Genomic DNA, 230,686 nt, shown 5'->3' with positions numbered 1-230,686 from the left:
CTCATCCTTTACGCCGAACACGAATTCAACGCGTCGACCTTCACCGCGCGCGTTTGCGCCTCAACGTTGTCCGATTTGTATTCCTGCGTCACCGCGGCCATCGGTTCGCTGCGCGGCCCGCTGCACGGCGGCGCCAACGAAGCGGCAATGGAAATGATCGAGCGCTTCGCGTCGCCGGAAGAGGCGATCAAAGGCACCCTCGGCATGCTCGAGCGCAAGGACAAGATCATGGGCTTCGGCCACGCGATCTATAAGGACAGCGATCCGCGCAATGAGGTGATCAAGGGCTGGTCGAAAAAGCTTGCGGACGAGGTCGGTGACAAGGTGTTGTTCGCGGTTTCCGAAGCCATCGACAAGACCATGTGGGAGCAGAAAAAACTGTTCCCCAACGCTGACTTCTACCATGCCTCGGCGTACCACTTCATGGGTATTCCGACCAAGCTGTTCACGCCGATCTTCGTCTGCTCGCGCCTGACCGGCTGGGCCGCGCATGTGTTCGAACAGCGCGCCAACAACCGCATCATCCGTCCAAGCGCCGAGTACGTCGGCGTTGAACAGCGCAAGTTCGTGCCAATCGAACATCGCTGAAATGGTGAGGCTGCCACACAGGTAACTGGATAAACCGGAAACCCATGTGGGAGCGGGCTTGCTCGCGAAAGCGGTGTATCAGTCGACACATTCGTTGAATGACACTCCGCATTCGGGAGCAAGCCCCCTCCCACATTTGACCGATTTGAATTCATTGCCGGTGTCGCGCCCACCCTTTGCAACCACCGTGACCCGAGTCCTGACCCGATGAACACAGCCTTCCGCAAAACCCTGCCCGGCAGCCCTCTGGATTATTTCGACGCCCGCGCGGCGGTCGAGGCGATCCAGCCCGGCAGTTACGACACCCTGCCGTACACCTCCCGCGTGCTGGCGGAAAACCTCGTGCGTCGCTGCGACCCGGCCACGCTCACCGATTCCCTCAAGCAACTGATCGAACGCAAACGCGACCTCGATTTTCCGTGGTTCCCCGCGCGCGTGGTCTGCCACGACATTCTCGGCCAGACCGCACTGGTCGACCTCGCCGGCCTGCGCGATGCGATCGCGTTGCAGGGCGGTGACCCGGCGCAGGTCAACCCGGTGGTGCCGACGCAATTGATCGTCGATCACTCGCTGGCCGTCGAGGCTGGCGGTTTCGATGCTCAGGCATTCGAGAAAAACCGCGCCATCGAAGACCGGCGCAATGAAGACCGTTTCCACTTCATCAACTGGACCAAAAAGGCCTTCAAGAACGTCGATGTGATCCCGCCGGGCAACGGCATCATGCACCAGATCAACCTGGAGAAAATGTCTCCGGTGATCCAGGTGCGCGACGGCGTGGCGTTCCCCGACACCTGCGTCGGCACTGACAGCCACACCCCGCACGTCGATGCACTGGGCGTGATCGCCATCGGCGTCGGCGGCCTCGAAGCCGAGAGCGTGATGCTTGGTCGCGCGTCGTGGATGCGTCTGCCGGAAAGCGTCGGCGTCGAACTGACCGGCAAGCTGCAACCGGGTATCACCGCCACCGACATGGTGCTGGCGCTGACCGAATACCTGCGCAAACAGAAAGTGGTTGGCGCGTGGCTGGAATTCTTCGGTGAAGGCGCGGCGGCGCTGACCCTCGGCGACCGCGCGACCATCTCCAACATGGCCCCGGAATACGGCGCCACGGCGGCGATGTTCTACATCGACCAGCAAACCATCGATTACCTGAAACTCACTGGTCGTGAAGACCAGCAAGTGCAGCTCGTCGAGCAGTACGCCAAGCTCACCGGTCTGTGGGCAGACAGTCTGAAAGGTGCGCAATACGAGCGCGGTCTGACCTTCGATCTGTCCTCGGTGGTGCGCAACATGGCCGGCCCGAGCAACCCGCACGCCCGCGTTGCGGTGTCGGATCTGGCCGCTAAAGGCATCTCCGGCCAGTGGGATGACGTGCCGGGGCAAATGCCCGATGGCGCGGTGATCATCGCCGCCATCACCAGTTGCACCAACACCAGCAACCCGCGCAACGTCATCGCCGCCGGCCTGCTGGCGCGTAATGCCAACAAACTTGGCCTGACCCGCAAGCCGTGGGTGAAATCCTCGCTGGCGCCGGGTTCGAAAACCGTGGCGCTGTACCTCGACGAAGCGGGGCTGACCGCTGACCTGGAACGGCTCGGTTTCGGTGTCGTCGCCTTCGCCTGCACCACCTGCAACGGCATGTCCGGCGCCCTCGACCCGGTGATTCAGCAAGAGATCATCGACCGCGATCTGTACGCCACCGCCGTGCTTTCCGGCAACCGCAATTTCGACGGCCGTATCCACCCGTACGCCAAGCAAGCGTTCCTCGCGTCGCCGCCGCTGGTGGTCGCCTACGCCATCGCCGGCACCATTCGTTTCGACATCGAGAAGGACGTGTTGGGCGTGGTGGACGGCAAGGAAATCCGCCTCAAAGACATCTGGCCGAGCGACGAAGAAATCGACGCCGTGGTGAAATCTTCGGTCAAGCCTGAGCAGTTCCGTCAGGTCTATATTCCGATGTTCGCCGTCCACGAAGACACCGGCCCGAAAGTCACGCCGCTGTACGACTGGCGCGAAATGAGTACCTACATCCGCCGTCCGCCGTACTGGGAAGGTGCGTTGGCCGGCGCCCGTCCGCTCAAAGGCATGCGCCCGCTGGCGGTACTGCCGGACAACATCACCACCGACCACCTGTCGCCGTCCAACGCGATCATGCTCGACAGCGCCGCCGGCGAATACCTGGCGAAAATGGGCCTGCCGGAAGAGGACTTCAACTCGTACGCCACGCACCGTGGCGACCACTTGACCGCGCAGCGTGCAACATTTGCCAACCCGAAACTGTTCAATGAAATGGTCGTGGAAAACGGCAAGGTCAAACAAGGTTCGCTGGCGCGTGTCGAGCCGGAAGGCAAAGTGATGCGCATGTGGGAAGCCATCGAAACCTACATGGAACGCAAGCAGCCGCTGATCATCATTGCCGGCGCCGATTACGGTCAGGGTTCGTCCCGTGACTGGGCGGCGAAAGGCGTGCGTCTGGCCGGTGTCGAAGCGATTGCCGCTGAAGGTTTCGAGCGCATTCACCGCACCAACCTGGTGGGCATGGGCGTGTTGCCGCTGGAATTCAAGGCGGGCACCAACCGTCACACCCTGGCCATCGATGGCAGCGAAACCTACGACGTGATCGGCGAGCGCAAACCGCGTGCGGATCTGACGCTGGTGATCCATCGCAAGAATGGCGAGCGCGTTGAAGTGCCGGTGACCTGCCGTCTGGATACCGCTGAAGAAGTGTCGATCTACGAGGCCGGCGGCGTGTTGCAGCGCTTCGCTCAGGACTTTCTTGAAGGGGCGGCGGTTGCCGTTTAATTCAATTGATGCGGGCACGGGATTTCAAGTCCCATGCTCTCGGTAAGGAGCAATATGGCTCACGCACCACAGATTAGAATCCCCGCCACTTACATGCGCGGCGGCACCAGCAAAGGCGTGTTTTTCAGCCTCAAGGATCTGCCCGAAGCGGCCCGGATTCCCGGCCCGGCTCGCGACGCTTTACTGCTGCGCGTGATCGGCAGTCCCGACCCCTACGACAAACAAATCGACGGCATGGGCGGCGCGACTTCGAGCACCAGCAAAACCGTGATCCTGTCGAAAAGCATCAAGGCCGATCACGACGTCGATTACCTGTTCGGTCAGGTGTCCATCGACAAGCCGTTCGTCGACTGGAGCGGCAACTGCGGCAACCTCTCGGCAGCGGTCGGTTCGTTTGCCATCAGCAACGGTCTGGTCGACGCCAGCCGCGTTCCGCACAACGGTGTCGCGGTGGTGCGTGTGTGGCAGGCCAACATCGGCAAAACGATTATTGCCCATGTGCCGATCACCAACGGCGAAGTGCAGGAAACCGGTGATTTCGAACTCGACGGCGTGACCTTTCCGGCGGCCGAAGTGCAAGTCGAATTCATGGACCCGGCGGCGGAAGAAGAGGGCGGTGGTGGCTCGATGTTTCCCACCGGTAACCTGATCGATGAGCTGGAAGTGCCGGGGGTCGGTACGTTCAAGGCGACCATGATCAATGCCGGCATCCCGACGATTTTCGTCAACGCCGAAGACATCGGTTACACCGGCACCGAGCTGCAAAGTGCGATCAACACTGATCCGAAAGCGTTGCAGATGTTCGAGACGATTCGGGCGTATGGCGCGTTGCGCATGGGCCTGATATCGAACCTGGATGAAGCCGCCAAGCGCCAGCACACGCCGAAAGTTGCGTTTGTCGCCAAGCCTGCGGCATATGTGGCGTCCAGCGGCAAGGCGATTGCCGCCGCAGATGTCGATCTGCTGGTGCGGGCGTTGTCGATGGGCAAGTTGCACCACGCGATGATGGGCACGGCAGCGGTGGCGATTGGTACTGCAGCGGCGATTTCCGGCACCTTGGTCAACCTTGCGGCGGGTGGCGTTGAACGCAATGCCGTGCGTTTCGGGCATCCGTCCGGAACCCTGCGCGTCGGCGCCGAAGCCAGCCTGGAAAACGGTGAGTGGGTAGTGAAGAAAGCCATCATGAGCCGCAGTGCACGCGTGCTGATGGAAGGCTACGTGCGTATCCCCGGAGATTCATTCTGATTTGAGCTTTTTTACCCTCACCCCAGCCCTCTCCCGGAGGGAGAGGGGGCCGACCGAGGTGTCTGGAGTAGTACATCGACCTGAAAGATCGAGTCGATTATGGATTCAGGGGCCGACCGAGGTGTCTCGGGTTGTACATTGATCTGATGGGTGATGGATTCAGCGCAGATCGTTCACTTGGGTGAACCTTTGAAGCATCCCCCCAATCGGTTCCCTCTCCCTCGGGAGAGGGCTAGGGTGAGGGGCCTCACCACCTGAAGAAACGCAAAAAGAGCAGGCACCCCAGACCTGCAATCAACCGGACCAAACCAGCCAAGCCCTGAGGAAGACCACACCACTCATCATTTCCGCACAGGAGAACCGCAATGAGCGCCAACGTCGACCTGAATAACCGCCCCGACTACGACGGTGTCCTGCAGGACATCGCCGATTACGTCCTCACCTTCACAGTCACCTCTGCCGAAGCCCTCGATACCGCCCGCAACTGCCTGATGGACACGCTGGGCTGCGGTCTGCTGGCGCTGCGCTTCCCCGAATGCACCAAGCACCTTGGCCCGATTGTCGAAGGCACCGTCGTCCCGTTCGGCGCACGCGTTCCCGGCACCTCCTATCGCCTCGACCCGGTGAAAGCTGCGTGGGACATCGGCTGCATCGTTCGCTGGCTCGACTACAACGACACCTGGCTCGCCGCCGAATGGGGCCATCCCTCGGACAACCTCGGCGGAATTCTCGCGGTGGCTGATCACCTCTCGCAAAAACGTCTGGCCAACGGTGAGTCACCGCTGACGATTCGCGATGTGCTCGAAGCGATGATCATGGCCCACGAGATCCAAGGCGTGATCGCTCTGGAAAACTCCTTCAATCGCGTAGGACTTGATCACGTCATTCTGGTGAAAGTCGCTTCGACCGCTGTTACCGCCAAACTGATGGGCGCCAATCGTGAGCAACTGTTGTCGGCGTTGTCCCATGCGTTTGCCGATGGTCAGGCGTTGCGTACCTATCGCCATGCACCAAACGCCGGTTCGCGAAAATCCTGGGCGGCGGGGGATGCGACGAGTCGTGGCGTGCGTCTGGCCGACATTGCCATGCGCGGCGAGATGGGTATTCCCGGGGTTCTGACGGCAAAGCAGTGGGGCTTTTATGACGTGCTGTTCAGTCATACCAACAGCGATCTGGCGCTGAAACCGGAGGATAAACGCGTCTTCAGTTTTTCGCGGCCGTTCGGCAGTTATGTGATGGAAAACGTCCTGTTCAAGATCAGTTTCCCCGCCGAATTCCACGCGCAAACCGCCTGCGAAGCGGCGGTGACCTTGCATCCGCAGGTGCGCAATCGCCTGCACGAGATCGACAAGATCGTCATTACCACCCACGAATCGGCGATCCGCATCATTTCCAAAGTCGGGCCGTTGGCCAACGCCGCCGACCGTGACCACTGCATCCAGTACATGACGGCCGTGCCGCTGGCCTTCGGTAACCTGGTCGCCGAACAGTACGAAGACGATTTCCACAAGGCGCATCCGATCATCGATGTGCTGCGCGAGAAAATGGTCATTGTCGAAGAACCGCGTTTCACCCGCGAATATCTGGAGGCCGACAAGCGCTCGATCGCCAACGCCGTGCAGGTGTTTTTCAAGGATGGCAGCAGCACCGAAAACGTCGTGGTCGAATACCCGATTGGTCATCGTCGCCGTCGTGCCGAGGGCATTCCGTTACTCGAAGACAAATTCAAGGCCAATCTGGCCACACGTTTTACGGGGCAGCGCAGCGGCGAGATTTTCACGTTGTGCAAGGATCAGGCGCGGCTTGAAGCTACGCCGGTGAATCGATTCATCGACCTGTTTGTCATCTGATAGCGCAGGCGCTGGAGATCGTGACGGTGTGTCAGACAACATCAATGCTGAATGTGCCACCGCCTTCGCGGGCAAGCCCGCTCCCACAGGTCATGAAGGCCTTCACAAATTTGTGTTCACCACAAAACCCTATGGGAGCGGGCTTGCTCGCGAAGGCGCCAGAACAGGCACCGCAACACTACTTGAAGCGCCGCTCCACCCCTTTCTCCACCAGAATCTTCGCCGAAATCTCTTCCACCGAAAAATGCGTGGAGTTGATGTGCGGAATATTCTCGCGGCGGAACAGGTTTTCCACTTCGCGCACTTCGAATTCGCACTGGGCGTAGCTCGAATAACGGCTGTTCGGCTTGCGCTCGTTGCGGATGGCGGTGAGGCGGTCCGGGTCGATGGTCAGGCCGAACAGCTTGTGCTGATGGGCGCGCAGGGCCGTTGGCAGGGTCAGGCGTTCCATGTCGTCTTCGGTCAGCGGATAGTTGGCCGCGCGGATGCCGAACTGCATGGCCATGTACAGACACGTCGGCGTTTTGCCGCATCGCGACACGCCCACTAGTATCAGATCGGCTTTGTCGTAATAGTGGGTGCGCGCACCGTCGTCGTTGTCGAGGGCGAAGTTCACCGCCTCGATACGCTCCATGTAATTGGAGTTGTGGCCGATCGAGTGGGACTTGCCGACGGTGTAGGAAGAATGCTCGGTCAGCTCCTGCTCGAGCGGGGCAAGGAAGGTCGAGAAAATGTCGATCATGAAACCATTGGACGTTGCGAGAATCTCACGGATGTCCTGATTGACGATGGTGTCGAAGATGATCGGACGAAAGCCGTCGGTTTCAGCGGCTTTGTTGATTTGTTGTACCATGGCCCGCGCTTTTTCAACGCTGTCGATGTACGGTCGCGTGAATTTGCTGAAGGTAATGTTTTCGAACTGCGCCAGAAGGCTTTGACCCAGGGTTTCGGCGGTAATGCCGGTGCCATCGGAGATGAAGAAAGCAGATCGTTTCATTTGCACCTTGGGCCTTAAGCTAGTAACGAATCTTGGATATGATAGGCGCGATTTGTCGGCCGCCATTGGCCCGCATTCTCACTTATTTTCCAGGTCCAGGCCATACAACCGGCCAAGGCTCCCCCGGGCCGCCGGTTTCTGAGCTTTTCCAACACAGTTAGTGGAGAGATCACCTTGGTAGAGTACGTAGTTTCCCTCGATAAGCTCGGCAAACACGATGTTGAGCATGTGGGGGGCAAGAACGCATCCCTGGGCGAGATGATCAGTAACCTGGCAGGCGCCGGTGTTTCGGTCCCCGGCGGCTTCGCCACGACGGCTCAGGCCTATCGTGATTTCCTCGAACTGAGCGGCCTCAACGACCAGATCCACAAGGCCCTCGACGCACTCGACGTTGACGACGTCAACGCCCTGGCCAAGACCGGCGCCCAGATCCGTCAATGGATCATGGAAGCCGAATTCCCCGAAAAACTGAATGCCGAGATCCGCACCGCGTTCGCCGCGCTGTCGGCCGGCAACCCTGACGTGGCCGTGGCCGTGCGGTCTTCCGCCACCGCCGAAGACTTGCCGGACGCATCCTTCGCCGGTCAGCAGGAAACCTTCCTGAACATCCGTGGTGTGGAAAACGTTATTCGCGCCGCCAAAGAGGTGTTCGCTTCGCTGTTCAACGACCGGGCGATTTCCTACCGCGTGCACCAGGGCTTCGACCACAAACTGGTTGCCCTGTCGGCTGGCGTGCAGCGCATGGTGCGGTCGGAAACCGGCACGGCCGGCGTGATGTTCACCCTCGACACCGAATCGGGTTTCCGTGATGTGGTTTTCATCACCGGCGCCTACGGTCTGGGCGAAACCGTTGTACAAGGCGCGGTCAACCCCGACGAATTCTACGTGCACAAGGGCACGCTGGAGGCCGGTCGTCCGGCGATCCTGCGTCGCAACCTGGGCAGCAAAGCCATCAAGATGATCTACGGCGACGAGGCCAAGGCCGGTCGTTCGGTGAAAACTGTTGATGTCGACAAGGCTGATCGCGCGCGTTTCTGCCTGACCGATGCTGAAGTCAGCGAACTGGCCAAGCAAGCGATGATCATCGAGAAGCACTACGGCTGCCCGATGGACATCGAGTGGGCCAAAGATGGTGACGACGGCAAGCTGTACATCGTGCAGGCCCGTCCGGAAACCGTGAAAAGCCGCACCCAGGCTAACGTCATGGAACGTTACCTGCTGAAAGAAACCGGCACCGTGCTGGTTGAAGGTCGCGCCATCGGCCAGCGCATTGGTGCCGGTAAAGTGCGCATCATCAAAGACGTCTCCGAGATGGACAAAGTCCAGCCGGGCGACGTACTGGTTTCCGACATGACCGACCCGGATTGGGAACCGGTGATGAAGCGCGCCAGCGCGATCGTCACCAACCGTGGCGGCCGTACCTGCCACGCGGCGATCATCGCCCGTGAGCTGGGCATCCCCGCAGTAGTCGGTTGCGGCAATGCCACCCAATTGCTGAAGGATGGCCAGGGCGTGACCGTGTCCTGCGCCGAAGGCGACACCGGTTACATTTTCGAAGGCGAACTGGGCTTCGACATCAAGAAGAACTCCGTCGACGCCATGCCGGAGCTGCCGTTCAAGATCATGATGAACGTCGGCAACCCGGACCGCGCCTTCGACTTCGCGCAACTGCCGAACGCCGGTGTGGGCCTGGCCCGTCTGGAATTCATCATCAACCGCATGATCGGCGTCCACCCCAAAGCGCTGTTGAACTACGACGGTCTGCCGCAGGAAATCAAGGAAAGCGTAGACAAGCGCATCGCCGGTTACGACGATCCGGTCGGTTTCTATGTCGAGAAACTGGTGGAAGGCATCAGCACCCTCGCGGCCGCGTTCGCGCCGAAGAAGGTCATCGTGCGTCTGTCGGACTTCAAGTCCAACGAATACGCCAACCTGATCGGCGGCAAGCTCTACGAGCCAGAAGAAGAAAACCCGATGCTGGGCTTCCGTGGCGCTTCGCGTTACATCAGCGAATCGTTCCGTGACTGCTTCGAACTCGAATGCCGCGCGCTGAAACGTGTGCGCAACGAGATGGGCCTGACCAACGTCGAAATCATGGTGCCGTTCGTCCGTACTCTGGGTGAAGCCAGCCAGGTGGTCGATCTGCTCGCCGAGAACGGCCTGGCCCGTGGCGACAACGGTCTGCGCGTGATCATGATGTGCGAACTGCCATCCAACGCGATTCTGGCCGAGGAGTTCCTCGAATTCTTCGACGGTTTCTCGATCGGTTCCAACGACCTGACTCAGCTGACCCTGGGCCTGGACCGCGACTCCGGGATCATCGCGCACCTGTTCGACGAGCGTAATCCGGCGGTCAAGAAGCTGTTGGCCAACGCGATTGCGGCGTGCAACAAGGCCGGCAAGTACATCGGCATCTGCGGTCAAGGCCCTTCGGACCACCCGGATCTGGCCAAATGGCTGATGGAGCAGGGCATCGAAAGCGTGTCGCTGAACCCGGACACCGTGCTGGAAACCTGGTTCTTCCTCGCCGAAGGCCAAGCCCCGGCTTGATCAACATGTGAACGGGCCGCGTCTCCCTGTAGGAGTGAGCCTGCTCGCGATAGCGTCATGACAGTCAGCATCGATTCGAATGACACACCGCCATCGCAAGCAGGCTCACTCCTCACGATTCGGCTCCTTATGATTCAAACAGGGCGGGGTCTCCGGATGCCGCCCTTTTTTGTGCAAGAGCATTATGCAAAGCAGCAGCAACCTGTTTCCTGTCGCCCTGATCAGCGCCGAACGGCGTGGTGATCTGAGCGAAGACGTGTATCGCTTGAAACCCGGCAACAGCCCCGACTGGTCCGTGGAAATCGCTGTGACCCGTTTGGGCATGGCCGATGACTCGACGCCTCGCGGTGTGCCGGTGATTCTGCTGCACGGCAGCTTTTCCAATCGGCGCTTCTGGTTTTCTCCCAAAGGCCTGGGCTTGGGCGCGTATCTGACGCGCCTGGGGTTCGATGTGTGGATTCCGGAGATGCGCGGCCACGGCCTGTCGCAGCGCAATGAGGAGTACCGGCGCAATCGTGTCGCCGACTATGCCCGTTACGATCTGCCGGCGATTGCCGCGTTCGTACGTGAGCAGAGCGGTCAGGTTCCCCACTGGATCGGCCATTCGCTGGGTGGCATCACGCTGGCGGCTGCGCTGGGTGGCGAATACCTTGGCGAGCCTGCCGTGGCGTCGGCAGCGTTTTTCGGCACCCAGGTCAGCCGTACTTACTGGCCGCTGAAGATCCCGCCGGTGGAGTGGAGCGGGCGCTTCATTCTCAAGCGCTTTGCGCAATTGTCGGGTTCACGCCTCAAGCGTGGCCCGGAAGATGAGCCGATCGGTCTGGCGCTGGAAAGCATGCGCTGGTACGGCTTGTTCGGCCGGTTTGGCGACAAGGACAAGGATTGGTGGGCAGGGCTGGCCGATGTGCGAGTGCCAGTGCTGGCGGTGACTGCGGCAGGGGATCACCAGGATCCGGCCTGGGCCTGTCGCAAGTTGTTCGAGCAGATCGGCTCGGAGCACAAGCAATTCATCAATCTGGGCCGCGAGCAAGGCTTCAACGATAATTTCGGCCATGTCGAGATGTTGGTGAGCAAAGCGGCGCAGGCTGAGGTGTGGCCGTTGGTGGCGCGCTGGTTGAACGATCAGCAATCGCCATTGCTGGGCGAGAAGCCTGATTTGGCCGCTGCGGTCTGAGAGGGAAGCGCTGAAAAGGGCATTTCGTTCGAGGTGGCTTGCGGCTAAGATATGACGCATTGTGCGGTTCTGGTCATTTTTGGTGGCGGTTTAGCTATTACGTTTCAGGGTTTGTTCAGGTTCGTTCAGCGACTATGGGATGGACTAAGGTAAACAGCGACCACCGGAACTCGTCTTTCAGAATGCAGCATCCTTGATCGTCTTCCTTTTTACAGGAGTTTTTCGATGAACCATTACCTCACGCCTGACCTGTGCGACGCCTATCCGGAACTGGTGCAGGTGCTGGAACCGATGTTCAGCAATTTCGGCGGCCGGGATTCGTTCGGCGGCGAAATCGTGACCATCAAATGCTTCGAAGACAACTCGCTGGTCAAGGAACAGGCTGAACTCAAGGGCAATGGCAAGGTGCTGGTCGTCGATGGCGGCGGTTCGCTGCGCCGTGCATTGCTGGGCGACATGATTGCCGAAAAAGCCGCGAAGAACGGCTGGGAAGGGTTGGTAATCTACGGTTGCATCCGTGACGTCGACGTCATTGCGCAGACCGATCTGGGCGTGCAAGCGTTGGCCAGCCACCCGATGAAAACCGAAAAACGCGGCATCGGTGATCTCAACGTCCCGGTGACGTTTGCCGGCGTGACGTTCCACCCCGGCCAGTACCTTTATGCGGACAACAACGGCGTGATCGTCTCGCCGAGTCCGTTGAAGATGCCTGAATAAGCTTTTCGACAAAGGGATGAGGATGTTCGAGGAAGAAAACGCGCAGTGGGGGCTGGTGCATGCCCTGGTGCTGGACGGAAAAGGCGGCGCGCGTTCGATAGCCCGGACTGAGCTCGACGATTTGCAGCTGCAGGCCCATGAGAGCCTGTGGTTGCATTGGGATCGCAGCCATCCGCAAACCCGGACCTGGCTGCGCAAATCCAGCGGTCTCAGTGAATTCACCTGCGATCTGCTGCTGGAAGAGAACACCCGGCCACGCCTGTTGCCGCTGCCGGATGCCGAGCTGCTGCTGTTTCTGCGCGGGGTCAATCTCAACCCGGGCGCAGAGCCGGAAGACATGGTCTCGGTGCGGATTTTCGCTTCCGCCCAGCGGGTGATCTCCCTGCGTTTGCGGCCATTGCGTGCCACCGATGAGCTGCTGGCTCAACTGGCGGACGGCAACGGCCCGAAAACTTCCTCTGAACTCATCCTTTATCTGGCGCAGTTTCTCACCAACAAGGTGCAGGATCTGGTCACTTGCCTCTCGGAAATCGCCGATGAGGAAGAAGAAAAGATGGATACCGACGAACGGTATACTCCGGAACATGGTGCCATTTTGCACATCCGTCGTCGGGCGGCCGGGCTAAAGCGTTTTCTTGCGCCGCAGCGGGATATTTTCGGACAACTTACACGCATAAAACTGCCATGGTTTGTCGATGACGATGCCGATTACTGGAACGAGCTGAACAACAGTCTGACCCGCTATCTCGAAGAGCTCGAATTGACCCGAGAGCGTGTGGGGCTTGTGCTGGAGGCCGAAGACCGGCGCTTGAGCGAGCGCATGAATCGCACCATGTACCGCTTCGGGATCATCACCTGCATCTTTTTGCCGATGAGTTTCATCACCGGTCTGCTGGGTATCAATGTCGGCGGTATTCCGTTTGCCAGCAGCCCGTATGGTTTCCTGATTGCCTGTTTGACGGTGCTCGCTCTGGCCTTCGGTCAGTGGTGGTTATTCCGTCGTTTGCGCTGGGTGTGAAGATGGCATATGTGACCCGGCCAAATCCGCCCGCGTCTTTCACAGACATCACGAGAGGTGCGTATGCACGATCCGTTTGAACAGTCTTTGCGCGACATGCTCAACGCCTCGCCGTCCAGCCGCGACGACGATGCATGCCTGGGCCGCGTGCTCAAAACCGCCAACCGCCAGGTCGGCGCCGGTGATCTGTTCAGCCTGCTGGGCCGCTGGCTGCCCGCGCTGATGATCGCCCTGAATAACGGATCGGCCCATGTCTCGCCGGTTTCCCGTCTACGTAAACCTACTGCTCGCACTGCTGATAAGGCTGATTGAATATGGAACTTGATCTCTGGACTCAGAGCCTCGTCACTGCAATGACTGCGTTGTGGACCAAAGTCGCCAACTTCATCCCCAACCTGTTTGGCGCACTGGTCGTGCTGCTGTTGGGTTTCGTCGTGGCCAAGTTGCTCGATACCTTGCTGTCCAAATTGCTCGCCAAACTGGGCCTTGATCGCCTGATGGGCGGCACCGGCCTGACCAAGTTGATGTCGCGAGCCGGGCTGCAAGTGCCGATCTCCACCCTGATCGGTAAAATCGTTTACTGGTTCGTCCTGCTGATTTTTCTGGTTTCTGCAGCAGAATCCCTTGGCCTTGAGCGCGTTTCAGCTACGCTGGATATGTTGGCGCTCTATTTGCCGAAAGTATTCGGCGCGGCTCTGGTGTTGCTGGTAGGAGTCTTGCTCGCGCAACTGGCCAACGGGCTAGTGCGCGGGGCAGCAGAAGGCGTGGGCCTGGACTACGCTTCGGGGCTGGGGCGAATTGCACAAGGGCTGGTGATCATCATCAGCATTTCGGTTGCGATCAGTCAGCTTGAGGTCAAGACTGACCTGCTGAACCATGTGATCGTCATCGTTTTGATTACCGTTGGTCTGGCCGTTGCGCTGGCCATGGGTTTGGGAAGCCGGGAAATTGCCGGTCAGATTCTTGCGGGAATCTATGTGCGTGAGTTGTATCAGGTTGGGCAACAAGTGCGTGTTGGCGAGGTCGAAGGCCAGATCGAGGAGATCGGCACGGTTAAAACCACATTGCTGACCGATGAAGGTGAGCTAGTCTCTCTTTCCAATCGGATCCTGCTGGAACAGCATGTGAGTAGCCGCTAATCCGGCAAACCCTGCTAATGTATGCCGCCGCAAAATGCCAGCTGATGCTGGTTGCGGCGGACATTGACCTGACTGTCGGCACGACTTGTTTTGAATAAAGCCCAACCGCTATCCACGCGCTACGACCCCCGCGAGCTCTCTGATGAGGAGTTGGTCGCGCGCTCGCATACCGAGCTGTTTCACGTAACGCGCGCCTATGAAGAACTGATGCGGCGTTACCAGCGGACATTATTTAACGTTTGTGCGAGATATCTCGGGAACGATCGCGACGCAGACGATGTCTGTCAGGAAGTCATGTTGAAGGTGCTGTATGGCCTGAAGAACTTCGAGGGGAAATCGAAGTTCAAAACGTGGCTCTACAGCATCACGTACAACGAATGTATTACGCAGTATCGGAAGGAACGGCGAAAGCGTCGCTTGATGGACGCATTGAGTCTTGACCCTCTCGAGGAAGCGTCTGAAGAAAAGGCGCCGAAACCCGAGGAGAAGGGCGGGCTTGATCGCTGGCTGGTGTATGTGAACCCGATTGACCGCGAAATTCTGGTGCTACGATTTGTCGCAGAGCTGGAGTTTCAGGAGATCGCAGACATCATGCACATGGGTTTGAGTGCGACAAAAATGCGTTACAAACGTGCTCTAGATAAATTGCGTGAGAAATTTGCAGGCATTGCTGAAACTTAGTTCAGCGCAAATATCTCTTACGTGTAGGCAAGTTCTGATAGACTTGCCGCCGAGTTGTCCCCCGGTTTGCGGGACTGCTTCACAATCACCAGATGGGGATTTAACGGATGAAACTGAAAAACACCTTGGGCTTGGCCATTGGTTCTCTGATTGCCGCCACTTCGTTCGGCGCTCTGGCACAAGGCCAAGGCGCAGTTGAAATCGAAGGCTTCGCAAAGAAAGAACAATTCGACAGCGCTCGTAACTTCAAGAACAACGGCAACCTGTTCGGCGGCTCGATCGGTTACTTCCTGACCGACGACGTTGAACTGCGTCTGGGCTACGACGAAGTGCACAACGTGCGTTCCGACGACGGTCGTAACATCAAGGGCGCTAACACCGCTCTTGACGCTCTGTACCACTTCAACAACCCAGGCGACATGCTGCGTCCATACGTATCGGCTGGTTTCTCCGATCAGAGCATCGGTCAGAACGGTTCCGGTGGTCGTGACCGCTCCACCTTCGCCAACGTTGGCGCTGGTGCCAAGCTGTACTTCACCGAAAACTTCTACGCCCGTGCCGGCGTTGAAGCTCAGTACAACATCGACCAGGGCGACACCGAGTGGGCTCCTAGCGTTGGTATCGGTGTGAACTTCGGTGGCGGCTCCAAGCCTGCTGCTGCTCCAGTCCCAGCACCAGCTGAAGTCTGCTCCGACAGCGACAACGATGGCGTTTGCGACAACGTTGACAAGTGCCCGGACACCCCAGCCAACGTAACTGTTGACGCTGACGGCTGCCCAGCAGTTGCTGAAGTTGTTCGTGTTGAGCTGGACGTCAAGTTCGACTTCGACAAGTCGGTTGTGAAGCCAAACAGCTACGGCGACATCAAGAACCTGGCTGACTTCATGAAGCAGTACCCATCCACCACCACTACTGTTGAAGGTCACACTGACTCCGTCGGTCCTGACGCTTACAACCAGAAACTGTCCGAGCGTCGTGCAAACGCCGTTAAGCAAGTTCTGACCAACCAGTACGGTGTTGAATCGTCCCGCGTTCAGTCTGTTGGCTACGGCGAATCCCGCCCAGTTGCTGACAACAAAACTGAAGCTGGCCGCGCTGTAAACCGTCGCGTAGAAGCGCAGGTTGAAGCTCAAGCTAAGTAATTAGCTGCCGCTCCGAGAAAAGCCCGGCTTAGGCCGGGCTTTTCTTTGCCTGCGATTTGGCATTACCCAACGTACACATGCTCACCGTAGAAGCTGCCGCAGGCTGCGATCTTTTGCTCATCAACAGCTGCAGCCACTGCGCCAATCACCAGGATGGCAGGGCTCTTGAGCTCAAACCCGCAAGCATCGTCACTCATTGCCGTCAGATTGCTCCGGCATTCGCGCTGCTCGGGCAATGACGCATTTTCGATCATCGCCACTGGCGTATCCGCCGCCATTCCGCCCGCCAACAACTGATCGCGAATTTCGCCCAGCTTGGCCACGCCCATATAAACCACCAGCGTTGTGCCGCCCTGCGCCAATGCCTGCCAATTCAACTGGCTGTCGTCCTGAGTGTGGGCGGTCACCAGTGTCACCCCGCGCGCTACCCCACGTAACGTCAGCGGAATATCACACTGTGTCGCTCCGGCCAGCCCGGCGGTGATGCCGTTGACCAACTCCACCTCAACGCCACGTTCACGCAGCCACTGCGCCTCTTCGCCACCGCGGCCGAAAATGCACGGATCGCCGCCCTTGAGCCGCACCACACACTTGCCGTGGCGGGCATAGCGCAGCATTAGCCGATGGATAAACGCTTGCGGTGTTGAACGACAACCGCCGCGTTTACCCACTGCGATGATGCGTGCGGCAGGGCAGTGTTCGAGCACCGCGTTGTTGACCAGATCATCGATCAGCACCACATCGGCCTCGCGCAAGGCGCGCACCGCTTTGAGGGTCAGCAGTTCCGGATCACCCGGCCCTGCACCGACCAGCCAGACTTTTGCGTTCATGGTGTTTTCCTCATCAGATGACGGCAGCTGGCTGCACGTCGGCCGCCAGCAAGCGTTTTATTTCCGGGACGCACGAGCCGCATTGCGTGCCGCAGCCCAGTTGGTTTTTCAAACCCTGCAGATCCAGGCCTTGGCGAATGCCGGCGCAGACTGCGTTGAGGCTGACGTTCTTGCAATTACACAGGGTTTTATCCACAGCCATCTGCGCCCCGGCACTGCCCGGCGGTGTACTCATCGGCGCCAGCAGCCACCGGCGCAGTTGTTCATCCGCGCGGCCTTCCAGCCACAACCCTTGCAGCCAATGCCGAGCGAGCGTTTCACCGGCCAACCGAATAGCCGTGATACGGCCGTTTTCAATGCGCACGCGTTTGCCGATGGCGCGGCGAGGATCGTCATAGGCCAATACCGGGCCGTCGATCAGTGACAGGCATTGATCGATTTCACCGAGCAATTGCGCATTGGGGGCCTCGCTGTGGGCTGCGCGTATCAGCAATGCCGATCGTTCACGTCCGACAAGGCTGAGACTCACGTAGGAAAATGCCTCACAAAGCGGTCGTAGCGCTTCGAAATGCCGTTGCACGTCACCTTCGATCAGTGCGAAAAGCTGCCACGGCAGATGGACCGGCTCCAGGCGCACACCGCTGTGTTTGAGTTCCGGTTGTTTCGACAACGGATCAAAGGCCGGCAGGGTCAGGCTGTTGACACCGCCCTTGAGAAAGCGGTCGCCCCAGTGCATCGGCATGAATGCCTGGCCCGGACGTACGCTGTCATCGCTGCCGACGGCAATAATCACCGCGCCTCGACGACTTTTCAGATTGACCAGATCGCCCGGCTGCAAACGATGCCTGCGCAATTCGTCTGGATGCAGACTCAACACCGCTTCGCTGACATGCCCGAACAGCTGCGCCGCCGTGCCGGTGCGGCTCATACCGTGCCATTGATCGCGCAGGCGGCCGGTGATCAACGTCAGTGGAAAGCGTGCGTCACGCTGTTCCCTGGCGGCGCGATACGGCTCGGCAATGAATTGCGCGCGCCCGTTGGCGGTCGGGAAAATGCCGTCCTCGTACAGTCGCGTTGTGCCTTCGCGGGCGCCGACAGGGAAGGGCCATTGCTGCGGCCCGATCTCGTCGATCAGCGCATGACTGATCCCGGACAAATCCAGATCGCGCCCGCGCGTCAGCCCTTTGAATTCATCGAACAACTGCGCAGGTCGGGTGAAGGTAAACAGGCTCGATTCAGCGGGGCGCAGACGTTTCTCCAGGCGTTGTGCGAAATCCACCGTGATCGCCCAGTCGGGCCGCGCTTCACCCGGTGGGAGGATAGCTTGGCGCACGTGGGAGATGCGTCGCTCGGAATTGGTCACCGAGCCTTCTTTCTCGCCCCAACTGGCGGCGGGCAGCAGCAGATCGGCGAATGCTGCGGTTTCGGTGGTGCGAAAGGCTTCTTGCAACACCACGAACGGACAGGTCTCAAGCGCTGCTCGCACAGCCTGTTGATCCGGCATCGATTGCGCAGGATTGGTGCAGGCAATCCACAACGCCTTGATCTTGCCGCTGCGTACCTGCTCGAACAGTTCGATGGCGCTGAGCCCGGTGCTTTCCGGCAACCGATCAACGCCCCAATAAGCCGCTACATCAGCGCGGTGTTCAGGGTTGGCGGCGTCTCGATGGCCCGGCAACAAATTCGACAAACTGCCGGTTTCGCGCCCGCCCATGGCATTTGGCTGACCGGTGAGGGAGAAAGGTCCTGCACCCGGGCGACCAATTTGTCCGGTGGCCAAATGCAGATTGATCAGCGCGCTGTTCTTCGCGCTGCCAGCGGTGGACTGGTTCAAACCCATACACCACAACGACAGAAAACTCGGTGAGGTACCGACCCATTCCGCGCATTGCTGCAATTGCTCGACGCTGATTCCGCACAGCTGCGAAACCATTTGCGGGGTGTAATCGCGCACCAGATTTTTCAGGTCGGCGAGACCATCGGTGTGCGCCTTGATGAAGTCGCGGTCGATCCAGTCTTCCCACAACAACAGATGAAGAATCCCATGGAACAACGCGACATCGGTGCCCGGCAGAATCGCCATATGCAGATCCGCGAGGTCGCAGGTGTCGGTGCGCCGTGGATCAATGACGATGACTTTCATCTGTGGACGGCGGGATTTTGCCTCTTCCAGCCGACGAAAAAGTACCGGATGCGCGTAGGCCATGTTACTGCCGACGATCATCACGCAATCGCTGAGTTCCAGATCCTCATAGCTGCACGGCGGGGCGTCGGCGCCGAGGCTGCGCTTGTAGCCGACCACGGCTGAAGACATGCACAGGCGTGAATTGCTGTCGATGTTGTTGGTGCCGACCAATGCCCGTGCCAGCTTGTTGAAGGCGTAGTAATCCTCGGTCAGTAATTGGCCTGAGATATAGAACGCCACGCTGTCCGGACCGTGTTCGGCGATGGTCTCGGCGAATACGTTGGCGGCGTGTTCCAGCGCGGTGTCCCAATCGCAGCGGCTGCGCGCCAGGCCTTTGCCCAGGCGCAGTTCCGGGTACAGCGCGCGGGCCGCGAGGTCGCCGGTCAGGTGCAGGGTCGAGCCTTTGCTGCACAGTTTGCCGAAGTTGGCCGGATGCGCCGGATCGCCGCTGACGCCGAGGATATGCTCGCCGTCATGCTCGATCAGCACGCCGCAGCCGACCCCGCAGTAACAGCAGGTCGAGGCGGTCGTCTGGCGGTTCATCAGATGGCGTCCCGCAGGGCCAACTGCACGCGACCATTTTCGACTCGCGCCGGATGATGGTGCGCGCAACCGATGTCCGGGGCCTGGGCTTCGCCGGTTTGCAGGTCGATTTGCCAGTTGTGCAACGGACAGGCGACGCGTTTGCCGTAAATCAGACCTTGCGACAAGGGCCCACCCTTGTGCGGGCAGCGGTCGTCGAGGGCGAAAACCTCATCGTCGCTTGTACGAAAAATCGCAATGTCGCCTTTCGGTCCGGCAATAATTCGCGAACCGAGGGCATTGATCTCATCGAGGGCACAGATATCCAGCCAGTTCATGCTGGCACCTCCAGATTTTTCACAGGGATCACGTCGAATTCTTTCTTCAGTTGCGGCTGTGCCAGACGTTCTTTCCACGGATCTTGCTCAAACGAAAGGGAGAATTGCAGGCGTTCGTTCAGGGCTTTGCGCCGCTCGGGGTCTTCCAGTACGGCTTTCTTGATGTGTTCCATGCCGACCCGTTGCAGGTAGTGCACGGTGCGTTCGAGGTAGAAGGCTTCTTCGCGGTAAAGCTGCAGGAACGCGCCGTTGTATTCGCGGACTTCCTCGGCGGTTTTCAGCTTGACGAAAAATTCCGCGACTTCGGTTTTGATCCCGCCGTTGCCGCCGATGTACATCTCCCAGCCGGAGTCGACGCCGATAATTCCTACGTCTTTGATCCCCGCTTCCGAGCAGTTGCGTGGGCAACCGGAGACGGCCAGTTTCACTTTGTGCGGCGACCACATGTTGAACAGGTCATGTTCCAGTTCGATGCCCAATTGCGTCGAGTTCTGCGTGCCGAAGCGGCAGAACTCGCTGCCGACGCAGGTTTTCACGGTACGGATGGATTTGCCGTAGGCGTGCCCGGACGGCATGTCGAGATCTTTCCAGACGCCGGGCAAGTCCTGCTTCTTGATGCCGAGCAAGTCGATGCGCTGACCGCCGGTGACCTTGACCATCGGCACGTTGTACTTGTCGGCCACGTCGGCGATGCGCCGCAGTTCCGACGGGTTGGTCACACCACCCCACATGCGTGGCACCACCGAATAGGTGCCGTCCTTCTGGATGTTGGCGTGGGCGCGTTCGTTGATCAGGCGCGATTGCGGATCGTCTTTGGCTTCGCCGGGCCAGGTGGAGATCAGGTAATAGTTGAGGGCAGGGCGGCAGGTTGCGCAGCCGTTCGGCGTGCGCCAGTTGAGGTAGCTCATGGTGCCGGCGATGGTCAGCAGGTGCTGTTCGCGAATGGCCTGGCGAATCTGCCCATGGTTGAGGTCGCTGCAACCGCAGATGGCTTTTTCGCTCTTCGGTTTGACGTCGGCCGCACCACCGACGGTGTTGATCAGAATCTGTTCGACCAGCCCGGCGCAAGAGCCGCAAGAGCTGGCGGCCTTGGTGTGTTTCTTCACCTCGTCGACGCTGAACAGGCCGTGTTCCTGAATGGCTTTGACGATGGTGCCTTTGCACACGCCGTTGCAGCCGCAGACTTCGGCGCTGTCGGCCATGACCATGGCTTTGTCCTGGCCCTGATGTCCTACATCTCCAAGGGCGTTTTCGCCGAACATCAAATGATCGCGGATCTCGCCGATGGCGTGATTCTCACGAATCTGGCGGAAATACCAACCGCCATCTGCCGTATCGCCGTACAGACAGGCACCGACCAACACGTCATCCTTGATCACCAGTTTTTTGTACACGCCGCCGATCGGGTCGGAGAGGGTGATGGTTTCCGTGCCTTCGCCGCCCATGAAATCGCCGGCGGAAAACAGGTCGATGCCAGTGACTTTCAATTTGGTCGAGGTCACCGAGCCCTGATAGCGGGCAAAGCCCAGTTGAGCGAGGTGGTTGGCGCAGACCTTGGCCTGTTCGAACAGCGGCGCGACCAGGCCGTAGGCGATGCCACGGTGGCTGGCGCATTCGCCGATCGCATAGATGCGCGGGTCGTAGGTTTGCAGGGTGTCGTTGACCAGAATCCCGCGATTGCAGGGAATGCCGGCCTTTTCCGCGAGTTCGGTGTTGGGGCGAATGCCGGCCGCCATCACCACCAGATCGGCGGGAATGATGTCGCCGTTCTTGAACTGCACCGAGCCGACGCGGCCATTGCCCGCGTCATGCAGAGCCTGGGTCTGTTCGCACAGGCGGAAGTGCAGGCCACGGGATTCGAGGGCGCTTTGCAGCAGTTGGCCGCTGGTTTTGTCGAGTTGTCGCTCCAGCAACCACTCACCGAGATGCACCACGGTGACGTGCATGCCGCGCAGCATCAGACCGTTGGCAGCTTCGAGGCCGAGCAGGCCGCCGCCGATGACCACGGCGTGTTTGTAGGTTTTAGCGGTGTCGATCATCGCCTGGGTGTCGGCGATGTCGCGATAGCCAATCACGCCGTGCAGGGTGTTGCCGGGGATGGGCAGAATGAACGGCGTCGAACCGGTGGCGATCAGCAGGCGATCGTATTCGGCCTCGGTGCCATCCTCGGCGATCACCCGACGTTTGACCCGGTCGATCTCCACCACTTTGCGGTTGAGCAGCAACTTGATGTTGTTTTCCAGGTACCAGTCGAGGTCGTTGAGCACGATCTCTTCGAAGGTCTGTTCACCGGCCAGCACCGGCGAGAGCAGGATGCGGTTGTAGTTGGTGTGCGGTTCGGCGCCGAAGACCGTGATGTCGTACAGCTCGTTGCTCAGCTTGAGCAGTTCTTCCAGGGTGCGAACCCCGGCCATGCCATTGCCGATCATCACCAGTTTGAGTTTTTTCATCAGGTTCTCCGGGAGCTGCGGCTGGCCTCTTGTGGGCAGTCAGGCCTTGCTCGACAAATTTTGCGCAAACAAAAAAAGGCGTCCCGCTAGTTGCCTAGCGAGGACGCCTTTGTCCTGGTCCCGTTCTCTCGGGAAGCGCAGCCTTCGTCGTTGAAGGTTGGGCTTTATGTATGTGCTGGATGGGCTAATGCAGTGGTTGTGCCAACTACGGGAACCGCGGTTTTATTGGGTGGATGCGGTTATTGATGATGGTTTTTTGCACCGAATCGAAGCGCGCTGCCCGTTCGTGGAGCGTTCGAGCAGACGGTTTTGTAGTGACTGGGCTGACGTCTTCGCGAGCAAGCCCGCTCCCACAGGGGAATGCATTTCAAATGTGGGAGCGAGCCTGCTCGCGAATGACGCGACGCGGTGTCAGCCATGAAACAACAAAACCAGCAGCACCACATTCCCCATCAGAGCCAGCAACGCCATCGTCCGCCAGACCTTCAACGGCTCACGTTCCAATAAAGGTCTGGGCCGCACACTCAAACTCCGCCGCTCGCCCTGTTCCAACACCAGCAACCATTCTTCCGCGGTTTCAAAACGCTGTTGCGGAGTCACCGCCACACCACGCTCCAGACTTTGCGTCAGCCATTCCGGCAAATCCGGCCGATAGCGACTGGCACTTACCGGCAGACCAAAGCGCGGTCGCTGGAACGCTTCGATTTCGCCATAGGGGAAATGCCCGGTGAGCAGGAAGTACAGGGTCACACCGACCGCATACAAATCCTGCTGCGCACTCGGCGGATCTCCGCGAAAGGCTTCCGGTGCGATATAGCTGGGGGTTCCGGGCAGTGTCGACGGTGCGTCTTCGGATAGCCCCGGACAATACGCCAGGCCAAAATCCAGCAGACGCAGTTCGCCGTCATCGCCCCAATGCAGATTTTCCGGTTTGATGTCCCGGTGCAGAATCTGCCGCCGATGCAGCAGCCCGATCGCGCGCAGCAATCGTTCGGCGATGTCCTGCCATTGCGCCAAAGGTAGGGATCCGAGCTGTGCCAGGGTCGTTCCGGAATATTCCCGCATCACGTAGTACAAATGCTGACGCTGATTGCAGGTATGGACTTCAGGGAAATGTCGCCCGGCCACTCGCTTGAGAAACCATTCTTCCGACAGCAGGGCTTGCCCGGCTTGCGGATCCTCGGCGAGACGCGAGGGTAGCGTCTTCAACAACCATGTCTGACCCTGGCCATCAAGCACCCGATAGAGCAGCGATTGCTGGCTCTGCGCGACGATGCTTTGCACGTGCCAGCCTTCGAAGGATTGGCCATGTTTCAGCACCGGCGGCAGCGGCCACTGCTGCAAATGAATCAATGCATCGCCAATGCTCGCCTCGCCGACAGCATCGACCCGCACCAGCAACGCGCTGGCGTTGTCCTGGCTTCCAGACAGATGCGCCGCATTGACCAGCGTTTGCGCGGCGCTGTGCAGATCGGGTTGATCACGCAAAATCGCCGCAATCGCCGTATCGCCCAGTGTCGACCAGACGCCGTCACTGAGCAGCACAAAGCTTTCACCGACGCGCAGTTCGCCGTCGAGAAAATCCAGCACCAGATGTTGATCCAGCCCCAGCGCACGCTTGAGCACATGCTGCATGCCCGGCTGATCCCAGACATGGTCTTCAGAGATTCGCTGCAAGTTGTCGGCGTGCCAGCGATAAACCCGGCAATCGCCGACGTGGGCGAGGGTAAAGCGCCGTCCGCGCATGACCAGAGCACTGACCGTGGTAAGCAACGGTTGCCCACCACCGTTGGCCTGCAACCAGCGGTTTTGCGCGAGCAGCAGGCGATCCAGCGCCTGGGCCACGCTCCAGGTTTCCGGTGTGGCGTAGTAGTCGAGTGCCAGCGCCTGCAAGGTCGAGCGCGCAGCCAATCCGCCATCGGCGCACTGGCTGACGCCGTCGGCGATCGCGAACAGATAACCCTTGCTCGCCGCCAGCGCCGGAGCGGGGGTGACCAGACGCAAAGCGTCCTGATTTTCCGCACGCGGGCCGGTGGCGCTGGCTTCGGCAAAACTCAGTTGCAGGGCCATCGAAGGTTCAGACCCGCGCCGCCGTCACGGCTGCCGAACCCCAGGTGGTTCTCCAGCGACGCTTGACGCCGTGCAGGCCAAACCACGCCAACACGCCCAGGCTGGCGAACAACCACAAGGCCAGTTGATAGCTGCCGGTGCTTTGTTTGATCGCGCCCATACCGGCCGCCAAGGCGAAACCGCCGATGCCGCCGGCCATGCCGATCAGCCCGGTCATGACGCCGATCTCCAGACGAAAACGCTGCGGTACCAGCTGGAACACCGCGCCATTGCCCGCGCCCAGACCCAGCATGGTGCAGACAAAAAGCGCCAGCGCCGCGTAGGAACTTGGCAGGTTGAACCCAACGGCAGCAATGCACACGGCGGCGACGGTGTACATCGCCAGCAGCGTGCGGATGCCGCCAAAGCGATCCGCCAGCGCGCCACCCAGCGGCCGCATCAAACTGCCGCCGAACACACAGGCGGCGGTGTAGTAACCGGCGGTCACCGGGCTCAAACCGTACTGATCGTTGAAGTAGCCGGGCAGGGCGCTGGCCAGGCCGATAAAACCGCCGAAGGTGACGCTGTAGAAAAACATGAACCACCAACTGTCTCGGTCGCCCAAGGCTTTGAAGTAGTCGGCCATGGCTTTGGCTTTCGGCCGCTCAGGGGCATTTTTTGCCAGCCAGGCAAACAGCACCAATGTAAGAATCAGTGGAATCAACGCGAAACCGAAAACGTTGCTCCAGCCAAATGAGGCCGCGAGCACCGGAGCGATCAGCGCGGCGAACACCGTGCCGGAGTTGCCCGCGCCAGCGATGCCCATGGCTTTGCCCTGATGCTGCGGCGGGTACCACTGCGACGCCAGCGGCAGGGCGACGGCGAACGAGGCGCCGGCCATGCCGAGGAACAGACCCAATATCAATGCCTGCTCATAACTGTGGATGCCGAGTTTCCAGGCACCGAACAGCGCACAGATCACGATGACCTGACCGATCAGACCGGCGGTTTTCGGCGACAACCGATCGGCGAGCATGCCCATGACAAAACGCAGCACCGCACCGGCGAGGATCGGCGTGGCGACAACGAGGCCGCGTTGCTGCGTGGTCAGGTGCAGGTCGGCGGCAATTTGCACGGCCAGCGGGCCGAGCAGGTACCAGACCATGAAGCTCAGGTCGAAATACAGGAAGGCCGCGAACAGGGTCGGGGTGTGGCCGGATTTCCAGAAGCTTGAATTCATCGCGCACCTCAGCTGAAAAGTGTCTCGAAAAGGAGTCATGCACAGCAGGTGGGGCGCCGCCACGGCCGCACCACCGGCCCCGGGCTGTGGGGCCAAAACGCAAAAACGCCGCTACCTGATTCGCCGAGGGGCGAACGGGGTGAGCGACGTCTTTGTCGTGGGTGGGGCAACCGCCGTTGGTTACCTGTGCGTTTTACATAGCGAGATTTGTGCCAACAGCCGGAAAATCAAAAGCCCCTCACCCTAACCCTCTCCCGGAGGGAGAGGGGACTGATTGGGGGATGCTCGCGAAGTACGCCGACCTGTGATTTCTGCTGTGAATCCATAATCGACTCGGTCTTTTATGTCGATGTTTGACGCCAGACACCTCGATCGGTCCCCTCTCCCTCCGGGAGAGGGCTAGGGTGAGGGGCTTTTAAAGCCGTCAGTACTTTCAGCCCAGCAACTCACTCATGGCAATAATCTGCTCCGCCACCTGAATCAGCTTCTGCTGCCGGCTCATCGCCTGGCGCCGCATCAAGGTGTAAGCCTCTTCCTCATTGCAATCCTTCATCTTCATCAACAACCCCTTGGCCAGCTCAATACGCTTGCGTTCGGCCAATTGCTGATCCCGCGCCTGAAGCTGCGCGCGCAAGGCCTGATCGCTTTCGAAACGGGCCATCGCCACATCGAGAATCGGCTGCAGACGCTGGGCGTGAATGCCTTCGACGATGTAGGCACTGACCCCGGACTTGATCGCCTGACGCATCACACCGGGGTCGTGTTCGTCGGTGAACATCACGATCGGCCGTGGCTGGTCGCGGCTGACCAGCACCACTTGCTCCATGACATCGCGGCTGGGTGACTCGGTATCGATCAGGATCACGTCCGGGCGCACCGTTTCGACGCGTGCGGGCAGGTCGATGGTCAGGCCGGACTCGTCGATCACTTCGAATCCCGCTTCGGTCAGTGCGGCCTTCAGGCGACCGACTTTTTTCGCCGTGTCGTTGATCAACAGAATGCGCAACATGTTCGTGGGCTCCTGTCAGCGGCGGGCGAGAAGGGGCGCGTCGTCGTTCAACGCGTGCAGCTTGAAACTGCGCGCATAACCAGCCGGGTCGCTGCCGTCCCAGACCTTGCCGTCGAGCAACTGGCTGCTGCGCATGTCGGTGCCCCACGCGGCGACGCCGACCGCGGTGGCGGCGGCGCGGTAGATATCCAGCCGTTGAACCTGACGGGCGACGGCGAGGTAATCCGGGTCCTCACGCAGCAAGCCCCAGCGGCGGAACTGGGTCATGAACCACATGCCATCCGACAGATACGGCAGATTCACCTCGCCGTTACCGTGAAAGCGCAGCGCGTGCGGATCCTGCCAGCGATTGCCGAGGCCATCGGCATAGTCACCGAGAAAGCGCGGTTCAATGCACGACACCGGCGCGTCCAGATAGTCCGGGGCGCTGAGCAACTGTGCGGTGCTGCGGCGATTTTCCGGGCTCTCTTCGATAAAGCGGCTGGCTTCGAGAATCGCCATTACCAGCGCCCGCGCGGTGTTGGGGTATTGCTCGACAAATTCACGGGTGCAGCCCAGGACTTTTTCCGGATGATCGGGCCAGATGGTCTGGCTGGTGGCGAGGGTGAAGCCAAGATCCTGCTGCACCGCGCTGGCCGCCCACGGTTCGCCGACGCAAAAGCCATCAATGCGCCCGGCTTGCAGGTGCGCGACCATTTGCGGCGGCGGTACCACCACGCTGTCGACATCCTGCAATGGATGAATGCCCTGACTCGCCAGCCAGTAATACAGCCACATGGCGTGAGTGCCGGTGGGGAAGGTCTGGGCGAAGGTGAGTTTTGCGCGGCTTTGGTGCACATGCCGGTCCAGCGCTTCAGGACTGCTCACACCGAGGCTTTGCAGACCGTGGGAGAGGTTGAGGCTCTGGCCGTTCTGGTTCAGGCCCATCAACACGGCCATTTCGGTTGGGGCGACCCCGCCGATGCCCAGATGCACGGCGTAGATCAGGCCATACAAGCTGTGCGCAGCATCCAGTTCGCCGCTGACCAGTTTGTCGCGCAAATTGGCCCAGGATGTCTGGCGCTTGAGGTTCAGGGTCAATCCGTAAGGCTGGGCGAAGCCCTGTGTGGCCGCAACGACGACAGAGGCGCAATCGCTCAGGGCCATGAAGCCGAGGTTGATCGCACTTTTTTCCGGGGCATCGCTGCCATTGACCCAGGCCAGTGGCCCTACCGAAGGTTCATTCATCCAACGTACCTCGAAAAAAAGCGCCGCCACGGACTTTGCCCAGGCAAACCCCGAAGACGACGCCATTGTCCTTGCCCGCCTGCCGTCATTGACCGACGCACTGATAGCCAGGAGGGTGCAAGGCATATGCCAGAGACAGCGATTTGCGCGTGCGCCTCGCGCGGCAGGTCGATGCCCGGCTATAATCGCCGCCTCTTTTCGCCGCCCGAGTCATCGCCGCCCATGTACACCCTGGCCCGTCAGCTGTTGTTCAAACTTTCCCCGGAAACCTCCCACGACCTGTCGCTGGATCTGATCGGCGCGGGTGGGCGTTTGGGCTTAAACGGCTTGCTGTGCAAGGCGCCGGCGAAGAAGCCGGTGACCGTCATGGGCCTTGAGTTTCCGAACCCGGTAGGTCTGGCGGCCGGTCTGGACAAGAACGGCGCGGCCATCGACGGTTTCGCGCAACTGGGTTTCGGGTTTGTCGAAATCGGCACCGTGACCCCGCGTCCGCAGCCGGGCAACCCGAAACCACGAATCTTCCGTCTGCCGGAAGCCGAGGCGATCATCAATCGCATGGGGTTCAACAACCTCGGCGTTGATAATCTTCTGGCGCGGGTGGCAGCGGCCAAGTACACCGGCGTGTTGGGCATCAACATCGGCAAAAACTTCGATACGCCGGTTGAGCGTGCGGTCGACGATTACCTGATTTGCCTGGACAAGGTTTACGCCCACGCCAGTTACGTGACGGTCAACGTCAGCTCGCCGAACACCCCGGGCCTGCGCAGTCTGCAGTTTGGTGATTCGCTGAAGCAATTGCTCGCCGATCTGGCCACGCGCCGCGCCGAACTGGCCTTGCGTCACGGCAAACATGTGCCGCTGGCGATCAAGATCGCGCCGGACATGACCGATGAAGAAACCGCCCAGGTTGCCCAGGCACTGATCGAAACCGGCATGGACGCGGTGATCGCGACCAACACCACCCTCAGCCGTGTCGGCGTCGAAGGCATGGAGCATGGCGACGAGGCGGGCGGTTTGTCCGGCGCGCCGGTGCGTGAGAAGAGCACGAATACCGTGAAGGTGCTGGCCGCTGAGTTGGCGGGGCGGTTGCCGATCATCGCGGCTGGCGGGATTACCGAAGGCAAGCACGCAGCCGAGAAGATACTGGCCGGTGCGAGCCTGGTGCAGATCTATTCTGGCTTTATCTATAAAGGCCCGGCGCTGATTCGTGAGTCGGTAGACGCGATCGCTGCGCTGCGCTGATCCATAGACACCACTGTTCCCTTGTAGGCCTTCGCCTGCTTGCGATGGCGGTCTGTCAGTCGCTGATGAAGTGACCGAAATAAAGCTATCGCGAGCAGGCTCACTCCTACAGGTTTTGTGTATGGCACAAATAATGTAGCAGGCATAAAAAAGGGCTCCTCGAAGGAGCCCCTGGGCCGGAGCCCGCCGTCCGGGAAGGACGTGCGTGGTTAAGTCGATACAAATTCAGATTGTCGTGTCGGAATAAATGCCCTGTGTCAGCCGACGGCGTGAAGTTCGTTGAGTCTGTGGATTCCCGCAGTGCCGGTCATACCGTCCCAGTTGTCGCCGCGTCCTTCTCGCCAGCCGTTAATCCAGGCTTGACGTACCGACGGTAGAGTAAATGGGCAAAGCTCACGGGATTTGCCACCAACGCCATATTGATATCCGCGCAAAAATGCTCTTTCCAACGGATCACGCTTAAGTCTTCTCATAGGGTGTTTCCCTCACTTGTTGACTGTTTTGTGTCGCGTTGACCTCAACTGAGGTCTGGCAGAACAAACCTGCCATGGTGCGGCTCGCTGCCGGCGTGGCGAGCCAAGGTGTTGACGCCGTTGCGACGTCAACCTGTGTTCAGTTCTAACCAATGAGTCACACCGAGGGAATGATCGTTTTGTCATAAGGACGTAACGAATTTAGTGCTACAGCCATAAGTAACGACGGGTTTCATGCACGTTTTTTCAGCAAACCCCGGTATGATCGGCCCCGCGCTGGACGACCGGGTTAATTCTTTAGTGAGAATGACCCACGTTTGCGCTTGGGTATAAAGCGACGAAGGGTCGTTTCAAGACTTTTTGTTTCTTCAACTTTTTTATCTGTCCCGGCATCTAAGCTCTTTTAACCCGAGCAGCGGGGATGGAACGGCACACCTTCGTGCCACGCGGGCGCTCTTTTAGAAAAGCGCCTGATTGAAAACCGGATCGGCAATGCGTTGCCGGTTCACTAGCCAAAGGCTCTGGAAATACCATGTCCGACCGTTTCGAACTCTTCCTCACTTGCCCTAAAGGCCTTGAAGGCCTGCTCATCGAGGAAGCCGTCGGGCTTGGCCTTGAAGAAGCGCGCGAGCACACCTCCGCCGTGCGGGGCATGGCGACCATGGAAACCGCCTATCGCCTGTGCCTCTGGTCGCGTCTGGCCAACCGCGTGTTGCTGGTGCTCAAGCGCTTCCCGATGAAAGACGCTGAAGACCTCTACCACGGTGTGCTCGACATCGACTGGCAAGATCACATGCTCAGTGATGGCACCCTGGCTGTCGAATTCAGTGGCCATGGCTCGGGCATCGACAACACCCATTTCGGCGCCTTGAAAGTCAAAGACGCCATCGTCGACAAACTGCGCACCCCACAGGGCGACCGTCCGTCGATCGACAAGCTCAACCCGGATCTGCGCATTCACCTGCGTCTGGATCGCGGCGAAGCGATTCTCTCTCTCGACCTCTCCGGCCACAGCCTGCACCAGCGCGGTTACCGTCTGCAGCAGGGCGCGGCACCGTTGAAGGAAAACCTCGCGGCAGCGATCCTGATCCGTTCCGGCTGGCCGCGCATTGCCGCCGAGGGTGGCGCGCTGGCTGACCCGATGTGCGGTGTCGGTACGTTCCTCGTCGAAGCCGGGATGATCGCCGCCGACATGGCGCCGAACCTGCGTCGTGAGCAATGGGGCTTCACCGCGTGGCTCGGTCACGTGCCGGCGCTGTGGAAAAAACTCCATGAAGAAGCCGTTGAGCGTGCTGCCGCCGGGTTGGCCAAGCCACCGCTGTGGATTCGCGGTTACGAGGCCGACCCGCGTCTGATTCAGCCGGGCCGCAACAACGTTGAGCGTGCCGGCCTGAGCGAGTGGATCAAGATCTACCAGGGCGAAGTCGCGACCTTCGAACCGCGTCCGGATCAGAATCAGAAAGGCCTGGTCATCTGCAACCCGCCGTACGGCGAGCGCCTCGGTGACGAAGCCAGCCTGCTCTACCTCTACCAGAATCTCGGCGAGCGCCTGCGTCAGGCCTGCCTGAACTGGGAGGCGGCAGTGTTCACCGGCGCGCCGGATCTGGGCAAGCGCATGGGCATTCGCAGCCACAAACAGTATTCGTTCTGGAACGGCGCGTTGCCGTGCAAACTGCTGTTGATCAAAGTGCTGCCGGATCAGTTCGTCACCGGCGAGCGGCGCACCCCGGAACAGCGCCAGGCCGAGCGTGAGCAAGCGGCTTACGATCAGACCCCGGACGAACCGCAAGAGCGCAAGTTCAACAAGAACGGCAACCCGATCAAACCGACGCCAGCCCCGGCGCCGGTGATCGAGCAGCCGCGCTTGAGCGAAGGCGGGCAGATGTTTGCCAACCGCCTGCAGAAAAATCTCAAGGCGATGAGCAAGTGGGTCAAGCGCGAAGGCATCGATTGCTACCGCGTCTACGATGCCGACATGCCTGAATATGCGATGGCCATCGACCTGTACCACGATTGGGTGCACGTCCAGGAATACGCCGCGCCGAAATCCATCGACCCGGAGAAAGCCTCGGCACGCATGTTCGACGCCTTGGCCGCGATCCCGCAGGCACTGAACGTCGACAAGAGCCGCGTGGTGGTCAAACGCCGCGAGCGCCAGAGCGGTACCAAGCAATACGAGCGTCAGGCGGCGCAAGGCAAGTTCAATGAAGTCAGCGAGGGCGGCGTGAAGTTGCTGGTCAACCTCACCGATTACCTCGACACCGGCCTGTTCCTCGATCACCGGCCAATGCGCATGCGCATTCAGAAAGAGGCGGCCGGCAAGCGCTTCCTCAATCTGTTCTGCTACACCGCGACCGCCAGCGTGCACGCGGCCAAGGGCGGTGCGCGCAGCACCACCAGCGTCGACCTGTCGAAAACCTACCTCGACTGGGCACGCCGCAACCTGTCGCTGAACGGTTTCTCCGACAAGAACCGTCTGGAGCAGGGCGACGTGATGGCGTGGCTGGAAAGCAGCCGTGACGAATACGACCTGATCTTCATCGACCCGCCGACGTTCTCCAACTCCAAACGCATGGAAGGCATCTTCGACGTGCAGCGTGATCAGGTGCAGTTGATCGACCTGGCGATGGCGCGTCTGGCACCCGGTGGCGTGCTGTATTTCTCCAACAACTTCCGCAAGTTCCAGTTGGAAGAAAACCTCGCCGAGCGTTACGCGGTCGAGGAAATCAGCGCACAGACCATCGATCCCGATTTCGCCCGCAACACCAAGATCCACCGCGCCTGGAAAATCACGGCTCGTTGACGCTTTGCCGGGTTGGATCCACAGAGCCTTGATTTTTAAAGGCTCCGTGGATCTGCCTTTGCTAGCTAAATTAGTGGCTAATAGCTATAACTCACACACGGTCAATGGGTCTTCCCGTAAATGCTGGCGTAGTGAGTTGTCTTTATGTCGTTGCACCCCGTGCGCCCGAAGATTCTGGGTTTCATCAGTGAAGACGTCTCGGCCTGGCTGGTCGCGCTGCTGGTATTGCTCGCCGGCGGGGTTCTCACGGGGCTGCTCGCCTGGGCCACCTTCAACCAATACCAGCAACAAATCCGTCAGCGCTTTCAACTGCTGGCCAACGAACGTTACACCCGCATCGAAGAACGTTTTCAGGATCAGGAACAACGCCTCGACGGCCTGCGCCGCTTCTTCGCCAACTCCGAATCGGTGTCCCGCGCCGAGTTCGACGGTTACACCCAACCCTTGTTGATGCGTACCCAAGCCTATTCGTTTGCCCTCAAGGTCAAGGGTGCCGAGCGCCCTGCGTTCGAACAGCGGGTGCGTGACGAGGGCCTGACCCAATTCACGATCCGTGAACTGAATGCGCAGGGCGAGCTGCAACTGGCTGGCGAGCGCGATGCATACGTGCCGGTTCTGTATAGCCAGACGCAAAGTCGACTCGGCTCACCCTTGGGCTATGACTTGCTGGCGCAGCCCCTGCGCCGGGACACCTTGCAGCGTGCCGACCGGCGCGGCGGGCTGGCGGTGTCGCAACCGATGCATCTGGTCAGCATCGAGCCGTCGTACGCGCGCGGCGTGCTGCTGGTGGCGCCGGTGAACCACGGTGGCGAGCGCCAATCCTTTGGCTATGTCATGGCGGTGATCAGCATGCGCCAGTTGCTGGCCGACGGTTTGCCGGACGCGTTACATGACTATCTGTCGGTGCGCGTTCTCGACCTGTCGACCCATGATCAGCACGAAGTGTTGTTCGAATCGACCAACGCGCCGGCGCCAAGCGACCTGTCGGCCACGCGGTTGTTGCGCATGGCCGACCACGATTATCAGGTCGATATTCTGCCGAGCGATGCCTTCGTGCAGGCCAACCATTCATCGGTCGGCAGCGTGATGATTTTGGGTGGCTTGCTCAGTCTGCTGCTCAGCGCCTTGCTCTACGTGCTGGTCAGTCAGCGTCAGCGCGCCTTGCGCATGGTCGAACTGCGCACCCAGGAACTGCATGCCAGCGAGCAGGAACTGCGCGGTACCCACGGTCAGTTGCGTGGCGTGTTGAATGCGGCGACGCAGGTGGCGATCATCGCCACCGATTTGCGCGGTGTGATCAACACCTTCAACCCTGGCGCCGAACAAATGCTTGGTTACAGCAGTGCGCAAGTGGTCGGCCACATGACCCTGGAAAATCTGCACTTGCCCCGTGAGCTGGCGGCCCGCGCTGCCGAGTTGAGTTTGCGCTACGGCAAAACCATCCCGACCTGCCACGCGATGCTGGTCGAGGGCGGCGAAGTCGGCGGCCACGAGGCCCGCGAGTGGACGCTGGTACGCAGCGATGGCAGTCATCTGCCGGTGAACATGCTCGCCACGCCGGTGCTGGATGAACAAGGGCTGTGGGTCGGGCATCTGGCGATCTGCATCGACATCACCGAGCGCAAGCGCGTGCACGAGGTGCTGGCGGCGCGGGATGTGTTGCTGAAAAAGCTCAGCGCGCACGTGCCCGGTGGCATCTATCAATTCAAGATGGAATTTGATGGACGCTTCAGCGTGATCTACGCCAGCGACGGCATCCGCGAGATTTACGAACTGGAGCCGGACGTGCTGTTATTCAACGCCGAGGCAATCTTCACGCGTATTCATCCACAGGACGTGACTCGCGTGCGCACTTCCATTCGCGCCTCGGCCGACAGCCTCAGCCCGTGGCGCGAGGAATACCGCGTGCAACTGCCCGAGCGTGGCCTGCGCTGGGTGCGCGGTGAGGCGACGCCGGAAGAACTGCCGGGCGGCGGCGTGCTGTGGCATGGCTATATCTCGGACATTTCCGACCTGAAACGCGTGGAAGAAGAGCTGCGCGCGTTGTCGGTGACCGATTCGTTGACCGGCATCCATAACCGCCGCTACTTCCAGGAGCGCCTGACCACAGAAATGGCCCGGGTCGAGCGCGGCGGTGGCGAGTTGTCGGTGATCATGCTCGACATCGACCATTTCAAACGCATCAACGACCAGTACGGCCACGCCGTGGGCGATCGGGTGCTGCAAGCGGTGTGCGAGCGGATCGGCCATCGTTTGCGGCGCACCGATGTGTTCTGTCGGTTGGGCGGCGAAGAGTTCATGGTGTTGTGCCCGGACATCGACGGCGAGCACGCGTACATGCTGGCGATCGAGCTATGGCAGGGCTTGCGCAGTACGCCGGTGGATGTGGTCGGCGTGGTCACGGCGAGTTTCGGTATCGCCAGTTGGCGACCGGGGGAGGGCGCGGATGCGCTGTTGCTGAGGGCGGATTCGGGTGTATACGCGGCGAAGCAGGGCGGCCGCGATCGCGTCGAACAGATGAGTTAGGTCGCGACGCGATTCCCTTGTAGGAGTGAGCCTGCTCGCGATTGCGGTCTGTCAGTCACACATGATGTATCTGGACTGACGCTATCGCGAGCAGGCTCACTCCTACAGAAGCCGCGGTGATCAGAGGACCGAAGCGGTCTGCGGCAGTTTCGGCTGCTTGTACAGATCCAGCAGCACCTGATCCAGCACCGACGACGCACCAAACGGCGCCTTGTCGTTGAGTATCGCCACCACCGCCCAGGTATTGCCATTCACATCACGGCTGAAACCGGCAATCGCGCGCACGGTGTTCAGGGTGCCGGTCTTGACATGAGCCTCACCGCGCATGGCAGTGGTCTTCAGACGTTTACGCATGGTGCCGTCGGTGCCAGCGATCGGCAGCGAGCTGATGTATTCCGCGGCATAGGGACTGTGCCACGCGGCTTGCAGCATGCTCGCCATCTCGCGGGCGCTGACACGTTCTGCACGCGACAGACCGGAGCCGTTCTCCATCACCAGATGTGGCGCGGTGATACCTTTCTTCGCCAGCCACTGACGCACTACGCGTTGTGCAGCCTTGGCGTCGTCACCATCGGCGTCGTTGCGAAAGCGCTGACCCAGGCTGAGGAACAGTTGCTGGGCCATGGTGTTGTTACTGTATTTATTAATGTCGCGGATGATTTCCGCCAGATCCGGCGAGTAGGCACGAGCGAGCAGTTTGGCGTTGCTCGGGGTCGAGGCCAGACGGTCCTTGCCCTGAATGCTGCCGCCCAGCTCTTTCCAGATCGCGCGCACGGCGCCGGCGGTGTAGGTCGCGTGGTCGAGCAGCGACAGATAAGTCTGCGAGCTGCAACCTTCACCCAACTGGCCGGCAACGGTTACGTTAACGCTGCCATCGGCCTGCGGCACCGGGTTGTAGCGAACGCCGCCGGTGCATTGCTTGGAAGGCAGTGCCTTGACGGTGTTTTCGATGTGGATGCTGGCAATCGGTGGTTCTACGGAGATCAGCACGCGGCCACCATCATTGCGTGCGACGAAGCGCAGGGCCTTGAGGTTGACCAGCAGCGAATCCGGTTTGACCAGGAACGGCTTGTTCTCGTCGTTACCGTCATCGTTGAATTCCGGCAGCACTGGTTGCACGAAAAAGTTGCGGTCGAGAATCAGATCACCGGTGATCTGCGTCACGCCGTTGGCGCGCAGGTCGCGCATCAGCAGCCAGAGTTTTTCCATGTTCAGCTTCGGATCGCCGCCACCCTTGAGGTAGAGGTTGCCGTTGAGGATGCCGCCACTCAGGTCGCCGTCGGTGTAGAACTCGGTTTTCCACTGATGGTTGGGGCCGAGCATTTCCAGCGCCGCATAGGTGGTGACCAGTTTCATGGTCGAGGCCGGGTTGACCGAGACGTCGGCGTTGTACACGGTCGGCGTGCCCGGGCCTTCCAGCGGCACCATTACCAGCGACAGAGCGCTGGGCTGCAGTTTGCTGGCCTTGAGGGCTTTTTCGACATTGGGGGTCAGGGCGGTGTTGATAGTGGCAGCAGAAACGGGCAGAGCCAGAGGCAGAAGAAGGCCGGCGAGAAAGAGGGGACGCAACGATTTGATCATATGAAATAAAACCCTACAGCCGAGGGGAAAATAACGAGGGCATGGATGAAAAAGCCCTCAGCGGTCATGAAAGTGTCGGCATTATGCCCCAAGGTGTTACAGCTTGTGCCTTGTCGGGGCCGGCCAATACGTTATTTTTTTACAGGCGGTCGGCTTCCGGGGCCAGAGAGTCGGGCAATCGGCGGCTTAAACTGGTAAAGTGCCGGCCGTTAATACTTAAGAGGATTGTTCCAATGGCGACTAACCGTTCCCAGCGTCTGCGCAAAAAACTGTGCGTTGATGAATTTCAAGAGCTGGGTTTCGAACTGAACCTGGACTTCAAAGAAGACTTGTCCGAAGAAGCCATTGACGCTTTCCTCGAAGCCTTCATCAAAGAAGCCATGGAAGCCAATGGTCTGGGTTATGTTGGCGGCGACGACTTCGGTCTGGTATGCCTGCAGAAGCGTGGCTCGGTCAACGAAGAGCAGCGCGCTGCCGTTGAAGCCTGGCTGAAAACCCGCTCCGAGCTGACCAAGTATGAAGTCAGCCCGTTGCTGGACGTTTGGTATCCGGAAAAGCCGATCAACGCGGCCAAGTGATACTGAAAAAAACGGCGACCTGAGGGTCGCCGTTTTTTTTTCGTCTGGTGTTTGGTGGTCGGCTCGGGATTTACGGTGAGTCCGCCCCTCACCCCAGCCCTCTCCCCCTGGAGAGGGAGCCGATTTGCGAGCTGTTCAAAACCTGAGTTCAACTCGGAGTCATGTGTCGCTATAACTCCCGCATCCAACGCGGTCAGCCCCCTCTCCCTCCGGGAGAGGGCTAGGGTGAGGGGCTTTTGATCTTAAGCTTTACGCCAATTCAAAATCACCAGGGTCAAAACTCCCGCAACGATCCCCCAAAATGCCGAACCAATGGAAAACAGTGTCAGCCCCGACGCCGTGACCATGAAGGTAATCAACGCCGCCTCCCGTTCCTTCACCTCGGTCATGGCAATGCTCAAGCCATTGATGATCGAGCCGAACAGCGCCAGTGCGGCAATCGACAGCACCAGTTCCTTCGGCAACGCCGCGAACAACGCCGCCAACGTGGCGCCGAACACCCCGGCAATGCCATAGAAAATCCCGCACCACACGGCAGCCGTGTAGCGCTTGTTGCGGTCTTCATGGGCGTGTGGCCCGGTGCAGATCGCTGCGCTGATGGCGGCGAGGTTGATGCCGTGGGAGCCGAACGGCGCCAGCAAAAGCGAGGCGATGCCGGTGGTGGTGATCAGCGGCGATGCCGGCACGGTGTAACCGTCGGCGCGCAGGACGGCGATGCCGGGCATGTTCTGCGAGGTCATCGCGACCACGAACAGCGGAATGCCGATGCTGATGGTCGCCGCCAGCGAAAAGTGCGGCGTGGTCCACACCGGCGTTGCCACTTCCAGATGAAAAGCGCTGAAATCCAGCAAGCCCATGAACCCCGACAGCGCGGTGCCGATCAGCAGCGCGGCGAGCACGGCATAACGTGGCGACAGGCGTTTGATCAGCAGATAAGTAAAGAACATCCCCAGCACCAGCCCGGTGCGGTGCTGTGCGGCGACGAAGATTTCGCTGCCGATCTTGAACAGGATCCCGGCCAGCAATGCCGCCGCCAGTGACGCGGGGATCTTTTTTACCAGGCGTTCGAAGCTGCCGGTCAGGCCGCAGATCGTCACCAGCACCGCGCAAGTGATGTAGGCGCCGATGGCCTCGCCATAGGTGACGCCGCCGAGGCTGGTGATCAGCAATGCTGCGCCGGGTGTCGACCAGGCGATGGTGATTGGCGTGCGATAGCGCAACGACAGGCCAATCGAGCACACCGCCATGCCGATCGAGATCGCCCAGATCCACGAAGAAATCTGCCCGCTGCTCAGGCCGGCCGCTTGCCCGGCCTGGAACATCAGCACCAGTGAGCTGGTGTAACCGGTCATCATCGCGATGAACCCGGCGACGATGGCCGAGGGCGAAGTGTCGGCCAGCGGGCGCAGTCGGGTGTGGGTGGCGTCGTTCATGACGGCGGTGTTCCTTATACCAATGAAGATCCCATGTGGGAGCGAGCAAGCCCGTTCCCACAGGGGGAGATTGTGCGCAAAAGGCGGATTCTGTGATCAAGCCTAAACTCAAACGCAACGGATCGTTGCAATACAGCGGAAGTCACAAACAGCCGTACAGTCGTGTTGCCACCATCCATTGTGTACAATCGCGCTGTTTTTTACGCGATACTTGCCAGCGACCTACTGTGCCGTATTACAGTCACGGTCTATTCGCCGCAGTTCTCCCGACTCGAGTGCCCATGAACGAACAGTTGCAACCCCTCAAGAAACAACCGCGAGCAGGCAAAGCCGGCCGCAGCGGAACCCAGGACGATATTGTCTACGCGCATATCTTCGAGGCCATTCTCGAACAGCGTCTGGCGCCCGGCACCAAATTGAGCGAAGAAGCGCTGGGGGAAATCTTCGGGGTCAGCCGCACCATCATTCGCCGCGCGCTGTCGCGTCTGGCCCATGAAGGCGTGGTGCTGTTGCGGCCGAACCGTGGCGCCGTCGTCGCCAGTCCAAGTGTTGAAGAGGCGCGCCAGGTGTTTCTCGCCCGGCGTCTGGTCGAACGTGCGATCACTGAGCTGGCGGTGCAACACGCTACCGCCGAGCAGATTGCCGAGCTGCGTCAGATGGTCAACGACGAACGCGACAGCTTCTCCCGCGGTGATCGCGGCGCCGGTATTCGTCTGTCGGGCGAATTTCACCTGAAACTGGCCGAAGCGGCGATGAATGCACCGTTGATCAGCTTCCAGCGCAGCCTGGTTTCGCAGACGTCGCTGATCATTGCCCAATATGAAAGCGGCAACCGCTCGCACTGCTCGTATGACGAACATACCCAGTTGATCGACGCGATCGAGAAGCGCGATGGTGAACTGGCGGTGAATCTGATGATGCATCATATGGATCACATCGACAGCAAGCTCAACCTTGACGAAGAAGGTGCGTCGGATGATCTGCATGCGGTGTTTTCGCATCTGTTGCAGACCAAGAAACCGGGGCGCTCGAGCGCCAAGGTCTAAGGGGCACCGAGTTGCTTCCTTCGCGAGCAAGCCCGCTCCCACATTCGACCGCGTTTCCCCAGGGGGATGCATTTCAAATGTGGGAGCGGGCTTGCTCGCGAAGACGTCCTGAAAGACAAAAAAATCCCCCGGGGTATACACTACCGGGGGATTTTTTATGCCTCGGGAAAACCTAGCGCTGATGCACCAAAGCCCCTGCCGCGTACGTCTGCGCCACCGTGCGGTCATCCCCCAGCGTCATCAGTACAAACAGCGTTTCGGCAATGTTATTCGACTGCTTCAAGCGGTAGCTCAGCAGCGGCGTGGCGTTGTAGTCCAGCACCAGGAAGTCGGCGTCGGAACCCGGTTGCAGGTTGCCGATCTTGTCTTCCAGGCGCAGCGCCCGCGCGCCACCCAATGTCGCCAGATATAACGATTTGAACGGGCTCAGTCGCGCACCTTGCAGTTGCATCACTTTGTAGGCTTCGTTCAGTGTTTGCAGCAGCGAGAAACTGGTGCCGCCGCCAACATCAGTGCCCAGACCGACGTTCAGCTTGTGCCTCTCGGCCATCGGCAGATTGAACAGGCCGCTGCCGAGGAACAGGTTCGAGGTCGGGCAGAACGAGATCGCCGAACCGGTTTCCGCCAGGCGCGCGCATTCGTCGTCGCACAGGTGCACGCCGTGGGCGAATACCGAGCGCTCGCCGAGCAATTGGTAGTGATCGTAAACGTCGAGGTAGCCCTTGCGCTCAGGGAACAATTCCTTGACCCACTCGATTTCCTTGAGGTTCTCGCTGATGTGGGTCTGCATGTACAGATCCGGGTATTCGGTCAGCAACTGGCCGGCGAGGGTCAGTTGTTCCGGAGTGCTGGTCGGCGCGAAGCGCGGGGTGACCGCGTAGTGCAGACGGCCCTTGCCGTGCCAGCGCTCGATCAGCGCTTTGCTTTCGACGTAGCTCGATTCGGCGGTGTCGGTCAGGTAGTCCGGGGCGTTGCGGTCCATCATCACCTTGCCGGCGATCATGCGCAGGTCGAGCTTCTCGGCGGCTTCGAAAAACGAGTTCACCGATTGCGGGTGCACGCTGCCGAACACCAGCGCGGTGGTGGTGCCGTTGCGCAGCAGTTCCTTGATGAAAATGTCTGCGACCTCATCGGCGTGGGCCTTATCGCCAAACTGGCTTTCGCACGGGAAGGTGTAGGTGTTCAGCCAGTCGAGCAATTGCTCGCCGTAGGCGCCGACCATGCCGGTTTGCGGAAAGTGAATGTGGGTGTCGATGAAGCCTGGAGTGATCAACGCATCCTGGTAGTGCTCGATTTCGATGTCCGCCGCCAGGGTCGGCAGCAGCTCACTGGCGTGGCCGAGGGCGCTGATCTTGCCGCCATCGACCACCAGCAGGCCGTCCTCGAAATATTCGTAGGAGGCTTCGATCCCGACTTCGGCGGGGTCGGCGATGCTGTGCAGGATGGCGGCGCGGTAGGCTTTGCGAGTCAGAGGCATGAGGGTTCTCTAATCAGTTTGAGGCTTTGAGTTTGGTCGCCTGACTGCGCCGCGAAACCGGCAGCAGTTTGGCAATCGGTTCGGCGCTGGCAGTCTGCTGGCCGAAGTTGGCGTTGTAGGTGGCGATGATTTCGCCGGCGATGGAGATGGCGATTTCCACAGGCAGTTTGCCTTTGACTTCGCCGATGCCCATCGGGCAGCGCATGCGCTGAACCACGCTCGGGTCGAAACCGCGATCGCGCAGCCGGTGTTCGAATTTGGCGCGTTTGGTTTTCGAACCGATCAGGCCAAACCAGGTGAAGTCATTACGCTTGAGAATCGCGGCGGTCAGCTCCAGATCGAGCTGATGGTTGTGGGTCATGACGATGCAGTAGCTGCCGGCGGGCAGCTCATCGATTTCATCCACAGGCTCTTCGGCGACGATTTTACGCACGCCGTGAGGGATGTGTTCGGGGAATTCGGCCTCGCGCGAATCGATCCAGCGCACCCGGCAGGGCAGGCTGGCGAGCAGCGGCACGAGGGCGCGGCCAACGTGGCCGGCACCGAACACGGCGATCCGCGCCTGCACCTGGCCCATCGGTTCGAACAGCAACACGGTGGCGCCGCCACAGCATTGGCCGAGGCTGGCGCCAAGGCTGAAGCGCTGCAGATGCGTGTCCTGCTGACCGCTGGCGAGCATCTCGCGGGCGATCTGCATGGCTTTGTATTCCAGATGGCCGCCACCGATGGTGTCGAACATCCGGTCGGCGCTGACGACCATTTTCGAGCCGGCGTTACGCGGGGTCGAGCCGAGTTCTTCGATGATCGTCACCAGAACGCAGGGTTCGCCCTGGTTCTGCAGGTCGGCGAGGGCGTCGATCCAGTTGTACATGTTCACCTCGACATCTTCGTTGTCTGTTCGGGCCTCTTCGCGAGCAAGCCCGCTCCCACATTTGGATTTGTACAAGTCCAACAGTTAGCACAAATCCCTGTGGGAGCGGGCTTGCTCGCGAAAGCCGCACCTCGGTCTTTAGAGCGGAGCCAGCTCGGATTTAGTCGCAACCGCTTTCACGGTCTTGAGCTGACGCATCTGCTCGCAGCCCCACAACACCCGCTCCGGGGTCGCCGGCGCATCGATCTTCGGCTGATGCTTGTAGTCACCGAGACTTGCCACCGCATCCTTGATCGCGCACCACGAGGCAATCCCGAGCATGAACGGCGGTTCACCGACAGCCTTGGAATGGAACACCGTGTCCTCCGGGTTTTTGCGGTTTTCCACCAGCTTCACCCGCAGATCGAGCGGCATGTCCGCCACGGCCGGGATCTTGTAGCTGGCCGGGCCATTGGTCATCAGCTTGCCTTTGTTGTTCCAGACCAGTTCTTCCATGGTCAGCCAGCCCATGCCCTGAATGAAACCACCCTCAACCTGACCGATGTCGATGGACGGGTTCAGCGAGGCGCCGACGTCGTGCAGGATGTCGGTGCGCAGCATCTTGTACTCGCCGGTCAGGGTGTCGACGATCACTTCGCAGCACGCCGCGCCGAAGGCGAAGTAGTAGAACGGACGGCCACGGGCCTGGCTGCGGTCGTAATAGATTTTCGGGGTCTTGTAGAAGCCGGTGCTCGACAGCGACACCTGATTGAAATACGCCTGCTGGATCAGCGCTTCAAAAGTCAGAATCTGTTCGCGTACACGCACGTGGCCATTGCGGAACTCAACGTCTTCTTCGCTGACTTTGTAATGGCGCGCGGCGAATTCGATCAGGCGTTTCTTGATGGTCTCGGCGGCGTTCTGCGCCGCTTTACCATTGAGATCGGCACCGCTGGAGGCCGCCGTCGGCGAGGTGTTCGGCACCTTGTCGGTGTTGGTCGCGGTGATTTGCACGCGGTCGATTTCCACCTGGAACACTTCGGCCACGACCTGCGCGACTTTGGTGTTCAAACCCTGGCCCATTTCCGTGCCGCCGTGGTTCAGGTGGATGCTGCCATCGGTGTAGATGTGGATCAGCGCGCCGGCCTGGTTCAGGAAGCTGGCGGTAAAGGAAATGCCGAATTTCACCGGGGTCAGCGCCAGGCCTTTTTTCAGGATCGGGCTGTGGGCATTGTAGCGACGGATCGCCTCGCGGCGCTCGTGATACTGGCTGCTTTCTTCCAGTTCGGCGGTCATTTCTTCGAGCATGTTGTGCTCGACGGTCTGGTAGTAGTGGGTGACGTTGCGCTCGGTCTTGCCGTAGTAGTTAGCCTTGCGCACAGCGAGCGGATCGAGGTTGAGGTGACGGGCAATGGCGTCCATCACTTCCTCGATTGCGACCATGCCTTGCGGGCCACCGAAACCACGGTAAGCGGTGTTCGACGCGGTGTTGGTCTTGCAGCGGTGTCCGTGGATGGTCGCATCGCCCAGATAGTACGAGTTGTCCGAGTGGAACATCGCCCGGTCAACAATCGAGGCCGACAAGTCCGGCGAGCAGCCGCAGTTGCCGGCCAGGTCCATGTTGATTCCGTGCAGGCGCCCGGAGCTGTCGAAGCCGACGTCGTATTCGACGTAGAACGGGTGGCGCTTGCCGGTCATCAGCATGTCTTCGACGCGCGGCAGGCGCATCTTGGTCGGTTGGCCAGTGAGGTGCGCAACCACCGCGCACAGACACGCCGGGCTGGCCGCCTGAGTTTCCTTGCCACCGAAACCACCGCCCATGCGGCGCATGTCGACGACGATTTTATTCATCGACACGTCAAGCACTTCGGCGACCAGTTTCTGCACTTCGGTCGGGTTCTGCGTCGAGCAATAAACGATCATGCCGCCGTCTTCGGTGGGCATCACCGAAGAGATCTGCGTCTCCAGATAGAAGTGTTCCTGACCGCCGATATGCAGCGTGCCTTGAATGCGGTGTTCAGCGGTGGCCAGTGCAGAAACCGAATCGCCGCGCTGGTGGGTGTGACTGTCGAGGACGAAGTGGCGTTTGCGCAGGGCGTCGACCACATCCAGCACCGGCTCGAGATCTTCGTATTCGATGATCGCGGCCATGGCGGCCTTGCGCGCGGTTTCCAAATCCTTCGCGGCCACGGCGAGCACCGGTTGACCGACGAATTGCACGTCATCGATGGCCAGCAGCGGGTCGCCCGGCAGCAACGGGCCGATGTCTTTCAGGCCCGGCACGTCTTCGTGGGTGATGGCGATGCGCACACCCTCGAAGGCGTAGCACGGCGACGTGTCGATGCGGATGATTTTCGCGTGGGCGCGGTCGGACAGGCGTGCATACAGGTGCAACTGGTTGGGAAATTCCAGGCGGTCATCGATGTACTGCGCTTCACCGGACACGTGCTTGGCGGCACTGTCGTGCTTGACGCTGCGGCCGACACCGGTGGTCAGATCCTTGGCAAACAGTTCGGCCAGTTCAGCCTGGGTCTTCTCTACGGCGTGATGGTTAGACATAAGCGGTCACCCGAGTCTCGATGTGCGGTGTTTGCAGTTCGATGAAGTATTTGCGCAGCAGGTTCTGCGCGCTGAGCAGGCGATATTCCTTGCTGGCGCGGAAGTCCGAGAGTGGTGTGAAGTCTTCGGCCAGGGCGGCGCAGGCGCGTTCGATCAAGGCGTTGTTGAAGGGCTGACCGACCAGCACGGCTTCGCAATGTGCCGCACGTTTCGGGATCGCCGCCATGCCGCCGAAAGCCATGCGTGCGTCAGTGATCACGCCGTTTTCGACGCGCAGGTTGAAGGCGGCGCAGACAGCGGAAATGTCATCGTCCAGACGCTTGGAGACTTTGTAGGCGCGAAACAGCTGTTCGGCGCTGGCGCGCGGGACGATGATTTTTTCGATGAATTCACTTTCCTGGCGGGCCGTGACTTTGTAGTCGATGAAGTAATCTTCCAGGTTCAGCGTGCGGCGGGTTTCGCCTTTGCACAGCACGACCTGCGCACCGAGGGCGATCAGCAGCGGTGGCGAGTCACCGATTGGCGAGGCGTTGCCGATGTTGCCGCCGAGGGTGCCTTGATTGCGGATTTGCAGCGAGGCGAAGCGGTGCAGCAGTTCGCCGAAGTCCGGATACTCGGCGTTCAATGCTTCGTAGCAGTCGGAGAGGGCAGTGGCCGCGCCGATTTCGATGCGGTCGTCGAAGGTTTCGATGCGTTTCATTTCGGCGACGTTGCCGACATAGATCATCACCGGCAGGGTGCGGTGGAACTGGGTGACTTCCAGGGCCAGATCGGTGCCGCCGGCGAGCAGGCGCGCTTGTGGATAAGCGTCGTAGAGGTCGGCCAGATCGGCGACGGTCAGCGGCACCAGACAACGCTTGTCGCCGCTGTTGAGTTCGCCGATATCGGTTGGGGCGATGGCTTTCAGTCGGGCGATGGTTTCCGTTTCGCGGGCATCGAACTGATCCGCTGGTTTGCCGCAGCACGATTGCTCGGCGGCGGCCAGAATCGGTCGGTAACCGGTGCAGCGGCAGAGGTTGCCGGCCAGTGCTTCGTGGGCCTTGGCCTGATCCGGTGCATCGCTGTTCTTTTGCAGGGCGAACAGTGACATGACGAAGCCCGGCGTGCAGAAACCGCACTGCGAGCCGTGGCACTCGACCATGGCTTTTTGCACGCTGTGCAGTTCGCCCTGGTGCTTGAGGTCTTCCACGCTGATCAATTGTTTGCCGTGCAGCGACGAGACAAAGGTCAGGCACGAGTTGAGGCTGCGATAGCGAATGTGTTCGCGACCCTCGTCATCCGTTTGCAACTCGCCGACCACCACGGTGCAGGCGCCGCAGTCACCGCTGGCGCAACCTTCTTTGGTGCCGGACTTGCCAACGTGTTCACGCAGGTAATTGAGCACAGTCAGATTCGGGTCCAGGGCGTGCTCGCTACGGAGTTCCTGGTTAATTAAAAACTGGATCACGGAAGGCCTCGCAGACTCATTATTGTTGTTAACCGACGTGAACCGAATTTAGCAGGTCTGACTTTTCGGTCAATGGTTTTCTGACTTAAAGGTCAGGAAAATGCTTTTCGTCGATCGACAACGTGTCTATTCAGTATTGACCCTCATTGGTCACCCTGCTTTTTTGCGGGATTCGTGCCAAAAACCGCTGGGTGGGCACTCCGCCATGACCGTGCATTTGCGCTACACTGCGCCGCTTGTGCAGATCGATAGAGTTTGAAGGACAACCATGACGTTCAAGGCGCCGGACAGCCTCGCCGAGCAAATCGCTCACCACCTCGCCGAACGCATCATTCGTGGCGAAATGAAGCCGGGAGAGCGCATCCAGGAACAGAAGGTCACGCTGGCACTTAATGTCAGCCGCGGCTCGGTCCGCGAAGCCCTGCTGATCCTCGAACGCCGCCACCTGATCGCGATCCTGCCGCGCCGTGGCGCGCACGTCACCGAGCTGACGCCGCACAAGGTACAGAGCCTGTGCACGCTGATGAGCGAGCTGTACATTCTGCTCGGCAACTCGGTGGCCAATGGCTGGCAAGTGCAGTCGGACATGGCGCCGTTCGTGCAGATCCAGCAGCGCCTGACCGCCAGCTACGAGCGTCAGGACATCCGCAGCTTCGTCGACGACAGCTTCGCCGTGATGCGCGCTGCCTATCCGTTCGCCAACAATCCGTACCTGCAAGAGACCGTCGAGAATCTGCAGCCGGCCATGAGCCGCGCTTACTTCCTTGCCCTCGAACAGCGCAAGGCTTCAATGAGTGAGTTCCTCGAACTGTTCGAACGCCTGCTCGCCGCCGTGCTCGCCCGTGATTTGCCGCAGATCCGCATCGTGCTCACGGCTTACGCCCAGCGCAGCTGCGATCTGGTGGTTTCTGCCCTGACGGTTGCCTAAGCGTGCGGCTCAAGTGCATCAAACTGGCGGGATTCAAATCCTTCGTCGACCCGACCACCGTGAACTTCCCCAGTAACATGGCGGCAGTCGTCGGGCCGAACGGTTGCGGCAAGTCGAACATCATCGACGCCGTTCGCTGGGTGATGGGCGAGAGTTCGGCGAAGAACCTCCGTGGCGAATCGATGACCGACGTCATCTTCAACGGTTCGACCAGCCGCAAACCGGTGAGTCAGGCCAGCATCGAGCTGGTCTTCGACAACTCTGACGGCACCTTGCTCGGTGAGTACGCGGCCTACGCCGAGATCTCGATTCGCCGCAAAGTGACCCGCGACAGCCAGACCACCTATTACCTCAACGGCACCAAATGCCGTCGACGCGACATCACCGATATTTTCCTCGGCACCGGCCTCGGCCCGCGCAGCTATTCGATCATCGAGCAGGGGATGATCTCCAAGCTGATCGAATCCAAGCCCGAAGACCTGCGTAATTTCATCGAAGAGGCAGCAGGCATCTCCAAATACAAGGAGCGCCGCCGCGAGACCGAAAACCGCATCCGCCGCACCCACGAAAACCTTGCGCGTCTGACCGACCTGCGCGAAGAGCTGGAGCGCCAACTCGAACGTTTGCACCGCCAGGCCGAAGCGGCAAAGAAGTATCAGGAATTCAAAGCCGAAGAGCGTCAGCTCAAGGCGCAACTGTCGGCCCTGCGCTGGCAGGATCTCAACGATCAGGTCGGTCAGCGCGAGTCGATCATCGGTACCCAGGAAATCAGTTTCGAAGCGCTGGTTGCTGAGCAGCGTAATGCGGATGCGGCCATCGAACGCCTGCGTGACGGTCACCATGACCTGTCTGAACGCTTCAATCTGGTGCAGGGGCGCTTCTATTCGGTCGGCGGTGACATCGCCCGGGTCGAGCAGAGCATCCAGCACGGCCAGCAACGTCTGCGGCAGTTGCAGGACGACTTGAAAGAAGCCGAGCGCGCTCGCCTCGAAACCGAATCGCATCTGGGCCACGACCGCACGTTGCTGCTGACCCTCGGCGAAGAGCTGGACATGCTCACCCCCGAGCAGGAAGTCACCAGCGCCGCCGCCGAAGAAGCCGCCGCTGCGCTGGAAGATTCCGAAGCCGTCATGCATGGCTGGCAGGAGCAGTGGGACGCCTTCAACCTGACCGCCGCCGAACCGCGTCGTCAGGCCGAAGTGCAGCAGTCGCGCATCCAGCAGCTGGAAACCAGCATGGAACGCCTCGCTGATCGGCAAAAGCGTCTCGGCGAAGAGCGCGCGTTGCTCTCGGCCGACCCGGAAGACGCGGCGATCATGGAGCTCAACGAGCAGCTCGCCGAGTCCGAAGCGACCCTCGAAGATCTGCAGACCAGCGAAGAAGCACAAGTCGAAAAACTTGAACAACTGCGCCAGGAGTTGCAGCAAGCGCTGACCGCGCAGCAGCAGGCGCAGGGCGATTTGCAGCGCCTCAACGGTCGCCTGGCGTCCCTTGAAGCCTTGCAGCAAGCCGCGCTCGACCCGGGCACCGGTACCGCCGAATGGTTGAAGGAACACAATCTCGCCGAGCGTCCGCGTCTGGCCGAGGGCTTGAAGGTCGAGGCCGGTTGGGAACTGGCGGTGGAAACCGTGCTCGGCGCCGATCTGCAAGCGGTGCTGGTCGACGATTTCAGCGGTTTTGATCTGTCCGGTTTCACGCAGGGCGATCTGCGTCTGCTCAGCCCGGCCAGCGATGGCGTGCGCGTCGCGGGCAGTTTGCTCGATAAAGTCGACGCACAGATCGATCTGTCGCCGTGGCTCGGTCAGGTCAAACCGGTCGACAGCCTTGAGCAAGCCTTGGCTTTACGCGGGCAGTTGAGTGCTGGCGAGAGCCTGATCAGCCGCGACGGTTACTGGGTCGGCCGCCACTTTCTGCGCGTTCGACGGGCCAGCGAAGCGGAAAGCGGCATGCTCGCCCGTGGCCAGGAAATCGAAGCGCTGCATCTTGAGCGTGAAGAGAAAGAAGCCACGGTCGAGGCCATGGAAACCCGCCTGCAAACCTTGCGCGCGCAACAACGTCAGCAGGAAAACGGTCGCGAACATTTGCGTCGTTTGCTGCAAGACGAAGCACGTCAGCAGGGCGAGCTGAAAGCGCAGCTGTCCGCCGGCAAAGCCAAGGCCGAACAGCTGACGTTGCGTCGTACCCGTCTCGATGAGGAGCTGGTTGAACTCGGCGAACAACGCGAACTCGAGCACGAACAGATCGGCGAAGCGCGCATGCAATTGCAGGAAGCGCTGGATGCCATGGCGCTGGACACCGAGCAGCGCGAGTTGCTGCTGGCCCAGCGCGACAGCCTGCGCGAACGCCTCGACCGCGTGCGTCAGGAAGCGCGGCAACACAAGGATCACGCCCATCAGTTGGCCGTGCGTCTTGGCTCATTGCGTGCGCAGCACGACTCTACGCGTCAGGCGCTGGAGCGGCTGGAAATGCAGGCCGAGCGCCTGACCGAAAAGCGCGAACAGCTGAGTCTGAACTTGGAGGAGGGCGAGGCGCCACTGGAAGAACTGCGTCTGAAGCTCGAAGAACTGCTCGACAAGCGCATGACCGTCGATGAAGAACTGAAAACCGCGCAGATCGCGCTGGAAGACGCCGACCGTGAACTGCGCGACGCGGAAAAGCGCCGGACTCAGGCCGAACAACAGTCGCAGCTGATTCGCGGTCAACTCGAACAGCAACGCATGGAATGGCAAGCCCTGACCGTGCGCCGCAAGGCTTTGCAGGATCAATTGCTCGAAGACGGCTACGATCTCAACGGCGTGCTCGCGACATTGACCGCGCAAGCCAGTGAACGCGAAGCCGAAGAAGAACTCGAACGCATCAACGCGCGGATTCAGCGCCTGGGTGCGATTAACCTGGCAGCCATCGACGAATACACGCAACAATCCGAGCGTAAACGTTATCTGGATGCGCAGGACGCCGATCTGGTCGAAGCGCTGGAGACCCTGGAAAACGTCATTCGCAAGATCGACAAGGAAACCCGCAACCGCTTCAAAGATACCTTTGATCAGATCAATGGCGGTTTACAGGCGCTTTTCCCAAAAGTTTTCGGTGGCGGGCGCGCGTATTTGGAACTGACGGGCGAAGATCTACTCGATACAGGGGTAACGATCATGGCGCAGCCGCCAGGGAAGAAGAACAGCACCATCCATTTGCTCTCCGGCGGGGAGAAAGCCCTGACCGCGCTGGCACTGGTTTTTGCCATCTTCAAATTGAACCCGGCGCCGTTCTGCATGCTTGATGAGGTTGACGCGCCACTGGATGACGCTAACGTTGGACGCTACGCACGCTTGGTCAAAGAGATGTCGCAGACCGTGCAGTTCATCTATATCACCCACAACAAGATCGCCATGGAAATGGCCGAACAGTTGATGGGCGTAACGATGCATGAGCCGGGGTGTTCGCGACTGGTGGCCGTGGATGTCGAGGAGGCGATGGCGATGGTGGACGCCTGAGCCAGCGTGGTGTCGGAAAGGTAATTGAAGGTTGTAGGACTTTTTTACCAGGATCGACTTGCTGGCCAATCGACATATTCACGCAAGCCAATGAGACAGACGGTGTAAAGTTGTCTTTGGTCGTGCTAGTTTAATGTCAATTTTTCGTATACGTGGGCAAAACGCCTGTCAGAACATAGAGTTGGCGCCACGTTTTAAAGCGGTTTGCACAATGTAAACCCCTTATTTTTCAGCATTTTTTATAGAGGCACGGGATTACATGGAAATCGGTCTGCGCGAGTGGCTGATCGTCATCGGCATCATTGTGATAGCCGGTATTCTTTTCGATGGCTGGCGCCGTATGCGCGGCGGCAAGGGAAAACTGAAATTCCGCCTTGACCGAAGTCTGTCCAATCTGCCGGACGAGGACACCAGCGCTGAGCTGTTGGGCCCGGCCCGCGTGCTGGACACCCACAAAGAACCGCAGCTGGACGAACACGATCTGCCGTCGGTGAGCATGCCGGCCCGCGAAGCACGCGAGCCTCGCGAATCCGGCTCGAAACGTGGCAAGCGTGGCAGCAATGGCCCGGCTCAGGGCGATCTGAACCTCGACCTGGATCTGGACGGCGGCCCGAGCTTCAGCAGCCGTGACGACGATTTCGCCGAGGACAGCAAGCCTGCGCCGGCGGTGGCCGACAAGGATCAGCCACAAGCCGAAGAGGTGCTGGTGATCAGCGTGATCTGTCGCGACGCTGCCGGCTTCAAAGGCCCGGCGCTGTTGCAGAACATTCTCGAAAGCGGTCTGCGTTTCGGTGAGATGGATATTTTCCACCGCCACGAAAGCATGGCTGGCAACGGTGAAGTGCTGTTCTCCATGGCCAACGCGGTCAAACCGGGGATCTTCGATCTGGACGATATCGACCATTTCAGCACCCCGGCGGTGAGCTTCTTCCTCGGCTTGCCAGGCCCGCGTCATCCGAAGCAAGCCTTCGACGTGATGGTGGCTGCAGCACGCAAGCTGTCGCAGGAACTGAATGGTGAGCTGAAAGATGACCAGCGCAGCGTCCTGACCGCGCAGACCATCGAGCACTACCGTCAGCGTATCGTCGAGTTCGAACGTCGCGCCCTGACCCAGAAGCGCTGAGTTCGGAGCGCAGTGGTGGCGAGGGAGCAAGCTCCCTCGCCACAATGTCCATAGCCATGAGCTACTGTGATTGAGAAGATTGAGCAGCCTCGGCTGCTCTTTTGCTTTATGAGAGAACACCCATGACCGCCGCCAAAAACCGCATTCTAGAGCTGCGCGCTGAACTCGATCAGCACAACTACCGTTATCACGTCCTCGACGAGCCGAGCATTCCGGATGCCGAGTACGACCGGTTGTTTCACGAGCTCAAAGCGCTGGAAGCGGCCCATCCGGAACTGATAACCAGCGACTCGCCGACCCAGCGCGTCGGCAGCGTGGCGCTGACCGCGTTCACCCAGGTGCGTCACGAAGTGCCGATGCTCAGCCTCGGCAACGCCTTCGAAGAAACCGACATGCGCGAATTCGACCGCCGTGTGGCCGAAGGTCTGGACGTGCCGGCCGGCGATCTGTTCGGTGGGGGCACGGCGGTGGAATACAGCTGCGAGCCAAAACTCGATGGCCTGGCGGTCAGCCTGCTGTATCAGGACGGCGTGCTGGTGCGCGGCGCTACACGCGGCGATGGCACCACCGGCGAAGACATCAGCGTCAACGTACGCACCGTGCGCAACATTCCCCTGAAGCTGCACGGCGAAGGCTGGCCAGCGACCCTGGAAGTGCGCGGTGAAGTGTTTATGTCCAAGGCCGGGTTCGAGCGCCTTAACGCCTCGCAACTGGAAATCGGCGGCAAGACCTTCGCCAACCCGCGCAATGCCGCCGCCGGCAGTTTGCGTCAGCTCGATTCGAAGATCACCGCCAATCGCCCGCTGGAATTCTGCTGCTACGGCATCGGTCAGGTCTCTCACGATATTTCCGATACCCACATCGGCAACCTCAAACAGTTGCAGAAGTGGGGCCTGCCGATCAGCCACGAACTGAAACTGGCCAAGGGCATCGGTGAATGCCTGGACTACTACCGCGACATCGGCGCGCGACGCAACGCGCTGGCTTACGAAATCGACGGTGTGGTGTTCAAAGTCAACAGCATTGCCGATCAGCGTGAACTGGGCTTCCGCGCTCGCGAGCCGCGCTGGGCGATTGCGCACAAATTCCCGGCGATGGAAGAACTCACCGAGCTGCTCGATGTGGAATTCCAGGTAGGCCGCACTGGCGCCGTTACGCCGGTGGCGCGTCTGAAACCGGTGAAAGTGGCCGGTGTGACCGTGGCCAACGCCACGCTGCACAACATGGATGAGGTCGCGCGTCTGGGGCTGATGATCGGCGACACCGTGATCATCCGTCGCGCCGGTGATGTGATTCCGCAAGTGGTGCAAGTGGTCATGGATCGCCGCCCGGAAAACGCGCGCGTGGTGCAGATTCCAGAGAGCTGCCCGGTGTGCGGTTCGCACGTCGAACGCACGCAACTGATCAAGCGCAGCAAGGGCAAGGAAACCGTTAGCGAAGGCGCGGTGTATCGCTGCGTGGGTCGACTGGCCTGTGGTGCGCAACTGAAGCAGGCGATCATTCATTTCGTCTCGCGTCGGGCGATGGACATCGAAGGCTTGGGTGACAAGAGTGTCGAGCAATTGGTCGATGAGGGACTGGTCAGTTCGCCGGCCGATCTGTATGCGCTGAAGTTTGAAGATATTGTCGATCTGGAAGGCTTTGCCGAGGTGTCGAGCAACAAATTGCTGGCGGCCATCGAAGACAGCAAGAAACCGGGGCTGGCGCGTTTCATCTATGCGCTGGGTATTCCCGATGTCGGCGAGGAGACCGCCAAGGTGCTGGCGCGCTCACTCGGTTCTCTGGAGCGCGTGCAGCAGGCGCTGCCGCAAGTACTGACCTACCTGCCGGACGTGGGGCTGGAAGTGGCGCACGAGATCCACAGCTTCTTCGAAGATGCGCATAACCAGCAGGTCATCACCGAGTTGCTCGGTCATGGTTTACAGATTCAGGATCAGGGTGAGCTGGGCGCCGAGTTTGCCGCCAGCACCACGCTTGGGGGCTTTCTCGACAAGCTGCACATTCCCTCGGTCGGTCCGGGCGGCGCGCAAAAACTGGCGGACAAGTTCGGCTCGCTGGAAGCAGTGATGAATGCCGACTGGCTGGACATGCGCCAGGCGTTGCCGGAGAAACAGGCGAATTCGGTTCGCGAGTTTTTTGCGCTGCCTGAACATCGGCAACTGGCTGAGGCATCCGAAAAACAACTGCGCGATTTCGGCATGCACTGGCAGAGCGAGAAGAAGGTTGTTGAAGGCTTGCCGCTGTCCGGGGAAACCTGGGTGTTGACTGGCAAGGTCGAGTTGATGAGCCGTGACGTGGCCAAGGAGCATCTGGAAAGTCTTGGCGCCAAGGTTGCCGGTTCCGTGTCGGCGAAGACTCATTGCGTGGTTGCAGGTCCCGGTGCCGGCTCCAAGCTGACCAAGGCCAACGAGCTGGGCGTGAAGGTGATGGACGAAGAAACCTTCATTGCGTTCCTCAAAACCCACGGCGTCGCCGTTTAAGATCTTTTGACTTATCCCAAACACAGCGCGGGAACGATGTTGTCATGGGAATGATCTAGTCTTGGCAAGCCCCAGGGAGAGATCGCCATGCACCGCTTTTTCGAGCAGCTCAGTTCCCGCATCATCGCGCCGTTCATGGGCGAATCTTCGCGCAACAGCAAAGTCTGGCCGTGCCGCTGCGGCCAGTCGCTATTTTTTCGCAACAGTCAGTGCCTGGCGTGCGGCGCCTTGCTCGGTTATCAGCCGGAAGAAAGTCGGCTGACGTCGCTGCAACCGGGGCCATACGAAGGCACCTGGACGCTCGACGCCGATCCCGACGCCGGACTGTTCCGCCGCTGCGCCAACCTTGATACACCCGCTGCGTGCAACTGGCTGCTGCCGGCCAATGATCATGACAGTCTGTGCGTTGCCTGCAGCCTCAATCGCACCATTCCCGATCTGTCCGATCCGGACAATCCTGAACGCTGGCGCAAGGTTGAAATCGCCAAGCGTCGCCTCGTTGCGCAACTGATCACTCTCGGCCTGCCCGTTATCCCGAAAACCGTCGATGAAGACACCGGACTGGCATTCGATTTCATTGGCGTCGACCTCGAAGGCAACGCGCCGATGACCGGCCACGCCAATGGCCTGATCACCCTCGATATCAAAGAGGCCGACGACGCCCACCGCGAGCAGGTGAGGGCGGCGATGCACGAACCCTATCGCACGCTGCTCGGGCATTTTCGTCATGAGGTCGGTCACTATTACTGGGATCGCCTGATCGCCAACGGCCCGTGGCTCGGCTCATTCCGCAACCTGTTCGGCGACGAACGCGCCAGTTACGCCGAGGCGCTCGATCGCCACTATCAACAAGGCGCACCGCTGGACTGGCCGCAACAATACGTCAGTGCCTACGCAACCATGCACCCGTGGGAAGACTGGGCGGAAACCTGGGCGCATTACCTGCACATGATGGATGCGGTGGACACGGCGCTGGGTTTTGGCATGAGCGCGCGGGAAATGGATTTTGATTACCAGCCGTTTCCCCCCAGCACGCTGTACGACCCGGAGCATCCCGGCGGCGAGGCGTTCCTGTCCTTCGTCAACGCGTGGATTGAACTGGCCGGCATGCTCAATGAACTGTCACGCAGCATGGGCCAGCCGGATTTCTACCCGTTCGTGCTGCCGGCACCGGCAATTGCCAAACTGCACTTCATTCATCTGGTGATTCAGCAGGCGGGCGGCAGGGCGGATGAGGTTCTGGCCCTTTAGAAGCTGCTGCAAGCTGCGATCTTTATGTCCTTGAAGCGATTCATGTTTTTAATCTGCAACCAACGGTTGTAACTTCATCTCAGACAGGTACAATGGCGCGGCTCGCCGACAGGCAAGCATCGTTATGGTGACCCCATCGGTCCCCCCGCAACGATTACCCGTGAACCTGGTCAGAGCCGGAAGGCAGCAGCCACAGCGGGAACATTGTGTGCCGGGGTGTGGCTGGTGGGGTTACCACCTTAACGAACAACCGAACGCTTCAAACAGAACTGCATGGGTTTCGCCCACTGCGGTTTTTTTGTGTCTGCGATTTATGAATCCGACACAACTCCCCTGTAGGATCGAGCCTGCTCGCGATGGCGTCGTGCCTGCAAACAATGAATTGACTGACACACCGCCATCGCGAGCAGGCTCACTCCTACAGGGGTTATGGGGTGGCTTCAGAGGACCCGGTATACAGCCGGATAATCTCATCAATCTCCCCCGACATTTTCATCCGCAGCAACGTGCGCAATATCCGCTGCACCGGCACCTTCGGATCATTCCTCACATAACAACCCACCTTCTGCTCCTGCAGCACCGCGACCCCTTGCAGTTGCTGGTCAGGTAGCAAGCGCTGGTTGAACCAGTCCAGCGTCCACTGATTGCTCACCGCATAGCGATAACGCCCGGCCAACAGCTTCTCCAGCACCTGCTCCTGATTGCGCGCATCTTCACGTTGCAGTCGGTCTGCATCGAACAGCGGTTGCAGGGTGGGGTAGGTGTAGCCAAGAACGGTGCCGATGGACTGGCGGGGCAGGTGCGCGGGGTCAGTGCTGGCCGGTTGATCCTTGCGGCTGATCAATAGATCGCGCTGGAAGAACAGCGGAAGACTCCAGATGTAATCCCCCGACTGATTCGGCAGCCATGACTGTGCGGCATAGCAGCGCACGTCGATCTCGCCGTGTTCCATGGCGGTTTGTACGCGGGCGCGGGGCAGGACGTGAAACTCGGCCGGTACGCCGACCTGCGTCGCCAGGCTGAGCAACAGGTCGTAGAGGATGCCCTGGGTCGGGCGACCGCGTTCGTATTGCACCATGGGCATGGCCCAGCTGTCGGGCATGGCGAAACGCAACGGGGCTTGCGCGGCCGTCACGTTCAGGCTGATTCCCAGCAACGCCCCCACGGCCCACCGCATAAATGCTCCGGTAATTCCCGCTCCCGAGCCGATAAACGCCTCTGCTCATGCAGCTTAGCCATATTAGACGAGGACACCGGATGCAATTTTGCCCTTGCTCCGCTAGCATTAGCCGCTTCAGCTTCCTTCGTTGCGACGGTTTTCGATGAGTTATCAGGTTCTTGCACGTAAATGGCGTCCGCGCTCGTTCCGCGAAATGGTCGGCCAGACCCATGTGCTCAAGGCTCTGATCAATGCCTTGGACAGCCAGCGGCTGCACCACGCGTACCTGTTCACCGGCACGCGCGGGGTGGGTAAAACCACGATTGCGCGGATCATTGCCAAATGCCTGAACTGTGAGACAGGTATCACTTCCAGCCCGTGCGGCGAGTGTTCGGTGTGCCGTGAGATCGATGAAGGGCGCTTTGTCGACCTGATCGAGATCGACGCCGCGAGCCGCACCAAGGTCGAAGACACCCGCGAACTGCTCGACAACGTGCAGTACGCCCCGAGCCGTGGGCGCTTCAAGGTCTACCTGATCGACGAAGTGCACATGCTCTCCAGCCATTCCTTCAATGCGCTGCTGAAAACCCTTGAAGAGCCGCCGCCGTACGTCAAGTTCATCCTCGCGACCACGGATCCGCAGAAACTTCCGGCAACGATTTTGTCGCGCTGCCTGCAGTTCTCGCTGAAGAACATGACGCCGGAGCGTGTGGTCGAGCATTTGACCCACGTACTGACCGCCGAAAACGTGCCGTTCGAAGACGATGCGCTGTGGTTGCTCGGTCGCGCTGCTGACGGCTCGATGCGAGACGCCATGAGCCTGACCGATCAGGCGATTGCTTTCGGTGAAGGCAAGGTGCTGGCCACCGACGTGCGGGCGATGCTCGGCACGCTGGATCACGGTCAGGTCTACGACGTCCTGCATTCATTGATCGAAGGCGACGCCAAGGCGTTGCTCGAAGCGGTGCGCCACCTGGCCGAACAAGGCCCGGACTGGAACGGCGTGCTCTCGGAAATTCTCAACGTATTGCACCGCGTGGCCATCGCTCAGGCGTTGCCGGAAGGTGTCGACAACGGGCACGGCGATCGCGATCGCGTGTTGGCCCTGGCGCAGGCCTTGCCGGCCGAAGATGTGCAGTTCTATTACCAGATGGGCCTGATCGGTCGCCGCGATTTACCGCTGGCGCCAGACCCGCGCGGTGGCTTCGAAATGGTCCTGCTGCGGATGCTCGCCTTCCGGCCCGCCGACACCGCGGACGCCCCGAGGCAACCGCTAAAGCCAGTGGGGATCAGCCAGGCCACAGTTGATTCCGCAAACTCAGTGGCTGCCGCGCCCAAACCTGCGCCGGTAGTCGCTGCGGCGGTTGCGCCGGCACCAGCGCCGGCACCTGCTGCAACCCCGGCATTGGCTCCCGAGCCTGCACCGGTTGCCGCGCCAGAACCTGAATCTGAACCCGTGCCGGTTGTCGCTGAAGCAGTCGTCGACCTGCCGTGGAATGACCCGGTGGAACCCGAGGCTGAACCCGAGCCTGCGCAGCAACCCGCCGTCGAGCCGGTGCTGGAAACCACCGCCGAGCAACCCGAGTTGCCGCCGATGCCGCTGCCGACCCCGGACAGCGTCGTCCCGGAGGCACCTGAGTGGGCTGCCGCGCCGATTCCCGAGCCGTCGGTCGCCGACGTCGATGCCGCCACCCCGGGCATCGACCTGGATGACGAGCCACCGCTGGACGAGGACTACATCGAGCCGGACATGGATTCGGCCTACAGTTACCTCGATGAATTGGCCAGCGAGCACGCCGCCGAGCCAGCCCCGGAGCCCGAGCCAGAACCGGCTGCGGCGCCGGCCACTGGTCTGGCGCTGCAATGGCTGGAGCTGTTTCCGAAACTGCCGATTTCCGGCATGACCGGCAGTATTGCCGCCAACTGCACGTTGATTGCCGTTGATGGCGACCATTGGCTGATGCACCTCGATCCGGCACACAGCGCTTTGTTCAACGCCACGCAACAGCGCCGTCTCAACGATGCGTTGAACCAGTTCCACGGTCGCACGCTGAGCCTGACCATCGAACTGATCAAGCCCGAGCAGGAAACGCCGGCGCAAGCCGCTTCCCGTCGGCGTGCCAACCGACAGCGCGAGGCGGAAGAGTCGATCCACGGCGATCCGTTCATCCAGCAAATGGTTCAGCAGTTCGGCGCGGTGGTGCGACACGATACTATTGAACCTGTCGACGCCTTGGTCGCCCAAGGCTAATAACTGAAGGTGCTCGGCTAAACTTTGCCGGGCGCTGTTTTGATCCAAGTACTTTTGAGGTGATTCCCATGATGAAAGGTGGCATGGCCGGCCTGATGAAGCAGGCGCAGCAGATGCAGGAAAAAATGGCCAAGATGCAGGAAGAACTGGCCAACGCCGAAGTCACCGGTAAGGCCGGCGGCGATATGGTCACCGTGGTGATGACCGGTCGTCACGACGTCAAAAGCGTGAGCATCGACCCAAGCCTGGTCGAAGGCATGAGCGAAGACGATAAAGAGATGCTGGAAGCGGTCATTGCCTCCGCCGTCAACGACGCAGTGCGCAAGATCGAAAAGAACAGCCAGGACAAAATGGGCAACATGACCGCCGGCATGAACCTGCCAGCGGGTATGAAACTGCCATTCTGATTCGCCATTCGGCGGCAGATGAGCTACACAAAATGCCAGGCCTTGCGCCTGGCATTTTTGTTTCTGGCCCAGGGAGGTGCGGTGTCTGTGAGGCCGCCTTCGCGAACAGGCTCGCTCCCACATTTGGAATGCATTCCCCTGTGGGAGCTAGCCTGCTAGCGATTGAATCCACCTCGGTTCACCTGAATAAACATCGAACGCGCAAAAGCCTCAACGGTCTGCTCCCTATACCCGCTGAATTCACTATTCACAGGAGACGCTGACATGTCCGACCCTCTTACCCTCAATCAACGCTTCGTCCTCGCCTCGCGCCCGGTGGGCGCGCCGACCCCGGAAAATTTCCGCCTCGAGCGTGAAGCCTTGCCGGATCTGCAGGACGGTGAAGTACTGCTGAAAACCCTGTACCTGTCCCTCGATCCCTACATGCGCGGACGCATGAGCGATGCACCGTCCTACGCCGCGCCGGTACAAATCGGCGAAGTGATGACCGGCGGCGCGGTCAGCCGCGTCGAAGATTCACGCCATCCGAAATTCCATAAAGGCGATCTGGTGGTCGGCGCCACCGGTTGGCAGAGCCACAGCATCAGCGACGGGCGCAATATCATTCCGATCCCGGCCGGGCTGCCGAGCCCGTCGATGGCCCTCGGTGTGCTGGGCATGCCGGGCATGACCGCCTACATGGGCCTGATGGACATCGGTCAGCCGAAAGAAGGCGAAACCCTGGTAGTGGCAGCGGCGTCCGGTGCGGTGGGTTCGGTGGTCGGCCAGGTGGCGAAGATCAAAGGCCTGCGCGCGGTCGGTGTGGCCGGCGGTGCCGAGAAGTGCAAATACGTGGTCGAGGAGCTGGGTTTCGATGCCTGCATCGATCACAAGGCTGCGGATTTCGCCGAACAATTGGCCAAGGCTTGCCCTGATGGCATCGACATCTATTACGAGAACGTCGGTGGTCATGTGTTCGATGCCGTGGTGCCGTTGCTCAATGCCAAGGCGCGCATCCCGCTGTGCGGTCTGATCGCCGGTTACAACGCCTCCGAAGCGCCGAAAGGCCCGGATCGCCTACCGATGCTGCAACGCACACTGTTGACCAAGCGTGTGCGTATTCAGGGCTTTATCGTGTTTGATGATTACGGTGATCGTCAGCCGGAATTCATCAGCCACATGGTGCCGTGGGTGCGCGATGGCAAGGTGAAATTCCGCGAAGACGTGGTGGAAGGCCTGGAGCAGGCGCCCGAGGCGTTTATCGGTCTGCTGGAGGGGCGCAACTTCGGCAAACTGGTGGTGAAGGTCGCCCAGGACTGAGTATTTGACGCTGGCCAGAGGCGCGGGTATAAACCGCGTCTCGTTGTTTTGTCGGACTTTTTACCCATGAGCTTCAGCCCTTTGATTCGCCAACTGATCGACGCCTTGCGCACTTTGCCGGGCGTGGGTCAGAAAACCGCCCAGCGTATGGCGTTGCAGATGCTCGAGCGTGACCGCAGCGGCGGCTTGCGTCTGGCCCAGGCCCTGAGCCAGGCCATGGAAGGGGTCGGGCACTGCCGCCAGTGCCGCACGCTGACCGAAGACGATCTGTGCCCGCAATGCGCCGATACCCGCCGCGATGACACGTTGCTGTGCGTGGTGGAAGGGCCGATGGATGTGTATGCGGTCGAGCAGACCGGCTTCCGGGGACGCTACTTTGTGCTCAAGGGGCATTTGTCGCCGCTCGATGGCCTCGGGCCGGAGGCCATCGGTATTCCGCAATTGATGGCGCGAATTGAAGAGGCGGGCACGTTCACCGAAGTCATCCTCGCGACCAATCCGACGGTTGAGGGTGAGGCGACGGCGCATTACATCGCTCAGCTGTTGAGCAACAAAGGCCTGATCGCCTCGCGGATTGCTCACGGCGTGCCATTGGGCGGTGAGCTGGAGCTGGTCGATGGTGGCACGCTGGCGCATTCGTTTGCCGGGCGTAAACCGATCGCTCTTTGAATTTGCAGCGCCTGAGTTGACGCCTTCGCGAGCAAGCTCGCTCCCACATTGGTTTTGTGTCGTTCACAAATCGCCTGTGGGAGCGAGCTTGCTCGCGAATGGTTCTCCTCGGTCTATCTGATTCACACAATTGAGTTGAAAACCAAGCAAGCGCTCGGTTAAGTTCGGCGAACCCTTCCGTGGAGCTCGCCCATGCCTGCCTTTCAGGAATACTTCGATCCCAGCCACCAACTGGTCCGCGACAGCGTCAGACGTTTCGTCGAACGCGAGATCCTGCCGGACATCGACCAGTGGGAAGAAGCCGAAAGCTTCCCCCGCGAGCTGTACCTGAAGGCTGGCGCGGCAGGTATCCTCGGCATTGGCTATCCCGAGGCGCTGGGAGGCAGCCATGAAGGCGATCTGTTCGCCAAGGTCGCCGCCAGTGAAGAGTTGATGCGTTGCGGCTCAGGCGGGCTTGTGGCGGGGCTGGGCTCGCTGGATATCGGCCTGCCACCGATCGTCAAATGGGCGCGTCCCGAAGTGCGTGATCGCGTCGTGCCGCAAGTGCTCTGCGGCGAGAAGATCAGCGCCCTGGCGGTCACCGAGCCGGGCGGCGGCTCTGACGTCGCCAACCTGCAGACTCGCGCCGTGCGTGACGGCGACGTCTATCGCGTCAGCGGCAGCAAAACCTTTATCACCAGCGGCGTTCGTGCGGATTTCTACACCGTGGCGGTGCGTACCGGTGCGCCGGGGTTTGCCGGTATCAGCCTGCTGCTGATCGAGAAGGGCACGCCGGGTTTCGCCGTCGGTCGTCAGTTAAAGAAAATGGGCTGGTGGGCGTCGGACACGGCTGAATTGTTCTTCGACGACTGCCGCGTGCCTGTAGGAAACCTGATCGGCGCCGAGAACATGGGCTTCGCCTGCATCATGGGCAATTTCCAGAGCGAACGGCTGGCCCTGGCGCTGATGGCCAACATGACCTCGCAGCTCGCACTGGAAGAGAGCCTCAAGTGGGCGCGCGAGCGCGAAGCGTTCGGCAAGCCGATCGGCAAGTTTCAGGTGATCAAACATCGGTTGGCGGAGATGGCCACGGCGCTGGAAGTGTCGCGGGAGTTCACTTACCGGCAAGCGGCGAAAATGGCGGCGGGGCAGAGTGTGATCAAGGAGATTTCCATGGCGAAGAATTTTGCCACGGACACCTCGGACCGCATCACCACGGAGGCGGTGCAGATTCTCGGTGGACTGGGTTATATGCGCGAGAGTCTGGTGGAGCGGCTGTATCGGGATAACCGCCTCTTGTCGATTGGCGGCGGGACGCGGGAGGTGATGAACGAGATCATCAGCAAGCAGATGGGGCTTTAGGCTTGCGGTGAGGCTGCCGGCCCCTTCGCGAGCAAGCTCGCTCCCACAGTTGGAATGCGTTCTCCTGTGGGAGCGAGCTTGCTCGCGATGGCGGCCTGAAGGGCGCTACTTACTTGTCGGTCAACGCAAACTGCGTCAGGCAGAAGGTAGGAATACCCATGTCTTCAAGACGCTGTGAGCCATTCAACTCAGGCAAATCAATAATCGCCGCCGCTTCGTGCACCCGCGCACCCATGCGGCGAATCAGGTTGGCCGCTGCAATCAACGTCCCGCCCGTGGCAATCAAATCATCGAACATCACCACTGAATCGCCTTCACACAGGCTGTCGGCGTGCACTTCCAGAAACGCTTCGCCGTACTCGGTCGCGTAGCCTTCAGCCAGCACGTCCGCCGGCAGTTTGCCTTGCTTGCGGAACAGCACCAGCGGTTTGTTCAATTGATAGGCCAGCACCGAGCCGATCAGGAAGCCACGGGCATCCATTGCGCCGATGTGGGTGAAGTCGGCTTCGACGTAGCGGTGGGCGAAGCTGTCCATCACCAGGCGCAGGGCCGTTGGCGATTGAAACAGCGGGGTGATGTCGCGAAAGATCACGCCCGGTTTCGGGAAGTCGATCACAGGGCGGATAAGCGATTTGATGTCGAAGGAGTCGAAGACCATCGTCGAGGTGTCCTGGCAGGGCTGCAAACGGCGCAGTATACCCGCGGCTGAAACGCTTCGCTCAACCGCGGATCGAGATCAGCCTTCGATCGAGCCACCGGCCAGCGCACACAACTGGATCGGGTCGAGGATATGAATCTCTTTGCCCTCGGCGGCGATCAGTTCGTTCTGCTGGAAGCGGGTGAACACGCGGGACACGGTTTCCACGGCCAGACCGAGGTAGTTACCGATTTCATTGCGCGACATGCTCAGGCGGAACTGGTTGGCGGAGAAACCGCGAGCGCGGAAGCGGGCCGAGAGGTTGACCAGAAATGTGGCGATGCGCTCGTCAGCGGTTTTCTTCGACAACAGCAACATCATTTGCTGGTCGTCGCGGATTTCCCGGCTCATCACGCGCATCAATTGGCGACGCAGTTGCGGCAATTGCAGGGCCAGTTCGTCGAGGCGTTCGAAGGGGATTTCACACACCGATGTGGTTTCCAGCGCCTGGGCGGATACCGGGTGTTTCTCGGTGTCCATGCCGGACAGACCGACCAGTTCGCTCGGCAGGTGGAAACCGGTGAGCTGTTCTTCGCCGCTGTCGCTCAGGCTGAAGGTCTTCAGGGCGCCGGAGCGTACTGCATAAACGGAATCGAACGTGTCGCCCTGACGGAACAGGAACTCGCCCTTTTTCAGCGGGCGGCCGCGTTTAACGATTTCGTCCAGCGCATCCATGTCTTCCAGATTCAGAGAAAGTGGCAGGCAGAGAGGGGCCAGGCTGCAATCCTTGCAATGGGCCTGGTTGTGAGCGCGCAGTTTAACTGGCTCGGACATTTCTTTAATCCTTGTGGGAAAACACACATAAGCCGTAAGGGTAACCCACGGGAGGACATTCAGGCCAGTCTGGGGCGACTTTGCCCTACAGGCGTAAAGCCGCAGGGTCTGCAGCCGATAAACAGGTATCAAAGTGCCTACAAGGAACGATTCGATGGCCGCCATTGGTGCATTGGGCCCCGGTAGCAATGACGTTACAGCAATACCGGAAACGTTTAAGACTGCGTCTGGCAATGCACAGGATCCAGGTTCGCCCGAAGAGGCAACCCCGACCTTGGTCGAGGGTGTCAAAGTGTCGCTGTCCGGTGCATCGATTGCGAAATCTGCCAGTGTCGGTGGCGAAAACAGCGACATCGAGAGCAGCGGCTTGCCCGAGAACATCCAGCAATTGCTGAAGATGATCCGCAAACTGCAAAAACAGATTGCCGAGAAAAAGGCGCTTATCGAAGCTGTCATGGCCGACAAGCGCCTGTCCAACGAAGAAAAGATCATCAAGGCCGCTGCACTGCGAGGCGCCATCGCCGCGTTGAATACCGGTCTGATCTCGGCCAATCTGGCGTTGTCCAAAGTGGTCGGGCAGTCGGGGCTGAGCGCGGATCAGAACCTGAGCGTCGGTTCGCTGCTGACGAAAAACTAAATCACCCGCGAGAAACGCTGGCGGTTCTGCTGTTCCAGGTACGCATCGAACACCATGCACACCGAGCGCACCAGCAGCCGCCCCGCCGACAACACGGCGATCCGCTCGCGATCCAGTGCAATCAGGCCATCGCTGGCCATGCCTTGCAGCTGCGGCCACAGCGCGCCGAAATAGCCCTGAAAATCGATGTTGAACTGTTGCTCGATCACGGCGAACTCCAGGCTGAAATTGCAGATCAGCTGCTGGATCACCGCTCGGCGCAAGCGATCATCGGCATTGCACACCAGGCCCCGGCTGGTCGCCAGTTGCGCGGCGGCGAGGGTGTTCTGGTACTCGTTGAGGTCGCTGCTGTTCTGGCAGTACAGATCGCCAATCTGGCTGATGGCCGACACGCCCAACCCGATCAAATCGCAATGGCCATGAGTGGTGTAACCCTGGAAATTGCGTTGCAGGGTTTCTTCTTCCTGAGCAATGGCCAGTTCATCGTCGGGCAGGGCGAAGTGATCCATGCCGATGTAACGATAGCCAGCGGCGGTGAGCTGTTCGATGGTGCGCTCGAGCATTTCCAGTTTCTGCGCAGGCTCAGGCAATTCATGGCCATTGATCCGCCGCTGCGGCATGAACCGCTCCGGCAGGTGCGCATAGTTGAACACCGAGAGCCGGTCCGGTTGCAGGCTGATGACCTCGTCAACGGTGCGGGCGAAATTCTCCGGGGTCTGCTTGGGCAAGCCGTAGATCAAGTCGATATTGATCGAGCGAAATTGCAGGGTGCGCGCGGCATCGATCACCGCGCGAGTTTCTTCCAGACTCTGCAGGCGATTGACCGCGCGCTGCACCGCCGGATCAAGGTCTTGCAGGCCGATGCTGACCCGGTTGAAACCGAGTTCGCGTAGCAGGCCCATGGTCGACCAGTCGGCTTCGCGCGGGTCGATCTCGATGCCGTAATCGCCGGAATCGTCATCCAGCAGATTGAAGTGCTTGCGCAGGTGCGCCATCAACTGGCGCAGTTCGTCATGGCTGAGGAAGGTCGGGGTGCCACCGCCAAAGTGCAGTTGCTCGACTTTCTGTGCCGGGTCGAGGTGGCAGGCGATCAACTGGATTTCCTGTTCCAGCCGTTGCAGGTAGGGCAGGGCGCGACCACGGTCCTTGGTGATGACCTTGTTGCAGGCGCAGTAGTAGCAAATGTTCGCGCAAAACGGCACGTGCACGTAAAGCGACAGCGGACGCAGGGCCTTGCGGCTGTCGCGCAGAGCGTGGAACAGATCGAATGTGCCGACCTGACTGTGAAATTGCACGGCCGTCGGGTACGAGGTGTAGCGCGGCCCCGCCAGGTCGTAGCGGCGGATCAGATCAGTGTCCCAACGAATGGCGTCGAGCATGCGGGCATTCCCCCGGGTAGGCTGGCAGTGTGAGCGAGTCTATCGGGGTGCGGCGATGGGGCTGTTGATTTGCATCAACGGGGAGGAGGTGTGTTGATCATGCAGGCCTCTTCGCGAGCAAGCTCGCTCCCACAGGGGATTTGTGTAGCACCACCGATCCAGTGTGGGAGCGAGCTTGCTCGCGAAGGCCGCGCTGCCTATTTAATGCCCCATCAACCAATGCTGATGCGGGCCAGGAAGGGTCCAGACCCCGAACAGGATCACCAGCAATCCACCGGCCATGCGCACGCTGCGTTTGCGCAAAATGGCGGTGACGCGTTCTGCCGCAAGGCCGGTGGCGAGCAACACTGGCCAGGTGCCCAGGCCGAAGGCGAGCATCAACAACGCACTGTCCAGCGCATTGCCCTGACTCGCCGACCACAACAACGTGCTGTAAACCAACCCACAGGGCAGCCAGCCCCACAACGCGCCAAGCAGCAGTGCGCGCGGCAGACTCGACACCGGCAACAAGCGGTTAGCCACTGGCTGAATGTAGCGCCACAACCCGCGACCCAAACTTTCAATGCGCGTCAGTCCGCTCCACCAGCCGGCCAGATACAAACCCATGGCGATCAGCAATAACCCGGCCAGCACGCGCATGAACAACGCCGCCGGACTGTTGGCCACCGCCCAGCCTGCCAGACCGATCAGCAGGCCTGCCGTGGCATAGCTGAGGATCCGCCCAAGGTTGTACGCCAGCAGCAGACGAAAGCGCCGACTGCGCTGTTCCTTGGGAATGGCCAGGGTCAGCGCGCCCATCAAACCGCCGCACATGCCCAGGCAATGACCGCCACCGAGCAGGCCGAGGATCAATGCCGATACCAGCAGTGGCGCCAGTTCAAGCATGGGGTGGGGCCTTGTCGTCCGGTTTGCTGGCGTTGGCTTCGTCGACTGCGGCGGTGTGGTTCGGATCCTGATCGTCGAAAAGGATGCTGTGCGCCGGGCCGTCGAGGTCGTCGTACTGACCGCTGTCCACCGCCCAGAAGAAAATGTAAACGGCGATGGCCACGATCAGCAAAGCGGCCGGGATCATCACGTAGAGAGCTGGCATCTGTACTCCAGGCCCGCGCGGCTCAAGCCGGCAACGGACGGGTTTGCGACCGGGTGCTGGCGGGCGGCGGACTCGGCAGGCGAGTCAGGCGCAGGGCGTTGAGCACCACGGTCAACGAACTGATCGACATGCCGACCGCCGCCCACACCGGCGTGATCCAGCCGAGGGCGGCGAACGGCAACATGAAGCCATTGTACAGCGCTGCCCACAGCAGGTTCTCGATGATTACCCGGCGGGTCCGGCGCGCGAGGGTGAAGGCTTGGACCAAGGCGTCGAGGCGGTTGGACAGCAGCACCGCATCGGCACTGGTTTTCGCCAGATCGGTGGCCGACCCCATGGCCACGCTGATGTCAGCCGCCGCGAGCACCGGCACATCATTGACGCCGTCGCCGAGCATCAGCACCTTGCGACCTTCCTTGTGCAGTTGTTGCAGGACTTGCAGCTTGTCGTCCGGACGCAAGCCGCCTCGGGCCTCATCAATGCCGAGTTCCGCCGCCACACTGGCGACCATCGGCGAGCTGTCGCCTGACAACAGCAACGTACGCCAGCCACGCGCTTTGCAGGCAGCGAGCAACGCAGGTGCGTCGTCACGCAATCGGTCGTCGAGTACGAACCACGCCAGCGGCCCCTGAGCGTCGCCGAGCAGCAGCCATTGGCCGGCCTCGTTCGGCATGTCGGGCACGCTCGCACCGCTGAGGGCGCAGACAAATTCCGCCTCGCCGATGCGCAAACGCTGCCCGTTGACCAAACCTTCGAGGCCAAGCCCCGGGGTGCTGTGGACTTCTTCAGCGGCCAGCGGCGCGCGGCCGAACGCGCGGGCGATAGGGTGTTCCGAACGGTTTTCCAGCGCGGCGGCAAGACTCAGGCATTCATCGCTGTCGCGCGCGCCGAATGGGCGAATCGAGCGCAGCACCAGTCGGCCTTCGGTGAGGGTGCCGGTCTTGTCGAAGATCACTGTGTCGATCTGATTCAAGCCTTCCAGCACATGCCCGCGCGTCAGCAGCAAGCCGAGTTTATGCAGGGTTCCGGTGGCGGCGGTGAGTGCGGTCGGTGTCGCCAGCGACAAGGCGCACGGGCAGGTCGCAACGAGCATGGCGAGGACAATCCAGAACGCCCGCGACGAATCCAGTTCCCACCACAGCAAGCCAATGGCAGCTGCTGCAATCAGTGACAGCAGTAAAAACCATTGCGCGGCGCGGTCGGCGATTTCCGCCAGTCGCGGTTTTTCCGCCTGGGCGCGGTCGAGCAGGCGGACGATGGCCGACAGACGCGTGTTTTGGCCCAGCGCCTGAACTTCCACGGTCAACGCGCCTTCGACGTTGAGCGTACCGGCGGTAACCGTGTCGCCGACGGTGCGCGGTTGCGGCAGGTATTCGCCGGTGAGCAGCGATTCGTCGATGCTCGATTGGCCGTCGATGATCTTGCCATCCGCCGGCAGAATCGAGCCGGCCTGCACCAGAATCCGCTCGCCGAGACGCAGTTCGCTGAGCAGGATGCGTTCGCTCTGACCGTTTTTGTCTAGCCGCAGACACGAGGCGGGCAATAGATTCACCAGTTGTGCCGTGGCGGCGGCGGTACGCTCGCGGGCGCGGCGTTCGAGGTAGCGACCGGCGAGCAGGAACAGCGCAAACATCCCGACCGCGTCGAAGTACAACTCGCCGACCCCGGTGATCGAGGTCCAGATTCCGGCAATGTAGGCACTGCCGATCGCCAGCGACACCGAGACATCCATGGTCAGGTGGCGCGTGCGCAGATCGCGCATGGCCCCTTTGAAGAACGGTGCGCAGCTGTAGAACACGATCGGCGTGGTCAGGAACAGCGCTACCCAGCGCAGGATCGTGTGCAGCTCGGGGCTGAGGTCGATATTGAATTCCGGCCAGGTGGCCATGGTTGCCATCATTGCCTGAAACCACAGCAGCCCGGCGACACCGAGCTGGCGCAGGGCCAGGCGATTTTCGCTGGCCAGTTGTTCGCTGGCGCGGTCGGCCTGATACGGGTGGGCGGCGTAACCGATGTGGCGCAGTTCGGCGAGCACGTGGCTCAGCGGCAGTTGCGCGTCCGCCCAGCGTACATGCAGACGATGGTTGGACAGGTTCAACCGCGCCTCGGCCACGGCAGGCAACGTGCGCAGGTGTTTTTCGATCAGCCACCCGCAGGCGGCGCAACTGATGCCTTCCATCAACAGCGTGGTTTCGGCCAGATCGCCTTCATGGCGAACGAAGGGTTGCTGCACATCGGCGCGGTCGTACAGCGCCAGTTCATCGGTCAGTTGCACCGGCAACGCTTCGGGATTGGCCGAGGCTTCGCTGCGGTGTTGGTAATAGCTTTCCAGACCGCCGGCGACGATGGCTTCGGCCACGGCCTGACAGCCCGGGCAGCAGAACTCGCGGGACTCCCCGAGTACGACAGCGGTGAAGCGACTGCCGGACGGAACGGGCAGGGCGCAGTGGTAGCAGGGGAGTGGGGTGGTCATGGCATCGTTGAGGGGGTAAGCCCTTGCATTGGAATTGTCCGCTTGCCCCTCACCCCAGCCCTCTCCCGGAGGGAGAGGGGGCCGATCGGTGTGAGCCTGGATTTTCACTGTCATACACAAAACGTGCAAACACTCGAGATCAGTTCCCTCTCCTGGGGGAGAGGGCTAGGGTGAGGGGGCTTTTGAAGTTGTTTACTTCTTCAAGTCTTCGGCACCTTGCAGCGGTTCATCACCCAACAACAGATCCTTGTCATGGTTGACCAGCTCTTCCTCGAACATGCGCCACACGTGATCATCCTGACTGCCGAGCAGTTCAACAAAGCGACGACCCTCAACCTTGTCACCCAACTGACCGATATAGCGCCCGGTTTCGCTCTCGCTGCGAGTCAGCACGATCTTGCGATCTTTCTCCGGCTGCGTCGGCGAAATCAGGTTCAACTCCAGGGTTTTCGGCTGACTGTCACCGCTCAAACGCAGATCGACTTCACCGGTCACGTCATCCAGATGCACCGCTGCGCGCATCTTCAGAGTCTGCGCCAACAGTTCACGGTCCAGCGAACGGTTAATGCCTTTGCCGGCCTCGTAGTAGTTGTCGTTGACCAGGTTGTCCGGATTGTTTACCGCAATGGTCACCATGGACAGGGTCAGAGTCACCGAACAGGCCAGAATCGCGATGATGATCCATGGCCAGAGGTGCTTGTACCAGGGACTTGCGGCGTTTGCTGCGGGCATGTTCAGTTCTCTCAACGGATTTGTGGGCCGATGAATCGGCTCTTGGCTTCAACGTGGACGCTGTCGTCGTCGGCATCCTTGAGGAGGAATTTCACCTCATTGGTGCTCGATGGCAGTTGTTCCGGTGCGCTCGACAACTCGACCGGCATGCTCACGATATCGCCGGCCGCGACCTTGATCTCGCGCTTGCCTTGCAGGCGCAGATCGGGCAAACCGACGGCTTCCAGCACGTAGGTGTGATCGCGCTGATCCTTGTTCATGATCTTCAGGCTGTAGACGTTTTCGATCCGGCCTTCGGCGTTCTCGCGGTACAGCACGCGGTCCTTGCTGACGTCGAAACCGACCAGCGAGCGCATGACGAACGCGGTAACCAACAGGCTGATCATCGCCAGCAACACCACGGCATAGCCGATCAGGCGTGGCCGCAGTTTATGGGTTTTCTGCCCGGACAGGTTGTGTTCGGTGGTGTAGCTGATCAGCCCGCGCGGGTAATCCATCTTGTCCATGATGCTGTCGCAGGCGTCGATGCACGCCGCGCAGCCAATGCACTCGATCTGCAGGCCATCGCGGATGTCGATACCGGTCGGGCAGACCTGCACGCACATGGTGCAATCGATGCAATCGCCCAGGCCCTGCGCCTTGTAATCAATGCCTTTCTTGCGCGGGCCACGGCTTTCACCGCGACGCGGGTCGTAGGAAACAATCAGCGTGTCTTTGTCGAACATCACACTCTGGAAGCGTGCGTACGGACACATGTAAATGCACACCTGCTCGCGCAGCCAGCCGGCGTTGCCGTAGGTGGCGAGGGTGAAGAAGCCGACCCAGAAATACGACCAGCCATCAGCTTGCCCGGTGAAGAACTCGAAGACCAGCTCACGGATCGGCGAGAAGTAGCCGACGAAGGTCATGCCGGTGACAAAACCGATCAACAGCCACATCGCGTGTTTGGCGGCTTTGCGCAGGAACTTGTTGGCGCTCATGGGCGCCTTGTCGAGTTTGATGCGCTGGTTGCGGTCGCCTTCGGTGACCTTTTCGCACCACATGAAAATCCACGTCCACACGCTTTGCGGACAGGTATAGCCGCACCAGACGCGCCCGGCGTACACGGTAATGAAGAACAGGCCGAACGCGGCAATGATCAACAGGCCCGAGAGCAGAATGAAATCCTGTGGCCAGAACGTCGCGCCGAAAATGAAGAACTTGCGTTCCGGCAGGTTCCACCACACGGCCTGATGGCCGCCCCAGTTCAACCACACCGTACCGAAATACAGCAGGAATAATGCGGCGCCGCCCATCATCCGCAGATTGCGGAACAGGCCGGTGAAAGCCCGGGTGTAGATTTTTTCTCGAGAGGCGTAAAGGTCAACGCTGTTGTTCGCGTTTTTGCTCGGTGGTGTGACGTCGTGTACCGGAATCTGGTTGCTCATCATTGCATCCCACGGCAGTGGAAAAATGCCTCGGTCGATACGTGCCGACCGGGGTCAGAAGGGCGTTGCAGTGGCGCAATGATACGCCTGTCACGCCGATGAACGGGTGCGACCTTTGGTCGCGTTGGGCAAAATCAATTGATGGTGTAGTGACCTGGATCAATTGACTTGTGGTGTAGCAGCGTTTCTCGTGATGCAGACCCAGTGAGTCTAGGCGATGGGAGAGCATTGCGCTGGCATTGCTGACTGCAGTGCGAGGATCACTGCGTTGTACAGAGCAACTAAACGGTCAGAAACAACAGGCTGGTTTGCAATGTTGAAATATATTCAATTGATTGTCCGTTGTTTGTGCTTTGAAGTTTTTCCGTTTTTCTAATAAGTTGCTGTTCGGCGATATTTTATTCGCTGATTTAAACTAAAGATAAATGGAATTCAAATATATGACTTATAAAAAAGTTGTAAGCGTTTTGCTGGGGGTATGTTTTCTGACCTCAGCCGGTTTGACCTTCGCTGCACAGGGCATGCCTCGCCACATGGTATTTGCCTCAGACACGCAGTATCCCTGGACGGATAAAACGGACAGCGGAGTTCCGGAGTCCGACAAAGAGTTTACCGAGCGTTCGAAGTGGCTGGTGGAGACGCAGCTCGCGAGTATTGCCGACTTCCGAAACAAACACGGTTCGCAAACACAGGTGCCGCTGATGATCAATGGCGACATCACGGCATTCGGTCATGGCTGGCAGCGCTCGTTCATGAATGATGCATTGAAAAGGCACTTCGGCAGCAACTATTTGTACGGGCTAGGTAATCACGACTATCAAAACAATGTCGATGATTGTTTTACCAATAGTTGTGCGGCAGGCAGTATCGTCGAATTCAAGGAACACCATCAGGACAAGGTGGATAACTTTGATCTGCAAGTCACGGGCGGGTTTCTGAGTAAAAAGTACTCGGGCAGTCTTGCTTATTCAAAAGTGGTTGGTGAAGTTCATTTGGTACAGCTCAATAACGAGCCCACCTATACCACGCGGATTTCTCATCCCCTCAATCCAACCACCTTTGAAATAAATGATGCACTGGACTGGCTTGAAACCGATTTGCGCCTGGCGAGGGCGCAGGGTTCCGCCATCATCCTCAACATGCACAAACCATTTGACTATATGGGCAGCGAGCAGCAGCAAAAACGCTTTTACGATCTGGTGAACAAGTATCAAGTGACCGCCATCTTCGCGGGCCATTTGCACAGGGATTGGGGCGGAGGCGGCTGGCTGGGCGATGTGCCGATTTACCTGAGTGGCAGCACCTCGCAGCAAACCTACCTGATCACCAGCTTCACCGAGGATCGCAAGCAGTTGCAGATCTATCTGGTGAAGAAAAACCAATGGCAGGACCGGAAGCTGATCGACACGATTCCGGTGAAGTCGATCTGGGCGACTCGACCATGAAAAAAGGCCCCGCCAATGTGTATGGGCGGGGCCTTTTGTACTGCTTCAGGCGTTTGCCCTACTCGGCGTTTGCTTCCGGTGCTTTTTCACCGTGGGACAGGCTGTAAACATACGCCGCCAGCAGGTGCACCTTGTCGTTGCCTTGCAGTTGTTCCTGCGCCGGCATCTGGCCCTGACGGCCGTAACGGATGGTCTGCTGCAGTTGCGCGAAGCTCGAACCGTAGATGAACGCGCCCGGGTGGGTCAGGTCAGGCGCGCCCATGGCTGGCGTGCCTTTACCGGCCGGACCGTGGCAGGCCACGCAGTTGGCAGCAAACAGTTTGCCGCCGTTGGCCGGGTCTGCCTTGGTGCCTTCGGGCAATTTGCGGCCATCCAGGTTGGTCACGACGAACGCTGCCACGTCGGCAACGCCTTGCTCGCCAATCACTTCCGCCCAGGCCGGCATCACCGCATGACGACCGCCCATGATGGTGGTCTTGATGGTTTCCGGCTCGCCGCCCCAGCGCCAGTCGGCGTCGGTCAGGTTAGGAAAGCCATAAGCACCCTTGGCGTCGGAACCGTGGCACACCGAGCAGTTGGAGGCGAACAGGCGGCCACCCATTTTCAGTGCTTGCGGATCCTTGGCCACTTCTTCGATCGGCATGGCGGCGAACTTGGCGAAGATCGGACCGAACCTGGCGTCCGAACGGGCCATTTCCTTTTCCCACTCGTGCACGCCGGTCCAGCCGGTCTGGCCGTTGGCGAACGTCGTCTGCTTGTCGTTATCGAGGTAGTTGTAGCCCGGCAGCAGGCCTTTCCAGTTGCCCAGCCCCGGGTACAGCACCAGATAACCCAGGGCGAACACGATGGTGCCGACGAACAGCATGAACCACCATTTCGGCAGTGGGTTGTCGTACTCCTCGATCCCGTCGAAAGAGTGCCCGACCGTCTCGTCCGTCTGCTCGCTGCGCTGGCCCTTGCGGGTCGACAGCAGCAGCCAGGTCAGGGCGAAAATCGTACCGAGACTGAGGACTGTGACGTACAGACTCCAGAATGTAGTCATTCTTTGTTACTCCTAGAAGCTTGCTCGACGTGCTTGATGGCTTCGGGATCATCCGCAAAAGGCAACAAGGTCGCGTCTTCAAACTCCGACTTGCGCTTGGGGCTGAACACCCACAAGGCCAGACCGATGAAGGCCACCATCACGACAACGGTGCCCAGGCCACGAATCATCCCGATATCCATCCAGATCACCGTTTGCTTTTGATGATGGTGCCCAGGCCTTGCAGATAGGCCACCAGCGCGTCCATTTCGGTTTTGCCCTTCACGGCAGCCTGTGCACCGGCGATGTCTTCGTCGGTGTAAGGGACGCCGAGGGTGCGCAAAACCTCCATTTTCTTGGCGGTTTCCTTGCCGTCGAGCTTGTTTTCCACGAGGAACGGGTAAGCCGGCATTTTCGACTCGGGCACCACGTTGCGCGGGTTGTACAAGTGCGCACGTTGCCAGTCATCGGAGTAACGACCGCCGACACGGGCCAGGTCCGGACCGGTACGCTTGGAACCCCACAGGAACGGGTGATCCCAGACGCTTTCGCCGGCCACCGAGTAATGCCCGTAGCGCTCGGTTTCAGCGCGGAACGGACGGATCATCTGCGAGTGGCAGCCTACACAACCGTTAGCGATGTACACGTCGCGGCCTTCCAGTTCCAGCGCCGAACGCGGCTTCATGCCTTCGACCGGCTTGTTGGTAACGTCCTGGAAAAACAGCGGAACGATTTGAGTCAGGCCGCCAACGCTGACGGCGATGACCATGAAGAAGGCCAGCAGGCCAATATTCTTCTCGACAGCTTCATGCTTCATCAGTGAGCTCCAACGACAGCGATCTGGGCAGCGGCTTCGGCTTCAGCCGGGTTCGAGGCGCGCACGGTGCGCCAGACGTTGTAAGCCATCAGGAACATGCCGCTGGCGAAGAAAGCACCGCCCAGGGCACGAACGATGTAACCCGGGTGGCTGGCTTGCAGCGCTTCAACGAACGAGTAGGTGAGGGTGCCGTCATCGTTGATTGCACGCCACATCAGGCCCTGAGTGATGCCGTTGACCCACATCGACGCGATGTACAGCACGGTGCCGATGGTCGCGAGCCAGAAGTGCGCGTTGATCAGGCCGACACTGTGCATCTGCGCACGACCGAACAGACGCGGAATCATGTGGTAGATCGCGCCGATCGAGATCATTGCAACCCAGCCAAGAGCGCCGGCGTGTACGTGGCCGATGGTCCAGTCGGTGTAGTGCGAGAGCGAGTTGACGGTCTTGATTGCCATCATCGGCCCTTCGAAGGTCGACATGCCGTAGAACGCCAGCGAGACCACGAGGAAACGCAGGATCGGGTCGGTGCGCAGCTTATGCCAGGCGCCCGACAGGGTCATCATGCCGTTGATCATGCCGCCCCAGCTTGGTGCCAGGAGAATGATCGACATCGCCATGCCCAGCGATTGTGCCCAATCCGGCAGTGCGGTGTAGTGCAGGTGGTGCGGGCCGGCCCAGATGTACAGGGTGATCAGTGCCCAGAAGTGCACGATCGACAGGCGATAGGAGTAGATCGGACGTTCGGCCTGCTTCGGCACGAAGTAGTACATCATCCCGAGGAACCCGGTGGTGAGGAAGAAGCCCACCGCGTTGTGGCCGTACCACCACTGGATCATCGCGTCGGTTGCGCCCGAGTAGGCGGAGTAGGACTTGAACAGGTTCACCGGCAGCGACATGTGGTTGACGATGTGCAGCATCGCGGTCACGACGATGAATGCGCCGTAGAACCAGTTACCCACATAGATGTGCTTGGTTTTGCGCTTGGTAATGGTGCCGAAGAACACCAGACCGTAGGTGACCCAGACAATGGCCAGCAAAATGGCGATCGGCCATTCCAGTTCTGCGTATTCCTTGGTGGTGGTGTAACCCAGCGGCAAGGTAATGATCGCGCCGACGATCACCGCTTGCCAGCCCCAGAAGGTGAAGGCCGCAAGGCTGTCGGAGATCAGTCGCGTCTGGCAGGTTCGCTGCACGACATAGTAGGAAGTGGCAAACAGTGCACAACCACCGAAGGCGAAAATCACCAGGTTTGTGTGCAACGGGCGCAGGCGTCCAAAGCTCGTCCATGGCAGACCGAAGTTCAATTCCGGCCAGACCAGTTGCGAGGCGATGAAGACACCGAGCCCCATGCCAAGGATCCCCCAGACCACCGTCATGATGGCGAACTGGCGGACTACCTTATAGTTATAAGCAGTCGGACTGATTGCTGTGCTCATTCTAAGGTTCCACGGTTTGGGTGTTTTATTAGGATTAAAATCGGCCGCAAGTATGCAGAGAGCAGGGGGTCATTGCAACGCGCCATGACCCGGGTCAATGCTTTCCAACGCTGATTCTGCGGCCTTTCCATGCGCCGCGTAAGGACAAAATCAGCCTCGGACAAAATGTCGCAGCGGACGAAAAAAGCGAGGGGTTCAGGTCGCTTGTAACGGGGTGTGTTCAAACGCTCGGTGCGGGTGACGGACGTTAAATCGCACGACAGCCGGTATCTACCGGCGTTTGCGGCCACATCAGTCAGCCGGTTCGCGGAACACAGCAGTCAGCGTTGACCTGGAACCGGCACAAGCCAGTCCGCATCGAGCAAGCGTAGACCCGAATCAGAGGAACCGAAAGGAGAGGGTAGGAAGGGGTGCGACAATGCGTCGCAAAGGGGTTGGATGCTGCCGCACCGAGAAAGGTGCGGCAGAGATGTACGCGATGATGGCTACTTGTTGTCTTCAGTGATCAGCTTTTCTGTATTCAATCCATGCGACAGGCTGTATACATAAGCGGCCAGTAATTGCACTTTATCGTTACCCAGCAGCTCGTTCTGCGCCGGCATATGACCCTGTCGACCATGGCGAATGGTCTGCTCGAGTTGGGTCAGGCTGGTGCCATAGATAAACCCGGCCGGGTGGGTCAGATTTGGTGCGCCCATGGCTTCAGTGCCGTGGCCGGTTGCCCCATGACAAGCAACACAAGTGGTGCTGAAGGCTTGCTGTCCGGCTTGCAGATCAGCTTTGCTGTCGGCTGGCAACGGCAGGCCGGCGAGCTCGTGACGCACATAGGCGGCCACGTTTTTCACCCCGGCCTCGCCCAACACTTCGCCCCAGGCCGGCATCGCCGCCATCCGCCCACCCATGATGGTGGTCTTGATGGTTTCGGCGTCGCCCCCCCAGCGCCAGTCGCTGTCGGCGAGGTTGGGGAAACCGAACGCGCCTTTGGCGTCCGAGCCGTGGCACACCGAGCAATTAGAGGCAAACAGGCGGCCACCCATTTTCAGCGCCTGCGGATCCTTCGCCACTTCTTCCACCGGCATGGCGGCAAACTTGGCGAAGATCGGCCCGAACCTGGCGTCGGCCTTGTGCATTTCCTTTTCCCATTCGTGCACGCCGGTCCAGCCATCCTCGTAACCCGGCAGGATGCCTTTCCAGTTGCCCAGGCCCGGATAGAGGATCAGATAGCCCACGGAAAACACCAGCGTGCCGGCGAACAGCATGAACCACCACTGCGGCAGCGGGTTGTCGTACTCCTCGATGCCGTCGAAGCTGTGGCCCATGGTCTGGTCGACGCTGCCCTTGGTCTCGCCCCGGCGGGTGCCGATCAGCAACCACGTCAGGCCGATCAGGCTGCCGAGGGTCAGTACGCAGATCCACGTACTCCAGAAGGTGGTCATGGCCGGGTACTCCTTGTCTCATTTGCTTGGGTTGTTTCGGCTTGCGGCTCGTCGGCGAACGGCAGCAGACGCGCTTCGGCGAACTCCGGCGTGCGCTTGCGGTTGAATACCCATAAGGTCAAACCGACGAAGGCGACGAACACCACGACCGTGCCGAGGCCGCGAATCAGGCCTGCACTCATTTCAATGATCATCGTGCTCACCTCTTGCTCTTGATCGCAGTGCCGAGCACTTGCAGGTAGGCGACGAGGGCGTCCATTTCGGTCTTGCCCTTGAGGCTGGCCACCGCGCCGCTGATGTCGTCGTCGGTGTACGGCACACCGAGGGTGCGCATGGTCTTGAGCTTGGTTTCGGTGTGGCTGCTGTCGACCGCTTGCGTGACCAGCCACGGATAGGCCGGCATTTTCGATTCCGGTACGACGTTGCGCGGGTTGTACAAGTGCGCGCGGTGCCAGTCATCCGAGTAGCGCGCGCCGACCCGGGCCAGATCCGGACCGGTACGTTTCGAGCCCCACAGGAACGGGTGATCCCAGACGCTTTCACCAGCCACCGAGTAGTGCCCGTAGCGCTCGGTTTCGGCGCGGAACGGGCGGATCATCTGCGAGTGACAACCGACGCAACCTTCGCGGATATAGATGTCGCGGCCTTCCAGTTGCAGCGCGGTGTAGGGCTTCATGCCTTCCACCGGTTTGTTGGTGACGTCCTGGAAGAACAGCGGGACGATCTGGGTCAGGCCGCCGATGCTCACGGCGAACACCATGAGCAACATCAACAGGCCGACGTTCTTTTCAATCGTTTCGTGTTTCATGGCGGACTCCTCAGGCCATCTGCGCGGCAGCGACGACGTCAGCAGGCTGTGAGGCCCGCACGGTGCGCCAGGTGTTGTAAGCCATCAGCAACATGCCGCTGAGGAAGATCGCCCCGCCAATCAGCCGCACGACGAAGCCTGGATGGCTGGCCACCAGGGTTTCGACGAAGGAGTAGGTCAGCGTGCCGTCCTCGTTCACTGCGCGCCACATCAGGCCTTGGGCGATGCCGTTGACCCACATCGAGGCGATGTAGAGCACGGTGCCGATGGTCGCGAGCCAGAAGTGCGCGTTGATCAGGCCGACACTGTGCATCTGCGCCTTGCCGAAGATTTTCGGGATCATGTGGTACAGCGCGCCGATCGAGATCATCGCCACCCAACCGAGGGCGCCAGCGTGGACGTGGCCGATGGTCCAGTCGGTGTAGTGGGAGAGGGCGTTGACAGTCTTGATCGCCATCATCGGCCCTTCGAAGGTCGACATGCCGTAGAACGCCAGCGAGACCACGAGGAAGCGCAGGATCGGATCGCTGCGCAACTTATGCCAGGCGCCCGAGAGGGTCATCATGCCGTTGATCATGCCGCCCCAGCTCGGTGCCAGCAGAATCAGCGACATCACCATGCCCAGCGACTGTGCCCAGTCCGGCAGTGCGGTGTAGTGCAAGTGGTGCGGGCCGGCCCAGATGTACAGGGTGATCAAAGCCCAGAAATGCACGATCGACAGACGATACGAGTACACCGGACGCTCGGCCTGTTTCGGCACGAAGTAGTACATCATCCCGAGGAAACCGGCGGTGAGGAAAAAGCCTACGGCGTTGTGGCCGTACCACCATTGCACCATCGCATCGGTTGCACCGGCGTAAACCGAGTACGACTTGGTGAAACTCACCGGCAACTCAAGATTGTTGACGATGTGCAGAATCGCCACGGTGATGATGAACGCGCCGAAGAACCAGTTGCCGACATAAATGTGTTTGGTCTTGCGCTGCATGATCGTGCCGAAGAACACGATGGCGTAGGCGACCCAGACGATGGTGATCAGGATATCGATCGGCCATTCCAGCTCGGCGTATTCTTTGGAGCTGGTGTAACCCAGCGGCAGGCTGATCGCTGCCAATAGAATTACCAGTTGCCAGCCCCAGAAGCAGAACGCGGCGATTTTCGGCGCAAACAGCTGAGTCTGGCAGGTGCGTTGCACCGAGTAGAACGAACTGGCAAACAGCGCACAGCCACCGAACGCGAAGATCACCGCGTTGGTGTGCAGCGGGCGCAGACGGCCGAAACTGGTCCAGGGCAAATTGAAGTTGAGTTCCGGCCAGACCAATTGCGCCGCGAGAAAAACCCCGAGGCCCATGCCGACGATGCCCCACACCACCGTCATAATGGCGAATTGGCGGACCACCTTGTAGTTGTAGGCGGTACTGATAGAAGTGTTCATGGTTCCCCATCCACGGTTCAGCCGAAGTGCGCGTAAACAGCGCGTCCTTCGTCTGGAGTTATAGGCAGACTAAAAGCGAGGCAAGCATGGACAAACAGCACAAGGCCAGTATTGACGGGGATCAATGGGCGCAGTGCGTGCAGGATCATGGATGGCTGTGGGACGCAGCGGCGGGGGAGGCGGCGGCGACGTTGATCCTGGCGCACGGAGCGGGGGCGCCGATGGACAGTGACTGGATGAACGACATGGCGCGGCGCCTTGCCGGGCTTGGGGTCAACGTGTTGCGCTTTGAGTTTCCGTATATGGCGCAGCGACGGGTGGACGGGGTTAAACGTCCGCCGAATCCCGCGGGGAAATTACAGGAATGTTGGCGTGAGGTGTTCGCGCAAGTGCGACGTCATGTCGCTGGGCCGCTGGCGATGGGCGGCAAGTCCATGGGCGGGCGGATGGCCAGTTTGCTTGCGGATGAACTGGGTGTGGACGCGCTGGTGTGCCTGGGCTATCCGTTTTATGCGGTGGGTAAACCGGAGAAACCACGGGTTGCGCATCTGGCTGCCTTGCGAACTCGCACGTTGATCGTGCAGGGGGAGCGGGATGCGCTCGGCAATCGCGACGCTGTCGAGGGGTATTCGTTATCGCCGAATATCGAGATGTTCTGGCTGGCGGCGGGGGACCATGATTTGAAGCCGCTCAAAGCTTCCGGGTTTACCCATGACCAGCATTTGACAAGCGCCGCGCAGAAGGTAGCCGAATTTCTCAAACACTAAGCCAACCGGGGCGAGTATCGGCGACAAAAAAGCCCCGCGAATGCGGGGCTTTCTTGTAAACGGTGCAATCAGAAGTCAGCTTTGACCGACATCACGAAGTTACGCGGATCACCATAGAAGTTACCGAAGCCTTCGGTACCGATGGTCGAGTAGTAACGCTTGTCAAACAGGTTATTGCCGTTAAGCGCCACCGACCAGGTGTCATCGATACGGTAGCCAATGCGACCGTTCCAGACGGCATAACCGGCGCCATCAATGTTGTCACCGCCCAGCGGCGAAGTGCGATAGTTGCCGGTCTGCGCGTTGACACCGGCACCGATCGTCACGCGATCCAGCGGCCCGCTCAGGCTGTAGTCACCCCAGACACGCAGCAAGTGGCGCGGCACATAGGAGTTGTAAACCACGCCATCCTGAGTCGCGTCGGCATCTTTCAGCACCTTGGTCTGGGTGTAGGTGTAACCGGCCAGCAATTGCAGGCGGTCAATCACTTCACCGCTGACTTCAGCCTCGAAGCCCTGCGCGCGCACCTTGCCGGAGTTGAGCGAGCAAGAACTGTCTTCGCAACGCGGGTCATCCTGGGCGGCATCTTTCTGAATGGTGCGGAACAGGTTGAAGGAGCTGTTCAGGCGACCGTCGAACCACTCACCCTTGATCCCCAGTTCGTAGCTCTGGCCGACCAAAGGCTTGAGGGTGCTGCCATCGATGGTCTTGTAGGCACCCTGCGGGGTGAAGATGTCGGTGTAGCTGGCGTAAGCAGTCAGGTTTTCGTTGAGATCGAACAGCACACCGGCGAACGGCGTGACCTGGCCGGTTTCGGTGGACTTGGTGTCGACCGGGGTGCCTTCGCCACGGAAGTACTGCACCGAGTCGGTGTCGGACTTGTACCAGCTGACACGGCTGCCCAGGACCAGGGTCAGCGGATCAGCCAGTTTCAGGCGGGCGATGGAGTAGGCGCCGTATTGCTTGATGTGCATGTCCACCGGACCACCACGGGAGGCGTTGGCCAGGTAGTAGCTTTCGTCCGGCTGCGGGATGTGGTGGTTCGGGTCCAGCACGTTCTGCCGTTGGGGCAGGGCGGCAACGGCGTAGAAGTCATCCTTGTGCGAGCGACTGGCGTTGGCGCCGATGGTCAGTTCGTGTTGCTGGCCGAAAGCGTCGAATTTGCCGTCGACATAGGCATCGAAGCCGTAGTCGCGCTGGTCGTAGTCGTAAATGCTGCCCAGCATCAGCGTGTTGGTGGCGGTCGCACCGACCGGTACTGCACCGCTCGGGAAGGCGTATTCCATGTCCTGAGTGTTGCGCGAGTACACCCCGGCGACCTTCAGCGACCAGTCATCGTTGAACTGATGTTTCAGGTCGGCAAAGTAGGTGGCGCGTTTGCTGCGCTGGTTGTTCCACGCGGTGTTCAGGCAGGTCGAGCGCTTGAGGTGCAGGTCGGAACCGTCGGCGTAACGCGGCAGACCGCCCCAGCACGGCGTGGCGTCGACGTCTTCCCAGGCGAAACCCAGACCCAGAGTGGTGTCGGGGCTGAGGTCGAAGTCCAGGGCGCCGTAGTAGATCTGGTCTTTGCGGCTGGCCACGTCATAGAAATATTGACGGGTCTGTTCGGTGACCACGGCGCGACCACGGATGGTGCCGGAATCGTTCAGCGGGCCGCCGGTATCGACCTGGCCGCGATAGTTGTCCCAGGTGCCTGCCGACAGCGACAGTTGCGTGTGCGCGGTGTCCTGGCCGCGTTTGCGCACAAAGTTGACGCCACCGGCGGTGCCGCCTGCGCCTTTCATCATGCCGGCCGCGCCACGCAGTACTTCCACGCGGTCATAGATGGCCATGTCGCTGTTGAAACTGTCGGCCTGCACGTAGCTGCTGCCGATATCCAGCGGCACGCCGTCATACTGGTACTGGCCCGTCATACGGAAGCCGCGGGAGTAGAAATACTTGCCGCCCATGGGCGAGTCATACACGGTGATGCCCGGAGTCTTCTCCATCACCTGTTCGATGGTGTTGAGGTTCTGGTCATCGAGCATCTTGCGGGTCATCACCGTGACCGACTGCGGGGTTTCCTTCAGCGAGTGCACGCCCTTGCCAATGGTCACGCCGCCGGTGGTGTAGGAGTTGCTGCCCTCGGTGGTGGCGCCGAGGCGGCTGGCGTTGACGTTGGTCGGGGCCAGTTCCATCGCGCTGCCGGTGGCCGGGCCGAGGACGGTCACGGTGTTGCCATCACGCTGGTAGCGGATGCCGGTACCGTTGAGCATCGCCTTGAGCGACTCATCGTCCTGGTAGCGGCCGTTGAGCGCGCTGGAGCGCAGACCTTGCAGGCTTTCCGGGCTGTAGATGATTTGCAGACTGGTCTGCTGGCCAAGGGTTTGCAGCGCCTGCGCCAGTGGCTGCGACGGAATGTTCAGGGTCCATTCCTGAGCCTGGACATACGGCGCTGCCGTGAGTGTCAGTGCCAGACCCAGGCCGGTGCCGGCCAGTCGAGTGCGGGTCGCGCCGTGCATCAGCAGGGCTCGAGTCAGAGGGCGAAGCATGAAACGGGATGCGGACATGAGGTTAAGACCTTGGCAGGTATAGTTGTTAATGGTTCTTATTCATCTCATTAAGACGATGAAGCCGCGGCAAACCGGAAAATTATTTTTCCGGCCTGACCGCGGCTTCGTCGATCAAGCGGTTTGCAGTTCGCTTCTGACCTTGCCGGCCTCCATGCGTACCAGTTGATCGGCGACGTCGAAGTAACGGTCATCGTGGGAAATGACGATGATGGTCTTGCCCAGACGTTTGAGGTCAGGCAGCAGCTCGGTGTAGAAAATACGCCGGAAGGTCGGGTCCTGATCGGCCGCCCATTCATCGAACACCAGCACCGGCCGCTCTTCGAGCCAGGCATTGATCAGTGCCAGACGCTTGCGTTGACCGGTGGACAGATCGGTGGTGCTGAACGCGCCGTCGCGCACGCTGACCTTGTGCGCGATTTCCAGACGTTCGAGGTAGCGGGTGGCGTCCTGCGGGACCTCGCGGTCGCCCTGAATCAGATCGTCGAACAGGTAGTAGTCGGCAAAAATCGTCGTGAAATTCTGCCGGTAGTCATCGCGGTTGAGCGCGGTGATCGGCTGATCGTTGACGCGAATTTCGCCCTCGGTTGGCGCGTACAAGCCCAGCAGCAGTTTGATCAGCGTGGTTTTGCCGCAACCGTTTTCACCGACGATAAACACGATGTCGCCCTGTTCGATGCGCAGGTTCACCGGCCCCAGGCGGAACGGTTCGCTGCCCTCCACGGGCGGGAAGGCGTAACGCACGTTGTGCAGTTCCAGGCTGTTGACGGCACCGGGTTTCTTGCCCTGATCTTCCAGCAGCAGATGCGGTTCCGGCGAGGAGAATTGTTCGCTCAGTTCGGCGATACGGCGAAAGGCAATCTGCGCACGGCTGATGATCGGCAACGTGCTGACCAGATGCTCCAGCGGCCCCTTCATGTACAGCAACACCAGGACGAAGCCGCTCATCACCGCTTTGTCGCCGCTGGGCCAGAAGGACTGCAGGGCCAGCGCCATGCCGATCACCACGAAGAACAGCATCGAGCCGAAGGACTTGGCGATCACGAAAGTGTTGATGGATTTGATCTGGGTGTCGCAGATCTTCTCGGCGGTTTTCTGAATGCCGGCGACAAACATGCGCTGGCGACGCGGGCGGTGGATGCGCAGTTCCTTGGCGCCCTCGGCAATCGCGTTGTAGTGCTTTTGCAGTTCATCTTCAGAGTCGCGTGCGGCGTAGAAACCGCGCATGCCCTTGGCCCGGGCAATCGCCTGAATGGTCGTGCCGATCGCAATCGCCACCAGCATCATCAGGAACATCGGCCAGGACAGCAGCGCCAGATAACCGAGGCAGCCGAGGGTGACGGTCATGGAAATCGCCAGCGGGGCAAACGCGAAAGCGAAATCGCTGATGGTGTCAACGTCATGGGTCAGCACCGGAATCAAGCGGTGGCTGCGGTAGCGTTCGATCTGATCGATCGGGGCCGACAGCACTTTCTCCCCCAGCTCTTTGCGCAATTTGGCGATGATGTGCTGGCCGACGTAGTTGGTGCCGATGTCGGACAGAATCGTCGTCAGCAAGGCCAGCGCACAGAGGCCGGCGAAAATCATCACCACGGTGCGGGTCAGGCCGTCCTCCGAATGCAGGGCGTTGTTGATGGTAGCCAGCAGCACGGTGACGCTCAGGCCGCCGATCATGCCGAGCACGATGGACACAGAGACGATCAGGCGGAAGGGCTTGAGCAAGGCGAACAATTCGTTGATCGCCCCACGCGTAGGCTTGGTCATGGAGGATTCCTGCTTCGGTGCGGAGGGAGTGCCGGTACTTAAAGAAAACGAATGGTCACCGACTTTCTTTAAACGACCGCAGGCGGGGCTGCGGTCGGGATGGGCAGGTTCAGAGATCGCGCACTACGCGGAACCCGAGCCAGTCGCCTTTGCTGGTTGGCCAGCTGCTGTTGCGGTTACCGGACCGCGAGAACACCGGTGCTTCGCCCCAATCGTTGCCGCGCATGACCTGGCGTTCGCAGTTTTCCTGGGTCCACGGACGACCGTCGTTCGGCACGCCGGAGTAATCCTTGTGATAACAGTCGGCGGTCCATTCGTAGACGTTGCCGTGGGCGTCGTAAACGCCGAAGGCGTTGGCCGGGAAGGTGCCGGCCGGCGAGGTGAAGTTGTAACCGTCGGCGGCGCCGTAGGTGTTGGCGTGTTTGGAGATCTGGTAGTTATTGCCTTCATCGAACGGAAAAGGGAAAGGCCCGGTGCTGCCGCCGCGTGCGGCGTATTCGCGGATCGATTCGCTTTGCAGGCGATAGGCGTGGCCGGTCTTTTTCGACAGCCAGTCGATGTAGCCCTGGGCTTCGGCGACATTCATGCACACGGCCGGGTCGCGGGCGCTCTGTTTGAATTCCGGTTTGCCGGCGGTGCAGCGGCGGCCCGGGCGATCATCGAAGTCGTAAGGCTTGTTGCCGGTTTCGCGCACGTACGCATCCCACTCGCCGACCAGCACCTGGAAGCGGCTGATGGCGAACGGTTTGCTGAAGGTCACTTCGTGGCGTGGGCCTTCGTCCGGCTCGCGGCCGACTTCGCCTTCCGGGGTGCCCATGGTGAAGGTGCCGGTCGGCAACACGACCATTTCCGGGCAATCCTTGCAGTCCTTGAACACTTTGCCCGGCGCCGGCGGTGTCGCCGCTTGAGCAGCACCGGGCAGCAGGCCGGCGCACAGCGCGGTCAGGGCCAGCGCGGGCAGGGCCTTGAAGGAGAAAGAGGCGTGAGGCTTTTTCATGAGTCGTCTCTGTGAAAGGAAAACTGAGGCCGGGGATCAGGCGCGCCGCTTTTTACTGAGGATGGCCATAAAGCGGTCCACTTCGGTTTCGTTATTGAGCAGGCCGGGCGCGGTGCGAATCACCGGACCGACATCGCGGCTGACCGCATCGCAGATCACCCGGTTTTGCATCAGGTAAGCGGCGACGGCATCGCTGTCCTGATCCTTGACCCGGAAGAAGGTGAAACCGGCAGAAAACTGCGGATCGAGCGGGGTCACCAGTTCGATGTTTGCGTGTTCGCGCAGGCGCTGCTTCAGGTAGCTGTTGAGCTGATGAATGCGCGCCTGGACCTCGGCCTTGCCCAGTTGCAGGTGCAGCTTGAACGCCTCGTCCACGGCCCAGCGATGCTCGAAAGCGTGATAACCGCCCGGGGTCATGACGGTGGCGAAGGAGGTGGCTTCGGAGAACGTCGGCACGCTCGGACAGACGTATTTCAGCTCTTCGCTGCGGCTGCAAACAATGCCGGTGCCGCGCGGGCCGAACATCCACTTGTGGGTGCCGGCGATAAAGAAGTCGCAGTTCATTTGCGGAAAACTCAGGTCATCGACACCGAAACCGTGCACGCCGTCGACCACGTAAATCAGCCGATCCTTGTCGTCGCGCCCGCGGTTGTGCTCATCGACCAGTTGCGAGATAGCGCTGATCGGCAACTTCACGCCACTGCCCGAATGCACCCAGGTCATGCCCAGTACGCGGGTCTCAGGGCGGATATTGCGGTTGAGTGTGTCGAGCACCTGATCGAGGGAAATGCTGTGCGGGTTGTCGAACAGCTTGAGTTTGCGCACCCGGGTGCCGTCGCGGCGGCTGCGGAAATCGAGAACGTTGCGCGTGGAATAATGCTCGTGCTCGGTGGTGAGGATTTCCTGATCCGCGCGCACTTGCACGCTGCCATAAATCATCGCCAGGCCTTCGGTGGTGCTGCCGGTGAGGGCGATCTGGGCGGGCTTGGCTTGCAGGTACTTGCCGGCCCAGACCCGCACGTTTTCCTGCAATTGTTCGTCGCTCCCCAAGTCCCAGTCCATGGCCAGCCCCGGATTACGGTCGAGCGTCGCGCGATGGCGTTCGATGGCTTCGCGCACCGGTTTGGGGTGGGAGGTGATCAGGAAGTTGGCGAAGTGAATGGCCTGCGGATCCTGATCGAACAGTTGGCGCAGTTGCGTCCACTTGTCCGCAGAGGCCACAGGCGCCGTTGCCGCCGTTGCCGCCGTTGCCGCCGTTGCCGCCGTTGCCGCCATTGCCGGCGTTGTCAGGCTGGCGCCGAATGGCAGGCTCGCCGCCAGCACGCCGGCCTGTTTCAGAAAGGTACGGCGATCAGTCATGGCTTGACGGTGTCCTGACGGGAAATCAACGCCGGTTTCGCGGCTTTTTGCACCTGCTCCCAGACGCGCATGAAGTTGCCGCCCCACAGCTTGGCGATGTCCGCTTCGGAGTAGCCGCGCTGGATCAGCTCGGCGGTGACGTTGCGGATTTCGCCAACGTTTTCCCAGCCCTTGATGCCGCCGCCGTCGTTGAAGTCCGAGGAGATGCCGACATGGTCGATGCCGATTTTGCGCACGGTGTAATCGATGGCGTCGCCGAGATCCTTGAGCGTCGCTTTCGGCTCTTCCTCAAGAATGGCGTAGAGGCCGCTGGCGTACTGACCGAGCTTCTGTTCCGACCAGGCCGTGATGATCGGATCGCCCGGCATGAGCGCCATGGCCAGGTTCGGCAAGGGCGGTAGATCGAAGCGTGCGCGCAGGGCATTGAGTTTGTCCTGTGTGCCTTGGGTCAGCGGTTTCAGGTACTGCGAGAAGCCGACCACCTGGACCACACCGCCGCTGTTCTTGATCAGTTGCAATTCCTTGTCGCTGAGGTTGCGCGGAATATCCACCGCTGCGCGAGGTGCCGAGTGCGAGGCCACCAACGGTGTGCGGCTCAGTTGTGCAACCTGCTCCAGGCCTTTGCTCGACATCTGCGAAACGTCGATGATCACGCCCAGGTCGTTCAAGCGCTGCACGGCTTGTTTGCCGATATCAGAGAGGCCGTCGAGGGAATCCGGCGAGTCATTGAAGAACGGCAGCGGGCGCGACGAGTCGGCCCAGCTGTTGTTGCCGATGTAGCTGAAGCCGAACATGCGCATGCCGCGCCCGGCCCACAGGTCCAGTTTGCTCAGGTCGTTGCCCAGCGGATAGGCGTTGAGCATGCTGATGAAAATCGCAAACTTGCCTTCGCCATGCAGGCGGCGGAAATCATCCGGGGTGTAGGCGATGCCGACCTGATTGGGGAAATCGCGGACCATGCCGGTGATGATCTTGTAGCGCACTTCCTGCTGGTTGCGCGCTTCTTCGACAAAACCTTCGGTGGGGCGATGCGGGGCGTTCGGGCCATTCCACATTTCCGGCCAGCCGAACACGGTCAGCGCAGCGCCGGACAAGCGCCCGCGATTGGCCTTGATCAGGTCGAACTGGCCCGAGCCGTCCTTGTCGGCTTCGTTGCCATGGGCGCCGAAACTCAGCGGTACGGTGATGTGGCTGTCGAACGAGAGGATGCGATCCTGCAATTCGCTCGCCTGCTTCATCACCTTTACCGGGTAGCCAGGGTTGTCCCGAAACCAGTAATCCCAGGCCAGAAACCCTGCGCCGGCGCTGATCGCCAAGGCCAGCGGCAGGCCGATAAATAGAGCCTTTTTCGAACGCGGTTTTGTCATTGCCATCTCATTCAGATTCGCCGTCGAGGTGCAGGCGCAGGGGCCTTTGCTATCTGGGAGGAACGAGTGGCCGGGCGGCTAATTTAGTCGCGCGCAGGAAAAGCGCTGACGGCGCGTAGCGATCTTTTGCCGGGGCCATAAATTTCCCCGGCGAGCAAACGTTCTAGCTTGGATAAAGCCTGCTTCATGGCTGACACAGGTAGGGCAATGACGATCTCTCGACGCTGGTTCATGGCGGGCATGGCACTCACGGGCGCCGCGCTGCCGGCCGCTTTTTATGCACATCGTGAGCTGACCCGCGAGGAATTTCCGATCACCCCGGGCGAGGCCACGGTGGACCTGGCCGATACCGCCGGTCAGCAGTTGGCGGACAACCTGCGCGGCGTCTGGGATATCCGTTTCAGCGGCGCTGCGGCCGGCCTCGATGGCTTGCCACATGAAGGCCTGGAACTGTTTCTCGACATTGCCCACCGGGGACGCGGCTTGCGCGGGTTCCTCGATACCGGTGTCAACCTGCGCTCTGAAGCGCCTGCGCGTTATCAAGTGATCGGCGATCTGGCACCGGGCAACGGCGCCGAAATGTATTGGCGGCTGATGCGCACCGATGTGCCGCAAGCGCCGCCAGTCTACGAATTCAAAGTCAAACTGGACGAAGTCTGGGCGGCATTCGGCAATGCCGGCAGCGGCACGTTCACCGGGCAAGTGCTGCGCCTCGATCGGCCGTTGGCGCTGCCCGAAATGGACAATCATTTCATCGCCATCAAGCGGCGTTTTCCCGAAGCCCGCGAGCGCACCGGGTTGAATCCGACGCTGTTGGCGTGGCTGGTGGCGCCGGAACATCGCCTGTTCCACCAGCTCTGGCACGCCAGCCGCGACAAGTGGCACAAGCTCTCGGAGAAAAAACGCGACGCTCTGCGCGGTATCGGCTGGCAACCCGGCCCGCGCTACAAAGAGCGCGATGCCCGTGGGCCGAGCAAGGATCGCAACGGCTCAGGCATCGACTTCTTTTTCATGCACCGGCACATGCTCGGCAAGGCCCGTTCGATGCAGGACTTGCCGTCCTGGCAGGCTTTCCCGATGCCGCAGCCGGAACTGGAGCGTGACCGACTGGGCTTCGCCCGCTACTTCGACAATCACGACGGCGACGCACTGCCGCCTACCTGGCTGACCGAGGGTGACGACGAGTACACCAAGTGGGTCAGCGACATCAAAGCAGCCGAGACCTACCACAGCAATTTCCAGGTGTGGGAGTCGCAGTACCGCGACCCGCGCTACCTGGCGAAGCTCACCCTCGGCCAGTTCGGTTCGGAAGTCGAACTGGGCCTGCACGACTGGTTGCACATGCGCTGGGCGTCGGTGGCGCGGGATCCATCCAACGGCATTCCGGTGCCGATGGCGCGCGATCAGGCAGATTTTGCCGCGCGCTGGTATGCCGCGGAAAACGACTTCCTCGGCGACCCGTTTTCCTCTCATGTGAACCCGGTGTTCTGGCGTTTCCACGGCTGGATCGATGACCGTATCGAAGACTGGTTCCGCGCCCACGAGCGTTTCCATCCGGGCGAAGTCAGTCGCCTGGAAGTCAACGGTGTGCCGTGGTTCGCGCCGGGGCGTTGGGTCGAGGTTGATGACCCTTGGCTGGGGCCGGACACCCACGGCTGCAGCACCGTACCAGGGTTGCAAGCCGGGCGCTCGGTGGAGATGGACCCGGAGACCATGAAGCTGGCGTTGCGCATCACCTTTGGCGATGAAGACAACATGGCCGACCTGTTCCGCAAAGTGCCGCAGCGACCGTGGTACGCGCGGCATCTGAAAGTGAAAGGGCGGCAACTCTAGAGGCAAAAAAAATCGCAGCCTGGTGCTGCGATTTTTTTTGCCTGGGGATATGTTGCCTGACCTGGCGCTTTCGCTAGAAGGCGTCGGGCCAGTCGCTTATTTGCGCTCAGATGACTTGCCAACCCCCGCCCAACGCTTTGTACAAGGCAATGCTCGCCTGCAGTCGCGACAAGCGCAGTTGCACATTCAGATCCTGCGCCGCATACAAGGTGCGCTGGGTTTGCAGCACGGTGAGCAAGTCTTCGGCGCCGGCCTGATACCGGCTCTGGGCAATGTCGAACGCGGTCTGCGCCTGGCTCAGTTCTTCGCTTTGCCACTGGCGTTGTTCATCGAGGCCGCGAATGCTGCTGAGGGCTTTTTCGACGTCGGCGAAGCCATTGATGATCGCCCCTCGATAGGTTTCCAGCAGTTCGTCCTGACGCGCCCTGGCCTTGTCGCGTTCGGCGCTCAGGCGACCGTTGTTGAAGATCGGCGCCGTCAAGCCGGAGGACAGGTTGTAGAACGTGGTGCGCAGCAGATCCGCCGCCAGATCGGCGCCCGTGCCGAGGCTGGCGGTGAGGGTGATTTTCGGCAGCATGGCGGCGCGGGCCACGGTGACGTCAGCCTGAGCGGCCGCCAGTCTGGCTTCGGCGCTGGCGATGTCCGGACGCCGGGTCAGCAGATCGCTGGGCACGCCGCTGGCGATGTTCGGCCACTGCAACTGTTCGAATGACTGTTGCGGTGTCGACAAAGCCTGCACCGGTTGGCCGAGCAGGGCGGCGAGCGTGATCAAGGCTTCGCGAGCCTGTTGCTGCACCAGCGGCAATTTGCGCTGCTGTTCGGCGACCAGACTTTTTTGCTGGGCCAGTTCCAGCGCGGTGGCGCTACCAGCGTCGAAGCGGGTTTGCACCAGGTGCAGAACGTTTTGCGCGTTGGCCAGATTGAGCTCGGCGATGCGTGCTTGTTCGCGCAACGCCAAGGCCTGGGTGTAACTGTTGGCGACGCCACTTTGCAGGGTTAGCTCCACGGTGGCGCGGTCGAATTCGCTGGCCTGTACGCTGAACACGGCGCTGTCGCGGGCGGCGCGGTTACCGCCCCAGAAATCGATTTCGTAACTGGCGCTCAGTTCGGTGTCGTAATAATCCAGGGAGCGATTATCCGGGCTGACGTCGAGTTGGCTGTAGCCTTTGCCGTGCAACAGTTTCTGCCGATTGGCATTGAGACCGGCCTTGAGTTCCGGCAACAGCGGAGCGCCGGCAATCGTCGCACTGGCCTGGGCTTGCCTGACCCGGGCGACAGCGGCGCCGAGGTCATGGCTGCTCAGTCGCGCCTGTTCGACCAGGCGATCCAGCTCGGTGCTGCCGAACTGCGTCCACCATTGCCGGTTGCTCTGCACGGCGCCTGGATGCTCAGGCGACTGCCACGCGGCCGGCGGTTGCACGCCGCTGTCGGGGCGTGGCGCAGGGCTGTTGCAGGCCGCGAGCAACAGGCTGGCGGCAAGGAGTGTCAGTGGCACTTTCATAGGTCGATCATTCACTGGTAAGGGCCGTGACCGGGTCGAGCCGGGCAGCCTTGCGGGCCGGCATGAAGCCGAAGAGGACGCCGGTGACCAGCGCGCAGGCGAATGCACCGATGACGGCCAGCCATTGAAACGCGATGGCCACGCCGCTGCACAACAGCACGCCGCCGACCAGCATCGCCAGGCCGATACCGGCAAGGCCGCCGACCACCGAAAGCATCACCGCTTCGGTGAGAAACTGGCGCAGGATGTCGCGCTGGCGAGCCCCCGTGGCCATGCGAATACCGATTTCCCGGGTGCGTTCGCGCACGGTCATGAGCATGATGTTCATCACCCCGATACCACCGACCAGCAGCGAGATCGCGGCAATGGCGCCGAGCATCAGCGACAGCGTGCCTTGGGTACGCGCTTCGGCCTGAATCATCGCGGCGTTGTTGGTCAGTTCGAAATCCTTCTTGCCGTTGTGCCGACGCAGCATTGCCTGTTCGATCGCCTGCTCGGCGTCTTGGACTTTGCGTGCATCCTTGGCGGCGATCACCACGTACTCCGGATTACGGCTGCCGAACAGACGCGTACTGGCCGCGGAGTAGGGCACGGCGATGCGATTGTCACTGTCGGAATCGCCGGAGCTTGAACCCTTTTCCGCGAGGACCCCGAGCACCTGAAACGGCACGTTTTCGATGAGGATGTATTGGCCGATGGGATCGGCGACATCCTTGAGCAGCTTGTCGCGCACCTTGGTGCCGATCACCGCCACGGCGGCGGCGCTGTCTTCATCGGCCTGGCTGAAATAACTGCCCTGAACCACCGGCCAGTTGAAAATGATCGGGAAGTTGGTGTCATTGCCACCGACGTAACTGCTGTGGTCGGCATTGCCAAAGCGCACGCCGGCGGTCGAGCCATTGACCGGCATAATCCGCTCGACCTGGGGCAGGGCGGCCAGTTCGGCGACGTCGTCGAGGGTGATGATGCCCGGTGGCGTACGCGGGTTGGGCGCCGCACCGCTGAGGTAAATGATGTTGGAACCGAAGGCGCCCATCTGTGCCATCACCTGACGTTTGCTGCCTTCGCCCACCGCCAGCATCACCACCACCGAGGCGACGCCGATGACGATACCCAGCAGTGTCAGCGCGGTGCGAAACCGGTTGATCCACATGACCCGCCACGCCGCTTGCACAGCGTCGACCAGTTCACCTTTCCACGCGCCAGTCTGCGTGCTGCCGGTGCTCAGGCGCTGGCGCAGATCCACCGCTTGCAGGGCGCCGGGATTGGCACTGCGCGGCGGGGCCGACGGGTGTTCGGCGGTGTCGCTGATGATCAGGCCGTCTCGGATTTCGATGATGCGCTTGGCCCGCTGTGCGACTTCGCGGTCGTGGGTGATGAGAATCACCACATGGCCCTGACTGGCGAGTTCGTCGAGCAGGGTCATGACCTCGGCGCCGCTGTGGCTGTCGAGGGCACCGGTGGGTTCGTCCGCGAGGATGATGTGGCCGCCGTTCATCAACGCCCGGGCAATCGACACCCGTTGTTGCTGACCACCGGAAAGCTGATGCGGGCGATTGCCGGTGCGGCTGCCCAGGCCGAGCCGTTCCAGCAAGGCGCTGGCACGCGCGTGGCGTTCGGCCGCCGGGGTGCCGGCGTAGATGGCCGGCATCTCGACGTTTTCCTGGGCGGAACCGGACGGAATCAGGTGATAACCCTGAAACACAAAACCGAACGCTTCGCGGCGCAGCCAGGCCAGTTCATCGCTGTCGAGTCGGGCGACATCTTCCCCGGCGAAGCGGTATTCGCCGCTGGTAGGGCGGTCGAGACAACCAAGAATATTCATCAAGGTCGATTTGCCGGAGCCGGACGCGCCGACGATGGCGACGAACTCGCCGGCATGAATCGACAGATCAATGCCGCGCAATACTTCTACCAGCGGACTGTCGTTGCCGCCGTAGGCTTTGCGGATCTGCCGCAGGTCAATCAGGGGCGTTTGCATTCAGCCTCCGCTGCCGCTGGCCGGCGCGCTGAGGATGTGCTCGCCTTCGACCAGGCCTTCGAGCACTTGGGTGCGCAAGCGGTCGCTGATGCCGGTGCGCACTTCACGTGTCTGGATGTCGCCGTTGGCGGCGACAATCTGCGCCCGTTGCCATTGTGGGCGGGAGCCGGTTTGCAGGGCGGCGGTCGGGACGGTGAGCGTGTCTTGCGCTTGTTGCGCGACGAAGAATACCTGCGCAGTCATGTCGGTCATCAGGCTGTTGTCGGCGTTGTCGACGTCGAGCAACACGGTGTAGAGCACCACACGTTCGCTGCCGCTGCGACCGCTGGTGGGGCTGCCACCCTGATTCTGTTCGAGCGGGCGCGGCGGCACCGGCAGGATCTGCCGTACAGTGCTGCTCCAGCGTCGAGTGCCGCCGCTGAGGGTGGTGAAGTAGGCGGTCATGCCGGGTTTGACGTGGCCGATGTCCGCTTCGGAAACCTCGGCCCACACGGTCATCGGCGAAAGCCGTGCAATGCGCAGAATCAGTGGGGTTTGCTGTTGCGCATTGAGCGTCTGGCCTTCGCGGGCGCCAACGGCGACGACCGTGCCGCTCATCGGGGCATAAATGCGCGTGTAGCCGAGCTCCGCTTCGTCACTGCGCAGACTGGCCTGAGCCTGCCGGATCTGCGCCTGGAACATGTCGATGCGTGCCTGTGTTGCGCGGACTTCAGCGCGGGCAGTCTGTACGTCTTCCTCACGGGTGGCACCACCGGCGGCGAGCTTCTGCTGGCGCTGGTATTTCTGTTGCGCGAGGTCGTGCTGGGCACGTTGCTCCTGCAGCTGCGCCTTGAGGTTTTCAATGGAGAAGCGCCCGGCATCCAGTTTGGCTTTTTGCGTGGAGGGGTCAATCTCTACCAGCAACTGGCCTTCCTTGACCGTGTCGCCAGCCTCGACATGAATCTTCTGGATCTGCCCGGACGCCTGTGCACCGACATCCACGTAACGGCGTGGCTGCAGCGTGCCCAGTGCGGTCACGCTGTTTTCGATACTGCTGCGCGTCACCTGCACCGTGGCGAGGGCGTCGCGCCCCGGCGGCAGGACTTGCCACGCGGCAACGGCGATCACGGGAATCAGGCAAAGGGCGGCGAACAAGGCGCGTCGGGCGGGGCGGGGACGTTTCATGCAGGGTTCCGGCCAGTGGATTCGGCCCGTCATTCAGCGCAGGGACGCGATGCGCGGGGCGCTGAATGCTGTCGCATGGCACGACAGATACGGGGAGCTGTCCTGTAAACGATGAATGCACAAGGGAATTTAAGCCCGCACACATGAAGAAACAGGTCACTGCAAAGGACTATTTGGCCAGTATGTGGAAACAACTCTTTAAATCTATATGAGAATTACTATAAATTACGCATCTCAAGTTGCCACCATCTTGCTACTGCGAATCGCCCGCAACGGGACGGTGTGCTCAAGGACAGGAACTGCATCGATGCGGTCGGGAGTCATGTTGGAAAACTACTATCGCGAGCTGGTGTGTTTCCTTAACGCCAAGCTGGGCAACCGTCAGGTGGCCGAAGATGTGGTGCATGACGCTTATGTGCGGGTGCTGGAGCGTTCCAGCGACACGCCGATCGAACAACCGCGAGCCTTCCTGTATCGCACGGCGTTGAACCTGGTCATCGACGATCATCGGCGCAACGCCTTGCGTCAGGTGGAGTCGCTCGATGTGCTGGACAGCGAAGAGCGCTATTTCACCCCGTCGCCCCATGGCACCCTCGACCATGGTCAACGTCTGGAAATGCTCCAGCGCGCGCTGGCCGAATTGCCGCCACGCTGCCGTGAAAGTTTTCTGCTGCGCAAGATTGAAGGTCTGTCCCATCCGGAAATCGCCGAGCACCTCGGGATTTCCAAGGCCCTGGTGGAAAAACACATCGTCAACGCCATGAAACATTGCCGCTTGCGGATCAAACAATGGGATGCCCATTGATCCTTGGCGGTTAAATTTCCGTTCATCGTCCTCGTTCCTACTCAACAGACGACCTGCTGACCTGATTCAGGCCGGCCAGGCCACCCAGGCTTTATCCCCGCGTTGAGGGGTTCATCCAGAGGACACTGGAAATGACACAGGCAATTGCATCGCCCATCGTTCACGACCTGATCGGCGTCGGTTTCGGCCCTTCGAACCTGGCGTTGGCCATCGCTTTGCAAGAGCGCGGCCCGACCCAGGGCGAGCTGGATGTGCTGTTCCTCGACAAGCAGGCCAACTACAGCTGGCACGGCAACACCCTGTCGACGCAGAGCGAGTTGCAGATTTCCTTCCTCAAGGATCTGGTGACCCTGCGCAATCCGACCAGTCCGTACTCGTTCGTCAATTACCTCAAGTACCACGGTCGTCTGGTCGACTTCATCAACCTCGGCACCTTCTACCCGTGCCGGATGGAGTACAACGATTACCTGCGCTGGGTCGCCGGGCAGTTCACTGAGCAGAGCCGTTACGGCGAAGAAGTGCTGACCATCGAGCCGGTGCTGCACAACCATCAGGTTGAAGCGCTGCGGGTGATTTCCCGCGATAGCCAGGGCCAACAACACGTACGCACGACCCGTTCGGTGGTGGTCAGCGCCGGCGGCACGCCGCGTATTCCGCAGGCGTTCAAAGCGTTGAAGGGTGACGCTCGCGTGTTCCACCACTCGCAATACCTGTCGCAAATGGCCAGACAGCCGTGCGTGAACAATCAGCCGATGAGCATTGCAATCATCGGTGGCGGGCAGAGCGCAGCGGAGGCCTTCATTGATCTGAACGATTCGTTCCCGTCGGTGCAGGTCGACATGATCCTGCGCGGCTCGGCTCTGAAGCCTGCCGACGACAGCCCGTTCGTCAACGAAGTGTTCTCGCCGGAGTTCACTGATCTGGTGTTCCAGCAGAACAGCGTCGAGCGTGAGCGTCTGGTCAACGAGTACCACAACACCAACTATTCGGTGGTCGACATCGACCTGATCGAGCGCATCTACGGCATCTTCTATCGTCAGAAGGTTTCCGGGATTGCCCGTCACGCGTTCCGCACCCTGACCACCGTCGAGAAAGCCACCGCCACCGACAACGGTATCGAACTGGCCGTGCGCAACAACGCCACCGGCGAAGTCACCGTGCGCAACTACGATGCGGTGGTCCTGGCCACCGGTTACGAGCGGCAGATGCACCGCCAACTGCTGGCGCCGCTGGAAGAATACCTGGGCGACTTCGAGGTCGATCGTCACTACAGACTGATCACCGACGAGCGCTGCCAGGCCGGCATCTACATGCAGGGCTTTTGCCAGGCCAGCCATGGCCTGAGCGATACGTTGTTGTCGGTACTGCCGATTCGCGCGGACGAAATTGCCGGCTCGCTGTATGAGCATGGCAAGCATCGTGGGCATCGGTCGATGGCGGATCTGCTGTTGGCGACGGCCAGCTAAATTTGCGTCGTCCGACAGGCCGCTTTCGCGAGCAAGCTCGCTCCCACAGGGGATTTTCAGTGAACACAGATTTTGTGTCAGATGAGGATCCAGTGTGGGAGCGAGCTTGCTCGCGAAGGGGCCCTCAAAAACACCGGGTAAATCTTTCCTGAACCCTTCCTGAACATCCCCGACATTCCCCGAAACACCTCCTTTTACGGGTTTACTCTCCAGAAGTCGGGGCGTAAGCTTCGCGCGTTTTCATCAATAGCGGAGACCCACAGTGGGTACTTGTTCGAGTGACAGTTGTCGGCCGGTCTCGGTAACCGGCAGATTCTCGGCAAGATAACGCGCAGCCTTTCTCTGCCGTTGTCTCGCCGTAACAGCGAGCAGCGGCATCCCGTGCATGGCCCGTCCTGGGCGATGTCTGGACGTTCCTTCTCTTCGACGCTGAACAGAGCGTGATTGCGACTTGATTGTCGTGATCGCAGCCCTATCGACACGCCTGTCTTTTCCGACCGGCGCGCCGAGCCTTGCCGTGCCGGTTGTTTCGGCGGACGAGGCGCGGCCGTACCTGCTTGACGGTTTCCCGGCTGACCATAGGGGCAACAGCCATGAAACTTACGCTCAAGGAATTTTTCGCAGGTTTTCTGCGGACCCGTCATATCGCCCGGCACTTCCGTCGCCTTGCGCTGCTGGAATCGATCAACGACACCACGGTCAGCCGTGAAGTCCCGCCGACCTTGGCCAATACGTTGGTCGACGCTGCGCATTGCGACAGCGGTGTATTGCTGTCGTCACTCGGCACGCACTCCGATGGCCTGACCGATTTCGAAGTCGATGCGCTGCGTGCGCAATACGGCCTCAACGAAGTCGAACACGAGCAGCCGCTGCCGTGGTGGACTCACCTGTGGCACTGCTACAAAAACCCGTTCAACCTGCTGCTGACCCTGTTGGCGGTGATCTCGTGGCTGACCGAAGACCTCAAAGCCGCCGTGGTGATTTTCTCCATGGTGGTGCTGTCGACGCTGCTGCGCTTCTGGCAGGAAAGCAAATCCAACCAGGCCGCCGATGCGCTCAAAGCCATGGTCAGCAACACCGCCACGGTAATGCGCCGTGACGCGCCGCGCAGCGAATTGCCGATCAAACAACTGGTGCCGGGCGATCTGATCGTGCTCTCGGCCGGTGACATGATTCCCGCTGATTGCCGCGTGCTCAGCGCCAAGGATCTGTTTGTCAGCCAGGCGGCGATGACCGGTGAATCGATGCCGGTGGAAAAGTTTCCACGCCAGCAGGATCGCGATACACGCAATCCGCTGGAGCTGGACAACATCCTGTTCATGGGCACCAACGTCGTCTCCGGCACGGCGGTGGCGGTGATCCTGACCACGGGCAACAGCACCTATTTCGGTGCGCTGGCCCAGCGCGTCGGCGCCACGGATCGCGCGGTCACCTCGTTCCAGCAAGGCGTCAACAAAGTCAGCTGGCTGTTGATCCGTTTCATGTTCGTCATGGCGCCGCTGGTGCTGTTCATCAACGGTTTCACCAAGGGCGACTGGACCGAAGCTTTGCTGTTCGCGCTATCGATTGCCGTTGGCCTGACCCCGGAAATGCTGCCGATGATCGTCACCTCGACGCTGGCCAAAGGCGCGGTGTTCCTGTCGCGCAAAAAAGTCATCGTCAAACGTCTCGATGCGATCCAGAACTTCGGCGCCATGGACGTGCTGTGCACCGACAAGACCGGCACTCTGACCCAGGACAAGATCTTCCTCGCGCGCAATGTCGATGTCTGGGGCGAAGACTCCGACGACGTGCTGGAAATGGCTTATCTGAACAGCTACTACCAGACCGGCCTGAAAAACCTGCTCGACGTCGCGGTGCTGGAACACGTGGAAATCCACCGTGAACTGAAAGTCGGCACGGTGTTTCGCAAGGTCGACGAGATCCCGTTCGACTTCAATCGTCGGCGCATGTCGGTGGTGGTCGAAGGGCGTGGCCAACCCCATCAGCTGATCTGCAAAGGTGCCGTGGAAGAAGTCCTGGCGGTGTGCAGCCGCGTGCGTCACGGGGAGGTCGATGAAGCCTTGAGCGATGAGTTGCTGAGCCGGATTCGTCAGGTCACCGCAGCATTCAACGCTGAAGGCTTGCGTGTGGTGGCGGTGGCGGCCCGCTCGATGCGCGAAGGTCGCGACACGTACAGCCTGGCTGATGAAAACGAACTGACGCTGATCGGTTACGTGGCGTTCCTCGATCCACCAAAAGAAAGCACCGCACCGGCGCTCAAGGCCCTGGCCGAGCATGGCGTGGCCGTAAAAGTGCTGACCGGCGACAACGAGCTGGTGACGGCGAAGATCTGCCGCGAAGTGGGGCTTGCGCAACAAGGTCTGTTGCTGGGCAACGACGTCGAGGGCATGAATGATGCCGAACTGGCAGTGGCCGTGGAGACCACCAATGTCTTCGCCAAACTGACGCCATCGCACAAGGAACGCATCGTGCGCGTCCTCAAAGGCAATGGCCATGTGGTCGGCTTCATGGGCGACGGTATCAACGATGCGCCAGCGCTGCGCACTGCCGACATCGGTATTTCCGTGGACAGCGCGGTGGACATCGCCAAGGAAGCCGCCGACATCATCCTCCTGGAAAAGAGCCTGATGGTGCTGGAGGAGGGCGTGCTCGAAGGGCGGCGCACCTTCGCCAACATGCTCAAGTACATCAAGATGACCGCCAGCTCCAACTTCGGCAATGTGTTCTCGGTGCTGGTCGCCAGTGCGTTCATTCCGTTCCTGCCGATGCTGCCGATGCACCTGCTGGTGCAGAACCTGCTTTACGACATTTCGCAGATCGCCATTCCGTTCGATAACGTCGATGAGGACATGCTGAAAAAACCACAACGCTGGCAGCCGGGTGACGTCGGACGCTTCATGCTGTTCTTCGGCCCGATCAGTTCGATCTTCGACATCACCACGTTCGCCTTGATGTGGTACGTGTTTGACGCCAATACCCCGGATCACCAGACGCTGTTCCAGTCCGGCTGGTTCGTGGTCGGATTGCTGACCCAGACGCTGATCGTGCACATGATCCGCACGCCGAAGATTCCGTTCCTGCAAAGCCGCGCCGCCATGCCGCTGCTGGTGATGACCGGAGTCATCATGGCGGTCGGCATCTTCCTGCCGATGGGGCCGCTGGCGCATTACTTCAAATTGCAGGCGCTGCCATCGCTGTACTTCGTGTTTCTGCCGGTGATCCTGCTGGCGTACATGGCCCTGACCCAGGCAGTGAAAGGTTTCTACATCCGCCGGTTCGGCTGGCAGTAATGCTGCCCCTGTAGGAGTGAGCCTGCTCGCGATAGCGGTATGTCAGTCACTGCAATGGTTACTGAAACACCGCTATCGCGAGCAGGCTTACTCCTACAGGGGATCCAGGTATTTCCAAGGACAACACTCTGCAAGCCATCAACAACCTCAACCTCGATTCGCTGCCCGACACCCTCGTCAGCCGGTGCCCACCTGCTCGCCGAGGCCATGCTCGGCACGCGATGAATGGCCGCATTTTTCGGAATATTCCTACAGAACCTGCCCCGGGGCTTGCGTAGTCTTGCCGCACCCAGACACCGTGACCCCGGGAGATTGACCATGATCAATAAAGCCCTGCGCATCCTGATCGCCGACTCGCAGCACTTCCACCGGATGAAAATCGAGCGCCTGTTCAATAGCCTCGATTACTACCGCGTGGCGCCGGCACAAAGTCTCACGGAGCTGTTGACGCTGGTGGACTACGGTTGCGCGCCGTTCGATGTGGTGGTCATCAATGCCGAGCTGGCAGCAGGCTCGCTGGATCTGCTGGGATTTTTCCTCGACAACCCGCAGGTTCGCCAGGCGTTGATCTACAACGAAGGCACGGCGCCGTTGCAAGCAGCCCCGGGATTCGCCCAGGAAAACGTGCAGATCAGCCATTTGACGCTGCCTTCCATACAGTCGATCAGCCAGTTGATGGCGCTGGCCGATGTCCCCGCAAAGCCAGTGCAATACGCTGCGTATGCATAAAAACTCACCGACGGCAACTGTCAGGTCTGACAGGTGATTTGCTCCCCGTTCCATGTAACAGTTGCTGCGCAGTCAGTGAGTCTGGTTCAGCCTGCGTCTGCGGCCTGTTCGTCAGACTTTGCATCGGGAGTGGCCATGAAGTCAGCGCTGATCGTCGACGATCATCCGGTGGTCCGCGCCGCCATCCGAATTGTGTTGCAAACCGAAGGATTCAAACAGATTTACGAGGCGTCCCAAGGCAACGAGGTGGTATCGCTCATTCGTGAACACTCACCCAGGCTGGTGATACTCGATCTGCATTTGCCCGTACTCGGCGGGCTGGAAGTTCTTGCCAGGATCAAAGCCAATGACCTTCGTTGCCGAGTGCTGGTTTTCAGTACGCACGAACCGATGTTCTATCAGGAGCGCTGTGTACGTGCGGGAGCCATGGCCTATGTGACCAAAACCAATCAACTGGAGCAGCTACGCAATGCCATACGCGCGGTGATGTCGGGGCACACGTATTTCTCTGCATTCCCGGACCATTTCAGCACGCTGAATGCCGTGCAAATCACGGAAAAACAGATGATCGAGCAGCTCTCTGATCGCGAGTTGAGCATTTTCGAGCAATTGGGCCTGGGCAAGTCCAACAAGACGATTGCGCAAAACATGGCCCTGAGCCACAAAACCGTCAGCACCTACAAAACCCGCCTGATGAAAAAGCTCGGCGTTTGCTCGGCAGTGCACTTGCGCGACTTCGCCAAGCGCAATCATGTGATCTGAGCGGACGGACATGAGGCAGGGACGCTGGATTGTCTGGTTATGGTTGAGCCTGATGGCCACCTGTTGGGCGAGTGACACGCCGCAGGTGCTGCAGGTGCTGACCCGTACTGAACTGGAAGACATCCCGCTGCGCCTCGACGAACAGGATCGGCAATGGCTGCGCCAGCACCCGGTGTTGCGCCTGGGGATTTCCGGTGCGGATTACCCGCCATTCGAGGTCTCGCGCAATCAGCAGGAACTGGAGGGGCTGACCGCCGATTACGCTGATCTGTTGGCGCAGTTGCTCGGCGTGCGCATCGAAGTCCACCGTTTTGCCCACCGTGACGCCGTGATGGCGGCGCTCAAGCGCGGTGAGCTTGATCTGCTGGGCACCTCCAACAGTTTTGAGACCGCCGATCCGGACTTTATCCTGTCCCGAGCCTACGCTGACGATCAACCGATGCTGGTGACCCGGGTCGACGAGCCGTTGCCGAGCGATCTGGCCGGCAAACGCCTGGCCATGGTCGAGGACTATCTGCCGCTGGCGAGCGTGCAAGGGTTTTATCCCCAGGCCAGCGTGCAGCGTTATCCCTCGGCCATGGATGCGCTCGGGGCGGTGGCGTTCGGAGCGGATGACGTCTATCTGGGCGACTTCATCAGTGCCAACTACCTGATCAACACCAATTATCGCAACGATCTGCAATTGGCCGGTCCGTCGCGGCTGGACGCCGACGCCTTCGGCTTTGCCCTGTTGCGCAGCGATGTGCGCCTCAAACGCATCGTCGACAAGGCATTGATGGCCATTCCCATGGCGCGGCGCCAACGCATCGAGCAGCGCTGGAGCGTCGGCCTCGCCGAGATGGCGGAGCAATCGCGGGTGCAACTCAGCGCCAGTGAACAAGAGTGGCTGGACCGGCACCCAGTGGTCCGGGTCGGTGTCATCGAAGATTTCGCGCCGCTGACGTTTTTTGATGCCGATGGGCGTTTCAGCGGGCTTTCGGCGCAACTGCTGAGCTTGATCGGCCAGCGCAGCGGGTTGAACTTCGAGATCGTGCGCGGTGCGTCCCTGGATCAGCAGATCGAACAGCTCAAGGCCGGCGAACTGGATGTGTTGCCGGTGGTGACGCCGAGCAGCGAGCGCGAAACCGAACTGCAATTTACCCGCGCCTACCTGAACAATCCGTTTGTGCTGGTCAGTGCAATGACCGCGCAGGGGCCGCTTAACCTTGATGATCTGGCCGGTAAACGCCTGGCGATTTATCGCGGTCATCCGTTGCGCGCTTACCTGCTGAATCGCGCGCCGCGCATCCGTCTGGTCGAAGTCAAAAGCCCTGCTGAAGGCATGGCGTTGATTGCCAAGGGGCAAGTCGACGCCACGGTGAGTTCGTTACTGGTGGCACGCTTTCTGATCGCGCGGTCCTACCGCGAGCGTCTGCGCATCACCGGCACCATCGGCGATCAACCGGCGCGCATTGCATTGGCGACGGCACCGCAAATGCCGGCCCTGCATTCGATCCTCAACAAGGCGCTGTTGAGCATCGCTCCGCAACAGATGGACGAACTGGTGGAGCGCTGGAGCCACGATGTGGTGGTGGATGACAGTTACTGGTCACAGCATCGTCGCGAGATTCTGCTGGGGTTTGCCGGTGCCGCGGTGTTGCTGGTGCTCGCGCTGGCCTGGATCGTTTTTCAGCGCCAGCAGATTCGCCGGCGCCAGCAGTGGTTGCAGCAATTACAGGAAGCCAAGGACGCGGCGGACGACGCCAATAGGGCCAAGACCACGTTTCTGGCGACCATGAGCCATGAAATCCGCACGCCGATGAACGCCTTGATCGGCATGCTTGAACTGGCGCTGAAAAGGGCCGAGGAAGGTGTGACCGATCGCTTGGCGATTCAGGTGGCGTCCAATGCCGGGCAACAGTTGCTGGCGCTGATTGGCGATATTCTCGACATCGCGCGGATCGAGGCCGGGCATTTGTCCCTTGTGCCTGAGCGCGCCAACCTGCGCGAACTGGTGATGTCGGTATGCCGTGTGTTTGAAGGGCTGGCGCGGCAGAAACAGTTGTTGTGGCACCTCGAGCTCGATGCCCGCAGCAACGTCGATGTGCTGATTGACCCGACACGCTTCAAACAAGTGCTGTCGAATCTGTTGAGCAACGCGATCAAGTTCACCGAGGAGGGCGAGGTCAGTCTGCAACTGGTGGTGAGCGCCAAAACGGCCGAGTGCCTGGGCGTGAAAGTGTCGATTGAAGACAGCGGGGCAGGGATCAGCCCTGACGATCAGCAACGGCTGTTCAGTCCGTTCGTGCAGGTGAACAATCAAGCGCAATCGGCCCGCAGCGGTTCCGGACTGGGCCTGGTCATCAGTCGCAGCCTCTGCGACATGATGGGCGGTACGCTACGACTCGACAGCGCGCCGGGCGCAGGCACGCAAGTCGAGGTCAGTCTCGAACTGCCGCTGCTGGCTGCGCTCGCTCAGACTCGAATCCCGGACCCGGAAACCAAAGTCGCCGCCCCCTGTTCACTGAGTGTCCTGGTGGTCGACGATCACCCGGTGAACCGTTTGCTGTTGTGCTGGCAATTGACCGAACTCGGCCATCAAACGGTCGACACGGAGAACGGTGATGAGGGCCTGGAGCGATGGCGGACTCAGGCGTTCGATGTGGTGATCACCGATTGCAACATGCCGCGGCGCAACGGTTATCAACTGGCCCGGGCGATCCGCGAAGAAGAAGCGCTCAGCGGCTGCCAAGCGTGTCTGATTCTCGGCTTTACCGCCAACGCGCAGGCCGAGGAACGCACGCGTTGTTTGGAGGCCGGCATGGACGAGTGCCTGTTCAAACCGATCCGCTTGCACGATCTGGCGCAGGCCCTGGCGGCTGCCAGCCATTGCGACGTGCCGGCGGACCCCGGCGAAATGCCGACGCCGGCGGAAATCGACCTGAGCACGCTGGAGCAAATGGCCGGCGATAATCGTGCCCTGATCGAACAGTTGCGCAAGGAGGTGTTGAACAGCTTGCACCTTGATCTGCAACGTCTGCAGGTGTTGCAGCAGGAGCAAGACCGGCCAGGGCTGGGCGAACTGGCCCATCACATCAAGGGTGGGGCGCAGATGGTCGGCGCGGCGCGAGTGGTGGCGGCGTGTGTGGCGCTGGAGCAGGCGTGTCGCGAGCCGCATGCGGCGCCGCTGGACGTGGCGAGCGAGACGTTGCGCGAGGCCATGGCCGGCCTCGCACAACGTTTGCAGGTCTGACGCGCGCCGAGTCAGTCCCAGTGCGGCGCGATGCCTTTCGGGCTGGTCAGACGATGGCCGCGATCGAGCGTGGCAATCAGCGCCATATCTGCGTCGCTCAGTGTCAGCGCCGTGGCGGCAAGGTTGCTTTGCAGGTTGGCACGTTTGGTCGACGACGGAATCACCGCGTAGCCCGACTGCATGGCCCAGGCCAGGGTGACTTGCGCCGGGCTCGCCTGCAGACGCTTGGCGATCTGCTGGATCAGCGGATCTTGCAGCACTTCACCGTAAGCGAGAGTCATGTACGAGGTGATGTGGATGTCTTGGCTGCGGGCGAACTCGACCACCTTGCGGTTCTGCAGGTAGGGGTGCAGTTCGATCTGGTTGGTGGCGATGTTGTCGGCACCGACCGCTGCGATCGCCTGTTGCAGCAGGTCGATGGTGAAGTTGGACACACCGATCTGCCGGGTCAGGCCCATGCGCTTGGCTTCCAGCAGGGCGCCCATGAACTCTTCCACCGGCACCTGGTTTTCCGGTGACGGCCAGTGAATCAGTGTCAGGTCGAGGTAGTCGGTCTGCAGTTTTTGCAGGCTCTCCCGGAGGCTGTCGATCAGACGATCCTTGGCGAAGTTGGCGACCCAGATCTTGCTGGTGATGAACAGCTGGTCGCGCGGGATGCCGCTGGCCGCAATGGCCTGGCCGACCTCGGCTTCGTTTTCGTAGATTTGCGCGGTGTCGATGACCCGGTAGCCGAGTTCGAGCGCGGTGCTGACCGAATCGATGACCACCTGGCCTTGCAGGCGAAACGTACCAAGACCGAAAGCGGGAACAGACATGAAAGACTCCAAAGGTTGCAGCGGGAATGGTCGGGAGTATCCGCGCCTGCATCCCTGAGAAAAACCGCTGACGGGGCAAAGCACTGTTGAGCAGAAGTCATGAATCCACTCAGTGATTTTTGTTGTCTGGACTGGCCCTATCGCGAGCAGGCTCACTCCTGCATTGAAACGCGGTCTCCTGTAAGAGTGAGCCTGCTCGCGATCGCCGCGACTCGGTCTCAGGCTATATCGCTACGCGCAAACTCCTCCCCAAGAAAATCAATCAATGTGCGCACCGACGGCAACAACCCGCGCCGCGACGGAAAGATCGCATGCACCACGCCGCATTTCGGCGCCCACCCCGGAATCAACTCCACCACACGCCCAGCCGCAATGTCCTCACGCACCACCACGCTCGGTAAATGCGCCACACCAACGCCGGCAATCACAGCCTGACGCAGGGCAATCAAATCATCTGTGACCATGCGCGGGGTATGACGAATCAGCGCCGTATTGTCATCCGGCCCCAACAGTTCCCACTGATATTCGCGCTGCGCCGCACCCCAGTGCAGGCTTGGCAAGCCATTGAGATCGGCAGGCGAGGGCGGTGACGACAGGCGTTCGACAAACTGCGGGCTGCCGACCACCGACTGCGTGCTGTTGCCCAACACCTTCATGACCATGTCAGTGTTCTCCAGCGGCGGGAAACGCACGCGCAAGGCAATGTCGAAACCTTCGTGCAGCAGATCGACGCGGCGATTGGTGCTCTCGATGAACAGTTCCACCAGCGGGTACTTGAGCATGTAACGGGTGAGCATCGGCCCGACCCACGAGTTGAGCAGCGCGGTCGGGCAACTCAGGCGCACCAGTCCTTGCGGTTCGGAGCGGTTGCGTTCGATCAGCTCGGCGGCACTTTCCGCCTCGACGCGCATGGCCAGGCAGCGCTGGTAATAGGCCTGACCGATTTCGGTCAACGAACAATGGCGGCTGGTGCGGTGCAGCAAGCGCACGCCGAGGCGCTCCTCCAATTCGGAAATGCGCCGGCTGAGCTTTGATTTGGGCATGTCCAGTGCGCGCCCGGCGGCGGCGAAACCGTGGTGTTCGACCACTTGGGTGAAGTAGTAGAGGGTGTTGAGGTCTTCCACCACCGTTCTCCATATAGAACGCTAAGGCTGATTTTTGCAGTCTAGTGCATTAATGGTCATGGATTTAAGCTTGATCCATCGCGTCACCCACCCTGATTGGAGACATCCATGAAAAACATCATCGGTATCTACACCAGCCCGCGCGGCCATTGGGTCGGCGATGGTTTTCCGGTTCGCACGCTGTTTTCCTACGACAACCTGGGCAAACACATCAGCCCGTTCCTGCTGCTCGATCACGCCGGCCCTGCCGATTTCACCCCGACCACCGAACGGCGTGGCGTTGGTCAGCATCCGCACCGTGGTTTCGAAACCGTGACTATCGTGTATGAAGGCGAAGTTCAGCACCGCGACTCGACCGGTAGTGGCGGCGTGATCGGCCCGGGCGATGTGCAATGGATGACCGCCGCTTCCGGGATCCTCCACGAGGAGTTCCACTCGGAAAACTTCGCCAAAACGGGCGGCAAGCTGGAAATGGTCCAGCTGTGGGTCAACCTGCCGGCCAAGGACAAAATGGCCGCGCCGGGCTACCAGACCATTCTCGACCGCGACATCCCGAGCATTGCGCTCAAGGACAACGCCGGCCGCCTGCGGCTGATCGCCGGTGAGTTCGATGGTCACACAGGACCGTCGCGTACGTTCACCCCGATCGATGTGTGGGACTTGCGTCTGAACGCTGGCAAGTTGCTGACGCTGGATCTGCATGAAGGCCGCAACACCGCGCTCGTCGTGCTCAAAGGTGCGGTGCAGGTCAATGGTGTGGAAGCGGTGCGTGAAGGGCAGTTGGCGCTGTTCGAGCGTGACGGCCATCAGTTGACTCTGGAAGCCAGCCAGGACGCGGTGGTGTTGCTGCTCAGCGGCGAGCCGATCGACGAACCGATCGTCGGCCACGGCCCGTTCGTGATGAACACCGAGCAGGAAATCCACCAGGCCTTCGCCGACTTCCAGTCCGGCCGCTTCGGCCAGATGCACGCTTAACGCAAAACCACTCCGCTCTACACAGGACGCGTAGGCCGGTTCGCAGGCCAGGGATGGCTGTTGCCTGAAGAAAAGAGGAAACGCCCATGAACACTGTCAATGCAGCAAATTTCGACGGCCAGAAACCGACCATTGATGCCAATGACGCGGCGATGTTGTTGATCGACCACCAGAGCGGTCTGTTCCAGATCGTCAAGGACATCGGCGTGCCGCAATTGCGTGCCAATGCCGTGGCGCTGGCCAAAGCCGCGACGCTGTTGAACATGCCGGTGATCACCACCGCGTCGGTGCCGCAAGGGCCGAACGGACCGTTGATCCCGGAGATTCACCAAGCGGCACCGCATGCGCAATACGTGGCACGCAAGGGCGAGATCAATGCCTGGGATAACCCGGAATTTCACGCCGCAGTCAAAGCCACTGGCAAGAAGACCCTGGTGATCGCCGGCACCCTGACCAGCGTCTGCCTGGCGTTCCCGTCCATTGCTGCAGTGCATGAAGGCTACAAGGTGTTCGCCGTGGTCGATGCGTCCGGCAATCACTCGAAACTGGCCACTGACCTGACCATTGCCCGTTTGGCCCAGGCCGGGGTGGTGCCGATCGACATCATGGCTACGCTTTCCGAGCTGCAAGGTTCGTGGAACCGTCCCGATGCCGAGCAGTGGGCGGCCGTCTACGCCCAGGCCATGCCGCATTATCAACTGCTGATCGAGAGTTACCTCAAGGCTCAGCAAGTCGCGAACGAACACGAAGTGCTGGATTCCCAGCGCTGATTGTTCCATCCACGCCGGTTGGCATGCTGGCCAACGGCGAATAACCCGGGCCAAGTGAACTTGGTGGGAGCGAGCTTGCTCGCGAAGGCGTCAGGTCAGTCAATGCACCGTTGACTGATCCACCGCTTTCGCGAGCAGGCTCGCTTGCGTTTTCTGGTGTTTTTGCGCGGGCGTTCATCCTCTGAAAATCAATTGCTCCTACACTTGCCCAATCTGTGCGATCTTCTCGCGATTGGCCCCGTCGGAGTTGTTTGATGCTGTCTCTGCTCACCGAACATCCGTTGTTCTGCGCGTTGATCCTGATCCTCCTCGATCTGGCCCTGTGGCGTCTGATCAGTTCCCATGGCAGCGAGTGGAAACTGCTGGTGCGGGTGCTGATTTTCAGCCTGTTCAGCGTGCTGCTGTTCAATGAAGGCCTCAACCCGATGGAGCCGGCGCCGTGGGCCGACAACGTGCCGCTGCATTTAGCGGCGACCGGGTTGCAGATTGGCTGGTGGCTGTTCGGCGCGCGGACCCTGACGGTGTTGATCGGCGCGGTGATGATGCAGCGGGTCGGCCACACCGGGCGGCTGTTGCAGGATTTGCTCGGCGCGGTGATTTTCCTCATCGCGATCATTGCAGCGCTGGCCTATGTGCTGGATCTGCCGGTCAAAGGCGTGCTGGCAACCTCCGGGGCGTTGGCGATCATCGTCGGTCTGGCTTTGCAGAGTACGCTCAGCGATGTGTTTTCCGGGATCGTCCTCAACACCACCAAGCCGTACCAACTGGATGACTGGATTTCCATCGACGGCACCGAAGGCCGGGTCACCGATATCGACTGGCGTGCCACGCGCCTGCAAACCAGCCAGGGCAGCATGGCGGTGATTCCCAACTCGCTGGCGGCCAAGGCGAAGATCATCAACTTCAGTCGGCCGAGCAATATGTTCGGCGTTTCGGTCAGCGTGCAGGTCAGTCCGCATGCGCGGCCCAATTCGGTGATCGATGCGCTGGAGCGGGCCATGCAAGGTTGTCGGCAATTGCTCGATACGCCAGCGCCGAGTGTCGCGCTGAAAAGCTCCGGCAGCAGTGGCGCCGAATACGAGATCAGCGGTTTCGTCGCCTCGATGGGCGAGAAGCGGGTGGTGCGCAATCAGCTGTTCGACCTGGCGTATCGGCACTTGCAGGCGTCCGGGGTCAATCTGCTGTCGAGCGATGAAAGTGCTGCGCCGACCAACCTGTCCCGGCCCCGGGCGTTGCTCGACAGCTCGCCGATTTTCTCCACCCTGCGCCAGGAAGAGAAGGACACCTTCAGCCAGAACATGAGCCTGCAAACCTTCCGTGCCGGCGAAGTCATTCTGGCGGGCGGCGAGATCAGCGATCACTTGTTCATTATCGAGTCCGGTGTGGTGTCGGTGACGTTGAAGCGCCACGGCACACCCTTCGAGTCCGGACGCATGGGGCCGGGTGAGGTGATTGGCGAGGCAGGGATCTTGTCCGACACCGCGTTACCGGCGGACTTTTCGGCGAAGACCTTTTGCGCGTTGTATCGCATCGAGAAGTCGTACCTCAAACCGTGCCTCGATGCGCGTCATGACATCCACGACGCGATGCAGACGCTGCTCGATTACCGTCTGCACAAGGCGCAATCCCTGACCGAGGAAGCGCCGGTGGTCACACCGAAAAAAGGCTTTCTGCAATGGCTGCGCAATCGCGCCTGAGTGTCAAGCGTAGGCGGCGAGCTTCTGTTCCAGGTGCAGACGTACCTGTGGCCACTCATCGTCGATGATGCTGAAACGCACCGAGTTGCGCTTGCGCCCGTCCGGCATGATCCGCTCATGGCGGACGATGCCTTCCTGTTGCGCCCCCAGGCGCAGGATGGCGTTGCGCGACTTCTGGTTGTGCTCGTCGGTGGTGAACTGCACACGCACGCAGTTGAGCACTTCGAAGGCGTGACGCAGCATCAGGTATTTGGCTTCGGTGTTGACGAAGGATTTCTGCCAGCTCGCCGAAATCCAGCTACTGCCGATTTCCAGCTTGCGATTGAGCGGGTCAATCTTCCAGAAACGCGTTGAGCCGATCACCTCGCCGCTGTCTTTCAGCATGATGACGAACGGCATCACGCTGCCGGCGTCACGGCCATCGAGGGCTTTTTTCAGGTAGCTGTCGACGGTGCTCGCCGAGGGCACTACGGTGACGGTGAGGTTCCACAATTCGCCATCGGCGGCAGCGTGGAGCAGGGCGTCGGCGTCTGAATACTGAAGCGGGCGCAAGAGGATGCGCTGACCTTGCAGAGTGGTTGGCATGAGGCTCGGGTCTCGGCAGTGCTGGCGAATGGCGAGCGCCCATTACGCCGCAGCAGGCCGATCCGATGCAACCGTCGCGTGGGTTACGAGGTCACATTTCTACAGCCCACAGGCAGGAGCCTCAGCCGATGAAAAACCTGCGGATCGCCACCTATAACGTCAATGGCCTGCGCGCACGCCTGCCCAACCTGTTGGACTGGCTCAAGCGCGAGCAACCGGACATCGCTTGCCTGCAAGAACTCAAATCGGTCGACACGGCATTTCCCGCGGCAGAACTGGAAGCCGCCGGTTACGGCGCGATCTGGCAGGGCCAGGCCTCGTGGAACGGTGTGGCGATTCTCGCCCGCGATGCGCAGCCGCTGGAGAGCCGGCGCGGTCTGCCGGGCGATCCCGATGACAAGCACAGTCGTTATCTGGAAGCAGCGGTGCACGGCGTGTTGGTCGGCTGCCTGTATTTGCCCAATGGCAACCCGCAACCGGGACCGAAATTCGATTACAAACTGGCCTGGTTCGAACGGCTGATCAGCTACGCAAAAGATCTGCAAAGCAGCGATCATCCGGTGGTGCTGGCCGGTGACTACAACGTCGTGCCGACCGACATGGACATCTACAACACCCGTTCCTGGCTCAAGGATGCCTTGCTGCAACCCGAAAGCCGTGAGTGTTATCAGCGCTTGCTCGATCAGGGCTGGACCGATTCGTTGCGCCATCTGTATCCCGAGGATCGCCTCTATACGTTTTGGGATTACTTCCGCCAGCATTGGCAAACCAACTCCGGTCTGCGCATCGATCATCTGTTGCTTAACCCGGCGTTGAGTCCGTATCTGCACGAGGCCGGGGTCGACGCCTGGGTGCGCAACGAACCCCACGCCAGTGATCATGCGCCGACGTGGATTCGCATCGGTTCGCGCAAGAAACGCTAACGGGCGATTGGTGAAATCAATTGTCGAAAACACTGCCCGATCCCGTATACATGGCGACCATCAACGCAGTGACCTGCGGCCCCATGCAAAAGGACTGAGCAATGAGCGAGCCACGCCTGACGAACCTGAAGCTGTACCTGCAACGTCTCGGTTTTGAAATACCACCGGCACCGACACTGGACACCCTGCGCCTGTTGCAATTGCGTCACACCGGGGTGTTTCCCTTCGAGAACCTTGCGACAATCACCGGCGCGCCGGTGTTGATCGATCTGCAGTCCATTGAAGAAAAAGTCTTGCTCGGTGGGCGCGGTGGTTACTGCTATGAATTGAATAACCTGTTCTTTGCCCTGTTGCTGGAGCTGGGGTTCGACGCTCGGGCCATCAGCGGGCGCGTGGTGATGAATCAGCCCGAAGGCAGCTGGACCGCGCGCACGCACCGTTTGAGTCTGGTGACCATCGACGACGTGCGCTACATCAGCGATGTCGGCTTCGGTGGCATGGTGCCGACCGCGCCGCTGCTCCTCGATACCGCAGTCGAGCAAGCGACCCCGCACGAACCTTATCGCATTGAAAAACAAGCCGACGGTTACATGCTGCAGGCCAAGGTGGCGGGGGAGTGGCGGTCGATGTACCTGTTCGACCTGCAGCGCCAGGAAGACATCGATTTCACCATTGGCAACTGGTACGTCTCGACTCACCCTGAGTCACCGTTTGCACAGCGCCTGATGGTGGCGCGCACCGGGGATGGCTGGCGCAAGACCCTGAACAACAGCAGTTTCGCTATCCATCGCATGAGTGCCAGCAGTGAGCGGCGCGAGGTGGCGGAAGTCGATGAGTTGATTGATTTGCTGGCGCGCGAGTTTGGTCTGCACCTGCATGATTTACCTCACGTGCGGCATTCTTTGGCGCGGGTGATCGCGCCTGTTTCCGTCTAGGGTTTGGCGTCGGGCTCCAGCACTCGACGGATTTCCCCGACCGCTGCCGACAGCTTTTTCTCGAGGCTCTTGAGGTCGGCGGCGGTGATGCCCTTCTTGAACTGTCCGCTCGATTCGACTTGTTCCGGTTTTGCAGCGGCATCCAGCAACGCATGACGCAGGGTGTTATTGATCACCGTTTGGTAACCGAACCCTTCGTTCTCCGCGACCGTACGCGCAGCTTCGATGACGGCATCGTCGAGCATGATGGTGATGCGGGTTTTGCCCTTGTTTGACGCCACTGCGCCGCGTTTGCCCTGAGAAAAGTCATATTCGTCTTTCATCGGTCAAGCCTCCAGAAAATAAGCGCAACGCTCGCTCGGTGTGGCGACACGTGCAGAAATGATTCGAACGACATTCGCCTCCCGGTAACTGTATGCAATGACCAAAAGTCGCCCTTTGCCGTCGAGGCCAATAGTGATCCAGCGTTGTTCGTCATGGTCGTTGTCCTCGATCGTCAGTGCTCGTTCGTCGTGAAATACCGGTTCGGTTTCAGCGAGGCTGACGCCCTTGTGCTTGAGTTTGTTGGCTGCGTTCTTGCTTTTGTCGTACTGAATTTCAATTGACTTCATTATGCATACTTTATATGTATAAAAAAGAGTGCGACGGTGCCGTCGGTCGCCATGAACAATTCAGCCTAGTCCGCACGCGGGCAGGTGCAGGAAGGGATGTGTTGCCGGATTTGTGGGGGATGGAACCGGCGGGATATAAGGTTGGGTGGCTACCTATCCATTATGTGACTGATAAGTTGTATACAACTCTATGGACATTTGTCACGAGTATTGAATACAGTGTGCGCATAACAAAAACCAGGGAACCCCCCACCATGAAAACGCCCCATGTTTCACACCAACGGCCCGAGGACGAAAATCTCGGGGTCGGCGCGAATATGGCTTACGGCCTGCAACATGTTCTGACCATGTACGGCGGTATCGTTGCGGTGCCACTGATCATCGGCCAGGCGGCCGGTCTGTCGCCGGCGGACATCGGTTTGCTGATTGCTGCTTCATTGTTTGCGGGGGGGCTGGCGACACTGCTGCAAACCCTGGGTCTGCCGTTTTTTGGCTGTCAGTTGCCGCTGGTGCAGGGCGTGTCGTTTTCCGGCGTGGCGACCATGGTCGCGATCGTCAGCAGTGGCGGGGAGGGCGGCTTTCAATCCGTGCTCGGCGCGGTGATTGCGGCGTCGTTGATTGGCTTATTGATCACGCCGGTGTTCTCGCGCATCACCAAGTTTTTCCCGCCGCTGGTCACGGGCATCGTGATCACCACCATCGGCCTGACGCTGATGCCGGTCGCCGCACGCTGGGCGATGGGCGGTAACAGCCACGCGCCGGACTTCGGCAGCATGCAGAACATCGGTCTGGCGGCAGTCACGCTGGTGCTGGTGTTGCTGCTGAGCAAAGTCGGCAGTTCGACCATCTCGCGTCTGTCGATCCTGTTGGCCATGGTGATCGGCACGGTGCTGGCGGTGTTCCTCGGCATGGCAGACTTCTCCAGCGTCACCAGCGGGCCAATGTTCGGCTTCCCGACGCCGTTCCATTTCGGCATGCCGACCTTCCACTTCGCCGCGATCCTGTCGATGTGCATCGTGGTCATGGTGACCCTGGTGGAAACGTCCGCAGACATTCTTGCGGTCGGTGAAATCATCGGTACCAAGGTCGATTCCAAACGTCTGGGCAATGGCCTGCGGGCGGACATGCTGTCGAGCATGTTTGCGCCAATCTTCGGTTCGTTCACCCAGAGCGCCTTCGCCCAGAACGTCGGGCTGGTGGCGGTCACCGGGATCAAAAGTCGTTTCGTGGTCGCCACGGGCGGCATCTTCCTGGTGATCCTTGGCCTGCTGCCGTTCATGGGCCGGGTCATCGCGGCCGTACCGACTTCGGTACTTGGCGGCGCCGGTATCGTGCTGTTCGGCACCGTGGCAGCGAGCGGTATTCGTACGCTATCGAAGGTTGATTACCGCAATAACGTCAACCTGATTATCGTCGCCACCTCGATCGGTTTCGGCATGATCCCGATTGCTGCGCCGAACTTCTACGATCACTTCCCGAGCTGGTTCGCGACCATTTTCCACTCGGGCATCAGTTCGTCGGCGATCATGGCAATCCTGCTTAACCTGGCGTTCAACCACTTCACCGCCGGCAACTCGGATCAACAGTCGGTGTTTGCCGCGGCGGAAGAGCGGACTTTGCGTTATCGCGATCTGGCGGCGTTGCGTGAAGGCGATTACTTCAGCGACGGCAAGCTGCATGACTGCGATGGCAAGGAAGTGCCGGTGATCGAGCCGGATGAGCACGATCATGGGCACGGTGCGCCGAAGGTGCAGGTGAGACCCAGCGAGCACGTCTGACAGCTGCGACTGAATAGAAAAAGGGCCGATCTGTTAAGCGCAGATCGGCCTTTTTTTGAGCTTTCGAGCGCCCATAAAAAAACCCCTGAATCTTTCGATTCAGGGGTTTTGCTATTTGGCTCCACAACCTGGACTCGAACCAGGGACCCAATGATTAACAGTCATTTGCTCTACCAACTGAGCTATTGCGGAATTGGTGCGTATGTTACTGATTCAAAAAGAGAAGTCAAGCATGGGTTGCAAAATTAAGTGAATTCTTGGGATGGACGGTGGTTTGTCAGCGATTGGCGGTTACCAGAAGCGTCGCAGAGGTCTACCATGGCCGCCCGGAAGTGGTCACACGCGCTGCCGGCCATTCGCCGAAAAAGGTCCGCGCCATGAACCGTTTGTCCCGCAACAGCGAGGTGCTCGCATGAGCATCGCGCAAATCAGCCTGCCCAAGGGCGTCGGTCCCCACGCCGAAAAACTCTTCGATGCAATCACCCAGGCCAGCACCGCTGAAGAACTGAACCGCGCCGGTGGCAAGGCCGAAGGATTTGTCCTGGGCCTTGAAAGCACCAAGGCGATCAAAAGCCAGATCGCCGAATCGCTGTACGTCGTGTATGACGACGCCGCGACTCAACGTGCGACCGAACTGGCTTAACTGCCGAAAGTGATAGTGCCCATCATCAGCTTGGCGTAAGCCGCGGTGGCGGCCAGTTGCACCAGCCACAGGACCAGGCCACCCAGGAAGACACCGGTGGCGACTTGCAACACCAGGCTCTTTTCACGTTTCGCCGGGGTGCGGGGGATGAAGTCATCCAGATCGTCACGGTCGGCGCGCAAATTGTCGTTTTTCATTTGGGTTCTCGCAGAATTCTTGGGTTAACTCATCACTAATGTGGGAGCGGGCTTGCTCGCGAATGCGGTGTACCAGTCAGCAAAAATGGTGACTGAGCCGACGCTTTCGCGAGCAAGCCCGCTCCCACAGTTAAATCTGTGTGCAGTTTAGAGGGAATGTTGCATTCCTTCGGACAAATAAAAAACGGGAAGCCCCAAGGCTTCCCGTTTTTCATCACAGCGCGAAATCAGATGACCTGAACAATCGCATCCGTTACTGCCTTGATGTTGCTCTGGTTCAGCGCGGCCACGCAGATACGGCCGGTGTCCAGGGCATAGATGCCGAACTCGTTACGCAGGCGATGCACTTGTTCAGAGGTCAGGCCGGAGTAGGAGAACATCCCGCGCTGACGACCGACGAAGCTGAAGTCGCGGCCCGGGGCTTTTTCCGCCAGCAGGGCAACCATCTGCTCGCGCATGCCGCGAATGCGCAGGCGCATTTCCGCCAGTTCGGCTTCCCACTGCGCGCGCAGCTCCGGGCTGTTCAGCACAGCGGCCACGATGCTTGCGCCGTGGGTCGGCGGGTTGGAGTAGTTGGTGCGGATCACGCGTTTGACTTGCGACAGCACGCGCGCGCTTTCTTCTTTCGATTCGCTGATGATCGACAGGGCGCCAACTCGCTCGCCGTACAGCGAGAATGACTTGGAGAACGAGCTCGAGACGAAGAAGGTCAGGCCGGACTCAGCGAACAGGCGCACGGCAGCGGCGTCTTCATCGATGCCGTCGCCAAAACCTTGATAGGCCATGTCGAGGAACGGCACGTGACCTTTGGCCTTGACCACTTCCAGCACGTTGTTCCAGTCCGCTGGGGTCAGGTCGACGCCGGTCGGGTTGTGGCAGCACGCGTGCAGGACAACGATCGAGCCGTTCGGCAGCGCGTTGAGGTCGTCGAGCATGCCGGCGCGATTTACATCGTGGCTGGCCGCATCGTAGTAACGGTAGTTCTGCACCGGGAAACCGGCAGTCTCGAACAGGGCGCGGTGGTTTTCCCAGCTCGGATCGCTGATCGCGACAACGGCATTTGGCAGCAGTTGCTTGAGGAAGTCGGCACCGATTTTCAGGGCACCGGTGCCGCCGACGGCCTGAGTGGTGATGACGCGACCGGCGCTGATCAGCGGCGAATCGTTGCCGAACAGCAGCTTTTGCACGGCCTGGTCGTAGGCGGCGATGCCATCGATTGGCAGGTAACCGCGCGAAGCGTGTTGAGCGACGCGAATCGTCTCGGCTTCGATCACGGCGCGCAGAAGTGGAATTCGCCCCTCTTCGTTGCAGTAAACACCCACGCCCAGATTGACCTTGGTGGTCCGGGTATCGGCGTTGAATGCTTCGTTGAGGCCCAGGATTGGATCGCGGGGTGCCATTTCGACAGCGGAGAACAGGCTCATTATTGCGGCGGCTCTGAATGGAGAATGGAGGGACGTGTCGCGCTCCAGCCGGATGCACTAGAGCGGTGCACAAACGGGGAGCTAGTATAGAGGCCATTACGGAACAATGGCGACAGGCGATTCGGCTTTTACGGTAAGTTTTTCCGATTATTTCTTGACCGTTAGTCGCTTGCGCATGTCAGAGTCTTTACCGGATGTAGGACGTTTGCCTTGAAAGGTGAGGCAATCGCCACCACATTGAGCACAATCCAGGTTTTTTCTTGCGCGACATCGGTCGTTTGCGGTCGTCCCCGTGGTGCTCCGCTTGGTGCGGAATACCGCGATCCCAGAGGTGTATATGTCCGAATTCCAGCTCGTCACCCGCTTTGAGCCCGCCGGCGATCAGCCGGAAGCCATCCGTCAGTTGGTCGAGGGCATCGAAGCCGGGCTGGCGCACCAGACGCTGCTCGGTGTGACCGGCTCGGGCAAGACGTTCAGCATCGCCAACGTCATCTCCCAGGTGCAGCGCCCGACACTGGTGCTGGCGCCGAACAAGACCCTCGCTGCGCAGTTGTATGGCGAGTTCAAGGCGTTCTTCCCGAACAACGCCGTCGAATACTTCGTGTCCTACTACGACTACTACCAGCCCGAAGCCTATGTGCCGTCGTCCGACACCTTCATCGAGAAGGATGCGTCGATCAACGACCATATCGAGCAGATGCGCCTGTCCGCGACCAAAGCGCTGCTCGAGCGCAAGGACGCGATCATCGTCACCACGGTGTCGTGCATCTACGGTCTGGGTAGCCCGGAAACCTATTTGAAAATGGTGCTGCACGTCGATCGCGGCGACAAACTCGATCAACGTGCGCTGCTGCGACGTCTGGCCGACTTGCAATACACCCGCAACGACATGGACTTTGCCCGCGCGACCTTCCGTGTGCGTGGCGATGTGATCGACATCTTCCCGGCGGAATCCGATCTGGAAGCGATCCGCATCGAGCTGTTCGATGACGAGGTCGAAAGCATTTCCGCGTTCGACCCGCTGACCGGCGAAGTCATCCGCAAGATGCCGCGCTTCACCTTCTACCCGAAGAGCCACTATGTGACGCCACGGGAAACCCTGCTCGACGCCATCGAACACATCAAAGTCGAATTGCAGGAACGTCTGGAATACCTGCGCAGCAACAACAAACTGGTGGAAGCCCAGCGGCTGGAACAGCGTACGCGTTTCGACCTGGAGATGATTCTCGAACTGGGTTACTGCAACGGCATCGAGAACTACTCGCGCTACCTGTCCGGACGCCCGGCCGGTGCCGCGCCGCCAACGCTATACGATTATCTGCCGGCCGACGCCTTGCTGGTGATCGACGAATCCCACGTCAGCGTGCCGCAGGTCGGTGCGATGTATAAGGGCGACCGTTCGCGTAAGGAAACCCTCGTCGAATACGGCTTCCGCCTGCCGTCGGCGCTGGACAACCGGCCGATGCGTTTTGACGAGTGGGAAGGGGTCAGCCCGCAGACCATTTTTGTCTCGGCGACCCCGGGCAACTACGAAGCCGAGCACGCCGGGCGGGTAGTTGAACAGGTGGTGCGGCCGACCGGTCTGGTCGACCCGCAGGTTGAAGTGCGCCCGGCGCTGACCCAGGTCGACGATCTGCTCTCGGAAATCAGCAAGCGTGTCGCGGTGGAGGAGCGCGTGCTGGTCACCACGCTGACCAAGCGCATGGCCGAAGACCTCACCGATTACCTCGCTGACCACGGTGTACGCGTGCGCTATCTGCACTCGGACATCGACACCGTCGAGCGCGTAGAAATCATTCGCGATCTGCGTCTTGGCACCTTCGATGTGTTGGTCGGCATCAACCTTCTGCGTGAAGGTCTGGACATGCCGGAAGTGTCGTTGGTGGCGATCCTCGACGCAGACAAGGAAGGCTTCCTGCGCTCCGAGCGCTCGCTGATCCAGACCATTGGCCGTGCGGCACGTAACCTCAATGGCCGGGCGATTCTCTATGCCGATCGGATGACCGGTTCGATGGAGCGCGCCATCGGCGAAACCGAGCGCCGTCGCGACAAGCAGATCGCCTTCAACCTGGAAAACGGCATTACCCCGAAAGGCGTGATCAAGGACGTCGCCGACATCATGGAAGGCGCTACCGTGCCGGGTTCGCGCAGCAAGAAGCGCAAAGGCATGGCCAAGGCCGCCGAAGAGAACGCCAAGTACGAAGCCGAATTGCGCTCGCCGAGCGAGATCACCAAGCGTATTCGTGCGCTGGAAGAGAAAATGTATCAGCTGGCGCGGGATCTGGAGTTTGAAGCGGCGGCGCAGATGCGTGATGAAATTGCCAAACTGCGTGAGCGGCTTTTGGCGGTCTGAAAATTTGCAGTGTTTAGTCGGGCCTGTTCGCGAGCAAGCTCGCTCCCACATTGGAATTGTGTCGTTCACAAAACCCCTGTGGGAGCGAGCTTGCTCGCGAATGGGGCGACTCGGTCTTAATGAGACTCCCCAGCCTTCAGCCCCTGCGGCAGTTTCTTGGTCAACAAAATCGCCAGCATGCTGATCCCCAGCGCAATCCCGACAAAGTGAAACGCGTCGTTGTAGGCCATGATCGCCGCCTGCTGATGGACGATTTCGCTCAATTTGCCCAACGCCGCCGTGTCATTGCCGAACCGATCCGTCATCGACGCCAAGCGCTCGGCCACCTGCGGATTGGTCGGCACCACCGCCTCGCGCAAATAATCGAAGTAAGTCTTGGTGCGCGCATCCAGCAGCGTCGCCAGCAAGGCAATGCCAATCGCACCGCCAAGATTGCGCAGAATGTTGAACAGACTCGACGCTGACCCCGCATCCTGCGGCAGGATGTACGCCGTGGCGATCAACGAAATGGTCACCATGATCAACGGCTGGCCCAAGGCGCGAATGATCTGGATCTGATTGAACTGCGGCCCGGCGAAATCCGGGTTGAGTATCCCGGACGAAAAACTCGCCAACCCGAACAGCCCAAACCCGATCGTGCACAGCCACTTGGGCGAAACAAACTTCATCAGCTTCGGCACCAGCGGAATCAGAAACAGCTGCGGCACGCCCATCCACATGATCACCTCACCGATCTGCAGGGCGTTGTAGTTCTGGATCTGCGCCAGATACAGCGGCAAAAGATAGATTGAACCGTACAACCCGACACCCATGCCCAGACTGGAAATGCTCGACAAGCCGAAGTTGCGATTACGCAGGATGCCGAGGTTGATCAGTGGATTTGGTTTGGAAATCTGCACGATGACAAAGGTCATCAGACTGAGCAGGGCAATGCTGCCCAAGGTCACGATCAGACTCGATTCCAGCCAGTCCTTGCGATGGCCCTCCTCAAGAAACACCTGCAAGCAACCCAGGCCGATGCCGAGCGTGAGGATGCCGGTGTAGTCGGTGCTTTTCAGCAGTTCCCAATGCGCTTCTTTCTTCTCCAGTCCGTACATCAACCCGGCGATCATGATCAGGCCCGGCGGAATATTGATGTAGAAGATGTACTCCCAGCCCCAGTTTTCCGTGAGCCAGCCGCCCAGCGTCGGGCCGATGGACGGCGCGAATGTGGCGGTCATGGCGAACATCGCCATGCCTTTGGCGCGGTGGTGTTCGGGGAGTTTGATCAGGGTCAGGGTGAACGCCAGCGGAATCAGCGCGCCACCGGTGAAACCCTGCATGGCGCGAAACACGATCATGCTCTCCAGGCTCCAGGCCATCGAACACAGCAGCGATGAAACCAGAAACCCCAGCGACACCCACACCGCCAGGCGCCGCGCCGACAGCAGCTGCACCAGCCACGCGGTCAGCGGGATCATGATGATCTCCGCGACCAGATACGAGGTGGAAATCCACGAGCCTTCTTCCAGCGTCGCCGACAGCGCACCTTGAATATCTTTCAGCGACGAGTTGGTGATCTGGATGTCGAGCACGGCCATGAAGGCACCGAGCATGACGCTCATCACCGCAATCCAGTCGCGCCGGGTCGGTTCGCCGACCGGGCGGATCAGCGCATCACCGGCCATTGTCCGGGGCGTCTTTGATGTTCACTTTGGCGGTGACCGACATGCCCGGACGGATCTTGCCGTGCAGCGGGTTGTCGGCCTTGAAGGTCAGTTTCACCGGAATCCGTTGCACGACTTTGGTGAAGTTGCCGGTGGCGTTGTCCGGTGGCAGCAGGCTGAACTGCGCGCCGGAAGCGGCGAACAGGCTGTCGACTCGCGCTTCGATCGGCGTGTCGCCATAGGCATCGAAGGTCAGCTCGGCTTTCTGCCCGGGTTGCATGTGGCCGATCTGGGTTTCCTTGAAGTTGGCCTGCACCCAGATGTCTTCGTCCGGGACGATCGACAGCAGGTATGCGCCGGCCTGTACAACCTGGCCGTTACGCGCAGCGCGCTGGCCGACCAGGCCGCTGATCGGCGCGTGGATTTCGCTGCGGGTAAGGTTGAGTTCGGCTTGCGCCAGATCGGCGCGGGCGTTGGCGATCTGTGCGTCGAGGCGTTTGATTTCCGCGTTCAAGGCGTTGACCTGCTGGCGCTGGCCCTGCGCATCGGCCTGCGCCTTGGCCACTTGCGAGCGGGCGATATGGGCGTCAGCGGAGAGGGTGGTCACGCGTTCTTCGGAAACGTAACCGGGTTTGCGCAGGGTTTCGGCGCGCGATAAATCCATCTGCGAGCGCCCGAGCGTCGCTTGGGTGGTCGCCACTTGCGCATCACTGGCGGCGATCAGGCTTGCTTGTTGAGTCAGTTTGCTCTGCGCTTGCAGGCGTTCGGCTTCGCGGGTGGCGAGGGCGGCATTGGCGCGGTCGATGGCCAGGCGGAAATCATTCGGTTCGAGGCGCACCAGCAACTGGCCCTTTTCCACGTGTTGATTGTCCTGCACCAGCACTTCATCGATACGCGCGCTCAGTTGGCTGGACACACGGGTGATTTCGCCCTGGACATAAGCGTTGTCGGTGCTTTCATAAAAGCGTCCCTTGAAAAACCAATGGGCGAAAAAGCCCCCGGCGATCAGCAGGACGAGCAGCAGGAAAATCAACAGGCGACGCTTGAGTTGGGCAGGCATGGGCAAACTGTAGTCGAGGAATTGTAAGGAAAGTTATCAGCAGGCGAATCTGGCATACAGCCGATAAACGGTAAATGCCGTCTGCTGATATTCGGCCATTCAACGCGGCCAACGGGCGTTTCAGGCGCAAACTTGGCTTAAATGCCCTGCCCGCTGGAGCGGGGCGGGTGTCGCCTGTTACCATTCGCCGCTTGATTGTTTTGCTTTTCATTCTTTTCGAGACATGCCATGACCACCGTCCGCACTCGCATCGCGCCATCGCCTACCGGGGATCCCCACGTAGGTACCGCTTACATCGCATTGTTCAACTACTGCTTTGCCAAGCAGCATGGCGGTGAGTTCATCCTGCGCATCGAAGACACCGACCAGTTGCGTTCGACGCGCGAGTCCGAACAGCAGATCTTCGACGCTCTGCGCTGGCTGGGCATCGACTGGAGCGAAGGCCCGGACGTTGGCGGCCCGCACGGTCCATACCGGCAGAGCGAGCGCGGCGACATTTATCAGAAGTACTGCCAGCAACTGGTCGACATGGGACACGCGTTCCCGTGCTTCTGCACCGCTGAAGAACTCGACCAGATGCGCGCCGAGCAAATGGCCCGCGGCGAAACCCCACGCTACGACGGCCGCGCGCTGCTGCTGTCGAAGGAAGAAGTCGCGGCCCGTCTGGCCGCCGGCGAACCCCACGTCATCCGCATGAAAGTGCCGAGCGAAGGTGTTTGTGTGGTGCCGGACATGCTCCGTGGTGACGTCGAGATCCCGTGGGATCGCATGGACATGCAAGTGCTGATGAAGACCGACGGCCTGCCGACGTACTTCCTCGCCAACGTGGTCGATGACCACCTGATGGGCATCACCCACGTGCTGCGCGGCGAAGAATGGCTGCCATCGGCGCCGAAACTGATTCTGCTTTACGAGTACTTCGGCTGGGAACAACCGGAGCTGTGCTACATGCCGCTGCTGCGTAACCCGGACAAGAGCAAACTGTCCAAGCGCAAGAACCCGACCTCGGTGACTTTCTACGAGCGCATGGGTTTCATGCCGGAAGCGATGCTCAACTACCTCGGCCGCATGGGCTGGTCGATGCCGGACGAGCGCGAGAAGTTCTCGCTGCAGGAAATGGTCGACAACTTCGACCTCAAGCGCGTGTCCCTCGGCGGGCCGATCTTTGACATCGAGAAGTTGTCGTGGCTCAACGGCCAGTGGCTGCGCGATCTGCCGGTGGAGGAGTTCGCTGCACGCGTGCAGAAGTGGGCGTTCAATTCCGAATACATGATGAAGATCGCGCCGCACGTTCAGGGTCGCGTTGAAACCTTCAGCCAGGTTGCTCCGTTGGGCGGCTTCTTCTTCGCCGGCGGCGTCAATCCGGATGCCAAACTGTTCGAATCGAAAAAGCTTTCCGGCGATCAGGTTCGCCAGTTGATGCAGTTGATCCTGTGGAAACTGGAAAGCCTGCGTCAGTGGGAGAAGGACAACATCACCGCGACGATCCAGGCTGTGGTCGAATCGCTGGAGTTGAAACTGCGCGATGCGATGCCGCTGATGTTTGCTGCGATCACTGGTCAGGCGAGTTCGGTGTCGGTGCTCGATGCTATGGAAATCCTCGGCCCGGATCTGACCCGTTATCGTCTGCGCCAGGCGATTGATCTGCTGGGCGGCGTGTCGAAGAAAGAAAACAAAGAGTGGGAAAAGCTGCTGGGCGCTATCGCCTGATTGCTTTTGCTTAGCTGTAGGAGCTGCCGAAGGCTGCGATCTTTTGATCATGCCTTCGGCACTTCTCCCGAATTTACGGGGGGAGGGCGGTAAGTGATTGTTATGCCGACGAAAAATTTTGAAATTTTTCAAAAATAAGTTTGACAGGCTTTCGATACGCCCTTAAGATTCGCCCCGTCCTCAGCGATGACATCAACGATGAGGGGCTATAGCTCAGCTGGGAGAGCGCTTGCATGGCATGCAAGAGGTCGACGGTTCGATCCCGTCTAGCTCCACCAATTTACACTTCGAAGCCTGGCCACACCGGCTCCGAAGCGATCAACACTCAGCGTTGATCAGTTGTATAGAAGGGTTTGCGTCCCCTTCGTCTAGTGGCCTAGGACACCGCCCTTTCACGGCGGTAACAGGGGTTCGAGTCCCCTAGGGGACGCCAGTTTTACAGAAGTGATGTTGCAAGATGTCACTCCGCCGCGAGGCGAAAAATCCGGGGCTATAGCTCAGCTGGGAGAGCGCCTGCATGGCATGCAGGAGGTCAGCGGTTCGATCCCGCTTAGCTCCACCAATTTACAGTTCAAGGTCTGGCCACACCGGCCTTGAATCGATCAGTTCTCAGCGCTGATCAGTTGTATAGAAGGTTTGTGTCCCCTTCGTCTAGTGGCCTAGGACACCGCCCTTTCACGGCGGTAACAGGGGTTCGAGTCCCCTAGGGGACGCCACGATTACCCGCTCTGCGGGATTTTATAAGGGTCATTCAATTATTGAATGGCCCTTTTGTTTGTCTGGCGTTTGGCCAACTCTCCTTTTTCCTTACACTGTGCTTCAGACCAGCGGTCATATCCTTGACTTGCAGAATATTATTATGCGAATAATATTCTAATCGTAATATTCGGAGGCAACGATGAACGATAAAAAAGCTCAAACCCGCGAACGCATCCTCAAGGCTGCCAGTGCCGCACTGATTCAGCGTGGCCCGGCCGACCCTAGCGTGGGCGAAGTGATGGGCGCAGCCGGCCTGACCGTTGGCGGCTTCTATGCGCACTTCGAAAGCAAGGACGCGATGATGCTGGAAGCGTTCAAGCAGCTACTCGGTCGCCGCCGCGACCTGATTGCCGACATGGATGCCGAACTCACCGGGGAAGAGCGGCGCGCCCTGGTCGCCGCGTTCTACCTGTCGCGCAAACATCGTGATTCCAGCGACGCGGCCTGTCCGATTCCAGCGTCCATCGGCGAGCTGGGCCGTTTGCCGGAGTCGTTTCGTGTCGCGCTGAACGAGCACCTGGAATTGATGGTCGCGCAGTTGGCGTCCAGCCCTGAGGACACCGACAAAGCCTTGGCCGATGTGGCCTTGATGGTGGGCGGACTGGCGCTCGCAAGGGCACTGGGTCCTGGAGATTTATCCGATCGATTGCTGCGCGCCGCCAAGTCGGCGGTGCGTTGACCTGAAGGCAACACGCCTGAGGAGAGAGCGATGAACACGTTGAAGTGGGTTCGTGGCGTTAATGGCACCTTGGGCTGGATTGCACCGAAACGCGTGGCGAGCAAAATGCGTCTGGCATTCATGACGCCGCGTTCACTGCCTCTTCGCGATTGGGAGCTGCCGCTGCTGGCCAGTTCCGAGCGCATCACTCTGCGCTTTGGCCTCTCGGCGCTGCGCTGGGGTCAGGGCCCGACAGTGCTGCTGATGCACGGTTGGGAAGGACGGCCGACCCAGTTCGCCGCGCTGATCACTGCGCTGGTCGACGCCGGTTACACCGTCGTCGCGCTCGATGGTCCGGCCCACGGTCGTTCGCCGGGGCGTGAAGCCAATGTCGTATTGTTCGCCCGTGCAATGCTCGAAGCGGCTGCCGAGTTGCCGCCACTGCAAGCGGTTATCGGCCACTCCATGGGCGGCGCCAGCGCCATGCTCGCCGTGCAACTGGGCTTGCGCACCGAAACCCTCGTCAGCATCGCTGCACCTGCGCGCATTCTGGGAGTGTTGCGCGGTTTCGCTCGCTACGTCGGCATGCCGCCCCGGGCCCGTTCCGCTTTCATCCGTCAGGTCGAACAGGATGTCGGTATGCGCGCCGCCACGCTCGACGTTGCTCACTATCAACTGGATATGCCCGGCCTGATCGTACATGCCGAGGACGACAACTTCGTCTCGGTCAAAGAGTCGCAACTGATCCACGAATCCTGGTTCGACAGCCGCTTGTTGCGCCTTGAAGGCGGTGGTCATCAGCGCGTGCTGGCCGACCCTCGGGTGATTGATGGTGTGTTATCACTGCTGGCCGGCCGCAGTCTTCAGGCGCGCCAATCGGCCTGAGCTCCGTTACACTGCCTCGGTTCAATACATTGACCGGGAGTGGGGCATGGGCTGGGATCGGGCAACGCCGTTTACCATTGATCTGCAAGTAGGCGCCGAAGACATCGACGGGCTGGGCCACGCGAACAACGCGGTGTACGTGACCTGGCTCGAGCGCTGCGCCTGGCGCCATTCGCAGCGTCTGGGGCTGGATCTGGTCGAGTATCGGCGACTGGATCGGGCGATGGCGGTGGTGCGCCACGAGATCGATTATCTCGCTGCCGCCTATGAAGGCGACGAACTGCAATTGGCGACCTGGATCGTCGATTGGGATCAGCGCTTGAAGATGACACGGCATTTCCAGCTCAAGCGTCCGAGCGACAATGCCACGCTGTTGCGCGCACAAACCACGTTTGTCTGCATTGAGCTGTCCACGGGCAAGCCCAAGCGCATGCCGGCTGAATTCATTGACGGTTATGGCCCGGCGATCCAGATGCCGGAATCTGCGAAAATCTAATGTAGGAGTGAGCCTGCTCGCGATAGCGGTGTTTCAGTCGAAACATATGTGACTGACACACCGCTATCGCGAGCAGGCTCACTCCTACAAGGGATATGTGTTGTTCTGCGGATTTGCGCGTAATCCAGTAAACTGCCGCACGTTTTTTCCTTAAGTAGTGTTTTCCCCATGCAAATTGCTCTGGCGCCCATGGAGGGGTTGGTCGACGACATCCTCCGCGACGTGCTGACCCGTGTTGGCGGCATCGACTGGTGCGTGACCGAGTTCATTCGGGTCAACGACCAGTTGCTCACACCGGCCTATTTCCACAAGTTCGGCCCGGAGCTGCTCAACGGCGCGCGCACCGCCTCCGGTGTGCCATTGCGCGTGCAATTGCTCGGTTCCGACCCGGTGTGCCTGGCGGAAAACGCTGCACTGGCCTGTGAACTCGGTTCTGAGGTGATCGACCTAAACTTCGGCTGCCCGGCCAAGACCGTCAACAAATCCCGTGGCGGCGCCGTGCTGCTCAAGGAGCCGGAACTGCTCAACCAGATCGTCGAGCACGTCCGTCGCGCTGTGCCCGCACATATTCCCGTCACCGCGAAAATGCGCTTGGGTTTCGACAGCCCGGACGGTTCGCTGGTCTGCGCCACGGCGTTGGCCGAAGGTGGCGCCGAGCACATCGTGGTTCATGCACGAACCAAAATGGATGGCTACAAACCGCCGGCGCATTGGGAGTGGATTCCGCGCGTGCAGGACGTGGTCAAGGTTCCGGTATTCGCCAATGGCGATATCTGGAGTGTCGAAGACTGGCGGCGTTGCCGCGAAATCAGTGGCGTGGAAGACATCATGCTCGGTCGCGGTCTGGTCTCGCGCCCGGATCTGGCTAAACAGATCGCTGCCGCCCGCGCCGGCGAAGAAGTGGTCGAGATGACCTGGGCCGAGCTGCTGCCGCTGATCCAGGATTTCTGGCTGCAAGCCAAGGCGCAGATGACTGCACGTCAGTCGCCGGGTCGTTTGAAGCAATGGCTGGCCATGCTGACGCGCAATTATCCCGAGGCCACCGAGCTGTTTACCGTGCTGCGCCGTGAGACGGAGCCGGATCAAGTCTCGCGTTTGCTCGGTCTGCCGGTCGCCGAAGCGGCTTGAAAAAAATCTGCAAATAATCTCTTGAAATCAAATCAGCGGTCCCTATCTAAGGGTTACGCGATGCCGAATTCGGGTCGCGGAGACAAAAAAACTTGCTGATTTGTTTTCAGGAGATTTGAACCATGAGTACTGCATTTTCCCTCGCACCACTGTTCCGTTCCTCGGTGGGCTTCGACCGTTTCAACGACCTGTTCGAAACCGCCCTGCGCAACGAGCCAGGCAGCACCTATCCACCTTACAACGTGGAAAAACACGGTGATGACCAATACCGCATCGTCGTCGCGGCAGCCGGTTTCCAGGAAGAAGACCTGGAGCTGCAAGTCGAGAAAGGTGTGCTGACCATCAGTGGCGGCAAGCGTGATGCCAACGAAGGCGTGACCTTCCTGCATCAGGGCATTGCCCAGCGTGCTTTCAAGCTGTCCTTCCGCCTGGCCGATCACATCGAGATCAAGGCTGCGGATCTGAGCAACGGTCTGCTGAGCATCGACCTGCTGCGCGTGATCCCGGAAGAAGCAAAAGCCAAACGCATCCCGATCAACGGGACGCAGAAGCCAGCGTTGCAGCACTGAGTCATGTGCCGCAACACAATCGTCTGAACGGACGATGAGCTGCTGAATGAAGGCCCCGATACGTCGGGGCCTTTTTTGTGGGCGCAAAGAAAGCGGATGCAACGTTTGCCGCTGCTGTTGCGGCTCTTTACAATCCGCGCCAACAAGGCCGGCACTCCCTAATTCCCGCTGGCCCCGGAGCCTTTGTTCATGGACGAAATGGAACAGCGCTGGCTATATGCGCTTTCTGCGCCGTTGGTCGCCCTCAATCCCGACGCCGATTACACCGCACCCACCTATTGCTTTGACCTCAAACATGTCGATGTCGAAGGCGGTTGGGGCATCACTACACGCGAACAACTGTTGGACATGTTGCGTACTGCCGATGACGGCCACGCTACGCAGTTGAACGAAGCCTATCGGCAGTGGGAGCGGTGTCTGCCGTCCGAATGGCAGGCCTTGCTCGCCACACTCGACACCCGCCAGCGAGCTTTCTACGAATTCGCCAGTCGCACATTTGGCGAGTGCGGTTCAGGTGGCATCCGTGCCTGGGACCTTGGCCGCATGGGTTTTCTGCTGCGTTCTGCGGTGCTGCACGGCTGGATCGATCTCACCGAAAGCCTTTGGCTGCACGGTCGCATGGCCGCACGCGCGCGCTACTACTACGACAGTTGGACGAGCTACCTGAACGGCTTTGTCTTCGGCAAAGCCTTCTGGCATTGCCTGGGCAACAAGGATGAGGAGCTGGAGCACGAATATGACCGGCAAGGCGATTACATCGGCACCACCGTGGTGATCAGAAAGCTTGATCGTGATGCTCGCGCGCTGTTCGCACAATTGCCGTGGGACATGCCCCTGCATCCACCCGAGCGGCCCGATTCGCTAGGGGAGTTCGACTGGTCATGAGCTGCTGGATTCGCTTGGGTATCGAGCCCACCAAAGACAACGAGGTCATTCGCGGCGCCTATCGCGCGCGCTTGCCGCAGCACCACCCGGAAACCGATCCGGAAGGTTTTCAGGCGCTGCGTGAGGCCTATGAGCTGGCATTGCGCTTTGCCCGCGAGGAAGTCGTCGAGCCGGATCAACCGGTTGCCAATGAAGTCAGTCCTGCCGATCAGACGATGGCCGACTTTGAAGCATTGCTGCTTGATCCGACACGTCGCTTCCACCCGGCGGCCTGGCAGGCGTTCAACCTTGAACTGGGTCGGCTGCCGCTGGAAGTGCTGGACGACATTTGCTGGCCATTGCTGCGCGAGTTGCTCGACGCCGGCCCGATTTCCCATGTCTGCGCGCGTTTATTGGCCGAGCGCCTGGGCTGGGCAGGCCGCATGCTGGATCTGGATTTTGACAACGCGCGGCATGTCGACGAGTTTTTGCAGCGTATCGCCACGCGGGATCCGTTCGACACTTCGTTGATGAGCCATTGGCCCGCGGTCGCGCAGCTGGAAACACTCTGGTATGTGCGCACCCTGAATCACCTGCACCGCGAGGCGTCGCTCGACGACTACCGTCATTTCGCCGGTCTGCACACCTGCATCCCTCTGCCTGCTGATGACGGGTTGTTGCAACGCCTGGCCATACAGTTCAGTCAGGCTGATATCGCCAACAAAGACTTTCTCGACATTATCAGCGAGCAGCATCGGCTTGCGCCTGAAGATGTTGACTGGCTTTATCTGTTGGCTTGTCAGCGCAGTGCGCTGGGAATGGAGGAGTTGGCACTGCAGGCGTGGGTGCGGCTCTGGCGCGAACATCAACATCCGAAAGCGGCGACGTGGTTACTGGCATTGTGTGCGCGCCATCAGCCTCAGCGCTTGCCGCTGCTGATTCAGGCTTTTGATCGTCTGGAAAATTTCCGCGACTGGTCCGAGGATCTGAGCAATGTCACCCAAGAGTACGGCAGTCCATCGCAGCGTCCGGAAACACTCGGGCGTTGGTTCCGGGCCAGGCAGCTCGAGTTGCAGGACATTGCCGGTGCATTTGTCGAATGGCGTATCAGTGGTGACGAGTTGCCGTTGTTGGCGGAGCTGATCATTGACAGTGATGACCGGCCGCTGCAAACGCTCTACCAGCATGCCTGGGCTTTGCATCGTGGTGATGTGCCATTGCTGCGACGGATCATGGACGCGGCTGAGCCGGCGGATGTGCTCGATCAACTGGTGCTGGAAGGCTTGCAGTATCAGGCCGGGCAGCAGATCTGCTGGTTGACCCGGGCGCCGATTCCTCGGGCGCTTGAAACGTTTCTGGCCAGCGAACCGGCATCGCCACTGGCGCCGGAGCTGGAAAAGGGCGAACCGCTTGAGCTCAGTCTGCTGTGGATGCGCCGTTTGCGCGCTTATGACGCCCGATCGCTGGCGCGGCTTGCCGAAGCGTTCAGTCTCGACAAACGTGACGAGCGGCTTGCGGGGCTTAAGTTGCAAGCGCAACTGGCCGCGCAAGGCATGCTGCTTCCGGCCATCGATAGCCAGTCTGATGTCTGGGAATGGCATCGTCAGGCGATTTACCTGCTGGCCACTCTCGACGATCCGACGCGTTGGCTGGACGCGCAATCGGCACACTGCGTCGACGCCATGAACATTGCGCGCGAACACCCGTTGGCCCGTTTGCAGCCGCTGCTCTGTCGACTGAATCGCGAACAGGGCCGCGCCAGTGGTCTGCTCGGCTGGCTGCAAGCGGCGGATCCGGTGCATGCGCTGCTCGCGCGCCAGTTGTTCAGTGTGCATGAGGCGCTCGACAGCACCCGGCTGTTGGGCAATGACCGTTTGTTCGAGTGCATGCGCAGCGACATCGCCAGCTTCAACGAAGATTTGCTCGGGCGCATGCTCTTGGGCGGTGTCCTGTACCACGATCCGTTGCTCACTGCGCAACAGCGCAAATACCTGCTGGAAAGTATCACCGAGGTGGTCAATCCTCAGGACTGGTTCGACGGCTTCCGTCACAGTCTGATCAAGGGTGAGCCTGTACACCCGCCCCGTGAGGCTCTCACGGAAGAGGGTGTCAGCGACGCCTTTTACCTGGCCCTGGATGTGCTGAAGGATCTGGTGCGTTTTGGCAATCTGGGCGTGCCAAGGCAGAAAACCCTGTTGCGCATGCAGCGGGCCAAGGATGACCCGGAAAACGGACTCGGTCTGCGCTTCGCATTCAGCGCATTGCTGTCGTGGTCAGAGCGTTTGTTGCTGGCCAAGGCCGAGACGCGACCAACCCCCGCCGCTGCGTTCTGGCGCCTGGGTACCCGGCTGGGGCGCGGGGCGTTTATCTGGCAGGTGATTGGCGCGTTGCTGGTGACGCCCTTGGCGGCGCTGCTCAGCGGTACGCCTGTGTCCGGCATCGTCGTGTTGCTGCTGGGCCTGGCGTTTCTGCTCGGTGCAGTCCTGCGCCGTTTGCATGACATGGGGCGGGGCATTCCGATGTTGCTGATTCTGCTGATGCTGTCGCCGATGTTACCGTTCCTGCCGCTGATACTGTTCGGTTTTCCCGGAGAGAAGCTGCCCAATCGTTATGGCGTGCCACCGGACAGTGGCGGTGAAGACACCCTGTCCGGTGGATTGCAGGCGACCTTGCGGCGACTCATCGGCTAGAGGCGTAACTCGTCCAGTACTTTGTTGAGCTGTAAGCGGTGGCTGGCGATTTCTTCCGATCGCTGGCCGCCCAGCACCGTGCTGAAGCTGTCCAGCCAGTCGGCAATCCGCTGGCGTTCTTCGCCCAGACTTTGCGTCCACGCTCGTTCCAGCCGAGCCAGCAGGGTGCGGTTGGGCAGGGTGTCGCGGGGATGAATTTTCAGCGTGCTCAAGCGTTCATGACTGGTTTGCCGCGATTGCACATCAAGTCCGGTCGGGCTGCGGTCGATGCTGTGGCTGTGGCGTTCGCCCGTCTCTGGCAGGGTGACGTCAACTTCGAGCAAGCCGTTGATGTCATAACTGAAGCGTACATCCAGCGCCTGGATGTGCTCGGTGGGCGTCAGCGTGACATCGAAGGCATCAATAAAAATGTTGTCACGCACCCACGGACGTTCGCCCTGATAGACCGCAATACGGATAACTTCCTGTCCAGAAGAGGTCGTGTGGTAACGCTCCACCCTTGAGGTCGGAATGACGGTGTTGCGCTCGATGATCGGTGAGAAAGCGCCTTTGATGTCATCGCCGCGCATGGTCGAAATGCCCAGTGTGTAAGGGCAGACATCCGTCAGGATCAGTTCTTCAACCGCCCCGTCACGCGCCTTGCACGCCGCTTGCGTCGCCGCGCCCAACGCAACAAGGGTATCCGGATCAAGATGCCGGTAAGGCAGGCGCCCGAACAGCGTCGCGACCATTTGCTGCACCGCCGGCATGCGCGTGGCGCCGCCGACCAGCACCAGGCTGTCGAGGTCGCGGGGCTTGAGGCGGGCATCGCGCAGGGCCTGTTCGATCGGTGCGCGCAAACGGGCCAGCAGCGGTTCCCAGATCTTTACTGCGGCGGCTTCGTCCAGCGACCATTCGAACGTCTTGTCGCCATGGCGCCAGCTCAGTGGCTGAACACCTTCAGCAAGTTTGCATTTCAATTGCTCCAGCGCATCGCCGAGGCTGGCCATGTTTTGCGTATCGACCATGGACGGGGTCAGTTGCCAGTGTTTCAGGCAGGCCTGCAACAGCGCAGCGGTGAAGTCTTCGCCGCCGAGAAAATTGTCGCCGGTGGAAGCATGCACTTCGATCAGCGGCAAAGCGTATTCCAGCACCGTGACATCAAACGTACCGCCGCCCAGATCAAAGATCAGCGTGCGTTCGAATTTCTGCTCATGCAGCCCGTAAGCCATCGCAGCAGCGGTTGGCTCGTTGATCAGGCGTGTCACCGAGAGGCCGGCCAGTTCGGCGGCGAACAGTGTGCGTTTGCGTTGTTCGTCGCTGAAGTACGCCGGCACGGAAATCACCGCTTCCGATACCGGATGGCCAAGAAAGGCTTCGGCGTCCTGCTTGAGCGAGCCGAGCACCAGCGCCGACAACTCTTCCGGGCTGAACTGGCGTGCACCGAGCTGGACTTGTTTATCGCTGCCCATAAAGCGCTTGAACGCCGCCGCGGTGCGATCCGGGTGCGTGGTCAGGCGAGCGCGGGCGGCTTTGCCCACCAGAATCGTGTCGTCTTCATCGAGGCTGACCACCGAGGGCGTCAGCACATCGCCCAGGGCGTTGGGAATCAGGCGGGCCTGACCGTCCTGCCAGACGGCAATCAGACTGTTAGTGGTGCCAAGGTCGATGCCCAGCAGAGCCGGGCGGGGGAGGGTTGCATCCTGCATGACAGATCTCGAAACGGCGCAAAAAACGCGACCCTACAGGTTGGCGCAAAGCGTGGCAATTGCCCGTCTGTGGCAACGTGCACCGCTTACGGCAGGAGCTTTTTCAGATCCTCCAGCGCAACCGGACGGCTGTGCAGATAGCCCTGATACAAATGGCAGCCTAAACCTTGCAGGAACGCCAGTTGTTCCGGGGTCTCCACGCCCTCGGCAATCACCTCCAGCTCCAGGCTGCGTGCCATGGCGACGATCGCGCGGATGATCTCGGCATCGTTCGGGTCGCTCGTCGCATCGCGGATAAACGACTGATCGATTTTCAGCGTGTCCACCGGCAGACGCTTGAGGTAAGTCAGCGACGAATAACCGGTGCCGAAATCATCCATGGCGAAGCTCACCCCCAGCTTTTTCAGGCGGCGCATTTTAATGATGGTGTCTTCCAGATTCTGAATGACGATGCCTTCGGTGATTTCCAGTTTCAGCAGCGAGCAGGGCAGGCCATGGCTGCTCATGCTGTGTTCGATGCGTTCGACGAAGTCGTTCTGGCGGAACTGTCGCGGGCTGATGTTCACGCACAGGCTGAAATTCAGCGGGTCGACCAGTCGCTGCGCGATCAGTTGTTTGAACGCATTGCAGGCCTCATCAAGAATCCACGTACCGACTTCGAGAATCAGGCCGCTGTCTTCCAGCACTTTGATGAACTCGGTGGGTGACTGCGCGCCCAGTTCCGGGTGATTCCAGCGCACCAAGGCTTCGGCGCCGATGATGCGGTTGTCACGGGCGTCGACCTGCGGTTGAAAGTGTAAGTTGAATTCACCGCGCGACAGCGCCAGACGCAAGTCGGTCTCCATGCGCAGCCGTTCGCTGGCGGCTTTCTGCATGGTGTTATGGTACATCTGCGTGGTGTTGCGCCCGGAATCCTTGGCCCGGTACAGGGCAATGTCGGCGCGTTTGAGCAGGTCGGTCGGCGTCGAGCCATGATCGGGAATCAGCGCTACGCCGATACTCGGTGTCACTTGCAGGCGCTGGCCGTCGAGGAACATCGGTTCCGAGAGCAATTCGCGCAGGGTGTCGGCCAGATCGCGCACCTGCGCGCTGACTTCGTTGCGCGAGCCTTCGAGGCCGCTGAGCAACACGACGAACTCATCGCCACCGAGGCGCGCGACGGTATCTTCCATGCGCACACTGGCTTCAAGCCGCGCGGTAATGATCTTCAGTACCGTGTCACCGACCGGGTGACCGAGGGAATCGTTAATGTGCTTGAAATGATCGAGATCGAGAAACAGCAAGGCCCCGCGCAGGTTGTGGCGCTTGAGCAGGGCGATCTGCTGGCTCAGGCGATCCATCAGCAAGGCGCGGTTGGGCAGGTTGGTCAACGGGTCGTGATAGGCCAGATGGCGAATCTGCGCCTCGGCGTTTTTCAGCAGGCTGACGTCCCGCGCGGTCAGCAGCAGGCACGCGGTTTCATTGAGGGTGATCGGTTCGACCGAGACCTCCACAGTCAGCAACTCGCCGCGTTTGTTGCGCCCGAGCATTTCCTGATGATGCACACGACCCTTGATCTGCAGTTCAGCGAGTAGCGCCGAGCGCTGTTTTTCCTCGGCCCAGATCCCTACCTGATACACGGTTTTGCCCACAACCTCTTCGGCGCGATAGCCGGTGAGGCGGCAAAAACCATCGTTGACCTCCAGATAACGCCCGGTGTCGCGCTCGGTGATGGTGATCGCGTCGGGGCTGGAGTGAAAGGCCTTGGCGAATTTCTCTTCACTGGCTTTCAGCGCCGCTTCCGAGCGCTGCTGCTGAGTGATATCGCGCAGGGTGGTGACGATGCAGGGCTGATCGCCGACGCTGATTTGCCGGCTGGAGATCACACAGGTCAGCGACTGGCCGTCCTTGTGCTGGACGATGATCGCGACATTGCTCAAACCCTGTTCGCGAATCACCCGCTCAATGCGTTGCAGGCTTTTTGCCGATGCGTCCCACAGGCCGATTTCTTCGGCGGTGTGGCCGATCACGTCGGCGGCGCTCCAGCCGAACGTCTGGGTAAAGCTGTTATTGATTTCGATGAACTCGCCACTGTCCTGGCGGGTGACACAGATCGGATCCGGGCTGACCTGGAACAGCGTGGCGAATTTCTCTTCCGAGGCCACCAGCCGTTGCTCGCGCTCGACCTGATCGGTGATGTCCAGCAACGTCCCGGCCATGCGCAGCGGGGCGCCGTTGTCGTCGCGGTAGAGACGGGCGCGGCTCTCCAGATAGCGCGAGCTGCCGTCCGGCAATTGCACGCGATAGGTCAGTTGGTAATTGCCCGCCGGGCCTTCGCGCAGGCTGCGGTAGGCATCGCGCATGCTGTCGCGCTCCTCGCCGGGAACGCCTTCGAAAAACTCTTCGAATGATTCATGAAACGGTATCGGCTCAAGCCCGTGCAGTTGCGCAGCCCGCGCCGAGCCATAGAGCATGCCGCTGGGGATGTGCCAGTCCCAGGTGCCGAGTTGCGCCGAGTCGAGCGCCAGATCGAGGCGTTCCTGGCTGTCCTTCAAGGCGTGCTCGGCGGCTTTGCGTTCGGTGGTGTCGAGGAATGTGCTGAGCAGATACGGCTGGCCTTCGAGTTCGACTTTCTGCGCACTGAGAATACCGTCGTGGATCTGTCCGTTGCTGGCGCGAAACTGCACTTCCATGGCGATCAGCTCGCCTTTGGCTTTGGTCTTTTTCACCAGCTCTGCGCGTTGTTCCGGGTGCACCCACAGACCCAGTTCCAGCGTGGTGCGACCAATGGCGCTTTGTACCGGCCAGCCAAACAGGCTTTCAAAATACTGATTGGCTTCGCTGATCAGGCCGTCTTCCTGTCGGGTCAGCAAGACCATGTTCGGACACAGGTGAAAAAGTGTCGCGAAACGTTTCTCCGAACTGCTCAGGGCTTGTTCGCGTTGGCGCTGGTGGGTGATTTCACGGATCACCCCGATCATTCGGGGGCGGCCGTTTTTATCCGGCAGCAGGCTGCCGCTGATCTCCAGCCAGTGCAGGCTGCCGTCAGGCCAGCGGATGCGGTGGTGCATCGCTTGCTCCAGCGGTGCGCCGGCGATCACCGCGTGGAAGGCGCGAACTGTTTTCGCCCGGTCTTCCGGGGGGAGCAAGTCGAGGTATTCAAGGTCCGCCGGCAGCGGCTGGCGCGGATCGAAACCGAACAAGGCCTGAGTGCCACGCGACCAACTGATCTGCCCGCGCTCGATATCCCAATACCAGGCGCCGAGCCGCGCGCCGTTGAGCGCGGCGAGCAATTGCGGCGCGCTCTCCCAGCTCTGCTCGGAATGTCGCGGGTCAATCGCCTGAATACGCGGCATCGGCGGAATTCGGTCAACAGATTTCGGCATCGTGGACAGGCCTTGAGCTGATGGTGGCGTTAGGCACAGGGGCGGCGGCTCTATAGGAGTAGCACAAGTTGGCCTCAAGTCCCTGGCAGATCGATTTGTGCATCCAACAGGGCCATGAAGGCTCTTGCCGCATTCGAGAGCGTCCGTTCGGTGTGCAGGATATAGCCTAGCTGGCGAGTGAGCTGTATGCCCGGCAAAGCGATGCTCGCCACCTGATCGTCGAGCATGGTCCGCGGCAAGACGCTCCAGGCCAGACCGATCGAGACCATCATCTTGATGGTTTCCAGATAGTTGGTGCTCATGGCGATGTTTGGCGTCAGGCCCTGGGCTTCGAACAGGCGTTGGACAATATGGTGAGTGAAGGTGTTGCCGCCGGGGAACACGGCCGGATGACCGGCAATGTCGGCCAGATTGACGGGGCCGTTGCTGATCAGCGAATGCTCCGGGGCGACCACGAAATCCAGCGGGTCGTCCCATACCGGCGTGGCTTTGACCAGTGTGTGAGGCTCCGGCGCCAGGGTGATGACCGCCAGTTCTGCGCGGCCATGGAGAATTTCTTCGTAGGCCACTTCCGAATCGAGGAACTGAATATCCAGCGCCACCTGTGGGTAGCGGCGGGTGAATTCCCGCAAAAGCGGCGGTAAACGGTGCAGACCGATATGGTGACTGGTGGCCAGGGTCAGGCGCCCGCTGACTTCGCCGGTCAGGTTGGTCAGGGCGCGGCGGGTGTCGTCGAGCACGTTGAGAATCTGGTAAGCACGCGGCAGCAGGGCGCGCCCGGCCTCTGTCAGACCGACTTCACGACCGAGGCGATCGAACAGACGCACCTTCAACTGCTGCTCCAGCCCGGCGATGCGTTTGCTGATCGCCGGCTGTGTCAGGTGCAAGCGTTCGCCGGCACCGGAGAAGCTGCCGGTCTCGGCAATCGCGATAAAAGCATTGAGGTTGGCCAGATCCATGTTCGTATTCCAGTTGGTTATCCAAAGCATAAAAAATATGAATTTGAGTTATTTAATCTAACCCCATAGGATCGGCCTCACAAGCCAAAGGGTTATTGATAAGCCCAGGGCATAGAAACAAGCTGATGAGGAACCGTCTGATGGCCGGCAAAACGCTCTACGACAAGCTCTGGGATTCGCATTTGGTCAAGCAGCGCGACGATGGCTCGGCGCTGATCTACATCGATCGTCACATCATCCACGAAGTGACTTCGCCGCAAGCCTTCGAAGGCCTGCGTCTGGCCGGGCGCAAGCCTTGGCGCATCGATGCCAACATCGCGACCCCGGACCACAACGTACCGACCACCCCGGAGCGCAAGGGCGGCATCGCAGCCATTGCCGATCAGGTCTCGCGTTTGCAGGTTCAGACCCTCGATGACAACTGTGATGAATACGGCATCGTCGAGTTCAAGATGAACGACGTCCGCCAAGGCATCGTCCACGTCATCAGCCCGGAGCAGGGCGCGACTTTGCCGGGCATGACCGTGGTCTGCGGCGATTCGCACACTTCGACCCACGGCGCCTTCGGTGCGCTGGCTCACGGGATCGGCACTTCCGAGGTCGAGCACGTGCTCGCCACTCAGTGCCTGGTCGCGAAGAAAATGAAGAACATGCTGGTGCGCGTTGAAGGGCAATTGCCGTTCGGCGTGACCGCCAAGGACATCGTCCTCGCGGTGATCGGCAAGATCGGCACCGCCGGCGGTAACGGCCACGCCATCGAGTTTGCCGGCAGCGCGATCCGCGATTTGTCGGTCGAAGGCCGCATGACCATCTGCAACATGTCCATCGAAGCCGGCGCCCGCGTGGGGTTGGTGGCAGCGGATCAGAAGACCATCGACTATGTGAAGGGCCGTCCCTTTGCGCCGAAAGGCGAGCAGTGGGATATGGCCGTCGAGGCCTGGAAAGACCTGGTCTCCGACGCCGACGCCAGGTTCGATACCGTGGTTGAACTCGACGCCACACAGATCAAGCCGCAAGTCAGCTGGGGCACCTCTCCGGAAATGGTTTTGGCCGTCGATCAGAACGTGCCGGATCCGGCCAAAGAGATGGATCTGGTCAAGCGCGACTCGATCGTCCGCGCCTTGAAGTACATGGGTTTGACCGCCAATCAGGCGATCACCGACATTCAACTGGATCGCGTGTTCATCGGTTCCTGCACCAACTCGCGCATTGAAGACTTGCGCGCTGCCGCCGTCATCGCCAAGGGCCGCAAAGTCGCTTCGACCATCAAGCAAGCCATCGTGGTGCCGGGCTCGGGTCTGGTCAAAGCGCAGGCGGAAGCCGAAGGTCTCGACAAGATTTTCCTCGAGGCCGGTTTCGAGTGGCGTGAGCCGGGTTGCTCGATGTGCCTGGCGATGAACCCGGACCGTTTGGAGTCCGGCGAACATTGCGCCTCGACCTCCAACCGTAACTTCGAAGGCCGTCAGGGCGCCGGTGGCCGCACCCACCTGGTCAGCCCGGCCATGGCGGCTGCGGCAGCGGTGAACGGTCGTTTCATCGACGTCCGTGAATTGATTTAAAGGAGCGCAGCATGAAAGCTTTTACCCAGCACACTGGTCTTGTCGCGCCTCTGGATCGAGCCAACGTCGACACCGATCAGATCATTCCGAAGCAGTTCTTGAAGTCGATCAAGCGCACCGGTTTCGGCCCGAACCTGTTCGACGAATGGCGTTACCTCGATGTCGGTCAGCCTTATCAGGACAACTCCAAGCGTCCGCTGAACAAGGACTTCGTGCTCAACGCCGAGCGTTATCAAGGCGCCAGCGTGTTACTGGCCCGTGAAAACTTCGGTTGCGGCTCCAGCCGTGAACACGCGCCGTGGGCGCTGGAAGAATACGGTTTCCGCAGCATCATCGCGCCTAGCTACGCCGACATCTTCTTCAACAACAGCTTCAAGAACGGCTTGCTGCCGATCATCTTGAGCGACGCTGAAGTCGACGAGTTGTTCAAGCAGGTCGAGGCTGAGCCGGGCTATCAATTGCAAGTCGATCTGCAAGCGCAGACCGTGACCCGCCCGGATGGCAAGGTGTACAGCTTCGAGATCGATGCGTTCCGCAAGCACTGCCTGTTGAACGGTCTGGACGATATCGGTCTGACCTTGCAGGACGGTGATGCGATTGCCGCGTTTGAGGCCAGGCATCGGGTAAGCCAGCCGTGGTTGTTCCGCGACGCGTGATTGATTCGAGATTGATGGAGTCAGGGCCGGCCTCTTCGCGAGCAAGCCCGCTCCCACCTTGGAATGCATTTCAATGTGGGAGCGGGCTTGCTCGCGAAGACGGCAGCTCAAACAACATAGATATCAGGATGTAACCATGACCAGCACCGCCCAGCATACTCAGGTCGTCCAAAAGCAATTCGGTGAACAGGCCGCCGCCTACCTGAGCAGCGCCGTCCACGCTCAAGGCACCGAATTCGCTCTGCTACAGGCTGAGCTGGCCGGGCAGGGCGAGGCACGTGTTTTGGACTTGGGTTGTGGCGCTGGTCACGTCAGTTTCCACGTCGCGCCACTGGTCCGGGAAGTGGTGGCGTACGACCTGTCGCAGCAGATGCTCGACGTGGTCGCCGCCGCTGCCGTTGATCGCGGTTTCGCCAATATTGCCACGGTCAACGGCGCCGCCGAGCGCCTGCCGTTTGCCGATGGCGAGTTCGACTTCGTGTTCAGCCGCTATTCGGCGCACCATTGGAGCGATCTCGGCGTGGCCTTGCGCGAAGTGCGTCGGGTGCTGAAACCGGGCGGTGTGGCGGCGTTCGTGGATGTGTTGTCACCGGGCAGTCCGTTGTTCGACACTTACCTGCAAAGCGTCGAAGTGCTGCGCGACACCAGCCATGTGCGCGATTATTCCGCCGCTGAGTGGCTGCGGCAGGTCAGCGAGGCCGGGTTGCATGTGCGCAGTACCACGCGTCAGCGCCTGCGTCTGGAGTACACAAGCTGGGTTGAGCGCATGCGCACCCCTGAAGTGATGCGCGCAGCGATCCGCCAGTTGCAGCAGTCGATGGGCAACGAAGTGCGCGAATATTTTGAGATTGAGGCCGACGGCTCATTCAGTACCGATGTGATCGTACTGATGGCCGAGCGATAAGCATTTTTCCGGGCGTGCCGGTAAAGGCGCACCGATTGAAGACACGAGGAAAGCATGAGCAAGCAGATTCTGATTCTCCCAGGTGACGGTATTGGTCCGGAAATCATGGCCGAAGCGGTCAAGGTGCTGGAGCTGGCCAATGACAAGTACCACTTGGGCTTCGAACTGAGTCATGACGTGATCGGTGGCGCCGCCATCGACAAGCACGGCGTGCCACTGGCCGACGAAACTCTCGATCGCGCCCGCGCTGCTGATGCCGTGCTGCTGGGCGCAGTGGGCGGCCCGAAATGGGACGCCATCGAGCGTGACATCCGCCCTGAGCGCGGTCTGCTGAAAATCCGTGCGCAACTGGGCCTGTTCGGCAACCTGCGTCCGGCCATTCTGTACCCGCAACTGGCCGATGCTTCGAGCCTCAAGCCGGAAATCGTTGCCGGTCTGGACATCCTCATCGTCCGTGAGCTGACCGGCGGTATCTACTTCGGCGCGCCACGCGGCACCCGTACCCTGGACAACGGCGAGCGCCAGTCCTACGACACGCTGCCGTACAGCGAAAGCGAAATCCGCCGCATCGCCCGCGTCGGTTTCGACATGGCCATGGTCCGTGGCAAGAAGCTCTGCTCGGTGGACAAGGCCAACGTGCTGGCGTCCAGCCAACTGTGGCGTGAAGTGGTCGAGCAAGTGGCCAAGGATTATCCGGAAGTCGAACTGAGCCACATGTACGTCGACAACGCCGCCATGCAACTGGTGCGCGCACCGAAGCAGTTCGACGTGATCGTCACCGACAACATGTTCGGCGACATTCTGTCCGACGAAGCGTCGATGCTCACCGGTTCCATCGGCATGCTGCCGTCGGCCTCGCTGGATTCCAACAACAAGGGCATGTACGAGCCTTGCCACGGTTCGGCCCCGGACATCGCCGGTAAAGGCATTGCCAACCCGTTGGCGACCATTCTGTCGGTGTCGATGATGCTGCGTTACAGCTTCAATCTGCACGATGCGGCCGATGCCATCGAAAAAGCCGTCAGCGTTGTGCTCGATCAAGGGCTGCGCACCGGCGATATCCATTCGGCCGGTTGCAGCAAAGTCGGTACGCAGGAAATGGGCGACGCAGTAGTCGCCGCGCTGCGGAATCTGTAATCTCTCGGGCCCGCTGCGAAATTCAATACAAAGCAGCGGCCCACTTTTCAAGAAGGTGTAGTTGCGATGAAACGTGTAGGTCTGATCGGTTGGCGCGGGATGGTCGGTTCCGTGCTCATGCAGCGGATGCTGGAAGAGCAGGATTTCGATCTAATCGAGCCGGTGTTTTTCACCACGTCCAACGTCGGTGGCCAGGGCCCGTCCGTGGGCAAGGACATTGCTCCGCTCAAGGATGCTTACAGCATTGACGAGCTGAAGACCCTCGACGTGATTCTGACCTGCCAGGGTGGCGACTACACCAGCGAAGTGTTCCCGAAGCTGCGCGAAGCCGGCTGGCAGGGTTACTGGATCGATGCGGCCTCGAGCCTGCGCATGAACGATGACGCCGTCATCATTCTGGATCCGGTGAACCGCAAGGTCATCGACCAGCAGCTCGACGCGGGCACCAAGAACTACATCGGCGGCAACTGCACCGTCAGCCTGATGCTGATGGGCCTGGGTGGTCTGTTCGAGGCCGGTCTGGTCGAGTGGATGAGCGCCATGACCTATCAGGCGGCCTCCGGGGCCGGCGCGCAGAACATGCGTGAACTGATCAAGCAAATGGGCGCGACCCACGCCGCTGTCGCCGATCAACTGGCCGATCCGGCCAGCGCGATCCTCGACATCGACCGTCGCGTGGCCGACGCCATGCGCAGCGACGCGTACCCGACCGAAAACTTCGGCGTACCGCTGGCCGGCAGCCTGATCCCGTGGATCGACAAGGAACTGCCGAACGGCCAGAGCCGCGAAGAGTGGAAGGCCCAGGCCGAGACCAACAAGATCCTCGGTCGCTTCAAGAGCCCGATTCCGGTCGACGGCATCTGTGTGCGCATCGGCGCCATGCGTTGCCACAGCCAGGCGCTGACCATCAAGCTCAACAAAGACGTGCCGATCGCCGACATCGAAGGGCTGATCAGTCAGCACAACCCTTGGGTCAAACTGGTGCCGAACCAGCGCGAAATCAGCATGCAGGAGCTGAGCCCTACCAAGGTCACCGGCACCCTGAATGTTCCGGTGGGTCGTCTGCGCAAGCTGAACATGGGTTCGCAATTCGTCGGTGCGTTCACCGTCGGCGACCAACTGCTGTGGGGCGCGGCCGAACCGCTGCGTCGCATGTTGCGGATTTTGCTTGAGCGTTAATTGTTTGCAGCAATGAAAGAACCCGTGCCTTGTGAGAGGTGCGGGTTTTTTTATGCCTGATGGTTCTCGATTGCCTGTACCGGCCTCTTCGCGAGCAAGCCCGCTCCCACATGGGAATGCATTTCAAATGTGGGAGCGGGCTTGCTCGCGAAGGCGTCCGAACGGCCACCACAAATCCGGCAGAATTGCCTGCATGGCAGTCACCCGGTAAAGTGCCGCTCCCCCCGTTTCGCCAGAGGCTCGCACCATGACCCAGACCCTAGATATTGCCGTGATCGGCGCCACCGGTACTGTCGGCGAAACCCTCGTACAGATTCTCGAAGAACGCGACTTCCCGGTCGGCAATCTGCACCTGCTGGCGAGCAGCGAATCCGCCGGCAGCTCCGTGTTGTTCCGCAATAAGAACGTACGCGTTCGCGAAGTCGACGAGTTCGATTTCAGCAAGGTCAAACTGGTGTTCTTCGCCGCCGGCCCGGCGATTACCCTGAGCTACGCCGCCCGTGCCCACGCCGCCGGTTGCTCGCTGATCGACCTGTCCGGTGCGCTGCCGGCCGATCAGGCGCCGCAAGTGGTGCCGGAAGCCAACGCCAACGTTCTCACTGGTTTGAAAGCGCCATTCCAGGTCAGCAGCCCAAGCCCTTCGGCCACTTCACTGGCGGTGGTGCTGGCGCCGCTGCTCGACTTGATCGACCTGCAATACGTCAACGTCACCGCCAATCTGGCCGTTTCCGCTCAGGGTCGTGAAGCCGTGACCGAGCTGGCGCGACAGACCGCCGAGCTGCTGAACATGCGCCCATTGGAGCCGACCTTCTTCGATCGGCAAATGGCCTTCAACCTGTTGGCTCAGGTCGGCACGCCTGACGCACAGGGCCACACGCTGCTGGAAAAACGTCTGGTGCGCGAGTTGCGCCAAGTGCTGGCTTTGCCTTTATTAAAGATTTCCGCAACTTGCGTTCAAGCCCCGGTGTTTTTTGGCGATAGCTTTAGCGTGACCTTGCAGTCAGCAACCGCTGTCGACCTGATCAAGGTCAACGCCGCACTCGAAGAAGCACCGGGTATCGAGCTGGTCGAGGCCGGTGATTACCCGACTGCTGTCGGTGACGCGGTGGGGCAGGATGTGGTCTATGTCGGTCGCGTGCGCAGCGGCGTCGACGACCCGGCGGAACTTAATCTGTGGCTGACGTCAGATAACGTACGCAAAGGCGCGGCCCTTAACGCTGTGCAGGTGGCTGAATTGTTGATAAAAGACCTGCTGTAAAAGATACTTGGCAACAATTTGTCGACTGATTCTAGGTGAGCGCTATGCTTGCCCGAAGCGCTTGATAACGTGTCACCCTCCGGGACTTTCCGGGGCATCAAAGAAATGATCGCGCGCGACTCCTGTCGTCGTCGCGCGCAATGCCTTACGGCAGCGGTATTCAACATCTTCTCGCTGGCCGAGGAACGTTCAAACAAAGGATGAGGCTATGGTTCAAGTTCGCAAACTGGTGTTAGCAATAGCGGCCGCCTCGGCGCTGTCCTCCGGTATGGCGCATGCCCTCGGGCTCGGGGAGCTGACCCTGAAGTCGACCCTGAACCAGCCGCTGGTGGCTGAAATCGAGCTGCTCGACGTCAAGGATCTCACCGCTGCCGAAGTGGTGCCGAGCCTGGCTTCACCTGAAGATTTTGCCAAGGCCGGCGTCGATCGCCAGGCCTTTCTCAATGATTTGACTTTCACCCCGGTACTCAACGCCAGTGGCAAAAGCGTGCTGCGCGTGACGTCGAGCAAGCCGCTGTCGGAACCGATGGTCAAATTCCTCGTGCAGGTAATGTGGCCGAACGGCCGTCTGCTGCGCGACTACAGTGTGCTGCTCGATCCATCGAAGTTTTCTCCAGAGACCGCTGACGCCGCCGCACAACCGGCGCCGTCGCAGACCATCGCTGCGCCGACCACCGGCGCCACGCACCCGACGCAATACACGACCACGCCGCGCGACACCCTGTGGGAAATCGCTGCGAAGGCGCGTACCGGCGGTTCGGTGCAGCAGACCATGCTGGCCATTCAAGCGCTGAACCCGGATGCGTTCATCGGCGGCAATATCAACCGCCTGAAAACCGGTCAGGTGCTGCGTCTGCCGGACTCGGTGCAAAGCACCGCGCTGCCGCAATCGAAAGCCATTGCCGAAGTGGCGGCACAGAACGAAGCCTGGCGTCAGGGCCGTCGTTATGTGGCCAAGCCGGGCACCGGTCAGCAGCAGCTCGATGCCACCAACCGTGGTCGCGGCAACACGGGTGCAGCACAGAACGCCCAGGACAATCTGAGCCTGGTCTCCGCCGAAAGCGCCAAGGCCCGGGGCAACGGCCCGGCAGGCGATGCCAAGGCCTTGAGCAACAAACTCGCGCTCACTCAGGAAAGCCTCGACACGACCCGTCGTGACAATGAGGAGCTGAAAAGCCGCATGTCCGATCTGCAAAGCCAGTTGGACAAGCTGCAGAAACTGATTGAGCTGAAGAACAATCAGTTGGCGAAACTGCAAGCCGAAGGGGCGGGCGCTGCACCGGCCGCCAACCCTGCCAATCCTGCTGCACCGGCGGTGCCTGCAATCACGGCTGAGCTGGCCGCCACTCCACCAGCCACGCCGGCAGACGCGGCGCCGACGCCAGAGTCGGCCATTGCGCCACCGGCGGAAACGCCAGTCGTCGAGCCAGTGGTCGCGCCGAAGCCTGTGGCCGATGAAGAGAAAACCTTCAATGAACTGCTGACCAACCCGGTCCTGCTGGGGCTGGTGGGCGGCGGTGCTGTGATTCTGCTGCTGCTGTTGTTGCTGCTGGCGCGTCGCCGCAAAGCGCAGCAAGAGGCCGAGAAACACATGCGCATGGCGCGTGCCCTGTCGGAAGAGCAAGAATTCTCCGCCGAGCAGGACCTGCCGGAAAGCAGCTTTGAAGGGCTGGAAACCCCGGCGGCGAGCGTCAAGCTGAACACCCCGGCCCCTGCACCAACGCCGGCGCCAGTGGTGGCCCCGATCGTGATGGCCGAACCGATTGCCGCGCCACTGGTTGCGCCGGCCGCCGAGCGTTCCGACGATGTGCTTGACAAGGCGCAGTCGCACATTAACGCCGGTCGCTTGAATCAGGCCGCTGCATTGCTCGAAGAGGGTGTCAGCCTGGAGCCGCAGCGCAGTGACCTGCGTTTGAAATTGATGGAAGTCTACGGCCAGCAGGGCGACCGCGATGCGTTTGTCGGTCAGGAGCGTCAACTGGTGGCCAATGGCGACAACTTCGCCAAAGTCGAAGCGCTGAAGAGCCGCTTCCCGGCCATGGCCGTTGTCGCTGCCAGTGGTCTGGCGGCTGCCGCCGTCGCTGCCGAGCTGGACGCGCAATACGTCAAGGACCTGCTGCTCGATGAGCCTGAAGCGCCGGCGCCGGCAGCAGTGGAAGATGACCTCGACAGCGCGTTTGACCTGAGCCTGGACGATCTCGACAACATCACGCCGGTCGAGCCTGCACCTGTGGTCGAGCCTGAAGCGCCGGTCGAGCTGGGCGAATTCCCGTCTGACGACGACCTGAGCTTCGAATCGGTGCTGCAACAGCAGACCGACGTCAAAGAGAATCTGGACGACCTGTCGGACTTCGATCTGGATCTGGACCTCGGTGCCGAGCCGGCGCCTGCAGTTGGCCTCGCGGACGAGGACTTCCTGCTGGACCTGGACGACGGCGTGAAGGACCTGCCGCCGGTCGAGCCGCCAGTGGTGGCTGACGTGCCACAAGATGATCTGGAACTGCCGGCCGATTTCGACCTGTCGCTGGCCGACGAAATGGACAGCAATCCCGCCGCCGAACCGGATGCGTTCGCTACCGAACTGGACGACGTCAACGCTGAGCTGGATCGTCTGTCGCAAAGCATTGCCGAGCCGACCTTCACCGAAGCCGATGCGGCCATGGGTGATGATCTGGGCGAGGATGATTTCGACTTCCTCGCTGGCACCGACGAAGCGGCGACCAAACTCGATCTGGCTCAGGCCTACATCGATATGGGTGACAACGACGGCGCGCGCGACATCCTCAACGAAGTGTTGACCGAGGGTGACGAGAAGCAGCGTGGTGAGGCCAAGGATATGCTCTCGAGCTTGTAATAAGTCCAACGGTAAATGAAAACGGCAGCCCATTGAGGCTGCCGTTTTTGTTTGCGCCGGATTCAGTGGTGTCTGATCCATCGATTTCGCGAGCAAGCTCGCTCCCACATTTAGAATGCATTTCTCCTGTGGGAGCGAGCTTGCTCGCGAAAGCGGTGTTACAGGCGACAGAGATCTCTCTGGCATCCCTGAACCACAGCCTTATAATGCCCGCCTTTGCACAAACAGCAGGCTGTCCCACCTTGGCAAACATAGATAACCCGGTCGCCGAAATGGCCCCCGACGGCTTTTACCGCGTCGCGCTGGGCGTTGAGTACAAAGGCTCGCGCTACAGCGGCTGGCAGCGTCAGTTGACCGGTGTGGCGACAGTGCAGGAAGAACTCGAAAAAGCACTGTCGAAAGTCGCCAATTCACCGGTTTCGCTACAGTGCGCCGGACGCACCGATGCCGGCGTGCATGCCTGCGGGCAAGTGGTGCATTTCGACACCCAGGTCGACCGTTCGCTAAAAGCGTGGGTCATGGGTGCCAACATCAATCTGCCCCATGACATCAGCGTCAGCTGGGCGCGGGTGATGCCGGCGCATTTCCATGCCCGATTCAAAGCCATTGCCCGGCGTTACCGCTACGTGATCTACAACGATCAGATTCGCCCGGCGCATCTGAACGAAGAAATCACCTGGAACCACCGTCCGCTGGATGTCGAGCGCATGGCCGAGGCTGCGCAGTACCTGATCGGTACTCACGATTTCAGTGCGTTCCGCGCCGGTCAGTGCCAGGCCAAATCGCCGATCAAGAAAATGCATCATCTGCGCGTGACCCGTCACGGCAAGATGATCGTGCTCGATATTCGCGCCAACGCCTTCCTGCATCACATGGTGCGCAATATCGCCGGCGTGCTGATGACCATCGGTGCCGGCGAGCGCCCCGTGGAGTGGATGAAGGAAGTGCTGGAAAGTCGCGAGCGCCGTTCCGGTGGCGTGACAGCGCATCCTTACGGCTTGTATCTGGTGCAGGTCGAGTACCACGACGAATTCCCGTTGCCCGAGCGCTTTATCGGGCCACATTTCCTTACGGGTTTCTCCGAACTTGACGGCTGACGCCCTCGAACGCTTTTGTTACCATCCGGGACTTTCCCGGTTTTTACCTCGGAGTTTTTCTCGAAATGTCAGCCGTTCGCAGCAAGATCTGCGGGATTACCCGCACGGAAGATGCGCTGGCCGCCGTTGAGGCCGGGGCGGATGCGATCGGATTCGTGTTCTACGCCAAGAGTCCGCGTGCGGTGTCGGTGCAGCAGGCGCGGGCGATCATCCAGGCGTTGCCGCCGTTTGTCACCACTGTGGGCCTGTTCGTCAATGCCAGCCGCTGCGAGTTGGGGGAAATCCTCGATGCCGTGCCGCTGGATCTGCTGCAGTTCCATGGCGACGAGGTCGCTGAAGACTGTGAAGGCTGGCATCGTCCATATATCAAGGCGCTGCGGGTCAAGGCTGGCGATGACATTGCTGCCGCGGTAGATGCCTATCCCACCGCCAGCGGCGTGCTGCTCGATACGTATGTCGAAGGCGTGCCTGGCGGAACCGGCGAGGCATTCGACTGGTCTTTGATTCCGCAGGGTTTGAGCAAACCATTGATTCTGGCCGGTGGCTTGACCCCCGAGAACGTCGCAGAGGCCGTGGCGCGGGTGAAACCCTACGCGGTAGACGTCAGCGGCGGGGTAGAGGCGAGCAAGGGCATCAAGGATCACGCAAAGATTCGCGCGTTCATCGACGCGGTACGCAAAGGGCCATATTGATGTGACGGCTGGCAGTCTGCCGCCGTCCATCAATGCACTTGCACAAAGCAGGCGCGGCTGAGGGTTTGTGGATTGCACGCAGGTCATGTCTCGCGCTGACCGTGGCTGTCCATCCATCATCGCCACACACATGAATTTAGCTGAAGGGCATACGCGGGGCTGCGAACCAGAGCGTTCGAGCCGCCGGTACTGGAGAAAGAAAGCATGAGCAACTGGTTGGTAGACAAACTGATCCCTTCGATCATGCGTTCCGAGGTCAAGAAGAGCTCGGTCCCTGAAGGTCTGTGGCACAAATGCCCGTCTTGCGAGGCGGTGCTGTATCGTCCGGAGCTGGAAAAGACCCTGGACGTTTGCCCTAAATGCAATCACCACATGCGCATCGGCGCACGTGCGCGCATCGACATTTTCCTCGATGCCGAAGGTCGCAACGAACTGGGCGCCGATCTGGAGCCGGTTGACCGTCTGAAATTCCGCGACGGCAAGAAATACAAGGATCGCCTGACCGCTGCACAGAAGCAGACTGGCGAGAAAGATGCACTGATCTCCGTCAGCGGCACCTTGCTGGGCATGCCAGTGGTGGTTTCCGCGTTCGAATTCAACTTCATGGGCGGTTCCATGGGTGCCATCGTCGGTGAGCGCTTCGTTCGCGCCGCCAATTACGCGCTGGAAAACCGTTGCCCGATGATCTGCTTCGCCGCCTCCGGTGGCGCGCGCATGCAGGAAGCTTTGATCTCGCTGATGCAGATGGCCAAGACCTCGGCCGTACTGGCGCGTCTGCGCGAAGAGGGCATTCCGTTCATCTCCGTCCTGACCGACCCGGTCTACGGCGGTGTTTCTGCCAGTCTGGCGATGCTCGGCGACGTCATCGTCGGTGAGCCAAAAGCCCTGATCGGCTTCGCCGGTCCGCGCGTGATCGAGCAAACCGTGCGTGAAAAACTGCCGGAAGGCTTCCAGCGCAGCGAGTTCCTGCTGGAGCACGGTGCGATCGACATGATCATCCACCGTCAGGAACTGCGCCCACGTCTGGGCAACCTGCTGGCACAAATGACTGGCAAGCCGACGCCGAAATTCGTCGCCGCGCCAATTGAGCCGATCGTGGTTCCACCGGTCCCTGCTGGCCTATGACCGAGCGCACCCTTGGCGAATGGCTCGCCTACCTTGAGCAGTTGCATCCTTCGCCCATCGATATGGGGCTGGAGCGTTCACAACAGGTAGCGTCCCGCATGGGGCTGGGCCAGCCGGCGCCTCGGGTGATCACGGTCACCGGCACCAACGGCAAGGGTTCGACCTGCGCGTTCGTGGCTTCATTGCTGCGCGCGCAGGGTCTGCGCGTTGGTGTCTACAATTCCCCGCATCTGCTGCGTTACAACGAGCGGGTGCAGCTCAATGGCGTCGAAGCCACTGATGCGCAGCTGTGCGAAGCCTTTGCAGCGGTCGAGGCCGGGCGCGGCGACACTTCCCTGACTTATTTCGAAATGGGCACCCTCGCGGCGTTCTGGCTGTTTCAGCAGGCCGGGCTTGATGCGGTGGTGCTTGAAGTCGGTCTGGGCGGGCGTCTGGACACGGTCAATGTGGTTGATGCCGATATCGCGCTGGTCACCAGCATCGGCGTCGATCACGCCGATTATCTGGGCGATACCCGCGAATCCGTGGCCTTCGAGAAGGCCGGAATCTTCCGCCAGGGCAAGCCTGCCCTGTGTGGCGATCTGAATCCGCCGCAACCGTTGCTCGACAAAGTGCGAGAACTGGCCTGTCCGTTCTTCCTGCGTGGGCGCGATTTCGATCTTGGTATCACCGATCAACACTGGCAATGGCGCGGCACTGATGCTCAGGGTCAGGTGGTTGAACTGCGTGACTTGCCGCTGCTCGATCTGCCGATGGAAAACGCCGCGCTGGCGTTGCAGGCGTATCTGCTGCTCGATTTGCCGTGGAATGCGCCGCAGATTGTGGCGGCGTTGCAGTCGACTCGCGTGGTCGGGCGGCTGGATCGTCGTTCCTTTGAGTGGAACGGCAAGCGCCTGAGTGTGTTGCTGGATGTGGGGCATAACCCGCATGCCGCCGAGTACCTGGCCCGTCGCCTGGCCGCGCGGCCACCGGTTGGCAAGCGTCTGGCGGTGTTCGGTTTGTTGGCCGACAAGGATCTGGATGGTGTTATCAGCGAATTGAATGCTAGTGTCGCGCATTGGGCCGTTGCCCCGCTGGATTCGCCGCGCGCCCGTCCGGTGGCTGAATTGAACGCTGCGTTGCAGAATCTTGGTGCCGCAGTCACGTCTTACGACAGTGTTGCCGCCGCTCTGGAAGGGCAGTGCGCAGTGGCTACCAGCGACGACGAGATTCTGTTGTTCGGATCATTTTATTGTGTCGCCGAGGCCCTCGAATGGCTGGCCCGGCGCTCCACGGAGGAAGCGGCAAATGGCTTTGCTGGATAAAGCGTACAAGCAGCGCATGGTTGGCGCTCTGGTGCTGGTTGCGCTGGCGGTGATTTTCCTGCCGATGCTGTTTTCCCGTCAGGACGAGCAGCGTCAGGTCACGGTCGAAGCGCCCGCCGCGCCGCAAGCGCCTGCCGTGCCGCAAGTGCAAATGGAAACGGTGGCCGTTCCCGAGCCGCAAGCCTTGCCGCAAGAGCCGGTGCCGACGGATGAAGAAGTCGCAGAAGATACCGCGCCTGCTGCACCGGTGGCGCCGGCGCCGGCACCGACAGCTCCCATCTTGATCGCCAAGCCAGCCGCGCCGCCAGCGGTGGCCAAGCCGATTCCTGCGCCTGCCCAGCCTATTACGTCTGCATCGAGCAAGCCTGACACCACGCAAAGCCGCGTCGATGCCAACGGCCTGTCGGTGAGCTGGTCGGTACAGCTGGCCAGTCTTTCGAGCCGCGCCAGCGCCGAAAGCCTGCAAAAAAACCTGCGCAGCCAAGGCTATAACGCTTATATCCGCTCGGCCGATGGCAAGAATCGGGTGTTCGTCGGGCCGCTGATCGAGCGCGCCGAAGCCGATCGTCTGCGTGATCTGTTGGGTCGTCAGCAGAACCTCAAGGGCTTCGTCGTGCGCTTCCAGCCTGAGCGCGGTTAAAAACTATCGCCTCGATTGAAATGCACTGACAATCGCAGCTTACCGAGAGGCATGCGCTCTGCTAAAATGCGCCGCCTTATCCGTCTGTAGGCTGCACTGTGCCATTTACCTGGGTTGACTGGGCGATCGTTGCAATCATCGCCATCTCCGCTTTGATCAGTTTGAGCCGCGGCTTCGTCAAGGAAGCATTATCGCTGGTGACCTGGATCATCGCAGGAGTCGTCGCCTGGATGTTCGGTGGCTCACTGTCCGAGTACCTCGCCGGATACATCGAAACCCCATCGGCTCGCGTGATCGCGGGCTGTGCCATCATGTTTGTCGCCACACTGATCGTGGGCGCAATGATCAATTATCTTATCGGCGAGTTGGTTCGCGTCACCGGGTTGTCCGGGACCGACCGATTCCTCGGCATGGCCTTCGGCGCGGCGCGTGGCGTGTTGCTGGTGGTCGTGGCGGTCGGGCTGTTGAGTCTGGGGCCGGTACAGCAGGACGGGTGGTGGAAAGAATCACAGCTCGTGCCAAAGTTTCTATTGGTCGCCGACTGGTCCAAAAACCTGATTCTCGGGTGGAGCAGTCAGTGGCTTGCCAGCGGAATCAGCGTACCCGCTGATATTCCGTTCAAGGAGCAACTCTTGCCGTCGGCGAAAACGCCTCAGTGAGTGTTGTTCAGTTCAGATCCATTAAGTAGGGGTTGCGTCGCATGTGTGGCATCGTCGGTATCGTCGGTAAGTCGAACGTCAATCAGGCGCTGTATGACGCGCTAACCGTGCTCCAGCACCGCGGCCAGGACGCTGCCGGTATCGTGACCAGCCATGATGGCCGGTTGTTCCTGCGCAAGGACAATGGCTTGGTGCGTGACGTGTTTCAGCAGCGTCACATGCAACGCCTGGTCGGCCACATGGGTATCGGCCACGTCCGTTATCCGACCGCGGGCAGCTCGACGTCGGCCGAAGCCCAGCCGTTTTACGTCAACTCGCCTTACGGCATCACTCTGGCGCACAACGGTAACCTGACCAACGTTGAGCAGTTGGCCAAAGAGATCTACGAATCCGATCTGCGTCACGTCAACACCAGTTCCGACTCGGAAGTGTTGCTCAACGTGTTCGCCCACGAGCTGGCCCAGCGCGGCAAGCTGCAACCGACCGAAGAAGACGTGTTTGCCGCCGTGACCGACGTGCACAACCGTTGCGTCGGTGGTTACGCGGTCGTGGCGATGATCACCGGTTACGGCATTGTCGGTTTCCGCGATCCGCACGGCATCCGTCCGATCGTGTTCGGTCAGCGTCACACCGACGAAGGCGTCGAATACATGATCGCCTCGGAAAGCGTTTCGCTGGACGTACTCGGTTTCACCCTGATTCGCGACCTGGCGCCGGGCGAAGCGGTCTACATCACCGAGGACGGCAAGCTGCACACCCGTCAGTGCGCAACCAATCCGTCCCTGACTCCGTGCATCTTCGAACACGTCTACCTGGCGCGTCCGGACTCGATCATCGACGGCGTATCCGTCTACAAGGCCCGTCTGCGCATGGGTGAGAAACTCGCCGAGAAGATCCTGCGCGAGCGTCCAGAACACGACATCGACGTGGTCATCCCGATTCCGGACACCAGCCGTACCGCGGCACTGGAGCTGGCCAACCACCTGGGCGTGAAGTTCCGCGAAGGTTTCGTCAAGAACCGTTACATCGGCCGTACCTTCATCATGCCGGGCCAGGCAGCGCGCAAGAAGTCGGTGCGCCAGAAGCTCAACGCCATCGAGCTGGAATTCCGCGGCAAGAACGTGATGCTGGTCGACGACTCGATCGTACGCGGCACCACGTGCAAGCAGATCATCCAAATGGCTCGCGAAGCGGGCGCGAAAAATGTCTACTTCTGCTCGGCGGCGCCAGCAGTGCGCTTCCCGAACGTCTACGGCATCGACATGCCGAGCGCCCACGAGCTGATCGCGCACAACCGTTCGACTCAGGACGTGGCGGATCTGATCGGCGCTGACTGGCTGATCTACCAGGACCTGCCTGACTTGATCGAAGCGGTCGGCGGCGGCAAGATCAAGATCGAGCACTTCGATTGCGCGGTGTTCGACGGCAAGTACGTCACCGGCGACGTCGACGAGGCTTACCTGGACAAGATCGAACAGGCACGCAACGATGCCTCGAAGGTAAAGACCCAGGCGGTCAGTGCGATCATCGATCTGTACAACAACTGAGTTTCTACCGGCCCTGAGGGGCCGGTTTTGTATCTGACTTTCAATTTTCGAGAACAGGGCAAGGAGTGACAGCATGAGTCAGGAATGGGATGCCGGTCGGCTGGACAGCGACCTCGAAGGCGTAGCGTTCGATACCCTGGCCGTACGTGCCGGTCAGCACCGTACGCCGGAAGGCGAGCACGGTGATCCGATGTTCTTCACCTCCAGCTACGTGTTCCGCACCGCTGCCGATGCGGCCGCACGGTTTGCCGGGGAAGTGCCGGGCAACGTCTACTCGCGTTACACCAATCCGACCGTGCGCGCGTTTGAAGAGCGCATCGCTGCGCTGGAAGGCGCTGAGCAAGCCGTTGCGACCGCGACCGGCATGGCCGCGATCATGGCGGTGGTGATGAGCCTGTGCAGTGCCGGCGATCATGTGCTGGTTTCGCGCAGCGTGTTCGGTTCGACCATCAGTCTGTTCGAAAAGTATTTCAAGCGTTTTGGCGTGGAAGTCGATTACGTACCGTTGGCCGATCTGTCGGCCTGGGATGCGGCAATCAAATCCAATACCAAACTGCTCTTCGTCGAGTCGCCGTCCAATCCATTGGCCGAGCTGGTCGACATCACCGCACTGGCTGAAATCGCCCACGCCAAAGGCGCGATGCTGGTCGTCGACAACTGCTTCTGCACCCCGGCGTTGCAACAGCCGCTGAACATGGGCGCAGATATCGTTGTGCACTCGGCAACCAAGTTCATCGACGGCCAGGGCCGTTGCATGGGTGGTGTGGTAGCCGGTCGCAGCGAGCAGATGAAAGAGATCGTCGGCTTCCTGCGTACCGCCGGCCCGACCTTGAGTCCGTTCAACGCGTGGATCTTTCTCAAAGGTCTGGAGACCCTGAACCTGCGGATGAAGGCGCACTGCGCGAATGCTCAGGCGCTGGCCGAATGGCTGGAGCAGCAGGACGGTATCGAAAAAGTCCATTACGCCGGTTTGAAGAGCCATCCGCAGCACGAGCTGGCCCAGCGTCAGCAGAAGGGCTTCGGCGCAGTAGTGAGTTTCGAGGTCAAGGGCGGCAAAGAAGGCGCGTGGCGCTTCATTGATGCGACTCGACTGATTTCAATTACCGCCAACCTTGGTGATAGCAAGACCACGATCACCCACCCGAGCACCACCTCTCACGGCCGTCTGGCGCCTCAAGAGCGTGAAGCAGCGGGCATTCGTGACAGCCTGATCCGCATTGCGGTGGGTCTGGAAGACGTCGCTGACCTGCAAGCCGACCTGGCGCGCGGTCTGGCCGCGTTGTGATCGAGTTGTCTACGCCGACAGCGGGTACCCATGGCCGCGTTGCGCTGGTCACGGGTGCTGCGCGTGGTATCGGTCTGGGCATTGCTGCCTGGCTGATCAGCGAGGGCTGGCAAGTCGTGCTCACCGATCTGGATCGTGTGCGCGGTTCGAAAGTGGCGAAGGTGTTGGGTGAAAACGCCTGGTTCATTGCCATGGATGTCGCGGAGGAGAGTCAGGTAGCGCTCGGCGTGGCTGAAGTGTTGGGGCAGTTTGGGCGTCTTGATGCACTGGTCTGCAACGCGGCGGTCGCTGATCCGCACAACATCACCCTGGAAAGCCTCGACCTGGCTTACTGGAATCGCGTGCTGGCGGTGAATCTCAGTGGGCCGATGCTGTTGGCCAAGCACTGCGCACCGTATCTGCGTGCGCACAACGGTTCGATCGTCAATCTGGCGTCGACCCGGGCGCGGCAGTCGGAGGCGGACTCCGAGGCGTATGCGGCGAGCAAGGGCGGTTTGCTGGCGCTCACGCATGCCTTGGCGATCAGTCTGGGGCCGGAGATTCGCGTCAACGCGGTCAGCCCGGGCTGGATCGATACGCGCGATCCGTCTGTGCGTCGCGCCGAGCCGTTGGCCGATGCCGACCATGCTCAGCATCCAGCGGGCAGGGTAGGGACGGTCGAGGACGTGGCGGCGATGGTCGCGTGGTTGCTGTCGAGGAATGCCGGATTTGTTACCGGGCAGGAATTCGTCGTCGATGGCGGCATGACGAAAAAGATGATCTACAGCGAGTAGGTCGCCTTTTTCGCCTGACTTTGCGTTGAATCAACTGACGCCTTCGCGAGCAAGCTTGCTGCCACATTTGGAATGCAATCCCCTGTGGCAGCGAGCTTGCTCGCGAAGGCGGTCTTGCAGGATGGCAACAATTTCGTCTTTTTCAGAAAAACTTCAATCCTGCTATTGACTTAGGTTCGCTACCTGCGTAAATTTCGCGGCCTCGGAGATGCAAACGGGTGATTAGCTCAGCTGGGAGAGCGTCTGCCTTACAAGCAGAATGTCGGCGGTTCGATCCCGTCATCACCCACCACTCCCCGAGATACTTGCGTAAGCAAGAGCGTAGGCTGAAAGTGCCTGCACCGACGCGCAGCGGTAGTTCAGTCGGTTAGAATACCGGCCTGTCACGCCGGGGGTCGCGGGTTCGAGTCCCGTCCGCTGCGCCATATTTTACGAGTCAGGCATTGTCTGATTCGCGATTGCAAGGCACCGAAGCCTGCAGTCAAAACGAGTTACTTGAGCGCAAGCTCAAAGCGATACGCAGCGGTAGTTCAGTCGGTTAGAATACCGGCCTGTCACGCCGGGGGTCGCGGGTTCGAGTCCCGTCCGCTGCGCCATATCTGTTTCAAGGACCACTGAACGCCTTGAAGCACCGAAAACAGCCATTGGCTGATTTGGAATCGATAGCAAAGACCCTGGTCGAAAGACCGGGGTTTTTTGTGTCTGAAATTTGGCTTTTCCTCTCTTTTTCGCCTGCGCCCTAACTCCTGAAGCCAACACAAATTCCTGTGGGAGTGAGCCTGCTCGCGATGGCATCAGTTCAGCCATGCTGCTGATTGCTGATACTCCGCCATCGCGAGCAGGCTCACTCCTACAAGTGTCTACCCGTCTGCTGCGGTGCCACGTCGCATTGATTTTTTGATTCTTTAGTCAAATTTTTGTAACTGGTTGTTTGCTGCGAGCCGAGAAACCTTTAAAGTTAACCTTTCGGTCAGCTTTGCACTGTCAACACAGCTCTTTGCTTCGCCAGAAAGGGCTTCTGCAAGACTCGAGATTCCCCAGTAGATAACCAGAAGGGCGGACACATAACCGCCCAGAGGATGATCCATGTCCAACCGTGATATATCCCGGCGCTCGTTCCTCCAGGGCGGGCTGGTGGCGGGTGTGAGCGTCACGCTCACGCCGCTCAGCAGTCAGGCGCTGGCTGCCTTGATGGAAACCAGCGTCACCGTGCCGTCCGAGAAATGGCTCGGCAACAACGGCAAGGCGCGTCAGCGTAATGATGCGCTGTCCAAGGTCTGCGGCAGCAAAGTGTTTGCCCGCGACATTCGTTCTAAGGACATGCCGGGCTGGCCCGAGCAGCAAGGCCACGCCATGTTGCTGAAAACCATCAAGGCTGACCGTATCTACGACGGTTACGACCTGTCGTGGCTCGGCGCGGACTTACAGCCTGACCGCATCGTCACCGCCGCCGATCTGGACAAGGACGGCATCGTCTTCCCGGAAGAGCACGCGCCGGATCCGTTGCTGCCGCAAGGCAAGGTGCCGATGTTCATCGGTCACCCTGTGGCGATCCTGATCTGGAACGACTTCGAGCGTTTCCGTCAGGCCAAGAACAAACTCAAATTCAATGACAAAGCGATTCGTTACGGCGCCAAAGTGCCGTTCTACGAAGGCGACCCCTACGGCAGCTTCCGCTACGTGCGCGTAGGCGGCGCGACCTCGGCTGACGAAGACGAGTTCGCTAGCCTCAAAGACTCGATCCTGTTCCCGATGCTGAAGAACCGTCGTCCGGTGTGGAATTCCCAGCCGAACCTGCACGGCAACCTGACCGAGCGCGGCCTGTTCTACGCCGACCGCATGAAGCAAGAGATCGATACGCCGCCCGACAACTGGCTGGTGTTCGATGAGCGCTACAAGACCCCGTCGATCGAGCCGGCCGCCATGGAACCGGACAATGGCAACGGCTGGTACGATCCGAAAACCAAGACCCTGCATTTTGTCGTGGCGACCCAGTGCCCGCTGGAAGCCGCCACCGAGACCGCGAAAATGATCGCGCCGTCGCGTTTCGGTCTGGACAACCTGAACATGCATCCGGGTTACACCGTCGGTTACGGCTCCAAAGACCACAACATCTTCGTCTACTACGCAGCCCTCGCCGCGTTGTACGGCGCCGGTGTGCCGGTGCGTCTGGCCAACGACCGCTACGAGCAGTTCCAGAGCGGTATCAAGCGCCACCCGTTCGACATCCGCTACCAGTTGGCCGTGGACAAGAACGACTACACCTTCAAGATTTTCCGCGCTGAAATGAGCGTCGACGGTGGCGGCCGAATCAACTACAGCCCATCCGTGGCGGCGGTTGGTGCCACGGCGGCGCAATCGATCTACTACATGCCGCAGAACGACCTGCAAGTCACCGCTTACCACTCGCGTGGTGTTGAGGCGGGTTCCATGCGTGGCTACGGCACTCTGCAAAGCATGGCGGCGACCGAAATGATGGTCGACGAAATCTCCAATCGCCTCGGTGTCGATGCGATCGACCTGCGTCGCAAGAACGCTCTGCGTTCCGGCATGAAAAACACCCAAGGCGCGATCCCGGCCGGTGCCTTGCGCCTGCATGAAATTCTCGACAAGGCCTCGGTGCACGAAGTCTGGAAAAATCGCGACGCGATCAAGAAACAGCGCGAAGCCGCCGACCCGGACAACTGGTACGGCGTTGGTTTTGCCATCTGCCAGAAAGACTTCGGTACCGGTTCCGAAGCGCCAATGGCCAGCATCGAATTCACCGCCGAAGGCCGCATCACCCTGCGCCACATCGGCATCGAAATCGGCACCGGCATGTCCACTTCTCAAGCCCTGGTCGTGGCCGATTTCCTCGGCAGCCCGGCACACGAAGTGAAGACTGGCGAAACCGAATGGAAGGAAATGCAGCTGATCACCAGCGGCAACCCTTACATCATGAGCCAGGCCGAGCAGGACAACCTGCTGCGCAATCCGCGCTGGGTGGGCAAGCTGGCTTCGGCGTCGTCGGCGACCAACTCCGCGTACTACTTCAGCCACGCCACCCGTGAAGCGGCACGCGTGCTGTTCAACAACGGTCTGTGGCCGGCGGCCATGGAGATCTGGCGTCAGGGCCCTTATGGCGGTCAAGCCAACCCTTATGTCGTCCGTCGTGAAGATGCGCATTGGGTTGACGGCAAACTCACCGCCAACGGCATGCAGCCGTTGAGTTTCGAAGAGCTGGCCAAGCACGCTCACGAGCGTGGTCTGGTGACCGGCGCTACCGTTCACGCATTCAATCGCTGGAGCTGGGCCGAGGCCGAATACAGCATCGACGGCGTGCGCGAGCGCCTGCCGCTCGATGGTCTGGCGGTGAAATACGGCGATGGTGCGCCGAAGGCGAAGAAAGCGCTGATGAACACCGCGGGTTTCCACCTGCTGGATCGCCAGAACATTAATTACCCGGTCGTCCAACTGAACAACGCCGCCGTGACCTACTACAGCCCGGTCGCCACGTTGGTCGAGCTGAAGGTCAACAAGGGGTCGGCGGAAGTTGAAGTGCTCAACCACCATTCGTGGGTCGAGTGCGGTCGTGTGCTGGTCGAAGAGTTGGTCAAGGGTCAGCTCGAAGGCGGTATTGCCATGGGTATCGGCCACGCCTTGATGGAGGAGATGCCGCTGTATGAAGGCGGGCCGGGGGAGGGCGACTGGAACTTCAACCGTTACCGTTTGCCGATGGCCCGTCACGTTGCCGTGTGGAAGCAGACCGCGGAGATTCTGCCGCCGCTGTCGCCAAGCGATCCGTCCAAAGGCATTGCCGAGGTGGTGATGATCCCGATTGTCGGAGCCATCGGCAACGCCGTGGCGCACGCCATCGGTAAACGTGTTCGCGACCTGCCCATCACTGCTGCGCGCATCAAGGAGGCCCTCAATGGCTAACCGTCCGCTTCAACTGACCCTCAACGGTCAATCCGTCGGCCCGGTGGACATCCCTGATGACCTGCCGATGATCGACTACCTGCACGAATACAAAAACCTCACCGGTTCGCGTCTGGGCTGTGGCCAGGGCATCTGTCACGCCTGCGTGGTGATCGTCGATAACCCGGACGGCACCAGCGAAGAAGTGCGCACCTGCATCACCGGCGCGCACTATTTCGAAGGCAAGAAAGTCCGCACCATCGAATCGCACGCCAAGCGCGACGAATCGGGCCAGGTCACCGAGCTGAACCCGATCCAGCAGCGCTTCGTCGACGAGTTCGCCTTCCAGTGCAGTTACTGCGCACCAGGCTTCGTCAACGCCGCGACCGTGCTGGTCGAGAAACTGCAGCGCCAGCCGACCGTGCAAAGCAAGCTTGAACAAGTCATCGAGGACAGCCTCGGCCATCACGTCTGCCGTTGCACCGGGTACGTGCGTTATTACAACGCCACCCGCAACGTGCTGACCGATCTCGGCCTGGTCAAGGAGGGTTGAGCATGAAGCTTTTTCTGACCCGCCTGACCCTCGCGGTCGGCCTCGCCACGCCGGCGCTGTTCGCTCACGCTGATGATCAGGTCAAGCGCGGTGAATACCTCGCCCGCGCTGCCGATTGCATGGCCTGCCACACGGCAGCGGGCGGCGCGCCGTTCGCGGGCGGCCTGCCGATCGTTTCGCCGTTCGGCACGATCTACGGCACTAACATCACCCCGAGCAAGGAACACGGCATCGGTTTGTACAACGATGACGAGTTCTTCGCTGCGCTGACCGAAGGCAAGCGTCGTGACGGCGCGAACCTGTATCCGGCGATGCCGTACACCTCGTATCACTTGATGCCGCGTGAAGATTCCGATGCGATCCACGCGTACCTGAAAACCATCGAACCGATCGAGCGCGCCGCACCGGTCACCAGCCTGAGCTTTCCGTTCAACGTGCGTCCGGGCCTGATCGGCTGGAACATGATGTACGGCAAAGCGCTGAAGCTCGAGCCGGCCGAAGGCAAAAGCGAAGCCTGGAAGCGCGGCCAGTATATGGTCGAAGTGCTCGGTCACTGCGGCGAATGCCACACCCCGCGCGGACTGCCGGGTGCGATGCAGCTGGACAAGCGCCTCACCGGCGGCATTCTCAATGGTTACCTGGCGCCGAGCCTGCTGGCCACTGATCTCGCCGCTCGTGGCTGGAACGAACAGGATTTGAGCACCTTCCTCAAGCACGGCATGAGCGCGCAGGGTACGATGTTCAACGAGATGTTCCCGGTGTTTCACAACAGCACGCAAGGCCTGAGGGATGCGGATCTGGCGGCGATGGCGACGTTCCTGCTCGGCGATAAACCGCCGGCAGCCAAAGCGCTGGTTGAAGTGCCGGCAGAGCAGCTCAGCGCCAGTGCCCAGCGTGGTCGTCAGGAGTACCTGAATGTCTGCGCCGGTTGCCATGCTGCGGGTGGCGAAGGCAAGCCGCACATCGCGGTGGCCATGCGCGGCAACACCACGTTGCGTCTGGAAGATCCGCGCAACCTGTTGCGGGTGATCGAGGACGGTATCGGCGAGCAGAAGTTCTCCGGGTTCGAGCGCATGCAACCGATGCCGGGTTTCGCCGACAAGCTCAGTCCTGAGCAACTGACCGATCTGCTCAACTACCTGCGGCAAGGCTGGGGTGGTCAGTCGGCTGAGTTGGCGGTGAGTGAAGTGCAGAAGCTGCAAGCTGACGCACCTTCCGTCGAACACAAGGCGCACTGACATGCAGCATCTCGATCTGCAAGTGGTGCGCCGTGCGCTGGAGTGGTCGGTGGCGGGGCAGCGCATCTGGCTCTGCACCGTGCTGACCACTTACGGCTCGGCACCGCGCGCGCCGGGTTCGCTGCTGGCGGTGAACGATGGTGGGCAGTGGATCGGGTCGCTGTCCGGTGGCTGCGTCGAGGAAGACTTCCTTGAGCGCGTCGCCGAAGGGGCATTTCTCGATGCGGTCAGTGTCGTGCGTTACGGCGAAGGCGATGATCCGCGCTCGCGGGTCAACCTGCCCTGCGGCGGCATCCTTGATGTGCTGGTTGAGAAATTTGACGCTGACTGCGAGGTGCAGGCGCATTTGCGTGAGCTGGAGTCGGCGCTGCTCGGTCGGCGCCGCTTGATACGCGAGGTCGATCTGGCCAGCGGTGCGCGGAGTCTGTTCGCTGATCGCGAGCAGGGTGCGCGGATTGAGCGTGAGATTGATCGAGTGCGGATCCGTGTGGGTGCGGCGCAGCGTTTGTTGCTCGCCGGGTACTCCAGCGTGGCACAGGCGTGTGCCGAGTTTGCCGTTGGATTGGGTTTTGAGGTAATTCTCTGCGATCCGCGTGACGAGGTGCTTGAAGGTGTGGTGCTGGATGGCGTGGAGATTCGTCGGCAATTGCCGTCGGTGTTTATTGCTGACGGTGGCTGTCATCATGATACGGCGGTGGTGGCGCTGACCCATGATCCGCGCATCGATGATCTGGCGATGATGGAAGCGGTGCACACCGATGCGTTCTACATTGGTGTGATGGGCTCGCTGCAAACGTCACAGAAGCGCTTCGAGCGTTTGCGTCGGATTGGCGGCTTGGGCGAGGCAGAATTGGCGCGAATTCATGCGCCCATCGGTCTTAACCTCGGCAGCAAGACGCCGGCGGAAATTGCCTTGGCGGTGCTGGCAGATATCCTGCGCATCCGTAGCGGGATTGCTCGGGATCAGCTCTGAGTTCTGTGTTCAACAAAAAGGGCCGCTATCAGCGGCCCTTTTTTACATCCCGAATTTATCGCGGAGCCCGTAATACCACGCGCCCAGTGCGGCAAACGGTGTACGCAACAGTTGTCCGCCGGGGAACGGGTAGTGCGGCAAGTCGGCAAACGCATCGAAACGTTCGGCCTGGCCGCGCAACGCTTCGGCAAGGACTTTGCCGGCCAGATGCGTATAGGTCACGCCATGGCCGCTGCAGCCTTGCGAATAATAGATGTTGTCGCCCAGGCGCCCGACCTGTGGCAAGCGCGACAGGGTCAGCAGGAAATTTCCGGTCCAGGCATAGTCAATCTTCACGTCCTTGAGCTGCGGGAAGGCCTTGAGCATTTTCGGACGGATGATCGCCTCGATATTCGCCGGATCCCGCGCGCCGTACACTACGCCACCGCCGAAGATGAGGCGCTTGTCGCCGGTCAGGCGGTAGTAATCGAGCAGATAATTGCAGTCTTCCACACAATAGTCCTGCGGCAGCAGCGCTTTCGCCAGTTCTTCACCCAGCGGCTCGGTGGTGATCACTTGCGTGCCGCATGGCATCGACTTGGCTGCCAGTTCCGGCACCAGATTGCCGAGGTAAGCGTTGCCTGCGACGATGATGAACTTGGCTCTGACCTTGCCTTGTGGCGTATGCACGACCGGGCTCGCGCCGCGCTCGATGCGTATGGCAGGTGACTGTTCATAAATAGTGCCGCCGAGGGACTCGACCGCCGCGGCTTCGCCGAGCGCAAGGTTCAGCGGGTGAATGTGCCCGCCGCTCATGTCGAGCATGCCGCCGACATACTGATCGCACGCCACCACTTCGCGAATACGGCGTTGATCGAGCAGCTCCAATTGCGTGTGGCCGAAGCGCTCCCACAATCGCTTCTGCGATTCCAGGTGGCCCATTTGCTTGGCCGTCAGGGCGGCGAACACGCCACCATCCTTCAGGTCGCACTGAATGTTGTACTTGGCCACACGCTCGCGAATGATTCGTCCGCCTTCAAACGCCATCTGCCCGAGCAGTTGCGCCTGCTTCGGCCCGACGCTGCGCTCGATCACATCAATGTCGCGGCTATAACTGTTAACGATCTGCCCGCCATTGCGCCCCGACGCGCCGAAACCGACTTTGGCCGCTTCCAGCACCGTCACGCGAAAACCGTTCTCCAACAGAAACAGCGCTGAGGACAATCCGGTATACCCGGCGCCGATCACACAGACGTCCGTCTCCACGTCATCCAGCAAGGCAGGGCGGGGCGATACGGCATTGGCCGACGCAGCGTAATAAGACTCGGGGTAAGGGGTGTTCGCCATCCTGCGGCCTCTGTTTAATATATTTTACGAGTGCGTCGATCCTACCCGAGTTGAAAAACCTCCGCCAGCCACCGAAAAATCCTCATCGGCGATCCGAAATTAAATATTTTGCATATTCATAGGGTTAGGTGAAAAAAAGGTGTTGACACCCCTCCGGAATTCCGTAAAATGCCGCCTCACAGCAGGCACGTAGCTCAGTTGGTTAGAGCACCACCTTGACATGGTGGGGGTCGTTGGTTCGAGTCCAATCGCGCCTACCAAATAAAATCCGCTCTGCTGGGCGGTCTAGAAGGGCTCACCGAAAGGTGGGCCCTTTTTTGTTGTCTGCGATTTGCAAAACTTTTGCAAAACCCCCGCTTCAGAACGCCAGTTCGGCGCTCACCTCAACATAGTCGATCGTCTTGTCGCTGTGTCCTTCCTGACAGGGCTTGGTCATCTTCTCGTCCGCATGTCCCGCCCACTTTATCGGTGGGCAACGTCACCGAGCTCTGTCTGGCGGTCAAGGATCTGCTTGAGTTCAAGCTGACGATGCGTCACACGCTCGGCAGCTACCTCGACGCGGCGAACTTCCCAGTCGGCAATCCGACGGCAGATCTAACCGGGAGACGATTGGGGTCTGGTACATCGACCAGAAAACGAACGAGGACGGGGAGAGCGTCAGTTGGGAGCTGGCCGGCCCGGGCGATGTGGGCACCGAGTCGATCGGCCGGCAGGCCACAACGACCCTGAGCTGGACCAATGCGACGCCACGCTGGGCAAGGGCTGCATCCCGCGCTTCGGCGAAGGCAACCCGCTGCCGTTCGGTGGCTTCCCGGCCAAGTCTGGAAGAAGTGCCGTAGTGCACTGGGGAAAACTCCCGAGCGTGCAGGGTGGCCAGTTACGCCTGATTGGTCACCCCTTCCTGAGGCTGGCTTCACTTAGAGAAGGGCTACAACGCCTCAGCGGATGCTGATGGATTGGCTGTTTTTGCTTGGCGTCTAATAACATTTCTCACCGGCTCCAGCCATTTGTTTGCTGACCAAGCCAAGCCATAAGAAAGAAGCAGTATCGGGATGATGGATACAGCAACGAGGCTCAGGCCTCGACGTTGCCCATCTAACACCAGATAACTCATTATGAAACCGACTACTCGGTGTAGTAGGAACATGGGGTAGGCGAGGTCACCGAGCAACTTTCCTGAACGCTTGAAAGTCTTTTGTAGGCTGGAGTTTGCGACGCAGTAAATAAAACTTGCCATACAAATTAGGTTTACATAGAAGAACAGGTTGAAGCTCTTGAAGGCGAGACCAGAGAATAACCCGCAGGCAAGAAGGTTTGCTGCTCCGATCAGAACAGATGCCCCTGCAATCGTGTGAAGCATGGCGGGAGCGATTTTTTTCGCGAAGTCTTTGAAGAAGTAAATGCATGCTCCCATTGAGAACGGCAAGAGCGCAGCATAGAACGGGAAGTAACGTTTGGTCCAATCCATGTCCATGGCAAAAGTAGCAGCATGATAGACCAGCGTCGCGAGGACTGTGATGACTGCCAGTTTTTTGCTTCTGGCAACAAATAGCCACAACACGAAGTAGTTTATTAGCTCCACGCCTACCGACCAAGCAGGCGGGATCAGCCTGAAGGAAGCGTCATAAAACTCGAATGGGAAAATGAATAGGTTACCTATTACGTCTATGGCTCTGCCGGTGAATGTCCAGGCGTTATGATATTCCTGAGCCCCAGGAATCATGACCATTGCAATAATTGTTATTATTGCTGCAACGTAATATATGGGAAAAAGTCGCAGGAACCGGTTTTTCGCAAATGATGGCAAGTTGAAAGAGTACGCCTCATTTAAGACAATTGTCATTAGGTACCCGGAGATCAAATAGAATCCGAATACCGCAAAAATACCCCAATGTTCGAAGAATTGGCGACCTTCAGTCAGGTGCGCGACAACCACTAGCGCGGCTAATCCAAAACGGTAGATCCCAAGCATTTTCGCATCCAAGCCATATTTTAATCGGCGAATTGTATCGCTAGGTTTGCGCCTCAGCCATAAAAACAATGGCCAAAAGCCGTATTCAATACCCGCCATCGAGCGGGTATTTTTTTGCCCGGAGAAAAGACATGCCTGTAACCGATGACGACCGCGACATCCTTGCCCGCCCTCTGCGGGGGAGGCTCGCGGTGAAGGAGCGGCCGGCCAGATAGCCATGGCCTGGACGATCCACCACCGAGTGTTCGATGGCAAGACCCATTCGTGGTGGGACGACGGCTATCCTGGGTCTGTCTAGAAGGGCTCACCGAAAGGCAGGCGCTTTTTGTTGTCTGCGATTTTGTAGAACCCTCTAACTCGCGCGCCTTGTTGACGCCGCCTGAGGAATCGCCGTTCGTCACCAGCGCCCTTTGGAAAAGTGTGGATATTGAACAGGTTACGAGTGTTACTAACCAGCCGGTTATCAAAAAAACGTTGTTACTGTTCGTGGAATTAAGTAACATTCGCCCCGCGTTCACCACCACGGTTTATGCATTTTTAAATCCCAAGCTTCCATCAGCTGCTTGGGATTTTTTTTGCCTGCGATTTGGCTTTGCCGCGTCGAATTCTCCCCACGTGCTCTCGTGAGCGCCAGTGCCTCTCTCCCGCAGGAAAATCCCCACCTTTTCGACTACTACTGACTGGCCGATTTTCAACTCTTCTGATGGAGTGTATCGATGCTGGTCAACTGGTCTCTTGCAGCTATTCATTTACTCGCTTTTGCCTTGGGCTTTTGGGCAGTGCTGATGCGTGGTACGGCGCTCAGCCGTCTGGCAGCCGGGACGGGAGACGCCGGACGGGTTTTGCTGGCCGATAATATTTGGGGGATTTGCGCGCTGATTTTGTTGATCACGGGCGCACTGCGTGCCTTTGGCGGCTATGAAAAAGGCGCTGACTATTATCTTCATCAGCCGCTGTTCCATTTGAAGATGACGCTGTTCGTGCTGATTCTGCTAATTGAACTTGCGCCGATGATCACGCTGATCAAATGGCGGATTGCCAAGGCGCGGGGCGCGGTACCCGACACCGGACGATCAATGCTGTTCGCACGTATCAGTCACGTCGAAGCGTTATTGTTGGTACTGATGGTCATCGCTGCCACAGGTATGGCGCGTGGCGTGACGTTTGGTTAGGAGCGCGAATTCCCTGTGTTCTATCGGAAACGTCCGACAGTCAGGTTTGGGAATGGCAGGTAGTATCGGGCGGCAACAGGGGAGAGGACAGCGACCGCTTAAATGGAAGAGGGCGGGTGTGTCAGGCGCCGTACCCAGCGAGGCGGGGAGCGGATGGCAAAACGGCGCGTGAATCTCTAGCCAGTCATTCCACAAGGTAAACGGACTGGCTACTGACTTGCGATTTGGCTCAGGGGGTTTGAGGCTTGTCCGGGGCGGTCAGGCCAGCCTGAATGCGCTGATAAATCTCTTCACGGTGCACTGCAACGTTTTTCGGAGCGTTGATGCCAATGCGGACCTGTTGGCCGCTTACGCCCAGAATGGTGATCGTGATGTCATCACCAATGTTTATGCTTTCACCGACTTTGCGGGTGAGTATCAGCATGGTCTTCTCCTTGATTGCTTTGTAGGGCACCTGATTCAGACAGTGCAGAGGTCGGTGGTACGTATAGATTAGTTTGAAGTCTCACGGTTTGGGTGCCTCTTTCTGACGCGCAGAAGCGGCATTAATTCCCAGGGCGTAACTATACAGAGGCTGCAAGCATCAATCTCGTTGTTTTGTGCCCATTTTGCGGGGCTCGCGAAGTATTTATGAATGATAAGATCGCGGCTTTGAGAATTTCGAGGAAAGCGTTGTGCGCAAATTGGTTTGGGTAGTCGCGGCACTGGTATTGGCAGGGTGTGGTGAAGGCAAGAATGTAGACGCACCAAAGCCACAATCGGCTGCCGTAACGGCGCCGGCGGCGGCCGCAGCCCCACAATGGGATCTCGAAGTGCGTGGCGAAACTCCACAGGCTGTCAGCGACCTGAGTGGCTGGTTGATCGAGCACGCTTTCGTGCCTACGGTGATCAAGGACAGCAGCGGCAAAACGCGAATTCTGATTGGTCCATTCAACTCTCAGGCTGAAGCCGAGGCGCGCAAAGTGCAAGTGGATGCGGCGTTGGTGAAGGCCAAGAAACAGAACGTTGAGTCGGTGCTGGTCGAGCATCCGCTCACGCCATAAACGATCCGGTCGGCGGAATCTCCTAAAGGCTTTCAAGCGCGACTCGTTTCCATTGCGTCGCTGATGATTTCCAGAAGGAGTTCCCCATGGCCGCCGCCAGTCCTTACACATTGTTCGATGTGACCTTGCATCGAAAAACACAGTTGAGTCCGCACATGATGCGGATCACGCTGGTCGGCCCTCCAGTCCGTGAAATGGCCACCTGGGCGCCGGATCAGCGGGTGAAACTGTTTTTTCCTGCGGCCAATGGTTCTCACCCGAAGCTCTTCCAAGAGGACGGTTGGTACGCTCGTTTCCGCGCGATGCTGGCCGACCGACGTCCTGCCATGCGCACGTACACCATTCGGCATCTGCGCGCAGAGCAAGGCGAGGTTGATATTGATTTTGTCCTGCACGGCGAGACGGGCCCGGCATCGCGTTGGGCGCTACGTTCGCAACCAGGGGATTCGTTGCAGATCCTTGCGCCCAATCGCCATTTTTTGGCGAAGGAGGCCGGCGGTTTCGAGTGGAAGCCACCGCAAACGCTCAAACAACTTTTGCTCGTTGCAGATGCGACGGCGCTGCCGGCGGCCATGGGCATTCTGGATGAGTTGGCGTTGCTCACCGCGCCACCGCAAACCCAGGCATTTTTTGAAGTGGACAGCGCTCAGGACATGCTTGCCGTTCCAGATTGGCCAGGGCTGTCGGTGCAGTGGCTTGTGCGGGATCAGGCGAGCGAAAAAACTGCGGGAGCGCTGATGGTTGAAGCGGTGCGGGCGGCGACTCTGCCGGTTCATGCGTCTTCAGCGGGACAAGCGATTGAATTGGCTGACGTCGACATCGAAAACGACATCCTCTGGGAAATCGCCGATATCGCCACGGAAGGGTTTTACGGCTGGATTGCTGGCGAATCCGCAGCCGTGATGAGCTTGCGCAGATATTTGATCAAAGAATGTGGCTTACCTCGTGAGTCACTGAATTTGATGGGCTACTGGCGGCACAACAAGGCGGCCGACTGAGCACAAATAAAAAGGCCTCGAACAACGCGTTCGAGGCCTTTTGTTATCTGCACTGCAATCAACCGCAGGCTTTCATATTCACCGGGCCGACAAACTCGTTGCCGCGCCCCATCACGCACGCCACACTCTGATTGCGCTGACGCTCCCAGTCTTGCACCGGGTAGGTCTTGTCCCACGCTTCATACAATTGCCGATCCTGTTTCGACAGGCGCAAGCCGTACTGCTTGCTCATGTAGAAATAGGTGCGGGCGATCATGCCGCGAATCGATGGGCGAGGCATGACCTTCTTTGCCTTGAAGTCGACCTGGGTCAGACATGAACCGTATTGCCCGGACTGCACGGGCAGCCAGCCGTAGCTGAAGTTGCTGCGATCGCCATTGACCTCGCCAATGCTCGGTACCAGGTTGTGCAGATCGGCTTCAGCCTTCTGATAGCTTGGGTCGTAACGTGTGCAGTTCTTGCGTCCGCCTTCCTGCCAGCATTGACGTTGATGACCAAACTGCCAGGCGGGAACAATGTGTTCCCACTCGATGCGTGACGCGCGCTTGGCATTCTTTCGCGGTACGTATCCGCAGGCTTTCAGGTCAACCTTGTTGCCGGTGTACTTGCACCCGCAATAAAACTCCGTGGATTGCGGCGCATAAAGTTTCCAGGCGGCCTTCTTGGCTTCGGTAAAGGTGCGGGGTGCGCCAGCCTGGGCACCCATGGCGAAAAACAACAGCAACAAAGCAAAACAGCGGACACTCATTGAATCAATCTTCCTTCGGCACAACCCAAAAAATCTGCACGCCACCGTCGTCGCGGTAGGCGAGGGTGACGTTGTCGTTCTCGTCGATTTCCTCGAGCAAGCGCTCCCACTCGTTCATTGGCTCGTCCGGAAGGCGAAAGATCAGTGCCGCTTTGGCTTTCTGTGCGGTGGGGGAATTGATGATTTTCTGAACGCGCATGCCCATGCGTTCGTAAGCGTCAGGAGCATCCAGGGAAGTGGCCACGAGGTTATCCTTATTAAGCTGTATGTGCATACAGTATTTAACTGTAGGCATTTTCGCAACTGCTTAAAATTCAAGAAAATCCTCTGACAGCGGTTTTCGGATTTTGGTGTAGGTCGTGTCGAGTTTTTTGTAGGAAAAGTGCGAGAGTGCTGTAAGCGACACGCCACCCGCCCAAAGGGCGAGTGGCGCAGGCTACCCAATCAAGAGTTGACCGGGCGAAAGTCCATCAGTATTCCCAGAACATCCGTTGCAGTTCTTTGCTGTCGTTGGTTTTGGTCAGGGCGACCATTGCCAGGATGCGGGCTTTCTGCGGGTTCAAGTCGTGAGCGACAACCCAGTCGTATTTGTCGTCTGGTTGTTCAGCGTTACGCAGAACGAAACCGCCAGCGTTGACATGCGACGAACGAATGATCTGTACGCCGTCCTTGCGCAGCGCTTGCAGGGTCGGTACCACGCGGGAGGATACCGAGCCGTTGCCAGTACCGGCATGGATAATCGCCTTGGCACCGGATTGGGCGAGAGCCTTGTAGGCTGTATCGCTGACGTTGCCGTAGGAATAAGCGATTTCTACGTCAGGAAGACTCTTGATGTTTTTAATGTCGAATTCCGAATCCATGGTGTGACGCTTGGCTGGCAAGCGGAACCAGTAGGATTTGCCTTCAACCACCATGCCCAGTGGGCCCCAGGCACTTTTGAACGCCTCGGTCTTGATGTTGATCATTTTGCTGACGTCGCGACCGGACTGGATTTCATCGTTCATGGTCACCAGTACGCCTTTGCCGTGCGCTTCTTTGCTGCTGGCCACGGCCACGGCGTTGTACAGGTTGAGCATGCCGTCTGCAGACATGGCGGTGCCCGGACGCATCGAGCCGACCACGATGATCGGCTTGTCGGTTTTTTCCACCAGGTTGAGGAAGTAAGCGGTTTCTTCCAGGGTGTCGGTGCCGTGGGTGATGACGATACCGTCGACGTCTTTGCTGTCGGCCAGTTCGGCCACGCGACGACCCAACTGCAGCAGATTTTCGTTGGTGATGCTTTCCGAGGCAATCTGCATGACTTGTTCGCCACGCACGTTCGCCAGTTTGCTCAGTTCGGGAATGCCGGCGATCAATTGTTCGACGCCGACCTTGGCCGCCTGATAGGTGGCGCTGTTGGCAGCACTAGCGCCAGCACCGGCGATGGTGCCGCCCGTGGCAAGTACCACAACGTTCGCGAGTTTGGTCTGGGTTTCGACTTCTTTTGCCTGAAGGGCGGTGGGCAGGAGCAGGAGGAGGGCCAAAGCGCCCGGAACCAAAGTGTTGAAAGCAGATTTCATTATTTTTCTCTCTAGTAGTGAGACGGTGCTGATGCAGGTTCATCTAGATGCACCCCAGGCCGATCTGGATGCCCGGAGTGCGGTGAAGGGAGCAGGATCTGTACCAGCCGTACTTTGCGTCAGAGAAATGTTTAACTCGATGATTTAAATCAAGATTTTATGAGTTGGCGAATCGCGGCACGAATCGTTTATCCGGGTTTCCGAACATTGGACGCTTTCGTGTTCGGCTCTCCGAAAGGGACTACTGCTTTTGTCGAGTGATTCGGGTTGCCGGTTTCGGTTTTTCTGCTAAAGAAACCCACGCGCGGGCCGATGGGTGTTCAAGGAAACTGAATTTTAGGGAGTTCACATGTCACTGACGGTCGGTTTTTCAAATCCTGGTGCGGTCACGATCGGCGGCAAAACCGCAGCGACTATCAATGCCATGAGCGAGGCGGAAGCGGATGCTTCAACCGAGGCGCTCGGCACCGAGAAAGAGAGCAATCAGGTCAGAACCGGTGGTGCTGCGCCAGAAGACAGCAAGGCTGAAAGCGGCAGTAATCTGAGCGTTACCGTCAAGACGCTGCTCAAGCGCATGCAGGAATTGCAGAAGCAACTTCAGGAACAGCAACAGCAACTGGCAGCGGCACAAGCTAAAACCTATCCGACGCCCGAAGCGAAATCGCAGGCGGTCATGTCCATTCAGGGGCAGATCGCGCAAACCAGCGCCGCGATGGCAGAAGTGGCGGGTGCTTTGGTAAAGGAAATGTCCAAAAGTGCCACCAGCGGCAATTTGGTCAGCACCACGGCATAAGCAGCGAAGGGGCGAGTCGGACGATTCGCCCTACAACAAATGACGATTTCTGATTGTTGACAAATGTCGGCGGGATTCGCATAGTTCGGTCTACGCAAACGTTTGCGCGGCTCTCCCGGCATTGTATGGCCCGGAAGAAAGCGATGTAGCTTACGCCAGCGCAAGCGTTGCTCACAATAATCATAAGATCGGAGTGAACCCATGAAGCTGCCATTCGCTGGACGTCTTCTTGCTGTCGCTATGCTGGCTGCCACAGCCGCCGCACTACCTGTCTCCTCGGCATTCGCCGAATCCGCCGAAAAACCCAAAGTCGCGCTGGTCATGAAGTCTCTGGCCAACGAATTCTTCCTGACCATGGAAGATGGCGCCAAGGCCTACCAGAAAGAACACTCCGCCGATTTCGACCTGATCTCCAACGGCATCAAGGATGAAACCGATACTGCCGGCCAGACCCGCATCGTCGAACAGATGATCCTGGCCAAGGTCAATGCACTGGTCATCGCGCCTTCCGACTCCAAGGCCATGGTGCCGGTGATCAAGAAAGCCGTTGATGCCGGTATCACTGTGATCAACATCGATAACCAGCTCGATCCCGCCATCGTCAAAAGCAAAAATATCAGCGTGCCATTCGTAGGCCCGGACAACCGTAAAGGTGCGCGTCTGGTCGGTGAGTACCTGGCCAAGCAGCTCAAGGCTGGTGACGAGGTCGGCATCATTGAAGGTGTGTCCACGACCACCAACGCCCAGCAACGTACCGCTGGCTTCAAGGATGCGATGGACGCTGCACAGATCAAGATCGTTTCCCTGCAATCCGGTGACTGGGAAATCGACAAGGGCAACAAGGTTGCCGCTTCGATTCTCAGCGAATACCCGGAGGTCAAAGCACTGCTGGCCGGTAACGACAGCATGGCTGTAGGGGCTGTTTCTGCCGTGCGTGCCGCCGGTAAGGCAGGTCAGGTTCAGGTGGTCGGTTACGACAACATCAATGCGATCAAGCCAATGTTGAAGGACGGTCGCGTGTTGGCGACAGCTGACCAGTTCGCGGCCAAGCAAGCTGTGTTCGGCATCGAAACCGCGCTGAAAATCATCAAGGGCGAGAAAGTCGACAGCGGCGCCAATGGCGTGATCGAAACACCGGTCGAGCTGGTCACCAAGTAAGTCTTCTGGCGACACAACGGCGCTCGTCCGTCCGGGCGAGCGCATGGAGAGTTTTTATGTCAGTTTCCGCCCCGAACGCTGTCCTCTCGGTCAGCGGTATCGGTAAGACCTATGCGCAACCGGTGCTCACCGGCATCGATCTGACGCTGATGCGCGGTGAAGTGCTGGCGCTGACCGGCGAGAATGGTGCCGGCAAAAGTACCCTGTCGAAGATCATTGGCGGCCTGGTCACGCCGACCACCGGCCAGATGCAATTTCACGGCAAGGACTATCGTCCGGGCAGTCGTACCCAGGCCGAAGAGCTTGGTGTGCGGATGGTCATGCAAGAACTCAATCTGTTGCCGACCCTGTCGGTGGCGGAGAACCTGTTTCTCGACAACCTGCCAAGCAATGGCGGCTGGATCAGCCGCAAGCAATTGCGCAAGGCCGCGGTCGAAGCGATGGCTCAAGTCGGCCTCGACGCGATTGATCCGGATACGCTGGTCGGCGAACTGGGGATCGGGCATCAGCAGATGGTTGAAATCGCCCGCAACCTGATCGGCGATTGCCATGTGCTGATTCTCGATGAGCCGACTGCGATGCTCACCGCACGTGAAGTCGAAATGCTCTTTGAGCAGATCACCCGCTTGCAGGCGCGCGGCGTCTCGATCATCTACATTTCCCACCGACTCGAAGAACTTGCCCGGGTCGCGCAACGGATTGCCGTGCTGCGTGACGGCAATCTGGTCTGCGTCGAGCCGATGGCCAATTACAACAGCGAGCAACTGGTCACGTTGATGGTCGGTCGCGAGCTGGGTGAACATATCGACATGGGGCCGCGCAAGATTGGCGCTCCAGCGCTGACGATCAAAGGCCTGACCCGTTCCGATAAAGTGCGCGACGTTTCATTTGAAGTGCGCGCCGGCGAGATCTTCGGGATTTCCGGGTTGATCGGGGCAGGGCGCACGGAGTTGCTGCGCCTGATTTTCGGCGCGGACGTTGCCGACAGCGGCACCATTGCGCTCGGTTCGCCGGCCAAAGTGGTCAGCGTGCGCTCGCCCGTCGACGCCGTGCGCAACGGCATTGCTTTGATTACCGAAGATCGCAAAGGTGAAGGCCTGCTGCTCAGTCAGTCGATCAGCGCCAACATCGCACTCGGCAACATGCCGGAGATTTCCAGTGGCGGTGTCGTCAACAACGGCGACGAAATCGCATTGGCGCAGCGTCAGATCGACGCCATGCGCATCCGCAGTTCGAGCCCGACGCAATTGGTTTCCGAGTTGTCCGGTGGTAATCAGCAGAAGGTCGTGATCGGCCGCTGGCTGGAACGCGACTGTTCGGTGTTGCTGTTCGACGAGCCGACCCGTGGCATCGACGTCGGCGCCAAATTCGACATTTATGCCTTGCTGGGTGAGCTGACGCGCCAGGGCAAGGCGCTGGTGGTGGTGTCCAGTGACCTGCGTGAATTGATGCTGATCTGCGACCGGATCGGCGTGCTGTCCGCCGGGCGACTGATCGACACCTTCGAGCGCGACAGTTGGACCCAGGATGATTTGCTTGCCGCCGCATTCGCCGGCTACCAAAAACGTGATGCGTTGCTCAATGAAGCGGCGCCTAGGGATCTCCCATGAAAACTGCATCTCCTGCCGGCAAACGTGGTGGCAACTTCTACGGTCTGGGCACCTATCTGGGCCTGGCCGGTGCCTTGCTGGCGATGATTGCGCTGTTCTCGGTCTTGAGCAGCCACTTTTTGTCCTATAACACTTTCAGTACGCTGGCCAACCAGATTCCTGATCTGATGGTACTGGCGGTCGGCATGACCTTCGTGTTGATCATCGGCGGCATTGACCTGTCGGTTGGCTCGGTACTCGCACTGGCCGCTTCAACGGTCAGCGTTGCGATTCTCGGCTGGGGCTGGGGCGTGTTGCCGTCGGCCCTGCTTGGCATGGCGGTGGCGGCACTGGCCGGCACCGTCACCGGTTCGATCACGGTGGCCTGGCGGATCCCATCGTTCATCGTCTCTCTCGGTGTGCTGGAAATGGCTCGGGGGCTGGCGTATCAGATGACCGGATCGCGCACCGCGTACATCGGTGACTCATTCGCCTGGTTGTCGAACCCGATCGCGTTCGGCATTTCGCCGTCGTTCATCATTGCCTTGCTGGTGATTTTCATCGCCCAGGCGGTGTTGACTCGGACGGTGTTTGGTCGCTACCTGATCGGCATCGGCACCAACGAAGAGGCCGTACGGCTTGCGGGGATCAATCCGAAACCCTACAAAATCCTGGTATTCAGTCTGATGGGCCTGCTGGCGGGTATCGCCGCGCTGTTTCAGATTTCCCGTCTGGAAGCTGCTGATCCCAATGCCGGTTCCGGTCTGGAGCTGCAGGTGATCGCTGCTGTGGTCATCGGCGGCACCAGCCTGATGGGCGGGCGCGGCTCGGTGATCAGCACGTTCTTTGGTGTGTTGATCATCTCCGTGCTGGCGGCGGGGCTGGCGCAGATTGGTGCGACCGAACCGACCAAACGAATCATCACCGGCGCCGTTATCGTGATCGCGGTGGTGCTCGACACTTATCGCAGTCAGCGCGCCAGTCGCCGGGGCTAAGACATGGCAACGATCAAGGACGTGGCAGCCCTCGCGGGGATTTCCTACACGACGGTGTCGCATGTGGTGAACAACACTCGGCCGGTCAGTCAGGAAGTGCGGCTGAAAGTCGAGGCGGCGATCAAGAGCCTCGACTATGTGCCGAGTGCGGTGGCGCGTTCATTGAAAGCCAAGACCACTGCAACCATCGGCCTGCTGGTGCCGAACAGCCTCAACCCGTACTTCGCAGAGCTGGCGCGGGGTATCGAGGATTATTGCGAGCGTAACGGCTACTGCGTGATCCTCTGCAATTCCGATGACAACCCCGACAAGCAGCGCAGCTATTTGCGCGTTTTGCTGGAGAAGCGCATCGACGGGTTGATCGTTGCTTCCGCTGGCGGTGACAGCGGTCTGGCGCAGGGGCTGGCTGGCGTAAAAACGCCGATGGTCATCGTCGACCGTGGTCTGGACGGTGTCGATGCCGATCTGGTGCGCATCGACCACGAATACGGCGCTTATCTCGCCACCCGGCACTTGCTGGAACTGGGACACCGCGACATTGCCACCATCGGCGGCCCGGTCAGCACCAGTGTTGCGCAGATGCGTCTGGCCGGATATTGCCGGGCGCTGAAAGAGGCGGGCATTGAGGTTCGACAGGAGCGCATGCTGGAAAGTGATTTCACCAGTACTGGCGGCTACAACGCAGCGGCGATTCTGCTTGAGCACAATCCGCCGAGCGCGATCTTTGCCGGTAACGACATGATCGGCATTGGTGTGCTGCGTGCGGCGGCGGAGCGAAATGTTCGCGTGCCGAGTGAGCTGTCGGTGATCGGTTTCGACGATATCCAGATGAGCCGTTATGTTTATCCAGCTCTCACCACCGTGGGCCAATCGATCCTGCAACTGGGTGAGATGGCGGCCGAGGTGCTGCTGCGCAGGATCGCTACGCCGAACCTGGGCACTGATCAACGGATCGTGACCCCGAGTATTGTCTTGCGCGAATCGACCGCACCGTTGTCCGGCGTGTTCACCGAATACCGCTGAAACCGAATTGACGAGTAATGATGTATGCCAGCAAATGTAGTGGTAATAGGCAGTCTGAACATGGATCTGGTGACCCGAGCACCGCGTCTGCCTGTAGGCGGTGAAACGCTGATCGGTCATTCATTTGCCACGGTTTCCGGCGGCAAGGGCGCCAATCAGGCGGTGGCCGCAGCGCGATTGGGCGCACAGGTTTCGATGGTCGGCTGCGTTGGCAGCGACGACTATGGGGTGCAGTTGCGTGACGCCCTGCTGGCCGAACAGATCGGTTGCCAGGCTGTGAGCACGGTCGAAGATTCCAGTGGTGTGGCGTTGATCGTGGTCGATGACAACAGTCAGAACGCCATTGTCATCGTCGCCGGCGCCAACGGCGCCATGACGCCCGCCGTGATCGACCGGTTTGATGCAGTGCTGCAAGCCGCCGACGTGATCATCTGCCAGCTCGAAATCCCGGATGCCACGGTGGGCCACGCGCTCAAGCGTGCGCGCGCACTGGGTAAAATCGTCATCCTTAATCCGGCGCCGGCCAGTCGTCCATTGCCGGCAGACTGGTTTGCCACAATCGACTACCTGATCCCCAACGAGAGCGAAGCGACCGTGTTGAGCGGGTTGCCGGTGGACTCGCTGGGAACAGCAGAAAAAGCGGCCAGTCAACTGATAACCATGGGGGCGGGTAAAGTCATCATTACGCTCGGTGCTCAAGGCTCGCTGTTTGCCAATGGCCAAAGCTTCGAGCATTTCCCAGCGCCGAAAGTGCAGGCTGTCGACACCACGGCGGCAGGCGACACCTTCGTGGGTGGCTTCGCCGCTGCACTGGCCAATGGCAAGTCCGAGGCCGAGGCGATTCGTTTCGGACAGATCGCCGCTGCGTTGTCGGTAACCCGCGCCGGGGCGCAACCGTCCATCCCAACCCTATCCGACGTACAGGCTTTTAAACCCGCATGAAAAAGACTCCTCTGCTCAACGTCGCACTATCGCGACTGATTGCTTCTTTGGGCCACGGCGACATGGTGGTCATTGGTGACGCCGGGCTGCCGGTGCCGCCGGGTGTCGAGCTGATCGATCTGGCGCTGACCCACGGCGTCCCGGACTTCATCAGTACCCTGAAAGTCGTGCTCAGTGAGATGCAGGTGGAAAGCCATGCATTGGCCAAGGAAATCTTCGACAAACAACCGGCCGCGTTGAATACGCTGGAGCAGTTGAATGGAGAAGGCGCTCTGGGTCGTCGCGATCTGCTCAGTCACGAGCAATTCAAGGTTCTCAGCCGACAGGCGCGGGCGATTGTTCGTACAGGCGAATGTCAGCCGTACTGCAACATCGTCCTGGTTGCCGGGGTTACGTTCTGATTTTTCGATTTCACATGCACAAGGAATGCGCCATGCAACGCTATGCTCAGAAACTGCATCAATTCATCCGGAGTTTGCTGCTTTTGTCCGTAATAACTGCCACCGGCGCCCACGCGGCGGAGAAGATCGACCTGATCATCGACACCGACCCGGGTGCAGATGATGTGGTTGCCTTGCTGTTCGCACTGGCCTCGCCTGAGGAACTGAACATTCGCGCTCTGACCACTGTGGCCGGCAACGTGCGCCTCGACAAGACTTCGCGCAACGCACGTCTGGCCCGCGAGTGGGCAGGGCGCGAAGATGTACCGGTTTACGCCGGTGCGCCGAAGCCGCTGATGCGCACGCCGATCTATGCCGAGAACATCCATGGCAAGGAAGGCCTGTCGGGTGTCACTGTGCATGAACCAAAAAAGGGTCTGGCTGAAGGCAATGCCGTCAACTTTCTGATCGACACCCTGAAAAAAGCCAAGCCGCACAGCATCACTATCGCCATGCTCGGTCCGCAGACCAACCTGGCGCTCGCACTGATCCAGGAACCTGAAATTGTTCAGGGCATCAAGGAAGTGGTGATCATGGGCGGTGCCCACTTCAACGGTGGCAACATTACGCCGGTGGCCGAATTCAACCTGTTTGCTGACCCGCAAGCGGCTGAAGTGGTCCTGAAAAGCGGCGTCAAACTGACCTACCTGCCGCTGGACGTGACCCACAAGATTCTCACCAGTGATGCACGCCTCAAGCAGATCGCTGCGCTGAACAACAACGCGAGCAAGATTGTCGGCGACATTCTTAACGAGTACATCAAAGGCGATATGGAACACTACGGTATTCCGGGTGGTCCGGTGCATGACGCTACCGTTGTTGCCTATCTGCTCAAGCCGGAACTGTTCACCGGTCGCTCGGTGAATGTCGTGGTGGACAGCCGTGAAGGGCCGACTTTCGGTCAGACCATCGTCGATTGGTACGACGGCCTGAAAGCGCCGAAAAACGCTTTCTGGGTGGAAAACGGCGACGCGCAAGGCTTCTTTGATCTGTTGACCGAGCGTCTGAAGCGTTTGAAGTAAGGCCAAAACCCGCAGATGCCAGTCTGCGGGTTTTATTCTCTCTCGGTATCCGGCGTGGCTTTATGGTCATGCTGATACCGCTCGAACACCTGCGCGATAAACGTTTGTGCGCCTTGTGTTCCCATGGTCTTGACCAGCAGGTCGATGCTGATCAGTGCCAGCTCCTCCGAACTGCCCGGGCTGTACGAACTGTGCCCCTTCGGCCACAGGACTTTGATGTCGGCGGTGATGCTTACGGTGCTCATGAGTGCGCTCGAAAAGTCGGGAATGTCTGAGAGCGAGTTAACCATTTTGTCCGGCGTTTGGCACTGCGACTTAGGCATGAACGGAGCGCTATGCGACACTTGGTCTTTTACGGCTTTCCAAGGATCGTGTTGTGCAGATCGACTTGAATACCCCTGACGGCCTCACGCTCGACGCGGTGCGCCAATTGCTCGCTTCGGCCAGTGATGACGAACACACGCAACTGCGCGTGACCAAGGGCGGCATCGCTTATATTTCCTCCGGCGTTACCGGTGGGCAGGATATCGACGGTTTGCTGTTTCGCCTGGAGACCTGGGCGAAGGGATCGGGCTACGTGGGCAATGTCGCGGCCAGCGATGAAGTGTGGGTGATGCAGATCTTCAATGCGTTGAAGGACAACTGGCCGAATCCGCCGTATGACTACATCGACGTCTACTGAGCGCCATTAATATTCAGTCACGATTGATTGATGAAGTGCAGCGTGCAGCTGAGGCACACTCGGCGTTTTTCCGATCGTGGGGCAGGGGACGGCCTTGGCCGTGAAACCAAACGCCGGAATGGCGGTCGCACGATCTCAGCTTAACCATTTTGAAAACAAGGAGGCTTCATGCCTTTGAAGTTCGCGACACTGGGTGCACTTATGGCCGTTGCTCTGTTGGCCGGTTGCAGCACGACCTCCAGCGAGTCGGCAAAGGAATCTGCGGCGACCGAAGCAGGTCACAGCCGCTGTGAAGCAACGGCGGCGGAATTCGCCATCGGCAAGAAAGCTTCGCCAGAGTTGCTTGAGCAGGCGCGCGCCAAAGCCGGGGCGCAAAATGCCCGGTTCCTCAAGCCGAACGACATGATCACGCTCGAGTACCGCTCCGATCGCTTGAATCTGAATACCGACAACAACCTGGTGATCACTCGCGTCAACTGCGGCTGATTAGCGAAGGCTTTTGTTGCAGGCATAAAAAACCCCGTCACATGGACGGGGTTTTTTTAGTTCGCCGAGAAATTACTCTGCGCGAACCTGTGCAGCTTGCATACCCTTTTGGCCTTTCTCAGCCACGAAAGAGACGGTCTGGCCTTCTTTCAGGCTTTTGAAACCGTCGGATTCGATAGCTTTGAAGTGTACGAACAGGTCGTCACCGCCACCTTGAGGAGTGATGAAGCCGAAGCCTTTTTCATCGTTGAACCATTTAACGGTGCCGGTTTGGCGATTAGACATGGTGTATCTCCAAGAAACATATATTTTCAGTAGTACTGTGCTGCTCAGGCCAACTGGGCACACCCGGGTATCATAGTCGAAATGTTCGCTTTGGTAGCCCCCCGGACGTGCTGTTTGCCAATCAGTCGTGTTTTCTTTGCTGTCTGTTTTCGCTGAAAGCCCCGGTTTAAAAGGCTTTGCGCGGAAAGTAAAGACAATAAAAAAACCTGTAAAACCTGCATAAATCGTTCGAAAAGGCTCAAATTCAGCCCGTTTCAGGGGCGTTGAGCCGAGTCAGAAGATTTCTTCAATCACTTTTTCGCCGGTGGATTTGCCTTGCATTTGGCAATCTGACCCAGCGCTTTCTGCTGCAGTTCAGGGGTGGCCTTATTGTCCATCAGCGCTTGAATGTCTTTGGCTGGGTAGGACTTGATGGCATCAGCGCCGCAAGCGCAGTGCGATTTGGCCGCAGCTGCACCAATTTGCGGAGTCGCCGCCTGGGTGCACTGCGCCATGTATTTTTCACGCTCGCCCTTCGGCCAGTCGGCATGGGCGCTCAGCGGCAGCAGCATAACGATAGGGGCGACGACGGCGAACAGGGTATTCAGACGCATGCGAGGATGCTCCTTGTGGGTCAATGTCTTGTTATCTGAGGGCTGAAAGGCCGATCAAGTTCAGCACTCTGGCATAAAAACAGACGATTTGCCTTCTGATCAAACAGAGGCATAAGTGACCGCTCATCTGTGCTAGCATGCCGGGCTCAAGCGTTCTCAGGCGCCGGATGACCTTCAGTCCCGGCAGCGGACAGCGTGCGAATATTTCGATTTGAATCCCAGTCACTCTGGTTCGGTTTTCCGGTTGGCCGCAAGGCTCCTGCCGCTGTAAGGCAGGCGTTCGTCATTGAATGGCCTGGATCGGATCTTGTACTGGCTCATCCCAACCCACGTGACCTTTGGTAGGGGTCACCACTAGGAGAGGAGGCGCCATGCCAACTATTACTCTTCCCGACGGCAGTCAACGTTCATTCGATCACCCGGTTTCCGTAGCCGAGGTCGCCGCATCCATTGGTGCAGGCCTGGCCAAGGCCACACTCGCCGGCAAGGTCAATGGCCAACTGGTCGACGCCAGCGACATCATCAGCAGCGACGCGACCCTGCAAATCATCACGCCTAAGGATGAAGAGGGGCTGGAGATCATTCGCCACTCTTGCGCTCACCTGGTTGGCCACGCGGTCAAGCAGCTGTACCCGACTGCGAAGATGGTCATCGGGCCGGTCATCGATGAAGGCTTCTATTACGACATCGCCTTCGAACGCCCTTTCACTCCGGACGACATGGCCGCTATCGAACAGCGCATGCAGCAGCTGATCGAGAAAGATTACGACGTCATCAAGAAAGTCACTCCGCGCGCCGAAGTGATCGAAGTGTTCAAGGCTCGCGGCGAAGACTACAAGCTGCGTCTGGTCGAGGACATGCCGAACGAGCAGGCCATGGGCCTGTACTATCACGAAGAATACGTCGACATGTGCCGTGGCCCGCACGTGCCGAACACGCGCTTTCTGAAATCCTTCAAGCTGACCAAGCTGTCCGGTGCCTACTGGCGCGGCGACGCCAAGAACGAGCAATTGCAGCGCGTTTACGGCACTGCCTGGGCAGACAAGAAGCAGCTGGCGGCTTATATCCAGCGCATCGAAGAAGCTGAAAAGCGTGATCACCGCAAGATCGGCAAGCGTCTGGGCCTGTTCCACACCCAGGAAGAGTCTCCGGGTATGGTGTTCTGGCACCCGAACGGCTGGACTCTGTACCAGGTGCTCGAGCAGTACATGCGCAAAATCCAGCGCGACAATGGCTACCTCGAGATCAAGACCCCGCAAGTCGTTGACCGCAGCCTCTGGGAGAAATCCGGGCACTGGGCCAACTACGCCGACAACATGTTCACCACGCAGTCGGAAAACCGCGACTACGCGATCAAGCCGATGAACTGCCCATGCCACGTGCAGGTGTTCAACCAGGGCCTGAAGAGCTACCGCGAGCTGCCAATGCGTCTGGCCGAGTTCGGTGCCTGCCACCGTAACGAGCCGTCGGGCGCGCTGCACGGCATCATGCGTGTACGTGCGTTCACTCAGGACGATGCCCACATCTTCTGCACCGAAGAGCAGATGCAGGCCGAATCCGCTGCGTTCATCAAGCTGACCATGGATGTCTATCGCGATTTCGGCTTTACCGAAGTTGAGATGAAACTGTCCACTCGTCCGGAAAAACGCGTCGGCTCCGACGAACTGTGGGATCGCGCTGAAGCTGCATTGGCTGCAGCCCTTGATTCTGCGGGCCTGCCGTACGATCTGCAGCCGGGCGAGGGTGCCTTCTACGGTCCGAAGATCGAATTCTCGCTGAAAGATTGCCTCGGTCGTGTCTGGCAGTGTGGTACCTTGCAGCTCGATTTTAACCTGCCTGTCCGTTTGGGCGCTGAATACGTCTCAGAAGACAACAGCCGCAAACACCCTGTGATGTTGCACCGCGCGATCCTCGGTTCCTTCGAGCGTTTCGTCGGGATTCTGATCGAGCACTACGAAGGTGCGTTCCCTGCCTGGTTGGCGCCAACCCAGGCGGTGATCATGAATATCACTGATAAACAGGCAGATTTTGTTGCAGAAGTAGAAAAAACTCTCAACGAAAGCGGATTTCGTGCCAAGTCCGACTTGAGAAATGAAAAGATCGGCTTTAAAATCCGCGAGCATACTTTGCTCAAGGTTCCCTATCTTTTGGTTATCGGAGATAAGGAAGTCGAGATGCAGACTGTCGCTGTGCGTACTCGTGAAGGTGCTGACCTGGGCTCGATGCCCGTCGCCCAGTTCGCTGAGTTTCTCGCGCAAGCGGTTTCCCGGCGTGGTCGCCCAGATTCGGAGTAATTATTATTAAGCGTGAAATGAGACAAGATAAACGAGCTGCACCGAAAGCCCCGATCAACGAGAATATCTCGGCACGCGAGGTTCGGTTAATTGGCGCTGATGGCGAGCAGATTGGCATCGTCTCGATTGATGAAGCGCTTCGTATTGCTGAAGAAGCAAAGCTTGATCTGGTAGAAATCTCCGCAGACGCAGTCCCACCGGTTTGCCGCGTGATGGACTACGGCAAGTCGATCTTCGAAAAGAAGAAGCAGATTGCCGCGGCGAAGAAAAACCAGAAGCAGATTCAGGTAAAAGAAATCAAGTTTCGTCCAGGGACGGAGGAAGGGGATTACCAGGTAAAACTGCGCAACCTGGTACGTTTCCTGAGTGATGGGGACAGGGCCAAGGTATCCTTGCGATTCCGCGGCCGTGAGATGGCCCACCAGGAGCTGGGGATGGAACTCCTCAAGCGGGTTGAACAAGACCTGCTCGAGTACGGTTCGGTCGAACAGCATCCTAAGATGGAAGGACGCCAGCTGATCATGGTCATCGCCCCGAAAAAGAAGAAGTAATCAACAGGGCACGGCAGGCCTTCTGATTATGTTTATCAACTGAATGCGGAGTATCCGAACATGCCAAAAATGAAAACCAAAAGTGGTGCTGCTAAGCGGTTTCTGAAAACTGCTAACGGTATCAAGCACAAGCACGCTTTCAAGAGCCACATCCTGACTAAAATGTCGACCAAGCGTAAGCGTCAACTGCGCGGTAGCAGCTTGCTGCATCCGTCTGACGTGGCAAAAGTCGAGCGCATGCTGCGCCTTCGTTAATTTTAGTCAAGAATAGAGGAAGTAACTCATGGCTCGTGTAAAGCGTGGCGTCATTGCCCGTAAACGTCACAAAAAAATTCTGAAACTTGCTAAAGGCTACTACGGCGCACGCTCGCGCGTATTCCGTGTTGCCAAGCAAGCGGTAATCAAGGCAGGCCAATACGCCTACCGTGACCGTCGTCAGAAAAAACGTCAGTTCCGCGCTCTGTGGATCGCTCGTATCAACGCTGGTGCTCGTGTTAACGGTCTGTCCTACAGCCGTTTCATCGCTGGCCTGAAAAAAGCGTCCATCGAGATCGACCGTAAGGTTCTGGCTGATCTGGCAGTGAACGAAAAAGCGGCGTTTGCTGCGATTGTCGAGAAAGCTAAAGCCACCTTGGCTTAAGTACCCCCGACAGTCACCCGGCCTCACCTTTGTGGGGCTTGGTGTTAAACGTCATAAATAGGGGAAGAGCCTTCAAGCTCTTCCCCTATTTTGTATCTGGAGTCTGTACATGGAAAACCTGGATGCGCTGGTCTCTCAAGCACTAGAGGCTGTGCAAAGCGCTGAAGATATCAATGCCCTGGAGCAAATCCGGGTTCAATACCTTGGCAAGAAGGGCGAATTGACTCAGGTGATGAAGACCCTGGGAAATTTGCCGGCGGAAGAGCGTCCGCAAGTCGGCGCCCTGATCAACGTTGCCAAGGAACGTGTTACAGGCGTTCTCAATGCGCGCATGGCTCTATTTGAAGAAGCCGAACTGGCTGCCAAACTGTCCGCCGAATCCATTGACGTGACATTGCCGGGCCGTGGCCAGACCTCCGGTGGTCTGCATCCGGTGACCCGGACTCTGGAACGTGTAGAGCAGTTCTTCACCCGCATCGGCTACGGCATCGCCGAAGGCCCTGAGGTCGAAGACGACTATCACAACTTCGAAGCGCTCAACATCCCAGGCCATCACCCGGCCCGGTCGATGCATGACACCTTCTATTTCAATGCCAACATGTTGCTGCGCACCCATACCTCGCCGGTACAGGTCCGCACCATGGAGTCGAAGCAGCCGCCGATCCGCATCGTCTGCCCAGGCCGCGTGTATCGCAGCGACTCCGATATCACCCACTCGCCGATGTTCCACCAGGTCGAAGGTCTGCTGGTTGATCGCGACATCAATTTTGCCGATCTCAAAGGCACCATCGAAGAATTCCTGCGGGTCTTCTTCGAGAAAGAACTGGCCGTGCGTTTCCGTCCTTCCTACTTCCCGTTCACCGAGCCATCCGCTGAAGTCGATATGGAATGCGTGATGTGCAGCGGTAAAGGCTGCCGCGTCTGCAAGCAGACCGGCTGGCTGGAAGTGATGGGCTGCGGCATGGTTCACCCGAACGTGCTGCGCATGTCCGGCATCGATCCGGAAGAGTTCTCCGGTTTTGCTTTCGGCATGGGCGTCGAGCGTCTGGCCATGCTCCGTTACGGCGTGAACGACTTGCGTCTGTTCTTCGACAACGACTTGCGGTTCCTCGCGCAATTTCGCTAGTCGTAACGAATTCTTAGGAGAGCAGGATGAAATTCAGTGAACAATGGCTGCGTGGCTGGGTTAGCCCGCAGGTGAATCGCGACGAGCTGGTTGCTCGTCTGTCGATGGCGGGCCTTGAGGTCGATAGCGTGACCCTGGCCGCCGGTATATTCAGTGGCGTGGTGGTGGGCGAGGTGCTGAGCACCGAGCAGCACCCTGATGCCGACAAGTTGCGCGTTTGCCAGGTCAGCAATGGCGCGGAAACCTTCCAGGTCGTGTGCGGTGCGCCAAACGTGCGTCCGGGCCTGAAGATTCCGTTCGCCATGATCGGCGCCGAGCTGCCGGGCGACTTCAAGATCAAGAAAGCCAAGCTGCGGGGCGTCGAGTCCAACGGCATGCTCTGCTCGCAAGCCGAATTGCAGGTCGGTGAAGGCAATGATGGTCTGATGGAGCTGCCGGCCGATGCGCCGGTGGGCGAAGATTTCCGCGTGTATCTGGATCTGGAAGACGCCAGCATCGAGGTCGACCTGACCCCGAACCGTGGCGACTGCCTGTCCCTGGCCGGTCTGGCCCGTGAAGTCGGCGCGCTGTATGCCGCTCCGGTCACCCGTCCGGTGGTCATGGCCGTTCCTGCCTCGCACGACGAAGTGCGTTCGGTAGACGTGCTGGCACCAGCAGCATGCCCTCGTTACCTGGGGCGTGTTATCCGTAATGTCGATCTGTCCAGGCCAACGCCGCTGTGGATGGTGGAACGTCTGCGTCGCGCTGACGTGCGCAGCATCGACGCTGCCGTCGACATCACCAACTACGTGATGCTCGAGCTGGGCCAGCCGCTGCATGCCTTCGATCTTGCCGAAATCAACGGTGGCATTCGCGTGCGCATGGCGGAAGAGGGCGAGAAGCTGGTGCTGCTCGACGGTCAGGAAGTCAGTCTGCGCAGCGATACGCTGGTGATCGCCGACCACAGTCGCGCGCTGGCAATTGCCGGTGTGATGGGCGGCGAGCACAGCGGTGTGTCCGCGACCACTCGCGACGTCTTCCTCGAAAGCGCTTTCTTCGACCAGATCGCTGTCGCGGGCAAGGCTCGTTCCTACGGTCTGCACACCGATGCATCGCACCGCTACGAGCGCGGCGTCGACTGGCAACTGGCCCGTGAAGCCATGGAGCGCGCCACTGGCCTGCTGCTGGAAATCACTGGCGGCGAAGCCGGGCCGATCATAGAGACCGTCAGCGAGCAACATCTGCCGTCGATCGCACCGATCACTCTGCGCTCCCAGCGCATCACCCAGATGCTTGGTATGGAAATGGATTCGGTCCAGGTTGAGCGTTTGCTAGGTGGCCTGGGTCTGGGTATTACTTCCGACGGCGAAGGCCAGTGGCGCGTAGAAGTGCCAAGCCATCGCTTCGACATCAGTCTGGAAGTCGACCTGATTGAAGAACTGGCGCGTCTGTACGGCTACAACCGTCTGCCGGTTCGTTACCCGCAAGCGCGTCTGGCGCCACAAGCCAAAGCTGAAGCGCGAAGCGATCTGCCGGAACTGCGCCGCCTGCTGGTCGCGCGTGGTTATCAGGAAGCGATCACTTACAGCTTCATCGATCCGCGTCAGTTCGAATTGTTCAATCCGGGCGTCGAGCCGCTGTTGCTGGCCAATCCGATCTCTAATGACATGGCTGCCATGCGCTCGTCGCTGTGGCCGGGTCTGGTCAAAGCGCTGCAGCACAACCTCAACCGTCAGCAAGATCGCGTGCGTTTGTTCGAAAGTGGTCTGCGCTTCGTCGGTCAGCTCGAAGGCCTGAAGCAAGAGCCGATGTTGTCCGGCGTGGTTTGCGGCAGCCGTCTGCCGGAAGGCTGGGCGCAAGGTCGCGACGCGGTCGATTTCTTCGACGTCAAGGCTGACGTGGAAGCGGTGCTGGGCTTCGCCGGTGCACTCGATTCGTTCACCTTCGCTCCGGGCAAACACCCGGCATTGCACCCGGGTCAAACCGCGCGCATCGAGCGCGAAGGGCGTGAAGTCGGTTTCATCGGTGCCATTCACCCTGAATTATCGAAAGCACTGGGTCTGGATCGTCCAGTCTTCGTTTTCGAGCTGGTTCTGGCTGAAGTGGCACTGGGTAAAATGCCGAAATTCCATGAGTTGTCGCGCTTTCCTGAAGTGCGGCGTGACCTTGCACTGATTGCCCACAAAGGCGTCGCGTCCGCGGCTGTACTGGACGTAATCCGTGAAAATGCAGGCGAATGGCTCACAGATCTCAGGCTGTTTGACGTGTATCAGGGTAAAGGTATTGATCCTGATAGAAAAAGCCTTGCAGTTGGCTTGACCTGGCAGCATCCATCGCGCACTCTTAATGACGATGAGGTGAATTCGACGACGCAAAATATCCTCACCTCGCTCGAACAAAGGTTGAACGCCACGTTAAGGAAGTGACGTATGGGGGCTTTGACGAAAGCTGAGATGGCGGAACGTCTGTATGAAGAGCTGGGCCTGAACAAGCGGGAAGCCAAGGAATTGGTCGAACTGTTTTTCGAGGAAATCAGGCACGCTCTTGAAGACAACGAGCAGGTCAAATTGTCCGGTTTCGGCAATTTCGACCTTCGGGACAAACGCCAGCGGCCTGGCCGCAACCCGAAAACGGGGGAAGAAATCCCGATCACGGCTCGCCGTGTGGTCACCTTTCGTCCAGGGCAGAAGTTGAAGGCCCGAGTTGAGGCTTATGCTGGAACCAAGTCATAACGACGAACTACCCGTCATCCCGGGCAAACGCTACTTCACCATTGGTGAAGTCAGCGAGCTGTGTGCCGTAAAGCCACACGTGCTGCGCTACTGGGAGCAGGAGTTTCCTCAACTCAACCCCGTCAAACGCCGCGGAAACCGCCGGTATTATCAGCGCCAGGACGTGCTGATGATCCGGCAGATCCGCGCGCTCCTTTACGATCAGGGTTTCACCATCGGCGGCGCACGCTTGCGCTTGTCCGGCGATGAAGCCAAAGACGACACGACCCAATACAAGCAGATGATTCGGCAGATGATTGCCGAGTTGGAAGATGTACTGGTGGTGCTCAAGAAATAAAAAGCAGCGTTTGAATACTTCCAGTTTTCAAATGCTTGCGCTATATTCTTGAGCGTTCTTCGAGGTGAAGAACAATTGCAAAACCAGTCGGGGCGTAGCGCAGTCCGGTAGCGCACTAGCATGGGGTGCTAGGGGTCGAGTGTTCGAATCACTCCGTCCCGACCATATAATTCAATGACTTAGCCCAATCTGAAAAGATTGGGCTTTTTCATGCGCGGTGATTTTTCGAGTCTCTTTGCTCGGGGCGATTGATCGCCTGATTAAATCAGTGCGGCCCCGTTTAATCGTTTGCTCTTCAAAACCCCGCTTCCGCGGGTTTTTGCTGTTTGTGGAATGAGCATTTCCTCTCAGCTTCTTTCGCTCGCCGTTTTCTGCGCCGAATCGATGCAAAGCGAATAAAAAGTTTTCTGAAAGTCAGCCACCGCACTCTCCTGCTTCCTAGCGTCCGACTCCCGTGGCATGTCGTAGGCCTGCCCGATCAACGCTTTGTACAAATTGCCCACATACTCGCTTTCCTTTCCTGCATTGTCGGCCAGTTCCAGAACGGAAGAGAGGGGGACGCCTTCTTGCCTGGCTTTCATAATGGCTTTGGCCGAATTTTCGACTCGCTGGCACTCTTCCAGATATTCGCTGGGCAAGGGGGTACCGTGTGCTGCAAGGCTGAAAGTGAGGAGTGTTGCCGTTGTCGTCAGACACCGATTGAGCATGGCGCGCCATCCCTGATTTTTGGCCAGGAACATTAGCATTCATGGCGCAGCGCTACCATCTGTTCATTGGCCAAAACCAGGGGTTCACTGGCTGGGTTTTTTGACATCTGCGGAATCGCTCGAGGTGTTGGCATCCTTCTGTGTTTCGTGCGCCTCGGCTCCGGAATTTGATCCTGAGGCCTCTTCACCCTTCTTGTCTGCTTTGTCTTCTTTTGACTGGGATCCGCCCTGGTTTACGCCGGGCATCACAGTCGGAGGCGCTGAGGAGCCACCTGTTTGTTCTGTCGCAAGGGAAAACAGTGGGCAAAGCAACACCAGGCTTGCCAATCCGATTGCAGTCATTCGCTTGTTCATGATGTTGTCTTCCGAAGCGGGATGTACTGCATTGGAAGAGCTCGCAGGGCGAAGGTGCGGCGCATCTGACCAGTGGCATTCGGGTCAAGTCGGGTGGCTGGGCTTTATACATTTGAGCGATCTACGGCGCTAACTGGCTCCATTCAATTCCGAACCGGCCCAGGTACTTGCGCAAACGGTCCGCATCATTCGGTTGCGCTTTGGCCAGGCGCGAGATGCCAAACAAGCGGCGACCGGCATCTGACAAGCTGTCTGCTTGCCGGCAGACCTCAAGTACTGCCCGCAATTGCAGGCGGTCAAACAGATCCATGCTCTCTGCATCCCCCGGCAAGTCTTCTGAATTGCTTTGCGGCTGGGCCAAACCCCAGGCATAACGCAAGCGCTCAATCTCTTCCTGCACTTGCGCCTCATCAATCCTCCCGCTGTCCGCCAATGTCGCCATGCGTGTTATCGATGCAGACAGTTCGCGGAAATTGCCCAGCCACGCCGCTTCGCGAGAACTGGCGAATGCAAGATAGCGGCGGCGTGCCTCAAGGTTGAAGCGCACCAGTTGCCCATGCTCGCGGGCATGGCGCTGTAACTCGAAATCGATATTCGGCTCGATATCCTCGCGGCGGCCGGCGAGACCGGGAAGGTCGAACGTCCAGAGGTTGATGCGTGCGTACAAGTCTTCGCGAAACAAGCCTTCAGCGACTCGGCTGCGCAGGTCGCGGTGGGTGCCGGCGATGATCAGGAAGTCGCTCTCCACCTCTTTGTCCGAACCCAGTGGAAAGAAGCGTTTCTCTTCAACCGCTTTGAGCAGCATCGCCTGTTCGTCTGCGCCCAGTTCGCCGATCTCATCGAGAAACAGCATGCCGCCATCGGCAGCGCGCAGCAGGCCGTCGCGGGCATTCTGCGCGCCGGTGAAGGCGCCTTTGACATGGCCGAACAACGCCGACATTGCGCCATCGCCACGCAGGGTGGCGCAGTTCACCTCGACAAAACGCCCCTGCATCTGGTGGCGGTTGCGTTTGAGTTCGTAGATGCGTCGGGCGAGGAAGGATTTGCCGGCGCCGGTTGGGCCAATCAGCAGCATCGGCGCCTTCGAGCGCACGGCCACGCGCTCGATTTGTTCGATCGAGCGGTTGAAGGCGGCGTTGCGTGTGGCGATGCCGGACTTCAGGAACTCCAGGCCTTCGAGGCGCTTGTTGGCGAAGCGCGAAGCGATGCGATCGTAACGCGACAGGTCGAGATCGATCAGGGCATGAGTGCCGATGGCGTGATCGCTTTCGTTGCGCTTGGCCGGGGAGGTCTGGATCAGCCGCGCCGGCAGATAGCGCGCCTCGGTCAGCAGGAACCAGCAAATCTGCGCGACGTGGGTGCCGGTGGTGATGTGAACGAGGTAGTCCTCGCGCTCGGTGTCGAAATCGTAGGCGGTGGTGAAGTCGTGCAGCGCACCGTAGACCTCTTCGAAATCCCATGGGTTGCGCAACGACATCGGGTGCAAGCGCACCTCGGTCTCTGGCGAAACCTGCTGGATGTCGGCGCGCACCCGCTCGGCGAGGCTGACGTCGCGCGCGTCGATGCCGTGAATAAGTTCAAGCCGGTTGATCAGCACGTCTTGCTGCTGGCACAAGCCAACGCTGGGGCGCCAATGGCTCCAGCGATTGGCGCCTTTGCCGACGCGATCAAGGGTAGCGCCGATAAAGCCGATAGCGACGGTTTGCTTGTTTGGCATGTTTATCTCAGAAGATAAAAGACGATATTCAATGATAGTGATTCGGCGAGGGGTTTGTCGTCAGTTCATTCAACGAAAAGCCAAGTAATAAATAAAAACCATATAAATCAATAAGATAAAAATTCTATTCGAGAGAAATCAAAAACTGGCACAGCCGCTGCAATACCTATCGCAACGAACAGGACAACACAGCGGGACGCCAAGATGGCCAACTCAAATCTCTTCAACACGCAATCGAATCACCTGCCGGCCTGCGACACCTTGAATGCTTCCGGTGCCAGCGCTTATGCCTACAGCCCGAAGCACCAACTGGCGCAATTGGCAGTGACTGGTTGCCTGAACCAGACCTTTTACGCCTCCGCAGAAAGTCAGTTGGATCAAGTGCTGAAGCTGGTGGCTGAACTGGACAGTCGTTTCGTGGCGAAAGCCGCGATCTACGCTCGCAAGAAGGGTCACATGAAAGACATGCCGGCATTGTTGCTGGCGGCATTGACCGCTCAGCGTTCAAGTCTGGTGCCAGAGGTTTTCGAGCAAGTCATCGACAGCGGCAAGATGCTGCGCAATTTTGTACAGATCCTCCGTAGCGGTGCCACCGGGCGCAAATCCCTTGGCTCGCAACCCAAGCGTCTGGTGCAGAACTGGTTGAACAGCGCGACCGAGCGGCAACTGCTGCAAGCGTCGATCGGCAATCAACCGTCGTTGGCGGACGTGGTGAAGATGGTTCACCCGAAACCTGCCGAAGCGTGGCGCGAAGCGTTTTTCGCCTGGTTGATTGGCAAACCGGTAGACGCAAAGGCCTTGCCGGAGCTGACCCGCGATTTGCTGGCGTTTCGCAGCGGCGCGAGTGATGACGTGCCGGCGGTGCCGTTTCAGTTACTCGGCAACGAAACACTGAGCAAGGAGCAATGGGCCAATCAAGCCTGCAACATGGGTTGGCAGGGACTGCGCATCAACCTCAACACATTGGCGCGCCACGGTGCATTTGAAGTGCCCGGTTGCATCGAATATGTCGCGGCGCGGTTGGCCGATCCACAGGAAGTGGCGAAGGCGCGGGTGTATCCGTACCAGTTGTTGTCGGCTTATCGGATGATGGGCGAAAACACCCCGGCAGCGATCCGCGACGCCTTGCAGGAGGCGCTGGAGTTGTCGCTGGCCAACGTGCCCAGGCTTGAGGGCGCGGTGGTGGTTTGCCCGGATGTGTCGGGTTCGATGGGCAGCCCGGTGACCGGTTATCGCCCGGGTGCGACCTCGCAGGTGCGCTGCATCGACGTGGCGGCGCTGGTCGCCGCAGCGGTATTGCGCAAACAGCCAGCAGCCCGGGTGATGCCGTTCGAGATCAACGTGGTGGGTATCCAGCTCAACCCGCGTGACAGTGTGATCAGTAACGCCGAGAAGCTCGCGGGAATATTTGGCGGCGGCACCAACTGCTCGGCACCGCTGAAGAAATTGGCGGACAGCAAGGCCAGGGTCGATACGTTGATCATGGTCTCGGACAACGAATCGTGGATCGATTCGCAGCGTTACGGCGCCAGCGAGACGATGCGCCAATGGGAGCGGATCAAGAAGCTCAACCCACAGGCACGGCTGGTGTGCATCGACATCCAGCCAGGCCATGCAACACAGGCGGCGGATCGCGATGACATCTTGAATGTCGGCGGTTTCAGCGATGCGGTGTTCGACGTGATCGAGCAGTTCACCAGCGGCCAATACAGTGCGCAGCACTGGGTCGAGGCGATCGAAAGCGCGTCATGAATTGATTGATCACCGGTGCTGAATGCCGATGGGACTACATCCAAGACGTCTCATCAAGCCCTTGTCAGCGCCAGTGACGGCACGAATGCCTGATGGCTGTACATCTTAGGCCGGTTAAGTCCGGAGCGCGGCAACGCGCAACAGTCATCAACTTTTGTCGTGCCACTTTTTTGCAGTTATTGGCAGCGAATGCGACAGGCACTACATCGGAACGCGGGTTCGACTCCCGCCCCGGCGACGGGGGCTCAACTGGTAGAGCCACAGTGTCTGGGTTTTTGTCGCTGCAACTTACAGAACAACGCCGAATCATCGGCCAATGAATAAAGAATGAAGATATGAAAGAACACACTTACCAATTGCTCGAAGTTGCCAACGGCAAACCGATCAAACTCTGGACCGAAGGCGTGCCCGTGGAAAATGAGGCTCGCGAGCAGTTGATGAATACCGCGAAAATGCCGTTCATCTTCAAACATCTGGCGGTCATGCCCGACGTACACCTGGGCAAGGGCTCGACCATCGGCAGCGTGATCCCAACGGTCGGCGCAATCATTCCGGCGGCGGTGGGCGTCGACATCGGTTGCGGCATGATCGCCGCGCGCACGTCACTGACGGCTGCCGATCTGCCGGACAACCTGCACGGGCTGCGCAGCGCTATCGAGCAAGCGGTGCCCCATGGCCGCAGTTCGACCCGTTCGCGACGCGACAAAGGCGCCTGGGATGAAATCCCGCAGCAAGCCGATCAGGCCTGGGCGGGGTTGCAGCCACGGTTCAAGTTGATCACCGACAAGTACCCGAAACTGGCCAACACCAACAACCGTGGGCACCTCGGTACGCTCGGCAGCGGTAACCACTTCATCGAAGTGTGCCTGGATGAAGCCAACCGGGTCTGGTTCATGTTGCACAGTGGCTCGCGTGGCGTCGGCAATGCCATCGGTAACCTGTTCATCCAGATGGCTCAGGCGGATATGCGTCAGCACATCGCCAATCTGCCGGATCGTGACCTGGCCTATTTCGAAGAAGGCAGCCAGCACTTTGATGATTATGTGGAAGCGGTGGGTTGGGCGCAGGACTTCGCCAAACAGAACCGTGAGCTGATGATGCGCGCGGTGATTCAGGCGACACGGCAGATTATCCGCAAGCCATTCGACGTGGCGCTGGAAGCGGTCAACTGCCACCACAACTACGTGCAGAAAGAGCGGCATTTTGGTGAAGAGGTGCTGGTCACGCGCAAAGGTGCGGTGTCGGCGAAGAAGGGCGAGCTGGGGATCATTCCAGGTTCGATGGGCGCCAAGAGTTTCATCGTCCGTGGCCTGGGCAACGAAGAATCCTTCAGTTCCTGCAGCCACGGCGCCGGCCGCACCATGAGTCGGACCAAGGCCAAGAATACGTTCACTGTCGAGGATCAGATTCGCGCCACGGCCCATGTGGAGTGCCGCAAGGACGCGGCGGTAATCGACGAGATTCCGATGGCCTACAAGGACATCGACAAAGTCATGCACGCCCAGCGTGAGCTGGTGGAAGTGCTGCACACCTTGCGACAGGTGGTGTGCGTCAAAGGATAAAGGAAAGCAAATCATGGAATTCGAAGAGCGTCACCCGCTGTGCAGCACGATGCGCGCGCGGGTGTTGGCAGAGCTGGCGCGGATAGAGCGCGAGCGCAATGTCAGGGTGTTGTATGCCTGTGAGTCCGGCAGTCGGGCCTGGGGTTTTGCCTCGACCGACAGCGATTACGACGTACGCTTCGTGTATGTGGAGAAGCCCGAATGGTTCGTTCAGGTTGATACGCCGCGTGATGTGATCGAGCGTCCGCTGGACGATGAGCTCGACGTCAGTGGCTGGGAACTGCGCAAGACCCTCGGGTTGTTGCGCAAATCCAATCCGACCTTGCTGGAGTGGCTCGACTCGCCGCTGGTTTACCGCAGCGAAGCCACGCAGGTGGCACAACTGCGCGAACTCGCCGAAGCGTTCTACAGCCCGCCAGCGGCGCGCAATCACTATCTGTCAATGGCAAGGAAGAACTTTCGCGATTACCTGCAAGGCGAGACTGTGCGTTTGAAGAAGTACTTCTACGTGCTGCGACCGTTACTGGCAGTGCGCTGGATCGATCAGGGACGAGGCCGGCCACCGATGACGTTCGCCGACCTCCTGACCACGGTCGACGACCGCGCGTTGCTCGATGAAGTCGCCGAACTGCTCGCCCTTAAACGCAATGCCGACGAGAGCGCCTACGGGCCTCGTCGTCCGGCGTTGCACGGCTTCATCGCGGCCGATCTTGAGCGAGAAGTGCCCACATTACTCAGAACTCAGGAAGACTCGCGACGTCTGGATCGGTACCTCAGGGAAACCGTCGGTTTGTACGCGTAAGGAATGCAATGAAACAGGAAGTGATAGAACTGGACGGCGCCATCGGTGGCGGCCAGGTGTTGCGCAGTGCCTTGAGCCTGTCGATGGTGACAGGCCGGGCGTTTCGCATTAAACAGATTCGGGCCAGGCGCAGCCGTCCGGGACTGCTGCGCCAACACTTGACCGCAGTAATGGCGGCGGCCGAGGTCTGTGGTGCAACGGTCTGCGGTGCACATCTGGGCTCGCAAGCCTTGAGTTTTGAACCCGGCGCGATTCGCGCCGGCGATTACCAGTTCGCCATCGGCACGGCCGGCAGTTGCACGCTGGTGTTGCAGACATTGTTGCCAGCACTGCTACGGGCACCACAGGCGAGTCGGCTGCGGATTTCCGGTGGCACGCATAACCCGCTGGCGCCGCCGACCGATTTCCTCTCGCGCAGTTGGCTGCCGCTGCTGCGGCGTATGGGCGCCAACGTGGAGCTGGAATTGGTGCGCCATGGTTTTGTCCCGGCTGGCGGTGGCGAGATTGAGGTGAAAGTTCAGCCGGCGAACCTGACGCGACTCGACCTGTGTGACCGTGGCGAAGCGATTGCCCAAAGCGCGTCAGCGCTGACCGCCGGGCTGGCACCGACGGTTGCCGAACGTGAGTTGAGCCAGGTAGCCAAGCGTTTGAATCTGCTGCCTGCGGCGCTGCAACATGTCACGCTCGATCCGGCACGGGGGCCGGGCAATGTGTTGTTGCTGGAGTACGCATTCGAGTACGTCACCGAAGTGTTCAGCGCGTTTGGCCAAGTGTCCCTACGGGCAGAAAAAGTAGCCGATGCCGCGATCAATCAGGCCACCGACTGGTTGCGCAGTGGTGCTGCGGTGGCCGAGCACCTTGCCGATCAGTTGCTGTTGCCAATGGCGCTGGCCGGTGGTGGCTCGTTCACCACGCCGCGCATGACCGAGCATCTGCACAGCAATATCGCGGTAATAAAGTTGTTTTTACCGGTTCGCATTGATTGTCGGGAAGAGGGTACTGATCGTTTGCGCGTTGAGGTCAGCGCCAACTGATCGTCAGGCCGAGGGCGGTGGGATTTCATCAGGAAATCCCACCGCCCTTTTTTACATCCGTAAAAAACTCGTGAAAGGCGGCAAATTGCTGGCCCCCGGACGTTCGCTTCCCCGGCAAAATCGCCTTTTTTCAAAAGGTTAGGTGGGCTATATGCGGACGATTGTCATCACCGTTGCAACGCTTTCCCTGGCTGTCCTCGCCACCGGAGTGCAGGCGAAAGAATTAAGCAAAAGCCATCGCTTCGCCTGCACCTGGGGCTCGGATATCGCTGCCGGTGCCCAGCAATCGAAGCTGTCTGGCGTCTCGCTGTATGGCGCGCGCAAACAATTGCAGGTGCGACGATTCCAGCAACCGTGGATGCGCATGACCGCGATGGGAATTATCGAGCAAACCTACAACAGCACATCGAAGCTCAAGCCGGCGGCGGTCAAACAGACCTATTACGAACAATGCGTACGTCACGAATTGGCCCAGCGCTGAAGGAAAAAGCCCAACCTTAACCGGTTGGGCTTTTTCATGGCTGACGAAATCTCGGCGTCACTTATCGCTTTCGCAATTGACCATCCACGACACGCCAAAACGATCGACCAGCATGCCGAAACGTGCCGCCCAGAATGTCGCTTCCAGCGGCATCTCGATGCGTCCGTCCGTGGCCAATGCGTTGAACACGCGCTCGGCTTCGGCAATGCTGTCGACGTTCAGCGAAATCGAGCAGCCGCTCATGCCCTGAGTCGGGCGGTCGGGTGTGGTGTCCGAGGCCATGATCATCTGATCACCGACCTTCAGGCAGGTGTGAATGATCAGACTGTGGTGTTCTTTGGGCACGTGTTCGGCGGCGGGCGTTTCGCCGAACGTCATCATCGCTTCGAGCTTTCCTTGCAAGGCTTGCTCGTAAAAGGTGAAGGCCTCGCGGCAATCACCGTTGAAGATCAGGTACGGGTCGATTCTCATGTCTCTGCTCCCGGCAGTCAGGCGCGGAGCGTGGCGGTTGCTCGCCGGGTTCCGCGTTGGGCGGTTAAAACATTAGCAGAGGGTTGGACGCTGGAGAGGGCAGAGTCTCCCAGATGTTTTTGTTCTGAAAAACGCCCGACTTATCACGGTCATCCAGCGCGCTACTCAGTCGACAATAACGGGTTCGTCGTCGTCCCCCAGGCACACTGATAACTGCTGGCCGTCTTTGCTGAACGCGCAGTGGGGCAGCGATAGTTGCTTGCTGATGTAGGCAGGCACGCCGATAAAAACAATGGCTATCAGAATGGCCAACAGGGATCTGCCCAGCATTGCCCATCCGGATGCTGTGCGTGTTTTCTTCAGTTTCGAACGCAGAAACAAGCCAAGCCCGAGAAAAACTGCACCGATCAACATGGCGCTGCCGAGTTCGTGAGGGCTGATGCTGTAGATCCGTTGTTCCGCATCGTCTGGATAGTTGAGCTGCCACCAGCCGCCAATCAGCAAAGGCAGAAGCCCGGCAACGATGCAGGCATGGCACGATCCCGGCATACGCACCAACAAGGCCAGCAGCAATGCCACAGTGGCTGCGATCCAGCCGCTGGCGAACATTTGTCCGCCCATGCCACCCATGAAAGTGCCACCGACGTCGATCGGGGTGAGCAGATACCAGTCATAAAATGCGATGTGCGCCAGCAGCGACAAAACGGCCAGCCAGCAAATCGGGTAGTAACTCCATCGGGCATTGGAACGGGTCAACACACTGAGTCCTTTTCGTGTTGTCGGGAGGGGCGCCAGTATGCCGAGGAACGCTTGCCGTGTGAAATTCCGTGGTGGCGCTGGAGTACCATGACGCACCGTCATCGCCAGCAGAGTCCAATGCCCCATGCCTGATTTATCGCGTTTCACCTCCTTGTTCGACCAGGCGCAGCGAGCCTTGCGGTTGGTCTGGGGGACATCGCGTGGCTTGTTTCTGGGGCTGGTGCTGGCAACGTTGGTGGCCGGTTTGCTCCCTGCACTGGCGGCATGGTTGGGGCAACGGATTGTCGATGCAGTGGTGGCAGCGATGCAGTTGCACGCACAGCAAGGCAGTGCGCCGTTGTGGCCCGTGTTGCGTTATGTGTTGTTGGAGGCCGGGGTGTTGGCGCTGTTGTCCGGCACGCAACGGGCACTGTCGGTGCAGCAGTCGCTCCTGCGCGTGCAACTGGGGCAGAAGGTCAATACGCTGATTTTGCAGAAAGCGCAGACCCTGTCTCTGGTGCAGTTCGAGAACTCCGAGTTCTACGACAAACTGGTGCGTGTGCGTCGCGAGGCTTCGACGCGGCCACTGGCGCTGGTCATGAAGTCATTGGGCTTGATTCAAAACCTGATCATGCTGATCAGCTTTGGTGTGCTGCTGGTGCACTTTTCCCCTTGGGCGTTGGTGCTGTTAGTGGTCGGTGCGTTGCCGGTGTTCTTTGCCGAGGCGCATTTTTCCGGTGACGCCTTTCGGTTGTTTACCCGCCGCGCGCCGGAGAGTCGGCAGCAGAATTACATCGAAACCTTGCTGTCCCACGAAACGTATATCAAAGAGGTCAAGCTGTTCGGCTTTGCACCGCTGTTGCTGCAACGCTACCGCGACACCTTCGCCAGGCTGTATGCCGAAGACCGACGCCTGACACTGCGGCGCGATGGTTGGGGTTTCGGCCTCGGCCTGCTCGGTACCGCGGCTTTTTACGCGGCCTATGCCTGGGTGGTGATCGATGCTGTGCATGGTCAGATCAGCCTCGGCCAGATGACCATGTATCTGGTGCTGTTCAAGCAGGGTCAGAGCGCGGTCAGCAGCAGTCTGAGTGCGATCAGCGGCCTGTACGAAGATGGCCTCTACTTGACGAGTCTGTATGAATACCTGGCCGAACCGGTTCAGGTCGATACTGGCCACCTCACGGTTGGCGTCTGCCCCGGTGATGGTTTGCGTTTCGAAAACGTCGGGTTCCGTTATCCCGGTGCCAGCCGGCCAGCGCTGGAAAACATCGACCTGCAACTGCTGCCAGGCAAGAGCGTGGCGTTGGTCGGGGAGAACGGTTCAGGCAAGACCACGCTGATCAAACTGTTGACCCGGCTCTATCGCCCCGATCAAGGGCGCATCCTGCTCGACGGCAGCGATCTGCAGGATTGGCAGGAGACCGCGTTACGTCGGCGTATCGGCGTGATTTTTCAGGACTACATCCGCTACCAGTTCAGCGTCGGAGAAAACATTGGTGTCGGCGATACCCTGGCGTTCAACGACCGGCAGCGGTGGCAGGAGGCCGCTGCTCAAGGCATGGCGGCACCCTTCATTGAAGGACTCGACAAGGGCTATGCCACGCAGTTGGGACGCTGGTTCGCCGGTGGCCAGGAGTTATCGGGCGGGCAGTGGCAGAAGATTGCCTTGTCCCGCGCGTACATGCGCCGTGATGCCGACATTCTGATCCTCGATGAGCCGACTTCCGCCCTTGATCCGGCGGCCGAAGCGGCGGTGTTTGAGCATTTCAGTCAGCACAGCGAAGGCCGCATGACGTTGCTGATTTCCCACCGTTTTTCCAGCGTGCGCAATGCCGACCACATCATCGTGCTGCAACAAGGCCGGATTCTGGAGCAGGGCGGCCACGATCAATTGATCGCGGCTGCCGGGCATTACGCGCAATTGTTCGATTTGCAGGCTCGCGGCTACCGTTAAGTGTCCTGCCCGCTACGCCCGGTAGCCGGGCCGGCTATCCGAGGCGCTGGCTTGCTCTGCATCAGGCTGTCGAGCGCCTTGCGGTAACTCTGCCCGCCAAGCGCCATGCTGTTGTTATGCGTCGCGCCCGGGACCAGCAACAAACGCTTGGGTTGTTGCGCGGCGTTGAACAGCTGTTCGCTGAAGCGCGGCGGCACGAATGCGTCGGCCAAACCGTGGACCACCAGCAGCGGCATGTGGATATCAGCGATCTTGTCGATCGAATCGAATTTTTGCGACAGCAGCCAGCGTACCGGCAGCGAAGTGTCGGCCACGGACGCGGCGACATCCGCCAGCGTGGTGAAGGTGGACTCGATCACCAGTCCGCGCACCGGCAGTGCGGAATGATCGCGGGCGGCGGTTTGCCCGAGTTCCGCCGCCAGATCGATCGCTACGGCGCCACCGAGGGAATGCCCGTAGATCAGGCGTTTGGCCGGGTCTGGTTGCAGCAGCTTGAAGCGCTCCCACGCCACGCGCGCATCTTCGTAAACGCTGCTTTCTGACGGTAAATCACCTTTGCTCTGACCGAATCCGCGGTAGTCGATGGCCAGCACCGAATAGCCCGCGGCGCGCAGTTGCTCGATACGGAATAACTGCCCGGTGAGGTTCCAGCGCACGCCATGCAGATAGAGAATGGCCGGCGCATTGGCTTTTTCCGCCGGCCACCACCAGGCATGAATGTTTTCCCCGGCCTTGAAGCTTTTCGGTTGCAGGTCAAGTTCCTGCACGCTGCCGGGCAAGCCGTGATACCAGCCGGCAGTGCCCGGTTCGATGCGAAACAGCAGTTTGCGTTCGGTGTGTTCGAGCACGGCACAACTGGTCGGCACGCCGATAATCAGCGCGGCCATGCAGGCGAACGCCAAACGGCGGCGGCGCAGACGCGTCATGAAGGACAGGAACATTAACCGTTTCACCCAGGCGCAGACAAAGAAGGCTTTTTACCAGATGCCTCGGTCTGCGCGTGAGTTTTTCGACCACTGCCCCGGTGCAACGATTACCAAATGCTGCAAAGGCTCATACGACCTGCAACACGATTTTGCCGATATGGTCGCCAGCCTCCATGTGCGCGTGAGCCTGGGCGGCGTCGGCGAGAGGGAAGACCTTGTCGATCATCGGCAGGCAGCGCCCGGCAGTGAGCGCCGGCCATACGTGTTCACGCAGTTGATCGGCGATCGCGGCTTTTTCGGCAGCGGTGCGGGCGCGCAACAGGGAGCCGGTGATCACTGCGCGTTTAGCCATCATGGCCAGCAGATCAAAATCGTTGGCCCGCGCGCCGCCGAGGAAGCCGAGCATGACCAGACGGCCATCCATCGCCAGGGCGCTGACGTTATCGTTGAGGTACGAGCCGCCCATGATGTCGAGGATGACATTGACGCCCTGGCCTGCGGTTTTATCGGCGATCGCCTCAGCAAAGTTCTCAACACGATAATTAATCGCTTGACCACCCAAATCGCGAATCGCTGCGCATTTGTCCGGGCTGCCGGCGGTGGCAAACGCTTCTATACCGAACTCTCGGCACAGCATCAGTGCGGTGGTGCCGATGCCGCTGGTGCCACCGTGAATCAACGCGCGCTGACCACGGCTGGCGCCACCGAGGCCGAACAGGTTGGCCCACACGGTAAAGAAGGTTTCCGGAATCGCGGCGGCGTGGACCCAGTCCAGACCGTCGGGAATCGGCAAGGTCTGGCCGGCCGGGACGGCGCAGTATTCGGCATAACCGCCGCCGTTGGTCAGCGCGCAGACTTTGTCGCCCACCGCGAACTGACTGACCCCGGCGCCCAGTGCCACGATTTCGCCGGCGACCTCCAGCCCGGGGATCGGGTTCATGCCGGGCTTCATCGGATATTTGCCGGCACGCTGCAAGGCGTCCGGCCGGTTGATGCCGGCGGCTTGGACGCGGATCAGTACCTCGCCTTGTGCGGCGACCGGAAGCGCCACGCGTTTGGGTTGCAAGACGTCGGGGCCACCGGGTTCGGTGATTTCGATACGGGTCATTTCGCTCGGCAGGGACATACGGGTTCCTCTGATTTCAGGTTGTGTAAGTGGGAGCGTGCGGCGCAAGCAATGATTCCCTTCAATTTGCGCAGCAGCGCGGTTCGTCAGGGACAGGCAGCCATTTCATGGCTTGCTCCAGCAGCAGCGCCACGACGATCGCGCCAGCGGCGATGACGAACAACAATGCGTGCTGACCGCCGCTGGCATTGAACAGCGCTGAATAGGCAAACCCGGCCAGCGCCTGAAAGGTCGCGAACGACACCGTGGCACGACTCCAGGCGATTTGCTGGCGATGGTGCTCCGGCACCAGCTCATGCACCCGAGCCAGGGCGAGCGGCACGATGCCGGGCGGAAATGAACCGAGAATTACCGCGAGCAGCGCCAGGGCCAGCAACGAGTGGGACATCGCCAGCAAGCCAAGGGCAATTGCCTGCACCACCAGCACCAGGCGAATACCGGACCGCGCGCCAAGTTGATCGGCAAGAAAGCCGTAACTCACCGGGCCGACAATCGCGCCCAAACCATACATCACCCAGATCAGCGCGCCGACATGCGCCCCGGCGCCGAGTCCACGCGCCACGTAATCCACCAGAAACACCATCGCAGGAACCAGGCCAGCGGCCATGAAGGCGTATTGGGCGAACAGTAAATACACACCGCGCGGCGTCGCTTCAGCAGGCACCTGTTTAGGCGCAGCCTGCGGGTGTGGGAAATCAGACGGCCAACCGAACCAGCTCAGCGTCGTCAGCAACAAGGCCAAAGCCCCCAGGCCCAACCATGTCGCTTGCAGACCGAGGCTCAGAAGCGGTGGCACCAGTGTGCCCGAACCGGCAATGCCGAGACCGATGCCGAGAAAGATTGCGCCACTGGCCAGACCTTTACGCGCCGCCGGGACATGCGGCAATACCGTCGCGGCCACCAGCACCATGATCGCGCCACCGGCAATTCCCGACAGCAGCCGCCAGCCAAAGAACCAGCTCACCGACAACGGAAACGCGCAGGCAAAAAACGCCGCTGTGACCACCAGCATCATCAGCCGCAAGGCATTTTTATTGCCGAGCTGGCGTGCTGTCGGCCGGCCGAGCAGGGCGCCGATCAGATAGCCCACCAGATTGGCGGCGCCGAGGTAGACCACATCATTGGCGCTGAACCACTGCGCCTCAATCAGCGAAGGGATCAATGGGGTGTAAGCGAAACGCGCCAGCCCGATGCTGACCAGGCTGGCGCAGAGGCCGGCGAAGATCGGCAGCCAGATACCGGTGGATGTTGATGTACGCATGATAGCGATCTCGCAGAAGGTTTATGGCGCCCAGCATATCGGCTATCGTTGCTGCGTTAATGCAGCGATTAAGCGGCGCTTTGATGCGAATTTGCATCACAAGGGAGGCAGCATGAATTGGGATGACGCACGGGTGTTTTTAGCCGTTTGCCGCGAGTCGACGCTGCGCGGCGCAGCACGGGTTTTAGGGGTGGATCAGGCCACCGTCGGGCGACGGATCACAGCGCTGGAAAAGTCCCTGAGCGCAACATTGTTCCTGCGCACCTCCGACGGCTACGCGTTGACCGCTGTCGGTGAGGCGGCGCTCAAGAGTGTGGAGAAAATGGAGCATTCGGCACTGGAGCTGGAGCGGCAGATCCAGGGCCTTGATGATCGCCTGACCGGCACGGTGCGCGTCAGTACCACCGATTCGCTGGCCATCGACTTTTTGATCCCGGCCATCGCTCGTTTGCACGAACAGCACCCGGACGTACGAGTGCAACTGGATGCGTCCACGCAGATCCTCAGCCTGGCCAAGCGCGAGGCGGATATCGCCGTGCGCAACACGCGTCCGGACAACCCTGACCTGATCGCCCGGCGCATTGCCCGATGGCCGGTGGGGCTTTTTGCTTCCCAAGCTTATATCGATGCTAATGGCGCGCCGCAGCCCGACACGGCATTCGAGGGGCATGATCTGGTGGTCTATCAACCGTATTTGCAAAGCAAAAAGGACCTGACGCTGGTATCGGAGCCGTTGAGTCGCGGCCGCATCGTTGCCAGCCTCAGTTCCAGCCTGCTGGTGCGCCGTTCGATTGCAGCAGGGCTGGGTGTGGGAGAAATCCCGGTGTACATGGGCGAGCGCGATGGTCTGGTCAGGCTCTGGCCGGATCGCACTCGACCCCTACCTTACGACGTGTGGTTAGTGACCCACGCGGACCTGCGGCATACCGCGCGGGTGAGGGCGGTGATCGAGCAGATTGTCGACGTGTTCGCATCGGAGAATGACTAGGCAGACATTCTTTTTGCAGGGCTACAACCTCTGACGAAACGGCCTACACCAGAGGCAGAATCTCCCGGCTTGTCGGCATACTTGATGGGGCCTATTGTTTTCGTCAGCTCGGTGAAGGACGTCAGGTTTTCACTGATGTTAATACCAGGGACGGTAGGGGCAGAGCCAGGAAGGTGTCGAGTTGAAAACCACGGAATTCAGTCAAAATCCAGTCAGTGATCTGTCGAGTAAAAGTCGGAATGCCAAAGCCATGAACGCTATAAGTCGTGAAGAGTTCAATGCCAGGATCGAAACCATCGAGACCAGGATGGACGCTCGGGTCGAGGGTGTGTCGGCGAGAATCGATGCTTACCTGTTGACTCAGGCGGAGAGGGATAAACGATACGATCTGATGTGGGACGGTGTACAACGAATGGCCGAAGAATCAAAAGAAGCCATCAAACATGCCTCGACAATAAAGGCGCATTACTGGGCGACGACCGCCGTCCATTTTCTCGGAATGATCACCGTCGTCGTGGGGGCGCACTTCGCCAATCAAGCAGCGGTGTTAACCACTTTGCAGACGACACTCGCTGCAATCCAGATAGGCAAGGATATAAGCGCGCCAAGGCCGGCCTCGCCACAAGCGCCCGAATATCCACAATAGAAAACGGCCTTCAAGGAAGGCCGTTTTCGTAAGCATTGAAACACCGCGTCATGGCATCTCTGGCAACTCCTGCGGCCGCAAGTCGAACACCAGCACCTCGGCATCGACCCCGTTGCTCAAGGTCAGCAGCTGTTCCTCGCGAACCCGCACGCCGTCACCTTCCTGCAATGGTTGGCCATTGAGTTCAACACTGCCGCGTGCAACGTGCACATAGGCGTAGCGGTTGGCCGGCAGTTGCAGTGTCGCGCTTTCCTTGCCGTCGAACAGCCCGGCGAAGACGCGCGCATCCTGGCGCACTTTCAGCGAACCGTCGTTGCCGTCCGGCGAAATGATCAATTGCAGACGACCGCGTTTTTTCCCGGCGCTGAAATGCTCCTGTTGATAGCGCGGTTTGGCACCGCTGACATCCGGCACGATCCAGATCTGCAGGAAGTGCACCGGCTTGGTCGCCGAATGGTTGAACTCGCTGTGCGCTACGCCGCTGCCGGCGCTCATCAACTGCACATCGCCCGGGCGAATGACCGAACCGGTGCCTAGCGTGTCCTTGTGTTCCAGTGCGCCTTCCAGCACGTAGGAAAAAATCTCCATGTCGCGATGCGGGTGCTGGCCGAAGCCTTTACCGGCGGCAACGCGGTCGTCGTTAATGACCAGCAGGTCGGAAAAACCCTGCTCACGAGGGTTGCGATAGCTGGCGAAGGAAAAGGTGTGAAAGGACTTCAACCAGCCATGATTGGCGAGGCCGCGATCGGAGGCTTTGCGAAGGGTCAGCATGAGGAAATCTCCTTGCGGGACGTGAATTCGTCCGAGTGAGGAGAAGGTTACTGTTTACTGGATTACGCAATAAGTAGATGAGAACTGAAAGACTGTCCCTTTCAGGTTGACAGTTTTGCGATAGCCTTCACACAAAACTTTTGCGCTCAAACGGCTGCAGTTGGCCATAATGTCTCGTCTGTATCCTGTCTTCCTGATTTAAGTGATGTCTTCCCATGAAAACCGTGGCTATGGTGTTGTTTCCCGACTTTCTGCTGCTCGACATAGCCGGGCCATTGGAGGTTTTTTCGGTTGCCAATCGCTACCTGAAACCCGATGCGCATTATCAATTGATCACGCTGGGTATTGAGGCAGGACCGCTTCGGGCTTCCAACGGCGTGTACGTGCAGGCCGACCGGACTATCGAAGACGACACCGAAGCCTATGATCTGCTGTTGGTGCCGGGAGGCCCCGGTGCCTATAACCAACAGTTTCCGTCGTTGTTCGCTTGGCTCAAAGACGCCGTCCAGCGCGTCGAGTACTACGGATCCATCTGCACCGGCGCCTTTGTGCTGGGACATGCCGGGTTGCTTGACGGTTACCAGGTAACCACGCACTGGAACTACACCGAGCGCCTGATCAAGAGATTCCCGAAAGCCCATGTCACGACCGATCAGATTTATGTCGAGGATCGCAACCTGATCACCTCGGGAGGCGTTACGGCGGGGATCGACATGGCGCTGGCGGTGGTCGCCCGCGATCACGGTAAGAAGCTCGCCCAGGATGTTGCCAAAGTCCTGCTGGTGGTGATGAAGCGGCAGGGCGGGCAGGCGCAGTTCAGTCCACTGATGGCTGCGGTGGCACCGCAGGAAACGCCGATCACCCGTGCGCAGAGCTACGTGCTGGAGCATCTCGACGAAGCCTTCACGGTTGAACGCATGGCGGCGATTGCCAATATGAGTGCGCGGCACTTCGCGCGAGTGTTCACCCGCGACATCCACATGACGCCGATGGAGTTTCTGCAGAGTGCACGCATCGACTGCGCGCGAAACCTGCTGGAAACCAGTGATCTGCCGCTTAAAACCGTGGCTTACAAAAGTGGATTCGGCAGTGTGCGGCATATGCGTTCGCTGTTCGTTGAAAAGCTCGGCCTGACCCCCGTGCAATACCGCGAACAGTTCAGCTAGAGCGTGGGTGTCCGTCTGGCGCACCCGTATGTCCGTGCTGCGCCTCGTGTAGCGGTTGTCGCGTCATCTGAGCCTGCCAAGATAGTTGGCATGGATAGCCTCATCGATTTGAACACGGCGTCAGTGCTGCATTTCGGCCCTTACGCCTTCCACCTGCGCCAACGGCTGATACTCGACGGAGATCGGCCCTTGCGCATGGGCGGGCGTGCGCTGGACATTTTGCAGGTGCTGCTCGAGCGAGCCGGGCGAGTGGTCAGCAAGGAGCAATTGATCGCCCTGGTGTGGCCGACGTCGGTGGTTGAGGAGATCAACTTGCGCGTGCACATCGCCGCACTCCGGCGCGCTTTGGGCGACGGCGAAAACGGTCAGCGCTACATCGTTAACGTGCCGCAATGCGGTTACAGCTTTATCGCCCCGGTGCGCTGCGACAGGATCGCGCACGTGGTCTTCGAGGGCTTGCAACCCCTTCAACATAATTTGCCGGCGCGATTGACCCCGGTCGCCGGACGCGACGCGCTGGTCGGCGGGCTGGTGCGGCAAATGCCGTTGTGTCGGCTGATGACCGTCACGGGCGCGGCCGGGGTGGGTAAATCCACTGTCGCGTTGCGGGTCGCAGAACTGCTGCTGCAGTACTACAGAGACGGCGTGTGGCAGATCGATCTGAGCTTGATCGACGATGACACACCGCTGCTCGATCAGGTGCTGCGCACCTTCGCAAGCGATTTGCCCGGTTTGGCGAGGCGCCATGCGTTGCTGCTACTGGATAACTGTGACCACCGTCGCGACGCTTGCAGAGCAGCCATCGAAAGGTTGCTCGACGCCGCTCCTCGGCTGTCGATTCTCGCCACCAGCCGCGAGGCCCTGGACGTCAGTCCGGAAACCCTTCAGTACGTGCCACCGCTGACACTGCCGAAACGCTCGGCAGGCGCTTGCATCATTGAAGCCATGGGGCATTCTGCGGTGCAGTTGTTTGTCAGTCGTGCGCGGGCGCGACAGCACGATTTCCGCTTGCGCGAGCAGGATGTCAAAACCGTCCTGGAGATCTGCCGCCAACTCGACGGTTTACCGCTGGCGATCGAACTGGCGACGGCGCAGATCGACGCGCTGGCGTTGGTAGGCCTGCAGGCGCAAATGGCCAATGGTCTGCACGTGCTCAGCCATGGCCGGCGCACCGCTGTGGCGCGGCACCAATCGATGCAGGCAGCACTCGACTGGAGCTATCAACGCTTGAGCGAGCAGGAACAACGCGCGCTGCAGCGCTTATCCGTGTTCAAAATGGCGTTCACCCTGGAGGCGGCGCTGGCGGTGATCAGTTGTCCGCAGCTGACTTCGTCACGGCTTGCCGCGATCATTGAAGGCCTGGCGCGCAAGTCACTGTTGGTGCTGGAGCGGGGCGGCAGTGCCGGCCGATACCGCATGCTCAACACCACTCGCAGCCATGCCCGCGAGCAACTTGAGCGTAGCGGTGAAGGGATTGATCTTGAGCGTCGGCATAAGCATTACATCGACCGGATTCGCCCGGCCTCAGGCGTGCACGTGCTCGCGTAACGCGTCGATCAGCAGGCGCACCTTGCGCAAGTCCGGAGTTGCATAGCCCTCGGTGAAGCGCTGATAGATCGGTGTGAGCAAATCCAGCGCCTCGCGGCAGCGCGATGTGCGCTGCCAGAGTTGCGCAAGTGATGTGGCGCTGCGCAGTTCCCAGGCGAGCGCGCCTTGGGTACGAGCGATGGTCAGGGATTGTTGCAGGCGTGCTTCGGCTTCCTTGAGGGTCTCATCGCGAGCCTGCTCGCGAAGAGGCCCGCCCAGACAAACCGTCTCACTATTCAGTAGCGTGTCCGCCCGAGCGCGCAGAATCTCCGCCGTGCTCCATCCCGCCTCACCACTCAGCGCTCGCTCAAACAGGGCGTCATCCACAAAACGGCCATCGAGCGTCACCATGATTTCCCGAATCAGCCCGCTGCTGTCCTCCGGCACGGGCGTACGGGTTGGCACATCGATCACCTGCGCATAGTGCCGCGCCCAGTTGTTGAACAGCAGCACCGAATGCTTCTGCGATTGCTCCAGTAACAGTTGCAGCAGCGCCCGGGCGTTCTGCTGATCGCCGTTGTAATGAGCGATCGGACAACTGGCCAGCGCCAGGGTGTAGCAAATCGAGGTGCCATGGTTGATCTGCACGGCAATGTCCAGTGCCAGCCGCGCCGTCTGCCACGCTTGTTCCGGCAATCCCTGCACCCACAGCACCCGTGCCATTATCGTCAGCGACGCGACACTCTGATCGTATTGCACGCCAAAACCGTGGGTGAAGCGGTTGACGTGACCGCTGTGCGCCATGCGCTGCAGCACCTGTTCGGCATGCATGCGTGCCTGCGGCTGGTCGCCGGCATAGTGCAGGGCCAGGACCCGTAAACGGTGGGTGCTCAGTGACAACTGTGGGTCACCGTGCAGACCGAGGCGGTCGAACAGCTCGCTCTGGGCCAGCGCCATGCGGTAGTGCCCACAACTGAGGTTGACCGCCATGTGTCCGGACACCGCGCGCAATTGCCCGGCGACGTCGTCGTGTGCCTGAGCCAGCTGGCGAGCCTCGTCGAACGCTTGAATGGTTTCCGGGGTGCCTCCCCACGTGTGATAGCAGGCACTGCCGAGGGCCAGTTTCAGGGCGATTTTCAGGCGCGGGCAAGGCTCTTTGAGTTCGTCGAACAGGCTCAGCGCTCGCCGCACATAACCGCCGTACTCTTTGAGCAACGACAGTTCTTGCCACAAAGGTGCCGACGCGGCCGCCAGGCGAATCCCCAAGCCACCCGAGACGACCCCTTTCAAGCTCCAGTCCAGCGCCGCACGCAGATCTTCCAGGGCACGGCCATAGCGCTCGATCCACAACGCCGTCGGGGTCATTTCCCAATCGCTTTGCGCCTGCTGCATCAAGGCCAGGCAGCGTTCGGCATGCCGTTCGCGGGTTTCCTCGCATTCGCCGGCGTGCTCAAGTTTTTCCAGGGCGTAACGACGGGTTGTGTCGAGCAGGCGATAGAACACCTCTTCGTCACCGACCTCGACGCTGAGCAAAGACTTGGCCACCAGTTGGGTGATCGACACAAACACCACGCCGGGGTCGATCTGTTGGCCGACGATCACCGCCGCCGCTGACTCCAGAGTAAAACCACCGCAAAACACCCCCAGGCGGCGCAGGCAGGTTTGCTCACAACGATCGAGCAGGTTGAAACTCCAGTCCAGCGTGGCGCGCAAGGTGAGGTGGCGCTCAAGACTGTTTTGATTACCCGCCGTCAGCGGTGGCAAACGACCCTGCAATTGGCTGAGCAAACCCTCCAGGCCCAGTTCGGCGACCTGAGCGGCTGCCAGTTCCAGCGCCAGGGGAATACCGTCGAGTCGGTGGCAGATCTCGATCGCTTGCGGCAACTGCGCGTCGCTCAGTTCGAAGCTTTCCTGCACGGCCGTGGCGCGTTCGATGAACAGTTGCAGCGCCGAATAATCGAGCACCTGCTGACGATTCAATGTCGCGCTCATCGACGGATATACAAGGGAGTCCAGGCGCTGCACAAATTCGCCTTCGGCCCGCAGACTCTCGCGGCTGGTGGCGAGGATATGCACCTTCGGCGCCCCGCGCAGAATGCTTTCGCTGAGCGCCGCAACGGCATCGATCAGGTGCTCGCAGTTGTCGAGCAGCAACAGCATCTGCCGCTGTTGCAGGCCATTGACCAGCGCCGTCAGCGGATCGCCGTCGAGGAGAGCCAGATCGAGCTGGGTGGCCAGGTGCGAGCAAATCAGTCGGGGATCGTTCAGCGGTGCCAGATCCACCAGTCGAATGCCATCGCGGTAATGTCCGATCAGTTGCTCGGCCACGCGCAAGGCCACCGTGGTCTTGCCGATTCCGCCGGGGCCGACCAGGGTAATGCAGCGTTGGCGCGGCAACTGCGTCATCAGGCTATCGACGAGCGCCTGGCGGCCGATCATGCGCGTGCGCCGCAAGGGCAAATTGTGCCGGCCGCCAGCTTCGCCCACAGGACGTTTCTCCATGGATTGCGGTAAAACCGGGGCGACGAAACTGTAACCCCGTTGCGCCACGGTGATGATGTAACGCTGGCCGGCCTGACCGTCACCGAGGGCTTTGCGCAGCGCCGCCATGTGCACCCGCAGGTTGATGTCCTCGACCACGCTGTCCGGCCAGACCCCGGCCATCAATTGCTGTTTGCTCACCACTTCGCCGGCATGGGCCAGCAGAATCAGGAGGATGTCCATCGCCCGTCGGCCCAGGCGCAACGGCTGCTCGCCTTCGAGCACCAGGCGTTGCCCGGGATGAATCCGATAGGGGCCAAAACCGAGGGCCTGATTCGGGGAAAGACTCAACAGCTCACTCCTGCGGTGCTGCGGCGGACAGAACGGAGTAGGGCCGGGCGCGTGCGCAGCCTCTAATCCGGGGTGTCCGGGCATAATCCTCAGGTTTGAGCGTCAGTGCAACGGGGGCCGCGTTCAAACACGGGCTGTGTACGGTGAGCTTTGGGTTCACGCATGATCTGGCAGCGCCAGGCAAACGGATTGATGCCCTCGCTGCGGGTGAACATGTGGCAGAAATGCGCCTGATCACAGAACCCGCATTCCAGGCTGATTTGCGTCAGGCTCAGGTCGGTGTGCTGGATCAGCAGCTTGGCCCGCGCCAGACGCTGGGTGCGAATCCAGTCCTGCGGCGACAACCCGGTGCTGCATTTGAAGGCGCGGGAAAAGTGACTGCGCGACAGCGAGCAGGCGCGGGCCAGTTCGGTCACTTCCAGGCTTTCGCCCAGGCGTTCGAGGATCAGTTGTTTGACCTGCCGTTCGCGTTGCGGACTGAGTCCGCCGACCCCGGTCTTGCGTGGTTCGTTGGCAGGGGCGAGGGCGACGCTGTGCTGTAAGTGAGCCATGGCCAATGTCCGTGTCGATGGGGAATGCACGCTCGGCGCATCCCCTCAGGTCAAAAAAACAACGCTGCGCAGAGGGTTTCATTGTTGGGCGATAGCGCCAGGCTGACGAGTTAATCGTTGTTAATTCCCGCGTATTGATCTGAACTCAGCACATCCCTGCAAGTCTGCGCGCCGCGGTTTGCGGCACGATGACAGCAAGCGTGGCGAGCCGATGGGGGCGCCGCAATCGGCAGATCCAAGGGGAATCAGATGAAAAGTATGTTCAACACAGCGGCGGCGTTGACGTTCGCGCTGGTCACTTCCAGCGCCATGGCGCAGGCACCCCAGCAGGGCACGCAGGCACCGGGTTATTTCCGCCTGGCGTTGGGCGATTACGAGGTCACCGCGTTGTTCGATGGTTACAACGACCTGTCGCCGAAGCTGTTGCAGGGCATGAGTCAGGCGCAGATTCGCGCGCTGCTGGCACGCCGTTCGATTGAAACCCCGGGGGTTCAAACGGCGTTCAATGCATTTCTGGTCAATACCGGCAAGCAACTGATTCTGGTCGACAGCGGTGCGGGGCAATGCATTGGTGAAACCGCCGGGCAGCTCCTGGCGAACATGCGGGCGGCCGGCTACCAGCCAGAGCAGGTCGATACGATCCTGCTGACGCACCTGCACCTCGATCATGTCTGTGGTCTGGTCGATGCACACAAGCAAGCGTTGTTCACCAATGCCACGGTGTACGCCGCCAAGGCAGAAGCGGATTACTGGCTCGATCCGGCCGCGCTGGCCAAAGCGCCGGCTGGCGCCAAGGAGTTTTTCAAGATCGCCCAGGACTCCACCGCGGCCTACGTCGCCGCCGGGCGCTTCAAGACCTTCGCCGCGGGCCAGTCGCCGTTGCCGGGTTTAGTCGAAGCGTCACTCGAAGCCGGCCATACGCCGGGCAGCACCACCTACCGCTTCACCTCGCAGAATCAGAGCATCGTCTTCATGGGCGATCTGGTGCATAACCTGGCTGTGCAGTTTGAGCATCCGGAAGTGTCTATCGGCTTTGACGTCAACAGCGCGCAAGCGATCAACGCTCGTCAGGCGGTCTTCAGTGCGGCGGTCGCCAGCAAGACGTGGGTGACGGCGGCGCACTTGCCGTTCCCGGGGATCGGTCACATCACCGCACAGGGTAAACATTTCCAGTGGGTGCCCGTGGAATTTGGCCCGTACAAGCGCGCGGCCAAAGTGCCGTTAATCGAGTAAAGTGCGCAGCGCCCACCCGCAAAAGCAGCTGACACCGAAAAGGAAAACATGCCCATGAACCGTAACGATCTGCGTCGCGTCGACATGAACCTGCTGGTGATTTTCGAAGCACTGATGTTCGAAAAAAACCTGACCCGCGTCGCCGAAAAACTGTTCATGGGGCAACCGGCCGTCAGCGCCGCGTTGGGGCGGCTGCGCGATCTGTTCGACGATCCATTACTGCTGCGCAACGGTCGCGGCATGGAACCGACCGCGCGGGCGCTGGCGATTCTCAAGGAGCTGCAGCCGGCGATGGATGTTATCTCCGGTGCGGTCAGCCGGGCCAAGGAGTTCGAACCGGCGAGCAGTTGCGACGTGTTTCGCATCGGCCTGTCGGACGACGCCGAATTCGGTCTGTTTCCGCCGTTGCTGCGTCAGCTTCAGCAAGAGGCGCCGGGAATTGTCGTGGTGGTGCGCCGCGCCAATTATCTGCTGATGCCGACGCTGCTGGCGTCCGGGGAAATCTCGGTGGGCGTCAGCTACACCACCGATCTGCCGGCCAACGCCAAGCGCAAGACCTTGCGCGACATTCCCTGCAAGGTTTTGCGCGGCGACGATCGCCCGGGGCCGCTGACGCTCGACGAATACTGCGAGCGCCCGCATGCGATGGTGTCGTTCTCGGGCGACCTGAGCGGCAATATCGATCTGGATTTGGCCAAGGTCGGCCGTTCGCGCCGCGTGGTGCTGGGCGTGCCGCAGTTCAGCGGCCTGCGCGCCTTGCTTGCCGGCACCGAGATGATCGCCACCGTGCCGGATTACGCGGCCTGCGCGCTGGTGGAAGGGTGTGCGTTGCGCGCCGAAGATCCACCGTTCCCGATTGATGCGGCGCAATTGTCGATGGCGTGGAGCGGGGTGCATGACAACGACCCGGCGGAGAAATGGTTGCGTTCGCGGATCAGCCAGTTCATGGCGGCGCCGCTGAATATTCCGGCTAGCTGAATCCCTGCGCAAATCTCAAATACAGCACTGATCCCCTGTGGGAGCGAGCTTGCTCGCGAAGGCGTCGTATCAGTCGATAAATACTTCGAATGACACACCGCTTTCGCGAGCAAGCTCGCTCCCACATTGGGACGGCGTGATCCCTGAGTTGTTGGTGGTTTAAACATCGCCGTTTAAGCAACACCCGCAGACACTCTTTCAGGCTACGCATCCTTGCGCCGTTGCCTACAGCTACGCCAGAATCCGCCGGCTTGTGCGCTTGTGGTCGGGTCTCTATCGTTTGGTGGTCGCTGAATAGTTCAGCGATCGGGTTTAGCGATCCGGTTCCGAATACAGACGCAACAACGCTCCTCTCTCGATTGTGGATTTTCCTCAAACGATCGCGTCATGGTGGCTGTGCGTGGGAGACCGCAAGGTCTACCCGGGGTTTCTGTGACCCGGATCGCTAACCTGCGTACAGCCGCCACCCTCAACTTGTTTAGCGATAAGTCGTGGCGGCTCAGTCCTTCACGGAGATTCACCATGTTCAAAGTCACACCCAACCCGCCAGACATCGACCCCACATCCCCCTACGAATCCATCGATTCCCGAAAACTCCACGAAGCCGCTGACCGCGCCCTCGACCATTACCTTCTGCCTCCCGGCTCTACGCCACCCTCACGTAGAACCCGTGGCATGTACGCCGTAACCGCTGACACCAAAAGCGAAGAACTGCTGACCGATGCCAGTGAAACACTCGCCTCGGCCAAAACCATCGCCCAGGACGTCGCCCACCTGTTGCCCGCGCCGCAGCGCCGGGCGTTGATGGGGATTGCGCAATTGATCATGCTCGGTGAGCTGGCGGTGAATCGAGTGCTGGATAACCTCGAGCTACCTGCCTGACCCCATTCCTTGTGGGAGCGAGCTTGCTCGCGAAGGCGTCGGGTCAGTTATAAATACTTTGAATGACACGCCGCTTTCGCGAGCAAGCTCGCTCCCACAGGGATTCGCGGTGTTCCAAGAATTTTGGAATGCCGCAGAACTGAGCACACCCATCCAATTTCCTCCCGACCATCATTGGCATGATTCCAGCCAATGACATTTCAAGGGTCGGGTCATGAATGCCTCAACAGATGAACAGGCGCGCGACATCGGTTTGCTGTTCCTGCGGGTCAGCGGCGGATTGTTCCTGCTGTGGGTCCACGGCTTGCCCAAGCTGCTCGATTTCACCGCGCAACTGCAACTGATCGAGGACCCGTTCCACCTCGGTGCCCACCTCACCCTGATCCTGGCGATGTTCGCCGAAGTCCTCTGCCCACTACTGATTGTCGCCGGGGTGCTGGCGCGATTGGCGTGCTTGCCTATTCTCTTTGTGCTGCTGGTGGCGCTGTTGGTCGTGCATCCGCAATGGAGTGTGGCCGAAGGGCAGTTCGGCTGGTTGCTGTTGATCCTGTTTACCACTGTGTTGATCGCCGGGCCGGGACGGCTGGCGATTTCTGTTCGTTTGCCCGGAGTGTTGCGTTATGCCTGAAGTCCTCAATCCACAAACACCGGGGGCCGATGAGACGGTCACGCTGATCATCAAACACCGGGTCAAGGCCGGTTTCGAGTCGGCGTATGAAGCCTGGCTGCGCAATATCGTCCGCGTGGCGGGGCAGCGTGAAGGGCATTTGGGCGTGGATGTGGTGCGTGGCAAGCGCGGCCGTCTCGATTTCTACACCTGCGTGCTGCGCTTCAGCTCCACCGAAGCCATGCAAGGCTGGCTGGAGTCGCCGCAGCGTCAGGCACTGGTCGCCGAAGCCGCGCCCATGCTGGCTGACGGCGATCAGACCGAAGTCGCGCCGATCAATGAATTCTGGTTTTCGCCGCTGGCCGATGCCGCTTCGCCGCCGCCGCGCTGGAAGCAGGCCGTCGTCTCGCTGCTGGTGATCCTGCCGCACACCTTGCTCGTGCCGCTGATCTGGGGGCCGCTGCTGGCGTTGCATCCGCTCCTTTCCAATTACGTGATCGCCACGTTCCTGATCACTCTGACCATCGTCCTGTCGGTGGTGTACGTGGTGATGCCGCCCGTCACTCGTTTGTTTACGCCATGGCTGGAAGCCAGCCAGACCCATGAACACCTCGATTCCCAAGAAACCTCGCCGCGCTGAGCGCGCGGGGTTCGCTTCTTTTCACTTTGCTTGAGGAACTGCGATGAGCGCCGATCTGATTTTATTCAATGGCCAGTTTCATACCGTAGACCGCACCAAACCACTGGCCAGCGCCGTGGCAATCAAGGACGGTCGCTTCGTCGTCGTCGGCAATGACAACCAGGCCATGGCCCTGCGCGGGCCGAACACGCAAGTGGTCGATATGCACGGTCGCTGCGTCATTCCGGGCCTCAACGACTCGCACTTGCACCTGATCCGTGGCGGTTTGAACTACAACCTCGAACTGCGCTGGGAAGGCGTGCCGTCGCTGGCCGACGCGCTGCGCATGCTCAAGGATCAGGCTGACCGCACACCGACCCCGCAATGGGTGCGCGTGGTCGGTGGCTGGAACGAATTCCAGTTCGCCGAAAAACGCATGCCGACCCTCGAAGAAATCAACCAGGCTGCGCCGGACACCCCGGTGTTCATCCTGCACTTGTATGACCGCGCGCTGCTCAACCGCGCCGCCCTGCGCGTGGCCGGTTACACCCGCGATACGCCGAACCCGCCGGGTGGCGAGATCGTCCGCGATGCCAACGGCAACCCGACCGGTATGCTGGTGGCGCGGCCGAACGCGATGATCCTTTACTCGACGCTGGCCAAGGGGCCGAAGCTGCCGCTGGAATATCAGGTCAATTCGACCCGCCAGTTCATGCGCGAACTCAACCGCCTCGGCCTGACCAGTGCGATCGATGCCGGCGGTGGTTTCCAGAACTACCCGGACGATTATCAGGTGATCGAGCAACTGGCCAAAGACGACCAGTTGACCGTGCGCATCGCCTACAACCTGTTCACCCAGAAGCCGAAAGAAGAGCTGACCGATTTTCAGAACTGGACCGGCAGCGTCAAGTTGCATCAGGGCGACGACTTCCTGCGCCACAACGGTGCCGGCGAGATGCTGGTGTTCTCGGCGGCGGACTTCGAGGACTTCCTCGAACCGCGCCCGGACCTGCCGCAGACCATGGAAGAAGAGCTGGAGCCGGTGGTGCGCCACTTGGTCGAGCAGCGTTGGCCGTTCCGTCTGCACGCCACTTACAACGAATCGATCAGCCGCATGCTCGATGTGTTCGAGAAGATTAACCGTGACATCCCGTTCAACGGCTTGCCATGGTTCTTCGATCACGCGGAAACCATCACCCCGCAGAACATCGAACGGGTGAAGGCGTTGGGCGGCGGCATTGCGATCCAGGATCGCATGGCCTTCCAGGGCGAGTACTTCGTCGATCGTTACGGCAAACAAGCCGCCGAAGCCACACCACCGATCAAACGCATGCTGGCCGAAGGCGTACCGGTCGGCGCCGGCACCGATGCGACGCGGGTGTCCAGCTACAACCCGTGGACCTCGTTGTACTGGATGGTTAGCGGCCGCACCGTCGGCGGTCTGGCCTTGTATGAAGAAGGGTTGCCGCGCGCCACTGCGCTGGAGTTGTTCACCCACGGCAGCGCCTGGTTTTCCTCGGAGCAGGGCAAGAAGGGCCAGATCAAGGTCGGGCAACTGGCGGATCTGGCGGCGCTGAGCGCGGACTTCTTCCATGTCGAGGAAGAAGCGATCAAGTGGATCGAATCGGTCATGACCGTGGTCGGCGGCAAGATTGTCTACGCCGCCGGCGATTTCGAAGACCTCGGCCCGCGCTCGATTCCGGTGCTGCCGGACTGGTCACCGGTGGTGAAAGTCCCGGGCCACTGGCGGCCGAATTCGCCGTTGCAGGCGCAGGTTCACCAGTGCAGCGGCCCGTGCGCGGTGCACACTCACAGTCATGAGAAGGCGCGGATGTCGAACGCGCCGGTCAGCGACTTCGCCGGTTTCTGGGGCGCGTTTGGCTGTTCCTGCTTCGCTTTCTGATTTCCCCTGAAGCGCCGGCCCTCGGGTCGGCGCTTCACGCTTTATCCATCCGTCCATCAGGAGTTTTCCCATGAGCGTTCCCTACACACGTCTGAACAAAGATGATGCGGTTGTACTGCTGGTCGATCACCAGACCGGTCTGATTTCGCTGGTTCAGGATTTCACTCCGAACGAATTCAAGAACAACGTGCTGGCGCTGGGCGACATCGCCAAGTTCTTCAAGCTGCCGACCATCCTCACCACCAGTTTTGACGCCGGTCCCAACGGCCCGATCGTGCCTGAGCTGCGCGAGCAGTTTCCGGATGCGCCGTTCATTCAGCGCCCGGGCCAGATCAATGCCTGGGACAACGAAGACTTCGTCAAAGCGATCAAGGCCACCGGCCGCAAGCAACTGATCATCGCCGGTGTGGTGACTGACGTTTGCGTAGCGTTCCCGACCTTGTCGGCGATTGCTGAAGGTTACGAAGTGTTTGTGGTGACCGACTCGTCCGGCACCTTCAACACCACCGTGCAGCAAGCGGCGTGGGCGCGGATGTCGGCGGCGGGTGCACATCTGCTGAACTGGTTCTCGGTGGCGTGCGAGCTGCAGGGCGACTGGCGCAATGACATGGAAGGTCTGGCGCATCTGCTGTCGGAGCGTCTGCCCAACTACCGCAACCTGATCAACAGCTATACCAAGTTCACTGCCAAGTAATTGGATGTGAGTTTGAAAAGCCCCTCACCCTAACCCTCTCCCGGAGGGAGAGGGGACTGACCGAGGGGGTCTTTAGAAGTACGCCGACGTGCAATACCGAGCCGAACTCCGGTCTTGAATACGCCGAAGATCGGCTCCCTTTCCCCTCGAGGTCTTGGGGGGAGAGGGGACTGACCGAGGGGTTTTCGGGATACACCGACCTGGGGAAATCGAGCCGAACTCCGGACTTGAAGCATACGGAGATCGGCTCCCTTTCCCCCTCGCCCCCTTGGGGGAGAGGGCTGGGGTGAGGGGGTAGGCTTTTGATCTTGAAATCTTCGCATCACCGCTTTTGCAACCAACCGAGAAACCCACCTTTCCTAACCGCCACTGGCTTGGCCATCAACGCGAGGCGACTGTTCTGCTGACGCACCGCCTGCAATTTATTCAGCGCTCGTCCAACCTCGGTGCGCTTTTCCATGCATTGACGGGTGAGACTCTTGTCCAGCCGATAGATGATGCTCGACGTCAGCGCCGTGAACGTCGCTTGCGACGGCGTATCGGCCAGAATGCTCTGCTCACCCATGACCTCACTTGGCCCCATGCGCCCGGCCTCGATCTTGTTGTCGCCGTCCGGCACCGTCGCGCTGACGACCCCGGTGGCAATCACAAACAGACTGTCCGGCACTTCATCCAGATCCAGCACCACTTGGCCGGCGGTGTATTGCTGCGCAACCATCGATTCCGCCAGACGATCACGTTCTTCGCTGCTCAGCGAGCGGAAGATTTTCACTTCATCGAGCAATGCACGAGCACGGGTCGACGGTTCGATCACGCCGTCCGGATGCCGCGAAATGCCGGCCGCTTCGAGATGGCGGTGGGCGAGGTCGAACAGCTGATTGCGCACTTCGCTTTTCTTGCCGAGCTCGGCGATGAAGCCGCTGGCGACGTATTCCGACATGGTTTCCCCGGCCTCTTTCAGTACGGCTTTTGGCGCCGGGCTGAGAAGAAGAGAGCTGCTGCCCTGCAAGGTACGATCAAGCGCATCCAGTACTCGCCGCGGGCGAATATGATTCGGCACCTGAATGCTGATCGACACACCGTGCATGTTGTTCGGGCGGCTGAGGTTGACGATCTTCGCCTTGGCCGCCACCGAGTTCGGCACCACGGCCATGGTCCCGGCGCTGGTCAGCAGGTGTGTGGCGCGCCAGTCGATGTCGAAGACTTTGCCTTCGACGCCGTCGATCACCACAAAATCATCCACCTGATACGGCTTGGTGGTGTTGAGCACGATCCCGGAAAAGACATCGGCGAGGGTGCTTTGCAGCGCCAGACCGACAACGATCGCCACCACCCCCGAGGTCGCCAGCAAGCCTTTCACCGGCAGCTCCAGCACGTAACCGGCGGCGGCGACGGTGGCGACCAGAAAAACCAGGGCGCCGATCACGTCTTGCAGCAAACGACCGCTGTGGCCGATGCGGCGCATCAGCGCCAGGCCGATGACTTCGGTCAGCACCCGCGCGGCGTACAGCCACCAGAGAATCCCCAACGCCGTCGCCCCCAGTTGCGCGACACGGTCATCGGCGAACAGCGGTGCTTGCAGCGGGCTCACACCGGCGTTGATCACCAGCGCCGTGAACGCCAGAAACAGCACCAGCCGCACACCGACTCTCGGGGCGCGATGGGTGAAGGGCGAGAAGTGCCAGAGCACGGCGTCGAGCAGCAGCAGGGCGGCGCTCCAGGACAGCAGGTGGGTGTAGAAAAGAGTCATGACCGAAGCTCCGCAAAGTCTGCCAATAAAAAGATCGCAGCCTGCAGCAGCGCCTACAGGAGAACTCATTCCAATGTAGGCGCTGCCGAAGGCTGCGATCTTTTGCCGTTAAGGCTGCAAGTGGGTTTTCAGTTCCGCCGCCGCCTGTCGCACCGCCGCTTTCACCTCAGGAATCTGACTCAGCGGATTGAGCAGGCCGAAGTCATGAATCATCCCGTTGTAGCGCACCGAGGTCACCGGCACACCGGCCGCATCCAGATGCCGCGCATAGCCTTCGCCTTCATCACGCAGCACGTCGAATTCGGCGGTCTGTACCAGCGCGGCCGGCAAGCCCTTGAGCTGTTCGGCGCTGGCGTTGAGCGGCGAGGCGTGGATCTGCGCACGCTCGGCCGGGTTGGTGGTGTAGTTGTCCCAGAACCACTGCATCATGCCTTTGGTGAGGAAATGGCCCTCGGCGAATTGCTGGTACGAACCGTCGTCGAATTGCGCGTTGGTCACCGGCCACATCAGCAGCTGGAAGCGCAGCGCCGGGGTTTGCTGTTCCTTGGCCATCAACGCCACGACCGCCGCCATGTTGCCGCCGACGCTGTTGCCGGCCACCGCCAGACGCTTGCCGTCGACACCGATGTCCTTGCCGTGCTCGGCCACCCATTTGGTCGCGGCGTAAGCCTGGTTGATCGCGGTCGGGTACTGCGCTTCCGGCGACGGCGTGTAATCGACGTATACCGCGACCGCCCCGGAACCCACCACCAGATCCCGAATCAGGCGCTGATGCGTCGGGTAATCGCCGAGTACCCAGCCGCCACCGTGGAAGAACATGAACACCGGCAACTGGCCTTTGACCTTGGCCGGCCGCACCACTTTCAGGTTGATGGTCTGGCCATCGACCTTGATCGCCTTGTCGCTGACTTCAACACCGGACAGATCCACTTTCACCGAAGCCTGGGCGCCGGTCAGCACCGCACGGGCGTCTTTCGGGCTCAGTTGTTCCAGCGGACGACCACCGCCAGCGGCGAGGGCATCGAGGAACGCCTGGGTGTTGTGTTCCACACCAGGGCTGCCGGCCGCAAAAGCGCAGCTGACGGAAAGGGCGAGGAGGGACGCGGCGAGGGTTTTCTTGACGATGTTCATGGGTGGAAATCCTTTTGAATAATTTTGATTGTTTGCCTGAGTTGCGGGCTGCTGTGGCACTGGATTTGCGGCCTCAGCAACACCGTGAGCACAGATTAATGGGCTGCCGAAAAGTGAAAAAGCGGCTATAAAGCGTTTAACTGTCTACCAGAGAGTGACAATGAACCCGTTCGAAGACATGCGTATTTTTTGCCAGGTCATGGACTCCGGCAGCTTCACCTCAGCGGCCGATCAGTTGGGGCTGTCCAAGCAGTTCGTCAGCCGACGCTTGATGCAACTGGAGGAGCGCCTCGGCGTGCGGTTGCTGAACCGCTCGACGCGGCGCCTGGACGTCACCCCGCTGGGGCAGAGTTATTACGAATCGGCGTTGCGCCTGTTGGGTGAAGTCGAGCAAGTGGAGCAGGGCATCGCCGGGCAAACCGCCGAGCCACGCGGGACGATTCGCTTGAGTGCGCCGCTGTCGTTTGCCGTGGCGCATCTCGGTTGTCTGCTGCCGCTGTTCTTGCAGCGCTATCGCGAGGTCACGGTTGAGGTCGATCTGAGTGATCGGCCGGTGGATTTGCTCGGTGAAGGCTACGATCTGGCGCTGCGCATCGGCGTGCTTGAAGACTCGACCCTGATTGCCCGGCGCATCGCGTCGATCGAGCGCGTGTACTGCGCCAGTCCCGCCTACCTCGCCGAGCGCGGCACGCCGCTTAAACCCGAAGATCTGCACAGCCATGACTGCCTGCCGTATGGGCATGGGCGTTCTGTGCAATGGCGTTTCAATGCCGGGCAGGGCAAGCCGCTGCTGGTGAATGTCACCGGACGTATGCGCGTGAACAACGGCGAGTTGCTCCGGGATGCGGCGGTGCAGGGGATGGGCATTACCTATCTGCCGACGTTCATCGTCGGCGCGGCGCTGAAGGATGGCCGGCTGGTGCCGGTGCTGGATGATTTGCGTCCGGAACCGCTGACGTTATCGGCGGTGTATCCGCAGCATCGTCAGGCGTCCAGACCGGTGCAGGCGCTGGTCGAATTCCTGCGCGAGCGGCTGAACCAGAGCCACGTCAATCTTTGATAGCGTGGCTCCTTCGGCCTTTTTTTCGCATGGATTCGATCAAGGCATGCATTTCCGCCATCACTTCTTCATGGGCGATACTCGGACGAGAATCATCTCTGGACGCCTGGTCCTACAGCCGCTATCGCTCGACGGCTTACAACATTGCAACAGACCCCTGCGTGAAGCCGTTCTATGCTCACATCCGCTCAATCAAGAGCCACATCGGAGTGCGCCATGGAAGTGCCGAACAATAAAATCGCCATCGAAAGCAATCGACAAGCTTGGAACGATTCCGCTCGTCATCATCAGGATTCGCCTGACTGGCAAGCCTTGCTCCGCGAGGTTGAGCAGGCGGATTTCTCTTGCCTCGATGAGACCCTGAGTGAGTTGCTGGAGGTCGATGGCAAGGACGTGATTCAACTGGGCTGCAACAATGGCCGCGAGAGTCTCTCGCTGTTTGCGCTGGGTGCCAGAAGCGTGGTCGGTGTCGATCAATCGGCGGCGTTTCTCGAACAGGCGCGAGAGCTGAACAAGCGTTCCCCGCACAGCGCCGAATTCATCGAAAGCGATATCCATCATTTGCCAGCGTCATTGCTGAATCGCTTCGATGTGGCGCTGATCACCATCGGCGTACTCAACTGGATGCCCGACATCGGCGAATTCTTCCGCCATGTCGCCGCAACCCTGAAGCCGGGCGGCAAACTGGTCATCTACGAAACCCATCCATTCCTGGAAATGCTCGATCCTGACGCTGCGGATCCGTACCGCCTCGCCAGCTCGTATTTCCGCGCCGAACCGTTTGTGCAGGAAGAACCGATTGTCTATGTCGGCAAAGTTGAACAGCCGGCGGCGAAGTCGTATTGGTTTGTGCATACGCTGGGGGCGATCTTCAGTGGCGCCATCGGCGCAGGGCTGAATATTGCGCACTTCAAGGAGTATGCGCATTCGAATCGGGAAGAGGTGTATGACCGGTATCTGAATCGAGAGGCGCAGATGCCGATGTGCTTTACCCTCGTCGCCATCAAGGCCTGATTGATCGATGCGGCTGCCGGCCTCATCGCGAGCAGACTCACTCCTACATTTGAAATGCGTTCCCGTGTAGGAGTGAGCCTGCTCGCGATTGCGGCATCAAGGCCGCCACAAATATCCAGACTGAATCACGCCTGCGCCGCCGTCGTCACTACCGGTCTTTCCGGCTTGCGCAGCGCCTCCAGCCTTGAACCGCTGTAGTGCGATTCGCGGAAGAAACGCCAGTGCCCGAACACGTCGTATACATGGGTGATATGCCCTTGTTCCTGATAGCCCAGGCGCATATGCATCTTCAGCGCCTGCACATTGGCACCGTCGCAGATATCCACCACTTTTTTGAAGCCTCGCGCAGACATGACTTGCCACAGTGCGGTCTGTGCATCGACGGTCAAGGTACTGCCGAAATAGTGCCGGGTAATTTCCGCGCCGAACTGAAAGTATTCCCCGGGCTTGACCGGGAACGTGCAGCGGTAGAAGTGGCGGTCGTAATAGTCGCGAGTGCTGGCCCAGACGAACCCGACGGTGTGATCGTCCTGGTCCAGGTACATATGCCCTGTATGCCCTTCAGCGGCCAGCTCGGCCATGGTCTCCACGCGGTCACCAAAGTACTTGCCGAATGCCTTGGCGTTGTCCTCGGTGATGTCGACTCTGCGCAAACCTTCGCAGGGGCGCAGTTTGTTCGGGGCAATCGGCGTGACCAGATCGCGCTCCATCCACAGCAATTCACGGTGAGCGAACACGTAACGTTTCCACAGCGCGCCAAGGGTGCGGCGCAGGCCTTTTTGTTTGATGCGCAGAAGCAGTTTTTCGATGACGCTCATGATGCCCTCCGAGGCGCTAGCCCAGGTGTGTTGGATGGTGTTGCCGGTTGAATTTCGGATGAATTTGCCGCCGTCGAGTTGCCGGCGCGCTGTGCGCGCCATTTTTGCAGGGCCGGTTTGACGTGGTGCCAAAGGCGTAGCCCCAGGCCCAGCAGCAAACCGCTTGGGCGCCACGAGTAGAAACTCCAGCGCCAGTGTTCCAGTTGCCCGGTCATGCGTTCATGCAGTTGATGGCTGGAGTTGTCCAGGCTGACCCGCGACGCATCGATCCAGCGCCAGTGCTCATCCAGCCCCCAGCGAATCCATTCCTCCAGCAACACCCGGCCGCTACCGAGGTCGGCGTGCTGCGGCAAGAACGCCAGGTTGTAATCGTAGAGCCGACCCTGTTCGAGCAGGCCGAGGCGATAGCTGATGCAGCGGCCATTCAGCTCGAGTGTCACCACGCGTACCAGGCCTTGGCCGGCGAGCGCGGTGAAGGCGCGTTCGATCCATTGGCGACTGCGCGGCGTGGCGAAAATCCCCACGCCTTGATCGCCTTTCCAGCTCACCGCTTCGACTTCGCTGATGGACTGCAGCAAGGCGCCCATACTCAGCGCGTCCGGGGTGATCCGGCGTATCTGCGCACCGCATGCGGCAATCCGTTTGCGCGCCCGACGCAGCTTGTAGCGCGGGTCGCCGGAGACCTCCTGATGATCGGCGTCGCTGATCAGATGTACTGGCACCCGACAACTCAGACGTCGTTCAGCCGTGGAACTGCGCGCCATCCATTCGGTGAGCGCACTTTCTTCACCGGCAGGTTCCGACAGTTCATTGAGTTGCAGCAGCGCATGGGGCAGATGCTCACGGATCAGCACCAGCGCCTTGTGCATGTCTTCGCCGTCGAGCAACGACAGCAGCGCCAGGCGATCGGCCAGCGGATAACCCAAGTGATGCAAGACACGAAACGGCACGCCGGCGAAGCGTTCGCGGCTGGCCACCAGTGGCAGGCACAGACGCAATTCCCCGGCGTCCCAGCCGAGCAGAATGTGCAGGCGCTGACCCTCGCCCAAGGCTTGCTCTGCCGCGCACAACCAGCCGAGGCTGTTGAATGGCGTATGGTCGGCCACGCGCAGGCGCAATGCCTCATAGGCCGTCGCCGGGAAGTCGGCAGCGCACAGTGACGTGCGCCATTCGAATCGCATCACCATGGGTTCAGGCCGCCGTTGCTTTGACAGGTGGACGGGAAGTTTTACCCAGCGCCGCCAGGCGCGAATCGCTGTAGCGGGTTTCGCGGTAGAAGCGCCAGCGGCCGAACAGCGTGTAGATATTCATGATCCGCCGTTGTTCGGTATAGCCCATGCGCAAGTGCAGCTTGAGCGCGGGGATGTTTGTCGAATCACAGACATCGACCACTTTGCGGCAGCCTTGGGCGGCCATGGTTTTCCACAGGCGCACTTGCACATCGACTGACAATTCGGTGCCCCAGTAGGCGCGCGCCATTTCGCCACCGAATTCAAAGAACTCGCCGGGTTTCACCGGGAACCGGCAACCGTAGTAATGCCGATCAAAATAATCGCGCGGCGTGCCCCAGATAAACGCCACGGCATCGCCATGCTCGTCGACATGCATCTGCCCGGTGTGACCCTCACGGGCCAGCTCGGCCATGACACCGACGCGGTCACCGAAGTAACGGGTGAAGGCGCTGGCGTTGTCTGCGGTGATCTTCATGACGCGCAGCGGCGGGTAGGGTTTGAGGCTGTACGGTGGCACGGGGCTGACCAGATCGCGCTCCATCCACAGCAATTGTTGATGGGCAAAAATGTACATTCTGCGGATCTTCGCCAAGGTCGCTCGCAGGCCTTTACGACGGATATGTCCGCTGAGTTTTTGCAAAACATCCATGGTCTCTTCTCCTGTTGAAGTTCCCACGCACAGCAAGACGCTCGCGGGAAGTACATCGAAGGGCGGTTCATGAAGCGCTCCAGTTCAGGGCAAACACGGTTTGCCCCGGTAATTCGAAACGTACGCGCCCGTTTTCGCAGGCAAACGGTATGTCGCGGCTGCGATTGTCAGCGCCGAACAAACGCAAGGCGCTTTGATTCAGCGGGCACCGGGCACCGCTCAGATCAACCCGTTGCAGGCGCGTGCCTTTGTTCACTCCGAGCAGTGCGCGCTGCTTGTCGCCGGCCATCGCCAGGACATCCACTTCAAAAGCGTCGTTCTCCAGTTGCAGCACGTGCGGCAGCCAATGCCGGGCAATGAATTGCTGGGCAAGGCCCACTGGTTTCAGCTCGAAGCGACCATCGTCCTGTATGCGCACCATGCCCTTGCCGTAGGGCGGTTCGTCGGCGGCCTGAAACCAGTTGAGCATGCTCAGCAGGCCGTCCTGGGAGGCGTTGATGACCACCGAGGCCCACCACAGCGCGGTGTAATGGGTTTCCTGATCGTAGGGGCTCAGGGCTGAGCCACTGGACAGATTGGTCTGATCCAGCAGCAGCGCTTTGCGTGGCTGACCCTTAGCGTCCAGCCCCACCAGTTCGGCGGCGCGGCGCACGCTGTCGCGGTAGACGCGGGTGGCGAGCAGGTCGCGGATCATCCATTCGTGCCAGGCCAATGCGTCGACCTGATCGGCGGATTCGCTGAGCAGTTGCCGGGCCCAATCGATACCGCGTTTGCTCGCCGCATTGCGGGTGAACGGCCCGTTGACCAGACGTGAACTGGCGGGCATGGCGATGCGCACACCAGCCTTGGCATTGGCCGGGTCGCTACGCACCTGGCGGGCCATGCTGACAAAAATCGCCCGGAAATCTTCGTAGCTCGAATAGTTGAGGTTCGGTTCGTCGGCGAAGCCGATGTAATGCGTGCCTTGACCAGCCAGCGCGCGAGTGCTGGCGAGCCATGCCTCAAGGCCGTTGCTGCTTTGCACGTCGGCACGCAGATCGGCCTGACGCCCGCTGCCGGCGAGCAGGGTGATATCCTGGCGGATGCCGAAGCGCGTCTGATAGAGCTGACGAACCGGGTCTTCGACACGGGCATTTTTCGAGGTGACGTCAACGTAGCTGTAAAAACTTGCCGCACTCGGTTTCAAGGCATCCAGTGCGGCATGACTGGCCGCGGGCGGCATGAGATTGGGCAGGGCAATGCCCAGATCGGGGGTGCGCCCGAGCACCTTATCGTGCAGGGTCAGGCGTACCTGGCCCGGCTCTTCACGCAAGGGTTGGAGCTGCTGCGCATTTTGCGCAAACAGATTGGCCGTGCCATCGAGCCAGAACGCCGCTTTGCCGCTGCCCTGCAGGCGCAAGCGCCAGACCTGGGGCTGGTCGCTGACCGGCAAGGCCACTTGATCAAATTGCCAATAGGCGCGGTAAGGCTTGAGGGCCAACGACAGTTGTTGACCATCGTCCACGCGCTGGGCTTGCAGCGCACTGACCCCGCCATGGTATTTGCCGTTCAGCACCGCGTGTTCCCCCGGCGCCACCTGGAAAAACAGCTCATCGCCATTGCGGGTTTCGACACTGAAATGCACCTTGGCCGGACTGAACAGCGCCACGGTTTTATCGTCATGCTCGACGCGATAACTGCGGAAGCTGTAGCCGGGAATCTCCAGGCGATAACTGGCAGCGCCGGGCACCAGCGGCCAGCGCTGCGAACCGCGCACTTCGGCGGCCTCGATCAAGCGGTCACCTTGCAACTGGCCGTGGCCGTCGAGCAGATAGATATGCTCTTCATTGGCCTCGGCCTGCCACGCCGGAACCCAGCGCACGGTGACTGTATCCGGGTGGTCGGCTTGCAGATACAGGCTGCCGTCGCGGATGTCGCCCCACTGCACAGGCGCAGCGAAGGCGTTCAGCGTCAGGCCGAATCCGAGCAGCAGGGCCAGGCGCTTCATGCGGCCTTCCGACGGTGCAGCATCAGCCACATCGGGCTGAAGTCACCGGGCAGGATGAACAGCGTGTGCCAGAACGGTACGCCGCTGAGTCTGCAATAAAGCACCAGCATCGCCAAGGTCACTGCCAGATAGGCGATCGAGGACGCCGCTGCTGCGCCGACGATGCCGTAGCTCGGGATCAGGAGCAGGTTCAGCCCAAGGTTGAGCAGCGCGCCCACCCCCATCATCAGCGAGACCGTGGCCGGGCGATTCTTGCCGATCAGATCCAGGCGCAGAATGCTTGCGTAGC

194 protein-coding genes, 10 tRNA genes, 1 other RNA gene and 2 pseudogenes (2 of these 207 running past the window's edge) are annotated in these 230,686 nt (G+C 60.0%); 126 read left to right on the top strand and 81 right to left on the bottom strand.

Annotation, left to right across the window (positions count from 1 at the left end):
• The 4 genes from prpC to prpD all read left to right on the top strand — a co-directional run.
• Window positions 1–588, top strand: partial view of a 2-methylcitrate synthase gene (gene prpC, locus ACM6IV_RS12645; RefSeq protein WP_414870233.1) — the 3' portion only. Its footprint begins 540 nt before the window's first position; 588 of the gene's 1,128 nt are visible here — the last part of the coding sequence; its start codon lies off the left edge, out of view; its stop codon occupies window positions 586–588.
• 207 nt (window positions 589–795) lie between these two features.
• Window positions 796–3,390: a Fe/S-dependent 2-methylisocitrate dehydratase AcnD gene (acnD, locus tag ACM6IV_RS12640; protein ID WP_414870232.1), complete on the top strand. Its 2,595-nt coding sequence runs from the start codon at window positions 796–798 to the stop codon at window positions 3,388–3,390.
• A gap of 54 nt (window positions 3,391–3,444) precedes the next feature.
• The gene (gene prpF, locus ACM6IV_RS12635) at window positions 3,445–4,635 is read left to right on the top strand and encodes a 2-methylaconitate cis-trans isomerase PrpF (RefSeq protein ID WP_414870231.1); all 1,191 of its coding nucleotides are present in this window, start codon (window positions 3,445–3,447) and stop codon (window positions 4,633–4,635) included.
• Window positions 4,636–5,000: 365 nt separating this feature from the next.
• Entirely contained in the window at window positions 5,001–6,485 is a 1,485-nt protein-coding gene (gene prpD / locus ACM6IV_RS12630; RefSeq protein ID WP_414870230.1) for a 2-methylcitrate dehydratase, read from the top strand.
• Window positions 6,486–6,663: 178 nt separating this feature from the next.
• Here the strand turns inward: prpD and ACM6IV_RS12625 are convergent, their stop codons facing one another.
• A complete protein-coding gene (locus ACM6IV_RS12625) occupies window positions 6,664–7,482 on the bottom strand; it encodes a pyruvate, water dikinase regulatory protein (RefSeq protein ID WP_016773826.1) in 819 nt (272 codons plus the stop codon).
• A 174-nt stretch (window positions 7,483–7,656) separates the two neighbouring features.
• Here ACM6IV_RS12625 and ppsA point away from each other — a divergent pair, with 174 nt between their 5' ends.
• The 8 genes from ppsA to ACM6IV_RS12585 all read left to right on the top strand — a co-directional run bounded on the left by ppsA (window position 7,657) and on the right by ACM6IV_RS12585 (window position 15,903).
• Complete coding sequence (gene ppsA, locus ACM6IV_RS12620) at window positions 7,657–10,032, top strand: phosphoenolpyruvate synthase (RefSeq protein WP_414870229.1); 2,376 nt, start codon at window positions 7,657–7,659, stop codon at window positions 10,030–10,032.
• 184 nt (window positions 10,033–10,216) lie between these two features.
• Window positions 10,217–11,206 (top strand): alpha/beta fold hydrolase, encoded by a 990-nt coding sequence (locus ACM6IV_RS12615; protein ID WP_414870228.1) that lies wholly within the window; start codon window positions 10,217–10,219, stop codon window positions 11,204–11,206.
• Window positions 11,207–11,431: 225 nt separating this feature from the next.
• Window positions 11,432–11,923 (top strand): ribonuclease E activity regulator RraA, encoded by a 492-nt coding sequence (rraA, locus tag ACM6IV_RS12610; RefSeq protein ID WP_414870227.1) that lies wholly within the window; start codon window positions 11,432–11,434, stop codon window positions 11,921–11,923.
• Between the two features lie 22 nt (window positions 11,924–11,945).
• The gene (locus tag ACM6IV_RS12605; RefSeq protein WP_414870226.1) at window positions 11,946–12,941 is read left to right on the top strand and encodes a zinc transporter ZntB; all 996 of its coding nucleotides are present in this window, start codon (window positions 11,946–11,948) and stop codon (window positions 12,939–12,941) included.
• 63 nt (window positions 12,942–13,004) lie between these two features.
• Window positions 13,005–13,253 carry a hypothetical protein gene (locus tag ACM6IV_RS12600; RefSeq protein WP_008076827.1) on the top strand — a complete coding sequence of 83 codons (249 nt, stop codon included), beginning with the start codon at window positions 13,005–13,007 and terminating at the stop codon, window positions 13,251–13,253.
• Window positions 13,254–13,255: 2 nt separating this feature from the next.
• Window positions 13,256–14,080: a mechanosensitive ion channel family protein gene (locus ACM6IV_RS12595; RefSeq protein WP_007916401.1), complete on the top strand. Its 825-nt coding sequence runs from the start codon at window positions 13,256–13,258 to the stop codon at window positions 14,078–14,080.
• Between the two features lie 90 nt (window positions 14,081–14,170).
• On the top strand, window positions 14,171–14,761 hold the full coding sequence (gene sigX / locus ACM6IV_RS12590; protein ID WP_016773832.1) for an RNA polymerase sigma factor SigX: 591 nt from the start codon (window positions 14,171–14,173) through the stop codon (window positions 14,759–14,761).
• Window positions 14,762–14,868: 107 nt separating this feature from the next.
• Window positions 14,869–15,903: an OmpA family protein gene (locus tag ACM6IV_RS12585; protein ID WP_103303880.1), complete on the top strand. Its 1,035-nt coding sequence runs from the start codon at window positions 14,869–14,871 to the stop codon at window positions 15,901–15,903.
• 62 nt (window positions 15,904–15,965) lie between these two features.
• Here ACM6IV_RS12585 and cobA read toward each other — a convergent pair whose 3' ends face one another.
• The 8 genes from cobA to ACM6IV_RS12545 form a co-directional block, all read right to left on the bottom strand.
• The gene (gene cobA / locus ACM6IV_RS12580) at window positions 15,966–16,733 is read right to left on the bottom strand and encodes a uroporphyrinogen-III C-methyltransferase (protein ID WP_414870225.1); all 768 of its coding nucleotides are present in this window, start codon (window positions 16,731–16,733) and stop codon (window positions 15,966–15,968) included.
• A 13-nt stretch (window positions 16,734–16,746) separates the two neighbouring features.
• Window positions 16,747–19,461 carry a molybdopterin-dependent oxidoreductase gene (locus ACM6IV_RS12575; RefSeq protein WP_414870224.1) on the bottom strand — a complete coding sequence of 905 codons (2,715 nt, stop codon included), beginning with the start codon at window positions 19,459–19,461 and terminating at the stop codon, window positions 16,747–16,749.
• Window positions 19,461–19,778: a nitrite reductase small subunit NirD gene (gene nirD / locus ACM6IV_RS12570; RefSeq protein ID WP_311997757.1), complete on the bottom strand. Its 318-nt coding sequence runs from the start codon at window positions 19,776–19,778 to the stop codon at window positions 19,461–19,463. The genes ACM6IV_RS12575 and nirD overlap by 1 nt, the downstream gene beginning before the upstream one ends.
• Window positions 19,775–22,228 (bottom strand): nitrite reductase large subunit NirB, encoded by a 2,454-nt coding sequence (gene nirB, locus ACM6IV_RS12565; RefSeq protein ID WP_414870223.1) that lies wholly within the window; start codon window positions 22,226–22,228, stop codon window positions 19,775–19,777. Before nirB ends, nirD begins: the two co-directional genes overlap by 4 nt.
• 411 nt (window positions 22,229–22,639) lie before the next feature.
• Window positions 22,640–24,298, bottom strand: a complete 1,659-nt coding sequence (locus ACM6IV_RS12560; RefSeq protein ID WP_414870222.1) for a protein kinase domain-containing protein — start codon at window positions 24,296–24,298, stop codon at window positions 22,640–22,642.
• Between the two features lie 7 nt (window positions 24,299–24,305).
• Window positions 24,306–25,517: a nitrate/nitrite transporter gene (locus tag ACM6IV_RS12555; protein WP_414870221.1), complete on the bottom strand. Its 1,212-nt coding sequence runs from the start codon at window positions 25,515–25,517 to the stop codon at window positions 24,306–24,308.
• A 433-nt stretch (window positions 25,518–25,950) separates the two neighbouring features.
• Window positions 25,951–26,526, bottom strand: a complete 576-nt coding sequence (locus ACM6IV_RS12550; RefSeq protein ID WP_007916390.1) for an ANTAR domain-containing response regulator — start codon at window positions 26,524–26,526, stop codon at window positions 25,951–25,953.
• A gap of 15 nt (window positions 26,527–26,541) precedes the next feature.
• Window positions 26,542–27,753, bottom strand: coding sequence for a CmpA/NrtA family ABC transporter substrate-binding protein (locus ACM6IV_RS12545; RefSeq protein ID WP_414870220.1), 1,212 nt, complete (start codon window positions 27,751–27,753; stop codon window positions 26,542–26,544).
• Window positions 27,754–27,975: 222 nt separating this feature from the next.
• Here ACM6IV_RS12545 and ACM6IV_RS12540 point away from each other — a divergent pair, with 222 nt between their 5' ends.
• A complete protein-coding gene (locus ACM6IV_RS12540) occupies window positions 27,976–28,995 on the top strand; it encodes a quinone-dependent dihydroorotate dehydrogenase (RefSeq protein WP_414870219.1) in 1,020 nt (339 codons plus the stop codon).
• A 257-nt stretch (window positions 28,996–29,252) separates the two neighbouring features.
• Here ACM6IV_RS12540 and rmf read toward each other — a convergent pair whose 3' ends face one another.
• Window positions 29,253–29,468 (bottom strand): ribosome modulation factor, encoded by a 216-nt coding sequence (gene rmf / locus ACM6IV_RS12535; protein ID WP_003223300.1) that lies wholly within the window; start codon window positions 29,466–29,468, stop codon window positions 29,253–29,255.
• A gap of 532 nt (window positions 29,469–30,000) precedes the next feature.
• Between rmf and rlmKL the strand changes: the two genes are divergently transcribed.
• Together rlmKL and ACM6IV_RS12525 are read left to right on the top strand one after the other, a co-directional pair.
• Complete coding sequence (rlmKL, locus tag ACM6IV_RS12530) at window positions 30,001–32,271, top strand: bifunctional 23S rRNA (guanine(2069)-N(7))-methyltransferase RlmK/23S rRNA (guanine(2445)-N(2))-methyltransferase RlmL (protein ID WP_414870218.1); 2,271 nt, start codon at window positions 30,001–30,003, stop codon at window positions 32,269–32,271.
• Between the two features lie 144 nt (window positions 32,272–32,415).
• Window positions 32,416–34,797: a diguanylate cyclase gene (locus ACM6IV_RS12525; RefSeq protein ID WP_414870217.1), complete on the top strand. Its 2,382-nt coding sequence runs from the start codon at window positions 32,416–32,418 to the stop codon at window positions 34,795–34,797.
• A gap of 120 nt (window positions 34,798–34,917) precedes the next feature.
• Here ACM6IV_RS12525 and dacB read toward each other — a convergent pair whose 3' ends face one another.
• The gene (dacB, locus tag ACM6IV_RS12520) at window positions 34,918–36,378 is read right to left on the bottom strand and encodes a D-alanyl-D-alanine carboxypeptidase/D-alanyl-D-alanine-endopeptidase (RefSeq protein WP_414870216.1); all 1,461 of its coding nucleotides are present in this window, start codon (window positions 36,376–36,378) and stop codon (window positions 34,918–34,920) included.
• 233 nt (window positions 36,379–36,611) lie between these two features.
• Between dacB and ACM6IV_RS12515 the strand changes: the two genes are divergently transcribed.
• Window positions 36,612–36,956 carry a YggL family protein gene (locus ACM6IV_RS12515; protein WP_007916365.1) on the top strand — a complete coding sequence of 115 codons (345 nt, stop codon included), beginning with the start codon at window positions 36,612–36,614 and terminating at the stop codon, window positions 36,954–36,956.
• Between the two features lie 242 nt (window positions 36,957–37,198).
• On the opposite strand, the gene ACM6IV_RS12510 is transcribed toward ACM6IV_RS12515, so the two are convergent.
• The gene (locus ACM6IV_RS12510) at window positions 37,199–38,389 is read right to left on the bottom strand and encodes a benzoate/H(+) symporter BenE family transporter (RefSeq protein ID WP_414870215.1); all 1,191 of its coding nucleotides are present in this window, start codon (window positions 38,387–38,389) and stop codon (window positions 37,199–37,201) included.
• Between the two features lie 281 nt (window positions 38,390–38,670).
• On the opposite strand from ACM6IV_RS12510, the gene ACM6IV_RS12505 reads away from it, so the two are divergent.
• Entirely contained in the window at window positions 38,671–39,435 is a 765-nt protein-coding gene (locus tag ACM6IV_RS12505; RefSeq protein WP_414870214.1) for a GntR family transcriptional regulator, read from the top strand.
• A gap of 172 nt (window positions 39,436–39,607) precedes the next feature.
• On the opposite strand, the gene guaD is transcribed toward ACM6IV_RS12505, so the two are convergent.
• The 4 genes from guaD to xdhA all read right to left on the bottom strand — a co-directional run bounded on the left by guaD (window position 39,608) and on the right by xdhA (window position 45,768).
• Window positions 39,608–40,912, bottom strand: coding sequence for a guanine deaminase (gene guaD, locus ACM6IV_RS12500; RefSeq protein ID WP_414870213.1), 1,305 nt, complete (start codon window positions 40,910–40,912; stop codon window positions 39,608–39,610).
• Between the two features lie 13 nt (window positions 40,913–40,925).
• A complete protein-coding gene (gene xdhC, locus ACM6IV_RS12495; RefSeq protein ID WP_414870212.1) occupies window positions 40,926–41,783 on the bottom strand; it encodes a xanthine dehydrogenase accessory protein XdhC in 858 nt (285 codons plus the stop codon).
• 138 nt (window positions 41,784–41,921) lie between these two features.
• A complete protein-coding gene (xdhB, locus tag ACM6IV_RS12490; protein WP_414870211.1) occupies window positions 41,922–44,321 on the bottom strand; it encodes a xanthine dehydrogenase molybdopterin binding subunit in 2,400 nt (799 codons plus the stop codon).
• Window positions 44,314–45,768 (bottom strand): xanthine dehydrogenase small subunit, encoded by a 1,455-nt coding sequence (gene xdhA / locus ACM6IV_RS12485; RefSeq protein WP_414870210.1) that lies wholly within the window; start codon window positions 45,766–45,768, stop codon window positions 44,314–44,316. The genes xdhB and xdhA overlap by 8 nt, the downstream gene beginning before the upstream one ends.
• Before the next feature lie 268 nt (window positions 45,769–46,036).
• Here xdhA and ACM6IV_RS12480 point away from each other — a divergent pair, with 268 nt between their 5' ends.
• The 6 genes from ACM6IV_RS12480 (at window position 46,037) to ffs (ending at window position 55,272) form a co-directional block, all read left to right on the top strand.
• Window positions 46,037–46,696 (top strand): GntR family transcriptional regulator, encoded by a 660-nt coding sequence (locus ACM6IV_RS12480; RefSeq protein ID WP_160038949.1) that lies wholly within the window; start codon window positions 46,037–46,039, stop codon window positions 46,694–46,696.
• A gap of 2 nt (window positions 46,697–46,698) precedes the next feature.
• Window positions 46,699–50,187 (top strand): chromosome segregation protein SMC, encoded by a 3,489-nt coding sequence (gene smc, locus ACM6IV_RS12475; RefSeq protein ID WP_414870209.1) that lies wholly within the window; start codon window positions 46,699–46,701, stop codon window positions 50,185–50,187.
• Between the two features lie 259 nt (window positions 50,188–50,446).
• Window positions 50,447–51,310, top strand: coding sequence for a cell division protein ZipA (gene zipA, locus ACM6IV_RS12470; RefSeq protein ID WP_194934557.1), 864 nt, complete (start codon window positions 50,447–50,449; stop codon window positions 51,308–51,310).
• A gap of 122 nt (window positions 51,311–51,432) precedes the next feature.
• Entirely contained in the window at window positions 51,433–53,790 is a 2,358-nt protein-coding gene (ligA, locus tag ACM6IV_RS12465; protein ID WP_414870208.1) for an NAD-dependent DNA ligase LigA, read from the top strand.
• Window positions 53,791–53,877: 87 nt separating this feature from the next.
• Window positions 53,878–55,041 (top strand): putative zinc-binding metallopeptidase, encoded by a 1,164-nt coding sequence (locus ACM6IV_RS12460; protein WP_414870207.1) that lies wholly within the window; start codon window positions 53,878–53,880, stop codon window positions 55,039–55,041.
• 134 nt (window positions 55,042–55,175) lie between these two features.
• Window positions 55,176–55,272, top strand: an RNA gene (gene ffs / locus ACM6IV_RS12455) — signal recognition particle sRNA small type.
• A gap of 196 nt (window positions 55,273–55,468) precedes the next feature.
• On the opposite strand, the gene ACM6IV_RS12450 is transcribed toward ffs, so the two are convergent.
• Window positions 55,469–56,218, bottom strand: coding sequence for a substrate-binding periplasmic protein (locus tag ACM6IV_RS12450; RefSeq protein ID WP_414870206.1), 750 nt, complete (start codon window positions 56,216–56,218; stop codon window positions 55,469–55,471).
• Between the two features lie 145 nt (window positions 56,219–56,363).
• On the opposite strand from ACM6IV_RS12450, the gene dnaX reads away from it, so the two are divergent.
• From dnaX to ACM6IV_RS12425, 5 genes are all read left to right on the top strand, one after another.
• Window positions 56,364–58,451, top strand: a complete 2,088-nt coding sequence (gene dnaX, locus ACM6IV_RS12445) for a DNA polymerase III subunit gamma/tau (protein ID WP_414870205.1) — start codon at window positions 56,364–56,366, stop codon at window positions 58,449–58,451.
• Between the two features lie 68 nt (window positions 58,452–58,519).
• The gene (locus ACM6IV_RS12440; RefSeq protein WP_016984747.1) at window positions 58,520–58,858 is read left to right on the top strand and encodes a YbaB/EbfC family nucleoid-associated protein; all 339 of its coding nucleotides are present in this window, start codon (window positions 58,520–58,522) and stop codon (window positions 58,856–58,858) included.
• 264 nt (window positions 58,859–59,122) lie between these two features.
• Window positions 59,123–60,157 (top strand): NADP-dependent oxidoreductase, encoded by a 1,035-nt coding sequence (locus ACM6IV_RS12435; protein WP_414870204.1) that lies wholly within the window; start codon window positions 59,123–59,125, stop codon window positions 60,155–60,157.
• 66 nt (window positions 60,158–60,223) lie between these two features.
• Window positions 60,224–60,826, top strand: coding sequence for a recombination mediator RecR (gene recR / locus ACM6IV_RS12430; protein ID WP_414870203.1), 603 nt, complete (start codon window positions 60,224–60,226; stop codon window positions 60,824–60,826).
• 192 nt (window positions 60,827–61,018) lie between these two features.
• Complete coding sequence (locus ACM6IV_RS12425) at window positions 61,019–62,167, top strand: acyl-CoA dehydrogenase family protein (protein ID WP_414870202.1); 1,149 nt, start codon at window positions 61,019–61,021, stop codon at window positions 62,165–62,167.
• Window positions 62,168–62,276: 109 nt separating this feature from the next.
• Here ACM6IV_RS12425 and ACM6IV_RS12420 read toward each other — a convergent pair whose 3' ends face one another.
• Window positions 62,277–62,825, bottom strand: coding sequence for an adenine phosphoribosyltransferase (locus tag ACM6IV_RS12420; RefSeq protein ID WP_038365388.1), 549 nt, complete (start codon window positions 62,823–62,825; stop codon window positions 62,277–62,279).
• A gap of 78 nt (window positions 62,826–62,903) precedes the next feature.
• Window positions 62,904–63,638 carry a fumarate/nitrate reduction transcriptional regulator Fnr gene (fnr, locus tag ACM6IV_RS12415; RefSeq protein WP_007918332.1) on the bottom strand — a complete coding sequence of 245 codons (735 nt, stop codon included), beginning with the start codon at window positions 63,636–63,638 and terminating at the stop codon, window positions 62,904–62,906.
• 154 nt (window positions 63,639–63,792) lie between these two features.
• On the opposite strand from fnr, the gene ACM6IV_RS12410 reads away from it, so the two are divergent.
• Complete coding sequence (locus ACM6IV_RS12410) at window positions 63,793–64,275, top strand: hypothetical protein (RefSeq protein WP_414870201.1); 483 nt, start codon at window positions 63,793–63,795, stop codon at window positions 64,273–64,275.
• On the opposite strand, the gene hemN is transcribed toward ACM6IV_RS12410, so the two are convergent.
• The 6 genes from hemN to ccoG form a co-directional block, all read right to left on the bottom strand.
• Window positions 64,272–65,654 (bottom strand): oxygen-independent coproporphyrinogen III oxidase, encoded by a 1,383-nt coding sequence (gene hemN / locus ACM6IV_RS12405; RefSeq protein WP_414870200.1) that lies wholly within the window; start codon window positions 65,652–65,654, stop codon window positions 64,272–64,274. The two genes, ACM6IV_RS12410 and hemN, sit on opposite strands and share 4 nt — an antisense overlap.
• A gap of 201 nt (window positions 65,655–65,855) precedes the next feature.
• Window positions 65,856–66,539, bottom strand: a complete 684-nt coding sequence (locus ACM6IV_RS12400; protein ID WP_414870199.1) for a sulfite exporter TauE/SafE family protein — start codon at window positions 66,537–66,539, stop codon at window positions 65,856–65,858.
• Window positions 66,532–66,744, bottom strand: a complete 213-nt coding sequence (gene ccoS / locus ACM6IV_RS12395; RefSeq protein ID WP_077571858.1) for a cbb3-type cytochrome oxidase assembly protein CcoS — start codon at window positions 66,742–66,744, stop codon at window positions 66,532–66,534. Before ccoS ends, ACM6IV_RS12400 begins: the two co-directional genes overlap by 8 nt.
• A 22-nt stretch (window positions 66,745–66,766) precedes the next feature.
• Entirely contained in the window at window positions 66,767–69,217 is a 2,451-nt protein-coding gene (locus tag ACM6IV_RS12390) for a heavy metal translocating P-type ATPase (RefSeq protein WP_414870198.1), read from the bottom strand.
• Window positions 69,218–69,409: 192 nt separating this feature from the next.
• Complete coding sequence (locus ACM6IV_RS12385; RefSeq protein ID WP_414870197.1) at window positions 69,410–69,949, bottom strand: FixH family protein; 540 nt, start codon at window positions 69,947–69,949, stop codon at window positions 69,410–69,412.
• Window positions 69,950–69,960: 11 nt separating this feature from the next.
• Window positions 69,961–71,376 (bottom strand): cytochrome c oxidase accessory protein CcoG, encoded by a 1,416-nt coding sequence (ccoG, locus tag ACM6IV_RS12380; protein WP_414870196.1) that lies wholly within the window; start codon window positions 71,374–71,376, stop codon window positions 69,961–69,963.
• Between the two features lie 440 nt (window positions 71,377–71,816).
• On the opposite strand from ccoG, the gene ACM6IV_RS12375 reads away from it, so the two are divergent.
• Complete coding sequence (locus tag ACM6IV_RS12375) at window positions 71,817–72,821, top strand: metallophosphoesterase family protein (protein WP_414870195.1); 1,005 nt, start codon at window positions 71,817–71,819, stop codon at window positions 72,819–72,821.
• 58 nt (window positions 72,822–72,879) lie between these two features.
• Here ACM6IV_RS12375 and ccoP (ACM6IV_RS12370) read toward each other — a convergent pair whose 3' ends face one another.
• The 8 genes from ccoP (ACM6IV_RS12370) to ccoN (ACM6IV_RS12335) all read right to left on the bottom strand — a co-directional run bounded on the left by ccoP (ACM6IV_RS12370) (window position 72,880) and on the right by ccoN (ACM6IV_RS12335) (window position 79,780).
• A complete protein-coding gene (gene ccoP / locus ACM6IV_RS12370; RefSeq protein WP_414870194.1) occupies window positions 72,880–73,863 on the bottom strand; it encodes a cytochrome-c oxidase, cbb3-type subunit III in 984 nt (327 codons plus the stop codon).
• Complete coding sequence (locus tag ACM6IV_RS12365; RefSeq protein ID WP_003175465.1) at window positions 73,860–74,045, bottom strand: CcoQ/FixQ family Cbb3-type cytochrome c oxidase assembly chaperone; 186 nt, start codon at window positions 74,043–74,045, stop codon at window positions 73,860–73,862. Before ACM6IV_RS12365 ends, ccoP (ACM6IV_RS12370) begins: the two co-directional genes overlap by 4 nt.
• Before the next feature lie 5 nt (window positions 74,046–74,050).
• Window positions 74,051–74,659 carry a cytochrome-c oxidase, cbb3-type subunit II gene (gene ccoO / locus ACM6IV_RS12360; RefSeq protein WP_034152834.1) on the bottom strand — a complete coding sequence of 203 codons (609 nt, stop codon included), beginning with the start codon at window positions 74,657–74,659 and terminating at the stop codon, window positions 74,051–74,053.
• On the bottom strand, window positions 74,659–76,101 hold the full coding sequence (gene ccoN / locus ACM6IV_RS12355; RefSeq protein ID WP_007917159.1) for a cytochrome-c oxidase, cbb3-type subunit I: 1,443 nt from the start codon (window positions 76,099–76,101) through the stop codon (window positions 74,659–74,661). The genes ccoO (ACM6IV_RS12360) and ccoN (ACM6IV_RS12355) overlap by 1 nt, the downstream gene beginning before the upstream one ends.
• Before the next feature lie 485 nt (window positions 76,102–76,586).
• Window positions 76,587–77,537, bottom strand: a complete 951-nt coding sequence (gene ccoP / locus ACM6IV_RS12350; RefSeq protein WP_414870193.1) for a cytochrome-c oxidase, cbb3-type subunit III — start codon at window positions 77,535–77,537, stop codon at window positions 76,587–76,589.
• Window positions 77,534–77,731 (bottom strand): cbb3-type cytochrome oxidase subunit 3, encoded by a 198-nt coding sequence (locus tag ACM6IV_RS12345; protein WP_077572245.1) that lies wholly within the window; start codon window positions 77,729–77,731, stop codon window positions 77,534–77,536. Before ACM6IV_RS12345 ends, ccoP (ACM6IV_RS12350) begins: the two co-directional genes overlap by 4 nt.
• A gap of 5 nt (window positions 77,732–77,736) precedes the next feature.
• Window positions 77,737–78,345 carry a cytochrome-c oxidase, cbb3-type subunit II gene (ccoO, locus tag ACM6IV_RS12340; RefSeq protein WP_090282591.1) on the bottom strand — a complete coding sequence of 203 codons (609 nt, stop codon included), beginning with the start codon at window positions 78,343–78,345 and terminating at the stop codon, window positions 77,737–77,739.
• 10 nt (window positions 78,346–78,355) lie between these two features.
• Window positions 78,356–79,780, bottom strand: coding sequence for a cytochrome-c oxidase, cbb3-type subunit I (gene ccoN, locus ACM6IV_RS12335; RefSeq protein ID WP_073474024.1), 1,425 nt, complete (start codon window positions 79,778–79,780; stop codon window positions 78,356–78,358).
• An 86-nt stretch (window positions 79,781–79,866) separates the two neighbouring features.
• Here ccoN (ACM6IV_RS12335) and ACM6IV_RS12330 point away from each other — a divergent pair, with 86 nt between their 5' ends.
• Window positions 79,867–80,547, top strand: a complete 681-nt coding sequence (locus tag ACM6IV_RS12330) for an alpha/beta family hydrolase (RefSeq protein ID WP_414870192.1) — start codon at window positions 79,867–79,869, stop codon at window positions 80,545–80,547.
• A 68-nt stretch (window positions 80,548–80,615) separates the two neighbouring features.
• Here ACM6IV_RS12330 and ACM6IV_RS12325 read toward each other — a convergent pair whose 3' ends face one another.
• From ACM6IV_RS12325 to pvdM, 5 genes are all read right to left on the bottom strand, one after another.
• A complete protein-coding gene (locus ACM6IV_RS12325) occupies window positions 80,616–83,096 on the bottom strand; it encodes a TonB-dependent siderophore receptor (RefSeq protein ID WP_414870191.1) in 2,481 nt (826 codons plus the stop codon).
• Window positions 83,097–83,210: 114 nt separating this feature from the next.
• Window positions 83,211–84,860, bottom strand: a complete 1,650-nt coding sequence (locus ACM6IV_RS12320; protein WP_414870190.1) for a cyclic peptide export ABC transporter — start codon at window positions 84,858–84,860, stop codon at window positions 83,211–83,213.
• Window positions 84,861–84,969: 109 nt separating this feature from the next.
• Complete coding sequence (locus ACM6IV_RS12315; RefSeq protein WP_414870189.1) at window positions 84,970–85,857, bottom strand: formylglycine-generating enzyme family protein; 888 nt, start codon at window positions 85,855–85,857, stop codon at window positions 84,970–84,972.
• A gap of 36 nt (window positions 85,858–85,893) precedes the next feature.
• A complete protein-coding gene (locus ACM6IV_RS12310; protein WP_414870188.1) occupies window positions 85,894–87,216 on the bottom strand; it encodes an aminotransferase class V-fold PLP-dependent enzyme in 1,323 nt (440 codons plus the stop codon).
• Window positions 87,213–88,583, bottom strand: coding sequence for a pyoverdine-tailoring dipeptidase-like protein PvdM (gene pvdM / locus ACM6IV_RS12305; protein WP_414870187.1), 1,371 nt, complete (start codon window positions 88,581–88,583; stop codon window positions 87,213–87,215). Before pvdM ends, ACM6IV_RS12310 begins: the two co-directional genes overlap by 4 nt.
• A gap of 207 nt (window positions 88,584–88,790) precedes the next feature.
• On the opposite strand from pvdM, the gene ACM6IV_RS12300 reads away from it, so the two are divergent.
• Window positions 88,791–90,416, top strand: coding sequence for a PvdJ/PvdD/PvdP-like protein (locus ACM6IV_RS12300; RefSeq protein ID WP_414870186.1), 1,626 nt, complete (start codon window positions 88,791–88,793; stop codon window positions 90,414–90,416).
• Window positions 90,417–90,522: 106 nt separating this feature from the next.
• On the opposite strand, the gene ACM6IV_RS12295 is transcribed toward ACM6IV_RS12300, so the two are convergent.
• Genes ACM6IV_RS12295 through ACM6IV_RS12285 form a run of 3 tightly spaced genes read right to left on the bottom strand, consistent with a single transcriptional unit; the run spans window position 90,523 to window position 95,062 of the window.
• On the bottom strand, window positions 90,523–91,917 hold the full coding sequence (locus ACM6IV_RS12295) for an efflux transporter outer membrane subunit (protein WP_414870185.1): 1,395 nt from the start codon (window positions 91,915–91,917) through the stop codon (window positions 90,523–90,525).
• Window positions 91,918–91,924: 7 nt separating this feature from the next.
• Complete coding sequence (locus ACM6IV_RS12290; protein ID WP_414870184.1) at window positions 91,925–93,898, bottom strand: MacB family efflux pump subunit; 1,974 nt, start codon at window positions 93,896–93,898, stop codon at window positions 91,925–91,927.
• A complete protein-coding gene (locus ACM6IV_RS12285) occupies window positions 93,899–95,062 on the bottom strand; it encodes an efflux RND transporter periplasmic adaptor subunit (protein WP_414870183.1) in 1,164 nt (387 codons plus the stop codon).
• Window positions 95,063–95,384: 322 nt separating this feature from the next.
• On the opposite strand from ACM6IV_RS12285, the gene ACM6IV_RS12280 reads away from it, so the two are divergent.
• From ACM6IV_RS12280 to ACM6IV_RS12255, 6 genes are all read left to right on the top strand, one after another.
• A complete protein-coding gene (locus ACM6IV_RS12280) occupies window positions 95,385–95,867 on the top strand; it encodes a sigma-70 family RNA polymerase sigma factor (RefSeq protein ID WP_042704912.1) in 483 nt (160 codons plus the stop codon).
• Window positions 95,868–95,998: 131 nt separating this feature from the next.
• On the top strand, window positions 95,999–97,333 hold the full coding sequence (locus ACM6IV_RS12275) for a lysine N(6)-hydroxylase/L-ornithine N(5)-oxygenase family protein (RefSeq protein WP_414870182.1): 1,335 nt from the start codon (window positions 95,999–96,001) through the stop codon (window positions 97,331–97,333).
• A 593-nt stretch (window positions 97,334–97,926) separates the two neighbouring features.
• The gene (gene mgtA / locus ACM6IV_RS12270) at window positions 97,927–100,626 is read left to right on the top strand and encodes a magnesium-translocating P-type ATPase (protein WP_414870181.1); all 2,700 of its coding nucleotides are present in this window, start codon (window positions 97,927–97,929) and stop codon (window positions 100,624–100,626) included.
• Between the two features lie 318 nt (window positions 100,627–100,944).
• The gene (locus tag ACM6IV_RS12265) at window positions 100,945–101,355 is read left to right on the top strand and encodes a chemotaxis protein CheY (protein WP_414870180.1); all 411 of its coding nucleotides are present in this window, start codon (window positions 100,945–100,947) and stop codon (window positions 101,353–101,355) included.
• Window positions 101,356–101,490: 135 nt separating this feature from the next.
• Window positions 101,491–102,117, top strand: coding sequence for a response regulator (locus ACM6IV_RS12260; protein WP_414870179.1), 627 nt, complete (start codon window positions 101,491–101,493; stop codon window positions 102,115–102,117).
• A gap of 10 nt (window positions 102,118–102,127) precedes the next feature.
• Entirely contained in the window at window positions 102,128–105,349 is a 3,222-nt protein-coding gene (locus ACM6IV_RS12255; RefSeq protein WP_414870178.1) for a transporter substrate-binding domain-containing protein, read from the top strand.
• Between the two features lie 11 nt (window positions 105,350–105,360).
• Here ACM6IV_RS12255 and dkgB read toward each other — a convergent pair whose 3' ends face one another.
• Window positions 105,361–106,164, bottom strand: a complete 804-nt coding sequence (gene dkgB / locus ACM6IV_RS12250) for a 2,5-didehydrogluconate reductase DkgB (RefSeq protein ID WP_414870177.1) — start codon at window positions 106,162–106,164, stop codon at window positions 105,361–105,363.
• A gap of 218 nt (window positions 106,165–106,382) precedes the next feature.
• Window positions 106,383–107,291 (bottom strand): LysR substrate-binding domain-containing protein, encoded by a 909-nt coding sequence (locus ACM6IV_RS12245; RefSeq protein ID WP_414870176.1) that lies wholly within the window; start codon window positions 107,289–107,291, stop codon window positions 106,383–106,385.
• A 105-nt stretch (window positions 107,292–107,396) separates the two neighbouring features.
• Between ACM6IV_RS12245 and ACM6IV_RS12240 the strand changes: the two genes are divergently transcribed.
• The 3 genes from ACM6IV_RS12240 to ACM6IV_RS12230 all read left to right on the top strand — a co-directional run bounded on the left by ACM6IV_RS12240 (window position 107,397) and on the right by ACM6IV_RS12230 (window position 110,730).
• Window positions 107,397–108,263 (top strand): pirin family protein, encoded by an 867-nt coding sequence (locus ACM6IV_RS12240; RefSeq protein WP_414870175.1) that lies wholly within the window; start codon window positions 107,397–107,399, stop codon window positions 108,261–108,263.
• An 86-nt stretch (window positions 108,264–108,349) separates the two neighbouring features.
• Window positions 108,350–109,033, top strand: a complete 684-nt coding sequence (locus tag ACM6IV_RS12235; RefSeq protein ID WP_414870174.1) for an isochorismatase family protein — start codon at window positions 108,350–108,352, stop codon at window positions 109,031–109,033.
• A 254-nt stretch (window positions 109,034–109,287) separates the two neighbouring features.
• Window positions 109,288–110,730, top strand: a complete 1,443-nt coding sequence (locus ACM6IV_RS12230) for a mechanosensitive ion channel domain-containing protein (RefSeq protein WP_414870173.1) — start codon at window positions 109,288–109,290, stop codon at window positions 110,728–110,730.
• A gap of 3 nt (window positions 110,731–110,733) precedes the next feature.
• On the opposite strand, the gene ACM6IV_RS12225 is transcribed toward ACM6IV_RS12230, so the two are convergent.
• On the bottom strand, window positions 110,734–111,315 hold the full coding sequence (locus ACM6IV_RS12225; protein ID WP_414870172.1) for a GNAT family N-acetyltransferase: 582 nt from the start codon (window positions 111,313–111,315) through the stop codon (window positions 110,734–110,736).
• A 128-nt stretch (window positions 111,316–111,443) separates the two neighbouring features.
• On the opposite strand from ACM6IV_RS12225, the gene xth reads away from it, so the two are divergent.
• Window positions 111,444–112,238, top strand: coding sequence for an exodeoxyribonuclease III (gene xth / locus ACM6IV_RS12220; protein ID WP_095047670.1), 795 nt, complete (start codon window positions 111,444–111,446; stop codon window positions 112,236–112,238).
• Between the two features lie 101 nt (window positions 112,239–112,339).
• Window positions 112,340–113,173, top strand: a complete 834-nt coding sequence (locus ACM6IV_RS12215; protein WP_414870171.1) for an arylamine N-acetyltransferase family protein — start codon at window positions 112,340–112,342, stop codon at window positions 113,171–113,173.
• Here ACM6IV_RS12215 and ACM6IV_RS12210 read toward each other — a convergent pair.
• Together ACM6IV_RS12210 and ACM6IV_RS12205 are read right to left on the bottom strand one after the other, a co-directional pair.
• Entirely contained in the window at window positions 113,170–113,496 is a 327-nt protein-coding gene (locus ACM6IV_RS12210) for a BrnA antitoxin family protein (protein WP_122609056.1), read from the bottom strand. The two genes, ACM6IV_RS12215 and ACM6IV_RS12210, sit on opposite strands and share 4 nt — an antisense overlap.
• 3 nt (window positions 113,497–113,499) lie before the next feature.
• A complete protein-coding gene (locus ACM6IV_RS12205) occupies window positions 113,500–113,784 on the bottom strand; it encodes a BrnT family toxin (RefSeq protein WP_414870170.1) in 285 nt (94 codons plus the stop codon).
• Window positions 113,785–114,038: 254 nt separating this feature from the next.
• Here ACM6IV_RS12205 and ACM6IV_RS12200 point away from each other — a divergent pair, with 254 nt between their 5' ends.
• A complete protein-coding gene (locus ACM6IV_RS12200) occupies window positions 114,039–115,562 on the top strand; it encodes a nucleobase:cation symporter-2 family protein (protein ID WP_414870169.1) in 1,524 nt (507 codons plus the stop codon).
• 116 nt (window positions 115,563–115,678) lie between these two features.
• On the opposite strand, the gene ACM6IV_RS12195 is transcribed toward ACM6IV_RS12200, so the two are convergent.
• Window positions 115,679–115,754: transfer RNA gene (locus ACM6IV_RS12195), tRNA-Asn, on the bottom strand.
• Window positions 115,755–115,974: 220 nt separating this feature from the next.
• Between ACM6IV_RS12195 and ACM6IV_RS12190 the strand changes: the two genes are divergently transcribed.
• The gene (locus ACM6IV_RS12190) at window positions 115,975–116,205 is read left to right on the top strand and encodes a hypothetical protein (protein WP_034152784.1); all 231 of its coding nucleotides are present in this window, start codon (window positions 115,975–115,977) and stop codon (window positions 116,203–116,205) included.
• Here ACM6IV_RS12190 and ACM6IV_RS12185 read toward each other — a convergent pair.
• Window positions 116,202–116,402 carry a hypothetical protein gene (locus tag ACM6IV_RS12185; protein ID WP_123448639.1) on the bottom strand — a complete coding sequence of 67 codons (201 nt, stop codon included), beginning with the start codon at window positions 116,400–116,402 and terminating at the stop codon, window positions 116,202–116,204. The genes ACM6IV_RS12190 and ACM6IV_RS12185 overlap by 4 nt on opposite strands.
• A gap of 227 nt (window positions 116,403–116,629) precedes the next feature.
• Window positions 116,630–117,826 carry an amino acid aminotransferase gene (locus tag ACM6IV_RS12180; RefSeq protein WP_414870168.1) on the bottom strand — a complete coding sequence of 399 codons (1,197 nt, stop codon included), beginning with the start codon at window positions 117,824–117,826 and terminating at the stop codon, window positions 116,630–116,632.
• Window positions 117,827–118,163: 337 nt separating this feature from the next.
• Between ACM6IV_RS12180 and uvrB the strand changes: the two genes are divergently transcribed.
• Entirely contained in the window at window positions 118,164–120,179 is a 2,016-nt protein-coding gene (gene uvrB / locus ACM6IV_RS12175; RefSeq protein ID WP_414870167.1) for an excinuclease ABC subunit UvrB, read from the top strand.
• A gap of 116 nt (window positions 120,180–120,295) precedes the next feature.
• Here the strand turns inward: uvrB and ACM6IV_RS12170 are convergent, their stop codons facing one another.
• Together ACM6IV_RS12170 and ACM6IV_RS12165 are read right to left on the bottom strand one after the other, a co-directional pair.
• A complete protein-coding gene (locus ACM6IV_RS12170) occupies window positions 120,296–121,786 on the bottom strand; it encodes an MDR family MFS transporter (RefSeq protein WP_414870263.1) in 1,491 nt (496 codons plus the stop codon).
• Window positions 121,787–121,835: 49 nt separating this feature from the next.
• Window positions 121,836–122,885, bottom strand: a complete 1,050-nt coding sequence (locus ACM6IV_RS12165) for an HlyD family secretion protein (protein WP_414870166.1) — start codon at window positions 122,883–122,885, stop codon at window positions 121,836–121,838.
• A 228-nt stretch (window positions 122,886–123,113) separates the two neighbouring features.
• On the opposite strand from ACM6IV_RS12165, the gene gltX reads away from it, so the two are divergent.
• From gltX to ACM6IV_RS12105, 12 genes are all read left to right on the top strand, one after another.
• Window positions 123,114–124,595, top strand: coding sequence for a glutamate--tRNA ligase (gltX, locus tag ACM6IV_RS12160; protein ID WP_007913414.1), 1,482 nt, complete (start codon window positions 123,114–123,116; stop codon window positions 124,593–124,595).
• Between the two features lie 202 nt (window positions 124,596–124,797).
• Window positions 124,798–124,873: transfer RNA gene (locus ACM6IV_RS12155), tRNA-Ala, on the top strand.
• Window positions 124,874–124,952: 79 nt separating this feature from the next.
• Window positions 124,953–125,028 (top strand) — tRNA-Glu (locus ACM6IV_RS12150).
• Window positions 125,029–125,081: 53 nt separating this feature from the next.
• A tRNA-Ala gene (locus ACM6IV_RS12145) sits at window positions 125,082–125,157 on the top strand.
• A gap of 78 nt (window positions 125,158–125,235) precedes the next feature.
• A tRNA-Glu gene (locus ACM6IV_RS12140) sits at window positions 125,236–125,311 on the top strand.
• A gap of 182 nt (window positions 125,312–125,493) precedes the next feature.
• Window positions 125,494–126,033 (top strand): TetR/AcrR family transcriptional regulator, encoded by a 540-nt coding sequence (locus ACM6IV_RS12135; protein WP_122609047.1) that lies wholly within the window; start codon window positions 125,494–125,496, stop codon window positions 126,031–126,033.
• 30 nt (window positions 126,034–126,063) lie between these two features.
• Window positions 126,064–126,897 (top strand): alpha/beta fold hydrolase, encoded by an 834-nt coding sequence (locus tag ACM6IV_RS12130; RefSeq protein WP_095124827.1) that lies wholly within the window; start codon window positions 126,064–126,066, stop codon window positions 126,895–126,897.
• A 46-nt stretch (window positions 126,898–126,943) separates the two neighbouring features.
• Complete coding sequence (locus ACM6IV_RS12125) at window positions 126,944–127,393, top strand: acyl-CoA thioesterase (RefSeq protein ID WP_414870165.1); 450 nt, start codon at window positions 126,944–126,946, stop codon at window positions 127,391–127,393.
• Window positions 127,394–127,561: 168 nt separating this feature from the next.
• Window positions 127,562–128,521, top strand: a complete 960-nt coding sequence (locus ACM6IV_RS12120; protein WP_414870164.1) for a tRNA dihydrouridine synthase — start codon at window positions 127,562–127,564, stop codon at window positions 128,519–128,521.
• 122 nt (window positions 128,522–128,643) lie between these two features.
• Window positions 128,644–129,090 (top strand): Hsp20 family protein, encoded by a 447-nt coding sequence (locus tag ACM6IV_RS12115; protein ID WP_123448646.1) that lies wholly within the window; start codon window positions 128,644–128,646, stop codon window positions 129,088–129,090.
• A gap of 189 nt (window positions 129,091–129,279) precedes the next feature.
• The gene (locus ACM6IV_RS12110; RefSeq protein WP_414870163.1) at window positions 129,280–129,975 is read left to right on the top strand and encodes a DUF1266 domain-containing protein; all 696 of its coding nucleotides are present in this window, start codon (window positions 129,280–129,282) and stop codon (window positions 129,973–129,975) included.
• Window positions 129,972–132,644, top strand: coding sequence for a DUF805 domain-containing protein (locus ACM6IV_RS12105; RefSeq protein ID WP_414870162.1), 2,673 nt, complete (start codon window positions 129,972–129,974; stop codon window positions 132,642–132,644). The genes ACM6IV_RS12110 and ACM6IV_RS12105 overlap by 4 nt, the downstream gene beginning before the upstream one ends.
• Here the strand turns inward: ACM6IV_RS12105 and ACM6IV_RS12100 are convergent.
• The 3 genes from ACM6IV_RS12100 to ACM6IV_RS12090 all read right to left on the bottom strand — a co-directional run bounded on the left by ACM6IV_RS12100 (window position 132,641) and on the right by ACM6IV_RS12090 (window position 138,656).
• The gene (locus ACM6IV_RS12100; RefSeq protein WP_414870161.1) at window positions 132,641–134,332 is read right to left on the bottom strand and encodes an Hsp70 family protein; all 1,692 of its coding nucleotides are present in this window, start codon (window positions 134,330–134,332) and stop codon (window positions 132,641–132,643) included. The genes ACM6IV_RS12105 and ACM6IV_RS12100 overlap by 4 nt on opposite strands.
• Before the next feature lie 86 nt (window positions 134,333–134,418).
• Window positions 134,419–137,697, bottom strand: a complete 3,279-nt coding sequence (locus ACM6IV_RS12095; protein ID WP_414870160.1) for an EAL and GGDEF domain-containing protein — start codon at window positions 137,695–137,697, stop codon at window positions 134,419–134,421.
• Window positions 137,698–137,771: 74 nt separating this feature from the next.
• Window positions 137,772–138,656 carry a LysR family transcriptional regulator gene (locus ACM6IV_RS12090; RefSeq protein WP_414870159.1) on the bottom strand — a complete coding sequence of 295 codons (885 nt, stop codon included), beginning with the start codon at window positions 138,654–138,656 and terminating at the stop codon, window positions 137,772–137,774.
• 140 nt (window positions 138,657–138,796) lie between these two features.
• Here ACM6IV_RS12090 and leuC point away from each other — a divergent pair, with 140 nt between their 5' ends.
• From leuC to ACM6IV_RS11975, 23 genes are all read left to right on the top strand, one after another.
• Complete coding sequence (gene leuC / locus ACM6IV_RS12085) at window positions 138,797–140,215, top strand: 3-isopropylmalate dehydratase large subunit (RefSeq protein WP_414870158.1); 1,419 nt, start codon at window positions 138,797–138,799, stop codon at window positions 140,213–140,215.
• An 11-nt stretch (window positions 140,216–140,226) separates the two neighbouring features.
• A complete protein-coding gene (gene leuD / locus ACM6IV_RS12080) occupies window positions 140,227–140,871 on the top strand; it encodes a 3-isopropylmalate dehydratase small subunit (protein WP_414870157.1) in 645 nt (214 codons plus the stop codon).
• 136 nt (window positions 140,872–141,007) lie between these two features.
• Window positions 141,008–141,775 (top strand): class I SAM-dependent methyltransferase, encoded by a 768-nt coding sequence (locus tag ACM6IV_RS12075; RefSeq protein ID WP_414870156.1) that lies wholly within the window; start codon window positions 141,008–141,010, stop codon window positions 141,773–141,775.
• Between the two features lie 54 nt (window positions 141,776–141,829).
• Entirely contained in the window at window positions 141,830–142,912 is a 1,083-nt protein-coding gene (gene leuB / locus ACM6IV_RS12070) for a 3-isopropylmalate dehydrogenase (RefSeq protein ID WP_414870155.1), read from the top strand.
• Between the two features lie 66 nt (window positions 142,913–142,978).
• A complete protein-coding gene (gene asd, locus ACM6IV_RS12065) occupies window positions 142,979–144,091 on the top strand; it encodes an aspartate-semialdehyde dehydrogenase (RefSeq protein WP_064116811.1) in 1,113 nt (370 codons plus the stop codon).
• Between the two features lie 247 nt (window positions 144,092–144,338).
• A complete protein-coding gene (locus ACM6IV_RS12060) occupies window positions 144,339–145,349 on the top strand; it encodes an aspartate-semialdehyde dehydrogenase (RefSeq protein ID WP_414870154.1) in 1,011 nt (336 codons plus the stop codon).
• Window positions 145,350–145,557: 208 nt separating this feature from the next.
• On the top strand, window positions 145,558–148,203 hold the full coding sequence (locus ACM6IV_RS12055) for a FimV/HubP family polar landmark protein (protein ID WP_414870153.1): 2,646 nt from the start codon (window positions 145,558–145,560) through the stop codon (window positions 148,201–148,203).
• 272 nt (window positions 148,204–148,475) lie between these two features.
• Window positions 148,476–149,300, top strand: a complete 825-nt coding sequence (gene truA, locus ACM6IV_RS12050; RefSeq protein ID WP_047600206.1) for a tRNA pseudouridine(38-40) synthase TruA — start codon at window positions 148,476–148,478, stop codon at window positions 149,298–149,300.
• Between the two features lie 65 nt (window positions 149,301–149,365).
• On the top strand, window positions 149,366–149,992 hold the full coding sequence (locus ACM6IV_RS12045) for a phosphoribosylanthranilate isomerase (RefSeq protein ID WP_414870152.1): 627 nt from the start codon (window positions 149,366–149,368) through the stop codon (window positions 149,990–149,992).
• Between the two features lie 204 nt (window positions 149,993–150,196).
• The gene (accD, locus tag ACM6IV_RS12040; protein WP_123448656.1) at window positions 150,197–151,117 is read left to right on the top strand and encodes an acetyl-CoA carboxylase, carboxyltransferase subunit beta; all 921 of its coding nucleotides are present in this window, start codon (window positions 150,197–150,199) and stop codon (window positions 151,115–151,117) included.
• A complete protein-coding gene (gene folC, locus ACM6IV_RS12035) occupies window positions 151,114–152,421 on the top strand; it encodes a bifunctional tetrahydrofolate synthase/dihydrofolate synthase (protein WP_414870151.1) in 1,308 nt (435 codons plus the stop codon). Before accD ends, folC begins: the two co-directional genes overlap by 4 nt.
• Window positions 152,405–153,061: an SPOR domain-containing protein gene (locus ACM6IV_RS12030; protein WP_414870150.1), complete on the top strand. Its 657-nt coding sequence runs from the start codon at window positions 152,405–152,407 to the stop codon at window positions 153,059–153,061. Before folC ends, ACM6IV_RS12030 begins: the two co-directional genes overlap by 17 nt.
• Before the next feature lie 98 nt (window positions 153,062–153,159).
• Window positions 153,160–153,720, top strand: a complete 561-nt coding sequence (locus tag ACM6IV_RS12025) for a CvpA family protein (protein WP_007913461.1) — start codon at window positions 153,160–153,162, stop codon at window positions 153,718–153,720.
• Between the two features lie 41 nt (window positions 153,721–153,761).
• Window positions 153,762–155,267 (top strand): amidophosphoribosyltransferase, encoded by a 1,506-nt coding sequence (purF, locus tag ACM6IV_RS12020; protein ID WP_123448659.1) that lies wholly within the window; start codon window positions 153,762–153,764, stop codon window positions 155,265–155,267.
• A 73-nt stretch (window positions 155,268–155,340) separates the two neighbouring features.
• Complete coding sequence (locus ACM6IV_RS12015) at window positions 155,341–156,552, top strand: O-succinylhomoserine sulfhydrylase (protein ID WP_414870149.1); 1,212 nt, start codon at window positions 155,341–155,343, stop codon at window positions 156,550–156,552.
• Window positions 156,549–157,325: an SDR family oxidoreductase gene (locus ACM6IV_RS12010; protein ID WP_414870148.1), complete on the top strand. Its 777-nt coding sequence runs from the start codon at window positions 156,549–156,551 to the stop codon at window positions 157,323–157,325. Before ACM6IV_RS12015 ends, ACM6IV_RS12010 begins: the two co-directional genes overlap by 4 nt.
• Before the next feature lie 216 nt (window positions 157,326–157,541).
• Window positions 157,542–157,617 (top strand) — tRNA-Val (locus tag ACM6IV_RS12005).
• A gap of 56 nt (window positions 157,618–157,673) precedes the next feature.
• Window positions 157,674–157,750: transfer RNA gene (locus ACM6IV_RS12000), tRNA-Asp, on the top strand.
• Between the two features lie 94 nt (window positions 157,751–157,844).
• A tRNA-Asp gene (locus ACM6IV_RS11995) sits at window positions 157,845–157,921 on the top strand.
• A 490-nt stretch (window positions 157,922–158,411) separates the two neighbouring features.
• Window positions 158,412–161,243, top strand: coding sequence for a xanthine dehydrogenase family protein molybdopterin-binding subunit (locus ACM6IV_RS11990; protein ID WP_414870147.1), 2,832 nt, complete (start codon window positions 158,412–158,414; stop codon window positions 161,241–161,243).
• Window positions 161,236–161,775, top strand: coding sequence for a (2Fe-2S)-binding protein (locus ACM6IV_RS11985; RefSeq protein ID WP_038369461.1), 540 nt, complete (start codon window positions 161,236–161,238; stop codon window positions 161,773–161,775). Before ACM6IV_RS11990 ends, ACM6IV_RS11985 begins: the two co-directional genes overlap by 8 nt.
• Window positions 161,776–161,777: 2 nt before the next feature.
• Window positions 161,778–163,013 carry a c-type cytochrome gene (locus ACM6IV_RS11980; RefSeq protein ID WP_414870146.1) on the top strand — a complete coding sequence of 412 codons (1,236 nt, stop codon included), beginning with the start codon at window positions 161,778–161,780 and terminating at the stop codon, window positions 163,011–163,013.
• 1 nt (window position 163,014) lies between these two features.
• Window positions 163,015–163,986: an XdhC family protein gene (locus tag ACM6IV_RS11975; protein WP_414870145.1), complete on the top strand. Its 972-nt coding sequence runs from the start codon at window positions 163,015–163,017 to the stop codon at window positions 163,984–163,986.
• 42 nt (window positions 163,987–164,028) lie between these two features.
• Here ACM6IV_RS11975 and ACM6IV_RS11970 read toward each other — a convergent pair whose 3' ends face one another.
• Window positions 164,029–165,312, bottom strand: a complete 1,284-nt coding sequence (locus tag ACM6IV_RS11970; RefSeq protein ID WP_414870144.1) for an NAD(P)/FAD-dependent oxidoreductase — start codon at window positions 165,310–165,312, stop codon at window positions 164,029–164,031.
• A 183-nt stretch (window positions 165,313–165,495) separates the two neighbouring features.
• Here ACM6IV_RS11970 and ACM6IV_RS11965 point away from each other — a divergent pair.
• Window positions 165,496–165,572 (top strand) — tRNA-Val (locus ACM6IV_RS11965).
• Window positions 165,573–165,762: 190 nt separating this feature from the next.
• Window positions 165,763–166,264: pseudogene (locus tag ACM6IV_RS11960) on the top strand (hypothetical protein); the annotation flags it as partial.
• Here the strand turns inward: ACM6IV_RS11960 and ACM6IV_RS11955 are convergent.
• On the bottom strand, window positions 166,241–167,284 hold the full coding sequence (locus ACM6IV_RS11955; RefSeq protein WP_414870262.1) for an acyltransferase family protein: 1,044 nt from the start codon (window positions 167,282–167,284) through the stop codon (window positions 166,241–166,243). The pseudogene ACM6IV_RS11960 and the gene ACM6IV_RS11955 sit on opposite strands and share 24 nt — an antisense overlap.
• A 131-nt stretch (window positions 167,285–167,415) precedes the next feature.
• Between ACM6IV_RS11955 and ACM6IV_RS11950 the strand changes: the two are divergent.
• From ACM6IV_RS11950 to ACM6IV_RS11940, 3 genes and pseudogenes are all read left to right on the top strand, one after another.
• Window positions 167,416–167,573, top strand: a pseudogene (locus ACM6IV_RS11950) (cell wall hydrolase); the annotation flags it as partial.
• Entirely contained in the window at window positions 167,549–167,911 is a 363-nt protein-coding gene (locus ACM6IV_RS11945; RefSeq protein ID WP_414870143.1) for a hypothetical protein, read from the top strand. The pseudogene ACM6IV_RS11950 and the gene ACM6IV_RS11945, both read left to right, overlap by 25 nt.
• 89 nt (window positions 167,912–168,000) lie before the next feature.
• Window positions 168,001–168,456: a DUF2214 family protein gene (locus tag ACM6IV_RS11940; RefSeq protein WP_414870142.1), complete on the top strand. Its 456-nt coding sequence runs from the start codon at window positions 168,001–168,003 to the stop codon at window positions 168,454–168,456.
• Window positions 168,457–168,685: 229 nt separating this feature from the next.
• On the opposite strand, the gene csrA is transcribed toward ACM6IV_RS11940, so the two are convergent.
• The gene (csrA, locus tag ACM6IV_RS11935; protein WP_003179932.1) at window positions 168,686–168,880 is read right to left on the bottom strand and encodes a carbon storage regulator CsrA; all 195 of its coding nucleotides are present in this window, start codon (window positions 168,878–168,880) and stop codon (window positions 168,686–168,688) included.
• Between the two features lie 250 nt (window positions 168,881–169,130).
• On the opposite strand from csrA, the gene ACM6IV_RS11930 reads away from it, so the two are divergent.
• Window positions 169,131–169,499, top strand: a complete 369-nt coding sequence (locus tag ACM6IV_RS11930; RefSeq protein ID WP_414870141.1) for an SPOR domain-containing protein — start codon at window positions 169,131–169,133, stop codon at window positions 169,497–169,499.
• 86 nt (window positions 169,500–169,585) lie between these two features.
• Entirely contained in the window at window positions 169,586–170,497 is a 912-nt protein-coding gene (locus tag ACM6IV_RS11925) for a siderophore-interacting protein (RefSeq protein WP_414870140.1), read from the top strand.
• 58 nt (window positions 170,498–170,555) lie between these two features.
• Here the strand turns inward: ACM6IV_RS11925 and ACM6IV_RS11920 are convergent, their stop codons facing one another.
• The 3 genes from ACM6IV_RS11920 to ACM6IV_RS11910 all read right to left on the bottom strand — a co-directional run bounded on the left by ACM6IV_RS11920 (window position 170,556) and on the right by ACM6IV_RS11910 (window position 172,804).
• The gene (locus tag ACM6IV_RS11920) at window positions 170,556–171,245 is read right to left on the bottom strand and encodes an endonuclease (RefSeq protein ID WP_414870139.1); all 690 of its coding nucleotides are present in this window, start codon (window positions 171,243–171,245) and stop codon (window positions 170,556–170,558) included.
• Between the two features lie 4 nt (window positions 171,246–171,249).
• On the bottom strand, window positions 171,250–171,519 hold the full coding sequence (locus ACM6IV_RS11915; protein WP_414870138.1) for a DUF1654 domain-containing protein: 270 nt from the start codon (window positions 171,517–171,519) through the stop codon (window positions 171,250–171,252).
• A gap of 196 nt (window positions 171,520–171,715) precedes the next feature.
• Window positions 171,716–172,804: an asparaginase gene (locus ACM6IV_RS11910; RefSeq protein ID WP_093432129.1), complete on the bottom strand. Its 1,089-nt coding sequence runs from the start codon at window positions 172,802–172,804 to the stop codon at window positions 171,716–171,718.
• 349 nt (window positions 172,805–173,153) lie between these two features.
• On the opposite strand from ACM6IV_RS11910, the gene ACM6IV_RS11905 reads away from it, so the two are divergent.
• The 8 genes from ACM6IV_RS11905 to ACM6IV_RS11870 all read left to right on the top strand — a co-directional run bounded on the left by ACM6IV_RS11905 (window position 173,154) and on the right by ACM6IV_RS11870 (window position 180,766).
• Window positions 173,154–173,597: a hypothetical protein gene (locus ACM6IV_RS11905; RefSeq protein WP_414870137.1), complete on the top strand. Its 444-nt coding sequence runs from the start codon at window positions 173,154–173,156 to the stop codon at window positions 173,595–173,597.
• Between the two features lie 201 nt (window positions 173,598–173,798).
• The gene (locus ACM6IV_RS11900) at window positions 173,799–174,755 is read left to right on the top strand and encodes a sugar ABC transporter substrate-binding protein (RefSeq protein WP_414870136.1); all 957 of its coding nucleotides are present in this window, start codon (window positions 173,799–173,801) and stop codon (window positions 174,753–174,755) included.
• Window positions 174,756–174,811: 56 nt separating this feature from the next.
• Entirely contained in the window at window positions 174,812–176,365 is a 1,554-nt protein-coding gene (locus ACM6IV_RS11895) for a sugar ABC transporter ATP-binding protein (protein ID WP_414870135.1), read from the top strand.
• Window positions 176,362–177,339: an ABC transporter permease gene (locus ACM6IV_RS11890; RefSeq protein WP_414870134.1), complete on the top strand. Its 978-nt coding sequence runs from the start codon at window positions 176,362–176,364 to the stop codon at window positions 177,337–177,339. The genes ACM6IV_RS11895 and ACM6IV_RS11890 overlap by 4 nt, the downstream gene beginning before the upstream one ends.
• Before the next feature lie 3 nt (window positions 177,340–177,342).
• Window positions 177,343–178,362 carry a LacI family DNA-binding transcriptional regulator gene (locus ACM6IV_RS11885; protein ID WP_414870133.1) on the top strand — a complete coding sequence of 340 codons (1,020 nt, stop codon included), beginning with the start codon at window positions 177,343–177,345 and terminating at the stop codon, window positions 178,360–178,362.
• 24 nt (window positions 178,363–178,386) lie between these two features.
• Window positions 178,387–179,304 (top strand): ribokinase, encoded by a 918-nt coding sequence (gene rbsK / locus ACM6IV_RS11880; RefSeq protein WP_414870132.1) that lies wholly within the window; start codon window positions 178,387–178,389, stop codon window positions 179,302–179,304.
• Window positions 179,301–179,705, top strand: a complete 405-nt coding sequence (rbsD, locus tag ACM6IV_RS11875; RefSeq protein ID WP_414870131.1) for a D-ribose pyranase — start codon at window positions 179,301–179,303, stop codon at window positions 179,703–179,705. Before rbsK ends, rbsD begins: the two co-directional genes overlap by 4 nt.
• Window positions 179,706–179,737: 32 nt before the next feature.
• Window positions 179,738–180,766 (top strand): nucleoside hydrolase, encoded by a 1,029-nt coding sequence (locus tag ACM6IV_RS11870; RefSeq protein ID WP_414870130.1) that lies wholly within the window; start codon window positions 179,738–179,740, stop codon window positions 180,764–180,766.
• Between the two features lie 32 nt (window positions 180,767–180,798).
• Here ACM6IV_RS11870 and ACM6IV_RS11865 read toward each other — a convergent pair whose 3' ends face one another.
• The gene (locus tag ACM6IV_RS11865) at window positions 180,799–181,011 is read right to left on the bottom strand and encodes a hypothetical protein (protein WP_414870129.1); all 213 of its coding nucleotides are present in this window, start codon (window positions 181,009–181,011) and stop codon (window positions 180,799–180,801) included.
• Window positions 181,012–181,142: 131 nt separating this feature from the next.
• On the opposite strand from ACM6IV_RS11865, the gene ACM6IV_RS11860 reads away from it, so the two are divergent.
• Window positions 181,143–181,448 carry a hypothetical protein gene (locus tag ACM6IV_RS11860; RefSeq protein WP_007913485.1) on the top strand — a complete coding sequence of 102 codons (306 nt, stop codon included), beginning with the start codon at window positions 181,143–181,145 and terminating at the stop codon, window positions 181,446–181,448.
• Window positions 181,449–181,616: 168 nt separating this feature from the next.
• Window positions 181,617–181,934 (top strand): I78 family peptidase inhibitor, encoded by a 318-nt coding sequence (locus ACM6IV_RS11855; RefSeq protein WP_414870128.1) that lies wholly within the window; start codon window positions 181,617–181,619, stop codon window positions 181,932–181,934.
• Window positions 181,935–182,006: 72 nt separating this feature from the next.
• On the opposite strand, the gene ACM6IV_RS11850 is transcribed toward ACM6IV_RS11855, so the two are convergent.
• Together ACM6IV_RS11850 and ACM6IV_RS11845 are read right to left on the bottom strand one after the other, a co-directional pair.
• Window positions 182,007–182,219, bottom strand: coding sequence for a cold-shock protein (locus ACM6IV_RS11850; RefSeq protein ID WP_007905882.1), 213 nt, complete (start codon window positions 182,217–182,219; stop codon window positions 182,007–182,009).
• Between the two features lie 290 nt (window positions 182,220–182,509).
• The gene (locus ACM6IV_RS11845) at window positions 182,510–182,812 is read right to left on the bottom strand and encodes a hypothetical protein (RefSeq protein ID WP_414870127.1); all 303 of its coding nucleotides are present in this window, start codon (window positions 182,810–182,812) and stop codon (window positions 182,510–182,512) included.
• A gap of 371 nt (window positions 182,813–183,183) precedes the next feature.
• Between ACM6IV_RS11845 and thrS the strand changes: the two genes are divergently transcribed.
• The 9 genes from thrS to ACM6IV_RS11800 all read left to right on the top strand — a co-directional run bounded on the left by thrS (window position 183,184) and on the right by ACM6IV_RS11800 (window position 190,636).
• A complete protein-coding gene (gene thrS / locus ACM6IV_RS11840; RefSeq protein ID WP_414870126.1) occupies window positions 183,184–185,106 on the top strand; it encodes a threonine--tRNA ligase in 1,923 nt (640 codons plus the stop codon).
• The gene (infC, locus tag ACM6IV_RS11835; RefSeq protein WP_169432615.1) at window positions 185,106–185,657 is read left to right on the top strand and encodes a translation initiation factor IF-3; all 552 of its coding nucleotides are present in this window, start codon (window positions 185,106–185,108) and stop codon (window positions 185,655–185,657) included. Before thrS ends, infC begins: the two co-directional genes overlap by 1 nt.
• Window positions 185,658–185,717: 60 nt before the next feature.
• On the top strand, window positions 185,718–185,912 hold the full coding sequence (gene rpmI / locus ACM6IV_RS11830) for a 50S ribosomal protein L35 (protein WP_002553160.1): 195 nt from the start codon (window positions 185,718–185,720) through the stop codon (window positions 185,910–185,912).
• Between the two features lie 28 nt (window positions 185,913–185,940).
• Window positions 185,941–186,297, top strand: coding sequence for a 50S ribosomal protein L20 (gene rplT / locus ACM6IV_RS11825; RefSeq protein ID WP_002553161.1), 357 nt, complete (start codon window positions 185,941–185,943; stop codon window positions 186,295–186,297).
• 109 nt (window positions 186,298–186,406) lie between these two features.
• The gene (pheS, locus tag ACM6IV_RS11820; RefSeq protein WP_003226365.1) at window positions 186,407–187,423 is read left to right on the top strand and encodes a phenylalanine--tRNA ligase subunit alpha; all 1,017 of its coding nucleotides are present in this window, start codon (window positions 186,407–186,409) and stop codon (window positions 187,421–187,423) included.
• A 26-nt stretch (window positions 187,424–187,449) separates the two neighbouring features.
• Window positions 187,450–189,828 (top strand): phenylalanine--tRNA ligase subunit beta, encoded by a 2,379-nt coding sequence (gene pheT / locus ACM6IV_RS11815; protein WP_414870125.1) that lies wholly within the window; start codon window positions 187,450–187,452, stop codon window positions 189,826–189,828.
• A 3-nt stretch (window positions 189,829–189,831) separates the two neighbouring features.
• A complete protein-coding gene (ihfA, locus tag ACM6IV_RS11810; RefSeq protein ID WP_002553164.1) occupies window positions 189,832–190,134 on the top strand; it encodes an integration host factor subunit alpha in 303 nt (100 codons plus the stop codon).
• Window positions 190,115–190,471, top strand: coding sequence for a MerR family transcriptional regulator (locus tag ACM6IV_RS11805; protein ID WP_003179985.1), 357 nt, complete (start codon window positions 190,115–190,117; stop codon window positions 190,469–190,471). The genes ihfA and ACM6IV_RS11805 overlap by 20 nt, the downstream gene beginning before the upstream one ends.
• A gap of 88 nt (window positions 190,472–190,559) precedes the next feature.
• A tRNA-Pro gene (locus ACM6IV_RS11800) sits at window positions 190,560–190,636 on the top strand.
• A 182-nt stretch (window positions 190,637–190,818) separates the two neighbouring features.
• Here ACM6IV_RS11800 and ACM6IV_RS11795 read toward each other — a convergent pair.
• From ACM6IV_RS11795 to rtcR, 3 genes are all read right to left on the bottom strand, one after another.
• A complete protein-coding gene (locus ACM6IV_RS11795; RefSeq protein ID WP_414870124.1) occupies window positions 190,819–191,211 on the bottom strand; it encodes a hypothetical protein in 393 nt (130 codons plus the stop codon).
• Between the two features lie 51 nt (window positions 191,212–191,262).
• Complete coding sequence (locus ACM6IV_RS11790; RefSeq protein WP_414870123.1) at window positions 191,263–191,532, bottom strand: hypothetical protein; 270 nt, start codon at window positions 191,530–191,532, stop codon at window positions 191,263–191,265.
• A gap of 121 nt (window positions 191,533–191,653) precedes the next feature.
• Window positions 191,654–193,249 (bottom strand): RNA repair transcriptional activator RtcR, encoded by a 1,596-nt coding sequence (gene rtcR, locus ACM6IV_RS11785; RefSeq protein WP_414870122.1) that lies wholly within the window; start codon window positions 193,247–193,249, stop codon window positions 191,654–191,656.
• A 204-nt stretch (window positions 193,250–193,453) separates the two neighbouring features.
• Here rtcR and ACM6IV_RS11780 point away from each other — a divergent pair, with 204 nt between their 5' ends.
• From ACM6IV_RS11780 to ACM6IV_RS11760, 5 genes are all read left to right on the top strand, one after another.
• Window positions 193,454–195,001: an RNA-binding protein gene (locus tag ACM6IV_RS11780; protein WP_414870121.1), complete on the top strand. Its 1,548-nt coding sequence runs from the start codon at window positions 193,454–193,456 to the stop codon at window positions 194,999–195,001.
• 335 nt (window positions 195,002–195,336) lie between these two features.
• Entirely contained in the window at window positions 195,337–196,563 is a 1,227-nt protein-coding gene (locus ACM6IV_RS11775; RefSeq protein WP_414870120.1) for an RtcB family protein, read from the top strand.
• Between the two features lie 13 nt (window positions 196,564–196,576).
• Complete coding sequence (locus tag ACM6IV_RS11770; RefSeq protein WP_414870119.1) at window positions 196,577–197,365, top strand: nucleotidyltransferase domain-containing protein; 789 nt, start codon at window positions 196,577–196,579, stop codon at window positions 197,363–197,365.
• 8 nt (window positions 197,366–197,373) lie between these two features.
• Window positions 197,374–198,399, top strand: a complete 1,026-nt coding sequence (gene rtcA, locus ACM6IV_RS11765; RefSeq protein WP_414870118.1) for an RNA 3'-terminal phosphate cyclase — start codon at window positions 197,374–197,376, stop codon at window positions 198,397–198,399.
• A 151-nt stretch (window positions 198,400–198,550) separates the two neighbouring features.
• Window positions 198,551–198,880, top strand: coding sequence for a hypothetical protein (locus ACM6IV_RS11760; protein WP_158833032.1), 330 nt, complete (start codon window positions 198,551–198,553; stop codon window positions 198,878–198,880).
• 57 nt (window positions 198,881–198,937) lie between these two features.
• Here the strand turns inward: ACM6IV_RS11760 and ACM6IV_RS11755 are convergent, their stop codons facing one another.
• Window positions 198,938–199,351 carry a VOC family protein gene (locus ACM6IV_RS11755; protein ID WP_414870117.1) on the bottom strand — a complete coding sequence of 138 codons (414 nt, stop codon included), beginning with the start codon at window positions 199,349–199,351 and terminating at the stop codon, window positions 198,938–198,940.
• Window positions 199,352–199,516: 165 nt separating this feature from the next.
• Window positions 199,517–200,257, bottom strand: coding sequence for a hypothetical protein (locus ACM6IV_RS11750; protein ID WP_414870116.1), 741 nt, complete (start codon window positions 200,255–200,257; stop codon window positions 199,517–199,519).
• Between ACM6IV_RS11750 and ACM6IV_RS11745 the strand changes: the two genes are divergently transcribed.
• Window positions 200,235–202,046 (top strand): ABC transporter ATP-binding protein, encoded by a 1,812-nt coding sequence (locus ACM6IV_RS11745; protein WP_414870115.1) that lies wholly within the window; start codon window positions 200,235–200,237, stop codon window positions 202,044–202,046. The two genes, ACM6IV_RS11750 and ACM6IV_RS11745, sit on opposite strands and share 23 nt — an antisense overlap.
• Here the strand turns inward: ACM6IV_RS11745 and ACM6IV_RS11740 are convergent.
• From ACM6IV_RS11740 to ACM6IV_RS11730, 3 genes are all read right to left on the bottom strand, one after another.
• Window positions 202,043–202,987 (bottom strand): alpha/beta hydrolase, encoded by a 945-nt coding sequence (locus ACM6IV_RS11740; protein WP_414870114.1) that lies wholly within the window; start codon window positions 202,985–202,987, stop codon window positions 202,043–202,045. The genes ACM6IV_RS11745 and ACM6IV_RS11740 overlap by 4 nt on opposite strands.
• 112 nt (window positions 202,988–203,099) lie before the next feature.
• Entirely contained in the window at window positions 203,100–204,098 is a 999-nt protein-coding gene (locus ACM6IV_RS11735) for an NAD(P)H-quinone oxidoreductase (RefSeq protein WP_414870113.1), read from the bottom strand.
• Window positions 204,099–204,159: 61 nt separating this feature from the next.
• Window positions 204,160–205,359, bottom strand: a complete 1,200-nt coding sequence (locus ACM6IV_RS11730; RefSeq protein ID WP_414870112.1) for a YbfB/YjiJ family MFS transporter — start codon at window positions 205,357–205,359, stop codon at window positions 204,160–204,162.
• Window positions 205,360–205,471: 112 nt separating this feature from the next.
• Between ACM6IV_RS11730 and ACM6IV_RS11725 the strand changes: the two genes are divergently transcribed.
• Window positions 205,472–206,347: a LysR family transcriptional regulator gene (locus ACM6IV_RS11725; RefSeq protein WP_414870111.1), complete on the top strand. Its 876-nt coding sequence runs from the start codon at window positions 205,472–205,474 to the stop codon at window positions 206,345–206,347.
• 181 nt (window positions 206,348–206,528) lie between these two features.
• Complete coding sequence (locus tag ACM6IV_RS11720) at window positions 206,529–206,993, top strand: hypothetical protein (protein WP_414870110.1); 465 nt, start codon at window positions 206,529–206,531, stop codon at window positions 206,991–206,993.
• Between the two features lie 48 nt (window positions 206,994–207,041).
• Here ACM6IV_RS11720 and ACM6IV_RS11715 read toward each other — a convergent pair whose 3' ends face one another.
• Complete coding sequence (locus ACM6IV_RS11715) at window positions 207,042–207,764, bottom strand: pirin family protein (RefSeq protein ID WP_414870109.1); 723 nt, start codon at window positions 207,762–207,764, stop codon at window positions 207,042–207,044.
• Between the two features lie 215 nt (window positions 207,765–207,979).
• On the opposite strand from ACM6IV_RS11715, the gene ACM6IV_RS11710 reads away from it, so the two are divergent.
• Both ACM6IV_RS11710 and ACM6IV_RS11705 read left to right on the top strand, forming a co-directional pair.
• Window positions 207,980–208,930 carry a GlxA family transcriptional regulator gene (locus ACM6IV_RS11710; RefSeq protein ID WP_414870108.1) on the top strand — a complete coding sequence of 317 codons (951 nt, stop codon included), beginning with the start codon at window positions 207,980–207,982 and terminating at the stop codon, window positions 208,928–208,930.
• 90 nt (window positions 208,931–209,020) lie between these two features.
• Window positions 209,021–210,478: an ATP-binding protein gene (locus tag ACM6IV_RS11705; protein WP_414870107.1), complete on the top strand. Its 1,458-nt coding sequence runs from the start codon at window positions 209,021–209,023 to the stop codon at window positions 210,476–210,478.
• On the opposite strand, the gene ACM6IV_RS11700 is transcribed toward ACM6IV_RS11705, so the two are convergent.
• Together ACM6IV_RS11700 and ACM6IV_RS11695 are read right to left on the bottom strand one after the other, a co-directional pair.
• The gene (locus tag ACM6IV_RS11700; RefSeq protein WP_414870106.1) at window positions 210,455–213,289 is read right to left on the bottom strand and encodes an ATP-binding protein; all 2,835 of its coding nucleotides are present in this window, start codon (window positions 213,287–213,289) and stop codon (window positions 210,455–210,457) included. The two genes, ACM6IV_RS11705 and ACM6IV_RS11700, sit on opposite strands and share 24 nt — an antisense overlap.
• A gap of 89 nt (window positions 213,290–213,378) precedes the next feature.
• On the bottom strand, window positions 213,379–213,840 hold the full coding sequence (locus tag ACM6IV_RS11695; RefSeq protein ID WP_414870105.1) for a helix-turn-helix domain-containing protein: 462 nt from the start codon (window positions 213,838–213,840) through the stop codon (window positions 213,379–213,381).
• A 249-nt stretch (window positions 213,841–214,089) separates the two neighbouring features.
• Between ACM6IV_RS11695 and ACM6IV_RS11690 the strand changes: the two genes are divergently transcribed.
• The 7 genes from ACM6IV_RS11690 to ycaC all read left to right on the top strand — a co-directional run bounded on the left by ACM6IV_RS11690 (window position 214,090) and on the right by ycaC (window position 220,756).
• Window positions 214,090–215,073: an MBL fold metallo-hydrolase gene (locus tag ACM6IV_RS11690; protein WP_414870104.1), complete on the top strand. Its 984-nt coding sequence runs from the start codon at window positions 214,090–214,092 to the stop codon at window positions 215,071–215,073.
• A 54-nt stretch (window positions 215,074–215,127) separates the two neighbouring features.
• Window positions 215,128–216,051 (top strand): LysR substrate-binding domain-containing protein, encoded by a 924-nt coding sequence (locus ACM6IV_RS11685; RefSeq protein ID WP_414870103.1) that lies wholly within the window; start codon window positions 215,128–215,130, stop codon window positions 216,049–216,051.
• A 522-nt stretch (window positions 216,052–216,573) separates the two neighbouring features.
• The gene (locus tag ACM6IV_RS11680) at window positions 216,574–216,933 is read left to right on the top strand and encodes a DUF6124 family protein (RefSeq protein WP_414870102.1); all 360 of its coding nucleotides are present in this window, start codon (window positions 216,574–216,576) and stop codon (window positions 216,931–216,933) included.
• Window positions 216,934–217,147: 214 nt separating this feature from the next.
• Complete coding sequence (locus tag ACM6IV_RS11675; protein ID WP_414870101.1) at window positions 217,148–217,561, top strand: DoxX family protein; 414 nt, start codon at window positions 217,148–217,150, stop codon at window positions 217,559–217,561.
• Window positions 217,554–218,180, top strand: coding sequence for an antibiotic biosynthesis monooxygenase (locus ACM6IV_RS11670; RefSeq protein ID WP_414870100.1), 627 nt, complete (start codon window positions 217,554–217,556; stop codon window positions 218,178–218,180). Before ACM6IV_RS11675 ends, ACM6IV_RS11670 begins: the two co-directional genes overlap by 8 nt.
• Before the next feature lie 43 nt (window positions 218,181–218,223).
• Window positions 218,224–220,062 (top strand): amidohydrolase, encoded by a 1,839-nt coding sequence (locus ACM6IV_RS11665; RefSeq protein ID WP_414870099.1) that lies wholly within the window; start codon window positions 218,224–218,226, stop codon window positions 220,060–220,062.
• A 70-nt stretch (window positions 220,063–220,132) separates the two neighbouring features.
• On the top strand, window positions 220,133–220,756 hold the full coding sequence (gene ycaC / locus ACM6IV_RS11660; RefSeq protein WP_007913541.1) for an isochorismate family cysteine hydrolase YcaC: 624 nt from the start codon (window positions 220,133–220,135) through the stop codon (window positions 220,754–220,756).
• Between the two features lie 322 nt (window positions 220,757–221,078).
• On the opposite strand, the gene ACM6IV_RS11655 is transcribed toward ycaC, so the two are convergent.
• Window positions 221,079–222,506 (bottom strand): mechanosensitive ion channel domain-containing protein, encoded by a 1,428-nt coding sequence (locus tag ACM6IV_RS11655; RefSeq protein ID WP_414870098.1) that lies wholly within the window; start codon window positions 222,504–222,506, stop codon window positions 221,079–221,081.
• A gap of 108 nt (window positions 222,507–222,614) precedes the next feature.
• Entirely contained in the window at window positions 222,615–223,637 is a 1,023-nt protein-coding gene (locus ACM6IV_RS11650; RefSeq protein WP_414870097.1) for an alpha/beta hydrolase, read from the bottom strand.
• A 160-nt stretch (window positions 223,638–223,797) separates the two neighbouring features.
• Here ACM6IV_RS11650 and ACM6IV_RS11645 point away from each other — a divergent pair, with 160 nt between their 5' ends.
• Both ACM6IV_RS11645 and ACM6IV_RS11640 read left to right on the top strand, forming a co-directional pair.
• Entirely contained in the window at window positions 223,798–224,697 is a 900-nt protein-coding gene (locus ACM6IV_RS11645; RefSeq protein WP_414870096.1) for a LysR family transcriptional regulator, read from the top strand.
• A gap of 216 nt (window positions 224,698–224,913) precedes the next feature.
• A complete protein-coding gene (locus ACM6IV_RS11640) occupies window positions 224,914–225,711 on the top strand; it encodes a class I SAM-dependent methyltransferase (protein ID WP_414870095.1) in 798 nt (265 codons plus the stop codon).
• A gap of 125 nt (window positions 225,712–225,836) precedes the next feature.
• Here ACM6IV_RS11640 and ACM6IV_RS11635 read toward each other — a convergent pair whose 3' ends face one another.
• From ACM6IV_RS11635 to ACM6IV_RS11615, 5 genes are all read right to left on the bottom strand, one after another.
• The gene (locus ACM6IV_RS11635) at window positions 225,837–226,529 is read right to left on the bottom strand and encodes an N-acetyltransferase (RefSeq protein ID WP_414870094.1); all 693 of its coding nucleotides are present in this window, start codon (window positions 226,527–226,529) and stop codon (window positions 225,837–225,839) included.
• The gene (locus tag ACM6IV_RS11630) at window positions 226,526–227,716 is read right to left on the bottom strand and encodes a GNAT family N-acetyltransferase (protein WP_414870093.1); all 1,191 of its coding nucleotides are present in this window, start codon (window positions 227,714–227,716) and stop codon (window positions 226,526–226,528) included. The genes ACM6IV_RS11635 and ACM6IV_RS11630 overlap by 4 nt, the downstream gene beginning before the upstream one ends.
• Window positions 227,717–227,720: 4 nt before the next feature.
• Window positions 227,721–228,410: a GNAT family N-acetyltransferase gene (locus ACM6IV_RS11625; protein ID WP_414870092.1), complete on the bottom strand. Its 690-nt coding sequence runs from the start codon at window positions 228,408–228,410 to the stop codon at window positions 227,721–227,723.
• A 67-nt stretch (window positions 228,411–228,477) separates the two neighbouring features.
• Entirely contained in the window at window positions 228,478–230,397 is a 1,920-nt protein-coding gene (locus ACM6IV_RS11620; RefSeq protein WP_414870091.1) for a hypothetical protein, read from the bottom strand.
• Window positions 230,394–230,686 carry the 3' end of an oligosaccharide flippase family protein gene (locus ACM6IV_RS11615; protein WP_414870090.1) on the bottom strand. 1,015 nt of this gene lie beyond the right edge of the window, so only the last 293 of its 1,308 coding nucleotides appear in the window; the start codon falls outside the window, past its right edge — the gene reads right to left on this strand; its stop codon occupies window positions 230,394–230,396. Before ACM6IV_RS11615 ends, ACM6IV_RS11620 begins: the two co-directional genes overlap by 4 nt.

The sequence above is a fragment of the Pseudomonas sp. IT-347P genome, from assembly GCF_949768005.1.
Classification (GTDB): domain Bacteria; phylum Pseudomonadota; class Gammaproteobacteria; order Pseudomonadales; family Pseudomonadaceae; genus Aquipseudomonas.
Note: the sequence above shows the minus strand (reverse complement) of the source record. Positions and strands in the feature narration are given on the sequence as shown.

Bases quoted from the DNA above. Each gene is read 5' to 3' on its own strand.
- folC (WP_414870151.1), top strand. From the start codon at position 151,114: ATGACCGAGCGCACCCTTGGCGAATGGCTCGCCTACCTTGAGCAGTTG.
- gltX (WP_007913414.1), top strand. From the start codon at position 123,114: ATGACCACCGTCCGCACTCGCATCGCGCCATCGCCTACCGGGGATCCC.
- mgtA (WP_414870181.1), top strand. From the start codon at position 97,927: ATGAAACTTACGCTCAAGGAATTTTTCGCAGGTTTTCTGCGGACCCGT.
- leuB (WP_414870155.1), top strand. From the start codon at position 141,830: ATGAGCAAGCAGATTCTGATTCTCCCAGGTGACGGTATTGGTCCGGAA.
- ccoP (WP_414870193.1), bottom strand. From the start codon at position 77,537: ATGACCACCTTCTGGAGTACGTGGATCTGCGTACTGACCCTCGGCAGC.
- ACM6IV_RS12435 (WP_414870204.1), top strand. From the start codon at position 59,123: ATGTCCGACCCTCTTACCCTCAATCAACGCTTCGTCCTCGCCTCGCGC.
- ACM6IV_RS12280 (WP_042704912.1), top strand. From the start codon at position 95,385: ATGTTGGAAAACTACTATCGCGAGCTGGTGTGTTTCCTTAACGCCAAG.
- ACM6IV_RS12200 (WP_414870169.1), top strand. From the start codon at position 114,039: ATGAAAACGCCCCATGTTTCACACCAACGGCCCGAGGACGAAAATCTC.
- ACM6IV_RS11655 (WP_414870098.1), bottom strand. From the start codon at position 222,506: ATGACTCTTTTCTACACCCACCTGCTGTCCTGGAGCGCCGCCCTGCTG.
- ACM6IV_RS12235 (WP_414870174.1), top strand. From the start codon at position 108,350: ATGAACACTGTCAATGCAGCAAATTTCGACGGCCAGAAACCGACCATT.
- ACM6IV_RS12230 (WP_414870173.1), top strand. From the start codon at position 109,288: ATGCTGTCTCTGCTCACCGAACATCCGTTGTTCTGCGCGTTGATCCTG.
- ACM6IV_RS12180 (WP_414870168.1), bottom strand. From the start codon at position 117,826: ATGAGCCTGTTCTCCGCTGTCGAAATGGCACCCCGCGATCCAATCCTG.
- ACM6IV_RS11895 (WP_414870135.1), top strand. From the start codon at position 174,812: ATGTCAGTTTCCGCCCCGAACGCTGTCCTCTCGGTCAGCGGTATCGGT.
- ACM6IV_RS12185 (WP_123448639.1), bottom strand. From the start codon at position 116,402: ATGAAAAACGACAATTTGCGCGCCGACCGTGACGATCTGGATGACTTC.
- ccoO (WP_034152834.1), bottom strand. From the start codon at position 74,659: ATGAAGCATGAAGCTGTCGAGAAGAATATTGGCCTGCTGGCCTTCTTC.
- asd (WP_064116811.1), top strand. From the start codon at position 142,979: ATGAAACGTGTAGGTCTGATCGGTTGGCGCGGGATGGTCGGTTCCGTG.
- ACM6IV_RS11620 (WP_414870091.1), bottom strand. From the start codon at position 230,397: ATGAAGCGCCTGGCCCTGCTGCTCGGATTCGGCCTGACGCTGAACGCC.
- ACM6IV_RS12190 (WP_034152784.1), top strand. From the start codon at position 115,975: ATGAGCATCGCGCAAATCAGCCTGCCCAAGGGCGTCGGTCCCCACGCC.
- ACM6IV_RS12575 (WP_414870224.1), bottom strand. From the start codon at position 19,461: ATGAACCGCCAGACGACCGCCTCGACCTGCTGTTACTGCGGGGTCGGC.
- ACM6IV_RS11770 (WP_414870119.1), top strand. From the start codon at position 196,577: ATGGAATTCGAAGAGCGTCACCCGCTGTGCAGCACGATGCGCGCGCGG.
- ACM6IV_RS12135 (WP_122609047.1), top strand. From the start codon at position 125,494: ATGAACGATAAAAAAGCTCAAACCCGCGAACGCATCCTCAAGGCTGCC.
- ACM6IV_RS11780 (WP_414870121.1), top strand. From the start codon at position 193,454: ATGGCCAACTCAAATCTCTTCAACACGCAATCGAATCACCTGCCGGCC.
- ACM6IV_RS11630 (WP_414870093.1), bottom strand. From the start codon at position 227,716: ATGGTGATGCGATTCGAATGGCGCACGTCACTGTGCGCTGCCGACTTC.
- ccoN (WP_073474024.1), bottom strand. From the start codon at position 79,780: ATGAACACTTCTATCAGTACCGCCTACAACTACAAGGTGGTCCGCCAA.
- ACM6IV_RS11725 (WP_414870111.1), top strand. From the start codon at position 205,472: ATGAATTGGGATGACGCACGGGTGTTTTTAGCCGTTTGCCGCGAGTCG.
- hemN (WP_414870200.1), bottom strand. From the start codon at position 65,654: ATGCTCGACGCCATTCGTTGGGACACTGATCTGATCCGCCGCTACGAC.
- ACM6IV_RS11905 (WP_414870137.1), top strand. From the start codon at position 173,154: ATGTCACTGACGGTCGGTTTTTCAAATCCTGGTGCGGTCACGATCGGC.
- ACM6IV_RS12410 (WP_414870201.1), top strand. From the start codon at position 63,793: ATGGCCGCCATTGGTGCATTGGGCCCCGGTAGCAATGACGTTACAGCA.
- ACM6IV_RS12105 (WP_414870162.1), top strand. From the start codon at position 129,972: ATGAGCTGCTGGATTCGCTTGGGTATCGAGCCCACCAAAGACAACGAG.
- rmf (WP_003223300.1), bottom strand. From the start codon at position 29,468: ATGAGAAGACTTAAGCGTGATCCGTTGGAAAGAGCATTTTTGCGCGGA.
- csrA (WP_003179932.1), bottom strand. From the start codon at position 168,880: ATGCTGATACTCACCCGCAAAGTCGGTGAAAGCATAAACATTGGTGAT.
- rpmI (WP_002553160.1), top strand. From the start codon at position 185,718: ATGCCAAAAATGAAAACCAAAAGTGGTGCTGCTAAGCGGTTTCTGAAA.
- rraA (WP_414870227.1), top strand. From the start codon at position 11,432: ATGAACCATTACCTCACGCCTGACCTGTGCGACGCCTATCCGGAACTG.
- ACM6IV_RS12030 (WP_414870150.1), top strand. From the start codon at position 152,405: ATGGCTTTGCTGGATAAAGCGTACAAGCAGCGCATGGTTGGCGCTCTG.
- ACM6IV_RS12285 (WP_414870183.1), bottom strand. From the start codon at position 95,062: ATGAAACGTCCCCGCCCCGCCCGACGCGCCTTGTTCGCCGCCCTTTGC.
- ACM6IV_RS11705 (WP_414870107.1), top strand. From the start codon at position 209,021: ATGGATAGCCTCATCGATTTGAACACGGCGTCAGTGCTGCATTTCGGC.
- pvdM (WP_414870187.1), bottom strand. From the start codon at position 88,583: ATGACAAAACCGCGTTCGAAAAAGGCTCTATTTATCGGCCTGCCGCTG.
- ACM6IV_RS11735 (WP_414870113.1), bottom strand. From the start codon at position 204,098: ATGTCCCTGCCGAGCGAAATGACCCGTATCGAAATCACCGAACCCGGT.
- ACM6IV_RS11670 (WP_414870100.1), top strand. From the start codon at position 217,554: ATGCCTGAAGTCCTCAATCCACAAACACCGGGGGCCGATGAGACGGTC.
- ACM6IV_RS11745 (WP_414870115.1), top strand. From the start codon at position 200,235: ATGCCTGATTTATCGCGTTTCACCTCCTTGTTCGACCAGGCGCAGCGA.
- purF (WP_123448659.1), top strand. From the start codon at position 153,762: ATGTGTGGCATCGTCGGTATCGTCGGTAAGTCGAACGTCAATCAGGCG.
- ACM6IV_RS12315 (WP_414870189.1), bottom strand. From the start codon at position 85,857: ATGAAAAAGCCTCACGCCTCTTTCTCCTTCAAGGCCCTGCCCGCGCTG.
- ACM6IV_RS11760 (WP_158833032.1), top strand. From the start codon at position 198,551: ATGCGGACGATTGTCATCACCGTTGCAACGCTTTCCCTGGCTGTCCTC.
- rtcR (WP_414870122.1), bottom strand. From the start codon at position 193,249: ATGCCAAACAAGCAAACCGTCGCTATCGGCTTTATCGGCGCTACCCTT.
- nirB (WP_414870223.1), bottom strand. From the start codon at position 22,228: ATGAAAAAACTCAAACTGGTGATGATCGGCAATGGCATGGCCGGGGTT.
- ACM6IV_RS11635 (WP_414870094.1), bottom strand. From the start codon at position 226,529: ATGAGCGTCATCGAAAAACTGCTTCTGCGCATCAAACAAAAAGGCCTG.
- ACM6IV_RS12605 (WP_414870226.1), top strand. From the start codon at position 11,946: ATGTTCGAGGAAGAAAACGCGCAGTGGGGGCTGGTGCATGCCCTGGTG.
- ACM6IV_RS11990 (WP_414870147.1), top strand. From the start codon at position 158,412: ATGTCCAACCGTGATATATCCCGGCGCTCGTTCCTCCAGGGCGGGCTG.
- pheT (WP_414870125.1), top strand. From the start codon at position 187,450: ATGAAATTCAGTGAACAATGGCTGCGTGGCTGGGTTAGCCCGCAGGTG.
- zipA (WP_194934557.1), top strand. From the start codon at position 50,447: ATGGAAATCGGTCTGCGCGAGTGGCTGATCGTCATCGGCATCATTGTG.
- ACM6IV_RS12240 (WP_414870175.1), top strand. From the start codon at position 107,397: ATGAAAAACATCATCGGTATCTACACCAGCCCGCGCGGCCATTGGGTC.
- ACM6IV_RS11845 (WP_414870127.1), bottom strand. From the start codon at position 182,812: ATGCGTCTGAATACCCTGTTCGCCGTCGTCGCCCCTATCGTTATGCTG.
- ACM6IV_RS12205 (WP_414870170.1), bottom strand. From the start codon at position 113,784: ATGAAGTCAATTGAAATTCAGTACGACAAAAGCAAGAACGCAGCCAAC.
- rlmKL (WP_414870218.1), top strand. From the start codon at position 30,001: ATGTCCGACCGTTTCGAACTCTTCCTCACTTGCCCTAAAGGCCTTGAA.
- ihfA (WP_002553164.1), top strand. From the start codon at position 189,832: ATGGGGGCTTTGACGAAAGCTGAGATGGCGGAACGTCTGTATGAAGAG.
- ACM6IV_RS11690 (WP_414870104.1), top strand. From the start codon at position 214,090: ATGAAAAGTATGTTCAACACAGCGGCGGCGTTGACGTTCGCGCTGGTC.
- ACM6IV_RS12625 (WP_016773826.1), bottom strand. From the start codon at position 7,482: ATGAAACGATCTGCTTTCTTCATCTCCGATGGCACCGGCATTACCGCC.
- ACM6IV_RS11680 (WP_414870102.1), top strand. From the start codon at position 216,574: ATGTTCAAAGTCACACCCAACCCGCCAGACATCGACCCCACATCCCCC.
- ACM6IV_RS12510 (WP_414870215.1), bottom strand. From the start codon at position 38,389: ATGAACGACGCCACCCACACCCGACTGCGCCCGCTGGCCGACACTTCG.
- cobA (WP_414870225.1), bottom strand. From the start codon at position 16,733: ATGAACGCAAAAGTCTGGCTGGTCGGTGCAGGGCCGGGTGATCCGGAA.
- ACM6IV_RS11865 (WP_414870129.1), bottom strand. From the start codon at position 181,011: ATGAGCACCGTAAGCATCACCGCCGACATCAAAGTCCTGTGGCCGAAG.
- ACM6IV_RS11665 (WP_414870099.1), top strand. From the start codon at position 218,224: ATGAGCGCCGATCTGATTTTATTCAATGGCCAGTTTCATACCGTAGAC.
- ACM6IV_RS12545 (WP_414870220.1), bottom strand. From the start codon at position 27,753: ATGAATGAACCTTCGGTAGGGCCACTGGCCTGGGTCAATGGCAGCGAT.
- ccoO (WP_090282591.1), bottom strand. From the start codon at position 78,345: ATGAAACACGAAACGATTGAAAAGAACGTCGGCCTGTTGATGTTGCTC.
- recR (WP_414870203.1), top strand. From the start codon at position 60,224: ATGAGCTTCAGCCCTTTGATTCGCCAACTGATCGACGCCTTGCGCACT.
- ACM6IV_RS12055 (WP_414870153.1), top strand. From the start codon at position 145,558: ATGGTTCAAGTTCGCAAACTGGTGTTAGCAATAGCGGCCGCCTCGGCG.
- ACM6IV_RS12100 (WP_414870161.1), bottom strand. From the start codon at position 134,332: ATGCAGGATGCAACCCTCCCCCGCCCGGCTCTGCTGGGCATCGACCTT.
- ACM6IV_RS12460 (WP_414870207.1), top strand. From the start codon at position 53,878: ATGCACCGCTTTTTCGAGCAGCTCAGTTCCCGCATCATCGCGCCGTTC.
- truA (WP_047600206.1), top strand. From the start codon at position 148,476: ATGGCCCCCGACGGCTTTTACCGCGTCGCGCTGGGCGTTGAGTACAAA.
- xth (WP_095047670.1), top strand. From the start codon at position 111,444: ATGAAAAACCTGCGGATCGCCACCTATAACGTCAATGGCCTGCGCGCA.
- ACM6IV_RS12110 (WP_414870163.1), top strand. From the start codon at position 129,280: ATGGACGAAATGGAACAGCGCTGGCTATATGCGCTTTCTGCGCCGTTG.
- ACM6IV_RS12550 (WP_007916390.1), bottom strand. From the start codon at position 26,526: ATGTTGCGCATTCTGTTGATCAACGACACGGCGAAAAAAGTCGGTCGC.
- rbsD (WP_414870131.1), top strand. From the start codon at position 179,301: ATGAAAAAGACTCCTCTGCTCAACGTCGCACTATCGCGACTGATTGCT.
- pheS (WP_003226365.1), top strand. From the start codon at position 186,407: ATGGAAAACCTGGATGCGCTGGTCTCTCAAGCACTAGAGGCTGTGCAA.
- ACM6IV_RS11915 (WP_414870138.1), bottom strand. From the start codon at position 171,519: ATGCACATACAGCTTAATAAGGATAACCTCGTGGCCACTTCCCTGGAT.
- ACM6IV_RS12130 (WP_095124827.1), top strand. From the start codon at position 126,064: ATGAACACGTTGAAGTGGGTTCGTGGCGTTAATGGCACCTTGGGCTGG.
- ACM6IV_RS11985 (WP_038369461.1), top strand. From the start codon at position 161,236: ATGGCTAACCGTCCGCTTCAACTGACCCTCAACGGTCAATCCGTCGGC.
- ACM6IV_RS12540 (WP_414870219.1), top strand. From the start codon at position 27,976: ATGTACACCCTGGCCCGTCAGCTGTTGTTCAAACTTTCCCCGGAAACC.
- ACM6IV_RS12045 (WP_414870152.1), top strand. From the start codon at position 149,366: ATGTCAGCCGTTCGCAGCAAGATCTGCGGGATTACCCGCACGGAAGAT.
- ACM6IV_RS12015 (WP_414870149.1), top strand. From the start codon at position 155,341: ATGAGTCAGGAATGGGATGCCGGTCGGCTGGACAGCGACCTCGAAGGC.
- ACM6IV_RS12290 (WP_414870184.1), bottom strand. From the start codon at position 93,898: ATGCAAACGCCCCTGATTGACCTGCGGCAGATCCGCAAAGCCTACGGC.
- ACM6IV_RS11970 (WP_414870144.1), bottom strand. From the start codon at position 165,312: ATGGCGAACACCCCTTACCCCGAGTCTTATTACGCTGCGTCGGCCAAT.
- ACM6IV_RS12440 (WP_016984747.1), top strand. From the start codon at position 58,520: ATGATGAAAGGTGGCATGGCCGGCCTGATGAAGCAGGCGCAGCAGATG.
- rbsK (WP_414870132.1), top strand. From the start codon at position 178,387: ATGCCAGCAAATGTAGTGGTAATAGGCAGTCTGAACATGGATCTGGTG.
- guaD (WP_414870213.1), bottom strand. From the start codon at position 40,912: ATGCCTCTGACTCGCAAAGCCTACCGCGCCGCCATCCTGCACAGCATC.
- ACM6IV_RS12345 (WP_077572245.1), bottom strand. From the start codon at position 77,731: ATGATCATTGAAATGAGTGCAGGCCTGATTCGCGGCCTCGGCACGGTC.
- dacB (WP_414870216.1), bottom strand. From the start codon at position 36,378: ATGATCAAATCGTTGCGTCCCCTCTTTCTCGCCGGCCTTCTTCTGCCT.
- ACM6IV_RS12505 (WP_414870214.1), top strand. From the start codon at position 38,671: ATGAACGAACAGTTGCAACCCCTCAAGAAACAACCGCGAGCAGGCAAA.
- ACM6IV_RS11625 (WP_414870092.1), bottom strand. From the start codon at position 228,410: ATGGATGTTTTGCAAAAACTCAGCGGACATATCCGTCGTAAAGGCCTG.
- ACM6IV_RS12120 (WP_414870164.1), top strand. From the start codon at position 127,562: ATGCAAATTGCTCTGGCGCCCATGGAGGGGTTGGTCGACGACATCCTC.
- ACM6IV_RS11890 (WP_414870134.1), top strand. From the start codon at position 176,362: ATGAAAACTGCATCTCCTGCCGGCAAACGTGGTGGCAACTTCTACGGT.
- ACM6IV_RS12090 (WP_414870159.1), bottom strand. From the start codon at position 138,656: ATGGATCTGGCCAACCTCAATGCTTTTATCGCGATTGCCGAGACCGGC.
- ACM6IV_RS11975 (WP_414870145.1), top strand. From the start codon at position 163,015: ATGCAGCATCTCGATCTGCAAGTGGTGCGCCGTGCGCTGGAGTGGTCG.
- uvrB (WP_414870167.1), top strand. From the start codon at position 118,164: ATGTCCGAATTCCAGCTCGTCACCCGCTTTGAGCCCGCCGGCGATCAG.
- ACM6IV_RS12420 (WP_038365388.1), bottom strand. From the start codon at position 62,825: ATGGTCTTCGACTCCTTCGACATCAAATCGCTTATCCGCCCTGTGATC.
- ACM6IV_RS11885 (WP_414870133.1), top strand. From the start codon at position 177,343: ATGGCAACGATCAAGGACGTGGCAGCCCTCGCGGGGATTTCCTACACG.
- ACM6IV_RS11650 (WP_414870097.1), bottom strand. From the start codon at position 223,637: ATGAACATCGTCAAGAAAACCCTCGCCGCGTCCCTCCTCGCCCTTTCC.
- ACM6IV_RS11695 (WP_414870105.1), bottom strand. From the start codon at position 213,840: ATGGCTCACTTACAGCACAGCGTCGCCCTCGCCCCTGCCAACGAACCA.
- ACM6IV_RS11790 (WP_414870123.1), bottom strand. From the start codon at position 191,532: ATGAACAAGCGAATGACTGCAATCGGATTGGCAAGCCTGGTGTTGCTT.
- ACM6IV_RS11675 (WP_414870101.1), top strand. From the start codon at position 217,148: ATGAATGCCTCAACAGATGAACAGGCGCGCGACATCGGTTTGCTGTTC.
- ACM6IV_RS11955 (WP_414870262.1), bottom strand. From the start codon at position 167,284: ATGCTTGGGATCTACCGTTTTGGATTAGCCGCGCTAGTGGTTGTCGCG.
- ACM6IV_RS12295 (WP_414870185.1), bottom strand. From the start codon at position 91,917: ATGAAAGTGCCACTGACACTCCTTGCCGCCAGCCTGTTGCTCGCGGCC.
- ACM6IV_RS12115 (WP_123448646.1), top strand. From the start codon at position 128,644: ATGAGTACTGCATTTTCCCTCGCACCACTGTTCCGTTCCTCGGTGGGC.
- ACM6IV_RS12325 (WP_414870191.1), bottom strand. From the start codon at position 83,096: ATGTCCGCATCCCGTTTCATGCTTCGCCCTCTGACTCGAGCCCTGCTG.
- ACM6IV_RS11920 (WP_414870139.1), bottom strand. From the start codon at position 171,245: ATGAGTGTCCGCTGTTTTGCTTTGTTGCTGTTGTTTTTCGCCATGGGT.
- ACM6IV_RS11755 (WP_414870117.1), bottom strand. From the start codon at position 199,351: ATGAGAATCGACCCGTACCTGATCTTCAACGGTGATTGCCGCGAGGCC.
- ACM6IV_RS11980 (WP_414870146.1), top strand. From the start codon at position 161,778: ATGAAGCTTTTTCTGACCCGCCTGACCCTCGCGGTCGGCCTCGCCACG.
- acnD (WP_414870232.1), top strand. From the start codon at position 796: ATGAACACAGCCTTCCGCAAAACCCTGCCCGGCAGCCCTCTGGATTAT.
- ACM6IV_RS11910 (WP_093432129.1), bottom strand. From the start codon at position 172,804: ATGAAATCTGCTTTCAACACTTTGGTTCCGGGCGCTTTGGCCCTCCTC.
- ACM6IV_RS12310 (WP_414870188.1), bottom strand. From the start codon at position 87,216: ATGACTGATCGCCGTACCTTTCTGAAACAGGCCGGCGTGCTGGCGGCG.
- ACM6IV_RS12275 (WP_414870182.1), top strand. From the start codon at position 95,999: ATGACACAGGCAATTGCATCGCCCATCGTTCACGACCTGATCGGCGTC.
- fnr (WP_007918332.1), bottom strand. From the start codon at position 63,638: ATGTCCGAGCCAGTTAAACTGCGCGCTCACAACCAGGCCCATTGCAAG.
- ACM6IV_RS12320 (WP_414870190.1), bottom strand. From the start codon at position 84,860: ATGACCAAGCCTACGCGTGGGGCGATCAACGAATTGTTCGCCTTGCTC.
- ACM6IV_RS12515 (WP_007916365.1), top strand. From the start codon at position 36,612: ATGGCGACTAACCGTTCCCAGCGTCTGCGCAAAAAACTGTGCGTTGAT.
- dkgB (WP_414870177.1), bottom strand. From the start codon at position 106,164: ATGTCTGTTCCCGCTTTCGGTCTTGGTACGTTTCGCCTGCAAGGCCAG.
- ACM6IV_RS11715 (WP_414870109.1), bottom strand. From the start codon at position 207,764: ATGCTGACCCTTCGCAAAGCCTCCGATCGCGGCCTCGCCAATCATGGC.
- leuC (WP_414870158.1), top strand. From the start codon at position 138,797: ATGGCCGGCAAAACGCTCTACGACAAGCTCTGGGATTCGCATTTGGTC.
- ACM6IV_RS11685 (WP_414870103.1), top strand. From the start codon at position 215,128: ATGAACCGTAACGATCTGCGTCGCGTCGACATGAACCTGCTGGTGATT.
- prpD (WP_414870230.1), top strand. From the start codon at position 5,001: ATGAGCGCCAACGTCGACCTGAATAACCGCCCCGACTACGACGGTGTC.
- ACM6IV_RS12255 (WP_414870178.1), top strand. From the start codon at position 102,128: ATGAGGCAGGGACGCTGGATTGTCTGGTTATGGTTGAGCCTGATGGCC.
- ACM6IV_RS11855 (WP_414870128.1), top strand. From the start codon at position 181,617: ATGCCTTTGAAGTTCGCGACACTGGGTGCACTTATGGCCGTTGCTCTG.
- prpF (WP_414870231.1), top strand. From the start codon at position 3,445: ATGGCTCACGCACCACAGATTAGAATCCCCGCCACTTACATGCGCGGC.
- ACM6IV_RS12125 (WP_414870165.1), top strand. From the start codon at position 126,944: ATGGGCTGGGATCGGGCAACGCCGTTTACCATTGATCTGCAAGTAGGC.
- ACM6IV_RS11740 (WP_414870114.1), bottom strand. From the start codon at position 202,987: ATGTTCCTGTCCTTCATGACGCGTCTGCGCCGCCGCCGTTTGGCGTTC.
- ACM6IV_RS12425 (WP_414870202.1), top strand. From the start codon at position 61,019: ATGCCTGCCTTTCAGGAATACTTCGATCCCAGCCACCAACTGGTCCGC.
- ACM6IV_RS12330 (WP_414870192.1), top strand. From the start codon at position 79,867: ATGGACAAACAGCACAAGGCCAGTATTGACGGGGATCAATGGGCGCAG.
- ACM6IV_RS11850 (WP_007905882.1), bottom strand. From the start codon at position 182,219: ATGTCTAATCGCCAAACCGGCACCGTTAAATGGTTCAACGATGAAAAA.
- ACM6IV_RS12260 (WP_414870179.1), top strand. From the start codon at position 101,491: ATGAAGTCAGCGCTGATCGTCGACGATCATCCGGTGGTCCGCGCCGCC.
- ACM6IV_RS12450 (WP_414870206.1), bottom strand. From the start codon at position 56,218: ATGCGGTGGGCCGTGGGGGCGTTGCTGGGAATCAGCCTGAACGTGACG.
- dnaX (WP_414870205.1), top strand. From the start codon at position 56,364: ATGAGTTATCAGGTTCTTGCACGTAAATGGCGTCCGCGCTCGTTCCGC.
- ccoS (WP_077571858.1), bottom strand. From the start codon at position 66,744: ATGCCAGCTCTCTACGTGATGATCCCGGCCGCTTTGCTGATCGTGGCC.
- ACM6IV_RS12385 (WP_414870197.1), bottom strand. From the start codon at position 69,949: ATGCCCGCAGCAAACGCCGCAAGTCCCTGGTACAAGCACCTCTGGCCA.
- ACM6IV_RS12585 (WP_103303880.1), top strand. From the start codon at position 14,869: ATGAAACTGAAAAACACCTTGGGCTTGGCCATTGGTTCTCTGATTGCC.
- ACM6IV_RS11795 (WP_414870124.1), bottom strand. From the start codon at position 191,211: ATGTTCCTGGCCAAAAATCAGGGATGGCGCGCCATGCTCAATCGGTGT.
- ACM6IV_RS12400 (WP_414870199.1), bottom strand. From the start codon at position 66,539: ATGCTTGAACTGGCGCCACTGCTGGTATCGGCATTGATCCTCGGCCTG.
- ACM6IV_RS12390 (WP_414870198.1), bottom strand. From the start codon at position 69,217: ATGACCACCCCACTCCCCTGCTACCACTGCGCCCTGCCCGTTCCGTCC.
- ccoG (WP_414870196.1), bottom strand. From the start codon at position 71,376: ATGAGCAACCAGATTCCGGTACACGACGTCACACCACCGAGCAAAAAC.
- ACM6IV_RS12225 (WP_414870172.1), bottom strand. From the start codon at position 111,315: ATGCCAACCACTCTGCAAGGTCAGCGCATCCTCTTGCGCCCGCTTCAG.
- thrS (WP_414870126.1), top strand. From the start codon at position 183,184: ATGCCAACTATTACTCTTCCCGACGGCAGTCAACGTTCATTCGATCAC.
- ACM6IV_RS12560 (WP_414870222.1), bottom strand. From the start codon at position 24,298: ATGGCCCTGCAACTGAGTTTTGCCGAAGCCAGCGCCACCGGCCCGCGT.
- ligA (WP_414870208.1), top strand. From the start codon at position 51,433: ATGACCGCCGCCAAAAACCGCATTCTAGAGCTGCGCGCTGAACTCGAT.
- ACM6IV_RS12615 (WP_414870228.1), top strand. From the start codon at position 10,217: ATGCAAAGCAGCAGCAACCTGTTTCCTGTCGCCCTGATCAGCGCCGAA.
- rtcA (WP_414870118.1), top strand. From the start codon at position 197,374: ATGAAACAGGAAGTGATAGAACTGGACGGCGCCATCGGTGGCGGCCAG.
- ACM6IV_RS12265 (WP_414870180.1), top strand. From the start codon at position 100,945: ATGATCAATAAAGCCCTGCGCATCCTGATCGCCGACTCGCAGCACTTC.
- ACM6IV_RS12480 (WP_160038949.1), top strand. From the start codon at position 46,037: ATGACGTTCAAGGCGCCGGACAGCCTCGCCGAGCAAATCGCTCACCAC.
- ACM6IV_RS11775 (WP_414870120.1), top strand. From the start codon at position 195,337: ATGAAAGAACACACTTACCAATTGCTCGAAGTTGCCAACGGCAAACCG.
- ACM6IV_RS11805 (WP_003179985.1), top strand. From the start codon at position 190,115: ATGCTGGAACCAAGTCATAACGACGAACTACCCGTCATCCCGGGCAAA.
- rplT (WP_002553161.1), top strand. From the start codon at position 185,941: ATGGCTCGTGTAAAGCGTGGCGTCATTGCCCGTAAACGTCACAAAAAA.
- ACM6IV_RS11710 (WP_414870108.1), top strand. From the start codon at position 207,980: ATGAAAACCGTGGCTATGGTGTTGTTTCCCGACTTTCTGCTGCTCGAC.
- ACM6IV_RS12365 (WP_003175465.1), bottom strand. From the start codon at position 74,045: ATGGATATCGGGATGATTCGTGGCCTGGGCACCGTTGTCGTGATGGTG.
- accD (WP_123448656.1), top strand. From the start codon at position 150,197: ATGAGCAACTGGTTGGTAGACAAACTGATCCCTTCGATCATGCGTTCC.
- ACM6IV_RS12215 (WP_414870171.1), top strand. From the start codon at position 112,340: ATGAGCGAGCCACGCCTGACGAACCTGAAGCTGTACCTGCAACGTCTC.
- ACM6IV_RS11925 (WP_414870140.1), top strand. From the start codon at position 169,586: ATGGCCGCCGCCAGTCCTTACACATTGTTCGATGTGACCTTGCATCGA.
- ycaC (WP_007913541.1), top strand. From the start codon at position 220,133: ATGAGCGTTCCCTACACACGTCTGAACAAAGATGATGCGGTTGTACTG.
- ACM6IV_RS12095 (WP_414870160.1), bottom strand. From the start codon at position 137,697: ATGCCGAAATCTGTTGACCGAATTCCGCCGATGCCGCGTATTCAGGCG.
- ACM6IV_RS11940 (WP_414870142.1), top strand. From the start codon at position 168,001: ATGCTGGTCAACTGGTCTCTTGCAGCTATTCATTTACTCGCTTTTGCC.
- ACM6IV_RS11730 (WP_414870112.1), bottom strand. From the start codon at position 205,359: ATGCGTACATCAACATCCACCGGTATCTGGCTGCCGATCTTCGCCGGC.
- ACM6IV_RS12555 (WP_414870221.1), bottom strand. From the start codon at position 25,517: ATGAATTCAAGCTTCTGGAAATCCGGCCACACCCCGACCCTGTTCGCG.
- ACM6IV_RS11870 (WP_414870130.1), top strand. From the start codon at position 179,738: ATGCAACGCTATGCTCAGAAACTGCATCAATTCATCCGGAGTTTGCTG.
- ACM6IV_RS12075 (WP_414870156.1), top strand. From the start codon at position 141,008: ATGACCAGCACCGCCCAGCATACTCAGGTCGTCCAAAAGCAATTCGGT.
- ACM6IV_RS11645 (WP_414870096.1), top strand. From the start codon at position 223,798: ATGAACCCGTTCGAAGACATGCGTATTTTTTGCCAGGTCATGGACTCC.
- xdhB (WP_414870211.1), bottom strand. From the start codon at position 44,321: ATGTCTAACCATCACGCCGTAGAGAAGACCCAGGCTGAACTGGCCGAA.
- ACM6IV_RS12300 (WP_414870186.1), top strand. From the start codon at position 88,791: ATGACGATCTCTCGACGCTGGTTCATGGCGGGCATGGCACTCACGGGC.
- ACM6IV_RS11900 (WP_414870136.1), top strand. From the start codon at position 173,799: ATGAAGCTGCCATTCGCTGGACGTCTTCTTGCTGTCGCTATGCTGGCT.
- ACM6IV_RS12375 (WP_414870195.1), top strand. From the start codon at position 71,817: ATGACTTATAAAAAAGTTGTAAGCGTTTTGCTGGGGGTATGTTTTCTG.
- ACM6IV_RS12210 (WP_122609056.1), bottom strand. From the start codon at position 113,496: ATGAAAGACGAATATGACTTTTCTCAGGGCAAACGCGGCGCAGTGGCG.
- xdhC (WP_414870212.1), bottom strand. From the start codon at position 41,783: ATGTACAACTGGATCGACGCCCTCGCCGACCTGCAGAACCAGGGCGAA.
- ACM6IV_RS12595 (WP_007916401.1), top strand. From the start codon at position 13,256: ATGGAACTTGATCTCTGGACTCAGAGCCTCGTCACTGCAATGACTGCG.
- ACM6IV_RS12165 (WP_414870166.1), bottom strand. From the start codon at position 122,885: ATGCCTGCCCAACTCAAGCGTCGCCTGTTGATTTTCCTGCTGCTCGTC.
- ACM6IV_RS12060 (WP_414870154.1), top strand. From the start codon at position 144,339: ATGACCCAGACCCTAGATATTGCCGTGATCGGCGCCACCGGTACTGTC.
- ACM6IV_RS12525 (WP_414870217.1), top strand. From the start codon at position 32,416: ATGTCGTTGCACCCCGTGCGCCCGAAGATTCTGGGTTTCATCAGTGAA.
- ACM6IV_RS11640 (WP_414870095.1), top strand. From the start codon at position 224,914: ATGGAAGTGCCGAACAATAAAATCGCCATCGAAAGCAATCGACAAGCT.
- nirD (WP_311997757.1), bottom strand. From the start codon at position 19,778: ATGAACTGGCTGGATATCTGTGCCCTCGATGAGATCAATGCCCTCGGT.
- ACM6IV_RS12600 (WP_008076827.1), top strand. From the start codon at position 13,005: ATGCACGATCCGTTTGAACAGTCTTTGCGCGACATGCTCAACGCCTCG.
- leuD (WP_414870157.1), top strand. From the start codon at position 140,227: ATGAAAGCTTTTACCCAGCACACTGGTCTTGTCGCGCCTCTGGATCGA.
- ccoP (WP_414870194.1), bottom strand. From the start codon at position 73,863: ATGACTACATTCTGGAGTCTGTACGTCACAGTCCTCAGTCTCGGTACG.
- ccoN (WP_007917159.1), bottom strand. From the start codon at position 76,101: ATGAGCACAGCAATCAGTCCGACTGCTTATAACTATAAGGTAGTCCGC.